This is a genomic window from Xaviernesmea oryzae, from assembly GCF_900109605.1.
GTDB lineage: Bacteria > Pseudomonadota > Alphaproteobacteria > Rhizobiales > Rhizobiaceae > Xaviernesmea > Xaviernesmea oryzae.
This window is the reverse complement of sequence record NZ_FOAM01000004.1, coordinates 1-227407: the sequence shown is the minus strand read 5'-3', so window position 1 is coordinate 227407 and position 227407 is coordinate 1. Positions and strand designations below refer to the sequence as shown.

The following is a 227407-nucleotide window of genomic DNA, read 5'->3' as shown; positions in this document are numbered from 1 at the left end:
TCGTCGATGTCTTTACCGAAGCCTATGGGGACGGCCCCGATGTCCAGCGGGTGAAGGAGCGGGTCGGCGAGGCGACGGTTCGGCTCGGCCATGTGCCCAGGCTTTTGGTGGCCAAGCTCGGTCAGGATGGCCATGATCGCGGTGCCCGCGTGGTCGCCTCCGCCTTTGGCGATCTCGGCTTTGCGGTCACGGCCGGCCCCCTGTTCCAGACTCCGGACGAGGCGGCTGCCCTTGCCGGCGAGCTGGGAGTGGACGTGGTTGGCGTGTCGTCGCTGGCGGCCGGCCACCTGACGCTGGTGCCGCAGCTCGTGCAGGCGCTGGAAAGGCAAAGTCCGGGCATACCCGTCGTCTGTGGCGGCGTGATCCCGCGCAAGGACTATACGGCCCTGGAGGAGGGAGGTGTCTCCGCGATCTTCGGGCCCGGCACGCCGGTCATCGAAGCAGCACATGCCGTGCTCGACATTTTGGAGGGCCGGCGGCGAAATCGCTGACGCACCGGATCGCAGGCAAACCAGCGTCGATCTGATTCCTTTAGATCGACGAGCGGTGTGAACCCTGCTTCTGTTCAGGCTCAGGCGGAACGGCGGAAGACCACGCGGTTGCGGCCGTCGCGTTTGGCGGCATAGAGGCCGTCATCGGCCCGTTTCAGCGTGGCCTCCGGGCTGTCGCCAGCGATGCACAGGGTCGCGCCGACGCTGCAGGAAAGCCGGACCATGACGCCCCCGGTCTCGAAGTGGACGGCGGCAATGCAGGCGCGCAGGCGCTCGGCAACGCGATCCGCCTCTTCGATCGAGCTGGCGCTGAGGATGACGGCGAATTCCTCGCCACCAACCCGCGCCACGAGATCCTGCTGCGCGCAATCGGCATTGAGTGTCTCGTGCAGCACGCGCGCGGTCTCGATCAGCGCCTTGTCGCCGGCCGCATGACCGAAGCGGTCGTTGATCGATTTGAAATGGTCGAGATCGATGAGCAGCACGCCCACCGGTCTGTCGCTGGTCTCACACTGCGCAATCCGCGCTGCGAGCTCCTGCATGAAATGTCTGCGATTGGCGAGGCCGGTCAGCCCGTCCGTGGTCGCCAATTGTTCGAGATCGGCGTTCATCAGTCTAAGCGTCGACTCGATCCGGCGGATATAGGTGACATCCGCGAGCGAAAGAAGACGCGACGGCACGCCGGCAAAGACGATTCGGCGGCTGACGACCGTCAGATTGTGCAGCTCTCCGGATGGCGTGCGCACGACGATCTCCGCAACCGGGTCATCGCCCTCGGCACCATTCGCCGCCGCGCGATCGGCCGCCTTGCGCAAGGCCTCCAGATAGTCAGGCGCAATGTCGCGCCCGAAATAATCATCCGTGCTGGCGCTGCGATAGCGCAGCTGCCCATCATCGTCGATGACGATCAGCGGTGTCGGCAGGGCATCGAGCAATTCGCGCTGGGCGGTAACCGCTGTGGTGCTGGCGATGATATGTTCGGCTGCCCAGGGATTGCCCCTCAGCGGCTCTTCGCTGCGCCAGACGATGTCGAAGCGCCGGTCCGCGCGGGCGCGCGCGATCGACATGCCCATTTCCACATGATGGTTGATGCCCATGATCACAGGCTCGCCGTCGAGGCCCATCTCGGTCTGGCCGAACATATATTGCCGCACGGTGGCAGCGCGCGTGGTGCCGGCGGCCGTGGCCGCGCGCAGCCACATGCGAAATCCGGTGCGCGCGGCGATCATGGCGTCGCAGACCGGCCGATTGGCGCCGGCCGCCATCTGCCAGCTCCGCAGAAAGGCTTGGTTGCCCTCGGTGTCATGCGACATGAAGTAGTTCCAGCAGGCATAATGGCCTTTGACGGCAGCTGGGTCGAGGGTCGCAAGGTCCAGTTCGTTCAGGGAAAGGCCCAGGATCGGCAGATCCTCCGCCTTGAAGCCGGCCGCATGATAGGCGGCGAGAAAATCCTGGTTGGCATCGCCCACGATGCTGGAAACGATGACGCCGCGTCCACCGGCGCGGAAAGCCGCGATCGCCGCGATCTCCTGATCCCAATTGCGGTGCGAGAACGGCACGTAATGTTCCGGCAGGCCCAGGGTCTTCAGGCCCTTGGCGTCGAGAAAGGCACGCAGTACCCGATTGATCGTGCGGGGATAGTTGAAATCCGTCCCCAGCATGAAGAAACGATCGAAGGCGCCGCCAGGTGCTGACAGGAGATATTCGATCGCCGGAAACAGTTTCTGATTGGGCGTCGCGCCGAGATAGAAGATGTTGGGCGATTGCTCCTCGCCTTCATAGTCCAGCGGGTAGTAAAGCAGGCAGTCCTCTTCCTCGACCACGGGAAGCACGGCCTTGCGCGAGGTGGATGTCCAGCAGCCGAAAAGCGCGGCGACCTGCTGATCACGGATCATCTGCCGCGCATATTGGCCATAGTTCAGCCAGTCCGAGGCTGGATCGAATTCGACCGGCACGATCTTGCAACCGAGAAGGCCGCCTGCCTCGTTCGCCTTGTCGATCTCGAAGCGCAACATGTCGGCCAGAGGCGCTTCGTTGCAGGCCATGGTGCCTGTCGACGAATGCAAAAGGCCGACCTTAACGAAACGCTGGCTATGCATGAATTACTCCCTTACCGAAGGGACAAGGCCGGTGGAAATGTCGTACATTTGTCATAAGGAACAGTGAACGTCCTCCTCGTCGGACCGTTCAAAGGGGCGCGGCGGGAGAGCAGCTGTTTTAAGGAATCGATGGGTTTTGCTACCGTTAATATACAGCCTGATTAGGGGGCCATTTCTTAAAAATCGGTTAAGCTTTATTGCGTCGCAAAAAAACCTGATATCGATCCTCCACATCGCATCCGCCAGCGCGGCCGAGCCGTGCCCAACCTTTCTGATCGCTATGCCCCGCCTCCGCCACGCCCTCGTTTTTCTGCTTTCCCTATCTGTGCCCGTCACCGCTCTTGCCAGCGAGCGCGAGGCGGTGAAGACCTATGCCATTGCCGGGCGAACGGGTGCCGAACTCTACGCCTCTATCGGCGAGCGGGGGCCCATGATCGGCAAGGGGCGCCGCGTGATCGCCCATACCGGCTTTCGCCTGACCTGGAAGCGGGATTACCAGCAGGACGGGAAAGCCTGCCGCCTGGCCTCGGCCGAGCCAACGCTGACCATCACCTACACGCTGCCAAAGCCTGCCGAACGGTTGACTGGCTCCTTGGCCAGGAGCTGGACAAGCTTTATCGATGGCGTACGCCGGCATGAGCTGGAGCATGGACGCTTCATCCGGGAGATGGTGGCCGAGATTTCGCAGGCCAGCATCGGCCTGTCGGCACCGGATGATCCCGGTTGCCGGCTGGTGCGCCAGATGCTCAATACGCGGTTAAAGGAGATTTCCGGCCGCAACGGCCAGCGCCATTCCGCTTATGATCGGGCTGAACTGACCGAAGGCGGAAATGTCCACCAGCTGATCCTGGCGCTCGTCAACGGCCCCTGATCGCGACCGCGGGGTCCGGAGGTCGTTTTGATCATCGCTGCCTTGAAGGCAGATCGCCGGGGCAGGAGCCGCAGCATCGGCTGGCCTCCTGCCTCTCTATCAGGTCTATCGCCCGAGCCGTGTCTTCAGGCTGGTGACGATTTTGTTTGCCAGCGCTTCATAGTCCTCATCGAAATGGTGACCGCCTTCGATAGGGATGGCTTCGACGCCGCTCGCCTTGAGTTTGACGCAGGGGTCGTCGTCCTCTTCCGTGCCATAGATGCACTGAACGCGCTTGGGATCGATCTTGGCGATGTCCTTCAGCGAATCGCCCGAGGAGGTGCTGCTGTCGACGCCGAGCCAGCCTTGAACGGAGATCTCGTAATCGACGTTGCGCGATAGAGCGAGCAGCGTGATCTGCGTCACGCGATCCTTGTTCTGCTGAGACAGGAGATTATAGGCGGCCGGGATCACGTCGGCGCCGAAGGAATAGCCGGCCAGAAGCACATGCTTGACCTTCCACTGGCGCCTGTAGGTATCGATGATGCGGGCGAGATCTTCCGCCGTTTCCTCCGGCGTGCGCTTGGACCAGAAATAGCGCAGCGCATCGACGCCGACCACGGGAATGCCCTGATCCTGAAGCTCGGCGCCGATCTGCTTGTCGATGTCACGCCAGCCGCCGTCGCCGGAATAGAAGATGGCCATCGTGTCGTATTTCGCCGTCGTCGGCAGCAGGGTCAGCGGCAGGCCGAGCGGATCGTCGCTTTCGCTGGCGCTGGCAGCGGCGATCTGATCGGACAGCGCCTGCTCCAGAGCCGCATCCGGGGCGTCGGTCGTGTCGCGCGTGGCGATATCGCTATGATCCTTGACGAGGTCGGCCACATGGTCACGGCCCGCCTTGTTCGCTTGTGGCGTGAAGATCACGGTGACGGGTGCCGGCAGGGGGCCGTCCGTCAGGCCATAGATCATGCGGCCGTCGCGCGTTTCCTTCTCGGCCGGTGTGCAAAGCTGGGTGGTCAGCGGAATACTGTCGAGAGGGTCGACGGCGATCGCGTCGCCGATTGTCGCGTCCGGACTCTGCGCGATCATCGCCAGCGCCATGGCGCCGCCTTCACCGATGCCGGCCAAGATCGGCGGCCGATAGCTGTCCGAATTGGCGGCACGCTGGATCTGATGGGCAAGCGACTCGATGTCGGAGATCGTATAGATGCAGTCGTCGCCTTCCTCCGGCTTCAGTCCCTTCAAATAGGTCGGTAGATCGAGGCCAATGACGGCAATGCCCTCATCGAGAAGAGCCTTGGCGCGCGTCTCCTCCGTCGCGCCCCAGCCCTTCGCATCCGAAATCAGAACGACGTTGCCCTTGAGGTCGCCGTCTGGCACGAGAATATGGTCTGACGGAATGGAGCCCGTGTCGAAGGCCTGCTTGTCCTGCGCGAATGCAGGCGCAACGCTGCAAAGGGCGGCCGCAACAGCGACCATCCTGGAAAAACGCATCATTTACCGACGACTCCTCTCACGCCACCGCTGATCAGCAAGGTCGCATCCAGCAGGGCAAGGGCCGCGCCCGTGCCGTTGGACACGGCAAGGTAGCGCGGTTCCCAACGTGGATGGAATTTGGACTTGAAGGCCCTGAGGCCCTTGAAATTGTAGAAGCGCTCGCCGTGCTCGAAAAGCAGGCTGCCGACCCGGTCCCAGACCGGGGCCGTGTCGCGCCGCGACATGCCGGACATCGGCGCCATGCCGAGATTGAAGGTCTTGTAGCCCTCGGTCTTCATCTTCTCCATGATCGAGACGAAGAGGAAGTCCATGGCGCCACGCGGCGCATCCGGCGAAAAGCGCATGAGGTCGACGGTCGCTTCGTGCTTGGTGTCGGTCACCATGACATTGGCGAAGGCAACGATCTTCTCATCCTTGTAGAGAACGGCCACCGGCTGCGCGCAGATATAGTCGGTATCGAAAGCGCCGAGCGAGAAAGTCTTTTCGCGCGTTTCATGATGGGCGAGCCAGCTATCGGAGACCTGACGAAGGTCCTCCACCACACCAGCTACCTCAGGCGGCTCGATCAGGGCGAAGCTCAAACCGTCGCGCGCACCCTTGCTCAAGGCTTGGCGCAGCCCTGCCAGGCGGCCGCCCTTCAGCTCGAACCGGTCGAGATCGACAATGGCGAGTTCGCCGAGCTTGAAGGCCCGCAGGCCGGCATCGGCGCAGGAGGACAAGAGACCGGGCGATATCTGGTAGAAGGCGGCGCGTCCGCCGGCCGCGCGGGCGGATTCCACGAATTGCCAAACGAGCTCGGGAAAATCCGCCTCGTCGCCGATCGGATCGGTCAGCGCGATCCAGGAGCGACCCTGGATGCCATACATGATGAAGGCCTTGCCGCTTTCGGAAAACATGACGCGCTTGTCGCCCATGCGCACCAGGTTGGCGTCGGCCGAATCCTGGTTTCGAACGATCTCCACCGCCTTGTCGACATCGGCGCGGCTGGCCTCAACCGGACGCAGCGTCGCCGGACGCATCAGGCTGAAGATCGCAACCGTGATCGAGGCGAGCACCAGGCCGAGCAGCGCGCGCAAGCCGCGCGGCGCCTCGCCGGAAAATTCGAACTGCCACCAGAGATCGTGACTGTAGTCCGTATCGCGATAGACGAAGAACAGGATCGTCGCGGCGCTGACCACGATGACGCCCATGGCCGCCAGCCAGCTCGGGCCAAGGCCCTGCTTGAACAGCGAGGCGCGGCGCGTGAAGGCGCGGCGGTTCATGACCATGGCGACGATGAAGACGGCAAGCAGCGTTGCCTCGAAAATCGCGATGGCCTTGATCAGGGACAGGACCAGCGCGCCGGCCGCGGCCGCCAGCCCGATCCACCAGCCGCCATCCAGGCGCTGGTTGATGCCGCGCGAGGCGACGAAGAGAACAAGGCCGAGGATGCTCGTCAGAAAATGCGCCGCTTCGACGATCGGCAGCGGCAGGAAATTCGAGAGCAGGTCGAGATTGCTATCCGGCGTCGGCGTCACGCTCGAAAAGATCAGCATGGCGCCGAGCATCATGGCGAAAGTCGACAGAAGCGACGGCGCGAGCCGCACCGCGATCTGGCCGAGATCGGACGCCACGGGCTTGGACGAGAAGGCGCGCAGTTCCGTGGTGACCACGAGAATGATCGCAATGATCAGCGGCAGCACGTGATAGACGAGGCGGTACAGCACCAGGCCGCCGAGCAGCTGCTCCATACTGATCGCATTGCCGAGCGCTGCGACCATGACCGCTTCGAAGACGCCAAGGCCGGCGGGAACATGGCTGAGCACGCCGAGGCCGACAGCCGTGGCATAGATGGCGAAGAAGGTCGGCCAGCCGACATGCGTCTCCGGCAGCAGCACATAAAGCACGGAAGCCGAGGCTGCGATGTCGAAGGCGGAGACGAGGAACTGGCGCGAGGAGGTGCGGCTGTCGGGCAGGCGCAACGACAGGCCGGCAAAGGAGAGCGTGCGGCCATTGCCGCCGAGCACGACCAGCGCGACCATGACCAGCACGAAGATCAGCGCCACACCCCGCAACCAATCGGCGCTGAGCCCCATGACGGTTTCCATACGCGGTGCGACCGCCAGCGTCGACAAGGCGGCGACGGCCAGCAGGCCCAGACCGAAGGCCAGGGTGACGAAGGCGATGACCCGCGCGATTTCGCTGGGGGTCAGCCCCAGCCGCGAATAGGCGCGAAAACGGATGGCGCCGCCGCTCAAGGGGCCAAAACCGGCGGTGTTGCCGATGGCATAGGCAATGAAGGCCGTGATCGCGACGGAGGGCGTGCGCAGCCGCCGGCCGATAAACTCGATGGCGTTGAGGTCATAGCCGATCAGCGCCGCGAAGCTCAGCGCCGTGAAAAGAATGGCCAGCAGGATCGAGGTCCAGGACGTGTCGGCCAGCGCGTCAAGCACGTCGTCATAGCGTACCTCCGCCGTCAGCCGGGAAATGGCGACGGTGACGAAGGTGAAGATGGCGATGACGGCAATCGCCGTCAGATAGACGCGATATTCGGCAAAGAGCGTCGCCAGGCGCGAGGCGCCCTTTTCGGTGTCAGGCGAGGAAAGATCGGGTTCGGCTGCCATGGTGTCCTGGACGAATTCGGTTCAAACGCGTGATCGGCTGTTTATCATAGAGTTTCTCAGCCGGCATGACGGCATGTAACCCGGCGCTCGGAGCAGACAAGACATAAGCAACCCCTTGAGCGCCAGCTAAGGCATAATTCCTCAAATCGAACGCGACCGAAGGAAAAATCATGCAGCCGCTTTAGAGCATCACCCCACCGGCGCGAAACATGGGATCGACTGGCTTGTGCTCGCGGTGAAAGACGCTGGAGGGCTGTTCTGGTTCATTCAGCTCGATCGATGTTCCACAATTCGACACTACTCCATGCGGTTTAACAGAGGCGGTCACCCATTCTTCGCTCCTCGATTGGTGTGTCCGGTAACCAACGGCTTCCGTCTACGGCCTGCTATTGATGCTTTTCGCTCCCGTGATCAACCGCAGGATGGTCTTGCGCGACACACTCTCGTCATGCCTATGCACCCGTTGACTGAATATTTCGTTTCTGACGCATAAAAGACGATCTTGTTCCAGCAGGCGCGTGAACCCCTGTTCGACCGCTTCCTTGTGGAGCCTCTCCTCGGCAGGATCATGACATGCCGTCATTTTCCGCCATGCGTCCCCTTGCTGGCGCGCGTGGCAAATTTTCATAGCATGCTCTTCCAAGCCTTGTTCATGATCGATCCCGCTTTGCTTCCTACCCAATAGCCTTCTGCCATGGGATAGCGATCAAAGTGCGTATCACACGCCAGACATCACGCGCCTTTTTGGGCGCGCGCCTGTCAAAGACTGCGATTATGTCTTTTCGGGGATTTAGGAAAAGGAGATGTTGCCCTGCGCATGGCGAAGGCGACGCTCGGCCTATTGTCGACGCATACGCGTTCGCCGAGGAAATACGGCTGCCCATGCAAGCCCGATGACGAGGGCTGAAAGTGGCTCCGCAGGCAGCCACGATGAGGGCATCAAAAAATCGGACTGAAGTCGGGAGCTGGCTCTCTCAGAGCTCGGCTCCCTTGATGCATGTCACCCTTGCAAAGCCGCTATCCGGCTTTGCCATCATGCTTTGGCTTGCATGCCAGACGGCAGGGCTTCAATGCGCGCGGATCTTCAGGGCTGCGCTGATGGTATGGGCCGAAAGGCCTTCGATCATGCCGCTGGTCTCCTGCAGCACGGAGCGCAAGGCCATCTCGATGCAGGAGGCGGCCGTCTCCAGATGCAGATCCGCCGCAGATTGCCGCGCATAGGTCAGCATGCGTGCCAGTGCCCGCAGCTCTTCAATGTCAAGATCGCCGCCATCTGCATTGGGGGTGGTGATGGGAGAAGAAAGGAAGGTCATCGGTCTGTCCATTGAACGTGTGACCTTTACCTTACCCTCGACCTGTCAAAGATGCGCGTGACGCAGGCGTGACACAGCCGCCGATAGTTCAGCTGGAATTTTATGCGCGTGCTTTTGGATCAAGGCTTTGGCGCCAAAGCGAGGTCTCCTGGAACTGCCAGTTGCACGGCGGCGCCGTGCGCATGTCCGGCAGCGCCTCGGCCATCGCGAAAAGGTCGAGTGCATCGCGCCGCTTCTGGTCGATGCGATGGTGGAGCAGCAGGGCGAGAAGTCCTGTCGGATCGAGCCCCTCTGGTAGCACGGCGCCCCGGACGATAGCGCGCCAGGTCCGATCCTTGAAGTGCAGCGCCTCGGCGCAGGTCCGCAATGCCCGAAGCGTTTCGCCCGCCTGTTGCGCGGCGAGCGCAGGGTTGTCGAGCGTGGCGCGCACATTCACGAGCGGTTCGGTTATGCCGGTCCAGCCCAGTTCTTCCGGTGCGTGGCTTTGCGCCACATCCGAATCGTCGATCAGCACACCGTCGCGATACAGGCGGAAAATCTCGCCCACGCCGATCATGCCGAAGCCATGGCATTCGGCGGCCCGCAAGGCGCCCATGCTGGCCGCACCGAGCACGGTCACACCCAGCGATAAGGCGTAGAGAATTTCCTTGTGCCAGACCGGCGCCGTATATTCGAAGCCGCCGTCGATCAGCCCGATGATCGACGCGCCCTCATCGACGGCCCGGCGCACATCGCCCTGGAGCACGGGCGCACGCAGGTCGAGGTCCAGGCCAAGCCGGCGTGCGTCAGGCACGGTGGGACCGACGAACATCACCTTCATGTGCGCAGCGCCGCCTGAAGCGCGCGCAGGCCGTGGCGCTGGCGGCGCAAGCCCTCCGGGTTTTCCAGGCCGGGAACGATCATCTTGACCACGGCGAAGGGCAGATGTGGCCCGCTTAAGGTGACGGCAATGATCGGGCCGATGCGGCACGCGGCAAGATGCGCGACAATGGCGGCAAAATCGGCAAAAGGCGTCGTGTCTTCATAGCTGCGCGGCTGCGGTGCGGCGGCCAGGGCCAAGCGTGTGCTCTCAGGCAGCGCCCGCCGATAGGTATCGGGAAAGACATCGTCGCGCGCGCCCGAGATGAAGGTGAGGCGGGACTGGGCCGCCTCGGAAACCGCACGCAAGGCGGCACGGGCAGCCAGCGGATGGGCGCCTGCCCCATGGGTGACGTCGACATAGCGCGCATGCGCCGAAAGGTGGCGCGGCGATGGCCCGAGATAGGCGGCGAAGCAGGGCAGGCCGAGATCGCTGGTCATGTCGAACAGCGTCAGTTGCAGGTCGCAGGCGCTGATCTGTGCGATCATGCCGTCGAGGTCGGCATTGCCGAGGCATTTCGGATCCACACAGCGCGCAAGACGCGCCGGCTGCGGCATGATCTGGAAGAGGGCATAGGCGTCGCGCTCGACCCGCTCCATCAAGGCATGGAACATCGCCTCCTCAGCCGTATTGCCCGAGGCTAGCCCATCGGAGGATTGCCAGTAGCGGCTGTCTTCGATCGTACGATCAAGCAGAACGGCCTCGGCCGGGACATAGGTCTTTCGGCCAGTGACGAGATCGACACCCGCCATCCAGTCACAGGCTTCATCGGCTGGCAGCGGCTCCTTGCCGGCGGCCAGCAGGCCGTTCAGGGCAAGCGCTGCGTCGCCCCGGGCCGAAAGCTCAGCCTGGCTGGCCTGTTCGCGGCTCAGCGTCGGATCGCAGGCCACGGCGCGCTCGATCGCCTCCATCACGGCAGAAATGCGCGCATCCTCGTCGGTCACGCCCTTTCCTTGGGCAACGACGATGGATTTGGCATTGGGTGTATAGGCGCACCAGACGGGAATGCCGATGCGGTCCAGCCCGGTATGGCGCGCCACGCGCGTGATGCCATAGGCCTGGAGATAGGGGGAGACGCGGCCGAAGGTTTCGGCCGCGCTCCGGACACGCATGAACGCCATAGGCGTCATCACATGGATCAGTCGAAATAGCCGGCGAAGACGGCATCGGCGGAGTTGATGGCGACAGCCAGGTTCACGCCCTTGACCACCGCGCCACCAGCGGCACCCTCGTTCATGTCGGACATGCCGCCATTCGCCTCATCGACGGGGATGACGGTCCCTGCCTCGATATCGGCGAGATACAGCTTGCTGTCGCCGGGAAAGCCAATCAGAACAGCCTTGGACATTTCAAGTCTCCTTGTTGAGGTTTCGATTTCAGTAACCCGCCCGCAACAGAGCATCGCGGTACATGGCCTTTTGCCATTGCTCCCTGATGGGAACGACGGTGAGCCATTTCTCCAGATCGAAATAAGGATTCGCCTGACGATCCTTGCGCCGGTAGCGCTTGGCCAAGCCGAGTTCGCCCAGCATGGCGTAGCTCGCCGCTCTCAGGCGATCCGCCGAGGTCTGCTCGACCATCCGCTCGATATAGGCGATGGCCTCCCGATAGTTGCCGACGAAGAAGCTGGCGCCGGCCGCGCTCCAGAAATAGGCGTCGGGACTGATGGGATTGAGCTGGATCGCCTTCTTGATTTTTTCCAGCGCTTCCGCCGGCCGGGAGGCATGGGCAAGCGAATCCGCATAACTGTGCACGGCATCCGCATAATGGGGGCTCAGCTCCTCGGCACGCGCCAAAGCCTCGAGGCTCTCGTCCATCTGGCCGAGATAGAGCTTGGCGACGCCGAGTTCCTTGTGACCAACGGCAAGGTCCGGTCGCTGCTCGATCGCCATCAAGGCATTTTCTTCGGCCTTGGTCAGAAGCGCGCGGTCACCATGCGCGGTCAAGACCCATTCCAGCGCATAGGTTCGCGCCAGGCTGCTATAGGCGTGCGAAAAATCCGGATTGATGTAGATGGCCTGGCGGAAGCCACGCCGCGCCGAGCGCACGGCCGGAAGTGTCAGCCGCGTCGTCTGCTGCACGCCGGTGAGATAGGCGTGATAGGCGTCGGGGTGGCGCTCATAATCGCCGAGCGGCTGCTCGTGCCCGCGCAACTGCTCCGCAATGCAATCAGCGATCACGGTGGCGATCCGCTTGCGATGCGCTGCCCATTGGCCATCGACGGGGAAATGTTGCGCCCAGATGATGCGGTCGAGCGGGACGAAGATGATCTGAACGAATAGGCTCTCGGGCGATAGTGTCGTGTCGACGAGATAAGAGACGCTGTGCTTGGCGAGGATTTCGACCTTGTCGCTGCTCTGCTGGATGCGCTGGGCGGTATACGGCGCGACAACGGCGACGGAGCGCAGCGCGCACAGGCCGATGGTGATGTCCTCGATCAGGGCGCCGATCGTTCCGGCCACGCCTCTTGGCGTTCCGGGCCTCAAGACCGGCGGCAACAGCGCGAGGCGCGGCAGGGCCGCTGTGATCGGCAGTGTGCCGGAAGCAGGGCGTGGTTCTGCAGTGACGATCATGCTCGTCACCGGCGCTAGGCTTTCGGTTGTCTGCTGAGACCCGATATCATCCCCCGCAAGAGACCGGCGAACGGCCTCATCCTGTGGATCGCGCTCCAGAAGGAAGAAAGCGGCCTCGCGCCGGGCCGTCTGCGAGATCGTGCAAACGCTCGCCGGATCGAGAAGCCGGCTGCGCAAAAGCTGGACATGACGACGCTGTTGGGCCAGCACCCAGCGGCTGAAATCGCCGAAGGGAATATCCGCATCCCCGGGAAAGGGCCGGCGCAGAAGCTCGGTCATGCTGTCGAGCGGCGCATCGGCCCGTTCGAGAAGCGCCGCGTCGATCTCCAGGCGCACCTCTGGCGACAGCGTGATCATGTCGTCCGTCAGTGTGAGGATGTCGAGTTCGGCTGAGGCCTGCGCCTCGCGGATGCGGCTGATGGTCTTGCGCAGATTGGTGTGCCGCACGCTCCGGTCGAGATCCGACCAGAGCAGCAGCGATGTCTCATCCCGCCCGATACGATCCTTGCGGCCAAGGGCGAGATAGGCGATCAGCAAGAGGCCCTTCTGCGGAAACTTCAGCGGCTCGCCTTGCGCACTGCGCAGGGCAAGGCTGCCGAAGGTCTGGAGAAAGGCCGCGCGCATCAGCGCAGCGCGGCGCGATCGGCCTGTGCGGCTGCGGCGGGACGGGCTTCGTCCTGCGGGCCTTCGGCTTCGGCGATCGACTTCATCAGGGCGACGAGGCCCTTGCGGACATTGACATCACGGATCGAAGAAAAGGCGCGGTTGAGCGCCAGGCCCTCGCGCGTGGCGAGAAAATCGGTCACGGCAGCCAGTTCCGAATCGGGAACGCCACGGCCGGTCGGCTCGCTTTCCTCGAAGAAATAGCTGACGGGAACGCCGAGGATCTCGGAGGCAGCCTGCAGGCGGCTGGCGCCCATGCGGTTGACGCCCTTTTCATACTTCTGAATCTGCTGGAACGTGATGCCGAGACGTTCGCCCAGAACGGTCTGGCTCATGCCGAGCAGCACCCGCCGAGCTTTCAGTCGGCTGCCGACATAGACATCGATGGCATTGGGTGCGTTCGCGCTCATTTTAACTCCTGCATGTGTTGGTCGCGTTTGACGCTACAATGCCGGTTTTTCGCAAAAGGGCAACTCCAAGTAATCGGGAACGGCGCGCTGATACTCCCTAGAACTGCGGAAAATACAATTGCCAAAAATAACCTCTCCGCAATCTTTGAGGGCATGTAAGACGGCAATCTGCCGCTCTTTCATCAAAATGGGCGGAGTTTCCCGCAAGCGCATGCGGATGGATTGCCAAAGTGACGTCATGCGCCATCTTAAGTATCATTCATATGCGCTCAATCGGCGGCCAGCCGACGAAGCGGACGCCGCGCCTTCTCCCGCGCGCGATGCTGTATGGAGCCTGTTCAGCCCCCGGGCGCGGCCGCTTTCTCAAGCGGATCATGCGGCCAATGACGAAATCTTGGAAGGTGCGGATGCCTGTGCAGCGCGTTGGATTTTACATTCTCCTGACTTTTGTGACGATCGCCTTCATCGCGATTATTCTGCCCTTCTACTCCGCCGTGTTCTGGGCGCTGGTCTTTGCCATCGTCTTCTTCCCGCTGCATGTCTGGGTGGAACAGGGCGTGGGCGGACGGCCCAGCGTGGCGGCGGCGATCTCGGTTCTCATCTGCGTCGTCCTGGTCATCGTGCCCGGCCTGATGATCCTTGGCGCCATCGTCCAGGAGGGCAATCAGCTCTACCAGCGCGTTTCCAGCGGCGAGATCGATCCCCAGGCCCTGTTCGAGCAGGCGCGCAATTCCCTGCCGGAATTTCTGCGCGATCGACTGTCGAGCCTGGACTCGGGCGCGATCGCCGATCTCGGCCGGCGTTTCTCCTCGACCCTCATGCAGGGCGGCGGCTTCTTCGCCGGGCGCGCGCTGGTGCTCGGCCAGAGCACGCTGCAGTTCTTCATCATGTTCGGCGTGATGCTCTACGTGCTGTTCTTCCTGTTTCGCGATGGCCGCAGGCTTGGCCGCACCGTGCGCCAGGCCTTGCCGCTCAGCGACGCGCACACGCGCCGGCTTTCGGCGAAGTTCACCTCCGTGGTGCGCGCCACGGTGCGCGGCAATCTCATCATCGCGCTGGTGCAGGGCGTGATCGGCGGCGTAACCTTCTGGGCGCTCGGCATTCAGCCGGCCTTTCTGCTGGGGGCGCTGATGACCATTCTGTCGCTCTTGCCGGCCGTCGGCGCGGCCATCGTCTGGCTGCCGGTCGCCATTTATTGCCTGCTGGTCGGATCCTATTTGCCAGCTATCGTCCTCGTGCTCGTCGGCGTGCTGGTCATCGGCCTGGTCGACAATCTCCTGCGTCCGCCCCTGGTCGGCAAGGAAACCAAGCTGCCGGATTATGTGGTGCTGATTTCGACGATCGGCGGCATTTCGCTTCTGGGCATGAACGGCTTCGTCATCGGCCCGCTCTTTGCCGCGCTGTTTGTCGCGGCCTGGGGCATCTTCATCGAAGAGCAGCGGCGCGACGAAGCCGACATCGCCTGACGAAGCCGACATCGCCTGAGGAAAAAGCACCGGCGCCAGGAACTACCGGAAATCACGGTTGTTATACCATCGTTCAGGAGGAGACGAACGATGGTGCCTGCCCACTCGTCATGCCATCCGCCACGCGGCATGTGCTGCCGCTTGCGCGGCAAGGCGCCTGCACCCTGAGGGCGGCAGGCTTGCGCAGGTGCAGCCGCCTTGCTGCGCTGGCCCCGAGCTTGGCTTGCGCCGTTCCCCTCACACGATGACCCGTTTTCCGCCAACGCAACAAACCAAAAGCCTGAGGAGACACATGATGAGAAGATTCCGCGCGGCATGTCTGGGTACTGTCCTGGCGCTCAGCCCGGCTCTGGCCTTCGCCCAGGCCCAGACCAGCCCGAGCACCGATGCGCCGGCGCCGATGGCGTCGTCCATGGCCATGGACAAGTCCACCTTCGTCAAGATGGCCGGCAGCTCCAATGAATTCGAGATCGAGTCGAGCAAGCTTGCCGAAAAGCGGGCGAAATCGGCCGATGTAAAGAAGTTTGCCCGCCAGATGGTTGCGGATCACACCAAGGCCGGCAAGGAGATGAAAACGGCTGCGAAGATGCCGAAGAGCGCCAAGCCAGATCTGGCGCCGAAGCATGCGGCGATGATGAAGCAGCTGGAAGCGGCCAAGGGTGCGGAGTTCCAGACGATGTATGTGGATATGCAGGTTCAGGCCCATAACGAAGCCGTCGATCTGTTCTCGGGCTATTCGAAGAGCGGCGACGATCCGGCGCTGAAGCAGTTTGCCACCAAGACCCTGCCGACGCTGGAAATGCATCGCGAACACGTCATGCGTCTCACCAAGACGCAGTAAAAAACCACGCCGTCACGGCAGGACGACCGAAACACTTAACGGCCGGCACGACATGCCGGCCGTTTGCACATGTGCGGCCGTGAAGCGGGTCTTGGGCTCTGCCGATGGCTCGGATCTTAGGCCGTCACGTTTTGCGCATCGGCTTTCGCCAGCACAGCGGAGGCTTCATTAGCGCGCGCATAGCGGCCGGCGATGACGGCGCAGATCATCAGCTGCACCTGGTGGAAGATCATCAGCGGCAGCACGATTGCGCCGATGTTCTGGCCGGCAAAGATGGCGCTGGCCATGGGCACGCCGCTGGCCAGGCTCTTCTTCGAGCCGCAAAAGGTGATGGCAATCTCATCCGCCTTGGAGAAGCCCAGAAGCCGGCTGCCGAACATGGTGATGCAGAGCACAACGGCCAGCAGTGCCAGGTCGATGATCAGCACCATGCCGAGATTGGCAAGCGAATAGGTGTGCCACAGGCCTTCGATCACCGCCTCGCTGAAGGCGGCATAGACCACCATCAGGATCGAGCCGCGATCGACCGGCATCAGGATCTTCTTATGCGTACGTACCCAGGCGCCAATCCAGGGCTCCAGCACCTGGCCGAGCACGAAGGGCAGAAGCAGCTGGAGCGCGATCTTTTCCAGCGCATCGGCCGAAAAGCCGGCTTGCCCTGTCGTCGTCAAAAGCAGGCTGGCGAGCAGCGGCGTCAATAGCATGCCGAACAGGTTCGAGCCCGATGCTGCGCAGATCGCGGCCGGCACATTGCCGCCGGCCATGGAGGTGAAGGCGATCGAGGACTGCACCGTCGATGGCAGGACCGTGAGGAAGAGAATGCCCATATAGAGCTCGGGCGGCAGAATATTGGACGGCACGAAGCCGATCAGCAGGCCGAGCAGGGGGAAAATGGCGAAGGTGGTGAGCACGATCGTCAGATGCAGCCGCCAATGCAAAAGGCCCGCCAGAACCACATCGCGCGACAGCCGCGCGCCGTGCAGGAAAAACAAAAGCGCGATGGCAAGATTGGTGGCAAGGCCGAAATACTCCGCGGCCGCGCCGCTGACCGGCAGCAGCGAGGCGAGTATGACGGTCGCCACCAGCATCAGCGTGAACGTATCGGGCAGGAAGCGCTTCATCGTCAAAACTCCGTCATGACAGGCCTTTGCCTCGGCTTGCTCCCCGCGCGCAGCAGCAAGGCGATGCGGTCTGAAGTCGGTGAACCCTCCAGACAAGAGCCTCTGTCTGGCCTATCATGAAACGGAATGCAAAAACTAACAGCTATCCAGGATCGTGATCACCATGCTGAACCTGCATCACCTTGCCAGTTTCGTGATGCTGGAGGAGACACGCAGCTTCACCGCGGCGGCGGATCGCCTCGGCTTGGGTCAATCGACGGTCAGCCAGCATATCCAGCGGCTGGAGGCGGCACTTGGCCGCCGGCTGATCGCCCGCGACACCCATAGCGTCCGCCTGACGGGCGATGGCGAGGCGCTGCTCGCGCATGCACGCGACATGCTGGCGCTCGATGCCCGCGTCTTCACGCTGTTCGGCGAAAGCCGGCTGCGCGGACGCCTGCGCCTCGGCGTTTCCGAGGATGTGGTGGCCAATCGGCTGACCGAGATTCTCCATGAATTCCTGCGCCAGCATCCGCTTGTCGATCTCGAGCTCAACGTGGCGCTGAGTGCCGATCTCTACCAGATGCTTGAATTGGGTGATCTCGATCTCGTGCTGGCGAAGCGCCGCGTCGGCGAAACGCGCGGCCGGCTGCTCTATCGCGAGCCGCTGGTCTGGCTGGCGCGCGAGCCCGAACGGGTTGCCGCGCGGGCCGGCGCCCTGCCGTTGATCGCCTTTCCACCGCCGAGCATCACCCGGCGGCTGGCCCAGGAAACACTCGATCGCGCCGGCGTCTCCTGGCGGATCGTCTGCACCTGTTCCAGTCTCACGGGGCTCACCGCCGCCGCCCGCGCCGGCATGGGCGTGCTCGTCCAGCCCCGCAGCATGGCACCTGAAGGCCTGAAGGAACTGCCCTCCAACGCGCTGCCGCTGCTCGACGATGTCGAATTCGTCCTCGTTCCCCGCCGCGGCGCCGATGCCGGGCTGGTGGAGGCGCTGTCGCACCAGATCGTTTCGAAGATCATGCCGGGTGGTGGGTGAGGGCGGATTGGATGAGGCCGGATGTCGGCCTCTATCTGAGTCGCATCAGCCCTGCCGCCGTCGGCGCGAAACCACAGCTCCGATAAAAGCGCTCCAGCCGTGGTTCGAAATCGACATGGATCCATTCGGCGCCACGCTCCGCGGAGCCTTGGATCGCTGCCTTCACCATCGCCGTCGCAATCCCCTGCCGCTGCATCGCCGGATGCACGCAGGTATCGAGCAGGAAGGCATGCTTGCCGCCATCAGTCGCGACATTAACGAAGCCGATCAGCCGCTTGTCCGCGTAAGCGCCGACATGAAGCAGGCTTCGCGACAGGATGCGCGCGAAGTCATGCGGCTTATCATCGCCCCAGGCTGCCTGCCAGAGCGCATTCAAGTCGTCCGACGGGGGAAAGGGATCGATCCTGATCTCGGCTTGCTGCACGTTTTCCATTGATCCCATCTCGTTGTCACCGTCGCGATCTCATCACTTCTGACAGTGCAGCCTATGAAAGTAATAAGTTACCGATAAGAATAGGCCTGCCGGCAAGGAGGCTGGCATGCATTATGGCACGCATTCCGATCGACCGACACAAAGCATGCTTTACAGGCCTTGTTTTGATCGTGCTCACTTCAAGTTCGATGGCAAGTCACGCCGCCAACACGCCATGCAGCGGCCGCAAGGGCGGCGTCGAGCGCTGTCAAGGTGAGACCTTCATCTGCCGTGACGGATCGGTCAGCGGCAGTCGCAAGTCCTGCAGTGCGACCATGGGCGGGCTCGGCCTGTTGAAGGCGCCAAAGATGACGCCGACGTCGGGAAACGCATGTCTCTGTCGTTCAGGGAGCTTTTGCACAGGACCGCGCGGAGGCCAGTTCTGCTACTCGGACAGCGGCACAAAAAGCTATCTGCGCAAGTAACAACGCAGATGATAGCGGCTGGTCTTAAGCAGAACGACTGATCGCCATGTCATGAGAGATTTTGGTGGAGCTAAGCGGGATCGAACCGCTGACCTCTTGCATGCCATGCAAGCGCTCTCCCAGCTGAGCTATAGCCCCATAAGGGTTCCGGTAAAAACCGGTCCGGGTCGTGTCCGTTCCGCTTCGTCCCGGCCACGAGCGGCTTATTAGACGGGGCCCTGCCGCATTGCAAGCGGAAAAATTCGATCCGGTCAAAAAACTTCGAGACGCGGTCGGAAGGAAGGCGAAGATAGCCGATTTCCCAGGCTTTTGAAGCACTTCCTTGAATGGCTCTCCCCTTGTCAGCGCACCCGGTTTGTTTTGCCGCCTCAGGGATCTCGCAGCAGGGACCGTTTGCCGCATCGCGGGGTTCTGCGGGAAAAGTCGCTCAAAGAAAAGGCGCCGGAGGGTGTCCTCCGGCGCCTGGCGTCAAATGCGCTTCGTGCTGATCGCGCGATGATGGATCAGACTTCTTCGTCGTCGTCGGACACGCCGATCAGGTCGGACAGGCCGTTGTTGTCGTCGTCCTCATCCTGCTCCAGGAAGGTGTCGTCATCGTCATTGTCGATCTCGACATCGTCATCGCCCAGATCCGGCAGATCGTCGCCGCCGCCATTGTCCTCGGCTTCCTCGAGCGAGACCAATTCGACTTCCGTGTTCTCGGTATCGACTTCCGCCACATCCTCTTCCTCGGCCTTTTCCATGACCTTGGCGACGGATGTCTCCTCGAAATAGGAGAGAGGGTAGGACTTGCCCGTATAGGGCGAAACGATCGGGTCCTTGTTCAAATCGTAGAATTTACGGCCCGTCTCCGGGTCGATGCGCTTGGTTCCAAGTTCCGGTTTTGCCACTGTCGAAGCCTCGCAAAGGGCCGGCACTGGCCGGCCACCAGCCGGTTATCCGGCGGTGAAGGGGATTGAAAATGTGTCGGTCCCCATAAATGTCCAGGCAGGACATGTCAAAGTGAAACTTGTACGGGCGAAAGCTGCGGGTATCCGGATGGCTTGAAGCGCAAGGCATCGCTCATGCTTGGCAGCCGCCCCGGCTTTGCCTAACAGGGATGCGACTGGCCGCATGCCGGGCGAACCATCGCTCGACATGAAACCGGTACGACGCATGCACAGCGCGGTGCCAGGAGAGGCCGAACCGGCAGAAGGAGACAGAATGATCATCGCCATTGACGGGCCGGCGGCTGCCGGAAAGGGCACGTTGTCGCGTCGCATCGCGGCCGAATACGGCTTTCACCATCTCGATACCGGTCTTACCTATCGCGCGGTGGCCAAGGCGCTGATCGATGCGGGCCAGACGCTCGACGACGAGGTCGCGGCCGAAGCCTTTGCCGAAGGGATCGATCTCGCAGGGCTCGATCGCCATGCCCTGTCGGCCCATGCCGTCGGCGAGGCGGCGTCGCGCATCGCCGTCATGCCAGCCGTGCGTCAGGCGCTGGTGCGCGCACAGCGCCGCTTTTCCGAGAAGACGCCGGGCGCCGTCCTCGATGGGCGCGATATCGGCACCGTGGTCTGCCCACAGGCGCCGGTGAAACTCTTCGTCACCGCTTCGCCCGAAGTGCGCGCCCGCCGCCGATTCGACGAGATGGTCGCCACCGGCCAGACTGCCGATTTCCTCTCCGTGCTCGCCGATATCCGCAAGCGCGACGCCCGCGATACCGAGCGCGCCGACAGCCCGATGCGCCCGGCGGAGGATGCGCACTTGATCGATACGTCCGAAATGAGTATAGAGGCCGCATTTCTGGCCGCCAAGACTTTGATCGACGCGGCTTTGAAACCCTAATCCGACCCGCCATCCCCGCGCCGGACATGCTTCCCGATCGATAATCCGGGGAGCGGATGGAGATCGGACATGATCAACACGAACCCACGGCGCAGCGCTGGCGTTCCCTTATTTTGCCCGGTTTGGTGTCGGCCCCTCAGGCGCTGATCGACTGTGCTTTTTCAAGGATGGACGCGCGCATTCAGGAGAATTCATGTCTCAAGCAGCCCCCACCCGCGATGATTTCGCCGCGCTCCTGCAGGAATCCTTCGCGCAGCACGACCTGGCCGAAGGCTATGTGACGAAGGGTATCGTCACGGCCATCGAAAAGGACGTGGCCGTTGTCGACGTCGGCCTCAAGGTCGAAGGCCGCATCGCGCTGAAGGAATTCGGCGCCAAGGCCAAGGACGGCACCCTCAAGGTCGGCGACGAAGTCGAAGTCTATGTCGAGCGCATCGAAAACGCGCTGGGCGAAGCCGTACTGTCGCGCGAAAAGGCCCGCCGCGAAGAAAGCTGGATCAAGCTCGAAGCCAAGTTCGAAGCTGGCGAGCGCGTCGAAGGCGTTATCTTCAACCAGGTCAAGGGTGGTTTCACCGTCGATCTGGATGGCGCCGTCGCCTTCCTGCCGCGTTCGCAGGTCGACATCCGTCCGATCCGCGACGTGACCCCGCTGATGCACAATCCGCAGCCCTTCGAAATCCTCAAGATGGACAAGCGCCGCGGCAACATCGTCGTGTCCCGCCGCACGGTTCTCGAAGAGTCCCGTGCCGAGCAGCGTTCTGAGATCGTTCAGAACCTCGAAGAAGGCCAGGTTGTCGACGGTGTCGTCAAGAACATCACCGATTACGGTGCGTTCGTTGACCTCGGCGGCATCGATGGTCTGCTGCACGTCACCGATATGGCTTGGCGCCGCGTCAACCATCCGTCGGAGATCCTGTCCATTGGCCAGCAGGTCAAGGTTCAGATCATCCGCATCAACCAGGAAACCCACCGCATCTCGCTCGGCATGAAGCAGCTCGAGTCGGATCCGTGGGATGGCATCGGCACGAAGTATCCGACGGGCAAGCGCATTTCGGGCACCGTCACGAACATCACCGACTACGGTGCGTTCGTCGAGCTGGAGCCGGGCATCGAAGGCCTGATCCACATCTCCGAAATGTCCTGGACCAAGAAGAACGTTCACCCCGGCAAGATCCTGTCCACGACGCAGGAAGTCGACGTGGTCGTTCTCGAAGTGGATCCGACCAAGCGCCGCATCTCGCTCGGCCTCAAGCAGACGCTCGAGAACCCGTGGCAGGCCTTCGCGCACAGCCATCCGGCTGGCACGGAAGTTGAAGGCGAAGTCAAGAACAAGACCGAATTCGGTCTGTTCATCGGCCTCGAAGGCGATGTCGACGGCATGGTCCACCTCTCCGACCTCGACTGGAACCGTCCGGGCGAACAGGTCATCGAGGAATACAACAAGGGCGACGTCGTCAAGGCTGTCGTTCTCGATGTGGACGTCGACAAGGAGCGCATCTCGCTCGGCATCAAGCAGCTCGGCCGCGACACGGTTGGCGAAGCTGCCTCGTCCGGCGATCTGCGCAAGAACGCTGTCGTTTCGTGCGAAATCATCGGCGTCAATGACGGCGGTGTCGAAGTGCGTCTCGTCAACCACGAAGACGTCACCTCCTTCATCCGCCGCAACGACCTGGCACGCGATCGCGACGATCAGCGTCCCGAGCGTTTCTCGGTTGGCCAGGTGGTCGATGCCCGCGTCACCAACTTCTCGAAGAAGGATCGCAAGGTCATGCTTTCGATCAAGGCGCTTGAAATCGCCGAAGAGAAGGAAGCCGTCGCACAGTTCGGTTCGTCCGACTCCGGCGCTTCGCTCGGCGACATCCTGGGCGCCGCGCTGAAGAGCCGCAACACCGGCGAATAAGCCTCGGTCGCGCTCCGCGCCTTTGTCGAAAGGGCGCGGAGGCCGCATGCCTGCATACATCAAAAGCCCGCGCTGCCTGGACTGGCGGCGCGGGCTTTTTCATGGGCACATCGGTTGAAAATCCGCGTCGTGGTTCCGCGGCCAGTCCGTCACACAAGCGGCTTCCTGCGTCAGGACAAACTCAAGCCTATGCTATGCATATCTCGATCTACCCAACGGTGTTCTCAATGGCTGAGTGTGGCCGGTAGGGAGCGAGAAGAACAGGCCGATCAGGCGTCCGCCGCCCGCTCTTCCGGATCGAAGCCGGCCATGCGCCAGTACAGCGCATAGGCTTCGCTCAGATCCTGTTCGGCTAGGTCTTCCTCATCCTGCTCCGGTGTCCCCTGGCTGTGCTCGCGCCCGTTTTCGTCGCGCTGGTCACGGCGCTTCTGTCCATCACGGTCGTCCTTGCCCAAGGCCTCCGCCCGCTCTGCCGGAAGCGTGTCGGACCGGCGCGGCTTGACGTCCTTGGGTGGCAGGGCGGCGGCGGCGAAAGCAAGGGCGATCCAGTCCTGCATCACATGCTCGGCCGGGCGCAGGAGGCCGATCTCGGCCAGATCCTGATGGCGGGTCGGCGGCAGAAGCACGTTGCGCTCCGCTGCGGCACTGGCCTGGCGACGGTCTCCAGCCACATCGTCCAGCGGCGCGGCCTGCCCCTGACGACGCCGCGCGGCATCCGCGCGCTCGCCGGCGCCCTTTGCCTCGGCTTCCTCGGCCAGTGCCGTGATCAGCCCATCGACATCGCCGGCATCTGCTGCCGGTACGAGTGGTGGCATGGCCCCGCGCCGGTTGAAGGGCAGGATGACGGCTGTGGTCTCGACAGCCTCGCCGCTCGTCTCAGCGATGGAAAGCGGGGTCTCTGGCGCAGCCGCCGGCTTGGAGGTTGAACGCTCTGCCAGAGTGGCCGCACGCTCGGTCGCCCTCTGGCTTTCCGCCTGTCGCTCGATCCGGCTTTCGGCCGCCTTGGCGGCGGTCGAATGCGCCGATGCCATGGCTTCGCCTTGACCGGCCGCCGGGTGCTCCAGACCGTCTTCGAGAAAGGCCAGACCATCGACGGAGAGGGCCAGCGCATCGGCCAGCAACGCGTCGCGGTCGAGCCCGAACGTCGAGACGCTGTCCATCGACGTTGTATCCTGCGTGCGCAAGGCCGTGACGATGCGCATGAGGGCGGTGACGGTTTCCGGATTGCGGGAGAGGAAATCGATCGCGGTCTTCAACAGCGGCAAGCCGTCTTTCACCGGCGCGCCGCTCCCCTGTCCTGCCTTGCCGGCTTCAGCAGGCCAGGCGGCATCGCTTTGGCCTACGGCGTCATGGGGCTGCGCCGACGCGGATGTCTGGGCCTGCGCCTGGCTGGAGGCGGATCTTGCGGCATCGCGCGCGATGGCATCCGCAAGCGCATCCTGCACCCGCGCGGCGGGCAGCGACGAAGCGGGCGCACCGGGGGAATTGGCCGCCTGCAGGGCGGCCGTGCTGGTGGCGGTTGCCGCCATGCGCGGTGCCGGCGAGGCGGGGGCGGCAGGCTTGGCGCCGCCGCGTGGCCCAGCGCCGGATGACGCGGCAGGTTCTGCAGCCGGGTAGGGCGCGGATTTTTGCCGGTCGAGCACCTCGAAAGCCTTGAGCGGCAGGTTGGCCGGGCGCGGCAATACGGGCGGCGCGTCCGGCCGCAGCGTATCCAGGAGCATGCGCAGCGCCGTCACCAGCGCGCGCTGGCCGAGCTGCTTTTCAAAAACCAGGCGCGCAGCTGCTGGCATGGCCTCGATTGCGGCAATCAGCCGCTTGGCGAAATCGCGCAGGTTTTCCTTGGGAAGGGGAGGGATGTCCAGGATCTTCGACAGGGTCTCGATAAGCCGTGTCAACGCCAGCCGCGTGGCCAGCGGACTGTCGGGCAGATTGCGGACCAGCACCTCGATGATCTTCAAAATCGCATCGGCATGACGCGTCGACGCCGCCTGCGGCGCCGTTCTTTCTCTCTGGGACAACGCGTCGCCATGGTTGGATGGCGCGCGGTACTCGATCGCGCTGGTCATGCTGGTCACTCCATGTCGGCGGTTGCGCGCCTGGCTCCTTGTGTCCGATGGTCGTCTTGTCGGCCGATGAGCGGTGCTCCGTCCTCGCCGTCACATCCTGTCTGCGTGAATGGGCTTTGCTGCGCGTAAGGCACGCGGCACGATGCCGGCCTTGCGGAAATCGATTGCCCAAGCGGACGCCGCCTCATGAAGCGTCCTTCCACGGCCTTGACGCGAGATGGCAAAGGCCGGAATCGACTTTCACCTGAGGTCTCGCTCTAACGGCCTAATCCATATCATGATGTTCGGTTTGAGCCCGAGCAGGCCTCAAATCGTCATGATCCAGCGATCGCACACATCCGTGCGGCGCATGGTTGGTCTTCCTTGAATCTCGATCGGGGCTGGGGCGGTCTCGAAAGATCGTCGCACGTTGAGCCCGGAGCATCCCGTCGGCTTTGGCCGCCTCGCGCAAGCCTTGCCGCGGGCGCATCATGCGCTGGGGCCGGAGATCTGCCATCTCGACGGATGAGTGGCGATTCACAGAATAATCTTCGGCCTTGATGACTGAAACTTAAAGCGAAAGCGTTGATAAAAGGTTAACGCGCAATGGCTGCGTAAGCCCGGAGCAAAGATCATGCGCCAAAACGCGGTCGAGGCCGGCTTTCGCTCGAACAACGGGGCCGGGGCATGTCGCGCGGCAGGGATCGAGCAGATATGCGATACCGGCAGCGTACAATAATAGGGCCCAAGCGCCGGGGCTGATCTCAGGGTCGCGACGCGCTTCGCAGAGCCGACAGGGGAGGATGCCCATGGATTTCGCCAATCCGATTCTCGATACGGACAGCTACAAGTTCAGCCACCATCTGCAATATCCGCCGGGGACATCCGCCGTCAGCCACTATATCGAGGCGCGCGGTGGCAGCGATCTTGTCGATGTTGTGTTTTTCGGCCTGCAGATGTTTCTCAAGGGCCTGCTGGCGCGGCCGGTTACGCGCGATCATGTCGAAGAGGCGGAAGCCTTCGTCACGGCCCATGGGCTGCCCTTCAACCGGGCAGGCTGGATGCATATTGTCGAGCGGCATGGCGGCAGGCTGCCTCTGGAGATCGAGGCCTTGCCGGAGGGCGTCTGCGTGCGGCGAGGCGTGCCGCTGGTGCAGGTGACCAACACGGATCCCGCCTGCTTCTGGCTTTCCGGCCATGTGGAAACCGCGATGTTGCGGGCGGTCTGGTATCCCTCGACCGTCGCCGGCCAATTGCGCAAGATCCGCCGCGAGCTCCGCGGCATGCTGGAGAAAACCTGCGATGCGCCGCAGGACCATCTGTCCCGGATGCTGCTCGATTATGGTGCGCGTGGCACCGGCGCGCATGAGCAGGCCGCGCTGGGCGGTGCCGCGCATCTCATCTATTTCTCTGCCACGGACAATGTGCCCGGCGTTCTGGCGGCGCGCCGCTTCTATAGGGCGCCTATGGCCGGCCGCTCGATGCCGGCCTCCGAACATGCGACCATGACGGCCTGGGGCGGTGAGCACGAGGTGGCGGCCTATGGCAATATGATCGACCGCTTTGCCCGGTATGGCGCCTTTGCCGTGGTCTCCGACAGCTACGACATCAACCTCGCCGTCTCGGAAATCTGGGGCAAGGCGCTCAAAGAACGGGTGAAGTCCTGCGGCGCGACGATCTTCATTCGCCCCGATAGCGGCGACCCGATCGAGACGCCCGTTCATGTCGTCAAGCAGCTCGACTATCATTTCGGCTCGACCATGAATGCCAAGGGATATCGCGTCTTGAACCCTTGCGTGCGCGTCATTCAGGGAGATGGGCTCTCGGTGGCCGACATGGGCCAGGTGCTGCGTCGGCTGGAAGCCTTCGGTTTCTCGGCTGAAAACATCGTCTTCGCCATGGGCGGCGGCATTCTACAGAAGGTCAATCGGGATCTCTATGCCTTTGCGATGAAGGCCAATGGCCGCAGGGATGACGAGGGCCGCTGGCACGATGTCTGGAAACGACCGGCGACGATGAACGTCAAGGCGTCCAAGGCCGGGCGCCAGGCCGTTGTCGAGGGCATGATGGGTCTCGAAGCTGTGCGCGCCGATCAGCTACGCGGTCGCGAAAATTACATGCGCCCTGTCTGGCGCGATGGGGAGCTGCTGGTGGATTGGACGCTGGACGAGATCAGGGCCCGCGCGGCGCTGTCTGCCTAAGGGGTTTGGCCTTGGACCCAGCTTGGCATCCAGGCGTTATCCTGCCGGATCGCTGGTCGTCCGCAGGCACGACATCGGTATAAGGGCATGGGTTGCCGCATGCCGATGCGACCATCGCCATCGTGATGCCCAGCTAGCCGGCAAAACCAATGCATGGTTCTGCGTCAACCAAGCTTCAGGAGCATGCCATGGCCGTTCGCCCGCCCCAGAGCCTTGCGCCCCAAGCCAGCCGTAACGCGGCAACGAATATTCTCGACTATGAAATCATGGCGGAGCGCGCCGATGCGCTGGGCCGCTGCGGATTGAAATTGGAGGCCGCGCTGGCGGCGCTTGCTGCTTTTGATGGGGCAAATGGACAGCAGGAGGCGCGTCAGGCGCTGATCGACCAGGCGGCCGACTGTGCCTGGTCCTTCTTCATTCAGCGCGAGCTGAGCGGCTTTCGCTCCAACCGGGATGTGATCGAGCGCTACAAGATACCAGGCGAGGTCATCGCCCGAATCGGCGCCGTGCGCAAAGGCTGAAGCTGGCTGCCGGTGCGGTGGCCTGACGAAGTCGGGTCATCTGCCTGCCGGGCAGGCTATCACCGCCTTGCCATGTATGCGAGCGCGGCCTGAATCGCGCTTTGCCGAAGGGGAGCTCCTCTTTCACGGCCTGTATCAAGCCGCTTTGGGCTGTGCCGGTTCGTTTCCGCTGCTCTTGGCCGTCTTGTGCTTCAGAAGATCGTAGATCCCGATTTCGTCTACGGCAACGACGAGAATGTCGTCCTTGCCTTCCGGCGGGGGAGCGACAGCCGGGCCGGTGATGCTCCCCTGATTGCCCGCAAGCGCCACCAGTGTCAGCTGCTCCTCCTCCAGCTCGTCCTGGCTCTTCTGGTCCTCCGGCCCGCTTGTCTCTGCCCGTGTGCTGTCCGTGGCCGTCGTCTTGTCCGCGCTCTTGGCGTTTTCAACACCGGCTGCCAGCGTCAACAGCAGGTCTGCGCCTTCCGCGGCGTCAGCAGGGCCTACCGCCTCATCCGCTGGAGCGTTTTCTCCCTCCTGCCTGTCGGTCTTGGCGGCTTCCTTGTTGATGTCGGCGACAGCATCCTGGACCTTCTGCACGTCCTTGAGCTTTTCCCCGGCCTCACGGGCGCGAATGTCATCCTCGCGCTCGGCACGGGTCTTCTCATCCTCGAGTTTTGTCGGATCCTTTGGCTCGTCGCGCTCCAGCAGAAGCTCCGCCTTGGTTTTGGGGTTGGCGACATCGTCGAGCCGCTGCACGGCACGCTGCATCTCGCGCGTATCCGATTTCTGATCCCGCGTCTGGTCTTCCAGCTTCTTTGCGATCATCTTGGCGGTATCGCCATAAGGCGACTGAATGGCCTCGGCCATTTCGCCAGCCGACACGCCAAGAGCGCGCAGGCCGGAAACCTTTTCGACATCGGCAACCGATTTGCCCAGCGTGGCGCGCGCCTTGCCAAGCTCGTAGCCGACACGTTCCGAAAAGCTCATGTCATCTTCGTCACTGTCCTGTTTAATGTCATTGAGCGTGAGAAAGCGCGTGATCGTGAGGGCGGCTTCGCTCGGCTTCTCACTGGTGCCTTCCTGGACGGCGCGGATATCGGCGGCTTTGACGCCAAAGCGCTTGAGCGTGAGCTCCTGGCTCGGTCCCTGTTTCACAGCTCTTAGAGCTTCATCAAGGCCGATCCGATCCATGAAATAGAGGCCGTCCTTGATACGCTGGCCATAATCCGTATCCAGCTCACCATCCTGACGCTTCATTCCGAGCGCCGATATGAAGCGGCCCGCAAGCTTCTCCAGCGGGCTTTCCTCATGCGCCTGGCTTCCGAAGAAGTGCGCATTGATCTTGTCGTTGAGCGCGGCGTGGCTTTTGCTGGCGGCAATCCTGGCCTTGAGCATCTCGTCCTGGGTCGAGCTGCTTTTGTTCCTGGCCTCTTTCTCCGCCTGGCGCTGTTGGCTGGAGTCGAGGATCGACTGAAGAAGCGTCTTACTGACCGTGGCGGCCGAGCTTTGCAGGGGTGTGATCATCGGATAGTCTCTCCAACATCATGCCCTAATATAAGAAGAATTGAATTAAATCTGCGTTAATATGCGTATCCTTGCGTGTATATAGAAATACGTAAGGTAGAAAGCACGTGTATTTCTGGAACATCGGAGGGAATGCAGAACCGCTTCGTGCTTTTCAGCCCGATGCTTTTGACGTCTTGAGGAGGCAAGTCTCAGGCAGCCTGAGCGTTTGCTCCGGCGGCGGCGCCGACCTTGCGCTTCAGGAGATCATATACGCCGATGTCATCGACGCTGACAGAGAAGATCGCCTTCACGTCGAGCTTCTGCTCGCCGGCCGATGCCGGTCCATCCGGCGTGCCGGCGGTCGCAACCATCTTCAGCTGCTCGGCTTCCCGATCTTCGTCGCTTTTCGGTTCACCCGAAGATGCCACATCCTGGTCCGGCTGCGGCGTGGTCGACGCATCAGGGGCGTCCACGGACTTGGCCGTTTCGACACTGGCCGCCAGTGTCTGGAGCAGATCGGTGGCCAAGGCCGCGACAGGATCGACAGTCGCGGATGGCTGTGTGCCGCTGCCGGTGGCGTTTGGATCCGATGGCTTAGGCGTTGCTCTGGCCTTGAGTGCGGCATCGTTGAGACTGGACACCGCATCCTGCGTTTCCAGGACATGGTCCAGCTTCTCGCCGGCTTCGCGGGCGCGAATATCGGCCTCGCGCTCGGCACGGGTGGAGTCGTCCTCCACCTTGGTCGGATCCTTCGGCCCGTCGCGCTCCAGCAGCAGTTCGGCCTTGGTCTTCGGATGGGCAATGTCCCCCATCCGCTGCAAGGCTTTCTGCACCTGCGGCGTCAGCACCTTGTCGTCGCGCGCCTGCTCGTCCAGCGCCTTGGTGATTTTCTTGGCTTCTTCGCCATGCGGGTTTTTGATGGCCGCGATCAGGTCGTCGAAGGTCACGCCGAGATCATCAAGCCCACTCGTTTTGGCCAGATCGTCCCGATTGCCATCCGCCATTTTGGCGCGAATGCCGCGCAGGTTCTCGCCGATGCGGGCGCTATAGGCCGCGTCGCTTTCTGTCGAATCCTGACTGATGCCCTCATCCGTCACGAGACGGGCCATCCAGGCTTCTTGATCCTTCGGCTTGACGTTCGATCCGTCGAGAACGGATTTCAAGCCATCGACGGTAATGTCGAAGCGCGCCAGCGTGACCGTCGCATCCTTGGCCGTGGCCTCGCTTTTGGTCAGGCTATCGAGAAGCTGCAGCCGATCCTGAAATTTCTGGGCGAACACCGCGTCGGTATCGCCTTCGCCGCGCACCAGGTTCAGCTGGCGGGTCAGGCGGCTGACCAGCTTGGCGAGCGGGTCGCTCTCCACTTTCTGCGCGCCAAAGAAATGCGCGTTGATCTTGTCGTTGAGGACGGCGTGGCTCTGGCTGGCGGCAAGGCGCGCTTCCAGCATGGCCTCGCTCTGTGAGGGGGAGGTGCCCTTGGCCTTCTTCTCCTCTTCCAGCCGCTGCTCATCCTTCCGGTCGAGGATCGACTGCAAAAGCGTGGTTCCGGCCAGGCCGGCAGATTGCTGCAAAGGCGTGATCATGGCTGCTACCCGCGTTTCCTTGGAGGTACTTTAGCGAGAAGCGATCAAAATTTGGTTAACATGCTATTGATGCGTGTGGCTTATCTTCGCCTGGGTTGCATCCGCGTGCGGAATGGCAGTTTTCAGGTCAGCTATGGGCGAAAATGTCGGTCTCGCCCCAGCCCAGCAGATCGAGCTTGGCGCGGGTCGGCAGAAAGGCGAAGCAGGCGCGGGCATAGTCTATCCGCCCGTCGCGCTCCAGGCGAAAGATCAGTTTGTCGCGCAAGGCGTGGAGATAGAGCACGTCGGAGGCCGCATAATCGAGCTGCGCCTGGGACAGCTGGGCGGCGGCCCAATCGGAAGATTGCTGCTGCTTGGAGATGTCCACCTCCAAGAGCTCTTTCAGATTGTCCTTCAGCCCGTGCCGATCCGTATAGGTGCGGGCCAGGCGCGAGGCGATCTTGGTGCAAAAGACCGGCGCCGCCGTGACCCCGAATGTGTGGAACAGAACGGCGATATCGAAGCGGCCGAAGTGGAAGATCTTCTCGCGGTCGGGATCGGCCAGCATGTCCACCAGGCGGGGCGCTTCGCGCTGACCGCTGGCAATCTGGATCACATCCGCCGTGCCGTCGCCCGGCGATAGCTGGACGACACAGAGCCGGTCCCGGCGGGGAACGAGGCCGAGCGTCTCGGTATCGACCGCAATGGCGCCACGATAGAGCGCAGCCGCCTCGGCTGAAATGTCACCCCGGTGAAGGCGGATGGTGCTTGTCATCGAGCGGCCTCTCTTCGTTGCGCTGAACGGACATTTGAACGCCATCCCCGGCGATCTCAAGCATCAAATCACGCGCTTGCCCGCCGTCGTCTCGTCCGCATGCACCAGCCCGATCAGTTAGAATTGCGTCAATGGTGCCATTTCACGGGAGCGGGCTGCGTGGCGCGCGCAAACGGCCCTTGATGGGCTAGGCCCGGAATGCCATCTGAATGGGATGGCCGATCATGCGCCATGCTTGAGCGCGGCAGGACACGAGCGACGATGGTGGCGGTGAGGCAGAAGACGAGCAAGACAGCACGACAGTGGGCTGCCCGTATCAGCGGTGTGCTGCTGCTGGCAGCGTTGCTCGGCGCGCCGGCCCTGGCCGCACCATTGGAAGTGCCGCAGGTCGATCAGCAAGATGAGATCTTCAGGAACTTGCCGGGCGTGAAGCCGCAGGAGCCGCTCAACGGCCCTGCCGACCAGGTGACCTGCACGCAGGTTCTTCAGGCGCGGCGCGACACGGTCTTCAGCTCGTCCAATCCGCGCTATGACACCGTCAATGTCTGCCGCAAAGGGAATGGCCCGGAATTCACCTCGCCACGCCTTCCGCCCTCGATCTATCGCCAGCTGCGCGGCTTCAATTACTGACCGGACGAAAGGCGCGTGACAGCGCCCCACCACCGATCACGCGAAGCCTTGAGATGCCAAGGCTTACGCGATCACGAGAAGATGTCAGGCCGCATCACCCATCAGAAAAAGCGATTTTCACGGCCTGGTTTCGCCGTCAGCGCGATCGCGAGAGGCCGTATCCTGTCAGCGACGCGGGGCTGCCGAAGCTTCGATCAAGGATTCTGCAATGGCCATGACCAGCGACTTGCCGCGCTGGCGCACTCGGCGCGTGTCGAAATCCTGCGCCGAAAGCGCAAGGTCCATTCCCTCGCGCAGAACGATCTGCTGCGCGCGCTGGAGCGCCCAGTCTCGCACATAATCCTGAGATTCCATGGCTTTTCCCCCTTGCCACGGCGTCTTATGGCGCATGGTCGATGCGCCGCCGCCTCATGCCGCTTTCAACCCTCGCAAGACATCATGTCCATGGCCGAAGCCGGAGGGCGCCGAAGGACCCTGCACTGCATCCATCGTGGGGCGGTGCTGGCGCAAGCCGGCGCGAGAAATGCCTGCGGAAAAGCACATGCCTGCTTCACGCCACAGTGTCTCGTGCAATCGCCAATTCGGATGATCGGCCGATCTCTCAGCCCTGCCAGTCCCGTCTCGATCGATTGCAGACCGCCTCGCAACAGTTTCGAATCACAAGGTCTTCAGGAGACTGTGTTCTATTTCGGCGTGTAGGAAAACATCAGTTCTTATCGGTGATTTCTTGTATGAAAGCTTTCTAAATATCCGCCTGTCCGGGGCTGAAGCGCGATTTCCCTGGTTCAAGGTCGGTGCTCGCGCTTCAGCATGGCGTAGTTTCATTGTGCTGCCTGACTACTGCGCTGCCTGGGCGGGCATTGCTTCGCTCGGCAGGCGGCCAGTCAGAACCTCTTCGGCCGTGGCCTGATGGTTATGAACCGAACTCGTCCACTGGCCCCAGACCATCGGATCGATGCCGTCGCCATTGTCGCCGAGCTTTGCAAGCCGGCGCTTGTCGTCCTCGGTCAAAACCTGGCCGGGCAGGGGCTCAAGATGGGCGACATCGGCGGCGGTCAGGCCGATCATCTCGCCCACGCGCCGACCGTAATCATCGTGCACGAGAAGCAGGTGCCAGACCATCCGCTCCTGCACATCGCGCTCGCAATCCCCAAGCAGCGTTCCCAATGTGTGGACGAGGTCGTCGCGCTCCCAGTCCATCATCGTCATATAGCGCGCCCGGGGCTGCACATAGTCGTTGCGCCGTTCGAGGACGCTGCGGGTCAGGCGGCCATGAATTTCCGGCGGATTGTTCGGCTCCGCACGGCCGCTTTCCTTGAGGCCCTGATGGATGGATGGCTCGTAATTCACATGCGGGTTCTGGCCCGGTGCCAGATCGCGCTGGAACGACATCTGGCCGCCATTGAGATTGGTCGCGACTCTGGCGTTCTTGGCCTGATTGACAGGCAGTTGCAGATAATTGGTGCCGACGCGGTGGCGCTGCGTGTCCGAATAGGAGAACGTGCGGCCGACGAGCATCTTGTCGTCGGAAAAGTCGAGACCATCGACCAAGACGCCGGTGCCCATGGCGATCTGTTCGTTCTCGTTGAAGTGATCCTGAACATTGCGGTTCAGCGTCATCACGCCGATATGGCGCAGCGGAAAATCCTTTTCCGGCCAGATCTTGGTATCGTCGAGCGGGTCCCAGTCGAGTTCGGGATGATCATGATCCTCCATGATCTGCACGAACATGTCCCATTGCGGGTGATGCCCGGCTTCGATCGCCTCATAGAGATCCTTCGAGGCCGAGCCGAGATCCTTGCCCTGCACCGCTTCCGCTTCCTTGCCGGTGAGACTGGCGACGCCGCAGCGCGGGTGGAAGTGATATTTGACCAGAACGGTGTCGCCCTGCGCATTGACCATCTTGTAGGTGTTGACGCCGAAACCCTCCATGTGCCGATAGCTCGCGGGGATGCCACGCGGGCTGAAGAGATGCGTCAGCATATGCATGGATTCGGGCGTCTGGCTCATGAAGTCGAAGATGCGGTTCGGCTCCTGCCGGAAAGTGACCGGATCAGGCTTCAGCGCATGAATCACATCGGGGAATTTGATTGCATCGCGGATGAAGAAGATGGCGAGATTGTTGCCGACCAAGTCCCAATTGCCGTCTTCGGTATAAAATTTGACCGCAAAGCCACGCGGATCGCGCGCCACCTCGGAGGAGTCCCGTCCACCGATGACGGTGGAGAATCGAATGGCCAGCGGCGTCTTCTTGCCGGCGGTCTGGAACAGCTTGGCACGGGTATAGGTCGAGGCCGGCTCGTTGCCGATCTTGCCGGTCGCCTCGAAGTCACCGTAACAGACGAAGCCGCGCGCATGCACAACGCGTTCTGGCGTGCGCTCGCGGTCGAAATGGGTGATCTTTTCCAGGAATTGATAGTTTTCCAGCGTCGCCGGCCCACGGCTGCCGACCGTTCTCTGCGACTGGTTGTTGCTGATCGGGTGGCCCTGGCGGTTGGTGAGGGTGCGCTCTGCGCCATTGGTGTCGGGCGGATTGCCGCGCGGGGTCTTCTCGTCCATGTCGTTCCTTCCTTTCGCAGCGGAAGGCGGCCAGGGCGCAAGGCCCAGCAAGCCGCCGGCGGGAAGCCGAACAAGGGAAAGACCGGAAGGTTGCCGACGAGGCCATCAATGGACGGCAGGATCACGGAAGAGGGAGAGGCCCGGAATAAACAGCGTCAGGCCGAAGGTGATCGGATCATGCAAAGGAAATGGTGCCCAGAAGAGGACTCGAACCTCCACGCCTCGCGGCACAGGTACCTGAAACCTGCGCGTCTACCAATTCCGCCATCTGGGCGACGAGCGGGGTGTACGGGGCGCAGGGCCTTCTGTCAACTGCCGCAGGCGGGATTTTCTACGGCTTTGGGACGTCCTTTGGACGGATGAAAAAAGGACGAGGGATCAAGCCGATAAAGCGACTGCTAGCCGCAGAATGCTGGCCAGTAGGCTCGAAAAGGTTGAGGAGAAGAGCCACCGCTCAGCGCTTATACGCTCTGGGAGCAGTAAAACGAAATCATAAGATCTCGAAGGGAAATGGTGCCCAGAAGAGGACTCGAACCTCCACGCCTCGCGGCACAGGTACCTGAAACCTGCGCGTCTACCAATTCCGCCATCTGGGCGACGAGCGGGGATGTACGGGGCGGGCGCCTTCCTGTCAACAGCAAGATGGCGCCTTCATGAAAGTTTTTAGACAGAGGCGGGCCGAGCGGCCATGGACGCGCGGACACACGCGGCATTGCCACCACCGGGCCGCCGCACCTCCCGCTTCACGCTGGCCTGAACAGCATGTCCGACGTCACCCTAGCTCCTCTTGGCTGCGAAATCCCGGATCAGGCCCAGCCCTTCCGAAAGCAGTGCTTCGGCTTGAGACTCCGTGCGCGCCTCGACATAGCAGCGCATTTCCGGGGCATTGCCCGAGGGGCGAAAATGGATGATGCGCCCATCCTTCAGCCGAACACGCAAGCCATCGATATCGCTGACGCGGCCGATCTCGCCGATGGGCGCGAGGAAGCTTGCCAGCCCCTCCTGCGCACCACGCAGATGCGCCATCAGAGCGCTGCTGGTCTCCAGCGGAAAATTCTCCAGCCGGTCGCTCAGCGCCACTGGAAGCGCATAGGAACGCACCACTGCCGAAAGCGGCATGCGCCGCTCTGCCGCCAGCTGTAGGATCGCCAGCACTGGAAGCATGCTGTCGCGCGTTGGAAGCGCCCTCAAGCGCGTGCCGTCGATGATGAAGTCGCTTGCCGTGAGCGTGCCGCCATTGGCCTCGAAACCGATGACGCCGCCCATTCCCTCCGCCACTGCCTGGGCCATGCCCGCGATCACGAAGGGCGATCCAACAGCCGTCCGGCGAATGCGCAGCAGGCCTTGCTCCTCCAGCCCGGAATTGGAGGTCACAGGCGTCACGGCGACCTGCGCATCAAGATGTTCAGCCGCGACAAGGCCGAGAAGGTCGCCGCGAATAGGCTCGCCTGTTTCATCGGCGACCAGCGGCCGGTCGCCATCGCCATCGGCGGAAACGACCGCATGGAGTTCGAATTCCCGCGTCCAGTCGCGCATGAGAGCGACGGTGCCGGGCGAGACGGCCTCGGTATCGACAGGAATGAAGACATCGGACCGCCCAAGCGGCAAGACCTGTGCGCCATAATAGTCGAGCAGATCGACGAACAGATCGCGCGCGACCGTGCTGTGCTGATAGACGCCGATTTTGAGACCCTTCAGCGCCCCGGCTGGAAGCAAGGCCTTGTTGCGGGCGAGGAAGAGTCGGATGGCTTCGGCCTCGGCCTGCTCATCCGCATCTCCCGCCGTGGCATCCACCCCGCCGGCCTCGCGCAGTGCGGCCGCCTGCGCCTGGATGGCCTGTTCGTCCGCCTTATCGATTTCGCCATCGGGGCGGTAGAATTTGATGCCGTTGCGGTCGGCGGGAATATGCGAGCCTGTGATCATCAGTGCCGCACAGCCGCACTCCAAGCCGTAAAGCGCGAGCGCTGGTGTCGGAATCGTGCCGCAATCGACCACGCGCAGACCGGCACGGCTGAGAGCACCAGCGCAGATCGCCGCGATCTTGGGGCTCGAATCGCGGAAGTCCCGGCCAATGAGGATTGCGTCGCCTGCCTTGATCTTGCCGGCGCCCAGAAGCATCCGGGCAAAAGCTGTGGCGTAAAGTGCGGCCGGCTGGCCTTCGAGATCCTCGACAAGGCCGCGAAGGCCGCTGGTTCCGAATTTCAGGCTCACTAAACGTCTCCCTCGGATGAATGGTCCGGGCAGCCCTGCCACTAGGCCGCTCCCTCCGCCCGTAGACCAGAACTGCCCTGACGGGACCGCCTCAGCGCATCTGCGGGCGCAAGTCGCCGACGGGCAAGACGGCTGACCGATCAGCGGACGGCGCCTTTCAAGCATGACATGGCGGCCGACGCAACCGCTGTGCGAGACGTCTCAGCTTGCGAGCCAGAGAAGCGCGCCATAGCGCGCCGCCTTGCCGAGCGTGACATAGACCAGAAAAGGCAGGAGCGGCATGCGCAGCAGGCCTGCCACCAAGGTCAGGGGATCGCCAACGACTGGCAGCCAGGCGAAGAAGAGCACCGGATGGCCGAAGCGGTGAAACAGGCGCTCGGCCCGCGCCCTGGCGGCCGGCGAGACCGGAAACCAGCGCCTGTCTTCATAGCGCAGGAAGAAGCGCCCAAGAACGAGATTGGCGAGGCTGCCGAGCACATTGCCGAGGGTGGCAGCCATAAACAGGCTGGCTGGCGGTGCGGCTTTCTGGGTGACGGCCGCCAGAAATGCCGCCTCGGAGGCGCCGGGCAGCAATGTGGCGGACAGAAAGGCGGCGATGAACACGCCGCCCAGAACCGCCAGGATCATGCCGTGGTCCGGTCGGTATGGCCGAGGCTGCGGTCGGGATCGATGACATCACGCACTCGCTGCTTCAGCTCCTTCGGACCGGGAAAGCCGCCATCCCGCTTGCGCTCCCAGAGAAGCGCGCCGTCTAGCCGGATCTCGAAGACGCCACCAGTGCCGGGAATGAGCGCGACCTCGCCCAGGCTATCTGGAAAGGTCTGCAAGAGCTCCTGCGCCATCCAGCCAGACCGCAGCAGCCAGTTGCACTGGGTGCAATAGAGAATGCTGAGGCGCGGCTTGCTTGCCGGTTCCGGGCTCGTGGTCGGTTCGCTCATGATGACCTCGCTGATGGCGTTCTCGTCCATGCTCTCCTAGCAGACGCGCCGGCGCGGGCGCAAAGAAAGGTGTCCTGCAGAGTGGGAAAAGCCTGCAAAGAAAAACCCGCCCGGCGCAGGACGCCGAGCGGGTCTTGAACATGGCTGAACCCGTGTCCGGGATTACAGCGTACGGGTGATGTGCTCGACGCGGAAGCATTCGATGACATCGCCTGCACGAATGTCTTCGTAGTTTTCGAAGGCCATGCCGCATTCCTGGCCCATCGGCACTTCCGCCACTTCGTCCTTGAAGCGCTTGAGCGTCTTGAGCTTGCCTTCGTGGATGACGACGTTGTCGCGCAGCAGACGCACGCCGGCGCCGCGTTCGACCTTGCCTTCGACCACGCGGCAACCCGCGACCTTGCCGACCTTGGTGATGTTGAACACCTCCAGGATCTCGGCATTGCCGAGGAAGGTTTCGCGCCGCTCGGGCGAGAGCAGGCCGGACATCGCTGCCTTCACGTCATCCACCAGATCGTAGATGATGTTGTAGTAGCGGATCTCGATGCCCGAACGCTCGGCCGCCGTGCGAGCCTGAGCGTTGGCGCGGACGTTGAAGCCGATGATCGCGGCATTGGACGCCTCGGCCAGCGAGATGTCCGATTCGGTGATGGCGCCGGCGCCCGAATGGACGATCCTTGCCCGCACTTCGTCGGTGCCGAGCTTTTCCAGCGCGCCGGCAATAGCTTCGATCGAGCCCTGCACGTCGCCCTTGATGAGGAGCGGAAACTCCTTCAGCCCAGAGGTCTGAAGCTGGCTCATCATCTGTTCGAGCGAGCCGCGCGAACCCGACTGGCGGGCAACCGCCTTGTCGCGGGCCAAACGCTGGCGGTATTCGGAGATCTCGCGCGCGCGGGCCTCGTTTTCCACCACGGCGAAGCGATCGCCTGCCGCCGGCGTGCCGGAGAGGCCGAGAACCTCGACCGGCATGGACGGCGTGGCTTCCTTGACGTGGTCGCCCTTGTCGTTGACCAGCGCACGAACACGGCCCCACTGATCTCCGGCGACGATGATCTGGCCGGGCTTCAGCGTGCCCTTCTGAACGAGAACGGTGGCAACCGCGCCGCGGCCCCGATCGAGCTGGGCTTCGATGACCACACCCTCGGCCGTGCGCTCCGCATTGGCGCGCAAGTCGAGAATTTCCGCCTGAAGTAGAATGGCTTCGAGCAGTTTGTCCAGGTTGGTCTTGTTCTTGGCCGAAACCTCGACGTCGAGCACTTCGCCGCCCATGGTTTCCACGAAGACTTCGTGCTGCAGCAGCTGGTTGCGTACCCGCTGCGGATCGGCGGCAGGCTTGTCGACCTTGTTGATCGCCACGATGATCGGCACGCCGGCTGCCTTGGCGTGGTTGATGGACTCGATCGTCTGCGGCATCACGCTGTCATCGGCGGCCACCACCAGAACGGCGATGTCGGTTGCCTGCGCGCCACGGGCACGCATCGCGGTGAAGGCGGCGTGACCGGGCGTGTCGATGAAGGTGATCTTGTGGCCGTTTTGCTCCACCTGATAGGCACCGATATGCTGGGTGATCCCGCCCGCTTCGCCGGCGACCACATTGGCCTGGCGAATGGCGTCGAGCAGCGACGTCTTACCGTGGTCGACGTGACCCATGATGGTGACGATCGGCGGACGCGGCAGCTGCTCGCCGGAATCCGCCATGTCGAAGATGCCTTCTTCGACGTCGGATTCCGAAACGCGCTTGACCGTGTGGCCGAATTCGGTGGCGATCAGCTCGGCCAGATCGGCGTCGATGACGTCGCCCGGCTTCATCATCTGGCCTTCCTTCATCAGGTACTTGATGACGTCGACGGCGCGTTCGGACATGCGCTGCGACAGTTCCTGAATCGTGATGGTTTCCGGCAGAATGACCTCGCGGGCCACCTTCTCGCGCGTTTCCTGCATCTGGCTGCGGCGGAACTTCTCCTGCCGGCGGCGGATGGAGGCGAGCGAGCGGCTCTTGCCGCCTTCGTCATTGAGAGCTGCCGTCAGAGTGAGCTTACCCTTGCGGCGTTCCTCTTCGGTCTTCGGCCGCGGGGGAACCTTGGCCGGCTCGGGCCGTGTGACCTTGCCGCGGATCGGCGCGCCACCGCGGGGCTTGCTGCCTTCCTCGTCTTCATCCGCCTTGCGGCCACGAAGGCCGGCCGGGGCTGCCGCAGGTGCAGCAGCCGGTGCGGCGGCTGCCGGGCGTCCGGCCTGCGGGCGGGCGGTCCGATCGTCGGTGCGGCGCTGGGCCGGACGGGCTGCCGCTTCGGCAGCCTGCGCAGCGGCGGCAGCCTCAGCCTTGGCGGCTTCCTCTGCGGCCAGGCGCGCGGCTTCGCGTTCTGCCGGCGCACGGGCAGCTTCTTCTGCGGCACGACGGGCAGCCTCTTCGGCCTCGCGCTGCTGACGCTCTGCCTCTTCCACGCGGCGACGCTCTTCATCGATGGCGCGGCGGCGTGCATCCTCGGCGTCGCGTGCCTGGGCTTCGGCCAGAGCACGGCGGCGAGCGTCGATCTCGTCGGGCGAAAGCTGGTTCAGAACGACGCCGGTGCGGCGGTTCGGATCCGGGCGGCCCGAGTCGTGGCGCGGTGAGTCATAGCGGGAGTCGCGGCCACCTTGGCCCTGAGGACGACCGCCCTGGCCCTGCGGGCGCGCCGACTGGCCTTGCGGGCGTGCACCCTGTCCCTGCGGACGAGGGGGCTGGCCCTGCGGGCGCTGCGGCTGTGCCAGCTGGCTCGGCGGTGCGGGGCGCGCGGGCGCCGGTGCAGCACTGGCAACGGGCGCTGCGCTGACCGCAGGTGCTTCCGCGGCAGGCGCTGCCGGAGCCGGTGCGGCAGGGCGAACTTCCGCCTGCGGACGGGGAGGCGAGGCGATCGGGGTGACCGGCTTCTCGTCTTCCGGACGCATAGGCCGGCGCTTACGTGTTTCGACCACGACGGCCTTGGTGCGGCCGCGGCCCATATCCTGGCGCACGGTGCCCTGGCTCACGCCCGAAGGGCGAAGCGTCAGCGTCTTCTTGCCGAGCGTCTTGTCGTCGTTATTATCGGTCATTCCGTTCCGTTTCCCTCAGGGCCGGACCGGTTAGACCTGACCCCGTTTTTCGATTTTCGTCGTGCGTGCGCGAAGCGTTCGTGTGCTGGCCTTGCGCATCATGGTGTCAATTGGCGAGAAGTGCCCATCGCTACAGTGTCCCGGTACATGTCGAGCATTGTTGCGCGCTTCACTACACCCTCACCCGCCTGCCCCGCAAGCGCTGCGGCATGGATAAAAGAATTACTTCCAAACAACGTGTCCCCTTCTTCCGCCGTGAAGAAGCGGAACGCAGGAACCTCGCTGCCATTGTCGGTGACGAAGCTCATAGCCTTGCGGGCCTGGCTGATTTTTCGCACGCCGTCCGCTGCGGCGTCGGTGGCATGGAACACGGCAAGCGCGGCTTGTCCGCGCACGGCCTGCTCCACCTTGGATGCGCCGGTGGTGAATTGCCCGGCCTTGCGCGCCAGGTTGATCATGCCGGCAAGGTCTGCGGCCAAGAGCCGGTCGACCGTTTCGCCGAGATCGGCATCGGCCTTGACCTGCGCCTTCAGACCACGGGCAAACAGCTTGCGCTTGACGGCCTGGTCGATCATCGAGCGGCGTGCGGTAACCCAGCAGCCCCGCCCGGGAAGCCGGCGCTTTATATCCGGCACCACGCTGCCGTCAGGGGCGGCAACGAAGCGGATCAGATCGTCAGCCGGCAGGCTCTGGCGGGTGACGATACACAGCCGTCCATTGCCCTCGGTCTTGCCATCCACCGGATAGTCGGCATCGACGGGATCGAGGAGCGCCGCGCCATGAGGCGTGCCGGCGGCCGGCACGTCGTCTTCAGGCAGGATGGGGTCAGGCATCAGCGGAACCAGCCGATGAGGGATCGGCCTCTCAGGCCTCTTCCTCGTCGCCTTCCGTTATTTGGAGTTCTTCCTGCTCTCGTGCAAGGTCTTCCTCTGAAATCCATCCGGCGGCAAGCCGTGCCTGCAGGATCATGTTCTCGGCCTCGGCGCGCGAGATCTCGAGCTTGGAGAACAGACCGTCGAAGCGCTTGGTCTCGCCATTCTTACGTTCGGACCAGCCGACGAGATCGTCGGCCGCGCAACCGGCGAAGTCTTCAATGGTCTTGATCCCGTCTTCGCCGAGCGCAACGAGCATCTGGCCGGTCATGCCGTCGATCTGGCGCAGCTCGTCGGCAACGCCGAGTTCCTTGCGCTTGGCATCCATTTCGGCTTCCAGGCGCTCCAGGAATTCGCGGGCGCGCGTCTGCAGCTCATTGGCCGTGTCCTCGTCGAAGCCATCGATCGAGGCGATTTCGTCCAGATCGACATAGGCCAGTTCTTCCACCTGGGCGAAGCCCTCGGAAGCAAGCACCTGGCCGACCATTTCGTCGACGTCGAGCGCGTTCATGAACAGCTGCGTGCGCTCGTTGAATTCCTTCTGGCGGCGCTCGGACTCTTCCTGCTCCGTCATGATGTCGATGTCCCAGCCCGTCAGCTGCGAGGCGAGACGCACGTTCTGGCCACGGCGGCCGATGGCGAGCGACAGCTGCTCATCCGGCACGACCACTTCGATACGCTCGGCATCCTCGTCCAGCACCACCTTGGCCACTTCGGCAGGCTGCAGCGCGTTGACGATGAAGGAGGCGGGCTCCGGCGACCAGGGAATGATGTCGATCTTCTCGCCCTGCAGCTCGCCGACGACGGCCTGGACGCGGCTGCCGCGCATACCGACGCAGGCGCCGACCGGATCGATGGAGCTGTCATTGGAGATGACGGCGATCTTGGCGCGCGAACCGGGATCGCGGGCGACCGACTTGATCTGGATGATGCCGTCGTAGATTTCGGGCACTTCCATGGTGAAGAGCTTGACCATGAACTGCGGATGGGTGCGCGACAGGAAGATCTGCGGCCCGCGCTGCTCGCGGCGCACATCATAGACATAGGCGCGCACGCGGTCGCCATAGCGCATGTTCTCGCGCGGGATCATCTCGTCGCGGCGGATGATGCCTTCGCCACGGCCGAGATCGACGATGACATTGCCATATTCGACACGCTTGACCGTGCCGTTGACGATTTCGCCCAAACGGTCCTTGAATTCGTCGAACTGCCGGTCGCGCTCGGCCTCGCGCACCTTCTGGACGATGACCTGCTTGGCCGACTGCGCGGCGATGCGGCCGAAATCCATCGGCGGCAACGGATCGGCGATGAAGTCGCCGAGCGCCGCATCGGGGTTGCGGTCGCGTGCCAGCGCCAGCGGGATCTGGGTCGAATAGTCCTCGGCATGGTCGACGACTTCGAGCAGACGCTGGAGGCGGATTTCGCCGGTCTTGGAGTTGATGTCGGCGCGAATGTTGCTTTCCGAGCCATAGCGCGAGCGCGCGGCTTTCTGGATCGCATCGGCCATGGCCGCAAGCACGATCTCGCGGTCGATCACCTTTTCGCGCGCAACAGCGTCCGCGATCTGCAGAAGCTCAAGCCGGTTAGCACTGACTGCCATTGTCTGGGTCTCCATGCGGCGCTTCCTCAGCGGGAAGCCAGGTCTGTCTTCGAAAGGCGGCGTCGACCTCAGTCGAGCGGGCCGTCCTCATTCTCGTCTTCGAAATTCTCATTGGCGGCCTCGCGGGCGGCCTTGGCCTTCTTGTCGGCGGCGAGCGCATCGCGGATCAGGTCATCCGTCAGGATCAGCTTGCCCTCGGCCAGCGCCGAATAGGGAATGATGATCCGGGCGTCCTCGCCGGGAGCGGGCTGGTCGCGGTCGAGCGTGAAACCATCCTCGTCGGTGGAGACGATGGTGCCGCGAAAGCGCTTGCGACCGCCGACCAGAACCGAGGTCTCGCATTTCAGCACATGACCGGTCCAGCGCACGAAATCGGACTTGCGCACCATCGGCCGGTCCATGCCGGGCGAGGAGACTTCCAGATGATACGCCTTATCGATCGGATCATCCACATCCAGAACGGGCGAAATCGCCATGGAGACGGCTTCGCAGTCCTCGACCGTCATCGAGCCATCCTCGCGCTCGGCCATGATCTGCAGCGTCGTGCCGTTCAGCGCCAGAAGCCGCACGCGCACCAGACGGTAGCCCATGGGCACGAGCACCGGCTCGATGATGTCGGCCACACGGCGCTCGATGCCGGTCTCGGTAATCAGCCGGGGTTCGGATGCGCCAGCGGCCGCTTCGGATGGGGTCATGTCGGACAAAGCTTTCAGCCTCCCGCTTTGCCGGTAATAAAAAAGAGCGGGTCCTCGCGGGCCCACTCTTCATCTACCGATCAAGAATTTGGGGCTCGTATACGCCGCAATTGCCGGAATTGCAAGCCTTGCAGCCGGCTCGGTGCCGGACCCATGGGTTGAAGCCCTGTGCATGGCAGACATTCCGCTCCGCGAAATTTGCGACAGAGGCCAAAAGCCATGGATCGCCTTCTCCGGTCAAACGCTTGCCGCATTTGGCGTGAGGTCTAGTTTCCGACCTTGGTCTGCCACGGCGTGCCGCATTCTTTCCGGGGTGTAGCCACGCTTTACGTTTGGCCTGACGCAGGTCGTCATGGCAAAGCCGCAGCAGGTTTTGCGATGACGACCTGCTGCATCGTGCCGTCGCATCAGAAAGGCGCTCTCTCCGTGCCGAAATCCACGTCTCCCCTCGCGCCGCTCAAGCATGACACCTTCCGGCTGATCTGGTTTGCCAGCATCATCTCGAATTTCGGCGGGTTGGTTCAGTCGGTCGGCGCCGCCTGGATGATGACGTCGATTTCCAACTCCTCCGATATGGTGGCGCTCGTCCAAGCCTCGACGTCAGCACCGATCATGCTGTTTTCGCTGGTCTCAGGCGCGCTTGCCGACAGTTTCGACCGGCGCCGGTTGATGATGGTGGCACAGATCTTCATGCTGATCGTCTCCGTGCTGCTGACGATTTGCACCTATCTCGGCTTCGTGACGCCCTGGCTGCTGCTGACCTTCACCTTCCTGATCGGCTGCGGCACCGCGCTCAACAATCCCGCCTGGCAGGCTTCGGTCGGGGACATGGTACCGCGCGAGCACCTTCCCAGTGCGGTGGCGCTGAACTCCGTGGGCTTCAACATGACCCGCAGCATCGGGCCTGCGATCGGCGGGGCGATCGTCGCCGCCGCCGGTGCCGCCGCTGCCTTCGCGGTCAACAGCCTGTCCTATTTCGCACTGCTGTTTGCGCTTCACCGATGGAAGCGGCCGCCTGTGGACGCCGTCTTGCCGCGCGAATCGCTCGGCCGGGCGATCGGCGCCGGTTTGCGCTATGTCGCCATGTCGCCGAATATCCTGAAGGTGCTGCTGCGCGGCTTCGTCTTCGGCCTGGCGGCGAGCGCGGTGCTGGCGCTTCTGCCGCTGGTGGCGCGCGATCTGGTGGCCGGCGGACCGCTGACCTACGGCCTCTTGCTCGGTGCCTTCGGGCTTGGCGCCATCGGCGGCGCATTGATCAGCGCGCGTCTGCGCGAGCGTCTGACGGGCGAAAATATCGTCCGTCTCGCCTTTCTCGGCTTTGCCGTCAGCTCGGCGCTGACGGGCTGGAGCGGCACGACGCTGATCACCTGTCTGGCGCTGCTGGGCGCCGGCGCCGGCTGGGTGCTGGCGCTCTCGCTGTTTAACACGACGGTGCAGCTATCGACGCCGCGTTGGGTCGTCGCCCGCGCGCTCTCGCTCTATCAGACCACCACCTTTGGCGGGATCGCTGCCGGCAGCTGGTTCTGGGGCGTGGCGGCCGAACAATATGGGGCCGACATGGCGCTTTATGCCTCGGCCGCGCTGATGCTCGTCGGAGCGTTTCTCGGCCTTTTCTTCGCCCTGCCGGAATTCGAGGCGTTGAACCTCGATCCGCTGAACAGTTTCACCGAGCCCATGCTGAAGCTGGATCTCACTCCGCGCTCCGGGCCGATCGTCGTCTTGATCGACTATGAGATCGACGAGGCTGACGTGCCGGCGTTCCTCGCCATCATGGGCGAGCGTCGCCGCGTGCGCATCCGCGATGGCGCGGGCCAATGGGCCCTGATGCGGGATCTGGAAAATCCGCGCGTCTGGACGGAAACCTATCATGTGCCGACCTGGGTGGATTATGTCCGTCACAACCAGCGCCGCACGCAAGACGACAAAAGCATCCACGAGCAGCTCCACGCGCTCCATCGCGGCGAGGGGACGCCGCGCGTCCATCGCATGATCGAGCGTCAGACCATCCTGCCCCATCCTTATGAGCAGTTCAGACGGCAGATGGATATTCCGCATTGAGCGCCCTGCCGGCGCGCCCTGCATGAACAGCCAGGATGAAGGGGCGGATCAAATCCGCCCCTTCATCGCAGGATCGGGAAAGCAGGTAGGCTTCAGACCGGATTTCTGCTGCCATTCGCCAATCGAGCGGCGGGTCTTGTAGCCGGCGAGGCCGTCAGCCTTGCCGATGTCATAACCCTTGGCCTCCAGACGCTTCTGAATGGTCAGCACATCCGAGCGCAGCATGTGCCCGACATCGCCGAAGGGCGCGCGGAAGGCGCTGCCGCCACTGCCGATGCGGTCGGCGAGATTGCCGATGAACAGGGCGTAGAGATCGGAATTGTTGTATTCCTTGAGGACGTAGAAATTGGGCGTCACCAGGAAGGCAGGACCAGAGCGCCCGGCAGGTACCAAGATCATCGCCTCGCGCTTGGCTTCGTTGGCGGCAAAGTCCTTGCCTGAGGCGCGCGCAACACCGTCGCTTATCCACTGAGACGTCGGCCTCGCTCTGTCTGGCCCTTCCAGCGCGCAGGAAACCGTCTGCGGCAGGCGCACTTCCGTGCCCCAGTCGCGTCCGCGCTGCCAGCCTTTCTTGGAAAGATAGTTGGCGATGGAAGCCAGCACATCGGGCACGGAATTCCAGATGTCGCGCCGTCCGTCGCCGTCGAAATCCACCGCATATTGCAGGAAGCTCGTCGGCAGGAATTGCGGCTGCCCCATGGCGCCGGCCCAGGAGCCGCGCATGTCGGCCTCCTTGATATCGCCGCTGTCGAGAATATGCAGCGCAGCCACCAGCTCCTTGCGAAAAAGCTCCGGCCTGCGTGACAGGAAGGCCTTGGTCGCCAGCACCTCGATGATCGGATGCGGGATCTTCGCCCGGCCATAACCGGTCTCGCGGCCCCAGATGGCGAGCACGATCGGGCCGGGAACGCCATAGGTCTTCTCGATCCGGCGGAGCGTCGCGGCATGGACGGAGGCGAGCGTACGGCCGGCAGCGGCCAGATCTGCAAGCCGCTTTTCCGAGAAATAGGCGCCGGGCGACGCGAACTCGGCCTGGTCCTGCTTCTCGTCTTTCGGTGGCTGGCCAGGCAAAACCAAGTCCGGCAGGTCCCAGTTGAGCTTTATTCCGGCAAAGGCGGCATCGAAATGCGCGCGCGAAATCCCGCCTGCCTTGGCTTGCGGCCAGAAATCGCTGACGAGCCATTGGCGAAACTGCGCTTCGGTTTCCGCCTTGGAGGCAGCCAGTGCCGGCAGTGGCAGGAGGGCGAGGAAGAGGACTGCTAGGCGCATCTGGATCCGACAAGAAGCCCGTCCGCGTTTCTCCACCGCCATGCTCGGCCCTGTGCCGAGCATCTGCCGGGGCTGAAAGATGGCGCCTGCCCTTGTCGGATGTACGGCAGCAGATCCTCGCGGCGAGTCCGATGATGACGATGGCTGGACACAGTACTTCAGGATGCGGAACAGGGTCGAGATCAAAATGCCGTCCTTGCCTTGAGCGCCGCCGTCAGCGTGCCCTCATCGAGATAATCGAGTTCGCCGCCGACGGGCACGCCATGGGCAAGGCGGGTGATTTTGACCTCCAGCCCATCGAGCCGGTCGGTGATGTAATGGGCCGTGGTCTGCCCCTCCACCGTTGCGTTGACGGCGATGATCAGTTCGCGCACCGCGCCTTCGGCCACGCGGTCGACCAGCGAGGCGATGTTGAGATCGTCAGGGCCAATGCCATCGAGCGGGGAGAGCACGCCGCCGAGCACATGATAGGCCGTGTTCATGGCCCCCGTGCGCTCCAGTGCCCAGAGATCCGAGACGTCTTCGACCACGATGATGACGGAGCGGTCGCGTTGCACGTCGGTGCACACACTGCAGGGATCGACCGTGTCGATATTGCCGCAGCAGGAGCAGATGCGCACCTTGCGATGTGCCTCGCCCATCGCATCGGCGAGCGGGCCGAGCAACTGGTCTTTCTTCTTGACCAGATGCAGGGCGGCACGCCGCGCCGAGCGGGGGCCAAGCCCCGGCACCTTGGCCAGGAGCTGAATCAGCTTTTCGATTTCGGGTCCGGTGACTCGTTTTGCCATGGCGGGTTTCTATCTCAATCGGACGGCGGAGGTAAGGCCGAAGCATCTCTGCGGAGGCGCACTATTCCGCCTGATGCCTTGTCAGGGAACCTTCCGCAGACTGGAACGTGATCTGTGATCGCAACGATATCAGGCTGTGCGCGTTGGCCATCGGAAAGCAGGACCCTTATGAAGATCGTCGCCGTTTGCATCGGCTCTCCCGAACGCCTTCCGGGCCGCCGCACGAAAACCGGCATCTTCAAGCATGCCACGCGCGCCGGCGTGATGGTGGACGAAAATGGTCTCGTCGGCGATGCCGTCTGCAATGGTGATCATCATGGCGGGCTGGAGCAGGCGGTATACGGCCTCGGCACCGTCGATCTCGACGGCTGGAGTGCCGAGCTCGGGCGCCCGCTGACACCAGGCACGCTGGGGGAAAATCTGGTGATCGATGGCGCGGACAGCCGCACGGTTTCGGTTGGCGACCGCTTCGAGACGGCGGATGTTTTGCTCGAGGTCACATCCACGCGCACGCCCTGCGCGACGCTGTCGATCCGCATGGAGGACCGGCTCTTCGCCAAGCGATTCCTGAAGGTCGCGCGCCCCGGCTTCTATTGCCGGGTGCTGAAGGGCGGCGTGCTGACGGCAGGCGACGCGGTGTCCCACATCCGCTTCGCCGGCGCGGTGATCACCATGCCGGAACTGCTGGTCTTCCAGCCGAAGCGGCTGACGGCCGAGGATCGGACCCGCTATCTCGCAAGCCCGATCCACGCAAAACTACGCGCCAGCCTGGTAGAATGACTTTGATACCCATCTGCAGTGATCTTGAGGATCACATGTCAAAATCAGACCACGCGTGAGCTGAATCCGATCAGAAAGGCAGCTTCATGCCGGGGGGAATCGGCAGACCTGCCGTCAGCTCCCGTGTCTTTTCCGCCGTCACGGCCTCGGCCTTGTCCTTGGCATCCTTATGGGCAGCGACGATCAGATCCTCGAGGATCTCGACATCGTCCTCCTTGAAGAGCGAGGGGTCGATCTTCAACCCCTTGAGATTGCCTTTGCCATCCAGGCGCAGGGAAACGAGACCGCCGCCGGAGGTGCCGTCGACTTCGAGCGCGGCGATCTCCTCCTGCATCTTCTCCATCTTGGCCTGCATTTCCTTGACCTTGCCCATCATGCCCATGATGTCGCGCATATCAGCTCCTCGTTCTCATGATCCTGTTTGTCTTGTCGGCTGTCTTGTGTCACCCCGCCGGCCTTTGCCTATGGAGGGATTTGCTCTCTGCATCCACGCTGTTTTCGATCCTTCGCCGGCTATCTGCAGTGGGGATCAAGCGAAATGTGGACGGGCATCCCCATCCTAAGGAATGTGAGCCATCGTGACGGTCGCGTTCCGCCTAGAACTCATCCTCCGGCAGAACGTCGTCGCCGGGCAGAATGTCGCCTTCCGCCGATTCGGCGGTCGCGGGTGCTGCCGGCATCTCGTCGTTGGCCTCCGGATCGGGCGTGCGGATGCGCACATCGGCAATCCGGGCGCCGGGAAAGCGGGCGAGAATGGCGGCGACATCGGGATCGGCGCGCGCATCGGTCAGCAATTGCTCCTGCGCGTCCGTTTCCTGTTCGACAAGGGTCTTTTCGCCCGGCTCGCGGCTCAAAATGACCATCCAGCGCCGGCCGGTCCATTCCTCCAGCCGCCGCTGGAGATCGGCCACTAAGGTCTTGGGCGCGTCTTCCGGCAGGTTCATTTCGATCCGGCCGGGCTCGATGCGAACTACCCGCACGAACTTGCGCACATTGGTCTTGAGCACGATGTCGCGATGCTTGGCGCACAGCTCGGCTAGATCAGCCGCATTGCGCACGGCCACGCCGTTGCCGGCCTGGTCGTCCCGCGCGGCGGGTCTCGCAGACGGTGCAGGGGCAGGCCGCGTTTCGACCTGGCCAAGGCTGTGCGGTTCCGCCTCCCGCGCGGCGGGAACTGCGCGCAGCAACGGTACTCCTACCCTAAGGGATGCTTGCGGTCCTCCAAGCACGGCCTGCGGCGCGGGGGGGTGGTGCGCTCCTGAGCCGAGATTGCTGCTGACCGCCTGTGTCATCATCCGCTCGCCGCCGGTGCCCGGGCCGCCGCCGTGGGATCCGGCAGGCGCGCCGCCACCAGAGCTGGAAAGGTCCATCAGCCGGCGCGCGGCCTCTTCCGGCGCGGGCAGATGGGCGGCATGGGCAAGCCGGATCAGCACCATCTCGGCGGCCCCTGCAGGGCGGGAGGATGCCTCCGTCTCGGCAATGCCCTTGAGAAGCATCTGCCAGAGTCGCGACAGGGTGGACACGGCAATGGCGCCGGAAAATTCAGCGCCACGCTGGCGCTCGGCCTCGCTCAAGGAGGGGTCTTCAGCCGCCGAAGGCACGAATTTCAGCTTGGTGACGAGATGGGTGAAGTCGGCGAGATCCGTCAGGACCACGGATGGACTGGCGCCGGCCTCATATTGCCGGGCAAATTCGTCCAGCGCGGCGGACACATCGCCTCTGGCAATATGTTCGAACAGATCGACGATGCGGGCGCGGTCGGCCAGGCCAAGCATGGTGCGAACCGCTGCAGTTTCCACCGCGCCGGCGCCATGGGCGATTGCCTGGTCGAGCAGCGACAGGCCGTCGCGCGCCGACCCTTCGGCTGCACGCGCAATCATCGCCAAGGCCTCCGGCTCGGCCGGCACGCCTTCCTTGCCCAGAATGGTGGTGAACAGGCCGACGAGATCGCTGGCAGCGATCCGGCGCAGGTCGAAGCGCTGACAGCGCGACAGGACCGTGATCGGCACCTTGCGGATTTCGGTGGTGGCGAAGATGAACTTTACATGCTCCGGCGGCTCTTCCAGCGTCTTCAACAGGCCGTTGAAGGCCTGGGTGGAGAGCATGTGCACTTCGTCGATGATATAGACCTTGTAGCGCGCCGAGACCGGGCGGTAGCGGACCTGCTCGATGATCTCCCTGATGTCGTCGATGCCGGTATGGGAGGCGGCGTCCATCTCGATCACGTCGACATGGCGGCCTTCCATGATCGCCTGGCAATGTTCGCCGGGAATCGAGAGATCGATGCTCGGCCGGTCATTGGTCTCGGTCTTGTAATTCAGCGCACGCGCCAAGATGCGGGCCGTTGTCGTTTTCCCCACGCCGCGCACGCCGGTCAGCATATAGGCTTGGGCGATGCGGCCGGTGTTGAAAGCATTGGTGAGGGTTCGCACCATGGGCTCCTGGCCGACCATCAGGTCGGAGAAGTCCTTGGGCCGATATTTGCGCGCAAGCACGCGATAGGCGGCGGGCTTGTCGCCTGCGGTCGAAACGTCCGGAATCCGTGTCGTGGTGTCGCTCATCGTCCCTGCCGCGTCGATGCCCCTTCCGCGCACGCTTGGCGCGGGTTGAGGCGGCTTTATCGCCAGTCCGGCCGCCTGATGGCAAGCGGGCGCGGCGGGCGGGGCCGGAAAAGGGTGGGAGGCTGGCACGATGACCCGTGCCGGGGCTCGTTAGGGCTGCTTCCTTCCGGACCTGACCCGGTTGGCGAGTGGCTCGTCCACCACCAACCTCCCGGCTCTGCATATCGTCAATATCGCTAGCAAATGCAAGCCAAGCCTTCAAAAAACTGCTATCGAACGCGAGGAAGGTTCGCCTTCACGAGGCATGCCTTCCGTGAACCGAAGGAGAAGGGCTTGACGCAATTTGAAATCGATGCGCGCCTCGCGCGCGACAGCCGGCATCTGGTCGATCTGGACCTGTGCGAACTGCGCCTGATGGAGGATAGCCGCTGGCCCTGGCTTCTCCTGGTGCCGCGCCGGGACGGTATAGAGGAGGTCTACGAACTTCTGCCCGAGGATCAGGCGCTGCTGTTTGCCGAGACCGTGCGCATTGCCGAAGTGCTGAACGACGTCACCGGTGCCGACAAGATCAATATCGGCGCGCTTGGCAATCACGTCCGCCAGCTGCATGTCCATGTCATCGCCCGGCTGGAAACCGATGCCGCCTGGCCGAACCCGGTCTGGGGCGTCGGCGCGGCCGAGCCTTGGGACGAGGCCGAACGCGACCGTTTCGTCTTCCGCCTGATGGAGCGCCTGTCGTGACCATCCGCTCGCTGTTCGATCTGCACGGGCCGCATCCGGAGCCCAGCTCGCTGACGGCCTTCGCCGAAAATCCGCTCGACCGCGATTCGGAAAACCGGCCGGATGATTGCGTGGCATTGGCCCTGAAGCAGGAAGGCGCGCATCTGCTCGCCTTTTCCGGAGACAGGCTGGTGGTCAAGCATGACGAGCAGGTGGTCGATCCGCTGTTCGCGCCTTACGAGCTGGCTGGTCTCGATCCCGATCTCGACGAGATCGTTCTGCTGGGCACGCTGCCCAACGGCGAACCGCGTCTGGCCGTTCCCGTCAAGGCGCCGGCCGAGGGGCTAGAGGCGACGTTCAAGCTGGTGGAAGGACGCACGCTCTATCGCCAGAGCATGGTTCCCGAACCTGTCCTCGGCCAGTTCGCCCAAGCGGCGAGCCTGATCGTCTGGAATGCCACGCATCGCTTCTGCGGCAAATGCGGCAGCCCGACGGAAAGCCGCTCCGGCGGTTACCGCCGTGCATGCACCGCCTGCGGCCACATGCTGTTTCCGCGCACGGACCCCGTCGTCATCATGCTGACGATCGACCTCGAGCGCGATGTCTGTCTGCTCGGACGCGGCCCGCATTTTCCGCCGGGCATGTATTCCTGCCTCGCCGGCTTTGTCGAGCCGGGGGAAACGATCGAGAATGCGGTGCGGCGCGAGACGCTGGAGGAGTCCGGCATCCAGCTGGGACGGGTGCGCTACCATGCCTCCCAGCCCTGGCCGATGCCGCATAGCCTGATGATCGGTTGCTATGCCGAGGCGAAATCGACCGAGATCCGCTTCGATTCCCATGAGCTGGAAGATTGCCGCTGGTTCACGCGCGACGAAACCGCCGCCCTGCTGGCGCAGGCGACCGGCGTTTCCGCTGAAGACGGGGTGCGCAGCTCGCCACCAAAGGGCGCCATCGCCCACCGGCTGATGCGCGACTGGCTGGACTGGCGCGACTAGAGCATGTCGCTCAGAGCATTCGGATTGGGAAGTGGGAACCGGTTCCCGGGAAAATCCGATGCAAAACACGCAGTCTCGATCATCGGACCGATGAGGATTTCCGGTCTGATGCTTTAAGCGATCTGCCGAACCGACGCCGCTGGCTCTCGCCGCCGGCGCCCGGTCGTCTTGCCCGCTACAGGTGAGCTGCTCCGAGGTTTGATCTATGCTGCCCGCAGCCTGCGGCCGCCGGTGTCAACGCCCCCGTCCCGCAGCTTGAACCGAGCGATCAGCCCCGCAAGATTCGTAGCTTCTTCGGCCAGACGGGCGGTGGCGGCCGTGGATTCCTCGACCATCGCCGCATTCTGCTGGGTCACCTGGTCCATCTCGTTGACGGCCGTGCTGACTTCGGAGAGGCCGACCGATTGTTCCTGGGTGGCCGTGGCGATCGAGTGAACATGGCTGGCGATCTTCTCCACATGCTCATCGATGAGGCTGATGGCGCTGCCCGTCGCCGTCACCAGGGTAACGCCGGACTGCACCTCCTGTGCCGAGCGCGAGATCAGCGTCTTGATGTCCTTGGCCGCTGCGGCCGAGCGCTGCGCCAGTTCGCGAACCTCCTGGGCGACGACGGCAAAACCCTTGCCGCTCTCGCCGGCGCGCGCGGCTTCAACGCCGGCATTGAGCGCAAGCAGGTTGGTCTGAAAGGCGATCTCGTCGATCACGGAAATGATCTGGCCGATTTCCTGGGAGGCCTGCTGAATGCGGGCGATGGCCTCGATCGCGTCTTGCACCACGGTGCCGGATTCCCTCGTGCTGCGGCGCGCTTCACCGGCCATATGGCTGGCTTCGGCTGACCGATCCTTGGAATTGCGCACGGCGACGGTAATTTCTTCCAGCGCGGAAGACGTCTCCTCCAGTGAGGCGGCCTGATGCTCCGTGCGCCTCGACAGGTCGTTCGAGGCCTTGCTGAGCTCGACCGCGCCGCCATTGATCGAGTCGATCGCCTGGCGGACTTCGTCCATGGCGGACTGGAGATTGGACATGGTGGTGTTCACATTGTCCTTCAGTTCGCCGAAATCGCCTTGAAAGTCGCCTTGCATGCTCTCCGTCAAATCGCCGCGCGCCAGGGCTGAAATCACCCGGCGCACTTCGCTGACGCCCTGATCCACGGAGCCGACCAGCCCGTTGACCTGTTGGGCGAAATTATCCAGATCGGGATTGTCATAGCGCTTGGTGATGCGCTGACGGAAATTGCCCGCCGCCGCGGCACTGACCACCACGGCAATGCTCGATTGGAGATCGGCGTTCTTGGCCTGAAGCGCGGCTTCCTGGGCATGCAACTCCCGGATCTGGATGCTGCTCTGCTTGAAGACTTCGACCGCGCCGGCCATGCTGCCGATTTCGTCCTTGCGGGTTCGAAACGGCACGATCTCCGACAGGTTGCCCTGCGCCAACCGCAGCATACTGCCTGTGAGCATGCCGATCGGCCCGGCAATGCCCTTGACCCCGTAATAGGTCGTGGCGATGAGGACCAGCGCCAGAACGAGACCGACACCCAGGCAGGTCACCAGCGCCGTTTGATAGGCAGAGCGCATCGCCACCGCGCCTTTGGCAATCGTGCCCTTGGCGGCGTTGACGTCCTGGTCGACCAGCTTCGCCAGCGAATCGGCGAGCGCCATCATCTGTTGGTGGGCCGCATGCTCCTCCGGCGTGGCTGTTGCCGCATGGTTTTCCAGCCTGTCCAGAACCAGCCTTTCAAGCTCTGTGAGCTTTTGCAGCCAGGCCGTATCGATCGCCTGGATCTGCTTGATCCGCGCGCCATCCTCCTGATCGGACAATTGATCGAGCGCGAGCTGCATGAATTTGTCGAAGGACGCCGTTCGCTGTTTGACGTAGTCCAGAATGGGCGGCGCATCCTTGATATCGGTCAGCAGCAGGAGATCCCGCGCGCCGATCTGCTGCCCGCGCATCGATGCTTTGGCATCGACCAGGGCCAGCACCCGGGCCTGCTCGCGCACCATCTCGCCGGAGGCCTGATTGACCTGGCTGAAGCCGAACCAGATGGCGCCCAGCATCAGGGCCGTCATCACCAGCCCCGTGGCCGACATCAGCCCGAGCTTTGCGCCAATCCGTTGAAGAAAAATCCTGCCGTCCATGCCAATGCCTCTCCCGCCTTCGCCGCCGAAGGGGGCAGCGATCATCCAGATCTCCGCCACGCCTTCACCCTTGTCCCCGGATATGTGCTCATCGCAAAGCCGCCGCAGGGGGCAGCATCTGCCTGGACACATCAGCCCAACCCTGGAGGAGCCGCATTTCCGCAAAAGCTTCTCCGCGGCATATGTGCATTCAGTTTTAAGTAGGAGAGTCTAATCTTTGAAAGATAAAAATCGACTTAAGAGCGATCAATCTCCGACTGCTCCGTGCCGACTTTTCAAACCCTGGGAATAAGATCCGCTGCGCACGGAATGTCATAATAAGCATATGACATGATTGAATTCTCTGATGTCTCTTGCGCTGCTTGAGCATAAAGCCCGTGGTGCAGCCGGCCTCGGTCAGGGATCGTCCTGATCGTTAGCAGACTCTCGAATCTACGCTGGATCGAGGTAGTGTCTGCCATGTCACGCTCCTCGAAACGGATCGATGATCCGCATAAAGGCACCAGGTCAATCCTGAGGGAAAGCGCGCCTCGCTTTTCGGCCGCTGGGCACCTCCGCCAAAGAGAAAGGCCCGCCGGCGCATGGGCGCCGACGGGCCTTCGAGATGCAGGGCGAGCAATGCCGCCTTGGCTCACTGTGACCGACCAGATCCCTGGACCGGTTCTGAAGCCAAGAAACGGCGCAGCGGGACCTCAGAAATCGCGCTGCAGGCGCAGCGTGCCGCCAAAGGCTTCGCCATTGCCGCGCAGGCCGTGGAACTTGGTGTAGTTGAGTTCCGGCAGCAGCAGCAGTTCGTTGGTCAGCTTGTATTCGACGTTCAGAGCCGAGGCGATGGTGCCATCTTCTTCCCAAGCGACCTGACCGTTCAGCGAGGTCTTTTCCGTCAGCGTGGCGGTAAAGCCGCCCCAGGCCGCCCAGTCGCCATTCCACGGACCGTAGTAATTGCGCCGGCGGGTGCCCAGCGGGCCATCGCTGTTGTCCCAGTCCGACTGGTAGCCGGCCATGGCGAAGAGCTTGATCTTGTCTGTGGCAGCCAGTTCGACGCGGATCTTGGCGCCGATTGCTTCAGCGCGCGTGTCATAGCCGATGATGCCGAACAGGCCGCCCCAGCTATCCTCGTACTTCGCGCCGCCGATGAAATAGGGCGTGTCACGTGCGGCCAGCGAAACGACCTGATTGGCGCCGGGGCCATAGGCGTAGCTGCCGGCACCGTCTTCAATGCCGATCATGGCGGAGAAGCCCTTTTCCACATCGCCATAGACATAGCTGAGCTGGTTCGTGCGATCGCCGGTATAGTCGATGACGTCGTCATTGATGACCGCGCCGGCCGAATTCAGCCAGGTGTCGTAGAAGGAGTCGGTATAGCCGGCGCGAAAGCCCGCGATCTCGATATAGGCGCTGTAGAGTTCTTCCGAGCTGCCGTTGCGCGTGGCATCGCCGCGCAGTTCGATATAGGAGCGCAGAAGGCCCAATTCGGTGTCATTGCGCGCATCGAATTCCAGTTCCCCCCGACTGAGGGCCACCCAGCCGTCATTCACGCCGGCATAGGGCTCTTCGCCGAAGGTGGAGTCCATACGCACATAGCCACCGATCTTCAGGCAGGTCTCGGTGCCGGGAATGTAGAAGTAGCCCTTACCATAGGCGTCGCAGACGCGCACATATTCCAGCGGCTCGGGTTCGGCGGCGACGATGGCGTCGGCCGCATGGGCGGCGGGCATCAGCGACAGGGCCGCAGCGCTGGCCAGAAGAAGAGCACGAACAGTCATGGAAAACTCCGTTCCTGAAAATGCCGGCGGCTGGGTAAGAAGCCGTCAGGCCCGGCACCGTCGTCATGGCCGTCTCATACGGACACCGTCTGCGAAGACCGTGTCGCATGGCTCCCACGCCGGCGCCGCAATGACCGCCGGCGGGTTCAGGCCGGCTTGAGTCGTCGGCCATCAAACAATCATGTTTTGGTCACAAGAAAAAGTAAGATCGGCTTACGATTGCCGCATTCCGGACCATTTGGCGCAGGTTGCCGATAGGCGTGACCGGAAGGACACAGCGCCGACAGGCAATGTGAGAAAAATACTCTAAAAAAGCGTCTTACGTAGTTGTCGGCTAACGATAATTAGGCATCGCTTCGATAGTCGCCAAGTCGTGCGACGCTCATATTACAGGTGCAGACGCATGGGATGCGCGGGATAGGTGCCGAGAATGCGGACCTTCTCGGAAAAGAAGCGCAGCTCCTCCAGCGCACGCGCCACGGCAGGATCGGCGGGATGTCCCTCGATATCGGCATAGAACTGGGTTGCGATGAAACGCCCGCCGATCTGGTAGCTTTCCAGCTTCGTCATGTTGATGCCGTTGGTGGCAAAGCCGCCGAGCGCCTTATAGAGCGCGGCCGGAATATTGCGGACATTGAAGACGAAGGTGGTGACGACAGGCTCTTCGCCGCGTGCCAGTTCCTTGGGCTCGCGGGCCAGCACGACGAATCGCGTCACATTGCTTTCGGAATCCTCGACATTTTCGGCGATGATATCGAGGCCATAGAGTTCGGCCGCCAGCCTTGGCGCAAGTGCCGCCATGGATCGATCGCCCTTTTCGGACACCAGCTTGGCCGCGCCGGCCGTATCGCCCGCCACCACGGCCTTCCAGCCATTGGCGCGCACGATGTTGCGGCATTGGCCAAGCGCATGGATATGGCTGTGGACGGTGCGCACTTCCTCGCGCGTCACACCCGGCAGCACCATCAGCTGGAAGCGGATGGGCATGAAATATTCGCCTGTTATATGCAGCCGGGATTGCGGCAGCAGGTGGTGGATGTCGGCCACCCGGCCGGCCAGCGTGTTTTCGATCGGGATCATGGCGAGATCGGCCTCGCCGCTCTCAAGCGCGACGAAGGCGTCCTCGAAGGTCGGGCAGGGCAGAGGCTCCATGCTGGGAAACACATCGCGGCAGGCCATATCGGAATTGGCGCCGAAATCGCCCTGGAAGCTGATGCGGTTGGTCTTGCTCATGGACAGGATGCTCTCTGAAAGGTCAGGCGCCGCGCGCGGCGAGAATGCGGCGGGCATGCTCCAGATCGTTTGGCGTATCCACTCCAAGCGGCACGGAGGTGACGATTTCGGCATCGATGCGCATGCCCGCCTCCAGCGCGCGCAGCTGTTCCAGCTTTTCGCGCTCTTCCAGCGGGGAGGGCGGCAGCGTAACGAATCGTGTCAGCGCCGCACGGCGATAGGCGTAAAGACCGATATGGTGATAAAGCGGCCCAGGCCCATAAGGCGCGGTCGCGCGCGTAAAGTAGAGTGCACGCAGCCGGCTCTCCGAAATCGGCGAACCGATAACCTTGACCACGTTCGGATTGGCCTTCTCCGCTTCGTCGGTGATTTCTACCGCCAGCGTGGCGATGTCGACTGCCGGATCGGCAAGCGGGCGCAGGCTGGCGCGGATGGTTTCGGGCTCGATCGTCGGCAGGTCGCCCTGGACATTGACGATCACGTCCGCTTCGCCGGCTGGGTCGAATCCCTGCAGCGCCTCGAAGATCCGGTCGGAGCCCGAGGGATGCTCTACCCGCGTCATCACCACGTTGAAGCCGGCAGCCTTCACGGCGGCAAAGGTTTCGGGATGGTCGACCGCGACAAGCACAGGGCCGACATCGGCTTCGGCCGCGCGCCGCGCCACCTGGACGATCATCGGCACGCCGCACAGATCCGCCAGCGGCTTGCCGGGAAGGCGCGTGGACGCCATGCGCGCAGGGATGAGCAGGAGGGCCTTGGGGAGCGGAACGAGGGGCGCACTGCCGTCTATCATGCGAAGACCTTCAAAAGGCGCGCAAAAAGTGCCTGTGCAGCTTTGTCGCGCTGGGAGTTCCCGGTTGCTTCGGGCAGGCAAAAGCCATAGGTTTCAGGTGATTTCAAGATGGTCGCCTATACCATCTGTCGACATGAGGGGGAGCATGATCGAATGAATGCCTATGTGAATATGGCGATCGGCGCGTTTTTGGGCGTGGTCTTCATGCTGATGTCGATCTCGATCGCGTCCGAAGGTCTGTTTCATTCGGAAGCGCCGGAAAAGCCCGGCTTTGCGATCGCCGCCGACGAGCCGGCCGCTGCGGGAGAGAGCGCAGGGGCTGAGGAGAAGGAGGTTGATATCAAGCCGTTGCTCGCCAAGGCGGATGCCTCGGCCGGCGAGACGATCTTCAAGAAATGCGCGGCCTGTCATACCGTGGAAAAGGGCGGACCCAACAAGGTCGGCCCGAATCTCTGGGGCGTGGTCGAGCGGCCCATCGCCTCGCATGAGGGCTTCAGCTATTCGGCTGGCATGAAGACCTTCGCCGAGGCCAACAAGACCTGGAGCTTCGATCATCTGAGCTACTTCGTCGAGGCCCCGAAGAAGCATGTGCCGGGAACGGCCATGGGCTTTGCCGGGCTGAAGAAGCCGGAGGAACGCGCGAGCCTGCTCGCCTGGCTGCGCCAGCAGGCCGACCAGCCGGTGCCACTGCCGGGCGCCGACGCGCCAAGCCAGTAACGGACCGCATCTCAGGCCAGGCAGAGGCGCCGGGTTGGGCTGCAGCAGCGATGACGAGCGAAGGCGGCTGGATGCGTCCATGCTGCCTTTTGTTCGTTGCCAAAGGTGACGCGTCCGCGCTTGAACGGGCTGGATGGATACATCTGCTCGGGAGAAGCGTGTCGAAACCGGTTTGCGCTTTTCGGTCGAGCGTTCTGAAAGCTTAGCCGCCTCCACGATTATGTCACGAAGTGTCCCGCTGAACGCGGCTGGGCTGCCGCATCGGCAGGCAGCGGCGCCCCGTCGTCATGGGCGAATCACAGGAGCAGATAGGCCCAGGCGGACACGGTCAAAACCCCGAGCGCCGTCGTCAGCGTGATCGTCGAAGAGGCCAGCGCGTGGCCGACATTGAAGTGATTGGCGATCAGCCAGGCATTGACGCCTGTCGGCACGGCGGCGGTCAGCACCAGCGCTGCCCGCCAATCAGCCGGCAGGCCCAGAAGCGTGGCAAAGGCGAAAACGGCAGCGGGCATCACCACGAGCTTTAACAGGCTGGTAACGGTCGCAAGCCCTAGATTCCCCTTCAAGCCGTAACGGTCGAGCGCCATGCCGATCGAGACCAGGGCCGCCGGCGCCGCCATGGCGATCAACTGGTCGAGTGCGACCTTGACCGGGCCTGAAAGGCCAACGCCGAAAAGGTGAAACAACGCCCCGCATGCGAGGCCGACGACCAGGGGGTTGCGGACCAGGTTGAGGACGATGCCGCGCGCAAGCGTCAGCGGCGATTGCGGCGGGCGCCCGCTCACCTGCCGTTCGGCGCGCTCCATCAGCACCGTGCCGGTGATCATCATGATCGGCAGATGCACGGCCAGAAGGATGGACAGCGCGACCAGCCCATCTGCCCCAACCACGCGGGAGACCAGCGGCAGGCCGATGAACACCGTATTGGCAAAGCCGGAGGACACGCCGCCCAGCACGCCCACGCGCTGATCTCGCCCGAAAAGACGCGTCGCGATCACGTGGCCCAGGCTCCATGCCAGTGCCACACCGCCAAAATAGGCCAACCACAGTGGCCAAGGCGAACCGCCCGCGGCAAAATCGGCTTCGGCAATGGTGCGAAACAGCAGCAGCGGCACGGCGACGCGAAAGACGAAATCGCCCAGCGCTTCTCCGACAGCGGGTTTGAGATAGCGCAACCGGATGAGGGCATAGCCTGCCAGGATCAGCAAAAAGATCGGAACGACGTTGAGGAAGACTTGCGACATGCGGATCTTTCGGCAAGCGCCCTTTTGCGAAAACAGACTGCGGCATGCGGATGAAACATCACAAGCGCTCTAAGCTGGGACGTCTCCGCCCTCTTGAAACGCCGAAACAGGTCGCTGCCAAGCCGGCATAGGGTTTCAGCGGACTGAAATGGACGCTGAAGGAATTGTCATGAGGGTATGCGCTAGGTCGCACATCCAGCGCAAGCCGACACATGATCGCCTGTCTCATCCTTCAAATCGCTTCTAAGGCATGAAGAAAATTAGCATGAGGATCGAAAGCCTTAGGGCCTGGGTGGCTGGATTCGGCGATGGGTTCGATGCTGCAGAGTCCCGTGGTGGCTTGGTAACTGAAAACTCACATTGCGTCAGGCTCACGCAAGCAAGTCAGCCCTATGATCATCATCCGGCTTCTTAAACTAAAACGTGTTATTTGAGAGTTTATCAACTCTTAGCTGCTCCTGCGCAGCCAACAAAAGACAAAAGGAGGAAGCTTGCCATGGCGGAGAAATGCTGGCGAAGACCTGTCATCATCGAGCTGAATGGTGTGGGTGCCTTTGAAGCCGTTTGCGATACACAGGAAGCAACGCGAATCCTTCTCAAACGCTGGCCACAGGAAAACAAGGGCCCGGCCTATGAGACCGCTTTGAAGACGTGCCATTACGTGCTGCTCGGTGAACAGGCGCCCGACTACGCCCGGCACGATTTCATTGCCGCCGCCCATGAAGCGCTGATCTATGTGCGACAGGACCAGGCCTGACATTTGCCTCTCCCAGACCCGTCCTCCCGGCTTTACGCAACGCCTTGGAAGCCCTGACGTCACCTGTCTCGTAGGGCGCCACCTTCTAATACGATCCAGCCTTCGCTTTCCACATGGCAAGCTGCGTCGCTTAATCGCCGGAAGCGATCGTCATCGGCCATATCCGTGCTGTCGAATCTATCGCCACAGGCCTGACTGCACCCTCACGCCTTCGCGGCGCCGCATTTAAGCTGTTCGCCTATTCGAATTGCATCAAAAGCTTTCGGAACAATCAGGAAAACCCGGCGTTGCCCCGCCGATTAGAAAGGGGCCAGATGATGCGTGAGCAACTCTACTGCCGAGCCGACGATGAGGCGCACCTGACCGACGACGACCTGGCCGGCAAGGTCATGCGCTATCTGCGTTACGTCTCGATGATCGATACATCCGATGTGCAGGTGATGGCGCTCGGCCGCACGATCGTGCTGATCGGCGCGGTCGGCTCCGACAATGAGGTCGGCTGTCTGGAAGAGTGCGCTGCCTCCGTCATCGGCGTGCATCTGGTCGACAACCAGCTAAGTGTGCGGCCGCGCCATTAAGAGCGGAAGACATGGAATTCCCATCTCGGCCTTGGGCCGAGGGTGTGGCCCGGTTTCCTTTCGTGCCGCCAATGCCGGCCGGTGTCAGAAGGCACCGGGCAGATGCACCGGCCAGCGCCAGGGCGTGACGGCGACGATGTCGAAACGCACCGAAAGTTTGTGGGCATCCGCCCGGCGCGACAGCCAAAGGCCGGCCGCGCCGCGAATGCGGTGCTGGGAAGAGGGCGTGACCGCAAAGACGGCCATCTCCAACGAGCGCCGAGCTTTCACCTCCACGCAGGCGATCAGATCGCCTTTACGGGCGATGATGTCGATTTCGCCAAGCGGTGTCCGCTCGCGGAAGCCGAGGATCCTGTAGCCCTTAACGATCAAGGCAAGTGCCGCGCGATATTCGGCCAGCGCACCGCGCCGCCGCGCCTTATGGCGCTTCGGGTTCGGCCGGTCGATATGGCGGGCAGCGTTCATGCGCCCTGCCGCAGCTTCAGAAGCCGGTCGTAGAGGTCTCGCCGGTTGAGCCCCAGGCGCTGGGCCGCCTCCGTGGCTGCCTTTCCCGTTGGCAGGGTGGCGGCAAGTTCCAGGAGTAGGCGGTCGACCGTGTCTTCATCCGGCGCGGCCTCCGGCAGCGGCGGGCCGATGACCAGAACGATCTCTCCCTTGACGCTGGCGTCCTCATAGGCGGAGGCAAGCTCGGCGAGCGTGCCGCGCCGGAATTCCTCGAAGGTCTTCGTCAGTTCGCGGCAAACGGCGGCAGGCCGCTCGGCTCCCAGCACCTGCGACGCCGCCATGAGCGTTGCGCCGATGCGGTGCGGCGATTCAAACAGGATCAGCGTGGCGGGCGTCGATTTCAGTTCGGCCAGCCGGTCCCGCCGCGCCTTGTCCTTGGTCGGCAGGAATCCGGCAAAGAGAAAGGCGTCGTTCGGCAAGCCGGAGCCAAGAAGGCCCGCGAGCGGCGCCGAGGCGCCAGGCACGGGAATGACGCGGTGGCCTGCCTCAATGGCCGATTGCGCCAGGCGGTAGCCGGGATCGGAGACCAGCGGCGTGCCTGCGTCCGAAACCAAAGCAACCGAACGGCCGTCGGCAAGCGCCGTCAGCAGCTTTTCGCCGGCCTCGGTCGCATTGTGTTCATGATAGCTGAAGGGCCTGTTGCGTATGCCGTAGCGGTCGAGCAGCACACGGGTGACACGCGTGTCTTCGCAGGCCAGGACGTCCGCCCCGGCAAGGGTTTCGAGCGCGCGCAGGGTGATGTCGCCGAGATTGCCGATCGGCGTGGCGACGAGATAAAGGCCCGCCTCCAGGGGGCGGGCGGGAAGGCTGGCCTGGCCGATGCGGAAGCCGCGCTTTTCGTCCGGCGCGGAGTCCAGCGCCTCGTCGTCCGGGCCGTTCGTCTCGTCATCCATGGTGCCGTCCTGTTCTCATGCTCAAGGCCTGCCCTATCTCTTCAGAACATAGGACGGGAAGCGTCTGCCTGTCCTGTCGAACGGGCCTTGCGTTTGGCTGCGTTCTTCTGCCATTTTGCGCGTCCAGTTCCTACCCCGCTCTCCAATGTGAAGGAGGGCAATAGGGGTCTGTCACGAGTTTTAGAGCCGGATCGCCGGTTCAGTCTGAAAGCGGTTGCCTCCATGCGCATTACTCTCGAGCGGTCCAATCTCCTGAAGTCGCTGAACCATGTTCACCGTGTGGTCGAGCGGCGCAACACGATCCCGATCCTGTCGAATGTACTCCTGCGCGCGGCTGCCGGCGACAGCCTGGAAATGAAGGCCACCGACCTGGATCTGGAGATCACCGAGGGCACGCCCGTCACCGTCGAGCAGCCCGGCGCCACCACCGTTCCGGCCCATCTTCTTTATGATATCGTGCGCAAGCTGCCGGATGGCTCCGAAGTGCGCCTCGCCACCAATGCCGAGGGCACGGCGATGACGGTCGCCTCCGGCCGCTCGAAATTCTCGCTGCAATGCCTGCCGGAGGCCGATTTTCCTGATCTCACCGCCGGTACCTTCACCCACAGCTTCAAGATGAAGGCATCTGACCTGAAGATGCTGATCGACCGCACGCAGTTTGCGATCTCGACCGAGGAAACCCGCTATTACCTCAATGGCATCTACATCCACACGGTCGAAAGCAAGGGCGATCTGAAGATCCGTGCCGTCGCCACGGATGGCCACCGCCTGGCGCGCGCCGACCTGGAAGCGCCGTCTGGCTCGGAGGGAATGCCGGGCATCATCATTCCGCGCAAGACCGTGGGTGAGCTGCAGAAGCTGGTCGACCAGCCGGATGCGACCGTTACCATCGAGGTCTCCGACGCCAAGATCCGCTTCACCATCGGCTCGATCGTCATGACCTCGAAGCTGATCGACGGCACCTTTCCCGATTATCAGCGCGTCATCCCCGCCAATAACGACAAGGAACTGCGCGTCGATTGCCAGACCTTCGCCCAGGCCGTGGACCGCGTCTCGACCATTTCCTCCGAACGGGGCCGCGCGGTGAAGCTCGCCCTGAACGATGGAAGCCTGACGCTGACCGTCAACAATCCGGATTCGGGCAGCGCCACGGAAGAGCTGCCGGTCGGCTATGAGAGCGATCCGCTCGAAATCGGCTTTAATGCCAAGTATCTTCTTGACATCACCTCGCAGCTTTCTGGCGGCGAGGCCGTGTTCATGCTGGCAGATCCCGGTTCGCCGACGCTGGTGCGCGATCTGGCGGGCGAGGAAGCGCTGTATGTGCTGATGCCGATGCGGGTCTAAGACCCGACCGGTCCGAGCCTGACTGCTTGGCTTTTGGCCAGCGAGCGGGAACCGTGCCTACCCTCATCCTGTTCTTCCTCCGCGGCGCGTCCTCATCCGGCGCGCCGTTGTCGTTTTCCGGAAGGCTGGACGAATTGAACCGAAGCCCCTTGGGTGGGCAGGGAGAGGGCTGTGGGCAAAAGCCGCATTCGCATCGGTCTGTCGGGCTGGACCTATCCGCCCTGGCGCGGCGGCTTCTATCCGAAAGGGCTGCGCCAGGCCGATGAACTGGCCTATGCCGCCAGCCGCTTCGATGCGCTGGAGATCAACAGCACCTTTTACGGCCTCAAGCGGCCGGACACGTTCAAGCGCTGGCGCGACAGCGTGCCGGAGGGCTTCCCTCTGGCGGTCAAGGCGCCGAAATACATCACCCACGACCTGCGGCTCGCCCATGCGGCCACGCCGCTTGCCAATTTCCTCGCATCCGGGCTCCTGGCGCTTGGCTCCAGTCTTGGTCCCATCCTCTGGCAATTGCCGCCGAGCCTTGCCTTCGACGAAGGCCGAATGGAAGCCTTTCTCGCGCTTCTGCCCCAGACAGACGAGGAGGCGCTGGCGCTGGCCAAGGCGCATGACGATCATGTCGCCGGCCATGTCTTTCTCGATCCTGTCGGTCTCGGCCCGATCCGCCATGCGATCGAGGTTCGCCATGAAAGCTTTCGCGTGCCGGCCTTCATTCGGCTGCTGCGTCGGTTCAATGTCGCGCTCGTGATTGCCGATGCCCCGACCTTTCCGCTGATCGTCGATCGTACCGCCGATTTCATCTATGTTCGCCTGCATGGCGACAAGGAACTCTATGTCAGCGGTTATGACGAGACGGCGCTCGATTGCTGGAGCGCGCGGCTCGACGCATGGGCCGAAAGCGAGGAGCACGATCCGCAGCGGCTGATCAGCGCGCCCACAAGCCGGCAGCGCCTGCCGCCCACCGATATCTTCGTCTTCTTCGACAACACGCTGCGCGAACACCGCGCGCCTGTTGATGCCCTGATGCTCAAGGGGAAAATGATGAAGGATTTGTGAATTGTGTTTGCGCCTCGACCGACTTTCCCACATAAGACAATGGTTTGCTGATATGCGGCAAACCACGTCGCGCGCTGAACAGAGCGGCCAGACGATCACCGGGCGCGGCTGGGCCAAAAGGCAGGCCGCCGCCGGTGCGCTAGGTGCAGCAACCGCCTGGATTTTAAAAGGCGGGCTGCCGAACGTTCTTGTGTGCAGGAGATGAATTCCATGGCATTGCGTTTGAAGGATAAGCTGGGCCGCAAGTTCGATGAGGAGATTCGTTTCTTCAAGGGCTGGATCAGCAACACCAAGGCAGTCGGCGCGATCCTGCCGACCTCCGGCATCACCGCGCGGCGTATGGCAAGCGTGATCGATCCCCAGTCGGGCCTGCCCGTGCTCGAACTCGGCCCTGGAACCGGCGTCATCACCAAGGCCATCCTCGATCGCGGCATTCGGCCGGAACAGCTCTATTCCGTGGAATATTCCACCGATTTCTTTCTGCATCTGACGCGTACTTTCGCCGGGGTGAACTTCATCAATGGCGATGCCTTCGATCTCGACACCACCCTGGGCACGGCGAGCGACGCCATGTTCGACTGTGTGATCTCGGCCGTGCCGCTCCTGAATTTCCCGATGTCGCGCCGCGTTGCCCTGGTCGAGGATCTGTTGAAGCGCGTGCCGCCCGGCCGTCCGGTGGTGCAGATTTCCTATGGGCCCATGTCACCTGTCGTCGCCATGCCGGGTCGCTACACCATCCAGCATCTGGATTTCGTGGTGCGCAACATTCCTCCGGCGCAGCTCTGGATCTATCGCCGTACGCATTGAGGCGGCGCGCGATGTCATGAAACGGTGCGGCGGATGACGGTAAGGCTCCAGGCTTCACCTGCTTGCGCCCTTTGGCGCGGCTCGAAGCATTCGGGACGAAAGGCATTCGCCATGCTGGCCATCTATCTTACCCATCCGCAGGTCGAAATCGATCCGGCCATCCCCGTGCCGCTATGGGGTCTGTCTCAAGCTGGGCGGGCCCGCTGCCTGGCGGCTGCAGAGCGGGCGCCCTGGGTGCGCCAGCTCAAGCGCATCGTCTCCAGCGCGGAGACCAAGGCGATTGAGACCGCCGCGATGCTGGCCGAGGCGGCCGGCATCAAGCCCGAGACGGTCGAGGCCATGGGCGAAAACGACCGCTCGGCCACCGGGTTTCTCACCCCTGATCTGTTCGAGGTGGCGGCAGACCAGTTCTTTGCCGCGCCGCAGGAAAGCTATCGCGGGTGGGAACGGGCCGTGGATGCGCAGGCGCGCATCGTCCGCGCCGTGGAGGCGGCGCTTGCCGATCACGATGTCGACCGACCCCTCTTGTTCGTCGGCCACGGCGCCGTTGGCACCTTGCTCAAGTGCCACCTCCTCAACGTCCCCATCACCCGCAGCCAGGATCAGCCCTGTGGCGGTGGGAACCTGTTTGCCTTCCGCCTTGCGGACCGCAAAGTGCTGTGCGATTGGACGCCCATCGAAGCCTGGCAGGAGAAGAGCCTATGATGGATGGCACGCGCGAACGCTTGATCGTCAGTCTCGATGCGCCCGATATTGCAGAGGCGCGCGCCGTGGTCGAACGGATCGGCGATGCCGTCACCTTCTACAAGATCGGCTATCAGCTGGCCTTTTGCGGTGGGCTGGATCTGGTGCGCCAGCTGATGGATGGCGGCAAGCGTGTCTTCCTCGACATGAAGCTGCTCGACATCGATAACACGGTTGCCAAGGGCGTGGAGCGCATTGCCGAACTCGGCGTATCCATGCTGACGCTGCATGCCTATCCCAAGGCCATGCGCGCGGCGGTCGCGGCGGCACAGGGCTCGCCGCTCTGCCTGCTCGGGGTCACCGTTCTCACCTCCATGGACGAGGCTGACCTGACCGAAGCGGGCTATGCCGGCACGCCGCGTGAGTTGGTCTTGACGCGCGCCGCGCAGGCGCGCGATGCCGGCATGGGCGGTATCGTCTGCTCGCCGGAAGAGGCCGAGGCCGTGCGGGCGGTGATCGGCGCCGATATGGCGCTCGTGACCCCCGGCATCCGCCCCGTCGGCGCCGAGCTTGGCGACCAGAAACGGGTGATGACCCCGTATGACGCGATCCGCGCCGGCGCCAGCCATCTCGTCGTCGGCCGGCCGATCATGAATGCCGCCGATCCTGCCGCCGCCGCGCAGGCCATTCTCGACGACATGCTGCTCGCCAACTGGCCGGCCAATCGGTAAGCCGCATCGGAAGCGGGATGGCGAAAAATAGACGCGGCCTCGTCTGAAATTCCGCTCTTATGATGGGGATCCGGCGTGCAGAGCCTGGCCAGATTGCAGGCTTTGTCGCGAACGGGCGCTGGCCTATATCAGCATCGAACAGGCAATGCCTGCATTATATTGGGAGGATCACATGGCCAAGGGATACTGGATCGCGCGCGTGGATGCCCGTGACGCCGAGCGCTACAAGGATTATATCGCGGCAGCCAAGCCGGCCTTCGAGCGCTTCGGGGCGGTCTTTCTCGCCCGGGGCGGGCGGCATGAGGCCATGGAAGGGCCGGGCCGGGCGCGCAACGTCATCATCGAGTTCCCCTCTTTCGAGGCCGCCGTCGATTGCTACAGGTCGCCTGAATATAGCCGCGCCGCCGCGATCCGGCAGGAGGTTGCGGACGGGGAGATCATGGTGGTCGAGGGCGTCTGACGCTGCTGCGGACAGCGTGTTTCAAGGGCGGTGGTTGCGGCATTCGATGAAGAAATGCGGTGCGAGCCGCCGCGCTTCACCTGCCGTCAATCTTGCGTTATGTACCGTGCAACAACCTCTTTTTTTCCAAGGACCGGAGCTCGTCCATGACCATTGGCAATCATCCCCCGCTCGTCACGGTGTTCGGCGGATCCGGCTTCGTCGGCCGGCATGTGGTGCGCGCGCTGGCCAAGCGCGGCTTTCGCGTGCGCGTTGCCGTTCGCCGTCCCGATCTCGCCGGCTTTCTGCAGCCGCTCGGCAATGTCAGCCAGATCGGCTTCGTACAGGCAAACCTGCGCAATCGCGCATCGATCGATGCAGCCGTGCGGGGCGCCGATCATGTCGTCAACTGTGTCGGCATCCTGTTCGAGCGCGGCGCCAACAGCTTTGACGCCATTCAGGAATTCGGTGCCCGTGCCGTGGCCGAGGCCTGCAGGGCCGAAGGTGCGACGCTGACGCATATTTCCGCGATCGGTGCTGATCCGAATGCGCAATCCGCCTATGCCCGCACCAAGGGCCGCGCCGAAAAGGCGATCTTCGATATCCTGCCGCAGGCAATCGTCCTGCGTCCGTCCATCGTCTTCGGGCCGGAGGATGGCTTCTTCAACAAGTTCGCCGACATGACCCGTTTTGCCCCGGCTCTGCCGCTGATCGGCGGTGGCCGCACGCTCTTGCAGCCGGTCTATGTCACAGACGTGGCGGAAGCCGTCGCGACGGCCGTCGAAGGCAAGGTGCCCGCCGGCAAGGTCTATGAACTCGGAGGTCCGGAGGTTCTCACCTTCCGCCAGTGTCTCGAGATCATGCTGAAGGTGATCAACCGGACGAAGTCCTTCGTCTCGATTCCTTTCGGCCTCGCGTCCACGCTCGGCAGCATCGCATCGCTGATGCCCTTCGGCGCGCCGGCCTTGACGCCGGATCAGGTGACGCTCCTGAAGTCGGACAATATCGTTTCGGACGCTGCCAAGGCCGAAGGTCGCACGCTAGGTGCCTTCGGCATCGAGCCGCGCCTGGTCGAGGCTGTCCTGCCGTCCTATCTCGTGCGCTATCGTCCCCAAGGCCAGTTCACCGGCTCCGGCAGGGCGGCCTGACGCTCAATTCCGTGCGGGACCGCTTCGCGGTCCTGCCGTCCCGCTCTTCGCGATCTGAGTAAGGGATTCGGGTCTAATCTGGCTCCCAGGGATCGCATCGCGCACGTTGGCTTCACACCGCGCCTGCATCTATTCGCGACAGCAGCGACGGGCGCTGATCATTGCGTAAGTTATTGTTAACTATGATTGCTTCGGCAGGCGTTGCAGTTCTGCCGCAGCTGCGAAAAGCCGGTGATCTTTACCGCTCTTTCAGGATGCCGCGTTATTGATTGTTGACCATGTCGGGCATAGACCGGTGGCGCAACGCGGAGGACGGCTTCCGCGTGACAATCACGACATCCTCGAAAGGCTTCAGGGAAAATGGGCAAGTCCATCGCGCTCTTCTTTGCGTGTGCGGCACTGGTTGTGGTCGCGGGGTCCTTCGTGGCACCGAAGACAGTCGCGGGCCATCATGACAATTGTGCCCCCGCTTATGGCGTCGATCCCTGCACAACGGCCTCGATCAAGCCCGTTTTGAACTGAGACGATCCGGCATCGGCATGACGGCTGGCTTGCCAGCCTCTGGCTGCCGATCTCCACATTCTGTTTGACGGCCTGTCGTACCCTGGTGCGACAGGCCGTTTGTCGTTGCGCGGTTCAGCATCGCCAAGCCGCGAAAACATCGAGCCAATACGAAAAGAGCGGCGGATGAAGGCCATCCGCCGCTCTTCAATAAGACAGCATTCGAGGCTTGGATCAGGCGATCATGCCTGCATAGGCCATCGACAGCAGGATCGCGCCGAGGATGATGCGGTAGATCGCGAAGACGGTGAAGCGGTTGCTCTGGATATAGGAGAGCAGCCACTTGACTGCGATGAAGGCTACGATCGTCGAGACGACGAAGGCGATGGCGAGCAGCGTCCAGTCTTCGCCGGCCGTGCCCTGATCTTTCAGCGTTTTCATCAGCGAATAGGCGCTGGCGGCATACATGGTGGGAATGCCGACCAGGAAGGTGAATTCGGCGGCGGCCGCGCGGCTGACGGAGCCCGCCAGCATGGCCACGAAGATGGTGGCGCCGGAGCGGGATGTGCCGGGGAAGACGCCGGCCACGACCTGGGCGATGCCCACGAGAATGGCAACGGTCCAGCTGATCTGGGTGGTCGGCGGATTGCGCCCCGCCAGCGCTTCGGCTGCAATCATCCAGAAGCCGCCGATGATCAGTGCCCAGGCGATCGGCGTCGCATTTTCGGGAAGCTGGAAGCCGAGCTTCTTGACGATCAGGCCCAGCACGGCGGTGATGCCGAAGGCGACGATCAGCTTCAGCGCGTAGTCGCGGTTTTCCGGCTTATGAAAATTGAGCGCGAGTTCCATTAGCCGGCGCCAATAGATGATGGTAACGGCGAGAATCGCGCCTGCCTGAATGACGATGTTGAACGTATCCGACCGCTCACCCAGCCATTGCTCGGCGATGATCAGGTGGCCGGTACTGGAGATCGGCAGGAATTCAGTGATCCCTTCGATGATGCCCAGAAGAATGACATTGATATATTCCATATGCGTCTCCGGTTGGAACGGGTCGGATCCCGGATGGGATGCCGCGAATGTCGCGCCGCGTCAATTGCTGCATTGCACATCGTTTGTCGCCGATCCTGCGACGAAACGCTGCCAAAGCGAAAGGGCGGCCATGAAAATTCCATGATTGACGGACGTTTGACAGGGACGTCAGGCCCTTGATTCCAGGTTAACGGCGGGGAAACCCTATATCTTTGTTAAGGTCTGATTGTTAGACGTTTCATTAAATGCCTCATTTCGCCCAGGCGCTCCCGGCGGACGAACAGCAAGAATGCCCACGCTCTATCATCACCCCATGTCGACCGCTTCGCGGTTCATCCGTCTTGTTCTGTCCGAATACGGCTATCAGCCCGATCTCGCGGAGGAGCAGCCCTGGGAAAAGCGCCGGGATTTTCTGGCGCTCAATCCGGCTGCGACGCTGCCGGTCTTCGTCGACGACAATATGCGCGCGCTCTGCGGCCCCATGGTGATCGCCGAATTCGTGGACGAGACCAATGGTGTCCTGAAGCGGGATCGCCGCCTCCTGGCCGAGGATCCGTTTCAGCGCGCCGAAATCCGCCGCCTGACGGAATGGTTTCTGCAGAAGATGGAAGGCGACGTGACGCGGCCGCTGGTGCGCGAGCGGATCTTCAAGCTGCAGATGACGGCGAGCCAGGGCGGCGGCGCGCCTGACAGCAAGATGCTGCGCACCTCGCGCGCCAATATTCGCCAGCATATGAAGTATCTTTCCTGGCTTGCCGGCTCGCGCACCTATCTGGCGGGCGACCGCCTGTCTTATGCCGACCTCGCGGGGGCTGCCGCGATCTCCGTCCTGGACTATATGGGGGAGATCGATTGGAACGAATCGCCCACCGCCAAGGAGTGGTATCAGCGCATCAAGTCGCGCCCCTCCTTCCGTCCGCTGCTTGCCGAGCGGGTGCGGGGGCTGACCCCGGTGTCGCATTATGCGGATCTCGACTTCTGACAATCCTGAAGGCTCGGCCGAAAGGCAAAGAGCAAAGCTGACCGCTTTCCTGAAGGACGAGGCGCGTGACAAGGGCTTCGACCTCTGTCGTATCACCCTGCCAAGCGCGATCCCGCAGGCGCCGGCACGGCTCAAGGACTTTCTCGACAACAATTACCACGGCACGATGGACTGGATGGCGGAAACGGCCGAGCGCCGCGCCGATCCGCGCGCGCTTTGGGACGAGGTGCGCTCCGTCGTCGTGTTCGGCATGAATTATGGGCCGGAACACGATCCACGCGCAGTGCTCGCCATGCCGGATCGCGGCGCCATCTCCGTCTATGCGCAGAACCGCGATTATCACGATGTCATCAAGGGCAAGCTCAAGGAGGTGGCGACGCGTTTTGCCGCGCGCGCCGGTGCCGACGTCAAGGTTTTCGTCGATACGGCGCCGGTGATGGAAAAGCCGCTGGCCGAGCAGGCGGGGCTTGGCTGGCAGGGCAAGCATACCAATCTCGTCAGTCGTGAACTCGGCTCCTGGCTGTTTCTCGGCAGCCTCTTCACCACCGCGGATCTTATGATCGATGCGCCCGAGCAAGACCATTGCGGTTCCTGCCGCGCCTGTCTCGATGCCTGCCCGACCGATGCCTTTCCCGCCCCTTATCGCATCGATGCGCGGCGCTGTATTTCCTATCTGACCATCGAGCATAAAGGCGAGATCGAGCCCGAGATGCGCCCGCTCTTCGGCAACCGCATCTATGGCTGCGACGACTGCCTGGCGGCCTGTCCCTGGAACAAGTTTGCCCGCCAGGCGGCGGAAATGAAGCTGAGAGCACGCGAGGACCTGAAGGCGCCGCCGCTCCGCGACCTTCTGGCGCTGGACGATGCAGCCTTCCGCAGCCTGTTTTCCGGCTCGCCGGTCAAGCGCATCGGCCGCGACCGCTTCCTGCGCAACTGTCTGATCGCCGCCGGCAATTCCGGCGATCCGGCCCTTGCCGAACCGGTCAGGACGTTGCTCGACGATGGCGCGCCGGTCGTGCGGGCTATGGCGGTCTGGGCGCTGGCGCGGCTCCTGGGGATGCCTGCCATGCACGCCCTTGCCCATCGCGCCGCAGCGGAAGAAGATGCGGCCGTGTTGCGCGAGTGGAAACGCCTGGAGGACCCTGCATGCATCTCCTGATCCTTGGCGCCGGCTTTTCCGGCCGTGCGATTGCCGAAGCCTTCAAGGCCGAGGGGTTCAAGGTCACGGGGACCACACGCTCGCCGGAGAAGGCGCGCCAGATGGCGAGCCTTGGGATCGAGGCGCTTGTCTATGATGGCGAGAACATCGACGAGGATCTGCGTGCGGCGATGCGCAGCGCCACCCATCTGGTCCAATCCATTGCGCCAGGGCCGGCGGGCGATCCTTTGATGCGCCCCGGCATGCCCGCCTTGGCCACGATGATGCGGCAGCTTGATTGGGTTGGCTACCTCTCGACAGTTGGCGTCTACGGCGATCATGGCGGAGCCTGGGTGAATGAGGAGACGGCCTGCCGTCCTGTCTCGCAGCGCTCACGCGAGCGCGTGGCGGCCGAAGAGGCCTGGATGGCGACCGGGAACGCCCTCGACCGTCCGGTGGCGATCCTGCGGCTGGCGGGCATCTATGGGCCTGGCCGCAACAGCTTCATGAATTTCCAGGCCGGCACAGCGCGGCGATTGGTGAAGCCAGGGCAGGTGTTCAACCGCATCCGGGTCGAGGACATCGCCGATTCCACGCTGTTCCTAGCGGTGCGTCGGCTCGGCGGAATCTACAATGTCACGGATGACGAGCCGGCACCGCCTCAGGATGTGGTGGAGGAGGCCGCCCGTCTGATGGGGATTGCTCCTCCGCCGGAGATCGCCTTCGAAACGGCAGAGCTCTCCCCCATGGCGCGCTCCTTCTATGGAGAGAACAAACGCGTCTCCAATCAGCGCCTGAAACAAGCCGGCTACAGGTTTCGCTTCCCCACTTATCGCCAGTCGCTGGCTGATCTCTGGGAGAGCGGGCGCTGGCGTGGGTGAGCTGCGGCAGAAGAGAACATGTGTTGGTGATGGCAGCATAGGGTCTTGTGCCGGCGCAAAGCCATTTCAGCATGAAGGTTGCGCGAAAAAACTCATTCCTAAACGGCGCCCAATTGAGGCAAAAACCCGTACAAGGCTTGCAAAATATGCAACCTGAAAACGAATTTAGAAAAAATTAACTCTAAAATCGTGCGTTTTCCACAGCCTCTTAAAAAATCGAACGGAAACCTCCGAGGGCCAGACAAGCCGGCTCACACTCGGATCGAGCGATTTTGATTCGCACCATAAAATCAAGACTCTGTTAGCTTATAAAATTGCTTTTAAAAAACTGTCACATTTTAATTTCTTTGAAGTATTGGCGGCTGTGTAAAGCAACATAGACGGTTGAGGCACCGTTTCGCCACTTTTGAACAAGACAAACCCCTCGCTCGCTAGTCGGGCGCTCAACGACAGAAGGGGTAGCTTGTTGAAGCCAAAGAAAATCTTCGCCGTGCTTGCGGCGGTACTGATCACGTCCGGCGCTCATTTCGGATCTGTAACGTCCAGCTATGCAGCGTCCACCGGATGTGGTGGGGCATCCTGGTATGCATTGGGGTCGCGTACAGCCTCTGGCGAACGAATGAACGCCGCCACACTAACCGCAGCACATCGCAATCTCGCCTTTGGCACCAAGATTCACGTCATCAACAAGCGCAACGGAAAGTCCGTCGTCGTCCGCGTCAATGACCGCGGTCCCTTTATTCGCGGCCGGGTTCTCGATCTCTCGAAGGCCGCAGCCCGGGAAATCGGCATGGTCAGCTCCGGCACGGCCAACGTCTGCTACAACGTCATCGGCTGATCGGCTGCACAATGCGCCGCCGGCCTAGAAGGTTCCGACGGCATTCAGACATTTTTTACCTTTCGGGCCCAAGGCCGCTGCGTCTTGCTCTTCCGGAACTTGGCCGTTACACGGCAGGAAAACGGAGTGGATCATGCGGCTGGGCGGAAGGCTCGCCGGCGCCATCGAGGTGCTGGCCGATATCGAAGCGCGGCGTCGGCCAGTGGCGGACGCGCTGAAGGACTGGGGACTGTCCCATCGCTTCGCGGGATCGGGTGATCGCTCCGCCATCGGCAATGTTGTCTACGATGCCTTGCGCATGAAATTGTCTCATGCCTGGCTGATGGATGATGACCGCCCCGAGGCGCTCGCCTTCGCCGTCCTCCTTCGTCAATGGGGTATGACGCCCGAAGCCCTGGCCACCGAGCTGGAGGGCGATCGTTTTGCTCCCGCTTTGCCTGATGCGGCACTGGCCGCTTTGGCCAGCCGCAGCCTCGACACGGCACCGGCGCATGTCCAGGGCGATATTCCGGCCTGGATCCAACCGGCTTTCGAAGCCGCCTTTGGCGAGGATTGGGTGCGCGAGGCACAGGCTTTGGCCGGCCGGACGGCGCTCGATCTCAGGGCGAACCGGCTGAAGGCACCGCGTGAAAAAGTGATCGCAGCCCTTGAAGAGACAGGCGCCAGGCCGGCGGCCATCGCTCATGACGGCATCCGCATCGCGCCGGGAGAGGGCGCCTCCCGCCTTCCCAACGTCATGGCCGAGCTGACCTTCGCCAAGGGCTGGTTCGAGGTGCAGGACGAAGGGTCACAGATCGTCTCGGAGCTGATCGACCCCCAGGACGGTCATCAAATCCTTGACTATTGCGCCGGTGGCGGTGGCAAGACGCTGGCGTTGTCGGCGATCATGCGAAACAAGGGGCAGATCCACGCCTTCGACGCCGACCGCAAGCGCCTTGCGCCGATCATCGAGCGGCTGAAGCGCGCCGGCACCCGCAATGTCCAGGTCCATGATCGCGCCCAGCAGCTCAAAAGCCTGGAAGGGGCCTGCGACATCGTGCTGGTGGATGCGCCGTGCACCGGCACCGGCACATGGCGCCGCCGGCCTGATACCAAGTGGCGGCTGACCGAGCGCAGCCTGGACGAGCGCCTGGCCCAGCAGCGGGATGCGCTGACGAATGCAGCGCGCCATGTCCGCCCCGGCGGCACCTTAGTCTATATCACCTGTTCCATCCTGCCGGCCGAGAACGCGGACCAGACCCGCGCTTTTGTGGAGGCAAATCCCGATTTTACGCTGCAGCCGGCCCTGCCGGTCTATCAACGCCTCTTTGCCGGTGCACCGGAGCCGTGGTCCGGCGAGAGCGGCGGGCTGACGCTGACCCCGGCGACGACGGGCACCGATGGCTTCTTCTTCAGCCTTATGACCCGCAAACCGGCTTGAGCGCTTGTGGCGTATGTTGGAATGTCTGTGTTAAAACTTTCATCTTTGACACCAGTTTAATTTTGGGCCAAGAGAGCGGAGGAAGCGGGTAGCCGGGGGGCCGGTGCCCGCCCTTCAGGAAAGGGTCAGCCCATGTCGTTCCTCCGCGGTGCCGTTCTGGCGCTCAGCACTGCCACCTCGCTTCTTGCTGCCTTGCCGGCCACGGCCGCCACCAATGCAGCCGCCGTCGTCAAGCATTACGCCGAAATCGGCCATGCTAAATATGCCGATGCGCTGAAGGGCGCCGAAGCGCTGCAGAAGGCCGTCGATGCCTTCATCGCCGCACCCAGCGAAAAGACGCTGGCCGCTGCGCGTCAGGCCTGGCTTGCAGCCCGCAATCCCTATCTGGAAACCGAGGTCTACCGCTTCGGCAACAAGATCGTCGATGATTGGGAAGGCAAAGTGAATTCCTGGCCGCTCGACGAAGGTCTGATCGACTATGTCGATCCGAGCTATGGCACGGAGAGCGACGAGAACCCGCTGTTTACCGCCAATGTCATCGCCAACAAGTCGATCACCATTGCCGGCAAGACGGTCGATACCTCCAAGATCACGCCAGAGCTTCTCTCCGGCTCGCTGCAGGAGGCCGGCGGCATCGAAGCCAATGTGGCGACCGGCTATCACGCCATCGAATTCCTGCTCTGGGGTCAGGACCTGAACGGCACCGGCCCCGGTGCCGGCAACCGCCCTTACACGGATTATGACCTGAATGCCTGCACGCATGACAATTGCGATCGCCGCGCCGCCTATCTCAAGGCCGCGACCGATCTGCTCGTCACCGATCTCAAGGAGATGACGGAGGCCTGGGCGCCGAAGGGCGAGGCGGCCAAGACCGTCAACGCCGACGCCAAGGAAGGGCTCACCGCCATCCTCACCGGCATGGGCTCCCTCTCCTATGGCGAGCTGGCCGGCGAACGCATGAAGCTCGGCCTGCTGCTGCACGATCCGGAAGAAGAGCAGGATTGCTTCTCCGACAACACCCATAATTCGCATCTGCACGACGCGATCGGCATCCGCTCCGCCTATACCGGCGTCTACAAGACGCTGTCCGGCAAGACGCTGAAGGGCCCCTCGCTGCATGAGCTGGTGGCAGCCAAAGACAAGGCGCTGGACAAGGAAATGAGCGAAAAGCTCGACGCCAGCGTCAAGGCCATGGAAGCGATTGCCGAACGGGCAAAGACCGAGCACTACGACCAGATGATCGCCGAGGGCAACAAGGAAGGCAATGCGCTGGTCCAGGCCGGCGTCGATGCGCTGGTGTCCCAGGCCAAGACGGTCGAGCGCGTCATCGCTGCCCTGGATCTCGGCACGGTCAAGCTTGAGGGCTCTAAGAGCCTCGACGATCCGAACGCGGTCTTCAAATAAGGCCAAACCCTTCGGCCGATTTCATCTCAACCGGTGAGAGCGGCCGTTCCTTCTTGCCAAGGGCGGAATGGCGGAACCCATCAGCGTTCGCGCCATTCCCTTGTGGCGGTTGGATGTCGGTCATGCGCCTGACATCATCATGATCGAGGGCAGGTGGTCCGTCGTCTTCTTATCGGGTGGTAGATGATCGGCGCCCGCCTCTCCTTCAAACATCTTTCCATCAAGCGGCTGTTTTCGGCGCGCCTGCCGAGGCAGGCTGCGTTGGCGGGGCTCGGCGCGATGCTGCCGGTGCTGCTGGCGGGGGCAATCCTGCCTGCGGCCTCCGGCCCGCAGGCGCTGGCGCACGAGCCTGCGATATCCTTTGCCTTGCCGCGCTCAGGCCGGCCGGATCTGAGCGCCGACGATCGCGCCAGGATCAAGGCCGTTTTGGAGATCTCAAGCGCCGATCGAGGTGCTGGAGCGCAGGCTTTCGAGGCGATGCCGGGTGGTGCGGCGACTGTGCCACGTCCTGCCGGCCTCAAGCATGGGATGGCGGCCAATCTCGGCGTCGAGGATGGTCAGCGCTTTCACCTCGGGGAGGCTTTGTTTGCCAAGCTCTGGGTGTCCGCCCCGTCTTCCACTCAAGCTTCAGATGGTCTGGGGCCATTCTACAATGCCCGCTCCTGCGCCACCTGTCATGTCGGTGGGGGCGGGGGTGTCGCGGTGGAGGCTGGCGAAGCGCCGCCGTCGCTGATCCTGCGTCTTGGCCGCGCGGCGCAAACGCCTGACGAAACTGCAGCGCTCGCCAGCGGCAAGGCGCTGACCTTTGACGATCCGACCTATGGCCATCAGCTGCAGACCGCTGCCGTGCCGGGCTTGAAGCGGGAGGGCGGGCTCCAGCTGCGGTTCGAGACACGAAGCGTCACCCTTTCGGGAGGCCGGGAGGTGGTCTTGCGCAAGCCGAAGGCCGAGATCGTGGATCTTGGCTATGGTCCCCTCGATCCACGTACGCAGCTGTCCCTGCGCATTGCGCAGCCACTCACGGGCCTCTCGCTGATCGAGGCGATTCACCCCGACGATATTCTGGCCCTGGCGGAAGCCGAGCCCCGGCAAGGCGTTTCCGGCCGGCCGGCTCTGTTGCGCGATCCGGCAAACGGAGCCGCCGTACTGGGGCGTTTCGGCTGGAAGGCGCAGGCTCCCAGCCTGAAGGCGCAGGCCGCCGACGCCTTCTCCAACGATATCGGCATTTCCACGCCGCTTCAGCCCGACAGCCATGGCGACTGCACCGAGGCGGAGCAAGCCTGCCGGAAGGCTCCCGATGGCGTTCAGGCGCGGTTCGGCCGTTTCGAGGCGCAAGAGGACGTGCTCGATCTCGTCGCCTTTTATGCGGGGCATCTCGCACCATCGTCCCGGCCCTTGGCGCAAAAGCCGCAGGTGCTGGCCGGCAAGGCCCTGTTTGCGACCATGGGCTGCGCCGCATGCCACCATCCGAATTTCGTCACCCGGCGCGACGCTGCCGATCCGGCCGATGCGTTCCAGCTGATCTGGCCCTATTCCGACTTTCTCCTTCACGACATGGGGGAAGATCTGTTCGGTGGCCATCCGGTCGGTCTGGCCGGGCCGCAGGACTGGCGCACGCCGCCGCTTTGGGGTATCGGCAGACGCATGGCGTACAAGTCCGTCGGCGCCTTCCTGCATGACGGCCGGGCTCGCACGCCTGAAGACGCCGTGCTCTGGCATGGCGGCGAAGGCGAAGGCGCCCGCAAGGCCTATATCGCGGCGACGGACAAGGACCGCGCCGATCTTCTCGCATTTCTGGAGTCGTTGTGATGCGCGCCTTTGCTTTCCTGAAACGCCCGGTCCTGGCCGGTCTCCTCTGCGCTGCGACCTTGGCGAGTGGTCCGGCGCTTGCCACGCAGGACAATCAGGAGCCGGATCCGAATTTCGTGCCCCATCTTCTGCAGGCCGACCATCTTCCTTCGGTGATGGAACGCGCGGTGGATCAGGTGATCCGCCCCGGCTATCGCGAGGTGGCCGCGCGCGGCGGACAGTTGTCCCAGTCGCTGCGGGCCTTGTGCGCGGCGCCATCGCCGGAAGAACTCGAAAAGGCGCGTGCGGCTTTTGCCGATACGGTGAAGGCCTGGGCCGCTATCGAATTCGTTCAGGTCGGGCCCGTGCTGGAGGATGCGCGCATGGAGCGCATCCTGTTCTTCCCCGATCGCAAGGGGCTGGGCCTGAAGCAGGTTCAGCGCATCCTCGCGCAGAAAGACGAAACCGCCTTGAAGCCGGAAACGCTGCGGGTCAAAAGCGTGGCCGTGCAAGGGCTGACGGCGCTCGAATTCGTGCTGTATGGCACGGGAGCCGAGACGGTCGCGACCGGTGAGGGCGCCTTCCGCTGCGGCTATGGGGCGGCCATTGCCACCAATATCGAGCGCACCGCTGCCGAACTGACGGCAGCCTGGGAGGCGCCCGATGGTGTTGCCCATGCCTGGAAGGTGCCGGGCGAGGACAATCCGGTCTATCGCGATGCCAGCGAGGCTGCCACGGGCCTGCTCGGCGTGCTTGTTCACGGCGTTGAAAATGTGCGCGATCAGCGCATTCGCCCGTTTCTCGCCGATGGGCTTCAGGATGGTGCCGGTCGCCCCAAACAGGCGATCTACTGGCGCTCAGGTCTGACCATGGCTGCGGTCTCGGGCAATCTGGCAGGTTTGAAGCGGCTCTTCGATGTATCCGACGCAGGTGCGCTTTTGCCTGAGGACAAACGCGCGGTGGAAACCGACATCGACGCGCTGTTCGTCAAGGTAACCGGGGCTGCCGAAGCGCTGAACCGTCCTGTCGCCGAAGTGCTGTCCGACCGCAATGCCCGCTCCCAGCTCGACGTGCTCTCGGTCAATGTCGAAAGCCTGCTCGACAAGCTGAACAAGGACTTCGGCGGCGCCATCGGTCTGACGGCCGGCTTTTCCTTTGCCGATGGCGATTGAAGGACGGAAGGGGATCGCGCCATGATCCAGCCGCAGGCGTGTCTTGCCCGCACCAGGCTTATCGACCGGCGCGCCTTTCTGCGCATGGCCGGCAGTGCCTGGGCGGCGTCCCTGGCACCGGCACAGGCTTTTGCCCTGCAGCGCGCGGATGCGGTCTATGCTTCCGCCTTCATGGGGCCGGATGGCCGCTTCGGCCTGGCGACGATGACGGAGGATGGCATCATCCTCGACCGGGTGCTTCTGCCGGCGCGGGCCCACGGCCTGGCAGTCAGTCCCACCAGAGGCACGGTGGTGGCCTTTGCCCGCCGGCCGGGCATTTTCGCGTTGGCGGCCGATCCCGACTTTGCGCGCCCTCCGGTTACCATCGCCGCGGTCGAAGGACGGCACTTCTTTGGCCATGGGGCGTTCTCGCGCGACGGACGCCGGCTTTTCGCCACGGAAAACGACTTCGAGGCCAACAGGGGCATGATCGGCGTCTATGATGCGAGCGATGGATTTCGCCGCCTCGGCGAATTTCCCTCCTACGGCATCGGCCCGCACGATATGGCGGCCAGCGAGGACGGCCGTTTCCTGGCAGTCGCCAATGGCGGCATCGAGACCCATCCGGATCACGGCCGCGCCAAGCTCAATCTGGAGCGCATGGCGCCGTCGCTGGCCTTGATCGATACGGAGAGCGGTGCTCTGGTGCAGCGGCACGCGCTGCCTGCCGCGCTCAACCGCCTGTCCACGCGCCATCTCGATCTCGGCGAAAAGGGGCGCATCTGGTTCGCCTGCCAGTATGAAGGCGCGCGCGGCGACCGCCCGCCTCTGGCCGGCTCCTTCGCGCCGGGCGAGCCAATAGCCTTTCTCGATCTGCCGGAGGACACGACGGCCGCGCTCGCCAATTATGTCGGAGCCATCGCGGTCAATCGCGCAGAAGGTCTCATCGGGCTCGCCTCGCCCAAAGGAGGCGTCGAAGTGGTGGTGGAGGCCGCAAGCGGCCGTGTGCTTGAGACCCGCACGCGCGCTGACGCCGCCGGCATCGCTCCCGCCATGCATGGCTTTGCCGTGACCTCCTATGACGGACGATTCACCGAGACCGGCGGCCAGGAGGGCGCGCGCAGCCAGGTGGCCTGGGACCAACATGTGGTCAGGCTCGCCTCGTGACGACCTCTCTCCGCGCTTCCAAGGGGGCGAAGGATGCTTTCAACCATCGCCATGACCCCGGAAGGCCAGCTCAGATCGTCCCGCTTTGTTGACAGCAGATCGCGCTTGAACATCGTCTTGCGCGCTCGACCCGAACAAGGGCGTCTGGACAGGCGACCAGCCCGCGCTAATTGAGGCAAGCATGAACCGCGCTCTCGTCACACTTCTCTTCATTGCCATCATTCTCGGCATCGGCTTCCTGATCGGTATCAGCAACCCGCCGGGCGAATGGTATCAATCCCTGGTCAAGCCGCCCTTCAACCCGCCGAACTGGATCTTCGCGCCCGTATGGTCGGCGCTTTACGTGATGATCGGCTTTGTTGGGGCGCGGCTCTTCTTGGATCATTCGAAATCCTCTGCCATGCGACTGTGGATCGCACAGCTGCTGCTCAATTTTGCCTGGTCGCCGCTGTTTTTCGGCCTGCAGCAGGTGGAACTGGCGCTGGTCGTCATCCTCAGCCTTGGCGTTTGCATCCTGCTGTTCATCGCCATGGCGATGAAGCGAGATCGGCTTTCCGCCATGCTGTTCATTCCCTATGGTCTCTGGGTCGCCTTTGCCACGCTCCTCAACGCCTCGATCATGGTGTTGAACTGACGCGACGATGCAAACGGAGGGTGAGGTCATGCCCCGCTCTCTCGTGCCGCGCGGCATCGGGGCAAGTCTGGCGTCCCATCGTCGCGCACGGCCATGTCAAAACGCTTTGAAGGGCTCTGTGAGCCTCTTGCCGCCTTGCGTGTGCCATGCAACTCTCTTGTCAACGGCACTGCAGCAAAACGAGCACAAGTGCCCACCGGACAGGATGGCCGGGCGGAACGGGTTCGCTCAGGGTGCGAGGCCGGTGCCACTCCCAAGGCAATGAAGCGATCATGACGGACGAGACAGACACGGACTTCCGCACCCGCATCCGCCGGAGCTTTGCCCGGCAAGGCGCCATGCGCACCATCGGCGCCGAACTGATGCGCATCGAGCAGGGCATGGTGGAAATCGAGATGCCCTTTGACGAGACGCTGACGCAGCAGCATGGCCTGCTGCATGCCGGCATCATCTCCACCGCGCTCGATGCCGCCGGTACCTATGCCGCCTATACGCTGATCGACGCCGATGCTTCACTGCTGACGATCGAATTCAAGGTCAATCTGCTCTCGCCCGGACGCGGCGAGCGCTTCCTGTTTCGCGGCGAGGTGACCAAGCCCGGCTCGACCATCATCGTCTTCGACGGGCGGGGCTATGCGATCTCGCAGGAGGCGCCAGCCAAGCTGATCGCCTCGATCACCGGCTCGATGATGGTGGTGCGTGGCCGGCAGGGCATTCAGGACTGATTTTCATTGTCTGGCAAAGGTCGGGCACGTCATGAACAAACGCAAGGAGCATGTCTTGGAGCTGAAACAAGCCGGCCCGGTCTCGATCCTATATGTCATGGCGGCCAAGGCCGAATATGGCGCCGAACTGCAAAGCCGCTTCCGCCCGCTAATGACGGGGGTCGGCCCTGTGGAGGCCACGCTGGTGCTCACACGTGCACTCTGCCGGCTGGAGGCGGAGGGCCGGCTGCCAGATCTGGTAGTGTCGCTTGGCTCGGCGGGCTCCGCCAGCCTCAGCCAGGCCGAGGTCTACCAGGCCTCCTCGGTCGCTTATCGCGACATGGACGCCTCGCCCTTCGGCTTCGAAAAGGGCAGAACGCCGTTTCTCGACCTGCCGGCTAAAGTGCCGCTCGATCTGGTCCTGCCAGGCGTGCCCTCAGCATCGCTTTCCACCGGCGGCAATGTCATCTCAGGCAAGGCCTATGAGACGATCGAGGCCGATATGGTGGAGATGGAAACCTATGCGGTCTATCGCGTCTGCCAGAGCTTCGGCATCCCGCTCTTAGGCCTGCGCGGCATTTCCGATGGTGTCAACGACGTGACGCATATCGACGACTGGACGCAATATCTCGATGTAATCGACGCCAAGCTCGCAGCCATCATCGACCGGATGGAAGCGCTTCTGGCCGAAGGCGGACTTGCAGCCTTGCGCCGCCAAGGTTGAGGCGAGGCCTGCTTGCCTGCAAAGCAGCCGGTTTGGCACAGCGGCGGCGGCGAAACTTGCATCGGCGGTCAAGTGCCTTTAAAGGCTCGCCATGATCCCTCCGAGCCCCGAAAGATCCGGCATGACGACGATCGCCCATCCCGACAGCATTCTGATCATCGACTTCGGCAGCCAGGTGACGCAGCTGATCGCCCGGCGCGTGCGCGAAGCCGGGGTCTATTGCGAGATCCATCCGTTCAACAGCGCGGACGCCGCCTTTGCGGCGATGAAGCCGAAGGGCGTGATCTTCTCGGGTGGCCCGGCCTCAGTGATGGCGGAGGGCAGCCCGCGCGCGCCGCAGGCCGTCTTCGACGCCGGCGTGCCGGTTCTTGGCATCTGCTATGGCCAGCAGACGCTCTGCACCCAGCTGGGCGGCACGGTGGAAGGCGGACATGCCGCCGAATTCGGCCGCGCCGATCTGGAAATCCGCAAGGCCAGCCCGCTCTTCGACGGCTTCTGGGAGGTCGGCGGCCGCTACCCGGTCTGGATGAGCCATGGCGACCGCGTGACCCAGCTGCCGCACGGCTTCGAGGTGGTCGCGATCTCCGAAAACGCGCCCTTCGCCATCGCCGTGGACGAGGCCAGGCGCTATTACACGACCATGTTCCACCCTGAGGTGGTGCACACGCCCGATGGCGCCAAGCTGCTTTCCAATTTCGTCCATAAGATCGTCGGTCTGAAGTCCGACTGGACCATGGCCGCTTATCGCGCCGAGATGATCCGCAAGATCCGCGAGCAGGTGGGAACCGAGCGCGTGATCTGTGGCCTGTCGGGTGGTGTCGATTCCTCCGTGGCTGCCGTGCTGATCCATGAGGCAGTCGGCGATCAGCTGACCTGCATCTATGTTGATCACGGCCTGATGCGGCTTGGCGAGAGCGAGCAGGTGGTCGGCATGTTCCGCGACCATTATAATATCCCGCTCGTCCATGTGGATGCCTCCGACCTGTTCCTGACCGAGCTTGCCGGCGTGAGCGATCCCGAGGTCAAGCGCAAGACCATCGGCCGCCTGTTCATCGAGGTGTTCGAAAGCGAGGCGAAGAAGATCGCCGAGGACGGCAAGGGCGCGCCGAGCTTCCTGGCCCAAGGCACGCTCTATCCCGACGTCATCGAAAGCGTGTCCTTCTCCGGCGGCCCCTCGGTCACCATCAAGAGCCACCACAATGTCGGCGGCCTGCCCGACCGTATGAACATGAAGCTGGTGGAGCCCCTGCGCGAGCTGTTCAAGGACGAGGTGCGCGCGCTGGGTCGCGAACTCGGCCTGCCGGAAAGCTTCATCGGCCGCCATCCCTTCCCAGGCCCCGGTCTGGCCATCCGCTGCCCGGGCGTCGTGACCCGCGAAAAGCTCGACATTCTGCGCAAGGCGGATGCGATCTATCTGGAAGAAATCCGCAAGGCCGGCCTCTACGACACGATCTGGCAGGCCTTCGCCGTGCTCCTGCCGGTGCAGACGGTCGGCGTCATGGGCGATTACCGCACCTATGACTTCGTCTGCGCGCTCCGCGCCGTCACCTCCGTCGACGGCATGACCGCCGACTTCTACCCCTACGACATGAACTTCCTCGGCCGCACCGCGACCCGGATCATCAACGAGGTGCGCGGCATCAACCGTGTGGTCTATGACGTGACGAGCAAGCCGCCGGGGACGATCGAGTGGGAATGATGGATACAATGGCGGCAAGAACGTAGTTTCGGCACTGGTTTTCGCTGCCGTTTGATTGCCGTTCTCGTCTGCCTTTCACTTCTATTGCGCTTAAATCCATCTGTGCCGCAGGACTGATCTGTACAAAATCGCTGGATGATGCAAAGCCGCTTCAGCGGGTGGGGGTGCTTTGACGTAGAATAGCGTGCACAAAGGAGGGCTGCCTTGCGCGCTATTCGGGGCCTCGATCATGCCAGCAACTGCGCCGGCACACCGAGCACCGGTCCGGCCTCGGCGAGCCGCTGGTCAAGTGTGTGCACTGTGGCGCCGTGTTCCAATGCGACAGCAAGATGCAGCGCGTCACCGGCGCGAAGCCCTAAAGTGTGTTGATCGGCAAATCTCGCCGCCGCCCGAAACTGTCCGTTCGTGACAGGCAGCACAGTAAAGCTCTCGGCAACGAGTTTGTTGAACATGGCAAGCGCTGCCGCGCGCTGCTCGAGGGTGATCTGCTTGGTCCGCAGCCTGATCGCCATGGCCGACGATACTTCGGTGACGGTCCAGTCGCTGATCAGGAGCTGCGCCGGATCCTGCTCGGCCAGCCAGGTCTGAACGCGCGACGTCATTGCTTCGTTTGAGAGCGCCGCGACGATCAGCGACGTGTCGAGATACAGCATCAGTAGCGATCGCCATCCCGCATCGACCGCACGAGATCAGCTGCGCTCTGGGTCTGCGGCGTCATCGCTGTCGTCAGCGCTTGGAGCAGCGCGGCATTGATCGCCTTACGTGGTCTTGCCACGGCGCTGAGCCGCGCGACCGGCTTGCCACGGCGGGTAATGTCGATCGAATCGCCAGCCTCAACCCGGTCGACCAGCTCACTCAGATGGGCTTTGGCATCTGCCAGATTAATCGCATTCATGTCACCCTCCTGACTATCTAGATAGTCATATAGCGTGTTTGACTTAAAGATTCCATCAGGAGGTTGGCCAATGTGGCCTGGTCTCACCCGGCAGTAGCTTTGCGACAGGATCTGCGAACGCGCCGTATCCAAGGTGGCGCCCAAACTCGGCATCTCCGACATGGCACTGTGCAAGCAGTGCATAAGACACGTGATCCCGTTGCCGGATGCTACCTATTGGGGACGACGGCATGCCGGGCGCCCGATCAAGCGCGCTGAGGTCGCCGGCGTGGACGCCTTTGCAATGGACGAAGTGAAGTAGCGTGGAAAATGATCTGACCGGTGCGTAGTGTCGGAAACTTGTCTCTATTTCTGACACCGCCATGCAGCGATCAACCGACCCCCACGGCAGCCTGCACCATTTCCCAAAGCGCTTCGCCGGGAAGCTAGCCGTGCGAGCCGTGAAGTTGCTCCTCGGCTTTCATCCGCCAATCCATCAGGATCCGCTTCCTGTCCAAACTGCGCAGTCCCTTCAGAGAGCGCACTCGCTTCAGAGCCACGTTCCGTTCACAGCCATCAGTTTCAAACACAAGGACGGGGCGCGCATCGACGCCGAGGTTGCAAACCTCTCCTTCGATAACCTGGCTTTGATCGATGTGCGCCGGCCGGCCACCGCCCAGATCGGCGGAATACAAGGCGGTGGCGACCATCACGCCACCCTCAGGCGAGGCTTCCCCGCTGATCCAGAAGCCGGCGATCAAAAGTCCGGCAAAGATGCTTAGCGCGGGCTTCATGATATAAGCGGCCAGAAGCATGGCGAGGCCGCCAGTCAATCCGAGCGCGATGATCGTAGGCCAGGTTTTGACCAGAGGCTCCACATATGACGCCAGCAAGATCCAGAGCGAAGAGAACCAGACGAGGGTCAGCAACGACGAAGCCGCGAACGCGAGGCAGGCCACCAGGACGCTGCTGTACGGAGGCTTGTAGCGCGTCATGACGAAGCCGCCAGTGAGACCTCCCAGCGTAGCTGGTCCGATGACTGCCACAGCGGTCGGGACATCTTCCCACCATAGGAACGCCGCCGTCGAAAAGAGTGTCACTGCAGAGGAAGCGCCGCAAGACTGACGAATGGCCCTAGAATCGATCCCCGCCGGAGCATTCCACTGGACCATCGATGTCCATGCTGCTGGCGCCAGCACGAGGCCGGTAAAGATCAGGGACGTTACGACGCCGAATGCCAGGAGAAACAGCCAATCGCCGGCTTGAGTCACCGGGAGCGGCGCTTGGCCAAGCCAGCCGAGATAGCCGCTGAAGATGGTCCACAACCACAGACTGACCGCACCACCGATTGGGAGCAGAAGGACGCCCAGCTTGAGCCCCGTATCGAGTAGCGGAGCGTAACGCTTGTTCTGCTTGATGAGCCAAGCGAGCTTTTTAGGGGAGGATCTGATCATCACTGTTCCTCTGATATGCTGTATAGTGTTGCGAACTTCCGGAACGACCGCGTGTAACGTGATCAGGGTCGGTCGGAGCGCAGGCAATCGGCATTCTGCGATGGGTTTGTCTCTATCCTGAAACGGTGGCCTGCGTGATATCCTCCGAAGATTACCCGCATGATGATGGTCGACAATTGGCCGGCTACCTAAATCCCTTTTCGATCTCCTTTGGCTGCAAAGGCATCGTTCCATGTGCTGTTAAATCCGCTCTCCTGAGAGCCGCGCCGTGAGCAGGTCGACAAAGGCTTTGGTTCTTTGTGGCGTTGGGTGATGTCCAGGCCAGAGCGTATCGACCGGCGCAGCCAGTGCGGCCTTCGGTCTTGCCGCGCTGACCGTGCATCTGACCGATCGGTCGCGCATTCTGGAGCCATCCGGGCGCGCCTGACCCTTCAGGAGAGTGATGTACGAAGAAGAACCCCCAGCCGTCAGAGCGGTGCGATAGGCCGGCTGCTGGAGCGCCGGTGCTCACGGAAAGCCGCCGTGATGGCGCGAAGCGTGTCCTTGGTTTTCTGGTCCGATAGGGACGAGTGCAAAACCAGGGAGAGCGACGGCAGAGGCGGCAGGCCGAATGCTTCGCCGACATCAACGACATCGGCGGGTGCAAGGCGGCGGGGAAAGGCGGATACGGCAAGGCCGGCCGAGAGGGCTGCCGCAATCGCCGATGTGCCACCGATAAAGACCTCTTCCCAGGCGATCGAGGCGCGGTCGAGCAGGCGCGCGGCCACATCGCGCACGGCGCAGCAGGGCGATGTCGCCGCCAGGCGCAAAGGCTCGCCGGCGCGTTGTTCGAAGCCAGGCGCGGCATACCAGCCGAAATGCTCGGGCCCGAGAATCTCGCCATCGCGCCGGTCGTCGTCGCTTCGGATGATGACCGCGTCCAGCCGCCCGCTTTCGAAACTGTCGAGAAGCGCGCGTGCCGTGTCGAGCAGCACTTCGACGGTCAGCGCGGGATCGAGCGATTTCAGCCGGGCCAGGAGCAGAGGGAGTTCCGGACCCATCACATGGCTGGCAATGCCCAGGCGAAAGCGCCGTCGCGGCATGGTCAGGCCGGCTAGCGCCCGCTCATGCGCCGCCAGAAAATCACGCGCGGAGGGCATGAAGATTTCACCCTGTGCCGAGAGGCGGACCTGGCGCGGCGTGCGCTCGATCAGCCTGACGCCCAGGCGATCCTCCAGCCGCTTGAGCTTTACGCTGACGGCGCCCTGCGTCGTGCCCAGCGCATCTGCCGCGCGGGTGAAGCTGAGATGATCGGCGACCATCAGAAAAGCCCTGACGGCATCGACTTCCAGGCTCATCGATGAATTCATCCTGAATTGTTGTCACTGATATAGCCTGCCATCGGATTGATGGATGATCAAGCTCAGGTCACTTTCCGGCCATCGAAAGCAGGCGCGGGTTTGCGGCATGGGAGATCATCTTCCGTGAGCGATCTGCCGCGCCTTTGAACCGGGGAAGGCCCATGATCACCTCCATCTCTCCCAAAAATCTGACGGCCCGAAATATGGCGGCGTTGGCGGCCGTCTGCCTGTCCGCTCTGATGCTCGGGCTCGAAATATCGAGCATCCCCGCCATCCTGCCCACGCTTGAGCAGGTTCTTCCGGCGGATTTCCGCCAGCTGCAATGGATCATGAATGCCTATACGCTCGCGATGACGGCGAGCCTGATGGCAGCCGGCGCGCTGGCCGACCGCTTCGGGCGAAAGCGCGTCTTCCTGATCGGAATCGTTCTCTTCGGCCTTGCCTCGCTCGCCTGCGGGCTGGCCACCACGGCAACGACCCTGATCGTAGCGCGATTTGCGCAAGGCATGAGCGGCGCGACCATGCTGGCTTGCCAGATCGCCGTGCTGTCTCATCAGTTTCAAAACGGGCCGGCGCGAGGGTTGGCTTTCAGCAGCTGGGGCGTGCTCTTCGGCAGCGGTCTCGGCTTCGGCCCTCTGATCGGCGGGCTCGTGGCCGCGCTGATCAGTTGGGAATGGGTGTTCCTCGTCCATGTCCTGTTGGCAGTGCTGACCTTCGTGCTGGCTAAGACGGGTGTGGCCGAATCGCGCGATCCGCAAGCCTTGCGCATCGATCTGCCGGGAATCGTCAGCCTGTCGGTTGCCGTCTTCTGCCTGGTTTATGGCATTACCTCGGGGCAGGGGCTGGGAGACCGTGAAGGGCTTGCGACGTTCGGCCTGGGCCTTGCCAGTTTTCTGACATTCCTCGTGGTGGAAAGGCGCACACGGCGGCCGATGTTCGATTTTGCCGTCTTTCGCAACCGTCGCTTCTCCGGCGCGCTTCTCGGAGCCTCCGGCATGAATTTCAGCTTCTGGCCTTTCGTGATCTATCTGCCGATCTATGTGCAGGCGATCCATCATCTCGACAGCGTCACCGCCGGGCTGATGCTTCTGTCCTACACTTTGCCGACCCTGATCATGCCGCCCTTCGCCGAGCGTCTGCTGGCCCGGCGGGGGCCGGGCTTCGTCATTCCGCTGGGCCTCTTCACCATCGGTCTCGGATTTCTTGTCCTGCGGCTGACCCTTTTCGACGCAACGGCCGGCGCATGGAGCCTGCTGCCAGGCTGCCTGATTGCCGGCGTCGGGCTGGGCCTGACCAATACGCCTGTGACCAACACGGCCACGGCGGCCGTGTCTGCCGAGCGCGCGGGCATGGCTTCGGGCATGGATATGAGCGCCCGCATGATCTCGCTTGCCGTCAACATCGCCTTGATGGGTTTCATCCTGCTGCGCGGCGTTCGCCTCGCTTTGCAGGAGATGGCGCCGACGCTCGACGGCGATCAGCTCGCGCCTCTGTCGGAGATGATCGCCGCCGGCAATCTGGTGCAGGCGCAAGCCGGCGGCCTTGGTCCGGAGATGGCGCGCATGGCGCTGATCAATGGCTTTGGCGGGGTCATGCTCTATGGTGTGTTCTGCGCCTGGAGCGCTGCCGTGCTGAGCTTGGTTCTCTTCGGCCGCTGCGGACGGGAGCGGCCGATGACGGCCTAAGGCGGTGTCGCTGAAGGAGGCATGCGCCCGCCTATAGAGGCGGGCGCATGCATTTCCAAGGCCTCGTTCCGGCTTGGTCTTTTTCGCAGGCCGCCGCTTCAGAAGCCCTCGAGCACGATCTTGCCGCGCGCCTTTCCGCTTTCGATCAGCGCATGAGCACGCTTCAGCGTCTCGGCATCGATGCGGCCGAAATGGGTGCCGAGCGTGGTCTTCAGCCTGCCGGCATCGATCATCGCGGCGATCTCGTTCAGAAGCCGGCCCTGTCCGGCAATATCGGCGGTAGTGAACATCGAGCGGGTGAACATGAACTCCCAGTGGACAGAGACGCTCTTCGTCTTGAAGGGGCTGATGTTGACGATGCCGGGATCGTCGATCAGCACGAAACGTCCTTGGGGTGCGATCAGTTGGGCGATGGCGTCCAGATGTCCGTCTGTTCCGGTCGTCGAGAAGACGAAGGCCGGCGCGCCGAGCCCGAGCGCGGCAATTTCCGCATCGAGCGGCTGGCTATGGTCGATCACGTGATGGGCGCCGAGGTCGCGCACCCATTCCACCGTCTCCGGACGTGACGCGGTGGCGATGACCTGGAGATCGGTGAGCTGGCGTGCAAGCTGGATGGCAATGGAGCCCACGCCGCCGGCCCCACCAACGATCAGCAGGGCAGGGGCCGCACCCGGCACGCGCCGTGACACCACGAGCCTGTCGAACAGCGCTTCCCATGCGGTGATGGCGGTCAGGGGCAGGGCCGCCGCGGCGGCGAAGTCCAGGCTATCCGGCTTGCGGCCGACGATCCGCTCATCCACCAGATGGAATTCGGCATTGGTGCCCGGCCGCTCCAGCGCGCCGGCGTAAAAGACAGCGTCACCGGGCCTGAATCCCTCCACCGCTTCGCCAACCTCGGCCACGATCCCAGCGGCATCCCAGCCGAGCACTTTCCAGCCGCCTGCTTCGGGGCCGGAACGCTGGCGCACCTTCGTATCGACGGGATTGACCGAGACGGCCTTGACCTCGACCAGAAGGTCGCGCCCGGTCGGTTTGGGGCGCGGCAGATCGATGTCGACAAGCGATGCCTGCGCATCGATGGGTCCGGGGTTTTGATAGCCAATGGCACGCATGGGAAATCTCCTTGTAAAAGTCCGGGCGAAGGCGCGCCGGATCTTGGCCAAGCGCTGGCGCACAGAGCGCCCGCAGGCGGCATCGCCCTCGCAGCAGAATTGCTATGTCGGGATGATTGTTGCAAGAATGCACAGAAATTGCACATAGTGTCGAAAAGGATACTGTTGGATGGCGACGAAGCCCCGTCACGCACGCATGGACTGCAGCGCCGGCTGCCCCGTGGAGGCGACCCTGTCGCTGATCGGCGGAAAGTGGAAAGGGCTGGTTCTCTACCATCTGATGGACGGCACCCTGCGCTTCAACGAGTTGCGGCGCCGCCTGCCCGATGTCACCCAGCGCATGCTGACCAATCAACTGCGCGAACTGGAGGCCGACGGTCTCATTGCCCGTACCGTCTATGCCCAAGTGCCTCCACGCGTTGATTATGCGCTGACAGACCGCGGACGCTCGCTCGATCAGGTCATCCTTGCGCTGAAGGCCTGGGGCGAGCGCCATATGGCTGCCTGACACCTTCAGCAAGGCACAATAGGGACTGGCGCGGCCGGTGGCCGCGCCTGGAAGGCTCCGGGACTCGTCCGATCAAAGCACGTTCGGATCGCGCTGGACGTCAGTCCACGTGGACCGTCTGGTCGAGGTCTTCATCCTCGTCGGCCGTCAGAAGCTCCACCAGTTCGGCCACACGGCCGGTCGGCAGAGCGCGGCCTTGATTGACGAGGGCCTCGTCCGCATTCACCCAGGCCCAGGCTTCCGCGAGCTCGGCGCGCGAAGCGCCCGTTGCGGCGATCTCCGCCTGCAGAACCTCATCGACGGGGCCGAGAACGGCCAGGATATCGTCTCTGGTCATCAATGCCTCCTTCCTGTGTGTTGAGGAGGGCGCGATGGCGGCGAGCGACGGGGGTTTCGCTGCTCTGACCCAGCGCGCCCATATCAAAACGCCAAGGTCAGGGCGATGGTTTCAGGCAGGATCCGTCCGCTTTCGGACCAGCGAAACGGCGGATGGATCGTCCCCGGATACGAAGCGTTAACCAAACTTCTCCTAAATCCCATGGACACAACGGAGAATCACGATGATGCAGCAGCTCGGCGAAAACGGTGGACAGATGGCGGGCAGCCCGGTCATGGCTTTTCCGCTGGCAAGCCGTCGGGCTGTGGTGCGCCGCTGCGCGGCCGAGCTTGACGCGGTTCAGGGCGATGAGGCGCTTGCCTATTGGCGCAGCACCTGCCGCAGTCTCGCTGCCGACTTGGCGGCACTTGGCTGCGACGAGAGCGATATCCACATGCAGATCCTGGACTTTCAGACCGAGGTCCAGCTGGAAATGATGCGCCGCTACCGCGAGGATGCCGTGGCTACTCTTCAGGAACGCGCTCCGGACCGCGCCTGAAGCGAAACTCTCCGGCCGGCTCCCAGGGGCCGCCCTGATACCGCCATAGCGCCAGCCCGTCTGCCTGAAAGGCGAAGGGTGCAAAGCCATCGGACAGCATGGCGCAGGTGTGCCGTGCTTCTTCCGGCGTCACCTTGTTCTGCACCGTCACATGCGGGCGAAATCGCTGGCGGTCCTGAGGGCTGAGGACCTCGGCAAACCGTGCCGCAAGATCGGCATGCAAAGCGAGAAGCTCCGCACTGTCGAGATCGAAGGCAACGCCGTAGCCGAGCAGCCTTGGCGGCCGAACCTGCACTGTAAACCCGGTCCATTCGGCGGACTCCCGCGCAAGCATGGCGCGGATCGCCGCTTCGTCTTCGCCCGGCAGCTTGTGAAACAGCGTGACATGCGCGGCGATGACATTGCGGGCAGGCGGAAAATGCCGCCGTCGAAGCGCATCGAAATGCGCCATGGCAGGCTCTTCCATTAGAAGGGTGAGAATGAGCGGCGGCATCGGCTACATCGCGTGACGGATGTGCCAGAAGATAGGCAGGATCAGGTCGTGGCAAGGGCACTGACGCGTTCGCCTCGCCTGCAGGGCTTCGTGATGCCGAGAGTCATCCCTCTACCCGGGCTCAAGCGACGCCGAACATTGTTGACGACACAGAATGCCATGGAGCGAGACGGCGATTCCCGTGAAACAATCTGGGATTAGGCATCGCGCCGATAGCATCGGCGCGCTTTCAGGCGCGCGGCCAGCATCCTTTTGCAGGTGATTGCGGCTTGATCAGGCGGTCTGACCGGCGGCCTGGCGTTCGGCGATATAGGCGCTGGCCTGGCTGGCGGGCATGGCTTTGCCGAAAAGATAGCCCTGGCCGATATCGCAGCCATGGGCGAGCAGATAGGCCAGCTGCTGGTGCTGCTCGATGCCTTCGGCCGTGATCGCCACATTCAAGCTGCGCCCGAGGCTGAGCATGGCGAGAACGATCTTGTCCTGGCGCTCATCGTCATGGGTGGCGATAAAGCTCTTGTCGATCTTGATCTTGTCGAAGCGGTAGCGCGCAAGCTGCGACAGGCTGGAATAGCCAGTGCCGAAATCGTCCAGCGCGATCTGGATGCCTGCCGCATGCAGCTCCTTCAAAAGACCACTTGCCAGCTCTGGATCCTCGATCAGCGCATTTTCGGTGATTTCGACCTCAAGGCGGCTGGCATCCAGCCCGGCATCGTGGATGATCTTCAAGATGCGGCTGGCCAGCAGCGGATCCTTCATCTGCACGGGCGAAATGTTGAAAGACAAGGTCACTTCGGACGGCCAGCTGGCGGCATCGTGGCAGGCGCGCGACAGAAGCGTCTCGAACAATTCGGTGATCAGCCCCGTCTCCTCGGCAATGGCGATGAAGACCGGCGGGGGAACCGAGCGCCCGCTCGTATCCGTCCAACGCGCCAGCGCTTCGAAGCCGCAGATATCGCCGGTCTTCAAATTGATCAGGGGCTGGTAATGCGGCACGATTTCGCCGGCGCGGATCGCCCCGCGCAGCCGTGCCTCATAATGGGCGCGCTCGGCGGCCTTGTCCTGCATCGCGGGGTCGTAGACGGCCGTGCGGTTGCGGCCTAGTGCCTTGGCCTCGTGCATGGCGAGATCGGCGCGGCGGGTGATGTCGGCCAGATCGTCCTTCAGGCTCTGCGCGCGGGCATAGCCGATACTGGCGCCGACTTCGGCCGGGACGCCGTTGATGCGGATCGGCCTGCCGATGGCCTGGATCAGGAGATTGGCCATCAGCTGGTCCTGCGCCTCGTCCTGGCCCTGAAGCACGAGAAAGAAGTCATCGCCGGAAATACGGAAGACGTTGTTGGCCCCGCCCAGCGCCTGCAGCCGCTTGGCCAGAAGCGTCAGGAGTGCATCGCCGCCTTGATGGCCATGCAGGTCGTTGACACGCTTGAAGCCGTTGAGATTGACGGAGTAGACCGTCACGAGCCCCGGCGGCTCGCCATCCTGCGCCTGATCGGCGTCCGAGGCGGTGGGAGATGCGGCGCGCTCGCGGGCCTCGACGCTGGCGGCATGCTGCTGTCGGCGGCGTTCCAGCGCGTAACGATTGGGCAGGCGGGTCAGATTGTCATGCATCGCCATCCAGTCGGCGCTTTCCTGGGCGCGAATGCGAACCTGCATTTCCCGGTTCAGGTCCATGATCCGCAGGGCGGAAAAGGCGAAGCTGCAGAGGCTGGCAATGGCCATGGCCAGCACCATCTGCTTCATGCCGAAATTGTCGTATTCGCTCATCAAGCCATAGAGCAAATTGTGAATTTCCAAGCTTACGCCAAGCGTAAACAGCGAAAGCGATAGGACCGCCAGAACTGCAAACTGCCGTCCCGCTCTGCTTTTCATGAAACCAGTCATGCCTGCGTTCTCCCAATGCGGGTATAATAAGCAGAAGTGTTAAACTTTGCCTTTCTCTTCCTATGAAAAACTTGAGGGTCCAAGCTTAGGCAAATGCTTCCGTAAAACCTATCGGATCATGCCTCTGTGCGGCTTGACCGCACGCCTGGCTTCGCGGATGGTCTCGCACGCAGAGGCGAAGGTTGCTGCGCCGCAAGGCGCGCGGCCGCAGACAGCGAGGCGCGCGAAAGCCGCGATGACGAAGACCGATATTGCACGGCGTGTCTATGACAATGCCTGGAAGCTCGACCCGGTGGTGCGCAGCCTTCTGGACACGGATTTCTACAAGCTCTTGATGCTGCAGATGATCTGGCGCCTCTATCCGGAGGTGGACGCGACCTTTTCCCTGATCAACCGGACCAAGACGGTTCTGCTCACACAGGAGATCGATGAGCAGGAATTGCGCGAACAGCTCGATTATGCGCGCAAGCTTCGCTTCACCAAGAAGGAGATGATCTGGCTGGCCGGCAATACATTCTATGGCCGCAAGCAGATCTTCTCGCCCGACTTCCTGGCCTGGCTCGCTGACTTCCAGCTTCCAGAGTATGAACTGTCCCGCAAGGACGGCCAATACGAACTGACCTTTCCCGGCCGCTGGACACACACGACCATGTGGGAGATTCCGGCGCTCGCCATCATCAACGAATTGCGCTCGCGCAGTGCGATGAAGGGCATGGGGCCCTTCGCGCTCGATGTGCTCTATGCGCGCGCCAAGGCCAAGATGTGGTCCAAGGTCGAGCGGCTGCGCCAGCATTCCGATCTGCGCATTTCCGATTTCGGCACGCGGCGGCGCCACAGCTTTCTCTGGCAGCGCTGGTGTGTCGAAGCGCTGAAGGAAGGCATCGGCCAGTCCTTCTCCGGCACCAGCAATGTTCTGCTTGCCATGGATACGGATCTGGAAGCGCTTGGCACCAATGCGCATGAACTGCCGATGGTGGCGGCCGCGCTGGCGCGCAACGACGAGGAACTGGCGGCAGCGCCCTACAAGGTGCTGCAGGACTGGAACCGGCTCTATGGCGGCAATCTGCTGATCGTTCTTCCCGATGCCTTTGGCACCGCCGCCTTCCTGCGCAATGCACCTGATTGGGTGGCGGAGTGGACCGGCTTTCGCCCTGACAGCGCGCCGCCGATCGAAGGTGGCGAGAAGATCATTGCCTGGTGGGAGAAGATGGGCCGCGACCCCCGCGAGAAGCTCCTGATCTTCTCCGACGGGCTGGATGTCGACACGATCATCGACACTTACAGGCATTTCGAGGGCCGTGTCCGGATGAGCTTCGGCTGGGGCACCAATCTGACCAACGATTTCGTCGGCTGCGCCCCGACCTCGATTACCGGGCTCGATCCCATTTCCATCGTCTGCAAGGTGGTCAGCGCCAATGGCCGTCCCGCGGTCAAGCTGTCCGACAATCCGCGCAAGGCGACGGGCGAGCCGGAGGAGATTGCCCGCTATGTGCGCCTGTTCGGCACGGAGGACTTCGCCGAGCAGAGCCTGAAAGTTTGAGACGACAGCCTGCCTCTTCGAGCGAGGGTTGTCTTTTTCCAGGCGAAATCTTACCGCGTATCGTAATCTGTAAGTCATATTTAACGCATGACGCGCACCTTGATCGCGCGGGGAGCGTCGGTTTCATGGATGCAGACCGGCACCGCACGATCGACGAAGGCTGAGGCGGGGCAGGGTGCGATGTGCGCGCCTGCCGGGAACTCGGCTGCGCCTGCCTTTCGCCCGGCGAGGCCGCAAGATCGATGCGCGCGAGAACGGCGGTAAGATGCCTGACGCTCCCTTTGACGCTTTTGGGGAGCAGCATGGCCTTTTTTCCTGTCAAACCACGCCGGCCGAGCATTCGCACCGCGCTCGTGGCGGTCTTTTCCGTTCTTGCCCTGATCGTCTGCGGCTTTGCCGGCGCGACGCTGGACTCGCTGGTCCGTATCCAGGCCGCCGCTGATGGCCTGAGCCGGGACAGCATGCCCTCGATCGCAGCTGCCCGCGATGTGAAGGAAGAGCTGATGGCCATGCGCACCGGCTATCTTCAGCATATCAGCGCAACATCGCCCGACGAGACCAAGGAAGCCGAAGACGCGATCCGCAGCGCCCAGGTCAATGTGCGCGCCGCCATCGAGCGCTATCAGGCCATCGTCGTCGAACCGAAGGAGAAGCTGCTTCTCAAAACCGTATCCGACCGAGTGGCGGCCTATATCAAGACCGGCGAGGGCATGCTGATCCTGTCGCGGATGGGTCAATATAAGGAAGCGAACCGGGTGGCGGCGGCCATGCGCGGCTATGTTCTTCCGGCCTTGAAGGCGATCGACAATCTGATCGCGCTGAACAATGGCACGGCGGCACAAGCGGTTGCGGCCTCCGAAAAGGCAGGATCGACCGCGGCGACCATCATCTATGCCATTGCCGGTCTCGTCGCCCTGATCCTCATTCTCTCCACGCTCTATGTGCTGCGCGGCGTCGCGCGCCCGATCGGCGCCATCACCCGGACGATGACGCGACTGGCCAGCGGCGATACCGCACAGCCGGTTCCCTATGTCGGCCGTGGCGACGAAATCGGCCTGATGGCCAATGCGCTGGAGATCTTTCGCGCCTCCGCCATCGAGAAAATGCGGCTGGAGAGCGAGGCCGAGGCAGCCCGTGCCAAAGCCGAAACCGACCGGCTGCGCCTGGCGGCAGAAGCAGAGGCCCAGGCTGGCGAAAGGCTGCGCCAGGCAACCAGCGGTCTTGCCGCCGGCCTCAAGCGCCTGGCTGCGGGCGATCTCACCGTCAGCCTGGACCAGGCGATGGCGCCGGAATTCGAAGCGCTGCGCCATGACCTGAATGCCGCCGTCGCCCAACTGCGCGAGACGCTGGCAGCCGTGGCCGAAGTCGCTGACGGGATCGGCATGGGAGCGCAGGAAGTCAGCCAGAGCGCCGACGATCTGTCGCGCCGTACGGAGCATCAGGCCGCGAGCCTGGAGCAGACGGCCGCCGCGCTAGACGAAATCACCGCGAATGTCGCCGCCTCCACCAAGCGCACGGACGAAGCACGGGAGATGGCGCAGAGCGCCAATTCCAGTGCCCATCATTCCGAATCCGTCGTGCGCGATGCCATTGAGGCCATGGGCCGGATCGAGCAGTCTTCCAGCCAAATCTCGTCGATCATCGGCGTGATCGACGAGATCGCCTTCCAAACCAATCTTCTGGCGCTCAATGCGGGCGTCGAGGCCGCGCGTGCAGGCGAAGCGGGGCGCGGCTTTGCCGTCGTGGCGCAGGAGGTGCGCGAGCTCGCACAGCGGTCCGCCAAGGCTGCAAAGGAAATCAAGGACCTCATCCGCCATTCCACGAACGAGGTGGAAAGCGGTGTGCGTCTGGTCAGCGCCACAGGGGAAAGCCTGGGTCTGATCGGCAGTCAGATCGGCGTGATCAACCAGCACGTCGAAGCCATCGCGCTGCCGGCTCGCGAGCAGGCAACGGGCCTCTCCGAGGTCAATTCCGCCGTCAACCAGATGGATCAGGTGACGCAGCAGAACGCCGCCATGGTCGAGGAGGCTAATGCCGCCGGCGCGACGTTGGCCAGCGAAAGCGAGCGTTTGCGTAGCCTCATCAGCCATTTCCGCCTGAGCGGAGCGGTGCAGCCTGCCGAGCGCTTCGCGGCCTGAAACAGCCTCCTCCCGCATGAGGCGCGGCACGACAATGTCGCGTCTTTTCCGGCTTGGTCGCTTGAGGCGAAAAAACATGGCCTTATACATGCCACCTGCGAAACGTCATTCTCGTCGCCTGCACTGAGCGTTGCTCCGCATGGCTTGGCATCGGCGTCGCAATGCCGCAAAAGGATAGGCGACATGGAGATGCGCCTGATGCCGAAGACGATCACCGACCAGACGACCCGTAAGGCCAAGTCTATGCAAGGTCGCGGCCTGCGCCTGGCCGCAGCGGCCCTGGCGGCATGGCTCGGCCTCAGCGCTGCGCCTGCCTTCGCGGACGAGGCGATCAGCGCGGCGCGCTGCGCGCAAAACAAGGCGGCCGGCAAGATCACCTTTCTGACGTCCTTTGCCTATGCCGCTTCGGCGGGCATCCTCGATGTCGTGGCCGCAAACGAGCTCGGCTATTTCAAGGCGCTCTGCCTCGACGTGGCAATGGAGCCGGGCTCGACCAATACCCAGCTCGTCAGCGCCGGCACGGCGCAGCTTGCCGGGCTCGGCGGCGCTTCGGATGTTCTCGTCGCCGTCGACAATGGCGCCGATCTCGTCGGTGTCGCCACTTATGGCAATGTCGGTGCGATCGAACTTTTGACCATGGCCGATAGCGGCATCGAGACGTTGAAGGATTTCGCCGGCAAGACGGTCGGCTACAAGGGTGCGATCCCACCGCAGTTTCTCGCCATGTTCCTCGATGCCGGCCTGGACCAGGACTCGGTGAACTGGGTCTCGGTCGGCTATGACCCGGTGATCCTGCCCAATGGCAGCGTGCAGGGCCTGGCGGCCTACAAGTCCAATGAGCCCAAGGCTCTTGCCGCCAAGGGTTACAAGGTCAAGGAATGGGATCCCGATGCCTTCGGCGTCCATTCGACCTTCAACACGCTGGTGGCCAATGGCAGCTTCGCCAAGGCGCATCCGACAGTGGTGGAGGATTTCCTGCGCGCCACCTTCAAGGCCTTTGCCTGGATCAATGCCTCCGACGACCATCTCGACCAGGCACTGGCCGCCGCCGCCGCGCTGTCCACCTCCGGCTATGACTTGGAGACCAGCAAGGCGCGCTGGAAGGTCGAAATGGATCTGATCGCCAAGAGCCTGCCTAAGGGTGCGGCCGTGGGCCAGCAGAGCCTTGCGCAATGGACACCGGAGGCAGAGACGCTGTCCCGGTTCAAGCTGATCAAGACGGCGGAGATCGCCAAGGCGCAGGACAACCGCTATATCGATGCGGTCGTCAAGGATGGCGCCGTGGTCTGGCCGGCGCCGTGAGCTGTCCCAGCGCATGATCAACCATACGGACACGTCTGCCGCCCCGCCCCATCGGGACAACCCGACCGGGATCGACAGGCCGCAAGGCCTGGTGGGCGATGGCGACAAGGCCGGACAGATCGTCGTCGCGGGCGTGTCCAAGGTCTATGGCCGGGGGCCCGATCGGGTGGAAGCTCTTGGCGGCATCGATCTGACGATCCCGCAGGGCGAATTCGTGACGCTGTTCGGTCCGTCCGGCTGCGGCAAGTCCACGCTTCTGCGCATTCTCGCCGGACTGGAGGAAAAGACGGCCGGCGACGTCACGCTGTTCGGCCAGACGCCGGAGGTCGCCGCGCGCGCCAAGAACATTGCCTGGGTGCCGCAATCCTCCGCGCTTCTGCCTTGGCTCAGCATTCGCGACAATGTGCTGCTGTCGCGCCGGCTCAACCGGCGCGCTGAACGTGACCCCGCTTCGGCCAGCCGACCGGAGGATGTCGATCGGGTGCTGCGCGAACTGGGCCTTGCTGCCTTTGCCGCCCACCGCCCGGCTGCCTTGTCCGGTGGCATGCGCCAGCGCGCGGCGATTGCCCGGGGTTTCGTTCAGGGCGCACCGCTGATGCTGATGGACGAGCCTTTTTCGGCGCTGGATGAGCTGACGCGCGATACGCTGCGTCTGCGTCTTCTCGATGTCTGGCAGCGCTACCGCAAGACAGTGGTCTTCGTCACCCATTCCGCTGCCGAAGCGGTTCTCCTCTCCGATCGCGTTGTGGTGATGACGCCGCGTCCCGGGCGGATCGAGGCCGTCGTGGAGATAGATCTACCACGCCCGCGCGGCCGCGACCTTGCCGATTCGCCGGGCTTCGAGGCCAAGGTCCGCGAAGTCAGAGACAGGCTTCGACGAGGCTGGGAGGGCGAGGAATGAACGGGCGCAGCATGCGCGAGGAAGCGGCACGCCATCGCGCCACCCTGCCACGCATGGCGCGGCTCCTGGCGCCGCTCGTGGTGTTCCTGCTGCTGGGGGCAGGCTGGCAATGGGTCGCCCTGAACCTCAAAAGCATCCTGCCGCCGCTGGGCAGCGTTTTTCTGGAGCTGGCCGCGCGGCCGGGCTTCTATCTTCTGCACCTTTGGACGACCCTGTCGGCGGCCTTGAGCGGCTTTGCCATCGGCGCTGCGATCGGCGTGATCCTGGCGATCCTGATTGTGCATTTTCAGGTCCTGCGTGCCGCCATCCTGCCGGTTGCGCTGATGCTGAACGTCACGCCCGTCGTGGCGATCTCGCCGGCCCTCATCGTCGCCTTCGGCTTCAATGCCGTGCCGCATATCATCGTCGCGGCCATTTCCGCCTTCCTGCCCATGCTGATCAACGCGCTGACGGGCCTGAGGGCGACGGATCGGGATGCGGAGGACGTGTTTCGATCCCTCGCGGCCTCGCGAATCGAAACGCTCTGGCACCTGCGCCTGCCATCCAGCCTGCCGCACCTTTTTGCCGGCGCCCGTCTGGCCATCGCCGCGGCCATGGTCGGCTCGATCGTGTCCGAATTCATGGGGACGAGCAAAGGCATCGGCGCGACCATCATCATGGCCACGACCTATTTGAACCTGCCGCAAATGTGGGTTGCGATCTTCATCTCGGCCCTGACGTCGCTTGGCCTGATCGGGCTGGTCGATCTTGCCGAACGCGCGGTCATACGCTGGGCCTGAACGCGCGCTTTGCACAGAGCATCATCCAAGAGATACGCATGCCGGCCGATCCGCCGCCTGCATCGGGCGAAGCAAGGCGTCTAGCAGGCCCGTCAGCGCGATCCTGTTTCCAGCCCCTCCAAGACATCATGTCCTGGCTGCGGCAAGCCGCGGGGGCCTTTGCGCGTCGAAATCGTCCGACGTCGCTCTGCTAGACGTAATTAAGATAGACGAGATATAGTGTTTGCCAACCGTCAGTGGAGGGGCAGGCCAAGTTTTCCAGCGCGCATTCGCCAAAAAATGGGCGAACTACACGCGGAGGGTGTATGTGATCGATAGTGCACTGTTTTTGCAACGCATTGTTATGCGCCAAGTGCAAAGTGCAAGGCTATGTAGCTGATGATCACCGAATCGCTTCTGGTCTTCCGCGCCTTAGACGCAGACCGTCTGTCGGTTGCAGGTCGGCGGGCCTGCGATGCCCGCTGATCCTGTTCGACCCGCGCCGAGTCGCGCTGAAGGCCCTCGGAGGATCCTCAGCCGCACATCCTCGTTTCGGCTTTCAGCAAGCCATGCACATCTCGCCGCGCATGGCGAGCGGATGCACCATGGCAAGCAGGCGGCGCTTGGGTGCAGTCATCAGCCGATGCGCTGCGGCGCGGGCCCCGCCCTCATGGTTTTCGGCGCCTCGCATCGCGCTGGCCGCGGAATAGAGGAGCGTCTTCATCTCCGAGGTGGTCACACCGTCGGCCCGCATCATCATGCGGATCATCGGATCGGTCAGGACCTCTTCAAGGGTCAGATCGTCATGCGCCTGGTTCATGGCTGTTTCCTCTTCTTGCCCTGTGGCCAAAGCAGTATCGTTCCCGGCCCATGCGGCGCCGGGGGACAGACTGTCAGCCTGTGCTGTCTTCAAAGCCCCGCATGCCCAAAACGCGGCGCGTGGAGCCTCGATCTGAAGCCGGGCCAGGTCTGCGCATCTCATTGGTCATGCGGCAGACCCTAAGGGGCACCCGGCGCCCCCGAACTTGACAAGGCTAAAATACCCTGTTACCGATTGGTAACATCTGCTTGTTACCGACCGGTCACACCCATGTCAAGCATGAATGCGAATAAAGCTCCTGAAGGTGGCGCTATTGTGAAAAAGACAGCCTGCAACGCCGAAGCGAAAACAAGCCCGCGTGATCGGATCGTCTCGAGCGCCTGTGCCCTGTTTCGCACCCATGGCATTCGTGGCATCGGCGTCGATGCCATCGCCCAGGCTGCGGAAACCAACAAGATGACGCTCTACCGTCATTTTGGGTCGAAGGACGATCTGGTCTGCGAGACACTGAAGGTAGCGTCCGCCCAAGCCGCTGCCTTGTGGGACGACCTGGAGAACCGCTTTCCCGACAATCCCCGCGCTCAAATCGATGGATGGGTGGCGGGTCGTGCCGATTGTCTGGCTTCCGAGCCACATGGCTGCGATCTTGCCAATGCGGCGGTGGAGTTGAAGGAGGACGGCCATCCGGCGCATGTCCTGATCGACAGGTTCAAAACCGAGCAGCGTCGTCGTCTCGAAGATCTCTGTCGCGCGGCCGGATTGAGCGATCCGGAGCTTCTGGCAGATACGCTCTCGATGCTTCTGGAAGGTGCGCGCGTGAGCCGCATCGCCACCGGCGATCACGGCCCCGCCGCCCGCTTCGAGCGCGCCTGCCACGCCGCAATTGCCGGCCATGAACGCAGCAAAGCCGGCTGACGTTCTCTCCCTCTGCAAAATGATATGTCCTGCGGCAGCCAGAAAAGCCTTTCTGGCGTTTGCGGTAACATGCAGCCGCTAAGGCTTAAACACACGCATGCGAACAAACCCGCTAGCACGATAGCGAGGCTGTCCGCGTTCAAAAGCCAAGGATACGAAAGACGGCTCGATCAATAGCCGCTGCGCTGGAGGATGGTTCGCACTTCCTCGAAGCGCCGTTTGTTTTCCGGATTGCGTTCGTCAGGCGAATAGCAGGTGCTGGACATGCAAAAGCGCTGAAGGACGAAGGGTGCCTTTGTGTTTTGAAACTGGCATTCGATCGTATCCACCATGTTCTTCGGCTCGACACCGTCGCGGGTGGAATAAGTCATGCGCACGCCTGGCGGCTTGAGCTCGGGGAAGGCCTGGACCACGCCAGTGTGCAGCGAGGCGGCCAGAAGCACATTCTGTGTTACGGCCTTGCAGGCATCCTCAATGGTCGCCTGGGCTGCCGGCACCATACCAGGGGCCTGGGCATAGGCCGTCGGTGCAAATGCGGCAACGCTGCCGGCCATCAGAGCAAAGCCCAGTCTCACGCACGCGATCTTGATCATCAATATCCCCGGAAGAGCGTCTCGGACGAGACTGGCCTTAAACGCATGACATGCTTGTCTTGTTCCATGACTATAACTGCGATGTTGCGGCTTTTGCATTATCGCGCCGCTGTCGATGCAGGCCGGCCCAAGGTGAAGGCCGTCGCACCGCAGCAAAGCCTAGGCTAGGCTTGCCTCAGAAGACGCGAGTGATTCGCCTTGATCAACCGGAACCAAAGGGTCCACGCCACAGTTGGACATCGGCAGCGCGTGGTTTGAAGGGAGCAGCGAAGATGAGCATCGAAGAAGACAAGGTCAGGGCGCGCGCCTATCGGCTCTGGGAAGAGGAAGGGCGCCCCGAAGGACGCCATGATCATCATTGGCAGCAGGCGATAAAGGATGTCGCCGAAGGTGCCAACGGCAAGGAAGCCGAAACGGCCGGGAAGGCTGGAACGGTCCAAGCGGCCGAAGCGCCCGCATCCGCCAGTGCGTCCTCGTCTGCCGCATCTGCGGGCAAAGGCCAGACGCGCAATGCGAGCCAGAAGCCGGCAACGTCCAAAGGAGCCGCCGCTCCGAAATCGGCCGGTTCCAAGGCGCCTGCGTCCGGAAACGGAGCTGCTGCTGCACCTAAGATTGCCGCTGCCGCCGTACCGTCTCAGCCGATCGTCGAGGCTGCGGGCGCTGAGGCACCTCAGCCAAAGCGGCGCGGAAAAGGCTCGTCCTCTCCCAAGCAGTTGGCTTGATCGAGCGAGAAGCGGCAGGTCTCGCGTCACCGTTCGCTGCCGGCAACGCGAGACAGAGCGTTATGGTCGCGCCGATCTATTGGATTCGACTTTGATCTCTGCGCATCACCAGTGCAGCCGAGTCGCATCATCCTGTCGGGTCTGACCGGATCTGCGATTTTTCGCCCTGTAAGAAGGCGGAGGATTTTGCGATGGTCGGACAAGACGAGCGACGTTGGCACCACCTTATCGCCCTCCTGCCATGCAATGGTCGTCTTCGTGCCTCGTGACATCCGTCAAGCGGGACACGTCGATCCTGCCCTATTAATGGTTTCGCAACTATGGCGTGTTTGATGATGGAAGGGGAGATTTGGAGAATTTCGTGCCGGGCTGCTTCTTTTCCAGGTCATCCCGGTTACAGTCGCGTCCGGCGGGAATCGTATGGCGATGACGGGATGTCGATATCGGACCCCGTCTGCCAGAACATTTGAATACGTGCGGCCGCAGCACTTCATCAGGAAGGCTCTGTCGTCTTGAGGGTTGTCGAGACGATGCGGATCTGTAGCACGGCCGGACGATGAGACTGAGCTTGGATGCGGCCGAGAAGGTTGCGACAGGCTCAAGACCCGGGACAGGGTCTTTCGATGGGATGATCGGGCGATAACAGTGCCGACATACCAGCCGGCCAGTTCGACAGAGCGGTCCGGACGACTGTTTGAAACAAAATGGGCGTGCGCCTGAGGTTGCCGAAGAGCGACCGGCCGAAGCCCGGGACGAGGTTTGCGTGAAGATACTTTCGGTGGCGTCGGAGATTTTTCCGTTGATCAAGACGGGCGGCCTGGCCGACGTTACGGGCGCGCTGCCAAAGGTTCTCGAGCATCTGGGTTGCCAGACGCGCACGCTGGTGCCCGGTTATCCCGCTGTTCTCTCGCGCATCGAAGAGCCGCGCCCGGTGCATTTTTTCAGCGATCTCTTCGGAACGCCGGCCACTCTTCTCGAAGCGCGCCATGAGGGGCTCGACCTGCTCATCCTCGATGTGCCGAGCCTCTACGACCGCCAAGGCGGCCCCTATGTCGGGTTGGATGGACAGGATTATCCCGATAATTGGCGCCGTTTCAGCGTGCTTCCCTATGTGGCCTCGGCGGTCGCGGGCGGCCTGTTGCCGGACTGGCGGCCTGACCTGGTGCACACGCATGACTGGCAGACGGCGCTGACCAGCGTCTATATGAAGTTTTCCGACAATGCGGCGGCGATCCCCTCCGTGCTGACCATCCACAATCTCGCTTTTCAAGGCCAGTTTTCGGCCAAGCTGATCCGCGAGATCGGCCTGCCGCCGGAGGCAATGACGGTTGATTGCTTGGAATATTACGGCGATCTCTGCTTCCTCAAAGGCGGGATCCAGACCGCCAGCGCCGTGACGACGGTGAGCCCCACCTATGCCCGGGAAGTTCTGTCAACCGATCTTGGCATGGGTCTGGACGGCGCGCTGCTGTCGCGCCTGCGGGATTTCTCCGGCATCGTCAACGGCATCGACATGGAGATCTGGGACCCAGCAACGGATCCCTATATTCCCGTTAACTACGACTACAAGCAGATCCGTCTGCGCCAGCGCAACCGCGCCAAGCTGATCGACGCCTTTCGCCTGGACAATACGCCGGGGCCGATCTTCGCCGCCGTGACCCGCCTGACCTGGCAGAAGGGCGCGGATATGCTGGCCGAGGTGGCCGACGAGATCTGCAATCTCGGCGGCAAGCTGATCATTCTCGGGCAGGGATCGAAGGATGTCGAGCGCTCGCTGATCCTCGCGGCCGGCTGGCGTCCCGGCCAGATCGGCGTGCGGATCGGCTATGACGAGGCAACCGCCCATCTGATCCATGCCGGCTGCGACGTCATGGTCCAGCCCTCCCGCTTCGAGCCCTGCGGCTTGACCCAGCTTTATGCCCTGCGCTATGGCGCCGTGCCGCTGGTCTCGCGCACCGGCGGGCTTTCGGAAACGATCATAGACGCCAATGACGCGGCCATGTCGGCAAGGGTGGCAACCGGCTTCCAGTTCCATCCCGTCACCGCCGACAATCTGCGGCTCGCGGTCCACCGGGCCTTCCATGCCTATCGCGATCCGAAGAAATGGGCGCGGCTGCAGAATCAGGGTATGAAGGCGAATTTCTCCTGGGAGCGCTCGGCCGAGCAATATGCTTCGCTTTATGCGCGGTTGATCGCAGAGCAGAAGCCGGTTGCCTAAGGGCAATCCCTTAGAGGGGTGACATGGCCCCCTGGGCGATCAGGATCTCCGGATCGGCATGGACAGGGAGCTCGCCGACCGGGCGATGAAACGCATGGCATGGGCCATTTCGTCCAGCTAGCGCCTTTTGCTGATCGTTTTTGGCTGAGATGGTCACGCTCGGGTGCAAGGTGACAGCCATGAACTGGCCGGCCCCGCCAGCCTCTGCCAGCATCACGCTTTCGGCCTGATCGACAGCATTTCAGCACGACCACCCCGACGCCGGCACAGAGCCGAGATACCAGAGCTTGTGGCAGGCCGAAAGCGAGGCGACCAGCAGATCCTCCGGGTTCCAGCGGGTCGGGTCGCCGCGCATGCTCGGGCCGGAAAACGCACCTCCTCTCACGCGAAAACGGCGCGTTGCCAGCAGCAGCGCGCCGTTTCCATCAGCTCAGAGCCGACGCCGATATCAGGCCGGGATGAACAGGCAGAGACTGCGGCCCATCATTTCATAGGCCTCGCCGCCTTCGATCGCCGCATCCGTAACGGTGGGATCGTCCGTGGTGAGAACCAGGCGCCATCCGCCCTCCGGCAGAACGAAGGGCACGGTGCCATTATGCGGGTTGAAGATCACCAGCATCTTCGACCAGATGCCTTCCTGGCCTTCAAGATCGCCGCGCGAGACCAGAGCGCCGATGGTCGTGCCGCCGCCATCGGCCCAGTGCTCCGGCAGCTGGGGTCCGCCGCCGGCATTCAGCCATTCGATCACCATGCCGTCGCGCCAGTTGTCGCGGCGCAAAAGCGGCTGCTCCATGCGCAGTGCAATCAGCCGGCGGGTGAAGTCGCGGAGCTCTTCGGCCGATGGCGGAAGGTCTTCCCAATGCACCCAGCTGATCTCGCTGTCCTGGCAATAGCCATTGTTATTGCCCATCTGGCTGCGGCCGAATTCATCGCCGGCCAGCACCATCGGCGTGCCATGCGACAGGAGCAGCGTGGCAAGGAAATTGCGCTTCTGGCGCTCACGCACGGCGTTGATGGTTTCGTCGTCGGTGGGGCCTTCCGCACCGTAATTGTCGCTACGATTATCGCTATGGCCGTCTTTGTTGTCCTCGCCATTCGCCTCGTTATGCTTTTCATTGTAGGAGACGAGGTCGTTCAGCGTGAAGCCGTCATGGGCGCAGATGAAGTTGACCGAGGCCCAAGGGCGGCGGCCGCGCAGGTCATAGAGATCGCCCGAGCCGAAGAAGCGGGCGGCGAAATCCGGCGCGGTGTTGTCGGTGTCCTTCCAGTAATCGCGCACGGTGTCGCGATATTTGTCGTTCCACTCGGCCCAGCCCGGCGGAAAGCCGCCGACTTGGTAGCCGCCCGGACCGATATCCCAAGGCTCGCCGACGAGCTTGACCTTGGAGAGAACCGGATCCTGCGTCACCGCATCGAAGAAACCGCCGCGCTGGTCGAAACCCTCAGGCTCGCGGCCGAGGATGGTGCCGAGATCGAAGCGGAAGCCATCGACATGCATCTCCTCGACCCAGTAGCGCAGCGAGTCCGTGACCATCTGCAGCACGCGCGGATGCGAGGTGTTGACCGTGTTTCCCGTCCCGGTGTCGTTGATATAGTAGCGGTGATTGTCGGGGATCGTGCGATAGTAGGAGAAATTGTCGATGCCCTTGAAAGAGAGCGTCGGCCCCAGCTCGTTGCCCTCGGCCGTGTGGTTGTAGACCACGTCGAGAATGACCTCGATGCCGCCGTCATGCAGCGCGCGCACCATGTCGCGGAAGCCGTCGCGGCCATTCGGGCCGAAATAGCGATTGGCCGGCGAGAAGAAGCCGAGCGTGTTGTAACCCCAGAAATTGTGCAGGCCCTTGTCGATCAGCATGCTGTCGTCGGGGAAGAAATGGATCGGCAGAAGCTCGACCGAGGTAATCCCGAGGCTCTTGATGTAATCGACGACGGCCTTGTGGCCCATGCCTTCGAAGGTGCCGCGCAGGTTTTCCGGGATCGCCGGATGCAGCTTGGTGAAGCCCTTCACATGGGTTTCGTAGAAGATGGTCTTCGACCAGGGAATGATCGGGCTCTTGTCGCCCTTCCAGTCATAGGCGCCGGTATCGACCACCCGGCACTTCGGCATGACCGCGGCGCTATCGGTCTCGCTGAAGGACAGGTCCTTGTCTTCCGCATCCATGATATAGCCGAAATGGTCGGACGACCAGGCCACATCGCCGACGAGCTCGCGCGCATAGGGATCGACCAGCAGCTTGTTCGGATTGAAGCGGTGGCCCTCCTCAGGGCGGTAGGGGCCGTGGACGCGATAGCCGTAGAGCTGGCCGGGCTTCAGTCCCGGCACAAAGCCGTGCCAGACCTCATTGGTATATTCGGGTAGTGTCAGACGGGCGATCTCAATCCGGCCGCTGTCGTCGAACAGGCAGAGCTCAACGCGCTCCGCATGGGCGGAAAACAGCGCGAAATTCACGCCGTCCTGATCCGGAATGGCGCCAAGTCTATGCCAGCTTCCGGCCTCGATCGAATATGTTTTCACTTGAGCGTCCACGCGCGTTGTCCCTTGCAGTAGGATCGGGGTTCTGGGAGATGCCTTCACAAATTGTGCAGCGCATGCATTTGTTCCCTTGATGGCGCGAAAAAAGACAATTTCCCTTTGAAGGTTCATGCGCAATTTCTAATATGGTCCATGCATTGCGAGCCATAGGACAGCGCCATAAGACGGATCGCATGATCCCCGTCGAAAGCGTTCATATTGCGTTGCAGCATATTGATGTGTGGTGGCGGCAATGCTACCGACGTTCAGTCCCTCAGACTTAGAGCCTGAAGGATAGAAATTGCGTTCTGGAGCCTAGCTTTGATGGGCGACATGCATCGGAGTAATTGATCCAATGGCCGCAGGTAAGCTCACAGCGCTGCAGGTTCTGCGCGCATTTGCGGCACTGTCCGTTGTCTTCCATCATGCACTGCGCGCTGTCTCGGTCCATGCACCAGGAGATCTCGCAGCATCCAGCCCATTGATCATACCGGCAGCGGTTGTGGAACTCGGCGCTTTCGGTGTGGACCTGTTTTTCGTTTTGAGTGGGTTCCTGATGATCTTCATCAGCAGGAAGTATGTCTCTGGCGAAAAGCCGGTCAGCGATTTTCTTATACAGAGAATATTTCGTGTCTGGCCACTCTATGTCATTGCCACAGCGCTTTATCTTGGTCTCGCAATCGTCTCTTCTTTGACCAAGACGGGAGAGCTGCCATACGATACGGCGTGGTGGCGGTTGTTGAGTATTTTCTTTATCCCGTCCTTCGACAGAACGGGCGTGTTGCAGCCAATTGTCGGTGTCGGCTGGACCTTGAACTATGAGGCGTTCTTTTACCTCGTCTTCTCGATCGCACTCTTTTTCCCGGGCCGTTTTATCCTTCCGGCGGTTGGAGGAGTGCTCTTCGCCTTCTTCCTCGCGGGGTGCTATGTCCTTCCGAGCGGCTCTGCAGGACATATTTTTTTATCGAACCCGATTCTCTTCGAATTTCTGTTTGGCGCAGTCATAGCAGCCATGCATCGTGGCGGTTTTCTGCGGCTAAACGCATTATACTACCTGAGTGCAGGCTTTGCGTTGCTCATCGCCTTCGCTTTCGTTCCGAATGAATCAGTCTGGCGGTTCATAGCGCGTGGCGTTCCCGCTGCCTTGATCTTCATCGGCTTTTTGAGGCTCGAAGAGCGGGTGACGTGGTCGCGCCTGTTGGTCCTGCTCGGGGATGCATCCTATTCGATTTATCTCTTCCACGTCGTTATCCTCTACCAAGTGATCGGAAAACTATTTCCGCTTATTGCAAAGGCGCTGCCAGTTCTCTCAGGAGAAGTGTCGGCTCTTATGGCCTCGCTGGTGGCAATTGTTATTGGAACCCTTATCCATCTTTTTGTTGAAAAGCCGATCCTTGGCTTCTTGGGGAAAAGGTAGATGGAAGCCGCTCATTTCTAAAACGACGTAAGTCGTTCCTTACTCTTTATCATTCCTTCCGCCTGGCAAAGAGCGGTCGATTCGGGTGAACAATGCCAATGTCATTGTTCATTCTGCGGAGACAATCCGTCCTGCTCCCTGCTGCTTCACAATGCCCTCCGGTGCCGCCATCTTCAGCCCATCGAAAGGGCGGAAGAACCGCCCTGGCTGACAGGACGCCGGCAGAGGCAGCATCGTCTTTGCGCTTGTCCTGACAGCTGTTCAGCGTCTGAACGGCGCGGAAAGGACATGTCATGATCGACCAGATCAAAGGCCTCCATCACGTCACCTCGATGGCCTCCAATGCGCGGGAAAACAACGCATTCTTCACCGATGCGCTTGGGTTGCGCCGGGTCAAGAAGACGGTCAATTTCGACGCGCCTGATGTCTACCACCTCTATTATGGTGATGAGCTGGGTATGCCGGGCAGCGTGATGACCTATTTTCCCTTCCCCAATATCGCCAAGGGCCGGCCGGGCACGGGCGAGGTCGGCACCACCGTCTTTTCCGTCCCGAAGGGCACGCTGCCGTTCTGGCGCGAGCGGTTGGTGGCCCACAAGGTCGATGGGCTGAAAGAGGATGAAGCCTTCGGTGCCAAGCGTCTGCATTTCGCCGGGCCCGATGGTGACGGCTTCGCGCTGGTGGAAGTCGAGGACGATGCGCGCGCGGTCTGGACGGGCAACGGGGTCGGTGCGGACGAAGCCATTCGCGGCTTCCATTCTGTCTCGCTGCGGCTGCGCGACGAGGGCGCCACGCGCGAGCTGCTCGGCTTCATGGGTTATCAGCCCGTGGATACGCATGACGGCGTCACGCGGCTGGCGGTTCCCGGCGGCAATGAGGCTGGGGTCATCGATCTCGAAACCCTGCCCAATATTGCCCACGGGCGCCAGGGCGCAGGCTCGGTGCATCACGTGGCCTTCGCCGTGGAAAACCGCGAGGCACAGCTCGCCGTGCGCAAGGCCCTGATGGATACGGGCTATCAGGTGACGCCAGTGATCGACCGCGATTATTTCTGGGCGATCTATTTCCGCACACCCGGCGGCGTGCTGTTCGAGATCGCCACCAACGAGCCGGGCTTTGCCCGCGACGAGGATCCTGCTCATCTCGGCGAGGCGCTGAAGCTGCCGCAGCAGCACAAGCATTTGCGGCCGATCCTGGAGCAGCATCTGGAAAAGCTGGAAGGCTAAGCAAATGTCTGACGACAGCTACCACCATCTGGTCAGGCCAGGCGCGCCGGGCGCGCCTGCCTTCTTCGTCTTCCATGGCACGGGCGGCGATGAAAACCAGTTCTTCGCCTTTGCCAGCCGGCTTCTGCCGGATGCGACCATCGTCTCGCCACGGGGCGATATTTCAGAACATGGCGCGGCACGCTTCTTTCGCCGCACGGGTGAGGGCGTCTATGACATGGCCGATCTCGCCCGTGCGACGGCGAAAATGGCGGGCTTCATGCGCCGGATGGCGGACGAGCACGCGACCGGCGAGAGTCTTGGCCTTGGCTTTTCCAATGGCGCCAATATTCTCGCCAATGTGCTGATCGAGCAACCCGGCCTGTTTTCCAAGGCCGCGCTGATGCATCCACTCATTCCCTTCGCTCCCACGGCGCGCGCGCCGTTGACGGGTGCAAAGGTGTTGATCACGGCCGGCCGGAGAGATCCGATCTGCCCGGTGCCGCTGACGGAGGCGCTCGCTGCGCATCTGGAAGGCCGTGGCGCCATGGTGGAAACGGAATGGCATGCGGGTGGACACGACATCCGCCCCAACGAGATCACCGCGCTCGAACGGTTCTTGACCGGGGACGCCAACATCTGATCGCAAGATCGTGTGTGCGTCAAAGCAACGGAGAGCCTTGCGCTATCGCTCTTCTATTTGGCGCATGGTCGTGTCGAGTGGTGGTTCATCTTGCACGACTAAAACCCGAAAACCTGGGGAAGCCGCCGCGTTTGGCGGCTTTTCTGCGTGGTTTTTGTCGCAAGTGTCATCAAACCGTCATCTTGGCAGAGCCTTCCGCTGCATTTTTGCTTGATCTCGATGCATGCTTCGGCGCAAAGCACGCGATCTGATCCCCACCGGTGCGCGCTAATCGTGCAAGCTCCATGGACCGCCGGTGGAAAGACATCATGTTCGTGATCCCTCGTGATTGCGACGCATGGCCGCCCGCTCCCCTTTCGTCCAGGCCTTGAGACGATCCTGGAGGATGCAGGGCTGGGCCAAGGAACGACCCGATATGAAAAACACAGACATCGCCCGGATCGCCGCATGGCTGACCGCGCAGGGACTGAAGGGCAGCGATGAGCTTGCCATCCTCCACGGCTTCTGCATGCAGTGCCGCGCCGCCGGCTTGAAATTGGACCGCAATCTGGCGCTGATCGATACGCTGCATCCGGTCTATGAAGGCCGCGCCTTTCAGTGGGACAGCAGCGAGCCGGTGGTCTCCACCTTCGAATATATGTCGTCGGACGAAGGCGAGGCTTCGGAGAACTGGCGGCGCACGGCGTTTCACCATCTGCGCAAGACGCGCCAGGGGGAGCTGCGCCGGCGCATCGGCTTTGGCGAGCCGGCCGATTTCTATAAGCTCGATACGCTGGTGGCATCAGGGCACAAGGACTATGTCGCTCTGATCCACCGCTTTGCCGAGGCGAGCCATATCGGCGATATGGACTGTTTCTATTCGCATTGGACCACACGCGACGAGGCTGGTTTCAGCGAGGCGGATCTTGCCGCTTTGCGGGAACTGGTGCCTTATCTCGCGCTCGCCATCAAATCCTGCACGCTGGCGCGGATCTCGCGCACCATCGCCGAGGTCTATCTCGGCCGCGATGCCGCGCGCCGTGTGCTCGAAGGGCGCATTTCTCGCGGACGGACAGACCGGATCTCGGCCGTGCTCTGGTTTTCCGATCTGCGCGATTACACACGGATCACGGAGAGCCTGCCGCCGGACGAGATCATTCCCTTCCTCAACGACTATGCGGATGCGGTCATCACCTCCATCCATGAGGCCGAGGGCAACGTGCTGAAGCTGATCGGCGACGGCGTCATGGCGATCTTCAAGGCCGAGGAGAGCGAGGAGGCCTGCCACCGCGCGCTCAAGGCCGAGCATATTCTGCGCGACAAGATCGAAGCCCTGAATGCCCGGCGCGCGGCCGATGGCAAGCCGACGACGGAGGTCTATCTCGGCCTGCATACGGGCGATGTCTTCTACGGCAATATCGGCAGCGCCAACCGGCTTGATTTCACGGTGATTGGTCCCGCGGTCAACGAGGTCGCGCGCATTGCCTCGCTCTGCCGGGTGGTCGACCGATCGGTGGTCATGTCCTCACCCTTCGTCGCCAGCGCGCCGCCACCTGTGGACCGCGAGGTCGTTTCGCTCGGGCGCTATGCCTTGCGCGGGGTCAAGGCCGCGCAGGAACTGTTCACGCTGATGCCGGTGGCGCAGAAGCCGCGCCGGCCGGCGGCCGAAGATGTCGAGGCCGAGAAGATGTCGCCGACGCGGCTGCGGGCGCGGCTCTGATCGATCGCGGCCTACGCGCCTTCGATCTCGCTGAGGAAGGCGTCGAGTTCGGCATTGTCGATGCCCACGAGATGCTCGGCAGCCGGATAGGCTCCGGAACGCACATCGGCGACATATTCGCCGAAAGCGGCAATGCGCTCCTGCTGCAGACGCTCGTAATCGGCAGCAAAGTCGCGGTAGGTCTTCGCATGGCGTGGATAATGGCCGCGATGGCTGCCAAGCACGTCCTCGGCAAAGAGATATTGCGCATCGCAGCCGGCGCCGGCGCCCATGGATAGCATCAAAAGCGAGGTCCGGCGGCTGATTTCGCGCGCGACTTCGCCTGGCACCACCTCGATCTCGGCTGCAAAAGCGCCGGCGTCCTCCAGCGCTTTCGTCTGGCGCCAGACGGTGAGCGCGCTTTGGGCCGTCTTGCCGACGGCGCGAAAGCCGCCGGTCCAGGTTGCCTTGGAGGGGATGAGGCCGACATGGCCGCAGACGGGGATGCCCTCTTCCGCCAAGCGTCGCACGGTCGAAAGACCGGCCGCGCAATAGACCGCATCGCCGCCGGCCATCATCGCCTTGAAAGCGGCCCGCAGATAATCTTCCGTGGTCACGCACTGGCCATATTCCAGGCCGGGAAAGGCAAAGCAGGTCGGCGCGGCCTCGCGAAACGCCGGGCCGAGCAGCGCAGGTGGCACCGAGAGAAGATCGACGCCGGCGCGCTCGGCCGCTTCGGCCTCTTCCAGCGTCACCACCCGCAGCATGCTGAGCTGGCGCTTGCCCTTCATGGCAAGAAGATCGGCGACGGTGGGGCGGCGGGACTTGGTCATGAATGCTTCCTTGCGCCGCTGATCGGCGCTTCGCGAGAGAGGGAAGGTGGCCGGCTACATTGGCAGCCTGCTGGTAGCGCGATCAGGCTGCCAGCAGGCTCTTGAGCTTGGTCGCGGATGAGGCAAGCGCTGTGGGGTCGGGGCGGGCGCCATTGGCGATCATCATCTCGGCCAGTCGGATATCGCGCGCCACGGCATTACCAGGTCCAATGCCCGCCGCCGCCGTCAGGCGTCCCTCTGAATCGAGGTGGAAAAGGATCAGCGCCTCGGCGCCCATGTCACGCCGCACGATGCGATCGCCCTCCTGCGCCAGTCCGGCGACCTGAAGCGTCAGGTCATACTGATCCGACCAGAACCACGGCACGGCGGCATGGACCGCCTGTTCGCCGAGCAGATTGGCAGCAGCCAGCGCCGCCTGTTCCTGCGCATTGCGCCAGGCTTCCAGACGAACGCGTCGGCTCGTGCCGTCCGCGCCGGGAGGAAGGGGAAAAGAGCAGCAGTCGCCAGCAGCGAAGATCAGCGGGTCGCTCGTTGTCAGATGCCGGTCCACCGCAATGCCATTGTCGATCGCAAGACCGGCGGCCGCTGCAAGCTCCACATTCGGCACGGCGCCAATGCCGACCAGCACCAGATCCGCCTCCAGCCGCTCGCCTGAGCCGAGCTTGATTTCGGCGCCGCCCTCATGTTCCGTCAGCGCGGTCATGGTGGCGCCCGTGAGGATGCGCACGCCCTCGGCGCTGTGACGCTTGGCCACGATCTCCGCCATTTCGGCTGGCACACCGCGTGCGAGAATGCGTGGGCCCGCCTCCAGAAGCGTGACGGCCGCGCCGCGCTGACGCGCCGTCGCCGCCAGTTCCAGCCCGATGAAGCCGCCGCCGATCAGCACTACATGCTGTCCCGCCGAAAAAGCCTGGGTCAGTGCAGCTGCATCGTCGGCCGTGCGCAGGGTGCGGATGTATCGGCTTGCATCCGTCATGCCGGGCAGGCGCCGGGGACGTGCGCCCGTGGTCAGGAGCAGCCTGTCATAGGCCAGGGTGGTCTCGCCATCAGCGCCGGCAAGGCGGAGCGCTTTAGCCTGCCGGTCGATGCCGCGTGCCTCGGTGGCGAGCATCAGGGTGATGCCGGCTTCCTGATAGGCGTCGAGGGAAGCGACCAACTTTGGTCCGTCCATGCTAAGTGCCTTGGAGAGCGGCGGGCGCTCATAGGGCAGATGCCGCTCGGCGCCGACAAGCGTCAGCGGTCCCTGATAGCCACGCTCGCGCAGGGCAAAGGCAGCACGTGCGCCGCATTCGCCGGCGCCGACGATGACGATTCCCGCAGCCATGACCCTCTCCTTCAACCGATCGCGATATAGACGGTGTCGCCGTCGAGCTTGACCGGATAGGTCTGCAGATTGACGCAGACGGGCGCACCAAGCGCTTTGCCGGTCTTGTAGTTGAAGCGGCCATTATGCTTGGGACATTCGATCACCTCGTCCATGACCAGCCCATCCGCGAGATGGATCTTTTCATGGGTGCAGAGACCGTCCGTGGCGAAAAAGGCGTCGTCAGGGCTGCGATAGATGGCGAAGGTGCGTCCTTCGTGATCGAAGCGCATCACATCTTCCTCGTCGATCTCGTCGCGGCTGCAAACGGCGATCCAGCTGTCGCTCATGGTGTCCTCCAGAAAAATGGTTGATCTCGATGGGCCGCGTCCCAAGGCCTCCCGCCCCGGGTTGGCCGGCGTCATTCCGCCGCGAGCGCCTGAGGCTCGAAGTCTTCGCGATAGGGCTTGGCGGTCGGCGGCAGGCTGCGCTTGAGGAAGTAATCCTCGTTCTTCAGCTGGCGCAGGAAGGCCGGGATCATCTCGCGATAGCCAGCAAGGATCGATGGGCAGGGAGCCGGCAGATCGTGCTTGATCATCGCGTGTAGCCTGGGCAGCGCGTGGTAGGGCACCATCGGAAACATATGATGTTCGACGTGATAGTTCATGTTCCAGTAGACGAAGCGCGAGAACGGATTCATGTAGACCGTGCGGCTGTTCAGCCGGTGGTCGATGACATTGTCGGCCAGCCCGCCATGCTGCAGAAGCCCGGTCATCACATGGTGCCAAGCGCCGTAAAGACGCGGTAGGCCGATCAGCATCAGCGGTAGGATCGAGCCCATGGCAAAGGCAGCGACGATGGTTGCGGCATAAAGCGCCAGCCAGATGCGGGCGACGCGAATGGCCTTAGGCTGCTCCTCGGCGGGAACGAAGGTCTTCTCCTCCCGGCTGATGATGCCGGCGGCATTGCGCAGCATATCGACCATCGCATAGCCGGCATCGAGAATGCCGAAGACATTGAGGATCAGGCGGAACAGATCCGGCGGGCGCATGACGGCGATTTCCGGATCGCGGCCGACGATGACGGTGTCCGTATGGTGGCGCGTGTGGCTCCAGCGCCAGGTGATCGGATTGCGCATGATCATGAAGCAGGCGATTTGATAGACCACATCGTTCATCCAGCGGGTCTTGAACGCCGTGCCATGGCCGCATTCGTGCCAGCGCGAATCCGAAGCCGAGCCATACAACACGCCGTAGACCAGGAAGAAGGGCACGCACCACCACGAGCCCCACAAGGCCGCGCCGAGGCCGCCCGTGACCACCATGCCGCCGAGCCAGAGCGCGGTGTCGCGGATAGCGGGGCCATCCTCACGCTTCATCAGCTCCTTCATCTCCTTGCGGGGAATGTCGGTGTGATACCATTCGGCCGCTGACAGACCGGTCTCGACGGCGCGCTGGGCATCGCGGCCGATCAGGCTGTAGTCACGCTTCGTTGCTGATGTCGTCATTGGGGATCTCCTCCGCCGCGTCTGGCCTAGCCTTCCGGCTCGTGCTGTGCGGCTGTCTCCTGCGCCTCTGCAAGATCGTCTTGCCCTTGGCGCCGCTCCTCATGACCAAGACTGTAGGTTGACTTCCGTGCAGGCTCAATGCAGCCTTGAGAGATTCTATCATTCTTCATCATCATTGCCGCGTCATGTGTGAGGGGATTTTCTCATGCGCCGCGGCTTCAGTCTGGAGGGGACGAGATGAGCGGCAGGCCGACAATTGCGGATCTGGCCAGGGCTGCGGGGGTGAGCGTCGCGACGGTGGATCGCGTGCTCAACGGCCGCCATCGGGTGCGCGAGGATACGGCGCGGCGCGTCTATGACGCAGCGCGTGCCATTGGCTATCACGCTGTCGGCCTGCTGCGTCAGCGCGTCTTCGAGGATCTGCCGCATGTGCGTCTGGGCTTTCTCCTGCAAAAGCCCGATCAGCCCTTCTATCAGGCCGTCATGCGCGAGATCGAGCAGGCGACGCTGGCCGCGCCGGGCGTGCGCGCCGTGCCGCAGATCGATTTCGTCCCCAATTCGACGCCAAGCGTACTGTCCGAAAAGCTCAAGACGATGGCCGCCCGCAATCAGGCGATCGCCATGGTGGCGCCGGATGTGCCGGCGCTCGCCGCCGTGGTCGAGGAATTGAGCGAGCGTGGCATTCCGGTTTTCACCCTCCTGTCGGATTTCGCGGTCGGTGCGCGACGCGGTTATATAGGGCTCGACAATGTCAAGGTTGGCCGCACGGCGGCGTGGATGATTGCCAAGGCCGTGCGGAAGCCCGGCAAGGTGGCCGCCTTTGTCGGCAGTCACCGGTTTCATGGGCATGAGCTGCGCGAGCTCGGCTTTCGCTCCTATATCCGCGAGCATGCGCCGGAACTGGAGATGCTGGATACGCTGGTCAATCTGGATACGGCCGAGATCACCCATGAGGCGACCCTCAACCTCGCGGCACGCCATCCCGATCTGGTGGGACTCTATGTCTGCGGTGGCGGCATGGAGGGTGCGATTTCAGCCCTGCGGGAAGACAAGCTCGGCGGGCGGATCGCCACTGTCGTCAACGAGTTGACACCGGACTCGCGTGCGGCACTGGCGGAGGAGGTGGTGACCATGGCGATCGCCACGCCGGTCGAGCGTCTGGCGCGCGATCTGGTCGCGCGCATGCTCGGCGCGCTCGACGGCAGCCAGTCGGGCGCAAGCCAGATCTTCCTGCCCTTCGAAATCTATACGCCCGAAAACATCTGACTTGTCGTCCCCTCTTTGCAAGAATTCTTGCATCATGCCGCCTGCATCCTGTCACAGATGAGGGCGAAAGCCCGAGCTTGCGCTTTGACGGCACTGCCGTGCCGCGTCAACATCCGTGCCGGAGGAGGAGGGCAGGCGACATCGACCCACCGGCACGGCACTGCGTCGGGCAGGCTGGACGAGCCGCATCGGCCAAAACGGCGCTGGGCGCGTGACACTGCCAGCGCAAGGCCGCCGGACCTGCGGCATAACCCGGTCGGCTTCCCCGGCCGGGGATCCCGCGCCATCCTCCGATCCTTTTCAGCATCACCAAGGAGATATCATCCATGACCACGTTGCGCTTCGCGCTCAACCATATGGCAGCCCCGGGCCTGCCGCTCGACCGCTTCTTTGCGCTGGCCCGCGATCTCGGCATCGATGCAGTCGAAATCCGCAACGACCTCGCGGGCAATGCGATCCTCGACGGCACGCCGCCTGATGTCGTCAAGGCCGCCGCCCAGGCTGCCGGCCTGACCATCATCTCGATCAACGCACTGCAGCGCTTCAATCAATGGACGCCGGAACGCGAAGCCGAGGCCGAGGCCTTGATCGCTTATGCCCGCGACGCCGGCGCCAAAGCCCTGGTTCTGGTGCCGGTCAATGATGGCTCGGGCCAGGCCGATGGCGAGCGGCAGGCTAATCTTGCGACCGCTTTGGCCGCGCTGAAGCCGCGCCTGGACGCCGCCGGCCTGACGGGCCTTGTGGAGCCGCTCGGCTTCGAGATCTGCTCGCTGCGCTCCAAGAGCGAGGCCGCCGACGGCATCCGCGCCGTACAGGGCGAGGGCACCTTCAAGCTCGTGCATGACACGTTCCATCATCACCTTGCGGGAGAGGATGCGTTCCATCCTGAGCTCACGGGCCTCGTTCATATTTCCGGCGTTGCCGATGCCGGAGTTGCTGTCAGCGACATGCGTGATCCGCATCGGGTTCTGGTGACCGAGGGCGACCGCCTCGATAATCTCGGCCAGATCGCGCGGCTGCGCGCCGGTGGCTATGCCGGTTTCTTTTCGTTCGAACCTTTTTCTCCCGATGTTCACAGCCTTCCGGACGTCCGTTCCGCCCTTGCCGAGAGCATCGCCTTGATCGAAAGTCATATCTAACCAATGCCCTGCGCGTCTTTGTGAACAGGCGCTTTCCATCACATGACAAGCGGCCCGGCGGAGGCTTGACGCCGGGTCAAAAAATAGAATACATATTCCGTATACACAGGATATCGGTCTTTTTGTTCTGTTTTCCTGGAGCGGTTGCCCAGGCCTGAGGAGAGGCGGGGAGCAACCGGAAGATTGCAGGGTTCGCGAAGCGCGGCTCTGTCTGCCGGCGTGAGGAGGGTGGTGCCGGCCACCGTTGGAGGAGGAAATTACATGAAAAAGTTCATTCTCGGCGCTGCCATGGCCGTATTGATGTCCGGCGCCGCTCAGGCCCAGACCATTGGCGTCTCGATGGCGCTGTTCGACGACAACTTCCTGACCGTCCTGCGCAACGGCATGCAGACCTATGCCAAGACGCTGGATGGCGTGACCCTGCAGGTCGAGGACGCGCAGAACGACGTGGCCAAGCAGCAGAGCCAGATCCAGAACTTCATCGCCTCGGGCGTCGATGCGATCATCGTCAACCCCGTCGACACCGACGCGACGGCTGCCATGTCGAAGATCGCTGCCGATGCCAAGATCCCGCTCGTCTACGTCAATCGCGAGCCGGTCAATGTCGACAACCTGCCCGAAAAGCAGGCCTTCGTCGCCTCCAACGAAAAGGAATCCGGCACGCTGGAGACCCAGGAAGTCTGCCGCCTGCTGAAGGGCAAGGGCAAGATCGTCGTGATCATGGGCGAGCTGTCCAACCAGGCCGCGCGCATGCGCACCCAGGACGTCAAGGACGTCATCGCCACCGATGCATGCAAGGGCCTCGAAATCGTCGAGGAGCAGACGGCCAACTGGTCGCGCACCCAGGGCAGCGACCTTGTCACCAACTGGCTCTCCGCCGGGCTGGAATTCGATGCCGTCGTCTCCAACAATGACGAAATGGCGATCGGCGCCATCCAGGCGCTGAAGGCAGCCGGCCGGAAGATGGACACCGTCGTCGTCGCCGGTGTCGACGCCACCCAGGACGCGCTGGCCGCCATGGCCGCCGGCGATCTCGATGTCACCGTGTTCCAGGATGCTGCCGGCCAGGGCCGCGGCGCCGTCGATGCGGCCATGAAGCTCGTCAAGGGCGAGAAGGTCGAGAAGAAGAACTACGTTCCCTTCCAGCTGGTCACGCCGGAAAACCTCAAGACCTTCCAGGCCAAGAACTAACCACATGCCGGGCATCCATCTGGGGCGAACGTTCCCGCTTGGATGCCCGGTTTGCGGCCAGGAAGCGTGCGGCCGGCGACAGGATGCCGGCCGACCATCGGGGCCCTTGAAGGCTCTCGTTCAGGGAGAAACGCGATGATCAGCCCGTCGACCATGGCGGCCGTGCGCGCGAGCGGCGCCGTGCCCAAGTCCGAATATCTGATGACCGTCACCGGCGTGCGCAAGGAATTTCCCGGCGTCGTCGCTCTGGACGATGTGTCCTTTCGCTTGAAGCGCGGCACGGTGCATGCGCTGATGGGCGAAAACGGCGCCGGCAAATCGACGCTGATGAAGATCCTGGCCGGCATCTACCAGCCCGACAAGGGCGAGATCAAATTGCGCGGCGTGGACATCCAGCTGACGTCGCCGCTCGATGCGCTGAAGAACGGCATCGCCATGATCCATCAGGAGCTGAACCTGATGCCCTTCATGACCATTGCCGAGAATATCTGGATCCGGCGCGAGCCGTTGAACCGCTTCGGCTTCGTCGATCACACGGAGATGAACCGCAAGACGGCGGATCTCTTTGCCAGGCTGAATATCAAGCTCGATCCGCAGATGGAGGTGCGCGACCTGTCGATCGCCAATCGACAGATGGTCGAGATCGCCAAGGCCGTCTCCTATGAATCCGACGTCTTGATCATGGACGAGCCGACATCGGCCCTGACGGAGCGCGAGGTCGCACACCTCTTCACTATCATCCGCGATCTCAGGGCCCAGGGCATCGGCATCGTCTACATCACCCACAAGATGAACGAGCTGTTCGAGATCGCCGACGAATTCTCGGTCTTCCGCGACGGCAAATATATCGGCACCCACGCCTCCAGCGATGTCACACGCGATGACATCATCCGCATGATGGTGGGGCGCGAAATCACCCAGATGTTCCCGAAGGAGGAGGTGCCGATCGGCGAGGTCGTGCTCTCCGTGAAGAACCTGACGCTCGACGGCGTCTTCCGCGATGTATCCTTCGATATTCGTGCGGGCGAGATCCTCGGACTTGCCGGCCTCGTCGGCTCCGGCCGGTCCAATGTGGCCGAGACGCTGTTCGGCGTTACGCCGGCTAGCGCAGGCACCATCGCGATCGATGGCAAGCCGGTGACCGTTGACTCGCCCACGGCCGCCATCCGCCACCGCATGGCCTTCCTCACCGAAGACCGCAAGGATACCGGCTGTCTCCTGATCCTGGACATTCAGGAAAACATGCAGATCGCGGTTCTCCAGGACAAATATGTCAAGGGCGGCTTCGTCGACGAGAAGGCCGTGGCGCGTGACTGCGCCGACATGGCCCGCAAGCTGCGCGTGAAGACGCCGAACCTGCAGGAGCGGATCGAGAATCTGTCCGGCGGCAACCAGCAGAAAGCGCTGATCGGCCGCTGGCTGCTCACCCATCCGCGCATCCTCATTCTCGACGAGCCGACACGAGGGATCGATGTCGGCGCCAAGGCCGAGATCCATCGTCTCGTCACCGAACTCGCCCGCACCGGCGTCGCCGTCCTGATGATCTCCTCGGAGATGCCGGAGGTGCTCGGCATGAGCGATCGGGTGATGGTCATGCATGAGGGGCGCGTCACCGGCATTCTCGACCGGGCCGAAGCCACGCAAATCAAGGTCATGGAGCTGGCGGCCCAATAGGCGCCGGCTTCATCCAGGGAGGATATCAATGACCACGAAAGTCGAAGCCCATGCCCCGGCCGCGCCGCCGGCCCCGCGCCGCCGGCTGCCGCCCGAACTCAACATCTTTCTCGTCCTGATCGGGATTGCGCTGGTTTACGAGGCGCTCGGCTGGATTTTCGTCGGCCAGAGCTTCCTGATGAATCCGCAGCGCCTGACCATCATGATCCTGCAGGTCTCGGTGATCGGCATCATCGCGGTCGGTGTCACCCAGGTGATCATCACCGGCGGCATCGATCTGTCCTCCGGCTCCGTCGTCGGCATGACCGCGATGTTTTCAGCCAGCGTTGCCCAGGCATCCACCTGGCCGCGTGCGCTCTATCCCTCGCTCACCGATCTGCCGGCCATCGTGCCGATTGCATTGGGTGTTGCCGTCGGCCTGATCGCCGGCATCATCAACGGCCAGCTGATCGCCCGCACGAAAATCCCGCCCTTCATTGCCACGCTCGGCATGATGGTCTCGGCCCGCGGCATTTCCAAGTGGTACACGAAGGGTCAGCCGGTCTCGGGCCTGACGGACCAATTTAATTTCATCGGAACCGGCATCTGGCCCGTCATCGTCTTCCTCGTGGTTGCCCTGATCTTCCATGTCGCGCTGCGCTATACACGCTATGGCAAGTTCACCTATGCGATCGGCGCCAATCCGCAGGCAGCCCGGGTCTCGGGCATCAACATCGAGTCACATCTGGTCAAGGTCTATGCCATTGCCGGCATGCTGGCCGGCCTCGCCGGCGTCGTCACGGCCGCCCGCGCCCAGACCGCCCAGGCCGGCATGGGCGTGATGTATGAACTCGACGCCATTGCCGCGACCGTCATCGGCGGCACCTCGCTCACCGGCGGCGTCGGCCGTATCACGGGCACGGTCATCGGCACGGTGATCCTCGGTGTCATGACGTCAGGCTTCACCTTTTTGCGGGTCGACGCCTATTACCAGGAGATCGTCAAGGGCTTGATCATCGTCGCCGCCGTGGTCATCGACGTCTACCGCCAGAAAAAGCGCAAGGTCTGATCCTCACAGGCCTTTGACAGCGCGGCCCCGTCTTCGGCAGAAGGCGGGGTTTTTGCCGTTCTGGCCGTTGGACGGAAAGGTCCGAAACCTTTTCCAGCGGCTCGCGATTGGCTAGAAGCGGGCTCGATGAGTTCGATTTTGACGCTTGCCACCGCCTGCGGCCGCTGCCGGGCGCACGTGTCGCAGTCAACCCGCGAGGCGCCGTCTCGGCCGCATGCATATGCATCGCCGTCATGGGCAAGGACAGGAGGCGGCGGATCCGCGCATGTACAGGCTGTTTCTCGACCCGCTGACGATCCGGACGCCGCGCGTCCTCTTCGATATATCTCGGCTCTATCGCAATCGCGGCCGCCGTTTCGGCACCGGGGTCGATCGCATCGATCTGGCGATCGGGCTCGATCTCATGGCCCGCTTCGGTGATGCATGCCATTTCGTCCATGCCGGCATGCATGGCATCGTTCTTCTGCCGCAAGCGCTTGGCCGTCAGATCCTCACCGAGCTCGACCGCGCCTGGCGCGGTGACGAGACGGCGCTGCCGGGACGGGGCGCACGTCTGTCCTCGTCGGCTCTGCCTTTCCTGCGGCGGGCCTTGCCACTCGACCGGCAGATCATCGACGAGCAGACGACCTATGTGGTCGCCTCCCATTCGGGCGTGGCCAAGCTGAAGGGCGGGATGCGCCGCCTCGATCCGCAGGCCCGCATGGCGCGGGCGGTCTATGTTCACGACCTGATCCCGATCGAATATCCCGAATATCAGCGGCCGGAAACGGCGCCGGCCTTTACACGCTATCTCGGTGCGCTTGCCGACGCGCCGCTGGATTTCATCAGCAATTCCAATGACACGGACCGGCGGCTCCAGGCCTTTGCGGCCAAGCGTGGCTGGCCGGTGCGCGCCTTCCACGTCAATATTCCCAGGCTGGAATTCACCAAGGTGGAGCATGTGCGCCCGCGCCCGGCCGTGGCTGCCTTTCTCGAGGATCGCAGGCCCTTCTTCACCATTCTCGGCACCATCGAGCCGCGCAAGAACCATCTGCTTCTGTTGAACATCTGGCGCGAGATGGCCATGCAGGGCGATGCGCCCCGCCTCCTGGTTCTCGGCAAGCGCGGCTGGGAAAATGAGAACATTGTGGACATGCTGGAGCGTTGCGACTATCTCAAGGATCATGTCGTCGAGTTCGACGGGCTGACGGATGGCGAGGTCCAGACGCTGTTGACGGCTTCGGCCGCATTGCTGTTTCCCTCCTTCTGCGAGGGGCTCGGCATTCCGCTTCTGGAAGCCGCGGCGCTGGGCGTGCCGGCCGTGGTCGCCGATCTCGAGGTGTTCCGCGAGATCGCTCCGCCCGGCACCACCTTCCTGAGCCCTCTGGACGGCCTCGGCTGGATGCAGGAAATTCGCGCCCGCATCGCGGATGACCGGCCGGCACCGAAGAGCATGTGACGGCAGGCAGGCGGCGCAGAAGGACGAGCATGTCGATCATTTTTTCTCATGTGCATAAGACGCTGAGGCGCAAGACCGAGCGCACGACGGTGCTTACCGACGCCAGCGCCGAATTCGCAGCCGATCAGCTGACCGGCGTGCTTGCGCCGCCCGGCAGCGGCAAAAGCACGCTCGCCTCCTTGTGCACCGGCAAGCTCAATGCCGATCGCGGCCGCATCAAGCGCACCTCGCTCATCTCTTTTCCGGTGGCCGGCGGGGGCATCTTCAACGGCCTTTTGACCGCGCGCGAGAACCTAGCCTTCCTCTGCCGCGTCTTCGGCTTCGATCCCGTGCCGATCATCCGCTTCATCATCGACTTCGCCGAGGTGGGCAAGGCGATCGACAAGCCGTTCAACATGCTGAACCGCGATGAGCGCACGCGCATCATGTTCACCGCCGTCTATGCGATCCCCTTCGAGATCTACATCGTCGATGGTACGCTGGTCGGCGGGCGTGCCTCCTTCCGGGAGCGTTGCGAGGAGCTGATCGCCGAGCGCATGCGCAATTGCGGTTTCCTGATGATTTCCTCATCGCCCAGCCTTCTCGCCAAATATTGCAACAGCTTTTGGGTGCTCGACAATCAGGCGCTTCACCCGGCGGAAACGATCTGGGCAGCCCAGGACCGGCTCGGACCTGAGCGCCTGCGTGAGGGCGACGGCTATGCCGAGGGCATCGAAGGCGGCGCGGACAATATGGCGCTGAACTGAGATGACGGCGGGGGAGGCCGGTGGCGCGGCGCACGACGCCCATGCCCTGCAGCGCGACGACGTGCCGGGCCGGCGGCTGACGCTGGGTATCCACATCCATGCCTGGAAACAGGCGATCCTGAGGCGCTATTTTCCCGAGCGCGATTTCGTCTTTCTTCCCTTCCATTGTAGCCCGCGGGTCCTGTGCCGGCGATGGCTGACGCCGGACATGGCGGCCCGGCGACCGGATATTCTGGTCTGGAGCCTCAACCTCCCGCCGCACGTGGAGGACTTTGCACAGCGTGCCGGGCTGAACATCCTCGTCATGGAGGACGGGTTCATCCGCTCCGCCCGGCCCAATGCCAGCCGTACGCCGCCGCTCTCGCTGGCGCTCGACAGCCGGACGGCCTATTTCGATGCACGCACGCCGTCCGACCTGGAGCGCCTGCTCGAAACCCATGATTTCGAGGCTGATCCCCTTCTGCTCGAAAGGGCCGTCGTCGGCATGCAGGTGATGCTCGCGCGGGGCTTAAGCAAATATAATGGCGCGGCGCTGACGGCAGCCGGCTCGCTCTATGGCGAGAAGACGCGGCCGCGCATCCTGGTCGTCGGGCAGGTGGACGACGATGCCTCGATCCGCTTCGGCTGCACGAGGATGCGCGCGCAGGACGAACTCGTCAGACTGGCGGTGACGGAGAATCCGGATGCCGAGGTCATCTTCCGGCCGCATCCCGATGTGGTGGCCGGCGTCAGGCCAAGCCGAGTGGATCTCCAAGACTTGGCAAAAATCTGCCGGATCTCGACCGAGCGCGCGCCGATTGCCGAAGCGCTCTCGACCGTGGACCGGGTCTACACGCTGACTTCCCTTGCCGGCTTCGAGGCATTGATGCGGCGCATCCCTGTGACCGTCGCCGGCTATCCCTTCTATGCGGGCTGGGGGCTGACGGATGATCGCTCCGGGATGACGCGCCGCCGCAGGCGCCTGTCGCTGGAGGCGCTGTTCGCCGGGGCCTATCTGCTTTATCCGCGCTATTTCGACCCGCAAATCGGTCTGCCGATCGATTTCGAGCGGGCGCTAGGCCATCTTCAGTCGCCGGATGATCGGGCGGCGATTGAATGGGAAGGCGCGCCGCAAAAGGGGGCGTGGACACGGCTTGCCGCTCAGCTCGTCTCGCCGGTCGTCGCGCGCGTGGCCACGCAGGAAGATGCTGCCTACTGCCGCGCCTTTCCCGCCTCCTTCTTCCGCGAACGGCCGGAAAGGGCATTGCGACTGCTTGGCCGGTTGCTGTTTTCCTGATCGGCGGGATCGCGATGTGTTCGGATGCGACGGCGTGGTTGTATAGGAACAGCACGTAAGACGCGGTTTCGTCTTGCATCCCGGCGCCATTGTCTGTTTTTAAGACCTTGCTCGCGGGTGATGGACGCAGGTGCTATCGCTGCGCCCAACGTCGATGCTGCCGCGGTAGGGTCCTGTCCTTGTGAGAGGGCCGAGAAGACGCAAGGACGGGCGCGGCTCCTGATCGATCAGACGCCGCCGCCGATTGACTGTATCAGTCCCTGGACCTGAGTGGGTTCGCGGAGGAAAGTGCAGCAAAATTAAATTGTTATAGCATTAGACGTTTCGATGAAACGACGATGCTGTAAGGGATCGGAGTGGAATGACCAAACCGCGAATCATGGTGGATGGCTATAATCTGGCGCTGGAGAAGGGCACGGGGATCGCCACCTATGCCCGCAACCTGTCCAGCCAGATCTCCAAGATGGGTCATAAGGTCGATCTGCTCTATGGCTTGCGCCGGGGTGTCGGCAAGGACAAGTTGTTGGCGGAAGTCAACTTCTTCGATCCATCGACCAAACCGCTCAAGGTCGGCGAGGTGGTCAGCGCGCTGTCGACGTCCTGGGCCATGCCGGTGACCGCACGCACGGTTCCCATCACCGGCAAGGTCATTGCCCGCACCGCGCAAGGCAGCCTTCCCAGCCATGACCGGATTTTGAACGCGCGCAATCTCTACCGGTATTCGCAATGGCACTTCCGCGTCTTTGGCCATTTCATGACGACGCAATATGAGCAGCCCGCCGCCATCGCGCATTGGACCTATCCGTTGCCGATCAAGCTGAAGGGGGCTGCCAATATCTATACGATCCACGATCTCGTCCCCCTGCGGCTTCCCTATGCGACGCTCGACGACAAGAAGGAATTCCTGAAGACGGTGCAGACGATCGCCAGCAAGGCGGATCATATCGTCACCGTTTCGGAAGTGTCCAAGCGCGATATCGTCGATCTCCTGGGTGTTGACGAGAGCCGGGTTACCAACACCTACCAGGCTGTCAGCCTGCCGCCGGCGATCCTTCAACGCAGCCATGACGATGTGGCCACCGAGGTGTCCTCGATCTTCGGCCTGGAAAACAAGAAATATTTCCTGTTCTTCGGCGCCATCGAACCTAAGAAAAATGTCGGACGGATCATCGAAGCCTTCCTGGCGAGCCAGGTCCACTATCCCCTTGTCATCGTCGGTCAGCTGGTCTGGAAGGATGCCAAGGAGTTGCGCCTGCTCGGCGTCCCCTCGACGCCAGCGGGCCGCAAGGCCGCCCGCGACGAGCCGCCACCGGATCCGACACTGACCCACATCTCGCGCTCCACCCAGGTCGTGCGACTGGACTATCTTCCCCTGAGCTTGCTCACATCGGTGATCCGTTGCGCGCGCGCGGTGGTGTTTCCGTCGCTTTACGAGGGCTTCGGTCTGCCAATTCTCGAAGCGATGCAGCTCGGCACGGCCGTTATCACGGGGAAGGAAGGCGCCAATCCCGAAGTGGCAGGCGACAGCGCCTATCTTGTCGACCCCTATAATGTCGGCGCCATCGCGCAGAGCCTGCGCGACATGCAGAATGACGATGCCATGGTCGCTCATTACGAGGCGCTGGGCTATCGGCAAGCGGAGCTGTTCTCGCCTGAGCGCTATGAAAAGCGGCTGGAAGAGCTTTATGCCAAACTGGTATAGCATGTCGTTGCGGCCTCAAGCGTCGTGACTGCGTTGGCAGGGTGCCGCCGCAGTCCGGGGCAGGGGCTTGACGCCCGAACTGCGGAATGACGGCTGGCGGTGCCGTCATTCCTCTGACATTTTGTCCGCCCGTTCCTGTAACGAGAGAATCGCGCAGCCATGACAGATCTATCGCCGCCTCATCCAGACGACGTGCTGGCGCGCGCGCGTGAACAGGCGGCCGCGACACCCAGCGAGCCTGCCGCTCAACTTCTCCTGGAACTATCGCAGGTGATCACGGCGCTGCAGGCCCAGCAGGTGGAACTGCGTCGCGAAGGCTTCAAGGAGGGTATTCGGGGCGCAGCCAAGGTGATCCGCAATCGCCAGGCCGCCGAAGGTTCCGCGCTGGCCGGGCTGATGAACCGCAGCCAGGAGGATCTGGACCGCTTTGCGCAGGAGGTCGAGCGGGTGGCCGAGGGCGGGGCGATTACCCTTGCCGATCTTCGCAAGCTGCGCAGCAAGATCAACAGCCTCGGCGAAGGCGATGACGAACTCGATGAGGGCATTCGCCATCTCTATTACGTCATCATCCACAGCCGGGCGCCGACCGCCGCCGATATTCCGCCGCCGGGCTCCCCGTCGCGCTCGCTCGATGTCGCCACCTTCATGGTGGAGCGGATCATGCAGGATGGATGGTGGACGCTCGGCAAAAGCGGCATGCGCGTGGAAGAAAAGCCGGTCTCCAAGGTCGGCATGTATGCCCAGCACAATCCGGGATCTCACTCGGCCGCAGATGGTCCCCTGACGCTGCTGCTTGCCCTGGTGATGACGCTGATCGACAACATCAAGCGCCAGGGGTGATGGACCCGTCAGGCCCTCGTCGGCGAGGTCAAAGCCCTATGGTGCTGTTGAAGCCTGTAGCTTTTCCCGGAAATAGCGATCCTGGTGACTGCCGCAGGCGATGAAGTGCGGATTTGCATAGTCGACGTCGGTGGCCTGCCCGCGCTTGCCATAGGTCAGCAGATGGCCATCCAGCGTATGCACGCATCCCCCGGCCGCGCGCAGCACTGCATCGCCTGCAGCCGTATCCCACTCCATCGTACGGCCGAAGCGGGGATAGACATCGGCCATGCCCTCGGCAAGCAGGCAGAACTTCAGAGATGAGCCAATCGACCGCCGCTCTTGAAAGCCGCAATCGCGGATGAAGTCTTCCGTCTCCGCCGTACAATGCGCGATGCTAGCCAGCACGACAGGACTCTGTGGTGCCGCGCGCACGCCGATCTTGAAGCGCTGCGTGATCGCGCCGTCGTCATCAGTCAGAAACTTCTCCGCCACGCCATCCACGGCGCTGTATCCCGTCTTGAACGCCGGCGCGTAAACCACGCCGGCAATGGGTACGCCCTGGCGGACGAGAGCAATATTGACGGTGTATCCGTCACGATGGCCGAGGAACTCCTTGGTGCCATCAAGCGGATCGACCAGAAAGAACCGATCCGCCGCCTCGACCGTCGCTCCGCTCGATGCGGCCTCCTCCGCAACAACGGGAATATCGGGATAGGCCTCAGCCAGATCGGCGAGAATGAGCTCTTCCGCCCGCTCGTCGGCATCGGTGGACGGGGAGCCATCCGCTTTGATGGTGGTCCGTGGACCATTGCGGGCAATCGCGACGATCTCTTGCCCGGCCCTGATGGCGGAGCCTTCAAGAAATGTCCGCATATTGAGAGTTTCCTTGTCGATCGATGCTGGACATCGTCGCAATGTCTCCTAGGCATATGTCGATGTAGAATTTAATTTTTTAGTTTCACATGCGACAGGATGTCGTGACCTCTTCCTATCAAGCTGGCCCAGCACCTTCTCCCACAGCCTGTCCATGCTGCCTGTCTTTATGGTTAAAATCAATGAAAGCCTTAGAATGCAAGTGGTTGAGCAAGGCTTACTGCATTGTACCGTCTTTGAATCAACGCAAATGAAAAGCTCTTGTTAACGGACCGGGGCCAGGGTGTGGCCGGTGGACGCGCGCCAAGCTGAGGCAAGCGGGTGACACGCTGCCTGCCTTTTGAACGAGATGGTCCCTGCAGGGTTTCCGGCCGTTGAAGATGGTGGGGCTTTGGGCTATGCAAAGTGCGCGCGCGGATAGTTTCAATTGGCGCCATGGGTTCCGGTAAACTGGTAAGTCTATGATAATCACGAAGAAAACGGTCGGTCCCCTGGCAATCTCGCTGTCTCTGGCGCTTTCTTCCTGTACGGGTCTTCCAAGTTCCGGGCCAAGCGCCGATGCGATCAAGAGCGGCAGCACAGAGCGTACGTCGCCTTACGTGCTGATTCCGGTGACGGCGACGACGCTGAGCCTGATGACGCAGATCGATCCCGAGCGGCTTTCCACGACCTTTGGCAGCGGCCAGAAGCAGAGCGTATCCCTGATCGGCGTCGGCGATATCGTCATGGTGTCCATCTGGGAGGCGTCCGACAACGGCCTGTTTTCCGCCGGCACCGGCGCGAAATCCGGCGGTACGCAGATCCCCGAGCAGCCGGTCGGCGAAGACGGGATGATTTCTGTGCCCTATGCCGGCCAAGTGCGTGCCGCAGGGCGTACGCCGCAGCAGGTCAAGACCGACATTGAGAAAGCGTTGACGCGCATGGCGGTCGAGCCGCAGGTTCTCGTCCATGTCGTCAAGAACGTCTCCAATACCGTGACCGTTACGGGCGAGGTGGCGCAGAGCGGTCTTATCTCGCTGTCACCGCGCGCCACGCGCATTCTCGACGTCATTGCGCTGGCGGGCGGGCCACGCTCGGAATCCCAGGCGCTGGCCGTCCAGATCACCCGTGGCACACGCAGCCAGACCGTGCCTCTGGAAAGGCTGATCTCCGACCCGCGCGAAAACATCTATGTCCAGCCGAATGACATCGTCGCCCTGATCCGCCAGCCACGCAGCTTCACCGTGTTCGGCGCGGCTACGGCCAATTCCTCAATCCAGTTCGATGAGCCCGAACTCTATCTGAATCAGGCGCTGGCCAAGGTCGGCGGTCTGTCCGACGAGCGGGCGGATGCCAAGGGTGTGTTCATCTATCGTACCGAGCCTGCCTCGGTCGTCGCGCGCATGGCCCCTGGCCGCACCTATCCGGGTGCAGGCAATCTGGTCAACGTGATCTATCAGATCGACCTGAAGGATCCGAACGGCTTCTTCCTTATGAAGAGCTTCCGTGTGCAAAACCGCGACCTCGTCTATATCGCCAACTCGTCGCTGGCCGAGATCCGCAAGTTCTCGACGCTGGTCAGCATGACTGCGGCCCCAGTCGCCCAGGCGGCCACCATCGGAAACACCGTGACGACGTTCGCTGGAAAGTAGGCAACGGCGGTAGCACGCGGATAAGAAGCGCAACGACCCTCGACAAGGCTGTTGAGCCTGCGGAGCTATGTCTTCTGTCACCGTGTTGGAAGGCTCACCTTGATCGTTTGGGTGCTGGCATCGAGCCATAGCACGAGATCAGCCTGCCGGCGTGATTTCAACATCTCGACTGCGTGCTTGCAGCTCAAAGATGACCCAAGCCTTATGCCAGATGCTAATGCCTAGGATTGGGCGCTCGCGTTAGGATGTAACGCGATCCGCGACGTCTTTTAGTGATGTCGGTGGTTGCGCAATGTGCGCTCAAGCGCCAAGCCGATCACCAAGGCACAGACTGTCCACACAATCATATAGTTCAAAGAGATCAAATGGGTCGGATAGGTCGGATAAAAGGCCGTCCGAAACAGAGATACGAACTGCATGATCGGGTTGAAGGAGACATAATATTTTATCTGTGGCGGCATGTATTCGGGAATATAAAAGACCGCGCTGAAGAAAATCTGGACACGCGAGAACATCCCCCAGATGAACTTCCAAAGCGGAAAGAGAAATGTGATGAAGGAATTGATTAGACCGATGCCGAAGGCGAAAAGCGTGACCAGGAAGATGAACTGGATCAGCGCCTCGTAATTGGTCGGCAGTGAGAAGCGCGATGCGCCAAAGGCGGAAGCCATGGCGAAAAATAGGCTGAATGTCAGCGTGAAAGCCAGAAACTCCACGAAAGAGCGGGCAATAGAATAGTCCAACGCGCCGACCAGCGGAATGGAGGTTACCCCTTTCGAGGCCTCGACCGCCGTTGCCGCGCGAATCGAAATCGTGCGGAAAAACAGCACGGGCATCACACCAGTGGAAATGAAGATCAGCAGGCTGTCGCCGATCATCAGCTGACGGTGCATCACGTTGAAAATGATCCAATGCACCAGGATGAAGACCAAGGCCTCGCCAAGGTCGAAAAGCTGATGAAAGGCATGCTTGCTGTTGCGCAGCCGCACTTCGCGGATCGTCAGCGCGCTGATGATCCGCAATTGGCGTGAGGTGCCAAGCAGCAAGACATTCTGCGTCATGGAGAAACAGCCTTCCTCTTGCCGTCCTGTCAGATCAAGCGTGATCGCGGATACTGTAGAAGATCAGCGTCGAAACGACCCAGATGCCGATGGCCGACAGCAGGACCAGCACCGTGTCGAAGAACACCCGCGGATAGGCGGCGATCTGCGGCATGCCGGGTTGCACATAGGTGGCCAGATAGATCTGCGAATTGCTCGCCTGCATGCGGGCATTTTCGAAGTTGGTCAGCATCGACTGATAGTATTTGGTGGCAATGTCGATATCGGTTTCGATCTCGTCATAGCGCGTCACCAGGGTCGCGCCGCCCAAGGCGCCGCTCGTGTCGTTGGTGTCGGTGATCTGCGACTGCATGAGCGCCAGCTGCTCTTCATTCGCCTTGATCTGGCTGCGCAAAACCGTGAGCTTGGGTGACTTGCTGTCCATATAGCTGGACAGCGAGGAATATTCGGATTTCAATTGCGATTGTTCGGCACGCAGCTTGGTCGATAGCTGCAGCTTGGCATCGGCTTCCTTGCGTGCATCGATCGTGCCTTGGTCGACGCGCAACGCGGTCTGCTCACGACGCAGATCGCGCAGGCGATCCGCAGCACGATCCAGCTCTGCCTTGGAGACAGACATCTGCGTCTGCCGGGCCTTTTCGGAAATTTCGTTGATGAGCTTTTCGCAGAGGACCTTCAGACCCTCGGCGATCCGCTGCGCATCCTCGGGGCGAAAAGCCGAGACTTCAACGATGTTGATGCCTGTGGTCAAATCGTAATTGGTCGAGACACGCTTTTTCCAATAGCTGACCATCTTCTCGATGGATGCATCCGGTGAGAGGCGCGACCAGCTGTCGATGTTCTCGTTCGAATAGATCGTTCGCAGGCCTACCGTCTTGTCCAAGGCCTCCACCGCATCGCGCGAAAGAATATAGTCGGACACGATGTAGCTGTTGGACATGATCACCGCCGCTTCCGCCGCCATGGAGCCGCCGCCTGTCGAAGACGGACGGACGGAGAAGCGGAATTCGGACGCATATTGCGGTGAGGCGACGAACGCGAAATAGAGCGCGCCGAGAATGGTCGGGAGGATGACCATCAGGAAGAAGGACACCGCCGTGCCGGAAATGCCGCCACTGGCCGTCTTGACGAAGCCGGTGATCTTCTCGGTCTTATAGGTGACGACGGTCTTGCGCGGGCGGCCTGTAGGCAGTTGCGGCGCGGCGTCGCGCTTTGCAGGCACACGGTTGGGACGCACATCGTCCAGCCTGAGAACCAGGGAGCCTTCTCCCTGCTTGTTCTTGGCAGTGTCCAGCTTCGCAGACGTGCTCAATCCGATCTCCTTGACAGCCCATGCGGGAAGAGCGGCGAAGCCGCCAGCCAGCTTTCATAGCAGAGGTTTGGGCGAGGCAACAGGGCTAGGGCGACATTCCGGCGAATTGAGGGCAGGATGTTGCTTCGCAGCATCCCTGTTTCAGGCTGACGCAATTCTGCGGTCTCGATAAGCAAAGTCCTCCGCCCGCCCTTCATTTTTGCCCGGAACGGGCCTAGTTGTGTCAGCCCAAACATTGCTCACCCGCTATCGGAGGCTTCTCCTATGAATGCGCTGACCCCCAACGCCGCCATCGATACCGCTAAGCTGGAAAAGCTGGCGGAGGTCGCCGTCAAGGTCGGGCTCAGGCTGGAGCCGGGCCAGGATCTGGTGATCACCGCGCCGCTCAATGCCGTTTCGCTCGTCAGGCTGATCACGCGCAAGGCCTATGAGGCCGGGGCGGGCCTCGTCACCACATTCTATGCCGATGAGGAGACGACACTGGCGCGGTATCGCCACGCGCCCGACGAAAGCTTCGATCGCGCCACCGGCTGGCTTTATGAGGGCATGGCCAAGGCCTATGCCGGCAATGCGGCGCGGCTCGCCATTTCCGGTGACAATCCGCTGCTGCTGGCCAATGAGGACCCGGCCAAGGTCGCCCGGGCCAATCGCGCCACGTCTGTCGCCTACAAGCCTGCGCTGGAGAAGATCTCCAATTTCGACATCAACTGGAACATCATCTCGTTTCCCAATCCGTCCTGGGCGCGACAGGTGTTTCCGAACGATCCCGAGCAGGTCGCCGTGTCCAAGCTTGCCGAGGCGATCTTTGCAGCCTCGCGGGTCGATCAGCCCGACCCGATCGAAGCATGGGCCCGCCACAATGGCGAACTCGCCAAGCGTTCCGCCTGGCTGAATGGCGAGCGGTTTTCCGCACTGCATTTCACCGGGCCAGGCACAGACCTGAGAGTGGGCTTGGCCGACGAGCATGAGTGGCATGGCGGCGCGTCCACCGCCAAGAACGGCATCACCTGCAATCCGAACATCCCGACCGAAGAGGTCTTCACCACGCCGCATGCGCTGAAGGTAGAAGGTCATGTGTCCTCGACCAAGCCGCTCTCGCATCAGGGCACGCTGATCGATGACATTCGCGTGCGTTTCGAAGGGGGACGCATCGTCGAGGCTCATGCGGCAAAGGGCGAGGCGGTCCTGAACAAGGTTCTTGACACCGACGAAGGTGCGCGCCGTCTGGGCGAGGTGGCGCTGGTGCCGCATTCTTCGCCGATTTCGGCAAGCGGCATACTTTTCTACAACACCCTGTTTGACGAAAATGCCTCCTGCCACATCGCTCTCGGCCAGTGCTATTCCAAATGCTTCCTGAATGGCGCGGCGCTCTCGGAAGAGGAGATCAAGGTGCGTGGCGGCAATTCCAGCCTGATCCATATCGATTGGATGATCGGCTCCGACAAGGTCGATGTCGACGGCATCGCTGCAGATGGCAGCAGCAAGCCGGTCATGCGCAAGGGCGAGTGGGTCTGATCCCGCGCAAGCGCTTGGGTTGAAGCGTGCTGTGCAGATCAAGCTCTGCGTGGCCAGCCTCAGGCAAGTCTTCCCCAAGCTGTAGCATTTCTGTCAGAAAACCGGTGTAGCGCAGGCGCTCGTGGCGCCCGCCTGAATGCGTCGTTAAAGGGGCGGTTGCTCGTTTCAAGGAGATGCTCCCATGCCCGCTTCCGATGTCTTTGTGATCGATGGCGCCACTGTCATTCTGGAGGATCGGCTGGATCGGGTGCGCATTCGCGTCGAAGCCGGTCGGATCACGGATCTGGATGGTGCCATCGAAGGGGCCGAGGTCATTGACGCGCGCGGCCTCGTGCTGGCGCCGGCTTTTGTCGACATTCATGGCGATGCCTTTGAGCGTCAGGTCATGCCGCGCCCAGGCGTGATGCTGCCCCTAGCCGCCGCCCTTCTGGAAACCGATCGCCAGCTTGCGGCCAATGGCATCGCCACCGCCTATCACGCACTGACCTTGAGCTGGGAGCCGGGTCTGCGTTCGGTGGAGACCGGCCGGGCGATCCTGAACTGCCTGACAGAGCTTTCGCCGCGCCTTCTCGTGGAAAATCGCCTGCAACTGCGCTGGGAAACCTTCTGCTTCGAAGCGATCGACCTGATCAGGGATGCTCTGAAGAGCGCACTCCTCCCGAGCATCGCTTTTAACGACCATACCTCGATGATCATGCTGGATCCGCGTGTGCCCGTGCAGGAGCGGCCTTTCGACTTCGACCCCGATTTCCCCGTTGCCGATGCCGATCATCCGAGATTTCGCACGCGCCTTGAGGATCGGGCGCGTCGGATGCAGACGACGGTGGCCGAAGCCGAAGAGGGGCTGCGCGCCGTCTGGGCCCGCCGCCCCGAAGTGCCCGCCGCCATCCTCGAGGTGGCCGCAGCCGGCAGGGCAGCCGGCGCGGCGATGCTGTCCCATGACGACAGCCAGTTGAAGACGCGCGATTATTATCGCGGGCTTGGCGCGCGCATCAGCGAATTTCCGATGAGCGAAAAAGTGGCCGAAGCGGCGCGCGCGGCAGGAGATATGCTGGTCTTCGGTGCGCCCAATGCGGCCCGTGGCGGCAGCCATCTCGGAGCGTCCCCCAACGCGGCCGAGATGATCCGCGCGGGCCTCTGCGATATTCTGGCCTCGGATTATTATTATCCGGCATTGCTTCTGGCGCTTGCCAGGCTGCATGCCGAACGGGTGGCCCCCTTGCATGCTCTCTGGCCGCTGGTGTCGCGCAATCCGGCGCAGGCCTGTGGCCTTCATGATCGTGGAACGATTGCCGCCGGCAAGCGCGCCGACCTCATTCTCATCGACTGGCCGGAAGGGCAGGCGCCGCGTGTCCGGCAGACCTTTGTCGCCGGGCGGCGTGCCTATAGCACGATGGCTGCCGGCTAGAGGATTGGACTAAAGGCGAAGCCGATCTTGGACAATGCGATGTAAAATGAGGGCGCTCTGAGACGCCGCTTTCGGGGTGCCGACATCAGCAGGCGAGATCGGCCACCACCGCATCCAGAACCAGCATGCCCTTCGGCGTGCAGCGCAGGCGGGAGTTGCCCAGCCGTTCGATGAAGCCTTGTTCGATCAGGAAATCTTCCCGTGCCGGATCGAGATCGCGGCCGGAGAGTGCCTGCCAGCGGGCAAGATCCACGCCTTCGCGCAGGCGCAGGCCCATCAGCAGCAATTCATCTGCCTGTTCCTCACGCGCAAGCGATTCGCAATCGACGAAGCCGCAGCCCTCCGTCTCCACTTTGGCAAGCCAGGTCTCAGGGTGCCGCTCGGTCGCCGTGGCGAATTTTTCGCCGCCTGAGGTCAGCCGGCCATGGGCGCCGGGGCCTATGCCGGCATAATCGCCGTAGCGCCAATAAGTCAGGTTGTGCCGGCTTTCTGCGCCCGGCGCCGCATGGTTGGAAACTTCATAGGCGGGCATGCCGATCTCGGCGGTGATGGCCTGTGTCGCCTCATAAAGTTCGGCCGACATGTCGTCATCGGGCACGGTGATCTTTCCAGCCTTGTGCAGGCCAAAGAAGGGCGTGCCTTCCTCGATCGTCAGCTGGTAGAGCGAAAGATGATCGACCGCGAGATCGACGGCCTGGCGCAATTCGTCAGCCCAGGCCTCCACCGTCTGGCCGGGCCGGGCATAGATGAGGTCGAAGGACATGCGTGGGAAGATCTCGCGCGCCAGCCGGATCGCCTTCAGCGCATCCTCGACATCGTGCAGGCGGCCAAGCCATTTCAGGTCGCGATTGTTGAGCGCCTGGACCCCGAGCGAGACGCGGTTGACGCCGGCGGCCCGATAGCCGCGAAAACGCGTGGCTTCGACGCTCGACGGATTGGCCTCCATGGTGATCTCGATCCCGTCAGGCATATGCCAGAGCTGACCGATCTGCGAGAGCACGGCATCCACCGTCGCCGGCTCCATCAGCGAGGGCGTGCCGCCGCCGAGGAAGATACTGGTGACGGTGCGCGGGCCGGACAAGGCACGTGCCGCCGCCATTTCCGCTTTGAAGGCCGCGACGAAGCGCGCCTGATCCACTTGTTGGTGGCGGACATGGCTGTTGAAATCGCAATAAGGACATTTGGCCGCGCAGAAGGGCCAGTGGACATAGACGCCGAAGCCGGGCTCGGTCGCCTCCGTCAGCGGTATGATCCGCGCGGTCTTTGGGTCGAGCGTCTCAAGCACTGAGGCAGGTCTCGGCAAAGAGCTTGAAAGCCCTGGCGCGGTGCGACAGCGCGTGGGAGTCGCCATGTGTCCAGCCGTGCTTTTCGTCCGAGGTCATCTCGCCGAAGGTGCGATCATAGCCAAGCGGTTGGAAGATCGGATCATAGCCGAAGCCGGAAAGCCCGCGCGGCGGCCAGACGACATGGCCTTCCACCTCGCCGCGAAACAGCTCGACATGGCCATCCGGCCAAGCCATGCACAGAACGGAGACGAAGCGGGCCGTGCGCGCCTCCGGTGTCGTGGCGCCGGCCTCCTGCAGGGCGTCTTCGACCTTGCGCATGGCCATGGCGAAATCGCGCGTGCCCTCGGGCGTTTCGGCCCAGTTGGCCGTGTAGACGCCGGGATCGCCGCCAAGCGCATCGACCACCAGGCCGGAATCATCCGACAGCGCCGGCAGGCCGGAGGCTTTGGCCGAGGCAAGCGCCTTGATCGTGGCGTTTTCCTCGAAGGTCGTGCCGGTTTCCTCCGGCTCTTCAAAATGCAGATCGGCGGCCGATTTGGCCGAGAAGCCGAGGGGGCCGATCAGGTCGCGGATTTCGGCGATCTTGCCGGCGTTGTGGCTGGCAACGACCAGCACCTTGTCTTCGAGCTTGCGCATGGCGAAAACCTTCCAGAAGCGAGCGGGACCGATGCCGGGCTTTACCCGAGGTCCCAGAGTTTCGGTTCGGCGAGCTCCAGGCTGTTGCCTGCGGGATCGCGGAAATAGACGGAGCGGGCGCCGTTCGGCCAAGTGACCTCGGCCTCGATCGCCACGCCATGCTGCGTAAGCCGCAGGCGCCAAGCCTGCAGCTCCGCGCCTGACACACGAAAACAGACATGACCCTGACCTTTTGCGCCATGCGGCGGCACGGCCAGCGGCGCGTCAGCCGGAGGCGGCGTGATGGTCGCCTCCGGATTGAAGATCAACAGCACGCCTTGGCCGCAGCGAAAGAAGACGTGACGGCGTGGCACGCGCGTCAGTTCCGCAAGGCCGAGCACATCGCCATAAAAGGCTGCGGCGGCGTCGAGATCCTCTGCATAGAGCGCCGTTTCCAAAATGCCTTCCAACGTCGCCATGACGGCTCCCTCGATCTGGCGATCGGCATGGTGGCGGCGGCTCAGCCGGCCAGTGCCGCCTTCTGCAGCGTGACCAGTTCGCCGATCCCCGCCTTGGCCAAGCCCATCAGCGCTGAAAACTGCTCTTCCGTAAAGGGCGCGCCTTCGGCCGTGCCCTGGATCTCGACGATGCCGCCGGTCCCGGTCATGACGAAATTGGCATCGGTTTCAGCCGTGGAATCCTCGAGATAGTCCAGATCGATCACCGTCTGCCCGGCGAAGATGCCGCAGGAAATGGCGGCAACATGATCCTTCAGCACCTTTTCGAGCTTGATCATGTTGCGGCTTTCCATCCACGCGAGGCAATCCCTCAGAGCCAGCCACGCGCCGGTAATGGCGGCCGTGCGGGTGCCGCCATCGGCCTGCAGCACGTCGCAGTCGAGTGAGATCTGCCGTTCACCAAGCGCCTGAAGATCGACCACCGAGCGCAGCGAGCGGCCGATCAACCTCTGGATTTCCTGGGTGCGGCCGCTCTGCTTGCCGGACGCGGCCTCACGCTTCATCCGTTCGCCTGTCGCGCGCGGCAGCATGCCGTATTCGGCCGTCACCCAGCCCTTGCCGCTGTTGCGCAGCCATGGCGGCGTCTTGTCTTCCAGGCTGGCGGTGCACAGAACATGGGTGTCGCCAAATTTGACCAGGCAAGAGCCTTCCGCATGCTTGGAGATGCGGCGCTCGAAGCTCACTTTGCGCATCTGGTCGGTTTTTCTGCCGGAGGGCCGCATCGCATCTCATCCTTCGTCGCGTCATGTGGTGGCGTCTTTTAGTGCGCTCAAGGAGGAAAGGGAAGCGCTGCGCGGATGCAACGACATCAAGCATTGAGGGGCCTGATCGAAACTCTTTCAACTTGTGCGGCGCGCCATTATATTTGGCAGGCTGACGATGCGGCCGCCATGCCGCCGTCAAGGATCTGGAGACGACCGGTTCGACATGATGCGTGACACTGCGACCATGCGGGAACGACTGTCCGCGCTCGACGAACGCTCCGCGGAGATTTTCCGCCGCATCGTCGAAAGCTATCTGGAAAGCGGGGAGCCGGTGGGCTCGCGCAGCCTGTCGCGGCTTTTGCCTATGTCCCTTTCGCCCGCCTCCGTGCGCAACGTCATGAGCGACTTGGAGGATCTGGGCCTCATCTATGCGCCGCATATCAGCGCCGGGCGGCTTCCGACCCAGGGAGGCTTGCGCTTCTTCGTCGACAGTTTCATGCAGGTCAGCGATCTTTCGCCGGAGGATCGGGCCTCGATCGACCGGCAGGTGCGCCGATCCGAGCCCGACCGGCCGGTGGAAACGCTGCTGACGCAGGCAAGCCAGATGCTCTCGGGCATGTCGCGCGGGGCCGGGCTGGTGATTACCGCCAAATCCGACACGATGCTGAAACATGTCGAATTCGTGCGGCTGGCGCCCAACAAAGCCTTGGCCGTCCTCGTCGGCGCACAGGATCAGGTGGAAAACCGCATCATCGAGCTGCCGAGTGGGGTGACCGGCTCACAGCTGACCGAAGCGGCGAATTTCCTGAATGCCCATCTTGCCGGCCAGACGCTCGGCGAATTGCGGCGGCAGATGGAAAAAGTCAAGGAAACCATCCGGCGGGAACTCGACACCCTGTCGCAAGACCTGGTCGAGCGCGGCCTCGCCGTCTGGTCCGGCGGCACCGAGGGCGACAATCCCACCCGTCTCATCGTGCGCGGTCGGGCCAATCTTCTGGAAGGGCTCGATGGCGCGGAGGACTTGGATCGTCTGCGCATGCTGTTCGATGATCTGGAGAAAAAGGACAGCCTGATCGAAATCCTCAACCTGGCCGAAACCGGGCCGGGTGTGCGCATCTTCATCGGCTCGGAAAACAAGCTGTTCTCACTGTCAGGCTCCTCGCTGATCGTGGCGCCTTATCGTGACGAGGAGAACCGCATCATCGGCGCCGTCGGCGTCATTGGCCCGACGCGGCTCAATTACTCGCGCATCGTGCCAATGGTCGACTATACGGCGCAGCTGATGTCGCGTCTGGCGCGGTAGGGCGACCCGTTCCGATCATGCAAAGCTATGCAATTTTTGTGCGGCATCGTTCCTCGGCAATGCCGATCAGCGATGCGCCTTGGCATAGGCTTTCAGAACTGCCTGCATGCGTGAAACATGCCCTTTGCCTTGCTTCTTGAAGAATTCGAACACCTCCGGTTCGAGCTTCAAAAGAACAGGCCGTGTCGCCGAAACTCTTGGTTCTTCAACCTTTGCGTTGTCCCAGAAGTCACGATCGAGATCTTCGCCGTCAGGCGCACCTTCGGCCGCGTCGTTGCTCGAAGACAGCTCACCAGCTGCCTTCATCCTCCTGATCTCGGCCAGCGATGCGCTTTTCATATTCGGATCGCTCATGACGACCTCCTTTCCATGCAGTAATCAGACGCTTCAAGCCATTACGATCCGTATAAACAACAACGAAGCATTGATCATCGAACATTTTTAAAGATATCAGCTGCTGTTCACCATAATCACGACGATTATCGATCTTCGTCAGGACGGGGCCTTCGAATATCAAGGCGGCTTGGAGAATATCAACGCCGCGTTCCTCGATCACCAAATGCCGTTTTCTTTCATCCCATTCGAAGTTCAAAATCTGATCCTCTTAAATTGAGAATTTATCATAATTATAAGATATATCTAAAATTATTGTAGAGGCTACAAGTAATGTATATACGAAAGTATATACCATATCAAGATGCGTCTTGTCCGATGGATGTCGGTTGATGCCGCCCCTGTTATTGGTCGCACCATGCCCGCCGCCCAAGCGACCGTCACTCAGAGCATGCGCTCTTGAAAAGCCCGGGAACCCTTGATTTTTGCACGCCGAAGTTCGATATCGGGGCCGAAATCCAGACAGACGGATAATGCGGAGACGTCCATGACCGACGAAACGAACAAGCGTCCAGCAGACGGAACGGAAGAGCATCTGGCGGAGACAGCCGCTGAGGGTGCAGCCGCGACCGGCGCGCCGGAAGCGGGCGTTCAGGAAGCCCCGGCCGCCGCAGAGGCCGCGCCGGATCCGGCCGAGGCACTGAGGGCTGAAAATGCCGAATTGCGCGACCGCTACCTGCGTCTCGCCGCCGAGATGGACAATTTGCGCCGGCGCACCGAGCGCGATGTGAAGGACGCCAAGACCTATGCGGTCGCCTCCTTCGCGCGCGACATGCTGGCCGTATCGGACAATCTGCGCCGCGCGCTCGAAGCCGTTCCGACCGAGGCGCTGGCATCAGGCGATGCAGGTTTCTCCTCCCTGGTGGAAGGGGTGGACATGACGGAGCGGTCCATGCTCTCGGCCTTGGAGCGCCATGGCGTGAAGAAGCTCGATCCTGTCGGCCAGAAGTTCGACCCGAACTTCCATCAGGCCATGTTCGAAGTGCCCAATGCCGAAGTGCCGCACAATACGGTCGTACAGGTGGTTCAGGCCGGCTTCACCATTGGCGAACGCGTGCTGCGCCCGGCCATGGTCGGCGTTGCCAAGGGCGGGCCGAAGCCATCCGCGGCTGAGGCTGAAGCGCCTGCCGCCAATTGAGCCGCTGAATTGCGATGAGATGAGAAAAGGCCGGCATGTCCGGCCTTTTCGTTGCGTGGATTGCGCGCGGGCGATGCGGCTGTTTCAGCCTGTTTGCATCGCCTTACGCAGAGCGGGGAGGATGCGAGGATCCGCCATCTGCGTGACGTTGAAGCGCATGAAGCATGCAGCCGATTGCGTGGGGCTGAAGACGTTGCCGGGCGCAAGCACGATCCGCTCCTCCATACAGCGCTTGGCGATCACGGCAGAATCCTGTCCCTGCGGCAAGCGGCACCAGAGATAGAAGCCACCGCGCGGAACGATCCAGGGCGAAATACCAATCGAGGCCAGCTGTTCGGCGATATCCTTGCGCGCCCGTATCAACCGAAGGCGCAGCTCATCCATGTGCCGGCGATAGGTGCCGCCTTCAAGGACGGCTGCGATGATCTCGGTCGAAACCGGGCTCGGCCCGCCAAAGCGGGTGGCGATCTGCAAATCGACCAGGCTTTCGATCCATGCCGCGCGGGCGGCAATGTAGCCGCAGCGGATCGAGGCGGAGAGGGTCTTTGAGAAGCTGCCGATGCGGATGACCCGCTCCATCCCGTCCAGCACGGCAAGACGCGGCGATGGCGCGGGCTCGAAATCGGCAAAAATCTCATCCTCGACAATCGTGAGGCCGCTGGCGCCAGCAATGCGCAGAAGGCGATGCGCCGTCTGCGGCGAAATTGTTGCTCCGGTCGGATTGTGAAGCGCGGAATTGGTGATGTAGAGGCGCGGCTGCTCCTGCGCGATCGCGGATTCGAAGGCCGCGACATCGGGGCCCGCCGGCGTAAAGGGAATGCCGCAGATCTTGACCTGATGGGCGCGGAGCAGGGCCTGGAAATTGAAATAGCAGGGATCGTCCACCAGCACCGTGTCGCCCGGCCGCAGCAGCAGGCGGCAAACGAGATCGATCGCTTCCGTGCCGGAGCTGGTCAACATGATCTGTTCCGGCGGTAGCGCCAACCCCTCCTCGGCAAAACGGCCGATCAGCAGGCGGCGCAGGCGGGGGGAGCCATACGCGGTGCTATAATCCGCCAGCACGCCCTCTGCGGCTCGGCTCACACTGCGCAAGCCTTTGCGGATGGCGGTGTTGGGCATCCAGTTTGCCGGCATCCAGCCGCAGCCGGGCTTCAGCACATCGGCCTCGGCATCAAGCGATTGGCGCGACACCCAGAAGGGATCGACCGCGCGTTCACGGGGCGAGCCCATCTCGCCCAGCGCCATCGGCGGCATGTCCGCGCCCGTGACGTAGAAGCCAGAGCCGCGCCGGGCCCGCAACACGCCTGCAGCTTCAAGCCGGCCATAGGCCTCCACAACCGTCGAGGGCGAGACGCCCATGCTCTCGGCAAAGCGGCGGATCGAGGGCAACCGATCGCCAGGACCAAGGGCGCGGCTGGCGATCTTGGTCCTGATCGCCTTCATCAGGCGTTCCGTCTGCGTCGCCACCATCCATGCTCCTTCAAGAGCGCTCAAAGGCGCTGATGACTGTATGGACCGACGAATGCATACAGTTTGTCAGAATTGTATCGAACTGTCTCTGTCTGTGCCAGCCCGCGTCTGCCACTCTTGCGGCTGAAAGTGAGGGCATATGCGGCGATCCATGGTGGGATGGGGCAACGGGCTCCTGGGTGTGTTGATTTTCAGCGGGTCGCTCCCGGCGACACGCATTGCCGTGGCGGATTTCACGCCGATGTTCCTGACATCGGCGCGCGCAGCCATTGCCGCGCTGCTCGCGGGGGTCTTGCTCCTCGTATTCAAGGAGAAACGCCCGGCTCCATCCGATCTCGCCTCGCTCGCCATCATTGCCGCGGGCGTCGTCGTCGGCTTTCCGCTTTTGACTGCCGTGGCGCTGAAGCAGATCACGGCCGCCCATTCGATTGTCTTTATCGGGCTCCTGCCGCTGTCGACGGCAATCTCGGGCGTCTTGCGCGGTGGCGAGCGGCCCAGGCCGGCCTTCTGGCTCTTTTCGCTGATCGGGGCGGCAACGGTGGCGGGCTTTGCGCTAACGCGCGGGCAGGGTGGCACCTTGGCCGGCGATGCCCTGATGATCGCCGCGATCCTGCTCTGCGGCCTCGGCTATGCGGAAGGGGCGGCTCTGTCGCGTCGGCTGGGCGGCTGGCAGGTCATTTCCTGGGCGCTGCTCCTGTCCCTGCCTGTGATGGCCATGGTTGCCTTGGTCACGATCCCCGCACATCTGCCGGCCATCGACGCACCGGCCTGGATCGGGCTGGCCTATGTCTCGATCTTCAGCATGCTGGTCGGTTTCATCTTCTGGTATCGCGGCCTGGCTTTGGGCGGCATTGCTGGGGTCGGGCAATTGCAGCTTCTCCAGCCCTTTTTCGGCCTCGTGCTTGCCGCCCTGTTCCTGAAGGAGCCGATCGCCTGGACGATGGTCGCGTCAGCATTGGTGGTCGTACTCTGCGTCGCCGGTGCCAAGCGCTTCAGCTGACCGATCGCAGGAGCGCAGCACCCGGCTTTCAGCCGGACATGGCCTGTGTTCCCATAGCTGAAAGGCAGAGGTGGGCAAGCGTCGTGCCGCCGCAAAGGCATGCAGCGGCCGTGCAGTGGCCAATGGCCTTTAGAATATCAGGCGGCGTGGGAGGTGTGCGCGTCGTTGAGGAAGGCGTAGATGGCGCTGGCCGAATCCGTGCCGCGCAGCCGAGAGACCATGTCCGGGTCGCGCAGGACGCGGGCAATGCGCGACAGCGCCTTCAAATGGTCGGCACCAGCCCCTTCAGGTGCCAGCAAAAGGAAAACGAGATCGACGGGCTGGTCGTCCAGCGCCTCGAAATCGACAGGGGTCTCCAGCCGGGCGAACAGGCCGGTGATGGTCGTCAGTTGCGGCAGCTTGCCATGGGGAATGGCGATTCCATTACCGACGCCGGTCGAACCCAGCCGCTCGCGCTGCAGGACAACGTCGAAGATCTCGCGCTCGGGCAAGCCGGTGCGTTTGGCCGCCTTGATCGACAGCTCCAGAAGCAATTGCTTCTTCGAGTTGACCTTGAGGGCCGGGATGATTGCATCCTGATCCAGCAATCCTGCTAATGCCATTCGTCGTCCCCGTTGGCTCCCGCGCCACCGGCCCTTCTGCGGGGCACGGACATGGAGCGGGCTGTCGCCTTGATAGAGAGGCATGCCGGCCGAGGCGGCAGGCATGCCTGGATAAATAAGACGACAGCCGCGCATTTCAAAGCCTCGCCTCGGAAAGCGAGGCCTCGATGGGCGAGAAGCGTGCGGGGTGTCGTCAGCTCTTGATCGCGGCTGCGTCGATCCAGCCGATATTGCCGTCCGTGCGTCGATAGACGATGTTGATCTGCTCGTTTCCGGCATTGCGGAACATCAGGAGCGGATCGTCGGTCATGTCCAGTGCCATGACGGCATTGGCGACCGACATGGTTTTCACCTGTTTGGAGCTTTCGGCCACGATGGTGGGCGCGAAATCCTCGGGAACTTCCTCATCCTCATCAGGCACGGAGTCCATGATGCGATAGGCCACCTCCGAGAAGGCTGCGTGCCCATTGCCGTTGTGGTGGTCCTTCAGACGCCGCTTGTAACGGCGCATGCGCTTTGCGATCCGTTCGGCCGCGATGTCGAAAGCGGCCTGCGGATCGTTGGCCTCGCCATTGGCCTGCAGGGTCGCCCCCGTATCGAGATGAACCTTGCAGTCCGCGCTGAACCCTGCACCGGACTTCACAACGGTGACTTGGCTCGAATATCCTCCGTCGAAATATTTGGTGACGGCCTGGGCCATCTGCTCTTCGATCCTGGTCCGGAACGCATCGCCGACGTCCATGTTTTTACCGGATACACGCACACTCATGGAGTTTCCTCTCTTTCGTGATTTGCGTGCCCAGTCTATTCCAACCCCGCTTGCGGGTGAAGCCATTCTGCTAAAGCAAGTCAGAATAACGTCTTAGCCGCCCGCGCCATGGCGTCGGTTACCCGCGAGGTTGCGGCGCGAGTTAACGGATCATTTACGCGAAGTCAACCACAATGGCGCAACCTGAAGACGGTGGCGGCATGGCTTTGCGGCTTTGCCCGGTCGTCAATCCCTGTCTTGCGGGGGTCAGGCGGAGATTTTCGCCAGAGCGCGTTTTTCACGCCGACGCTGGACGGAGGAGGGAATATCCATCGCCTCCCTGTATTTCGCGACGGTACGGCGGGCGATGTCGACTCCGGATTTGCGCAGGATATCGACGATGTCATCGTCCGACAGCACGCTTTCCGCGCGTTCCGTCGTGATCAGCTGGCGAATGCGGTGGCGGATCGACTCGGCCGAATGCGCATCGCCTCCTTCCGCCGAACCGATCGACACGGTGAAGAAATATTTCAGCTCGAAGACGCCGCGCGGCGTCATCATATATTTGTTCGAGGTGACGCGGCTGACGGTCGACTCGTGCATCTTGATGGCGTCGGCGATCGCCTTCAAGTTCAGCGGTTTGAGATGCTCCACGCCATGGGCGAGGAAGGCCGATTGCTGGCGCACGATCTCGCTCGCCACTTTTAGAATGGTCTTGGCTCTCTGGTCGAGGCTGCGGGTCAGCCAGTTGGCGCTTTGGAGGCACTCCGACAGGAAACTCTGATCGCCGCTGTGCTTCGGCGCATGACGGGAAACCTTGGCATAATAGCTGTGATTGACCAGAACGCGCGGCAGCGTTTCCGGGTTGAGCTCCACCGACCAGCCGCCATCCAGTGCCGGGCGCACGACGATATCCGGCACGATAGCCTCGCTGGGGGCGGTCTCGTAGCGCGTGCCCGGTTTGGGGTCGAGCGCGCGGATCTCCGCGAGCATGTCGATCAGATCTTCCTCGTCGACGCCGCAGATCCGCTTGAGACTGGCGAAGTCGCGCCGGGCCAGAAGCTCCAGATGATCGACCAGCGCCTCCATGGCGGGATCCAGGCGGTCCAGCGCCCGCAATTGCAGCTTCAGGCATTCGGACAGCGAGCGGGCGAAGACGCCGGGCGGATCGAGCGTCTGTAAGGTAGACAGCACATCCTCCACCTCCGCGCACCCGCAGCCGAGCCGCTCGGCGAGCTCTGCCGGCGTCGTCTGCAGATAGCCTGCGGCATCGACATGGTCGATCAGATGCAGGCCGATCAGCCGCTGGCGCTCGCCGCGCAGCGCGAGTGCCATCTGCTCGCTCAGGACGTCGCGCAAGGAGCGGCGCTCGGCGACGAAATCTTCGAGATCGTAGCCCTCGGCGCCTTCGCCCGTGCCGGCGCCGGCCATCGAGCGCCATTGCCCGATCATTTCAGGCGCATCGGCGCGCGTCGGCGGGCCGTCGTCCTGAAAGACATTGCCGAAATCGACATCGAGTTCACCGCCCATCTGGGGCCCAAGATCCTTTCGGGTGTTTTCGAAGACGTCGCCGAGCGGATCGAAGGTCGCGGCCTCGAGGCCGAAGTCGTCAGCAGGCTCGCCGGCCGCCACGCCGTCGCCGCGTTCGCTTTCAAAAGCGCCGTCCTGGCCCGCGACTTCCAAAAGCGGATTCTTCTCCACCTCCTGCTCGATGAAATGCGTGAGTTCGAAATGCGTCATCTGCAGCAGCTGAATGGACTGCATCAGCTGGGGGGTCATGGCGAGCGTCTGGCTTTGACGCAGGAAAAGGCTGGCCGAAAGTGCCATGCGGACGCGAAACTCCCCTTCACCGTCCCGACCGGCGCGCCTGGGCGCAAGTTTTCGTGCCGGTCTGTCTAACTGGCCCGAAAATTGCTTATTCAAGGGGTTTGGTCAAGCTCTCCCACACAAGAATGGCGGGATCGCTAAAGAATTTCGCCTGCTTTTCGGGCAGTCGCCCGCAATTCCGCCATGGCATGCGGCCGGCTGAGCAATGAAGCGAGGCGTAAGGAGAGCGGTCGGCGGGGCTGTCGCCCTGAATTCAACCGTCAGGCCAGCCTCGCGCAAGTTTCGCGCCCGGTCAAGATATCCTTCCTGCCGCACCGGCAGTCAGCGCCTCAAAGGCTGAAATTATCGCCCAGATAGAGGCGGCGCACATCCGGATTGGCAACGATGTCGTTCGGCCGCCCATGGGTCAGTACCTCGCCATCATGAATGATATAGGCGCGGTCGATCAGGCCGAGCGTTTCGCGCACATTATGATCGGTGATGAGAACGCCGATCCCGCGCGAGGTCAGGTGCCGGACCAGGGCCTGGATATCGGCCACCGAGATGGGGTCGACGCCAGCGAAGGGCTCGTCGAGCAGCATGAAGGTCGGATCGGTGGCCAGCGCGCGGGCGATTTCCAAGCGACGCCGCTCGCCGCCCGACAGTGAAATCGCTGCCGCCTTGCGCAAATGGGCAATATGAAACTCGGCCAGAAGATCGTTGAGCTTGGCCTCCTGGCGCGTCTTGTCCTTCTCATGGAATTCGAGAACGGCACGGATATTGTCCTCGACGGACAGGCCGCGAAAAATCGAGGCTTCCTGCGGCAGATAGCCGACGCCCAGCCGCGCGCGGCGGTACATCGGCATCGAGGTCACGTCATTGCCGTTGATCTCGATCGAGCCTTCATCCACCGGTACGAGGCCGGTGATCATGTAAAAGCAGGTGGTCTTGCCCGCGCCGTTGGGTCCGAGAAGCCCGACGGCCTCGCCTCGGCGAACCACGAGCGAGACGCCGCGCACGACACGGCGGGCGCGGTAGGACTTGGTGAGATTGCGCGCGATCAGCGTGCCCTCGAAGCGCGTGCGATCGATCTCTTCGCCATCAACCAGGGGCGCGGAAGAGGGGGCCGGCTTCGGCGTGTCTTTCAGGAAGGAGAAAAGCGACAAGGGTTCCGTCTCGAACTGTGGTCATTCGCATGAGCGATTGTTGGCTGGCGCCAGCGCGATCTCCGCCTGCTCGCCGCAAGGTCCCGCCGGTCTGTGTGAAGCGCGACGGCGATCTCGTTCATCAGCCGTTCGCAATGGGCGGCCGCCCGCCGGTCCCTCCTGGAGGTGGAGGCCGCCGCTGTCATCCGCTGCATTATTGTGGCGGATGACGGCAAGGGCGCGCCACCTATCCCTTCGACAGGCAGGCGCGTCTCAGTTGGTCGAGCGCTGCGGCGTTTGCTGCTGCTGCGATTTCGGGTCGAGCTGGATGCGCACCCGGCCGCCGCAGGCCTGCAGCTTGGCTTCGCCGGTGTTCATCGCAACGTCGAGCTGGCAGCCGGTGAAGACATTGGCGCCTTCCGACAGAACCACTTCCTTGCCCTTCAGAACGAGCGTCTGCGCATCCATGTTGAAGACGCCGCTGTCGGCCGTTGCCTGCTGGGTGCCGGAGGAGAGGAAGACCTTCTTTTCGACCTCGATATGGTCGATCTGCGCATTGCCGCCGGTAAGGGAGCCGCCCGGCGCGCTGTTGTTCTTGGCCGCAGGCGTGGCGCCATTGCCGCCGGCCGAGCGCGGCTTGTAATAGACCACCATGGTGCCGGCCTGCAGCGTGGTCGCGCCCTGCACCACCTTCACGTTGCCGGTAAAGATCGCCTTGCTCTCGGCATCCTTCACCTCGAGCTGGTCGCTTTCGATCTGGATCGGCTGATCGTTCGACAGTTTCATGCCGGTCATCCGGCTGGAGCCGGCCGGTGCTTGCGTCTGCGCCTGGGCCGCAGCGGCCAGCATCAGCAACAAGCCTGTTGTAAGAGCCGTGCGTACGGCGGAGGAGGCGGAGCGAGAGATGGCCGACATGGGAAGATTGGGTCCTAGTTGGGCGTTTTCTGAAGAGCGCGCGGATCGACCTGGACCCTCACATCCCCCTCGAAAAGAATGTTATGGCCTTTATCGGTCATCTCGAGCCGTTTCGCAACAATCGAGCCACCATTCAACCTGACGGCAATCGGCTTGTCACTGCGCATTTCTCCGGCATTGACGTCGAGATAGGCCGAATTGAACTCGGCAAGCAGGCCATTGTTCATGGAGATGGTAAATGGCGCGTTCATATCCAGCGTATTCTTGCCGCGATCGTAAAGGCCGCTCTTGGCATTGACCGTGGCAATCGTGGAATCGTTGACCGGCATTTCGGCCTGGATGTTTTCCAGCGTGATCAGATCCGGATTGGCAATATCCTGCAGCGCGCGTTGCGCCTTCATGGAATAGCTGATGTCCTGCTTGTTGCGTCCGGAGATGGCCGGGCTCTGCATGACGATCTTGCCGTTTTCGATCGTCGCGCTTTCGATCTGCAGATGCTCCGGCAGAAAGGCCCGCACCACCGAGACGACGAGGAAAATGGCGCCGATCAAAACGGCCGCCAGCGGCAGGATGATCTTCAGCCGGCGCACGCGCTGGGAGTGGCGCACCGCATTGCGATAGGCGTCAGCCATCGGACCGCCCGGATGGGGCAAGGCGCTGTTGACTTGCACGTCGTTGGCCATAAAAGCGGTTCCGTTTGCTGCCGGCACTGGCCGATTTGTTGAGGGACCATACCATCGGCGTTTGAGAGCCGGAATATGGAGATTTTTCGACCGCTCGACAATGGAAGCCTCGAATTTCTTATGATCGGGTGTAAATGTCGGCTGACAGCGCCGTAACGACCCGCTTTCGGCGCGGGCCGATCCGGCTGGACCTGCTGCCAGCAGGCGCAGGGATGAGAGGGACCATGGACGAATCCACTTTGGCTGAACGGCGCCGGATGCGCCGGAAACTGACTTTCTGGCGCATTGCGTTCATCCTCCTGATCGTTGCAGGCGCCGCCGTCCTCTGGCTGACGGCCCGCTCGGGTGTGAAGGCCGGCCCCGCCGCGCCGCACATCGCGCGCGTCGCGATCACCGGCATCATCCAGGATGATCAGGAATTGCTGGAGCGCCTGGACAGCATCGGCCGCAGCGCCAATGCCAAGGGGCTGATCGTCACCATCAGCTCGCCCGGCGGAACCGCTTTCGGCGGTGAGGCCATCTACAAGGCGATCCGGAAGGTTTCCGACAAGAAGCCCGTGGTCAGCGATATCCGTACCCTGGCCGCTTCGGCCGGCTACATGATTGCGCTTGCGGGCGATCGGATCGTGGCGGGCGACACGTCGATCACCGGGTCCGTCGGCGTCATCTTCCAATATCCGCAAATCAAGCCGCTGCTCGACCGGCTGGGCGTTTCGCTCGAAGAAATCAAGTCGACCCCGCTCAAAGCCGAGCCAACGCCCTTCCACCCGCCGAGCGAGGAAGCGCGCGCGGTGATCCAGGCGATGATCGATGACAGCTATGCCTGGTTCGTCGATCTCGTTGCCGAGCGGCGCAGGATGCCGCGCGAGGAAGCGCTGAAGGTCGGCGATGGCCGGATCATGACAGGCCGTCAGGCCCTTGCCGCCAAGCTGGTCGACGATCTCGGCGGCGAGGAGGCAGTCAAAGCCTATTTCAAGAGCCGCAACATCGACCCCAACCTGCCGATTGTCGATTGGGAGCCACCAGCCAAGACCTTCTTCGGTCTGAATGCCATGGCCAGTGCGAAGGCCGCACTGGAGGCGTTTCTGCCGGGACTTTCGGGTCTCGAAAGCACGCTGCGCGATAAGTTGTTTCTTGACGGTCTGGTTTCCGTTTGGCAGTTTGACCAGCGCTAGCGCAAGGCGTCCGCTGCAATCTCTTTCGCCAATTCGTTGAAAGACTTGGCTGCAGTCAGAAGGCCGGTCGCATGGGTTGCGGCAGGCTGGTCTGGACGGGGCTTGCCTGTGCCGGCGCTGACGGATGAACCGCAAGCCGTTTTTGAGAACAAGGGGCGACCATGATCAAGTCGGAACTGGTGCAGATCGTCGCAGCGCGCAATCCGCATCTGTACCATCGCGACGTCGAAAACATCGTCAACGCCGTTCTCGATGAGATCACCGACGCGTTGGCTTCGGGCAATCGCGTGGAGCTGCGCGGTTTCGGTGCCTTCTCGGTCAAGAACCGGCCGTCCCGCTCAGGCCGCAATCCGCGCACGGGCGATTCCGTCTTCGTCGAGGAAAAATGGGTGCCCTTCTTCAAGACGGGGAAGGAACTGCGCGAACGCCTGAACCCCGGCAATGCCGACGATGTCGAGGATGAGGACGAAGGCTAGCCTCCTCTGCCCTGAACGCAGAAGAGATTCGCCGCTGCCGGTGAAGCCTGCGTGTGACGCGTTCCATCGACGACATCCCGCAGTCATGGTGCCTGAGGCCGTCCATAAAGCTGGCCGGTCCGTAGATGAAATCAGGACGGACCCTTCGGCGCGCTGACGCGCCCCTGCAGTGTCTTCCTCGTGTTTTATCAAACGCAAGGTGCCATAGGACTGGACGCCGCTTGCAAGACGCCTAATTTGAGCTTTGCGGATGCTGGCAGCGGCGACGGTTGTTTCGAGGCGCTGAAGTCTCCTGCAGGCCGGTCCTGCGCCGTCCTGTTCAGCCTGTGCGCCGGAATCTCCGCCGTCGCTTATGCCAACAATGACCATTTGGGAGATCGTACCGTGCTCAGACGCATCGTCAATATCGTGGTGTTCGTGCCGATCGCCATCCTGCTGGTCGTGCTGTCGGTCGCCAACCGGCACGAGGTGCGTCTTGCCCTCAACCCCTTCGACCCGTCCGACGCCACGCTGTCGATCAGCGGACCGCTCTTCGCCTTCCTGTTTCTGGCCGTGATCGTCGGCATCGTCATTGGTGGTGCCGTGACCTGGATGGAGCAGGGCAAGCATCGCCGCCAGGCCCGCGTGGAAGCGCGCGAGGCGATCAAATGGCACGGCATTGCGGAAAAGCGTGCGTCCGTCACCCAGCCGGCCGCCGACATTCCCGCAGGCCGGCCCGTCTCCCCGGCGGCGCAACAGATTTCACCCACGACGCCGCAGCAGGCGCTTCCCGCCTCCTCCGCGCGCTGATTTCAGCGCACCGTCAAGCGGCCTGCGCCTTTTGTCGCGCGGCGGCGGTAAAATCCGCGAAGAAGCGTCTGGCGATCCGGTCGGCGCTGGATTGCGCCAGGGATGCGCCGAGCTCGGCGAGCTTTCCGCCGAGCGCAGCCTGAATGCGATAGGTCAGGCGGGTCTCGGCCTCCGACCCATCGCTCAGTTCTTCGAGATCGACCACGGCGGACCCTTGCGCAAAGCCGGCCAGTCCGCCCTGTCCCTGCGCATCGATCCGGTAGCCCTCTGGTGGCCGCATCTCCGACAGGGTGATGGTGCCGCCGAATGTCATGGGAATGAAGGCCACCTTGACGCGCACCCGGGCATCCAGCGTGTTGTCGGAGGTCCATTCCAGTGTCTGGCAGCCGGGAATGCAGGCTTTCAGCACCTGCGGATCGTTGAGCGCCGCCCACACGGCGTCGCGCGGCAGGGGGATGCGCTGTTCGCCCGTCAGTTCCATGCCCGCTCCTGTCCTCTGTCTCGTGTCACCGGTGAAGATGAACAGAGGATATCGGGCGCGCGCCTGAGAAAGGCAATGCGGACCCCGCGTACTGCCTGCAAAAAGCCTGCCCGCTTTGCCATTTGAGCGTGTCGGTGCTATGTGGCCGACAAACCGAGCAAACCGGCAAATGATAGAGACGGCGTCCGCCGGAAGCCGACGCAAGACAGAGAGACGACGCGAGCGTGAAGGACAGGACAGGGCGCGACGGTCAGAAGCGCGAGGGACCGGGCAGGGACGGAAAGAGGCGTGATGGCAGCGCCGGCAAGGCGCATGGCGCTCCGCCGCGTTCCGGCAAACCCGCCATCGGCAAGCCAGGATCCGGCAAAGCCGTCGCGGGCAAGGGCGCATCCGCCAAGCCGCAAAGCGCGCGGCCGCGTCCCATGACCCGCTCCGCCTCCGGTCAAGGAGACCACGGTGGCGCCCAGCGCGCTCCGGCAGATTTCGCTGGCCCCTCTGCCTCTTCAGCCGAGCCGAAAGAGGCTGCGGGCGTGGCGATCCCCCGCCGGATTTGGACCGGAAACAAGCCGGCCGAGCGCGTGCCGGTGATCCTGGAAACGACGGCCGACGGCAGCAGCGCGCAGGCCGGCTATCATCTGATCGACAGCGGCGATGGGGTGAAGCTCGAACAATATGGCCCCTATCGCATCGTCCGCCCGGAAGCTCAGGCGCTCTGGCCGAAGGCCCTGGATGATGCCATCTGGGAGCGAGCCGACGCGATCTTCACCGGCGATACGGACGAGGACGGCATGGGCCGCTGGCGCTTCCCAGGCGTTCCGCTCGGGGAAACCTGGCCGATGCGGCTGCTCGACACCGAGTTTCTCGGCCGCTTTACCGCTTTTCGCCATGTCGGCGTCTTTCCCGAGCAACTGGCCCACTGGCGCTGGGTGAAGGCGCAGATCGAGGCGGCCAGGGCCAAGGGGCGTGCCCGTCCGGTGCGTGTGCTCAATCTCTTCGGCTATACCGGCGTCGCATCGTTGATCGCGGCCAATGCCGGCGCCGAGGTCACCCATGTCGACGCGTCCAAGAAGGCGATCGGCTGGGCGCGGGAAAACCAGGCGCTCGGCCGCGGCGACGATCTGCCGATCCGCTGGATCTGCGACGATGCGATGAAGTTCATCCAGCGCGAGGAGCGGCGCGGCAGCGCTTACGACATCATCCTGACCGATCCGCCGAAATTCGGCCGGGGGCCGAATGGCGAGGTGTGGCATCTCTTCGATCATCTTCCCGCCATGCTTGATCTCTGCCGGGCCATTCTTTCGCCTGAGGCTATCGGTCTGGTGCTGACGGCCTATTCGATCCGCGCGAGCTTCTATTCGATCCACGAGTTGATGCGCGAGACCATGCGCGGCGCCGGCGGCCGGGTCGAATCGGGCGAACTCATCCTGCGCGAAGCGGGGCTTTCTGGCGATGTGCCGGGCCGCGCGCTGTCCACCTCTCTTTTCAGCCGATGGATTGCCCATGACGAATGAACGCCCCGGGGAGGGGCCGGGCCGGGTCGGCCAGGTGAAGGAAATCACCAGCCTCTCCAATCCGATCATCAAGGACATCAAGGCGCTTTCGCTGAAGAAGGCGCGCGACGAAACCAGGACCTTCATGGCCGAGGGCCTGAAGCTGGTGATCGATGCGCTGGCGCTGGGCTGGACCATCCGCACGCTCGTCTATTCCAAGGAAGCCAAGGGCAAGCCGCAGGTGGATGACATCGCCGCCCGCACCGTTGCAAGAGGCGGCCTGGTGCTGGAAGTCAGCGCCAAGGTGATCGGCGCGATCACCCGGCGCGACAATCCGCAAATGGTCGTCGGCATCTTCGAGCAGCGGCTCACCAAGCTCGACAGCCTGCGCCCGAAGCAAGGCGAGACCCATGTCGCGCTCGACCGGGTGCGCGATCCCGGCAATCTCGGCACGATCATCCGCACCGCCGATGCAGCCGGCGCCTCGGGCGTCATCCTGATCGGCGAGACCACCGATCCCTTCTCGCTCGAAACCGTGCGGGCAACCATGGGCTCGGTCTTCGCCGTGCCGGTGATCCGCGCGAGCCAGGCGGATTTCCTGGCCTGGCGGCGCAAGGCAGATGTGTCTATTGTCGCGACCCATCTCTCTGGCGCGGTCGATTACCGCACGATCGATTACAGCAAAAAGCCAGTCGTGCTCCTGATGGGCAACGAGCAGCAGGGTCTTCCCGACGAGCTCGCCCAGGCGGCCGATGCGCTGGCCCGCATTCCCCAGGCCGGGCGCGCCGACAGCCTCAATCTGGCGATCGCCACCGGCGTCATGCTGTTCGAGGCGCGCCGTCACCTTCTTTCGCTCGAGGCTCGCGGCTGATGGCGGACGGCAAGCCCACGCTGTTCTCACGCCCTGCGCCGATCGCGCTGTTCATCCTTCTGGCGCTGGCGCTGGACCAGGCGGTGAAATGGGCGGTCGATCGCTATCTTCCCTTCGAGGAGGCGGTGCATGTGATTCCCATGCTCGCGCTCTTCCGGACCCATAATTACGGCGTGGCCTTTTCCATGCTGTCGAATATGGAAGGCTGGTTCATCGTCGGCATGCGGCTTTTCGTCGTCGCCTTCGTGCTCTGGCTCTGGCGGCGCACGCCGAAGGACCGCTTCTTCGCCCATCTCGGCTATGCGATGATCATCGCCGGGGCGATCGGCAATCTGATCGACCGATTCCTGCATGGCTATGTGATTGACTATGTGCTCTTCTATACGCAGACATGGTCCTTCGCCGTCTTCAATCTGGCCGACAGCTTCATCACGATCGGCGCCTGCGCCATCGTTCTGGACGAGCTGCTTCATGCCCGTCGCGCCAAGGCGATGAAGGCCGAATGACCCGTCTGCCACGTGCGGGAGGGGCCCGCACAGGGCGAAACCATGCTTTCCGGCCGGTGCAGCGATCTGATGTCTTCGCCTTTCGACGCTCTTGTCAGACGCCTTTTCCGATCCGTGCAAGCTGCGCGGAGCGCGTGGAATGGCGTGAGCGAGACAGCATCGCCCCCGCCTGAAGGTGCAGAGGACGCGCCGATGAGCGCGCGGCTGGTCGCCACCGTCGCGCATGAACTGCGCACGCCGCTTGCCGGCATTCTCGGCATGGGCCATCTGCTGTCTGAAACGCCGCTCAATGCCGAGCAGCGCAATTACCTGACGCAGATGCGCGACAGCGCCGGGGCGCTTGGGCGCCTTGTGGACGATCTGCTCGACATGTCCGCACTGGCCGCCGGACGCTTCGAATTGTCGGAAAGCCCGGTCGAGATCCGGGTGCTGATCGAGCAGGTGGTCGAGATGCTGGCGCACCGCGCCCATGCAAAAGGCATCGAGATCGCCTCAACGGTGGATGCGGCGGTTCCCGATCATCTGCTGCTGGACAGTGCCCGCCTGCGCCAGGTTCTCTTCAATATTGCCGGCAATGCAGTGAAGTTCACCCGCGAGGGCGGCGTGCTCGTGTCGGCTTCCTGGGATGCGGGCACGCTGGTGATTGCGGTGCGCGACAGCGGGCTTGGCATTGACGAGGCGGACAGGGAGCATCTTTTCACGGCTTTCGAGCGCGGTGCTGCGGGCCGCCAGACCAGCGAGAGCACGGGCCTTGGCCTCTCCATCGCCCGGCGCATCGTCGAGGCTTTCGGCGGCACGTTGACCTTCGAGAGCCAGCTTGGCACCGGCAGTACCTTCTTCATCCGACTTCCTGGCCATGCCGACAGTGCGGAATCCAGAACCGGAAGCGGCCCGCTTTCGGCTTCGCATGTTCTGGTGATCGCGCCCGATGGGCCAGCGCGTGAAGGGCTGGCGGCAACGATCGCCACGCTCGGCGGACGCTGCCGGCTTGCCGCCACCGCGCAGGAAGCGCGGGCGGCCCTTGCCTGGTTTGCTGCCGAGGGACCGGCACTGACCGACGTCATCGTCGATCATCGTCTCTCCGGCACCTTCCGCGCGCTGCTTGCCGAAAGCCCGGATCTGGCGCTGGCCGACCTGCGTCGCACCTATCTCGTCAATCCGGAGGAGCGCAGCGTCCGGCCGATCAACCGGCGCGACGGCTATCGCAGCTGGCTCGTGCGCCCCTTGCGCGAGCGGTCGCTGATCGAGGTCATGACCGGCCGGATGCAGGGAATCGAGGTCAGGGACGCGATCAACGACAATCGCGCCGTCTTCCGTGCAGCGCCGTCTCCACCGCTGGCCGCCGCCAATGCCTCTGCCGCTCCGCCCGGCATTCTCGTGGCGGAGGATGATGCGGTCCAGGCCATGCTCCTGTCGACCCTGCTGCGCAAGACCGGACATGCGGTCCATGTCGTTTCCGATGCGCCGGAGCTTCTGGCCGCGCTTGCGCCCGGCGCGGTTCTGCCCATCCGGCCGGTTCTGGTTCTCACCGATCTGCATATGCCGGGTGGCAGCGGCGTCGCGCTGGTGCGCCGCATCCGCGCCGAGATGATGGCCGCGCGAAGATCCCCTCTTCCGCTGGTGGTGCAGACCGCCGATGACAGCGCCAAGCTTCGTGCCGCCTTGGGCGGAGAGGGCGTTGCAGCCGTGCTTATCAAGCCGGCCGATGGCGAGCAACTGGCCGCACTCGTCCAGCATCTTCTCGACGCCGAGGCGCGATGAGAGCGGTTGCCCCAGTGCGCCGGCCGAAAAATGCTGTTCCGGCTCAAGGTTCGCCTTCTCTCGAACATTGGGCAAAAGTGTTTGTCTGCGAAGAACATAAGAGGCGATCGGCAGGTTGAATGGAGGCCCGGCGGCATGGCCGCTTGACCGGCGCGGGCGCGCCTCGTCATGCATTTGTCGCTAAATCGTGATTTAAGCCGGCAAACACAGCGGGGGCTGTTTGCGTCGCGATGGGGGCCGGCGGAGCGATCTTTCCGACGGGAACCGGCATTGGATTGGCAGGATTAGGGGATAAAAGCATGACCGAAGCACTGATGCTGGCAAGACCCGGGACGGCTGAGGCTCTGGCGCCTGCCGAGGTGATCGCGGCGCTCGCGCCGAACCCGGATTTCTCGAGCGCCGGCCTGTTCGGCCGCATCGGAACGCTGGAAACGCGCCTTGCCCGCAGCACCGCCGAAATCGACGCGGCGCAGGCCGTGCGCTATCGGGTCTTCGTCGAGGAAATGCATGCCGGCGTGGCGAGCGACCATGCCGCTCGCGGGCGTGACGTGGATGCCTGGGACGAAGTCTGCGACCATCTCCTGGTGCTCGACCGGGCGATCAAGGGTGACACGACCGACCAGATCGTCGGCACCTATCGCCTGTTGCGCCAGGACGTGGCCGAGCGGGGCGCCGGCTTCTACAGTCAGGGCGAATTCGACGTCAACAGCCTGATTGCCCGCCATCCGAACAAGCGCTTCATGGAGCTTGGCCGCTCTTGCGTCCTGCCGCATTACCGCACCAAGCGCACGCTGGAGCTGCTCTGGCAAGGCAATTGGGCCTATGCCGTCAAGCACCGGATCGACGTCATGTTCGGTTGCGCATCGTTCCACGGCACCGATCCCCGGGAGCACGCCCTGGCGCTTTCCTTCCTGCATCATCACCTGACTGCGCAGGGTGAATGGGAAGCCCATGCCCTGCCGGATCAGGCCGTTTCGATGGATCTCGTCGCGCTTGAGGATATCGACGGTCGCAAGGCGCTCTCGGCCATGCCGCCGCTGATCAAGGGTTATATCCGCCTCGGCGCCAAGGTTGGCCATGAGGCGGTGGTCGATCATGCTTTCGGCACGACCGACGTACTGATCGTCCTGCCGATCGAAAGCATTTCCGGCCGCTACCTTTCCTATTACGGGGGTGATGCAAGCCGGTTCGGTGCGCAGGAGTCTTGAGGCTCCGAGTATGATTGCCGGGTAATCATCCAGGTCTTTTGGTGATGTGACAGGGGCGGATGCTGGGCATCCGCCCCTTTTGCTATCAGCTCGTCGCCTTGTAGGCGGCAAGCGCTGCCATGTTGACGATGTCGGATTCGCGTGCGGCCATGCTGACGATCTGCACCGGCTTGTCGAAGCCGACCAGCAGCGGGCCGATGACCGTCGAGCCGCCGAGCTGTTCGAGCATCTTGGTCGAGATCGAGGCCGAGTGAATGGCCGGCATGACCAGCACATTGGCCGGGCCCGACAGGCGGCAGAAGGGATATTGCGCCATCACATCCGGATTGAGCGCGACATCGGCGCCCATTTCGCCGTCATATTCGAAGTCGATCCGCTTGCCGTCGAGGATCCGCACCGCCTCGCGCACCCGCTGCGACCGCTCGCCCGAGGGATGGCCGAAGGTGGAATAAGCCAGGAACGCCACGCGCGGGACATAGCCGAGCTTGCGGGCAAGGCCGGCCGCCTCGATGGCGATCTCGGAAAGCTCCTCGGCCGATGGCATGTCATGCACGGCGGTATCGGCCACCAATACCGTTCGGCCCCGGCAAAGCGCCAGCGATACGCCGATGACGCGGTGACCCGGCTTCTTGTCGAGACAGCGGCTGACATCGTCGAGCGCGGTCGCGTAGTTGCGGGTGATCCCCGTGACCATGCCATCGGCATCGCCGAGCGCTACCATGCAGGCGGCGAAGTGATTGCGGTCGTGGTTGATCAGCCGCTGGGCATCGCGGAAGAGGAAGCCCTGGCGTTGCAGCCGCGCATAGAGATAGTCGGTATAGGCGGCCGTGCGCGTGGAGATGCGCGCGTTCACCAGCTGGATGTTTGGCCGGTCGAGGTCGATGCCCTCGCGCTCGGCCGTTTCGCGCATGCGATCCTCGCGGCCGAGCAGCAGCGCCGTGCCGAACCCCTGATTGGCATAGGAGATCGCCGCGCGCATGACCTGCGCTTCCTCGCCCTCGGCAAAAACGATGCGCTGCGGGCTGCGGCGCACCCGCTCATGGATGGTGGCGAGCGTGGCGGCGATCGGATCGCGCCGGGCGGAGAGCTGGCGGGCATAGCGGTCGAGATCGGCGATCGGTCTCTGGGCCACGCCGCTGTCCATCGCCGCCTTGGCGACCGCCACGGGAATGGACGAGATCAGCCGGGGATCGAAGGGCACGGGGATGATGTAATTGGCGCCGAAGCGCGGCCGATTGCCTTGATAGGCGGCGGCGACGTCATCGGGCACGTCGGCGCGGGCGAGATCGGCCAGCGCCTGGGCTGCGGCGATCTTCATGGCCTCGTTGATGGTCGTCGCGCGCACATCGAGAGCACCGCGGAACATATAGGGGAAACAGAGGACGTTGTTGACCTGGTTCGGATAGTCGGAGCGCCCGGTTGCCACGATCGCGTCGTCGCGGATGGCGGAGACCTCTTCCGGCGTGATTTCCGGATCGGGATTGGCCATGGCGAAGATGATCGGGCGCGGCGCCATCGAGCGGATCATATCGGTCGAGAAGGCGCCCTTGGCCGAAAGGCCGAGCACCACATCTGCGCCGTCCATCGCTTCGGCCAGCGTGCGCCGGTCGGTCGGCACGGCATGGGCCGATTTCCACTGGTTCATGCCCTCGGTGCGGCCCTGATAGATCACGCCCTTGGTGTCGCAGAGAATGACGTTTTCGGACGCGAAGCCCATGGCCTTGATCAGTTCGATGCAGGCAATCGCCGCAGCGCCCGCGCCATTGCAGACGAGGCGGGTGGTCTTGAGATCCCGTCCCGTCAGCGACAGCGCATTGATCAGGCCGGCGGTGGCGATGATGGCGGTGCCGTGCTGGTCGTCATGGAACACCGGAATGTCCATGATCTCGCGCAGCTTCTGCTCGATGATGAAACAGTCCGGCGCCTTGATGTCTTCCAGGTTGATGCCGCCGAAGGAGGGGCCGAGGAAGCGCACGCAATTGATGAACTCGTCGACATTTTCGGTATCCACTTCGAGATCGATGGAATCGACATCGGCGAAGCGCTTGAACAGCACCGACTTGCCTTCCATCACCGGCTTGGAGGCGAGAGCGCCGAGATTGCCGAGGCCGAGGATCGCCGTGCCGTTGGAGATGACGGCGACCATATTGCCGCGCGCCGTATAGTCATAGGCCGTGGCCGGATCTGCGGCGATCGCCTTGACCGGAACGGCAACGCCGGGCGAATAAGCGAGCGACAGATCGCGCTGGGTCGCCATCGGCTTGGTCGGGGTAATCTCCAGCTTGCCCGGCCGACCGCGCGAATGAAAATCCAGCGCTTCCTGATCCGTCACGCCTGCGGGCTTGCGCCCGGCCTTTTCGTTGTTCTCCATGGGGCTCTCCTTCGGCTTCTTCTGTGGGCGGCTCTCGGCTAGCCGTTCTTTATTGTTGTCTTCTATAAACAGCGGTGGGTAGTGTGGCACCAGTTTTTTGTTTTGGAACAGCTTTTCCTTGAATATGTCGCTCAATCATCAGTCCGACGTCATCTCCGATGCCCGACTTGTCTCACAGGACAGTCGTGCTTCGGCCACGCCGATGATGGAGCAATATATCGAGATCAAGGCCGCCAATCCTGGCTCGCTTCTGTTCTATCGCATGGGCGATTTCTACGAGCTGTTCTTTCAGGATGCGCTGGAAGCCTCGCGAGCGCTCGGCATCACGCTCACGCGCCGGGGCCAGCATTTGGGGCAGGACATCCCCATGTGCGGTGTGCCGATCCATGCCGCCGACGACTATCTGCAGAAGCTGATCGGGCTCGGCTACCGTGTCTCCGTCTGCGAACAGATCGAGGATCCGGCCGAGGCGAAGAAGCGCGGCGCCAAATCGGTCGTCCGGCGCGATGTGGTGCGGCTCGTCACCCCCGGCACCATCACCGAAGATAAGCTGCTTTCGCCGTCGGATGCCAACTATCTGATGGCGCTCGCCCGTATTCGCGCCGGGGACGAGCCATCCCTGGCGCTTGCCTGGATCGATATTTCCACCGGCGTCTTCCGCGTGGCGGAGACGACGGAGACCAGGCTGCTCGCCGATATTCTTCGCATCGACCCCCGGGAGCTCATTCTCGCCGACAGCCTGTTCGAAGACCCGGCCTTGCGTCCATCGATCGATCCCCTCGGTCGGGTGGCTGTGCCACAGCCAGCCGTGCTGTTCGACAGCGCTGCGGCGGCAGACCGGCTGGCGCGCTATTTCGGCGTCGCCACCATGGATGGCTTCGGCACCTATTCGCGCGCAGAGCTGGCGGCAGCCGCCGCCGCTGTTGCCTATGTCGAGAAAACCCAGCTGGCCGAACGTCCAGCGCTCTCCGTGCCGGAACGCGAAGAGGGCGCAGCCACCCTGTTCATCGATCCGGCCACGCGCGCCAATCTCGAAATCGTGCGCACGCTGTCGGGCGAGCGCGCGGGCTCGTTGCTGAAAGCCATCGACAGGACGGTCACCGGCGGCGGCGCGCGGCTTTTGGCCGAGCGGCTGATGTCGCCCTTGACCGATCCGGAGGCGATCCGCGCCCGGTTCGATTCCGTCTCCATTCTTCTCGATGCACCACGCTTGATCACCGACCTGCGCGCCGCCCTGCGCCAGGTGCCGGATATGCCGCGTGCTTTGTCGCGCCTGGCGCTCGGCCGGGGCGGCCCGCGCGATCTCGGCGCCATTCTGGCCGGTATGTCGGCTGCTTATGCCGTCGGCGAGACGCTTGCCGGCGTCGAGCTGCCGCAGGAACTGGACGCCGCGCGCGCGGCGCTGGGCAAGCTGCCGCTCGATCTCGGCCAGCGCCTGTCCGCCATGCTGGCCGACGACCTTCCGCTTTTGAAGCGCGATGGCAACTTCCTGCGCGATGGGGCCGATGCGGAGCTGGACGAGATGCGGGCGCTGCGCGATCAGTCGCGCCGGGTAATCGCCGGGTTACAGCTCGATTATTGCGAGGAAACCGGCGTCAAATCATTGAAGATCAAGCATAACAATATGCTTGGCTATTTCATCGAGGTGGCCGCGCCCCAGGCCGGGCCGCTCACCGAGGGACCCGAGGCCAAGGCGCGCTTCATCCACCGCCAGACCATGGCGAACGCCATGCGCTTCACCACCACGGCGCTGTCGGAGCTCGAAACCAAGATCGCCAATGCCGCCGACCGGGCGCTTTCCATCGAGCTTACCGCCTTCGACGTGCTCTCGTCAGCCGTGATTGCGCAAAGCGAGGCGATCAAGGCCGCTGCCGCCGCGCTTGCCGTGATCGACGTGTCCACGGCGCTTGCCGTTCTGGCCGAAGAGCAGGCCTATTGCCGGCCTGCCGTCGACCGCTCCCTGCAGTTCCGCATCGTCGGCGGCCGCCATCCTGTGGTCGAGCAGGCTTTGAAGAAGAACAGCGGCCCGGCCTTCGTCGCCAATGATTGCGATCTCTCCGGCACGCCGAAGAGCCGCGACGGCGAGAGCCCAGGTGCGATCTGGCTTCTGACCGGCCCGAACATGGGCGGCAAGTCGACTTTCCTGCGCCAGAACGCGCTGATCGCCATTCTCGCACAGATGGGCTCCTTCGTACCGGCGACCGAGGCGCATATCGGCGTGGTCGACCGGCTGTTTTCCCGCGTCGGCGCATCGGACGATCTCGCGCGTGGCCGCTCGACTTTCATGGTAGAGATGGTGGAAACTGCCGCGATCCTCAACCAGGCGACCGAGCGCTCGCTGGTCATCCTCGATGAAATCGGCCGAGGAACGGCGACCTTCGACGGGTTGTCAATCGCCTGGGCGTCGGTCGAGCATCTGCACGAGGTCAATAGATGTCGCGGCCTTTTCGCCACGCATTTCCACGAGCTGACCGTGCTTTCGGAGAAGCTTGGCCGCCTGTCGAATGTCACCATGCGGGTGAAGGAGTGGGATGGCGAGGTCATCTTCCTGCATGAGGTCGGCCCTGGCGCCGCCGATCGCTCCTATGGCATCCAGGTCGCCAAGCTCGCCGGCCTGCCGCCTTCGGTGGTCGCGCGCGCCCGCGACGTTTTGGAAAAGCTGGAGGATGCCGACCGCAAAAATCCGGCAAGCCAGCTGATCGACGACCTGCCGCTCTTTCAGGTGGCTTTGCGTCGCGAGGAGGCGCGCAAGAGCGAGCCCTCCAAGGTCGAAGCTGCGTTGAAGGCGCTAAACCCCGATGACCTGACCCCGCGTGAGGCGCTCGACGCGCTGTATGCGTTGAAGCGTCAGCTGGGCTAAGGCACGGGCGGGCAAGACCCGTGCCTCAGGGCTCGCCTATCGCTCCAGCAAGGTCTTGCGCAGGAAGGCCGTGACCGTGAAGAGGATCTGCCGGTGCAACTCGCTACGCGGGACATCGCCGCCATCGCTGCAGACGGGATCGTCCTCGCCGTAACGCTTCAGCACCTCGGCCCCATCGGGATTGCAGACGCCGAGAAAGGTGAAGTGGATGGCCTTGGGGATGGCGGCAAAGCCGGCGCCCGGTACGTTGCGCGCCAGCGTCTCGGCCCGAACACCGGGCTCCACCGCCTCGCCTGTGCCCAGATTGAGGAAGAAGGTCGGGATGCCGAGCGTCTTCAGGCTCTCCGGCTGGAAGGCCTTGGCGAAGCCGGGATCGACGGCGACCAGAGCATGGATGCGGCCATCGCGATAGCTGCCGTTAAAGGCTGTTTCATCGACCTTGGCAAGATCGACGCCGCCGCGCATGAACCAATTGCAACCGCCGTCCTTGCCTTCGGCGCTCGCGCAATAGGCCGCGAAGTCGGAGAGCGAGGCGCGTGCGCCGGCTGACAGCATGGCGGTCGTGCCACCCAGCGAGAAGCCGATGACGCCGATCCTGTCGGGGTCGATCAGCGTGTTCCAACTCGTGTCCTCTGCCAGCCGATCGATGAGGGCCGAGATGTCCTTTGCGCGCTCCCAGACCTCGATGCTCTCCACCGGGATCGAATCTCCCGAGGTCGAATGCAGATGATTGGGCGCGGCGACGATGAAGCCGTTGCGGGCCAGCGCGGTCGACAGCCAGCCGAGCGAAGCGGCATTGCCCCCCGAGCCATGGGAGAGAATGACGAGCGGAAATTTCTCAGCCACCGGTGTGGCCTCCCGCCGGGCGGGAACGCCGGTCCAGAGTTCGTCGGCACCCAGCGTATAGGCCGTGCCGTCTTTCAAGGCGGGATAGGTGATCAGCACGTTTTCCGGCTGATCGCGATGGGCGGGTACCACCGTGATCCAGCGCGTGCCGGCCTCATAGGCCTGGGCCGGCGAGGCGATCAGCGGTGTAAGCAGGATGGAGAAGACCTGGATCAGGCCGGCGAGAAGACTGGGCATGGCATTTCCTGTCGGGTTCGTTTTGGAATGCCCGATGCTTGGCGCTTGGGCCCCTTCCTTTCGACCGGGATCCTGTTTAAGGCGGTGGCGGAACGTAATCGAGGTCGTCCGCTTGCCTGCCATACCCCTGCCATTCCTTGCCGGGCTGATCATCGCGCTGACGCTGCACGCCAATCTCAAGGGCGTGTCGGCGCCGGGGCCACGTGGCTTCTTCACCGCCTTCCTTCTGTTCTATGCGATGCAGGGTGTGATCATCGGTTTGCGCTTCGGCTATGGGCTGGAGGTGCTGGCGCCGGTCCAGCCGGTGACGGCGGCCGCGATGCCGCCTCTGGCCACGCTTGCCTTTCTGATGCTCGCCGATCGTCCGCCCGCCCGGCTCTGGGTTCACGCGCTGCCACCCCTCCTCGTGGCGCTGGCCGTTCTCCTCTTCCAGCCGGCGGTCGATCTCCTGCTTTTTGTCATCTTTGCCGGCTATGGCGTCGCGCTCTGGCGGATCGCATGTGGTGGGGAGGCGGCGGCGGCCGAGGCGGAAATCTCCCGGATGCGGCCGATTCTGCGTACCGCCAGGCTGACGTCCGTGCTGATGCTCTATTTCGCGGTGACGGACACGGCCCTGTCGATCTGGACGCTTTTTCAAGGGCGGGCGGATGTGCCGGTGGCGGTGGGGCTGATGAATATCGGCGCCATTGTGTTGGCGCTTCTATCCTATCTGGCGCCGGTGCGCGCCGTGCCGCCTGAAGCGGTGGACGATCGTCCTTCCAAGATCGTTCCCGACCAGGTGGCGCATGAGGAGGACCGGGAGCATCTCGCCCGGATCGAGGCGGCGCTGGACCAGATCTTCACCGATGAAAACCTGACGCTCGCCAAGCTCGCGCGCAAGGCCGGCCTGCCGGCCCGCACCGTTTCGGCCGTGATCAACCGGGCAACGGGCTTCAATCTCTCGCAATTCGTCAACAATCGCCGTGTCGCGGAAGTCTGCCGGCTGATTGAGGCCGACGACCGGCCGCTGACGGCCCTGATGCTGGAGGCCGGCTTCTCCACCAAGTCCAATTTCAACCGCGAATTTCGCCGCGTCACCGGGCTGTCGCCGTCTGCTTTTCGCGCCGAGGTGAAGAAGGCGGTTGAGGCGCGCTGAGACGGGCAAGGCCCGCATGGCTCTTCTATCCCGCCAGTCTGTCTCTCCGCCAACCACACCCAAGGCTTGACCTCGCCATTGCGAGACGACATATCGCGGCAGATGAGCGATGGCTCCGCCTTCCGCAGCCGGGCGCGCCGCCGCTGTCATGATTTGGTCACCAGCTTTGCCAATGACGCTTTGTCTCTCGTGCACTGCAATCTGTTGGCAAGGCACGCCGCGGTATAAGGCGCAGAATGAATTGATGCGGGCGTGACCCGGCGGCCGCAGGCGGAAGGCGCCACGGACGGGCGAAAGGTTCAAATCCCATGCCGAAGGCGCGACAGGCCGTAGCGCTCGACCGGATCGAGCAGATGATGACGGACAATCAGCATATCGCGTATCAGGACATTCTCGATCTTGCGGGCCTGAGGGCCAAGGTCGATTTCATCGCCTCGGTCCATGCCGATCAGCCGGACCAGCGCCGCCAAGCGCTTCTGGCTGCATTGAAGGAGGCCAATCTCCAGGGACGTGAGGCAGCGCGGCAGTTGCTGCTCGACGATGGCAGCGGGCTTGCCTGCGCCGCGCGCATTTCCTGGCTGCAGGATCAGCTGATCACCGTCCTGCATGATTTCGCGCTCGCCCATGTCTTCAACGGTCTGAGCACCCCGGCTGCCCAGCGCATCGCGGTGACTGCCGTCGGCGGCTATGGCCGCGGCACGCTGGCGCCGGGATCGGATATCGACCTGCTCTTCGTGCTGCCATCGCCGAAGGCTGCCTGGAGCGAGCCGGCGATCGAATTCATTCTCTATGCGCTCTGGGATCTCGGCTTCAAGGTCGGCCATGCCACGCGAACCGTCGAGCAGTGCATCGCGCTCTCGCGCGAGGACATGACCATCCGCACCGCGATCCTCGAAGCACGCTATATCTGCGGCAACCGGCCGCTCGCCACCGATCTCGAAACACGCTTCGACCGCGATGTCATCCGCAACACCGGCCCGGAATTCATTGCCGCCAAGCTTGCCGAACGCGACCAGCGCCATCAGAAGGCCGGCGATACCCGCTATCTCGTGGAGCCGAACGTCAAGGAAGGCAAGGGCGGCCTGCGCGACCTGCACACGCTGTTCTGGATCGCCAAATATTATTACCGCGTGCGCGATGCCGCCGATCTGATCAAGCTCGGCGTGCTTTCCCGCCAGGAATACAGCCTGTTCGAGAAATCCGACGATTTTCTCTGGGCGGTGCGCTGCCACATGCATTTCCTCACCGGCAAGGCCGAGGAGCGGCTGTCCTTCGACATCCAGCCGCAGATCGCGGAAAGCTTCGGTTACCAGGCCCATCCGGGGCTCACGGCAGTCGAGCGCTTCATGAAGCACTATTTCCACGTCGCCAAGAATGTCGGCGATCTCACCCGTATCTTCTGCGCCGCGCTGGAGGATCAGCAGGCCAAGGAATTGCCGGGCCTGACTGCCACACTCGCCCGCTTTCGCCGCCGCACTCGCAAGATCCCGGGCTCGCTGGAGTTCGTTGATGACGGCGGCCGCATCGCGCTGGCCAGTCCGGACGTCTTCCGCCGCGATCCCGTCAACCTCATCCGCTTCTTTCACATTGCCGATGTCAACGGGCTGGAGTTCCACCCCGCAGCGCTGAAGCAGATCACCCGCTCGCTCGGGTTCATCACCCCATCCTTGCGCGACAATGAGGAGGCCAACCGCCTGTTCATTTCGATGCTGACCTCCAAGCGCGAACCTGGCCTGATCCTCAGGCGCATGAACGAGGCCGGCGTGCTGGGCCGCTTCATCCCGGATTTCGGCCGCATCGTCTCGATGATGCAGTTCAACATGTATCACCACTACACCGTGGACGAGCATCTCCTGCGATCGGTGGATATCCTGTCGCGCATCGACAAGGGATTGGACAAGGACATCCATCCGCTTGCCGTGGAGCTGATGCCGCATGTGGAGGACCGCACCGCGCTCTACGTCGCCGTGCTGATCCACGATATTGCCAAGGGCCGGCCGGAGGATCATTCTTCCGCCGGTGCCCGTGTCGCCCGTCGCCTCTGCCCGCGCTTCGGCCTCAGCCCGAAGCAGACGGAGCTCGTCGCCTGGCTGATCGAAGAGCATTTGACCATGTCGATGGTGGCGCAGACGCGCGACCTCAACGACCGCAAGACCATCGTCGATTTCGCCGAGCGGGTGCAGTCGCTCGAGCGGCTGAAAATGCTCCTGGTTCTGACGATCTGCGATATCAGGGCCGTCGGCCCCGGCGTGTGGAACGGATGGAAGGGCCAGCTGCTGCGCACGCTCTATTACGAGACCGAGCTTCTTCTGTCGGGCGGCTTCTCCGAAAGCCCGCGCAAGGAGCGTGCGGCCCATGCCGCCCGCCGTCTTGAGGATGCCCTGACCGATTGGGCGCCCTCGGAACGGGCCGCCTATGTCGCCATGCATTACCAGCCCTATCTCCTGTCCGTCGCGCTGGAAGATCAGCTGCGCCATGCCCGCTTCATCCGCGAGGCCGATTGCGACGGGCGAGCGCTGGCCACCATGGTGCGCACCCATGAATTCCATGCGATCACCGAGATCACCGTGCTGGCACCGGATCATCCGCGCCTTCTCGCCATCATCGCCGGCGCCTGTGCCGCCGCCGGCGCCAACATCGTCGATGCGCAGATCTTCACCACGGCCGACGGCCGGGCGCTCGATACGATCCTCGTCACCCGCGAATTTCAGGTGGATGCGGACGAGCTGCGCCGGGCGGCCAGCATCGGCAAGCTGATCGAGGAGGTTCTGGCCGGGCGCAAGCGTCTGCCGGAGGTCATCGCCAGCCGCACCAAGGGACGCAGGCGCAACAAGACCTTCACGCTTGCCCCTTCGGTCACCCTGTCCAATACGTTGTCCAACAAATTCACCGTCGTGGAAGTGGAATGCCTCGACCGGACCGGCCTGTTGTCTGAAGTAACGGCCGCGCTGGCCGATCTCTCGCTCGATATCGCTTCGGCCCATATCACCACCTTCGGCGAGAAGGTGATCGATACGTTTTATGTGACCGATCTCGTGGGTCAGAAGGTAACCAACGAAAACCGGCAGGCCCATGTCGCCCAGCATCTGCGCACGATTCTGTCCGGTGAGCCCGACGAGACACGCGGCCGCCTGCCCTCCGGCATCACGCCGCCGCAGCCGGCTACGCGCAGCGTTGCGCGTCAAACCAAGTCGCGTTGATGGGCCGCCATCGGTTTTCCGCTAGCGAGATTTGGCGGAAGGCGAGGGTCGGCGTGGCGGCACTGTCGAGAGGCTGACCGACCCTCGGCTTGACCTATGTCCTTAGGATCGCCGAAATTTAGAATGTATGAATAGGCGACGGTCGATCTGTGATGGCCGCCGCGCCTTTTGATATCGCCGGTTCGAAATCCGGATTCCCCTTTTCGGATCGATGCTCTAAGAGGTTTGCATGGTGCGCGTCCTGCAGCTCGGCCGGGTCGTGGCGCGCTGCCAAGCCTCGCCTTCGTCCTCCCGGGCTGTGCCGCTTGCCGCAGCGGCACGCGTAACAGTGAGCCTGCTTCCCACATGAGCCTTGTGAAGAAATTCGCCACCGTCGGCGGCGCCACGCTGGGCAGCCGCCTCCTGGGCTTTACCCGCGAAACCATGATGGCCGCCGCGCTCGGCACCGGCCCGATGGCGGACGCCTTCTATGCCGCTTTCCGCTTCCCCAATCTCTTCCGCCGGCTGTTTGCCGAGGGCGCCTTCAACGCCGCCTTCGTGCCGCTCTTCGCCAAAGAGATCGAGGCCAATGGCGTTGCGGGCGCCAAGCGCTTTTCCGAGGAGGTCTTCGGCGTCCTCTTCACCGTGCTCCTGTTGATCACCATCGTCATGGAGCTGGCCATGCCGCTGCTCGTGGCTTGGGTGATCGCGCCGGGCTTTGTCGGCGACGGTGAGAAGTTCGACGTCACGGTCAAGCTCGCCGCCGTGATGTTTCCCTATCTCATGTGCATGTCGCTCACCGCCATGCTCTCGGGCATGCTGAACTCGCTGCAGCATTATTTTGCCGCGGCCGTCGCGCCGGTTTTCCTCAATGTCGCGCTGATCGGCGCGCTGGGTTACGGGCTCTGGACCGGCGCCGATCCGCTGATGACGGCCTGGTGTCTGGCTTGGGGCGTGCTGGTGGCGGGGCTTTTGCAGATGGCGGTGCTCTATGCCGGCGTGCGCCATGCCGGTATGCGGCTCTCCTTCAAGCGGCCGCGCATGACGCCTAACGTCAAACGGCTTTTGGTGTTGGCGCTGCCGGCGGCGGTGACCGGCGGCATTACCCAGATCAACCAGATCATCGGCCAGATGATCGCTTCCACCAAGGATGGCGCCATCGCTGTCTTGCAATATTCGGACCGGGTCTATCAGCTGCCGCTCGGCGTCGTCGGCATTGCCGTCGGCGTCGTGCTCCTGCCGGAACTGTCGCGCGCCTTGCGTGGCGGCCATCTCAAGGAAGCCGGCAATCTGCAGAACCGCTCGCTTGAATTCGTGCTCTTCCTCACGCTGCCTGCTGCCGGCGCGCTCTGGGTGATTTCGGATGAGATCGTGCGCGTGCTCTACGAGCGCGGTGCCTTCTCGCCTTCAACGACCGCGATGGTCGCCTCTGTGCTGGCGATCTACGGGCTCGGCCTGCCGGCCTTCGTCATGATCAAGGCGCTCACGCCGGGCTTCTTCGCGCGTGAAGACACGCGCACACCCATGCGCATTACCGGCCTTTCGGTTGTCGTCAATTGCGCTCTCGCCGTCTCGCTCTTCCCGCTTCTCGCTGAGCGCGGCATCGCCACGGCCGAGACCGTTTCCGGCTGGCTGACGACCATCATGCTGTTCATCACGCTGGTACGACGCGGCCATTGGGACTGGGACAAGGCGCTGTTTTCCCGCACCATCCGCCTTTGCATCGCCACCGGCCTGATGTGCCTTGTGCTCGTCTATGCCTCCAGCGCCCTCCAGCCCTGGCTGCAGCCGGGCTCGAAGCTTCTTCACCAACTCGCCGCGCTGGGCGGATTGATCGCTCTGTCGATGCTGGTCTATTTCGCGCTCGCCTTCCTGATCGGCGGCGCCGATCTCGGCATGATCAAGCGGAATGTGAAGCGGAAGGCGTCTGCTGGGCAAGTCTCCTAATCATATTGAGCATATTATGCCGCTCTCACCATGAATGGGACTAGGTCAGATGCTCTTTATGATCCCGTGCGCCATGTAGGATATGAAGGATTTCGATTTTCTCAGCTTGGACGCGATAGAAAATAACGTATCGCCTGAAAATACGTCGGCGAATGCCTTCCTCTGTATAGTCAGGATGTACTGGAAAAGCATAGGGCAAGCTCGCTAGCCCAAGACAGGCCTCGTAGAGTTCATCAATGAAGCTCGATGCACGGCTAGAATTGTGTGCGGCAATATGCTGCCCGATCTCGAGGAGATCTCCCCAAGCCTGCTCGGACAATGCAACTTTCACTGTTGCTTGCTCGACGGCAGCGAAAGATGGGCTTTCAATCGCGCAAAAGCCTCATCGAGAGGAATGAGGCGACCAGCTTCCGCATCGTCAAGCCCTTGACGGATTGCCCGCTTTAGCTCTTTTCGTTCGGTCTCGCCGAGACTCCCAAGATAACGCTCTTGCAGCAGGTCCTGCAGATATTCTGTTCGACTTCTCGAGACCCCACGTCTGACCTCCTCATCAAGGAACATGTCGAGTTCGTCGCTCAGGGTAATCGTAATGGATCTCTGTGGTGACATGGCTGCGTTCTCAATATCCGTCACGGCACTCTATCTGCTTTCATCCCGCAAGGCGAATCGCGCGGCCCAATCTCTGCTTGATCCACCCCACGGCCCTGTTGCATAAGCGCCAGCGAGTAGGCGCTTGTCACAAGCCGCGCTGGAGCCGGCGTCGCTGCCGCATGCCGAGATCGCTACGCCGCAAGGCCTTGCGGCTGGAAGCAAGGGCGACAAGGGCACAACAACAAGAATGCGAGGAAGCGTCTGGCGCCATGGAGCCTGGCCAGCCTCAACAGCCGATCGAGGTCTTCATCATGTCCCAGTTCCAGCCGCGCGTCTTTTCCGGCGTCCAGCCGACCGGCAATCTGCATCTCGGCAATTATCTCGGCGCGATCCGCAAGTTCGTGGCGCTGCAGGACAACAATGACTGCATGTATTGCGTGGTCGATATGCATGCGATCACGGCGCAACTCGTTCATGACGACCTGATCGGCCAGACACGCTCGATCGCCGCGGCCTTCATCGCCGCCGGGATCGATGCAAAGAAGCATATCGTCTTCAATCAATCGACCGTGCCGGAGCATGCTGAGCTTGCCTGGATTTTCAATTGCGTGGCGCGCATCGGCTGGATGAACCGCATGACGCAGTTCAAGGACAAGGCCGGCAAGGATCGCGAGCAGGCCTCCCTCGGGCTCTATGCCTATCCCAGCCTGATGGCCGCCGATATCCTCGTTTATCGCGGCACCCATGTCCCCGTCGGCGATGACCAGAAGCAGCATCTGGAGCTTGCCCGCGATATCGCGATGAAGTTCAATCTGGACTTCGCCGATAAGATCCGCGCCTCCGGCCACGGCGTCGATATTACCGTTGGCGATGAGCCCGTCCACGCGCTTTTCCCCATGGTCGAGCCGTTGATTGATGGGCCTGCGCCGCGCGTCATGTCGCTGCGGGACGGCACCAAGAAAATGTCGAAGTCCGATCCGTCGGACCTCTCCCGCGTCAATCTGCTTGACGATGCCGAAACCATCTCGAAGAAGATCCGCAAGGCCAAGACCGATCCGGATGGCTTGCCGAGCGAACTGGCAGGCCTTGCCGGCCGGCCGGAAGCCGACAATCTCGTCGGCATCTTCGCGGCGCTGGCTGACAGGACCAAGGCCGATGTCCTTGCCGAATTTGGCGGGCAGCAGTTCTCGGTGTTCAAGCCGGCTTTGGTCGATCTCGCCGTCTCCGTGCTTTCGCCCGTAACCGAGGAGATGCGCCGGCTGATGCAGGACACCAGCCATATCGACGCCATTCTCAAGGATGGTGGCGAGCGGGCGCGCGCGCGCGCCGCGCAGACCATGGCGATGGTGCGCGAGGTCGTCGGCTTCCTGCGTTGATGGGTTCCTGCGGCCGGCCGTTGCCGGCTCCAGGCCTCCGAGCGGCGCTGCAGAATCGGTGAACCGGCGGAAATCAGCCCTTGCGGGCTGCCGCCGGCTTTGCCACAGTCCAGCCATGGTTTCGACACGACTCTCCAGCACCGAAGGCCACCGCCGGAAATTCCTGGCGGTCATCGACGAGACGCCCGAATGCAGCCGGGCGGTTCATTATGCCGGACGGCGCGCCAAGCATTCCGGCGGCGCACTGGTGCTGCTTTACGTCATCCCAGATGGCGATTTCCAGCAATGGCTTGGGGTGGAAGGCATCATGCGGGCCGAAGCCCGCGCCGAGGCCGAGGCAACGCTTGCCAAGATCGCCCAGAGCGTGCGCGAGACCATCGGCATCGAGCCGGAAATGGTGATCCGCGAGGGCCTTGCCACCGAGCAGATCAACAAGCTCATCGACGAGGACCGCGATATCGCCATTCTCGTGCTGGCCGCCGGCTCGGCCAAGGACGGCCCGGGCCCGCTGGTCGCCTCCATCGCCGGCAAAGCCGCCGCTTTCCCGATCCCGGTCACCGTCATTCCCGATGCGCTGACCGATGCCGAGATCGACGCGCTGACGTGACGTCAGAGAAGGGGCGCTGATCTGTTAGCGCGCCCTTGTGCGGCTTTGTGCAGGCTCGTTAGTGTTTGGTTCAGTCTTGTTTCGCTGCTGCATGAAAGCGCGCGAGCCGAAGATCCCATTCATCAGCCCCTCGATGCTGTAATCTACATCGAGGCTTTCCCAATGCAGGCCCGTTTCACCGAGCAATTCAACCTCGGCCAGTTGCTCTGGCGTGGCATCCTGCAAAAACTCCACGGCGCGCGCCGGAAACAGGAACGCCGCGCCATTGGAGAAATCCACGAGGATGCGTTCAGAGATCGGATCGAAACGAACCGACACGGGAATAGGGCGTTCTGCCCGCTCGCGGAGCCAGCGGGACTTGGCCGCATCGAGCTCTATGTCGCTGACATTAGCCATGATAGTGTCTCCAGACAGAGAGAAACAGGTCCCTATTGTCTTCGATGATGTCAACCGCCCGGCGCACATCGCGATCCGACAGCGCACCCTGCGTCATAACGGTCAGCTTCACGAGATCGATCCGCGCTTCGCCCTGCCCAAAGACATGAACGTGCGGTGGTTCGTGATCTGCCGTATAGATGACGAACCGCATGCCATGCGCGCGCAAAACGGTGACCATGCCGCCATGCTAATCTCATCGGCGAAGACCTTCAACAGGCTTGACGCCGCCCTGCCGCATAAGAGAAAACTTGACTGCAAAAGCCATCTTGAAGCCATGGGCCGAGAGGCGTATATCCAGTTTAGAAATTTTCTAAACCCGCGGCGGGGCCTTGGAGCCTCTTCTCACGTCCGCGACCGGAGCACGATCCAGCGATGTTCATCCAGACCGAATCCACCCCCAATCCCGCGACGCTGAAGTTTTTGCCTGGCCGGGTCGTCATGGAAACCGGCACGGCCGAGTTTCGCGACGAGGACGAGGCCAATGCCGGTTCGCCGCTGGCTGCCCGTCTCTTCCGTGTGCCGGGCATTACCGGCGTCTATTTCGGCTATGACTTCATCACCGTGACCAAGGATGGCCAGGATTGGCAGCATCTGAAGCCGGCGATTCTCGGTTCGATCATGGAGCATTTCATGTCCGGCCAGCCGGTTATGGCCGGCCCGCGCGCCGAGGCGACGGATGCGGAAGGCGAGTTCTTCGATAGCGGCGACGAGACCATCGTCGCCACGATCAAGGAGCTTCTGGAAACCCGGGTGCGTCCGGCTGTTGCGCAGGATGGTGGCGACATCACCTTCAAGGGCTTCCGGGATGGCACGGTGTTCCTCAATATGAAGGGTGCCTGCTCCGGTTGCCCCTCCTCGACCGCGACTTTGAAGCATGGCGTGCAGAATCTGCTGCATCATTTCATTCCCGAAGTGCAGGCCGTCGAGGCCGTCTGATCGCGCACAGGCTTTCCCTCCGTCCGCGGCGGGTCATGCGCAAGGAAGAGCGAAAACAGCCATTGCCAAAACCGGCTTCGGCGGGGCAATAGACTCCCATGATCGTTCTTGCTTTGGATACGGCGGGCGCGGCGTGCCGCGCCGCGCTTTTTGACGCCACGGCCGGCCGCTTGCTTGCGGTTGCAGGCGAAGAGATCGGCAAGGGCCATGCCGAGCATCTCCTCGGCTTCATCGACATGGCGCTGGACAGTGCCGGACGTGAGCTCGATGCGGTCGATCGCATCGCCGTCGCCGTCGGACCCGGTTCCTTCACCGGCATTCGCGTCGGCGTGGCCGCCGCGCGCGGCTTTGGCCTGGCGCTCGACCGGCCGGTGGTCGGCATTTCCACCCTGTCAACGCTCGCTTTTTCCGCTCGGGCCAACTCCGGTTCGCAGGAGGTGCTGGCTGTGATAGACGGCCGGCGCGAGGACCTGTTCTGCCAGAGCTTTGCTGCCGACGGCACGCCATCAAGCCGGCCGGAGCTATGGCCGCTGCCGAAGGCGCGTGAACATTTTGCCGGCTACCGAGGTGCAATTATTGGGTCCGGCGCCGCGCTTCTGGCCGGCCTGCCCGATGCCGTCAGCGGCAGGATAACGCCCGATCCGGTGGATATCGCCGCACTCGTCCAGCTTGGCGCGCTTGCCGATCCCCAGGAGGCACCCGCCCGTCCGCTCTATCTGCGGGGCCCCGATGCCAAGCCGCAGGAAGGCTTTGCCGTTGCCCGAGCCCAGGACAGCCGGGCACAGGGCGGCGAGACGGGAGATGGCGAGGGGCAGACGCCATGACCCTGATCGATCAGTGGCTGCGCCGGCCTGACTTCGACATTCTGCGCCTGACGGCTTCGGAGCTTGCCGATGTGGCCTCGTGCCATCAAGGGCGCTTTGCACATCCCTGGAGCGAGGACGAGATCCACGCGCTGATGCGGCAGGACACGGTTTTCGGCTTCATCGCCCGCCAGACCAATCCATTGCTCGGGCGTGCCGCGCTGGGCGGTTTCGTCCTGGCGCGGGTGGCTGGTGGGGAAGGCGAGATCCTGACCATTGCCGTCGATTCCCGCTTCGCGCGGCTCGGGCTTGGCTGGCGGCTGATGCTGGCAGCCTTGAGCGAAGCCAAGCGTCGTGGGGCGGAAAGCATGTTTCTGGAGGTCGACGAGACCAATCATCCCGCCGTCGGGCTCTATCGCCGGCTCAATTTCCAGACGGTTGCGACCCGCAAGGCCTATTACAAGGGCGCCGATGGCACGCGGACGGGCGCTCTGGTCATGCGGCTGGATTTCTAGAACATGACAGCGGAAGCGGGATCAGGTGACGTGCTCGTCGTGCTGTCGCGAAACCTTCGGTCGCAGGCCTCTTTTTACCTGGACTGGGCGGGCTCTGAGGCGAGGCGATAGCGTGATCAATCGGCTGCGTATCGCAATCGTCGTCCTTTTGCTCGTCTTGGTCACGGCGCTGCTCCTGCCGGCGCAGCTGGTCTTTCTCTGGCGGGATTGGCCGGCGCGCCGCCGCCTGCCGCGGCTTTGGCATCGGCTGGCCTGCCGGCTTCTCGGCCTGCGCGTTCATGCCCATGGCATGATCGAGGCCCGCCGCCCGCTGCTTCTCGTTTCCAATCATGTCAGCTGGAAGGACATCCTTGTTCTCGGTAGTCTGGCCGATGTGGTCTTTGTCGCCAAGGCGGAGGTGCGGGATTGGCCGGTATTCGGCCTGCTTGCACGGTTGCAAAGCTCGATTTTCGTTGCCCGCGAGGAAAAGCGGCGCGCCGGCGACCAGGCAAGCGAGATCGGCCAGCGCATGGCGGCGGGCGAGATCGTCGTACTCTTTCCCGAAGGCACGACCTCGGATGGCAACCGGCTGCTGGAGGTCAAGAGCGCACTCTTCGGTGCTGCGACCGCCGCGCTTCCGCAATCGCCCACTGGCGTGGTGCATATCCAGCCGGTCTCCATCGCCTATACCCGGCTGCATGGCATGCCCATGGGCCGCTATCACCGGCCGGTCGCTGCTTGGCCCGGAGACGTCGCGCTTCTGCCGCATCTGCTCGGCGTGCTGAAGGAAGGGGCGATCGATGTCGAGGTCGATATCGCGCCGGCCATCGCCTATGACGCCACGAGCAACCGCAAGACCACGAGCCGCATGGTGGAAGGCGCCATCCGCGCCATGCTGACGGCGCGCCTGCGCGGCAGATAGGGTGGCCGGCGCTGGCCCTGCAAGCAAAGCTCTTGCGTCCCTGCCTTCATTTCCCGGCATTTTTGCGCTATGAGCCCGCTCATGACCGAGACCACCATTTTCCTGGCCGACGAACCGGCCTCCGTTCAGTCTGCGGAGAGCGCCCTGCTTTCGGGGTCCGAGCCGCTCGCATCGTCACGTCTTGACGCGCCGGCGCCGCGCAAGGTCTTTCTCAAGACCTATGGCTGCCAGATGAACGTCTATGACAGCGAGCGCATGCAGGATGCGCTGGCGCGCGATGGCTACGAGCCCGTCGACAGCGAGGCCGAGGCCGATCTCGTCCTGCTTAACACCTGTCATATTCGCGAAAAGGCGGCGGAGAAGGTCTATTCCGCGCTCGGGCGGTTGCGCGACCTGAAGAAGAAGAAGGCAGCCGAGGGCAAGGTGATGACGATCGGCGTGGCTGGCTGCGTCGCCCAGGCCGAGGGTGGCGAGATCCTGCGCCGCGCGCCCGCCGTCGACCTCGTCATCGGCCCGCAGACCTATCATCGCCTGCCCGAGGCTCTCGCCCGCGTGAAGCAGGGCGAAAGGGTGCTGCAGACCGACTATGCGCTTGAGGACAAGTTCGACCATCTGCCGGCGCCGAGGCCGGCGGTCACCCGCGCGCGCGGCGTCACCGCCTTTCTCACGGTGCAGGAAGGCTGCGACAAGTTCTGCACCTTCTGCGTCGTGCCCTATACGCGCGGATCGGAAGTGTCTCGCCCGCTCGCGCGCATCGTCAGTGAGGCTGAGCGGCTGGCGGCGGCCGGGGTGCGCGAGCTGACGCTGCTTGGACAGAACGTCAATGCCTGGCATGGCCTGGACGAATCGGGCGTGGAGCTGGGCCTCGGCGATCTCCTGCGCCGGCTGGCGGAGGTGCCGGGCATCGCCCGTCTTCGCTATACCACCAGCCATCCCCGCGACATGGATGACAGCCTGATCTCGGCCCATCGCGACCTGCCGGCGCTGATGCCCTATCTGCATCTGCCGATCCAGTCCGGCTCCGACCGGATTTTGAAGGCGATGAATCGGCGCCATAAGGCGGCCGATTATGTCGCGCTCGTCGCGCGTATTCGCTCCGTACGGGCCGATCTCGCTCTGTCCGGCGATTTCATCGTCGGCTTTCCTGGCGAAACGGAAGAGGATTTCCAGGCGACGCTCGATCTGGTGACCGCGGTCGGCTACGCCCAGGCCTTCTCCTTCAAATATTCGACCCGCCCCGGCACGCCAGGCGCCGACCTGCCCGACCAGGTGGACGAGGCGGTGAAGGCAGAGCGGCTGGAACGACTGCAGGCGCTGCTTCTCCAGCAGCAGCAGGCCTTCGCGCAGGGCTGCATCGGCCGCACGATCGACCTGCTTCTGGAAAAGCCGGGGCGCATGCCCGGCCAGTTGATCGGCCGTTCGCCCTGGCTTCAATCGGTGAATGTTGATGCAAAGGGCGCGGAAATCGGTGACATTGTCAGGGTACGAATCACCGGCGCCGGCCCTAACAGTCTCTTCGCGGACATGTTAGACTGACGCGGCCGGGCGGATCCTCTCAAGGGAGTCGCGCCCGCCGATCGAATGCCTCGAAGGAGCCTTGCTGCTTGAACGGACACGAATTGGTTTCCTCCTCGCCGCGCCAGTCGAAGACCTCTGCGACCGACGTTAATCACTTCGTGCTCACTTTCGAGAACAACCGCTTTGCCAGCGCGCTGTTCGGTCAGTTCGATGAAAACCTGAAGCTGATCGAGCAGACCCTGCATGTGGAGGCGCGGCCGCGCGGCAATTCCGTGGCCATTTCGGGCGATGTTTTGGCGACCAATCAAGCCCGGCGCGCGCTCGATTACCTCTATGGCCGCGTGCAGACCGGGGCGAGCATCGAGGTTTCGGATGTCGAGGGCGCCATTCGCATGGCGGTCGCCGCCGACGACCAGCTGCAGCTTCCGACCATGGAAAAGAAGGCGAAGCTCAATCTGGCCCAGATTTCCACGCGCAAGAAGACCATTGCCGCGCGCACGCCGACGCAGGATGCTTACATCCGCGCGCTGGAGCGCTCGGAGCTCGTTTTCGGCGTCGGTCCGGCCGGCACCGGCAAGACCTATCTAGCCGTCGCCTATGCCGCCCAGCTTCTGGAGCGCGGTGCGGTGGACAAGATCATTCTCTCGCGCCCGGCTGTAGAAGCCGGCGAGCGCCTGGGCTTCCTGCCTGGCGATATGAAGGAGAAGGTCGATCCCTATCTGCGACCGCTCTATGATGCGCTCTACGACATGATGCCCGGCGACAAGGTCGAGCGGGCGATCACCGCCGGCGTGATCGAGATCGCGCCGCTCGCCTTCATGCGCGGGCGCACGCTGGCCAATGCCGCCGTGATCCTCGACGAGGCACAGAACACCACCTCGATGCAGATGAAGATGTTCCTCACACGTCTCGGCGAAAATGGCCGGATGATCGTGACGGGCGATCCGAGCCAGGTTGACCTGCCGCGTGGCGTCACCTCCGGCCTGGTCGAGGCGCTGCAGATCCTCAAGGAGATCGAGGGCGTCTCCGTCGTGCGCTTCAAGGATGTCGACGTCGTGCGTCATCCGATGGTTGCTCGTATCGTGCGCGCCTATGAAGCGCAAACGGCCGTGCCGGATCAAAGCCTGGCGCCGGCTCCCCGGAACGGCTGATGTCGCGCTTCGACATTCAATTGAGCCGCGAGTCGGAGGCATGGCCCGAGGAAGAAGCTCTGGAGATGCTGGCGGAGCGCGTCATCGATGCCGCCGCGGCCTATCTGGAGGTGGCGGAGGGGCAGCCCTTTCCGCAAAATCCCTCCGAACTCTCGCTCGTCTTCACCGATGACGACAGCGTGCGTGCAATCAATGCGGAATGGCGGGGCCAGGACAAGCCGACCAACGTGCTGTCTTTTCCCGCTTTTCCGGTGGAGCCCGGCGACGAGCCGGGGCCGATGCTGGGCGATATCGTGCTGGCACAGGAAACCATTGCGCGTGAGGCAGCCGATCTCGGCACGCCTTTCGAGGAACATCTGAGCCATCTGCTGGTTCATGGATTCCTGCATCTGCTTGGTTACGACCACATCGATCCGCGGGAAGCGGAGCGGATGGAAGCGCTTGAGAGTAGAATTTTGATCGGACTTGGACTATCTGATCCCTATGGGGACAGTGATCCCATCTGACGAACTGGAACAATGAGCGATTTTCGAACAGAGCCGGCCGCGGCTGTGACGGACGAGGCGGACCCCGCCAGTCAGGACGAAACGGGCAGTACGGAGACCGGCACCCTTCAAGACGGTGCCAGGCCTGAACCCTATAGGGCAGACCATGCGCGGCATGAGCCGGCGCGCCATGAGGCGCAAAAGCCGGCAGCCTCCTTCTGGAGCAGGGCCGCGCGTATATGGCGCGGCGCGGCTGCGCCCAATCTCCGTGAGGATCTGGCCGATGCCTTGATGGCGGATGCCGGCACGGATACGGACTTTTCGCCGGCTGAACGGGCGATGCTCAACAATATTCTCCGCTTCAAGGAAGTGCGCGTCGAGGATGTGATGATCCCGCGCGCCGAGATCGAAGCGGTCGATGTTTCGATTTCGGTCGGCGATCTTCTGATCCTGTTCGAGGAGTCCGGTCGCTCACGCATGCCGGTCTATCATGAAAGCCTCGACGATCCGCGCGGCATGGTGCATATCCGCGATCTTCTCGGCTACATCACCAAGCAGGCACGCAACCGCCGTCGTGGCTCCACGCGAACGCCGTCTGCCAATGCGGATGGCGTCGAAAAGGCGGAAAAGACGACGCGCCAGCCGCGCCCGAGCTTCGATCTCGGCCGGGTGGATCTGACAAAGACCGTCGAAGAGGCCAGCATCATCCGCCAGGTCCTGTTCGTTCCCCCGTCCATGCATGCCTCCGATCTGATGCAGCGCATGCAGGCGGCGCGCATTCAGATGGCGCTGGTGATCGATGAATATGGCGGCACGGACGGACTGATCGCGCTGGAAGATATTGTCGAACTGGTGGTCGGCGATATCGAGGACGAGCATGACTCCGAAGAGGTGATGTTCGCCCGCACCTCCGACGATATCTTCGTGGCCGATGCCCGCGTCGAACTCGAAGAAATTGCTGCGGCGATCGGCCCGGATTTTGACGTGCGCGAGCAGCTTGAGGATGTGGATACGCTCGGCGGTCTGGTGTTCAACACGCTCGGCCGCATTCCCGCGCGCGGCGAAGTGGTCCAGGCCATCCCAGGCTTCGAGTTCCAGGTGCTCGACGCCGATCCCCGTCGGGTCAAGCGCGTGCGCATCGTGCGCAAGCGTGCACCGGCAGCCCGTCGCCGCCCGGCGCGCGATGGTGCGGGCGAGGGCGCTGATACGGCAGCCCCCGCTGGCGAAACGGGCCAGTAAACAGCCTTGTGCACAGCAGGCGGTGCCGGATGCGGCGCCTGCTGTTGTTGCGTGCCGGTCCGCAAACGGCCGTGCGCGCCCGTGTGCCGTACCCCTGCCTAAGAACGCGCTTCCACGCGGCCCCGTCCCCCTGACCGTCGGGCGTAAGGCTGGCGCGACCTTGTCGACATATCCCGGTCGCTGCCTCGACACCTGTCTTGCACAGGGTGCCGATTATAAAGACAATCGTAAAAGAAAACGGTAAGCGGCAGGCGGAGAGCCATGTCCGGCGGATGGAGGCATCGGCCAGAGGCGTGGAAACTGGTGTTCGGCCGTCCGATACAAAACCAAGAAGCCTTGAGCATCCGGCCGATTTCCATTGTCGCTGCGTGCTCCGGCGCATTTGCGGCAGTATCATGCCGATCGGCTTCGGACGTGTCAGCGTTGGCGGAAAGCCGCAGGGGGAGTGAGGAATGGATTGGATTGCCGGGCGCGTCATGCTGCTCTCGGGCTGGCGCCGCGCAGCGCTCGCCATGGCTGCCGGGCTTCTTGCCGTGCTGGCCCTACCGCCCTTTTCCCTCTTCGCCGCTCCTTTTCTCAGTTTTCCGATTCTGGTCTGGCTGATCGACGGCGTGCCTGCCGATCCTGCGCGCGGCCTGTTGCGCCGGTATCTGCCGGCCATGTGGACCGGATGGTGTTTCGGATTCGGCTATCTTCTTGGAGGGCTTTGGTGGCTCGGCAATGCGCTGCTCGTCGAGGCCGACACCTTTGCCTGGGCTCTTCCCCTCGCAATCTTCGGCCTCCCGGCGGTTCTCGCGTTTTACTATGGTCTGGCGGTCGTTCTGGCCCGGCTCCTGTGGTCGGAAGGCTGGGGGCGGATTGCAGCTCTGGCGGGCGCCTTCGGTGTCGCTGAATGGGCGCGGGCAAGCCTGCTCACCGGCTTTCCCTGGAATGCCATCGGCTACGCCGCTATGCCGCTGCCCATGGCCATGCAGTCTGTCAGTCTCGTCGGATTGATGGGTATGAACGTCGCGGCCGTCTTCGTCTTCTCGGCACCAGCGCTTCTGGGCACCCGACGGGGGGCCCTGCCAGGGCTCTGCGTGGCAATCGCGCTTCTCTGTCTTCATCTCGGCTTTGGCGCCTGGCGCCTGGCGCAACCCGCCGCCGCGCCGCTCGATCCGCCCATGACCCTGCGCGTGGTCCAGCCGGTGATCGACCAGGCGAAGAAGCTCGATGACGCGGCTCGCGCCGAGGTCTTCGAAACCCATCTGGCCCTGACAGCGGCCCTGCCCGCGCCGGGGCAGCGCCGGCCGGATTTGATCGTCTGGCCCGAAACGGCGGTGCCCTTCATCCTTACAGAGAATCCAGACGCGCTGGCTCGCATCGCCGAGGTGCTCCAGGACGGCCAGGTTCTCGTCACCGGCGCGGTACGCGCGGAAGATGCAGGCTCAGGGCTGCCCCCGCGTTACTACAATTCCATGATCATGATCGACCACCAAGGCCAGATCATCGGCGGCGCGGACAAGGTCCATCTCGTGCCCTTCGGCGAATATCTGCCTCTGGAGGGTCTGATTTCGGCGCTTGGCCTTCATGCCATCGCAGCAGAAATGCCGGGCGGCTTTTCGCCCGCTGCCGCGCGGATGACGATGACCCTGCCCGGTGGACGCGTGCTCTACCCGCTGATTTGCTACGAAGCGATTTTCCCGGCCGAAATCGGCGACAGCGCCCTCTCTGCCTCCGCACTTTTAAACCTGACGAATGACGCCTGGTTCGGTGACACGCCCGGCCCCTATCAGCACTTCCTCCAGGCCAGGTTGCGCGCGGTCGAAACCGGCGTGCCCATGCTGCGCGCGGCCAATAGCGGGATCTCGGCGCTGATCGATCCCTTCGGCCGTGTCGAAAAGGGCCTCAATCTCGGCGTTGCCGGCTTTTTCGACGCCGAGCTTCCGCCGCGCGCCGCACCGCTCGTGCCACCTTCGGGCCAGGCGCGGAACGGTCTGATCTTTCTCGTCATTTCGCTCGCGGTTGCGGCTTTTTCGCGCCTGAGTTTTGTTTTTCGGGAGAATTGACCCAAAACCCCTGAGATTGCATAGTGGCCGCCGCCATTGGACCTTACCTCTATGGGAGTGAGCGGCCCGGCACGCCAGTTGCGGACGGCTGGTGTTGCGCCGGATCTCACTCGTTGGCCGGAGGGGAGAGCAGAGCGCATCGGTTGATAGGAACCCACAATGATTGAAAACAAGAAGAAGCCCAATCCGATCGACATTCATGTCGGCAGTCGGATTCGGCTCCGGCGGACCATGCTGGGCATGAGCCAGGAGAAACTGGGCGAAAGCCTGGGGATCACGTTCCAGCAGATCCAGAAATACGAAAAGGGCACCAACCGTGTCGGTGCCAGCCGGCTGCAGAATATCTCGGCCATTTTGAACGTACCGGTCGCCTTCTTTTTCGAGGACGCCCCAGGGGAGAGCGGCGTCGCCGCGGCCACCGGCATGGCCGAAGCCTCGAGCTCCAACTATGTCGTCGACTTCCTGTCCTCGTCCGAAGGGCTGCAGCTCAACCGTGCCTTCGTGAAGATCGCCGACCCGAAGGTCCGCCGCAAACTGGTCGATCTCGTCAAGGCGCTTGCGGCTGAAACCGAGAGCGAATGAACCACTGCGAGCATGTCGCGCGCGACCGACGACCGGTTTTGCGCGGCATGTTTTAACCTCTCCTTCATCACGTCCCCATCTCCTATGGCGCATGCGTCACAGACCCGGAAAAACGTTCTCCGAACAGCATATAAAGATATATATATGTCCTTGTATCGCTCCTTTGGATGGACTAGGAACGGTCAGGCGATTTTTCATTGAGGGGACGTCCCGCATGCGCGCAAATTACCTGTTCACCAGCGAATCCGTGGCTGAAGGCCATCCGGACAAGGTGTGCGATCGAATTTCGGACGAGATTGTCGATCTGGTCTATCGTGAGGCGGCCCGCACGGGCGTCGATCCTTGGACGGTGCGCATCGCCTGCGAGACGCTGGCCACCACCAACCGCGTCGTGATCGCCGGCGAGGTGCGCCTTCCCAAGAGCCTGATGAAGACCGACAAGAACGGCAACGAGGTCATCAACCCGGCCAAGTTCAAGTCCGTCGCGCGCAAGGCCATCCGTGACATCGGCTACGAGCAGGACGGCTTCCATTGGAAGACGGCGAAGATCGACGTGCTGCTGCATTCGCAATCCGCCGATATTGCCCAAGGCGTCGACAATGCGGCCGACCGGCAGGGCGACGAGGGGGCCGGCGACCAGGGCATCATGTTCGGCTATGCCTGCCGCGAAACCGCCGAACTGATGCCGGCGCCGATCTATTATTCCCACCGCATCCTGGCGCTGCTCGCCGAGGCGCGCAAGAAGGGCGAGGGCGATGCCGCGCTTCTCGGTCCCGACGCCAAGAGCCAGGTGACCGTGCGCTACCTCGATGGCAAGCCCTCGGCTGTCGCCTCGATCGTGCTCTCCACCCAGCATCTGGATGAGAGCTGGGACTCCGCCAAGGTGCGCGAGGTTGTCGAGCCCTATATTCGCGAGGCGCTCCACGACATCGACATCGCCGAGGATTGCCAGTGGTACATCAACCCCACGGGCAAGTTCGTCATCGGCGGCCCGGACGGGGATGCGGGCCTGACCGGCCGCAAGATCATCGTCGACACCTATGGCGGCGCAGCGCCCCATGGCGGCGGTGCCTTTTCGGGCAAGGACACGACCAAGGTCGACCGCTCGGCCGCCTATGTGGCCCGCTATCTCGCCAAGAACGTCGTCGCCGCCAATCTGGCTGATCGCTGCACCATCCAGCTGTCCTATGCCATCGGCGTTGCCCAGCCGCTGTCGATTTATGTCGACCTGCATGGCACTGGCCGCGTGACCGAGGACGAGGTCGAGGCCGCGATCCGCAAGACCATCGATCTCTCGCCTTCCGGCATCCGCCGTCATCTGAACCTCAACAAGCCGATCTATGCCAAGACCTCGGCCTATGGTCACTTCGGCCGCAAGGCCGGCCGTGACGGCTCCTTCTCCTGGGAGAAGCTGGATCTGGTGAAGCCGCTGAAGGATGCGCTGAAGGCTGCTTAAGCCTTCACCTGCCGCGATCGGGCCCTTGACGGGCGGGGCGGCATGACCGAAAGGAGGCCGCGCCGCGCCTTGAAAGGCTGCGGCGCGCTTCGAAAGGACAAACCAGATGAGCGAAGAGCCGCGCGGCACCAGGGCGACCGAGGCCTTTTTCGGCCGGCGAAAGGGCAAGGCGCTGCGCCCGCAGCAGGCCGCTCAGCTCGAAGGGCGGCTGCCTGAGCTCAAACTGGATCTCGGCACGGCAGCACCCGACCCTCTCGCCATGCTTTTCCCGGTGCCGGTTTCCCGGCTGAGGCTGGAAATCGGCTTCGGCGGTGGCGAGCACCTGATCCATCGCGCAGTCAGCGAACCGGAGACCGGCTTCATCGGCATCGAGCCCTTCGTCAATTCCATGGCCAAGCTGCTTGGTCACATCGATGAGGCGGGCGCTCGCAATATTCGTCTTTACGATGACGATGCGACACAGGTGCTGGACTGGCTGCCGGCTGCCAGCATCGACCAGATCGACCTGCTCTATCCCGATCCCTGGCCCAAGCGGAAGCATTGGAAGCGCCGCTTCGTCTCCAAGGTCAATCTCGACCGTTTCGCGCGGGTGCTGAAGCCAGGTGGGCTTTTCTGCTTTGCCTCCGACATCGATACCTATGTCAACTGGACGCTTCTCCACTGCCGCGACCATGCCGACTTCGTCTGGACGGCCAAGGCCGCGCCGGACTGGCTGACACCCTTTGAGAACTGGCCGAGCACGCGCTACGAAGCCAAGGCCCGCCGCGAGGGGCGCTCTTCGGCCTATCTGACCTTTCAGCGTCGCTGACAAGCGGGTCGAGACCTGCGAAAGGCTACTTAAGGTGAGCCCGGCATAGGCCGACGTGCGTTTGTTTGGATGGTGTCGTCGCTGATGCCGCAATCGATTTCGGCATCACGCGGTTGGACCGTCATGCCTGGATCAATCGCACGAGGCTGTCAGACTGATCGGCTCGGCCGGCCTGCGGGGGACGCGGAACGGAAACGAGGGACTGGAGCAGGCTCCGAGCAGATCAGGAAGAGGCATTGGCCGGAAGGGTCTGCCTGTTTTGATGGCCAGGCCGCTCAAGGATTCAATGCGGCTGGAAGCAGGCTTGGGCGGCGCGGAGGCGCCACCCGCCGTTGGCGTTCAGTGCAGCGTAACGGTCTTCAGATCGTCTTCGGCCGCCTTGAAGAAGGTCGAGGAGCGGTTGTCGGTCAGGAGAATCGGTGTGCCGTCGGCGCCGAATAGCGCCCAGAGATCAAGGCCGGGTTCCATATTGGGCGCTTCGGGGAAGCAGCGGGAGACTTCGTCAGAACGCATTTTGCGGATGTAGCCGACTTCGCCTGCGCCAAGATGTGCAAGATCCGACTTCGACAGGCGGCTGCTGACGTGTTTCAATCCCATGGGTCCCATGCTCCGTTCTTCGGCAGGCGCGCGGCATGACGCCACGCGGTGCCTCAGTCCTCGTTTCGCTTCGGCAGCACTCGGATCCGTCTTCCGAATCAGCCACCGAAACCTGCGAGGCCCGGCCTCACAGGATTCTTAGTCTGGGACCAAAATATTAATTTTCTTTACCATACGCTGCGGTTCCGGCCGGATGAGATCGATCGAGAGAAGACCGTTCCGCAGCTCGGCCTTGACCACCTGCATCCCGTCGGCCAGCACGAACATTCGCTGGAATTGCCGCGCCGCAATGCCGCGATGAAGATAGTCGCGCTCGATGCCGATCTCGGTTTGCCGCCCGCGGATGACCAGCTGGTTCTCCTCCGTCGAAACCTCCAGATCTTCCTCGGAAAAGCCGGCAACGGCGAGCGTGATGCGCAGGCGATCCGCCTCGCCGCTCGGAGCCTCGCCGCGAATGCGCTCGATATTGTAGGGCGGATAGCCGTCATTGCCTTTGGCGACGCGTTCGATCGTCTGTCCCATCGCATCGAAGCCGACGAGGAAGGGGCTGGTGAAAGGGGGCAGGCGCGTCATGGTCTCACAATGTCCCGGCTGGCTGGCCGGCGCCACCAGAGCACGCCCTGAAGAAGGCTGCGTGCGCTCGTGTCCCCCGGCACTGGAAGCGACTGGCGGCCGGACCTTGTCAAAAGCATCCGACCGAAATGAAATATGGGCATCGCCAGGTTCGGCCGCAAGATTGTCGGGCGACTCGTCCCCAGGCAGCGGCGGTCGCGCCGCCTTTGCCTTTCCCGGCGGCTGCGCTAAGCAGAGGTCTCGATCCGCTGACGAGACGATCAAGAGAAGAAGGAAGAGGCCGTGGCACCGCGCAAGATCATTATCGATACCGATCCGGGGCAGGACGATGCCGCCGCTCTTCTGTTGGCGCTTTCAAGCCCTGCCGATCTCGAGGTGGTGGCCATTACCACCGTCGCCGGCAATGTGCCGCTATCGCTGACGACCCGGAACGCCCGCGTGGTCTGTGAAGTCGCCGGCCGCCGCGAGGTTAAGGTCTATGCAGGCTGCGACCGCCCGTTGAAGCGGCAGCTGGTCACGGCCGAGCATGTGCATGGCAAAACCGGGCTTGATGGCTTCGAGGTCGATGAGCCGACCATGCCGGTCGAGGCCGCTCATGCGGTCGATTTCCTGATCGAGACCCTGCGCGCCGCCGAGCCGGGCGAGATCACGTTGTGCACGCTGGGGGCCCTGACCAACATCGCCACCGCGCTGGAGAAGGCGCCCGACATCGCCCCGCGCATCCGGGAACTGGTGATGATGGGCGGCGGCTTCTTCGAGGGCGGCAACATCACGCCGGCAGCTGAATTCAACATCTATGTCGATCCCGATGCCGCCGAGATCGTCTTCAAGTCCGGCATCCCGATTGTGATGATGCCGCTCGACGTCACCCATCGCGTTCTGACGCTGAAGCGCCGGGTCGATCGTTTCCGCGCGATGGGAACCCGGGTGGGCGATGCGATGGCCGGCTGGCTGGATTTCTTCGAGCGTTTCGACGTGGAGAAATACGGTAGCGACGGCGGCCCGCTGCATGATCCGACGGTGATCGCTTATCTGTTGAGGCCTGAACTCTTTAGCGGCCGCGCCTGCAATGTGGAGATCGAGACGCTCTCGCCGCTGACCGTGGGCATGACGGTGGTGGACTGGTGGCAGGTGACCGGCCGGCCGCACAATGCGCATGTCATGCGCGAGATCGACGCCGAAGGCTTCTTCGAGCTTCTGACCGAGCGGCTGGCGCGGTTCTGACGTGCAAAAGGCCCCTTCGGCGGAAGGGGCCTTGGCTTTATGATTCAGCATTCACACTGCGCTTAACGCCACCACTTGGTGTAGCTCGGCTGCGGCTGGCTGGCGGCGCCGATGACATAGCCGACGAGAACGCCGAGTGCGGCGGTGAGCACCAGCACGCTCCCGGTTGCCGCCGGGTGTTCGCGGGCAACCTCGGCAATTGCCTGGCCCTCGGCCTTGACTTGGCGCACGGCATTGCGGGCGGCGGGCGCTGCAGCGTCGAGCGCTTCCTCGGCTTTGGCGCGGGTGTCGCTATAAGCCTTCGCGCCTTGGGCTGAGACGATCTTCGACAGGCGGGCGACTTCGTCACGCAGGGCGTGGATATCGTTTTCGGTGTTGATGCCGTTCGTGGCCATGGAAAGCTCCCTGGGTTCTGGCAGCGGCCCATCAATGCGGGTGGGGACCGTGCCGGCTGACAGCGCGGTTGGAAAGCATAAACTTCCCTTGATGCGCGGGTTCGGCCAGGAAACGGCGGCCATGCCCGCCTGGTTCCATCACATCGTGCTGATCAAGAAAAACCAGGCAGTCACGGTATTGAGACAACGATCGGAAAGGCCAGAAAGGCGTTGTCAGCTATTTTCGGCTTCCGCCGCATCCACTTCGACAGCAAGGGGAATGGCTGGCTGAGCGCCCGGCGCCAGGCAAGCGAGCGAGCCGGCGATGGCCGCGCGGCGTAGCGCCCGGTCGAAGTCGAGCCCGGCCTCCAGCCCAGCTGCTAGATAGCCGCAGAACGTATCGCCGGCGCCGACGGTGTCGACCGGGGTAATGGTCAGCCCCATGGCCTCATGAAACTGCCCGTCCCGGATGGCGATGACGCCCTCGGCGCCAAGCGTGATCACCAGAGTCTGGCCGGTTTCTGCCGACAGGCGCGCCATGGCGTCGCGCCGCTCGTCCGGCGAAAGCACATCATGGCCGGAAAGCCGCTCAAACTCGTGCTCATTGGCCACGACAATGTCGGCAAGCCTCGAAAGTTCAGCAGCTTCGGGGGTGAGGGGCGCTGTATTGAGAAGCGATATAATGCCAGCGGCGCGGGCGGCGTTCAGCGCAGTCTCCACGGCGCTTGCGGGCACTTCGAGCTGCAGCATCAGGAGGTCGCCACGGTTCATGGCGCCGATGGCGGCGCGCGCCTCTCCATCGCCGATCGCGCCATTGGCGCCGGGTACCACGACGATGACGTTCTCGCCGTCGTCGCCGACGAGGATATGCGCCGTGCCCGTAGGCTCAGATGCGGTGCGCACGAAGCTCAGGTCCGTCCCGGCCTCCGTCATCAACGCCAATGCGTCATCGGCAAAGTTGTCGGCGCCAACCGCGCCGGCCATGCGCACACGGGCGCCGGCGCGAGTCGCCGCCAGCGCCTGGTTTGCGCCCTTGCCGCCAGCCGCTGTGGAGAAACTGCGCCCCGCGACGGTCTCGCCCGGGCGCGGCAGCCTCTCGGTCGTCGCGATCAGATCCATGTTGATGGAGCCGAAAACGGTGATCATGGCCTATCCTCCCGTGCGCCGCTTCGGGCTTTGATCCCCCCGAACGCCGTATGCCCTTTCGCCATATGGCCTTTTGCCAATGGCGCTGTTTTTCTTGGTGAAGGCGGACCGCGCTCATGCGTGGGCTGCCCGCCGATGTGGCGGCACAGTGCCCGCCGCCTTACTCCTCGTCAACCACCCTCAGCTTCAAGCCGCCCTGGCGCGGCCGCGCGGGATCGGCGGCCGGCACGGGCGGCTCGGCTGCGGCGGCCGGTGTGTCGAGCTCCAGCGATTCGATCCGCCCGCCGCGCTTGCGCAGCTTGTCCGAGGAGATCAGGATGTCCTCGACATCGCGCTGGCTGGCCAGAAAATGGCCCTGGAGCTTGCGCACACGCTCGTCGAGCCGACCGAGATCGGCCATCAGATGTACCACCTCGTCGCGAATCAGATGGGCCTGCTCGCGCATGGAGGCGTCGCGCAAAATGGCCTGGATCACCTGGATCGAAAGAAGCAGCAGCGACGGAGATACAATGACGATGCGGGCACGGTGCGCCTTCTGCACGATGGCTTCGAAATGTTCGTGAATGTCGGCGAAGATCGACTCGGAGGGGACGAACAGGAAGGCCGTGTCCTGGGTTTCGCCCGGTAGCAGATATTTGGTCGCGATGTCGCGGATATGCACCTCCATATCCCGCCGAAACTGCTGCGTGGCATAGCGGCGCGCGGTTTCGTCCTCGCTGGCGCGCATGGCATTCCAGCCTTCGAGCGGAAACTTCGCATCGACCACCAGCGCCGGCTGGCCGTTGGGCATGCGAATGGTGCAGTCCGGCCGCGCGCCGTTGGACAGCGTCGGCTGAAAGGCATAGGCCCCTTGCGGCAGGCCATCGGCAACGATGGTCTCCATGCGCTGCTGGCCGAAGGCGCCGCGCGTCTGCTTGTTGGAGAGGATCTGCTGCAGGCCGGCCATGTCGCGCGCGAGCGTCTGGATATTGGCCTGGGCGCTGTCGATGGCGGTCAGCCGCTCCTGCAGCCGGCGAAGATTTTCATGGGTCGCCTGGGTCTGCTGCAGAATGGAGCTGCCGATCCTCTGGCCCATGCCATCCAGCCGCTCGCCGATTGCCCGGTTGAGCTCGGCTTGGCGCGTGCCGAAAACCTCGGTCAGCGTGGCGATGCGGCTCTGCATGTCGGCCTGTGCGGATAGCAGCACGTCGATCCGCGCCTCTGCCGCCTCCTGGACCCGTCCACGCCGCAGCACTGTCGCGAGAAACAGCAGCAACAGCAGCCCGCAGGTGCCTGATAGCAGAAGGCCGAGGGTGATGGGCAGGCCGCCGATGGCGAAGAGAACATGATCGAAGCTGAGGGTATCGCGGGCCATGGCACCAGAACAGTCAGAGGAGGCGAAAACAGCCAGGAGAGGAAGGCACGCCGCTAAGGATGGCGGGAGCGAGCATCCACCTTAATGCCACTGGTCAAATCGCTCCGTCGAGCGGCGAACGGCTTCACGCTCTAGGCCAGCCGCATCAGGGGACCCGGATGCCGCGCCCGCTTTGCCTGTGCGCCAGGAAGACGTGTCCAGTGCCGGTCAAGGTGACGCGAACCTAGCAGAATTTGTGGGAAGCACTAGATCAAAACAAGAACATGATGCATCTTTCCGCCAAAATCACCGGCAGGGACGTGCCGCTACGTGCAAAGCGAATTCCCTCGCCGCAAAGTTTGGGCTAGAGCATCGGCCCGAAAAGTGGGATCCGGTTTTGAAAGAGGCCGATGCCAGAACAAAGATCCATGGCACCGGAGCGACAGGTCTATGCGCTCCGACGCCATAAGGGAGCGCCATGACGATCAAACCGCTCATCATTTTGCCGGACCCGGTGCTGCGCCAGGTTTCCGCATCCGTGGAAAGCGTGAACGACGAGGTTCGCCGGCTGGCCGACGACATGCTCGAGACGATGTATGATGCGCCGGGCATTGGCTTGGCCGCCGTGCAGGTTGGCGTGCCGCGTCGTCTGCTGGTCATCGATGTCGCCAAGGAAGGCGAGGAGAAGGCGCCGCGCGTCTTCATCAATCCTGAAATTCTCAGCGCCTCGGATGCCCGCTCGGTCTATGAGGAAGGCTGCCTGTCGATCCCGGATTACTATGCCGAGGTCGAGCGCCCTGCCGCCATTACCGTGCGCCACCTCGACCGCGAGGGGCAGGAGCATGTGATCGAGGCGGACGGGCTTCTGGCCACCTGTCTGCAACATGAAATCGACCACCTGAACGGCGTGCTGTTCATCGATCACATTTCCAAGCTCAAGCGCGAAATGGTGATCCGCAAGTTCACCAAGGCGTCGAAGCTGCGCGGGACCAAGGCGATCTGAAAACGCTGATCGGATAATGCCGGATCGACTGGTGTCGGCAAGATATGCGCCGGCTGCGGCAATCGTCGCATTTGACATGGCGCGCGGGACTGCCGCTGCCTTCGCCGCAGCCCTGGAGGACTATCGGATGGCGTTACGCATCGTTTTCATGGGCACGCCCGCCTTTTCCGTCGCCACTCTCAAGGCACTTGCGGAGGCCGGACATGAGATTGTGGCGGTCTATACCCAGCCGCCGCGCCCGGCCGGCCGGCGCGGGCTGGACCTGACGCCGTCGCCCGTCCATCATGCCGCCGAGGCGCTGGGGCTCCCCGTGCGCACGCCGTTGAACTTCAAGGCCGATGAGGACCGCGAGGCCTTTCGCGCACTCGACGCCGATGTGGCCGTGGTCGTGGCCTATGGCCTGCTGCTGCCGGAGGCGATTCTCACCGGCACGCGTCTCGGCGCCTATAATGGTCACGCCTCGCTTCTGCCGCGCTGGCGTGGCGCCGCGCCGATCCAGCGGGCCATTATGGCCGGCGATCGGGAAACCGGCATGATGGTGATGAAGATGGAAAAGGGGCTCGATACCGGGCCGGTGGCGCTGACCGAGCGGGTGCCGATCGACGAGGCGACCACGGCGGGCACGCTGCACGACCTGTTGATGGAGGCAGGTGCACGGCTGATGGTGCAGGCCATGGCGCGGCTGGAGACGGGCGACCTGCCGCTGACCCCGCAGAGCGAAGAGGGCGTTCTCTATGCCGCCAAGATCGCCAAGGACGAAACACGGATCTCCTTTGCAAAGCCCGCGCGCGAAGTGCTGCGCCATATTCACGGCCTCTCGCCGGCCCCCGGTGCCTGGTTCGAGGTGGAGGCCGGCGGTAAGCGCGAGCGCGTGAAGGTTCTCGCCTGCGCGCTGGAAACGGCCGGCGGCGAGACGGGCACGGCGCTGTTCGACGATCTGACGATCGCCTGTCTGGAAGGCTCGGTCCGGCTGACGAGGCTACAGCGTGCGGGTGGCAAGGTGCTGGAGGCCGAGGAATTTCGCCGTGGCCTGCCGATTCCCGCCGGGACGCAGGTGGCCTGAATGCCGCGCTATCGCATGACGGTGGAGTATGACGGCCTTCCCTATGTGGGCTGGCAGCGTCAGGAAAACGGTCCGTCGGCCCAGGGCGCGATCGAGGGGGCGATCTTCAGGCTGACCGGTGAGACCGTCTCGATCCGCGGGGCCGGACGTACGGATTCCGGGGTGCATGCGCGCGGACAGGTGATCCATGCCGATCTCTCCCGCGTCTGGGTGCCGGAAAAGCTTTGTACGGCGCTGAATGCCCATCTCGGGCAGGCGGGCGAGCGGGTATCGATCCTTGAGGTCATGGCGGTGGCGGATGATTTCGACGCGCGCTTTTCCGCAACGCGCCGCCATTATCTCTACCGGATCCTCTGCCGCCGCGCGCCGCCTGCGCTCGAGGCCGGACGGGTCTGGTGGGTGCACCGCGCGCTTGATGCCGGCCGCATGCATGACGCGGCGCAGACACTCGTCGGCAAGCACGATTTCACGACCTTTCGCTCGGTTCATTGCCAGGCCAACAGCCCGGTGCGCACGCTCGACCGGCTGGATGTAACGCGCGATGGCGACCTGATCGAAATCCGCGCCAGCGCACAGAGCTTTCTGCACAATCAGATCCGCTCGCTGGCCGGCACGCTGAAGCTTGCAGGCGAAGGCAAATGGAGCGTCGAGGATGTGCGCGCAGCCCTGGATGCGCGCGACCGACGCGCTTGCGGCCCGGTCGCCCCGCCGGATGGGCTCTATTTCATGCAGGTGGATTATTGATCAGCCGGGGATCAGGCCAAGTGTGCGTTGCAGCGTTTCTCCCAGCATCAGCGAGGGCAGGACGAAGAGGGCCGAGAGCGCCCAGGCAAGCAGCACCTGCTCGCCGGTGATCGCGCGCAGAATGCGAAACAGCGCCAGAAGCGCGCAGATGAGCGCGAGGATCGACAAGAGGGCCGTGAAGCCGTCCGCATTCGGCAGGACGAGGCGCAGCGCCGAGGGAACGGCCATGGCGTAATAGGTCGGCACCGAAAGCCAGTTGGTGGTGACGATCAAGGGTGCCAGCAGCATGTCATAGCCGAGCGGACGGGACAGCGCCACGACCAGCAGCAGCGGCAGGATCCAGCTGGCAAGATCGACCAGCAGTAGCTTGGCGATGAAGGCGAGTCCGGTTGGCGTCCCTGCGGGCATGGCCGCAAGATAGGCAAGCCGCCAGGAGGCCCAGGAAACCGTCATGGCCGGCAGGCACCAAGGGATCGCCCCGAAGGAGCGCCAGACGCCGGGAACGCTGATATCCAGCCAGTCGAAGCCTTCCCGCTTGCCGAGGATGAGGAGCCAGAGCCCCTTCAGATAGATCCCCACGTCCTCAAGCTGCGGCATCGGCAAACCAGTCCTCGACAAAACGCTCGTAGATCTGCGTCAGTGTTTCCAGATCGGCAAGGGCCACACGCTCATCGACCATATGCATGGTCTGTCCCACAAGGCCGAATTCGACAACGGGGCAATGGTCCTTGATAAAGCGTGCATCCGAGGTGCCGCCGGTTGTCGAGAGCTGTGGCGTGCGGCCGGTCACCCCTTGCACGGCGGCTGAAAGCGTGGAGATCAGCCGGTCGTTGCGCGTCAAAAATACATGGCTTGGCCGCTCGGCAAAGGTCATGCTGTAGCGGACGGGCGCGCGTCCGGGCCGCAGCGCTTCGTCGCGCGCGGCTTCATCGAGCCGTCGGGTGAGCTCCGCCTTCAGCGTGTCGGCTGTCCAGATATCGTTGAAGCGGACGTTGAAGCGTGCCGTGGCACTGGCCGGAATGACATTGGTGGCAGGATTGCCGACATCGATGGAGGTGACCTCCAGATTGGTCGGCTGGAAATCCTGCGTGCCTGCGTCGAGCGGCGGGTCCATCAGCGCGCGGGCAAGCGCCAGAATGCCGCGCACCGGATTGTCGGCCAGATGCGGATAGGCGGCATGGCCCTGCACGCCTGTCACGGTCACGATGCCGGAGAGCGAGCCGCGCCGGCCGATCTTGATCATATCGCCGAGCACATCCGGATTGGTCGGCTCGCCCACCAGGCAAGCATCCCAGTGCTCGCCGCGCGCCACCGCCCAGTCGAGCAGCTTCGGCGTGCCGTTGATCGCCGGGCCTTCCTCGTCGCCGGTGATCAGAAGCGAGACGGAGCCGGGCAGGCGTACGCCCCGGGCAAAAAGCCGGGCAATGGCGGCGACGAAACAGGCGATGCCGCCCTTCATGTCCACCGCGCCGCGCCCATGCATCATGCCATCCGCGATCTCCGCCGAAAAAGGCGGAAAGCGCCAAAGGTCTGTATCACCCGGCGGCACCACGTCCGTGTGGCCGGCGAACATCAAATGCGGCCCTTGCGTTCCGTGGCGTGCATAGAGATTGTCGATATCGGGCGTGCCCGGCGTCGTCGATCGGATACGATCCAGCTGGAAGCCGAGCGGTCCAAGCAGCGCTTCAAGCGCGGTGAGCGCGCCCCCTTCGGCCGGCGTAACGGACGGGCAACGGATCAAGGCGGCCAGATTGGCGATCGGGTCTGTGGCGGTCATGGAATCATCGGTCCCGGACGGAACGGCAGGAAGGGCACCAAGGGCTCGAAGCGTGCCGCGATCTTTCAGATCCACGCGCACCACTTTATAAGTCCTTGTTTTAACGTCGTACGCTCGTGCAAAGCCGCTGCGCGTCCTTGCGCGACATGCTTTAGCCGATCCTGGCTAGACTGTCACGCCATCCGGAATAAGGCTGGCATCAGCACCCGTCGCCTGCGATCATGGCCCCCACCGATGCCGCTTTCCTTTTGGATCCTTCTGCCTATATGCTGTGAGGGCCCTCCTTAATTAAGAGGACGCCAATGTTTCCCGCACTCAATCCGACACACGCGGCCGTGCTGCCGCCTTCGGCCTCCACGGACGTGACAGTTCCAGCACAAGTCTCCGTCACGTTCAGGCCGTCCGGCTTTGTCGACCGCCCGCGCCGAGGAGCTTGATCCATGCGCTATAACCAACTTGGCCAGACCGGCCTTTTCGTATCCGAACTTTGCCTGGGCACCATGACCTTCGGGGCAGCAGACAAGGGCTCATCCTGGGGCTCGATCGCCGATCTCGACGAGGCGGGCGCCACCCGCATCGTCGAGCGCTCGCTCGAAGCCGGCATCAATTTCATCGACACGGCCGACGTCTACTCCTTCGGCACATCCGAGCGCCTGCTCGGTCAGGCGCTGAAAAACCTGGCTGTGCCGCGCAAGGACGTGGTGATCGCCACCAAGGTCTATGGCCAGATGGGCGACAAGCCAAACGACCGCGGCGCCTCACGCGGCCATATCATGGATTCGGTCGAGGCAAGCCTGGAGCGGCTGCAGACCGACCATATCGACCTCTACCAGATCCACGGCACCGACCCCGTCACGCCCATCGAGGAGACACTGCGCGCCATGGACGATCTCGTCTCGCGCGGGCTGGTGCGTTATGTCGGCGTCTCCAACTGGCAGGCCTGGCGCATCGCCAAGGCTTTGGGAATTTCTGAGCGCAAGGGCTTTGCCCGCTTCGAGACCTTGCAGGCCTATTACACCATCGCCGGCCGCGATCTGGAACGCGAGATCGTTCCGCTCCTGCAGGAAGAGAAGATGGGGCTGATGGTCTGGTCGCCGCTCGCAGGTGGGTTGCTCTCGGGCAAATATGGTCCCGGCGCGCCTGGGAATGGCGAGGGCCGCCGCGCCAACTTCGATTTTCCTCCGGTTGAAAAGGACCGTGCCTGGGCCTGCGTCGCCCTGATGCGGGAGATTGCAGCCGCGCATGGTACGACGGTGGCCGCCGTGGCGCTCGCCTATATCCTCGCCAAGCCCTTCGTCACCACCGTGATCATCGGCGCCAAGCGACAGGAACAGCTGGAGGAAAATCTGAAAGCGGTCGAGTTGAGCCTCTCCGAGGAGGAGATGCGCCGGCTCGACGAGGTCAGCGCGCTTCCGGCCGAATATCCGGGCTGGATGCTGACCCGCCAGGGCGCCCATCGTCGCCCCGCGCCGTTTACGCCCAGCAAAGCCTGAACCTGCAATTCGCGAGGCTGCGGCTTCGGCCGCTGCCTTATCCGCGCATGCATCCGTTTTCGACAAATCCGCTTTCGCCATTGTCGGCAAGCAATGACTGCCCTAGTATAAGCGCATACAATGCGGCGACGAGGCCGCGACTGCGCGCCGGCCTGAAGGCGGCGCGATCGAATGCACCGATGATGGCGCGCTAAACGAGGGAGCCAGCATCGCCGAAGACCAGCGGGATGGTGGCGAGTCTGGCGGTCTGAGACCATCGGTGCTGATATCATTCATATCGAGCAGGACGAGGATGGCGGGTGCGCTTCGCCGGGCGACGTTAAGTGCGCTTGGCGCTGCGACAGACGGGTCGTCTTGGCGCATGGCCGATGCTCGACGACATTGAGCGCAGACAAGGTGAGGCCGGAACATCGAACCGAAATGGGGAGATCGATGTTCGGCATGATGCTCTGTCGCATCGGCAAAGCTGCGCTGTCTTTTGAAACTGGCCTTTTTGAAAGGAAAGCCGAATGGCGAACATAACGTCATCCGTGCTGTTGCCGGAATGGCCAGCAGGCGAGGCGCCGATGCTGCTGCATCCCGAGGGCGCAGACAGGGATGAGGCAACGGTCGAGCTTTTGCGCCGCATCGGGATCGTTCCCCGGCTTCTCGATGTCTGCTGCCGGGTGACCGGCATGGGCTTTGCCGCCGTCGCGCGTGTCACGGAAGAGCGCTGGGTGGCTGCCCATGTGCTAGACCTCTGTGCCTTCGGCCTCGAGGCGGGCGATGAGCTGAAAGTGGAGACGACGATCTGCAACGAGATCCGCGATCATCGCAAGCTCGTTGTCGTCGATGACGCCGCTCAGGATCCTGTTTATGCCGGTCATCCGACCCTGAAGCTTTACGGGCTTCGAAGCTATATCGCCATGCCGATCATCCTGGCGGACGGATCGTTCTTCGGCACCCTCTGCGCCGTGGATGCCCAGCCCCACCGGTTGAACACGCCTGAAGTCACCGGCATGTTCGCGCTTTTCGCCGAACTTCTGGCCCTTCACATCGACGCGCAACGCCGCGCCACCGAGCATGACGAGGCCAGCGAACTGCGCGAGCGATTCATTGCCGTTCTCGGCCATGACCTGCGCAACCCGCTTGCCTCACTGGAGGCGGGAACGCGCATGCTCGCCAAGACGGAACTGCCGCCGCGCTCCAAGGGTGTCATCGAGCTGATGCGTGCCAGTATCGACCGGATGTCGGGCCTGATCGACAATATGCTCGATTTTGCCCGCGGGAGATTCGGCAGCGGGCTGGCCTTGGAGGAGGTCGATGCCGTCTCGCTGGCACCGCTTCTCAGCCATGTCATCGAAGAGCTCCGGCTTGCCCATCCCAGCCAGCAGATCGAGGCGCAACTGACGCATGAGCGTGTGCGCTGCGATGCGGGTCGCATCGGCCAGCTTCTTTCCAATCTGCTCGCCAATGCGATCACCCATGGCGATAAGGACCAGCCGGTTCGTGTCGAGACGCGGATGCAGGAGGGGACGTTCCTGTTGAGCGTTGCCAATGGCGGCCAGCCGATTGCGTCGGAGCTGCAGGCCGATTTGTTCAAACCCTTCGTGCGCATGGGCGGCGGCCAGGGCGGTCTCGGTCTCGGCCTGTTCATCGCAGCCGAAATCGCCAAGGCGCATGGCGGCACGATCACTGTCGCCTCCGATGAGCGCGAGACCCGATTCACCTTCGCCATGCCGCAGCATTGACGAACGAAAAAAGGCGGCCCGATGGACCGCCTTTCATACCTTCGAAAGTCTGGCACCTTGCCCATCGGCCTTGGAGAGGGATGGCGAAGACCGTGTGTAGTTTTCGCCTGCAATCCTATTTTAATTCTTTGATTTAGATCATGATTCAGATTTGAAAACACAAGATACGACGCAAAACTTGGCGGCTTGGCCGCCCCCTCATCCGACCCTTCGGGCCACCTTCTCCCCGGTGGGGAGAAGAGACATACTGCGCCGTCTCATGCTACCTCTTGCGTTGCAAGACCCGATATATCTCTTTTTCTCGACGTCAAATTGAGGCGCTAAGCTCTTGCCTCGGTCTCTTCTCCCCATCGGGGAGAAGGTGCCGACAGGCGGATGAGGGGGCTGCCAAGCCCATGATCATGAGCATCGTGTCCTGTGATTGAAGACCGAATGGGACTTCAATCATCGTCATCTAGTCGCGCAGAAGCTCGTTGATGCCTGTCTTCGAACGGGTCTTCTCATCGACGCGCTTGACGATGACGGCGCAATAGAGGCCGGGGCCCGGCTCGCCATTCGGGAAGGGCTTGCCCGGCAGCGTGCCGGCGACCACGACGGAATAGGCCGGCACTTCGCCATAGCTGATCTCGCCGGTGGCACGGTCGACGATCTTCGTCGACTTACCGATGAAGACGCCCATGCCCAGTACCGCGCCTTCACGTACGATGCAGCCCTCGACCACTTCCGAGCGCGCACCGATAAAGCAATTGTCCTCGATGATGGTCGGGCCGGCCTGCATCGGCTCCAGCACGCCGCCAATGCCGACGCCGCCGGACAGATGCACATGCTTGCCGATCTGCGCGCAGGAGCCGACTGTCGCCCAGGTGTCGACCATCGTGCCTTCGCCGACATAGGCGCCGAGATTGACGAAGGAGGGCATCAGAATGGCGTTGGGCGCGATATAGGCCGAGCGGCGCACCACGGCATTGGGAACGGCGCGGAACCCTGCGGCGCGGAACTGGTTTTCTCCCCAGCCTTCGAATTTCGAAGGCACCTTATCCCACCAGGTCGCGTTGTCGGGACCGCCTTTGACCACCTGCATGTCGTTCAGCCGGAAGGACAAGAGGACGGCCTTTTTCAGCCACTGATGCACGGTCCAGTTTCCATCCTCGCCCCGGGTGGCGACACGGGCCTTGCCGCTGTCGAGCAGGTTCAGCGCCGCGTCCACCGCATCGCGAACTTCGCCCTTGGTGTTGATGGTGATGCCGTCGCGGGCTTCGAAGGCGGATTCGATGACGGCCTCAAGCTGGCCAAGTTCCTCGGTCATCAGGATTCCTTTAATTGATGGGCCTATGCTGCCTCCCGATTAGATCATGATGGTGCAAAGTTGAAGCGTTTTCGCCGACGCGTCCAAGCATTGGTCATGGCGAGAACGACGCCGGAGACTGAAACGATGACACGCATGAAGAAGCCGAAGCTGCGCCGCAAGGATGGCGTCTGGGACCCCTTGGCCGATAGCGCCCAGGCACGCGAGCGCGCCGCCGGTGTGCCGCCGACGCCGCAATCCTTGTCGCCCACCTACCGGCTCGCCTATGCCGATTCCGATTTTCTCTGCCGCGAGGAACTGCGACCGATCCGGCTGCAACTCGAACTGCTGAAGACCGAGATGGCGCTGGCCGAGCGCGGCATCACCTCCACCATCGTGATGTTCGGCGGCGCGCGTATTCCCGCGCCCGGCCAGGATGCCTGGGCCGCCAAGAACGAAACGCAGAAGCGCAATCTCGAAGCGGCGTCAGTTTATTATGATGAGGCACGCAAGTTCGCCCGGCTCTGCTCGCTGCATGCGGCCCGCTTCGACTACAAGGAATTCGTGGTGGTCACCGGCGGCGGCCCCGGCGTGATGGAGGCGGGCAATCGCGGTGCACAGGAAGTCGGTGCGCCCTCGATCGGGCTCAACATCGTCCTGCCGCACGAGCAGGCGCCCAATCGCTATGTGACGCCGGATCTCAGCTTCAACTTCCACTATTTTGCCATCCGCAAGATGCACTTTCTCGTGCGCGCCAAGGCCGTCACCGTCTTCCCTGGCGGCTTCGGCACGCTGGACGAACTCTTCGAGACCATGACGCTGATGCAGACCGGCCGCATGGCGCTGGTGCCGCTGATCCTCTTCGGTGAATCCTTCTGGCGCTCGATCATCGATTTCGATGCGCTGGCCGAATTCGGCACGATCGCGCCAGGGGATGTCGACCTCATCCATTTCGTCGACACAGCGGAAGCGGCCTGGAAGATCATCGCGGATTTCTACGCCAAGGTGGAACCGGCTTCCGCCGATCCCGCTGTGCCGCTGGCCTCCGGCCTGCGCTGAGGCAGACCATTCAGGAAGGAGCCGTGCTCTGAAGCGGCTCGGCTCCGTCCGTCATCCATAGGCCTGGACGATGCGGCCTATCGGTCATGCACAGGCCGCACGTCGGTAGTCCTTACTTCTTTCGGGTAAAATCAGAGGCGTCGAGGACACCGTCGCCATTGCGGTCCCGCCGCTTGAAGTAGGCCATGGACAGGTCCTCGGCTTCCTTCCGGCTCAGTCCGCCGCTCTTATCGGCATCCGCGCGATCGAACATGCGCACCCGCCAGCCGGGGAAGGCATGTAGAGCCTCGAACTTGGCCTTCTTCTCCTCTGCATCGGTCGCGCCGCTCTTGCGCGCCACCACCCACTCCTTGCGAGCGGCCTTCATGGCTTCGGCCCGCTTGGTGAACTCGTCTCGCGTCACCTGGCCGTCGCCATTCGCATCCAGCGCGGCAAAGGCCACGTCCACGCCCTTGGTGAACTCTTCGGGCGAGATCTTGCCGTCGCCATTGGTGTCGAAACGGGCGATCAGCCGTTGCGTGCGGTCGGCCCGCGCCTTTGTCTTGGCCGGCGCGTCCTGCGCCGCGTTCTCGGCCGGAGGCTTGGCGGCGGGCTGGTCTTCGGCAAGGACCGGCAAGGCGAGGCTGGAAAAGGTGATCAGGCCGGCGAGGCCGAAGGAAAGCGCTTTTTTCATGGATCCCGGTGCTCCGTGAATTAGAACATCACGATTGATAGCATAGTCGGGCCAGGATCCTATCCCCAGATGACGATGATTTAAGAGCCGTTCGGTCCTAAATCATGAAACATGATCTTGATCAAAGAATTAGAGGGGAACCCTGGGCGAAACCCGCACACGCTGTTCGCCATCCCGTTCTTGTAAACTTCTGTATCGGCCGCGCCGGTTCAATCGATCAGCGTCTGCAGGAAAGTCGCGAGATCCTCGGTCACATAGTCGATCTGGTCGTCGCTCTCGCCATGGCGCTCCCAGATTTCCGAAAAAGCATATTCGAGATTGCGCGGCACGGTGAGAACCGTGGTCATACCCAGCGCCTTGGGCACAACGAGATTGCGCGGCAGGTCTTCGAACATCGCTGCGTGCGCGGTATCCACGCGGTTCAGCGCCATGAACTTGTCATAGGTGGCGCCGGCCGGCTTTGGCACATATTCGGCGGCGACGATGTCGAAAATCGTCTCGAAATGATCGAGAATCCCCAAGGCGCGCGCCGTCATCTCCGCATGCGCCACGGTGCCATTGGTGAAGATGAACTTGCGGCCGGGCAGCGCCTTGATCGCCTCACCCAGCGCCGGATCGGCGGGGATCACCGTATAGTCGATCGCATGTGCCTTCTGCAGAAAGTCGTTGGGATCGACGCCGTGATTGATCATCAGCCCCTGCAGGGTCGTGCCATGGTCGCGGTAATAGGCCTTCTGCAAGGCCCGCGCCTCCGTCGGCTCCAGCTGGAGCAGGGTCGCGACATAATCCGTCATGTTGCGGTCGATCTGCGCAAAGAGATCGACATGATGCGGATACAGCGTGTTGTCGAGATCGAAGACCCAGTCGCGGACATGGGCGAAATCGGCGGGGCGGGGAGGGGTCGTGAGCGGTGCCATGCCTTTTATATGTCGCGCATCGGACGGAAAGGAAAGCCCGCCAGCCGTTCTCCGGCGATTTCCCGCTGCGGCTGCTTGGCGCAGGACCTGCAAGATGATAACGCGCCTCGCATCATGGACGCCTGGATCCCCATCACCATCGCCGCCGCCTTTCTGCAGAACCTGCGCTCGGCGCTGCAGAAGCATCTGCGCGGCACCCTCGGCACACGTGGCGCCAGCTTCGTGCGCTTCGGCTATGGGTTTCCCATTGCGCTTGTCTATGTCACGGCGCTGCACAGCGGCGCGGGCTACAGCCTGCCGCGCTTAAGCCCCGGCTTTCTTCTTTGGGCCGTCATCGGCGGTCTTGCGCAGATTTATGCCACCATCCTCCTCGTTCATCTCTTCTCTCTGCGCAATTTCGCTGTCGGCACCGCCTATTCGAAGACCGAACCGGTCCAAGCGGCACTGTTCGGCTTTCTGCTGCTGGGCGAGCGGCTGTCGGTGGGAGCGGTGCTGGCCATCGTCGTTGGCGTCATCGGCGTTATGCTGATCTCGATCGCCCGCTCGCCGCTGTCCTGGAAGAGCATTGCCGCCGCGCTCGTCGGCCGTACCGCGCTGATCGGCATCGCCTCCGGCGCGATCTTCGGCCTCTCCGCCGTTGCCTATCGCAGCGCCGCGCTGGCGCTCGGTGGGCCGAATGCCGTGATGCAGGCTGCCGTGACGCTGGCCTGCGTCACCGGCTTCCAGACGATCTACATGCTCGTGTGGATGCTGATCCGCGACCGCGCCGAGATCGGCCGCGTCATCCGCTCCTGGCGGTCTTCATCGCTGGTCGGGCTTGCCGGCGTGCTCGGCTCTACCTGCTGGTTCACCGCCATGGCGCTGCAGCCGGTAGCCTATGTCCGCGCGCTCGGCCAGATCGAACTGGTCTTCACCTTCGCCGCCTCCTTCTTCCTGTTCAAGGAGCGGGTGAACCGGCTGGAAGTGCTCGGCTGCCTGCTGATCGTGTCCGGCATTCTCGGCCTGCTGATGAGCTAAGCGCAAAAGAAAACCCTCCGGCCGGCGGCGGGAGGGTTTTCAAAAGCGGCAGGTGCTGCCTCGATCAGGGAACGATCAGCGTGCCGGCGCCATGCTCGGTGAAGATTTCGAGCAGAACGGCATGGGCGGTCTTGCCGTTCAGGATGACGACACCCTGGACGCCGGCCTTGATCGCGTCGATGCAGGTCTCGACTTTCGGGATCATGCCGCCCGAAATCGTGCCGTCGGCGATCAGCGCCTGAGCCTGCGCGACAGACAGCTCCTTGATCAACTCACCCGACTTGTTGAGCACGCCGGGAACGTCCGTCAGGAACAAAAGCCGTGTGGCATGCAGCGAGCCGGCAATCGCCCCGGCGAAGGTGTCGGCGTTGATGTTATAGGTCGCGCCGTCGCGGCCTGGGGCAACCGGAGCGATGACTGGGATCATCTCGGAACGGGCCAAGAGGTCGAGCAGCGTGCGGTCGACCTCGACCACCTCGCCGACGAAGCCGAGATCGAGCACGCGCTCGATGTTGGAATCGGGATCGATCACGGTCTTCTTGGCCTTTTCGGCAAAGACCATGTTGCCGTCCTTGCCACAGAGGCCGATCGCCCATTCGCCCGTCTGATTGATGAGCGCGACGATCTCCTTGTTGATCGAGCCGGCCAGCACCATTTCGACGATCTCGACCGTCTTGGCATCCGTCACGCGCAGGCCGCCCTCGAATTTCGATTCGATGCCCATCTTGGTCAGCATCGCGCCGATCTGCGGACCGCCGCCATGCACGACGATCGGATTGACGCCCGACTGCTTCAAAAGCGCGATATCGCTGGCAAACGCCTTGCCAAGCTCGGCATTGCCCATGGCATGGCCGCCATATTTCACGACGATCGTCTTGTTCTCATAGCGCTGCATGAAGGGCAGGGCCTGGGCAAGCAGGCTGGCCTGGAGTTCGCTTTCGGATGGGGACATGGCGGAAACCTTAAAGGACTGACGGCAGGACGAAGGGCAAAGGCGAGAGGCGACGCCGCCGCTCCCGCAGGATCCGGCCTCCTGCGCGGCGCGGGCGGCAAGGCGGGCTGGTGTTTAGCGCATGTTGCCCAAGGAGGGAATGATCCGTCACGAATATAAAGGCGTAATGACGGCGGCCCGTGATGATCGGAAGCCGGCGCGGCCTTTTGAGGCTCGCCGCCGGTCCTGATTGACCCTGACGCGGCAGGAGATGAGGATGAACGATGAGGATCTGGCGCTGCTGATCAGCCGCGTTGGCCTGAAGGACCGCGATGCCTTTTCCCGCCTCTACCGCGCCTCCAGCCCGAAACTTTTCGGTGTCTGCCTGCGTATGCTCAAGGACAGGGCGGAGGCCGAGGAGGCCTTGCAGGAAGTCTATGTGAAAATCTGGGCGCGGGCGGATGGCTTCGTTCCGGCTGCAACAAGCGCTGCCGGCTGGTTGCAAGCCATTGCCAGAAACCAGGCCATCGACCGTTTGAGAGCGCGAAAGCCGGTGGCGGATGTGCTCGATGAGGCCTATGATCTGCCTGATTCCACGGCCGATCCCGAAGCATGCGCCGTCGCCGCTGGCGAGAGGCGGCGGATCGATGCTTGCCTTGACGAACTGGCCCCCGATAGGGCTGACGCTGTGCGGCGCGCCTATATCGAGGGCGCGAGTTATCAGGAGCTGGCGGATCATTTCGCCGTGCCGCTGAACACGATGCGGACCTGGCTGAGGCGCAGCCTTTTGACGTTGAGAGAGTGCCTGGAGCGATGACGGACAAGAACTCGGACGAGCCGGGAGCGGAGGGGGCGGAGGGCGGCAATGTCCGCCGGGACGAACTGGTCGCTGGCGAATATGTGCTAGGGATCCTTTCGCTGGACGATCGGCGCAAGGTGGAGGCGCGCATGGCGACCGACCGGCGCTTTGCCGCCACGGTCAGACGCTGGCAGACCAATCTCTCCGGCCTTGACGATGCCTATCAGCCTGTAACGCCACCGCGCCATCTGCGCCGCAAGATCGAGCGGCGGGCTTTCGGTGCGCCGAGGCCGGCCAGCGCGCGGCCATCTCTCTGGAATTCGCTCGTCTTCTGGCGAGGCTTCGCTTTTGCATCTCTGGCAGTGGCTGCCGTGCTGGGCGGCATGGCGGCCCTGTCGGGACAGGCCGCGCGTCCCCTGCTGGCGCCGACGCTTTCTGCCGAAATGACTGTGACGGGCACGGGGGTCGACCTTATAGCCGCCTATCATGCTGCCTCCGGCCGTTTGCTGGTGCGGCCTGTTGCCGCTCGCAACGAAGGAGCCAAGTCGCTCGAACTTTGGCTTGTCGAAGGCGGACATGCCCCACGCTCCCTCGGCGTCCTACCGGAAACGGGCGAAGGCGGCTTGGTCGTGCCGGCCGATCTGCGCCGTTCGCTCAGTGCCGGCGCTATCCTCGCCGTCAGCATCGAGCCGCCGGGCGGCTCTCCCACGGGCAAGGCCACAGGTCCCATCATCGCACAGGGTCCGGTCGCGCGTATGCCATAGCGCGCCGCCCTTACGCGGCGCTTGGAATTTTTCTCAACCGTTTGCCTGTCGGCTGAAACTTATTCTTCGACCCTTCCGTAGTTCGTTCTGTCCCCGTCGACGGGGAGGACAACCAAGCGCCGCCACCGGCATGATCCGGGGCGGACCAAGGAAGGGAAGAGACCCATGTTCACCTCCATCCAGCGCACCACCGTCATGGTCGGCCTGATCGCAGCGCTTGCCGCGCCTGTTGCCGCGCAAGCCAAGAACCCGATGGTCGGCGGCGCACCGATGTATGCCAACAAGAACATCGTCGAAAATGCCGTGCATTCGAAGGACCACACCACGCTGGTAGCCGCCGTCAAGGCAGCCGGCCTGGTGGGAACGCTTGAAGGCAAGGGGCCCTATACCGTCTTCGCACCGACCAACGAGGCTTTCGAAGCCCTGCCCGCCGGCACGGTGGACACGCTGCTGAAGCCGGAAAACAAGGCGAAGCTGACCAAGATCCTGACCTGCCATGTCGTGGCGGCCGATGCCATGTCGAAGACGATCAACAAGATGATCGCCGATGACGGCGGCACGCACGCCATCAAGACGGTCGGCGGCTGTGTGCTTCAGGCCAAGAAGGACGGCAAGTCGATCACGCTGACCGATGAAAATGGCACGGTCGCCCATGTGACGATTGCCGACGTCAAGCAGTCGAACGGGGTGATCCACGTGATCGACAAGGTTCTTCTGCCGAAATCCTGACGGATATGACGCGCCGACGCGCGTGACTGGAGCTGAGAAATGTCGGACGGGCGGAGATTTTCCGCCCGTTTCTGTTTTGCCAGGTATGTGTTCCAAGCCTTGCTCCAGCGGCAAACGCCCTAAATAAGCGGGCAATTGGCAATGCGCAAAAGGGCAAGGAGCCTGATCATGATCGACCGCCGCCATTTCCTGCTCTCGGGTGCCGCCCTTGGCCTTCTCACCGTCACCGGCGTTCAGCGCTTGTGGGCCGAAGACTTCGAGATCACCCGAACCGATGCCGAATGGCGCGCCAAGCTGACGCCGGATCAATATCGCATCCTGCGGAAAGCCGATACGGAACGACCTTTCTCTTCCGCGCTCAACAATGAGAAGCGCGAAGGAATCTTCCATTGCGCCGGCTGCGATCTGCAGCTCTACAGTTCGCAAAACAAGTTCGACAGCGGCACGGGCTGGCCGAGCTTCACCAAGGCGCTGCCGGAGGCCGTGGGGATGCGCAAGGATTCCTCTGAAGGCATGGAGAGGGTGGAGGTTCACTGCAAGCGCTGCGGCGGTCATCTCGGCCATGTCTTCGACGATGGACCGAAGCCCACCGGAAAGCGGCATTGCATCAACGGGCTGGCGCTTGCCTTCGTGCCGGGCGAAATGCCCAACTGAGGCGCGCGAGCGGAAAGCGCGGCGCCGGCTTCGGCCCCGCGCTTTTTCTCGCGAAGGCTTAAAAAGCAGCCGGCGCCGGAATCGGAGACGGCGCGCCGCCTGAGAGGGCCGCCTGCAGCTTTGCCTCCTGATCGGGCGAGAGCGAGGTCTTGAGCACGCGGCCGCGGAAGCCGGTGAGTTCCGCCATCACCTTTTCCGGCTGCACCTTGCGCACCAGGATGAACAATGCGGACGACCCGTTCGGGATGGTCTCGCCCAGCGACTTGATGAAGTCGTCATCGATGCCGTAATCGGCCATCGAGCCGGACAGAGCCCCCGCGCCGGCGCCGATTGCCCCGCCAATGGCAAAGCCCGCCAGCGGGTTGAGGAACAGCAGACCGACCAGGCCGCCCCAGAGCGAACCGGACAGAAGGCCCGACGTGGCGCCGACGGCCGTCAGGTTCATGCTCTGCTTCAAATGCACCTTGCCGCTTTCGTCGCGAACGACGACGACGGCATCCTCGAGATCCACGAGATATTCCTTGCTGAGGCTGTTCAACTTCAGAAGGACGTTGTCGGCTTCTTCCTTGGTATCGAAACCGACGACGATGAGATCGGACATGGGGCTGGCTCCTTCTTGACGAGAATGACGGACTTTCGGGTGAAAGCCATGCCAGTTCGCAATTAGGGCCAAGCGTTCATAAGGCGAGTCTGACGGACGAACCTGTCGCCGAAAGACGCTGCGCCGTATTCTGTCGTCAGGGTTTGATGCTCGCCAGGATCGCGGCGCGCAAGGCATCCAGACCCTCACCCTTTTCCGAGGAGGTCGCGATCACCTCGGGAAACGCAGCCGGGCGCTTGAGGATGCGCTGTGTGGTATCGGCCATCAGATGCGGCACGGCGCCGGCCTTGATCTTGTCGGTCTTGGTCAGAACGATCTGGTAGGAGACGGCAGCCTTGTCGAGGAGTGCCAGCACCTCCTCGTCGTTCTTCTTCAGGCCATGGCGGCTGTCGATCAGCACATAGACGCGCTTCAAGGTGGCACGGCCGCGCAGGTAATCGAAGACGAGCTTGGTCCAGGCGTCTACCTGGGCCTTGGGTGCCTGGGCATAGCCATAGCCGGGCATGTCGACCAGGGCCATGGGCGGCAGGTCGCTGCCTTCGCCGGAATAGCCGTCCGGCACGAAATAGTTGAGTTCCTGCGTTCGTCCGGGCGTGTTGGAGGTGCGCGCCAAGCCCTTATGGCCGGTCAAGGCGTTGATCAGCGAGGATTTGCCGACATTGGAGCGCCCCGCAAAGGCCACTTCCGCAGGCCCCTCCGGCGGCAGAAACTGCATGGAGGGCACGCCGCGAATGAAGATCCAGGGATTGCCAAAGAGCGGCTTGTTTTCGACGGGGCGGTCGGCTTCGGTCATGTCTCGTCTTCCTTGCGGATCTTCATAATGCGGCATCGGGGACCCTTGCGTCCAGTCGCGAAGGCAAGGCCGTCCCCAAACGAAAACCCCGGGCGCGAGGCCCGGGGTCTTGAGGAAGGCGCGGCCTATTCCGCCGGTTTGGGCTTTTTGAACAAGCCTTTGATGTTGTCAAAGAGCTCTACCTTGACCCCGTGCCGGCGCATGATGATCGCCTGCTGGATGACCGAGAGCGTGTTGTTCCACGCCCAGTAAATGACGAGGCCTGACGGGAAGCTCGCCAGCATGAAGGTGAAGACCAGCGGCATCCAGGTGAAGATCATCGCCTGGGTCGGATCCGGCGGAGTCGGGTTCATGCGCATCTGCAGGAACATGGTGATGCCCATGACGATCGGCCAGACGCCGATCATCAGCGCATGCGGCACGGCGAAGGGCAGGAGACCGAACAGGTTGAACAGCGAGGTCGGGTCCGGCGCGGACAGATCCTGGATCCAGCCGAAGAAAGGCGCATGCCGCATCTCGATGGTCACGTAGATGACCTTGTAGAGCGCGAAGAATACCGGGATCTGCAGGACGATCGGCCAGCAGCCGGCGACAGGATTGATCTTTTCGTCCTTGTAGAGCTGCATCATGGCTTGCTGCAGGCCCATGCGGTCCTCGCCATACTGCTTCTTCAGTTCCTCCATCTTCGGCTGAACCTTCTTCATGTTGGCCATGGACGCATATTGCTTGCTGGCCAGCGGGAAGAAGAGCAGCTTGACGACGATGGTGGTCAGCAGGATCGCCACACCGAAATTGCCGAAGAAGCGGAAGAAGAAGTCCATCAGCTTAAACATCGGCTTGGTGATGAAGTAGAACCATCCCCAATCGATCAGAAGGTCGAACTTCGGAATCTCGTAGCGGGCCTCATAGCCATCGACGAGCGGCACCTGCTTGGCGCCGGCGAAGACCAGCGTCTTCAACTCCTGCGTCTGGCCGGGTGCCACGGTCACGGCATCCTGGCGATAATCGGCCTGGTAGCTGGCGCGCCCCTGGGTGAAGTGATTATAGCTTGCCTCATAGGCGATGTTCTGCGGCGGAACGATCGCGGCCGCCCAATATTTGTCCGTAATGCCGGTCCAGCCGCCGGTCGCCTTGCCGGGCTTGACGGCAACGTCGTCCTCGACCTTGGCATATTTGATTTCCTGCAGCCCATGCTCGCCGACATAGCCGATGAAGCCTTCATGCAGGACGTAGACACTGGGTGTCGCCGGCTTGGTATTGCGGGTCACGCGGCCATAGGGCTGCAGTGAGACGGGCGCGCCGGATGCGTTGGTGATCTTGTCGGCGACATTGAACATGAAGTGGTCGTCGACCGAGATCGTGCGGGCAAATGTCAGGCCCTTGTCGTTGGTGAAGGTCAGCGTCACCGGCGTCTGTGTGGTGAGCTTGGCGCCTGCAGGCGCGGTCCAGACGGTCTGCGGGCCGGGAACGGCGCCGGTTTCGCTGGTGCCGACATAGCCGAGCTCTGCAAAATAGCCGTCAGCCGTTTCGCCCGGGCTGAAGAGCGTGATGATCGGACTGCTCTTGTCGACGGTCTCGTGATATTCCTTCAGCTTCAGGTCGTCGAGGCGGGCGCCGGTGAGGTTGATCGAGCCGGCAAGCGCTTCGGTGTCGATCTCCACGCGCTGCGTGCGGGCGAGAACCTGGTCGCGGGAAAGGTCGGTTGCGGCCGGGCTTCCAGCCGGCGCTGCACCATTGGCCGTCTGGCCTGCGACGGGCTGGTTCTGGCCGGTCGCGCCGCTTGCAGCCTGCTGCTCGCTGATCTGCGCCTGACGCGCCTGCTCGATCGCGCGCTCACGCTCCATCTTGGGATTGATGTAGAGGAACTGCCAGGCGATCAGGATCAGGACGGACAGGGCAATCGCCACGAAGTAATTGCGGTTGTTTTCCATTACTCTTTCCTGGAGCCGGCTTTCTCGGGCCGTGTTTGTCGGGTCTTGCTGTCGATACGTTCGATGAGAGCCCGCTTCAGCCTGTCGAAGGGCACGCTCAGCACGTCGCGCCGAGCGACGATCACATAGTCATGTCCGGGTTTCATGGCGGCCTCGGCCGACAGCCGGACGGCCTCGCGAAGGCGCCGCCGCATGCGGTTTCGTTCGACCGCATTGCCGTGCTTCTTCGTCACGGTAAAGCCGACGCGTGGCGAGGTTTCGGGCGCCTTGCGGTCCAGAACCTCCAAGAGGAAGATCGGGCCCTTGCGCTTTTCGCCCTCGCGAACGGCGAGAAACTCCGGCCGGCTCTTGAGCCGCCCGGCAGTCTTCTTGGGAGGGATCGAGGACATAGCCCGATGGCTCCTCATCTGACCCGCCGCATCGCGACCGATCCATGCACGAAAGGGTGAAGGCCGACTGCCGCCCGGACGCCTCTTCGAAATGAAGAGAGACCGAAGCGATGCAGGTTCTTAGGCCGACAGCCGCTTGCGGCCGCGGGCGCGGCGGGCGACGATGACCTTGCGGCCACCCTTTGTAGCGATACGGGCGCGGAAGCCATGCCGGCGCTTGCGGACCAGCTTCGACGGTTGATAGGTACGCTTCGTCATTTATTTTAACACCGCGGTGTGCGGCCCTTCTTGATTTGCCGTTGCCGGCAAGGAGCGTGGTGAAAGGAACCCGCAAAAATCTGCCGACAAGGGCAGGGCGGGTCCGGACGCGCGGCTTATAAGTGCAAAATGCGGCGAAAGTCAATCTTCGCAGGCCTTCCGTGGCGCTAAGCCGGCTCATGGGCCGATTTGATCCTTTGCCTCTGCTCGATGCCCCGGGAGCAAAGGGCCACAGGACATTTTGACTGGCATCGACCGAGGCCCTGTTCACAGGGGAAATTGGCGTTTTACGCCCGGAACGCCTTGATAGCGGCAAGCTGCATGGCCGATTGGACAGCCCTGTCCATGCTTCTTGCACCGCTCTCTTCATCCTTTCTTTGGTAGTTGAAGCGAAAGATGCGGCTGACATACGCCCGTCATGCCTGCCCCCGGCCGGCCGCGGGTCGTTCATGCGCTGCGGCCGTAGGGTCGCGCTGGGGGAGGGCATCGATGCGAATTCGCGGTAAGATCAACGTCATTCTGGCTGTCATGGGGGTCGTCACCGTTCTGGTGGCCGGGACCGCGCTGGAGGTGGTGCGCCGCTATGATGCGCATTTCAACAGCTATGAAAATATTTCAGCGCGCGTCTACAATGGCGAACATCTCAACCGTCTCGTGACGGCCGTGGTCATGGAGTCGCGCGGTATCTACGCCGCGCGCAAGGCCGAGGACGTGCCGAAATTCGCAGATGGCATGGACAAGAACCTGGCTGAGATCGACACGCTGCTGGTCGATTGGGCCAAGCTGGTGCCTGAAGGCGAGCGCGCCGATTTCGAGGCCTTGCGTCAGAAGGCCGGCGAATTCCGGACTATCCGGATGGAGACGTCCCGTCTTGGCCGCGAAGTCTCGATCGAGGCGGCGAATGCGCAGGGCAATACCGATACCAACCGGGCAAACCGCAAGGCCTATCAGGCGGCCATCGATGCCGTTGTCGAAAAGGACCGCAAGGCCTTGGTCGAGGTCGATGCCGCTGCCGATACGCTGCGCACCGTGGCCTGGACGACGATCAGCGTCTGCGCACTTGCCGGCCTCGCGCTCAGCCTTGCTGTCGGCCTCACGCTTGCCCGCCGTCTGAGCCGCCCCATCCTTGATCTTTCGGACACGATGAAGCGTCTTGCCGGCGGCGAACTCGAAGCGCCTGTCGGCTTTACCGACCGCACCGACGAAGTGGGCGAAATGGCCAAGGCCGTGGAGGTCTTCAAGCGCAATGGTTTGAGCATGAGCGCCCATGCCCGCGAGGAGGCGCAGCAGCGCAGCCGCGCACAGACGCTTCAGACCCATGTGGCCGGCCTTGTCTCGGCTGCCGTTGCAGGCGATTTCAGCCGCCGCATTCCCGAGCGATCGGGCGATCCGGCGCTCGACCAGTTCGCGGCCAGTGTCAACGCGCTGGTGGAAAGCGTGGAGGCGGGCATCGGCGAAACCAGGCGCGTGATCGCGCGGCTTGCCGATGGCGACCTGGACCAGGCCATGGAAGGCCAGTTCCGCGGTGCCTTTGCCGAACTCCAGACCAATATGAACGAAACGCTGGCGCAGCTTCGTAGCACCATGCAGGACATGCGCTCGGCCACGGACGGCATTCATGCCGGCACGGCGGGTCTGCGCCAGGCTTCCAGCGATCTGTCGCACAGAACGGAGCAGCAGGCGGCGGCGCTGGAGCAGACCTCTTCGGCCATCGAGGAAATCACCAGCGCGGTCCGCGTGTCCTCCGACCGGGCCCAAGAGGCCTCCACGGTGGTGGCAGAGGCGGCGCGCAGTGCCGAACAGTCCGGCGTCATCGTTCGCGATGCAGTCGATGCCATGCAGCGCATCGAGCAGGCCTCGACCGAAATCGGAAACATCACCAACGTCATCGACGAGATCGCTTTCCAGACCAACCTGCTGGCGCTCAATGCCGGCGTGGAAGCCGCTCGTGCCGGCGAAGCCGGCAAGGGCTTTGCCGTGGTGGCCCAGGAGGTGCGCGAACTCGCCCAGCGCTCGGCCCAAGCGGCCAAGGATATCAAGATCCTGATCGCCCGTTCCGGCAGCGAGGTCGCAAACGGCGTGCGGCTGGTTCAGGAAACGGGTTCCGCGCTGGGGGCGATCGACTCCAGCGTCCAGTCCATCCACGCGCAGATCCGCGAGATCGCCACCGCCGCGCAGGAGCAATCGACGGGGCTCAAGGAGGTTTCGGCGGCCATCAACCAGATGGACCAGGTGACGCAGCGCAACGCCGCGATGGTGGAAGATATCAATTCCTCCATGCATCAGCTCGCCGGCGAGGCCGATCACGTTTCCTCCATGGTCGGCCGCTTTCGCCTGGGCCAGGCCGGTGCAGCCGTGCGCGGCGGCGGGTTCGCGCAGACAGCGTCCGATCACCGCTCCGCGCCGGCGTTTTCGGCAAGCCGGCCTGCGGCCAGCCCGTCGCCAGCTGCTAGTCAGTCGCCTGCCGCGCCTTCGCGAAGCTTCGGCATAAAGCTCGGCACCGCCAAAGCGCCTCGCATCGCCCCGGCCTCGCCCGTCAGCCGCGCCGTGGCCTCTCCGGCCCGGCAGATGATGAAGACCGTAGCCAAGGCCTTCAGCCCGCCTGCCGCCAAGCCCTCCGAGGACAATTGGGAGGAGTTCTGAGCCTCCGTTCCCGCTTCCACGTTTTCCATGAATCAAGGCGCCGTCCACTTGCTGTCGGCGCCTTTTTCACGTGAGAAGCCGGGCCTAACCGGCATTTTAGCCAATTGCCGAGGGAAACTGTTGGCGCAGGCTTTCCTATGCCGTTCATCCGCCATAATTCTTCCGACGGTAGAGCCGATGTGATCCGTATCAAGTTGTGCTTTAGTGCAGGCCAACAGATGGCCGGCACCGGCGCCATGAGGTTGTCGATGCCGGATTTGAAACCGGCGCAGCCTTGCGGCGATGCGGAGTCGAAGGGAGGCTGGTGGGCGATGACGAAGGCCGCAATGCATGCGGAGGATGCGCCGAAGGCGGCGCAGGCTTTCGCGCGGCCGAGCTTCTTTCGCGGCCTCTCGGGCAAGCTGCTGCTGCTCACTGTGATCTTCGTCATGGTCGCGGAAGTGCTGATCTTCGTGCCGTCGATCTCGGCCATGCGGATCCGCTGGCTGGACGACCGCCTGAACACGGCCGCCGCCGCCGCCATCGTCGTGGACGGGCTGCAGAACATCCAGCTCGACGGCAAGGTGCGCGAAGATACGCTGCGCACCACGGGTGCCCTGGCGATCGCCCTGCGCCACAAGGACGAATCGCGTCTGATCGTCGCCGACGAAATGCCGCCGGATGTCGATGCGCAATATGATGTCGATGACGCCAATCCGCTGCTGGCCATTCATGATGCGCTCGATACGCTGATCTTCGGCGGCGACAGGACAATTCGCGTCTACGGCGCGATCGACGACGACAATGCCGATACGATGATCGAGCTGGTCATGCCGGACAAGAAGCTGCGCAAGGCCATGCTGCGCTATGCCCGCAACGTCTTCGTCATCTCGATCATCATCTCGCTGATCACGGGCATCTTCATCTTCGTGGCGATCAACCGCATGTTTCTTCAGCCGATCAAGCGGATGACCGACAACATGCAGGAGTTCGCCGCCGACCCAGCCGATCCTGCCAGGGTCATGGCGGAGACGGAGGGCCGCGACGAGCTGGCCATGGCTGGGCGACACCTGGCCTTCATGCAGCGCGACCTGCAAAAGACTTTGAAGGAGCAGAAGAACCTCGCCGATCTCGGCCTGGCCGTCTCCAAGATCAATCACGACATGCGCAACATGCTGTCTTCCGCGCAGCTGATCTCGGACCGGCTGAGCGATGTCGACGATCCCATGGTCAAGCGCTTCACCCCGACGCTGCTGCGCGCCATCGACCGCGCCGTGTCCTACACCACCCATGTCATGGCCTATGGACGGGCGAAGGAGAACGCGCCGAACCGCCGCTTCCTCAAGCTGAAGCCGTTGATCCAGGATGTCACCGAACTTCTGGCAATCGATCCGCAGTCGGGCATCGAGCTTCGCGTGCAGGTGGATGGCGAGATCGAGGTGGATGCCGATGGCGAGCAGCTTTTCCGCGTCGTGCACAATCTCGCCCGCAACGCCTTGCAGGCGCTGCAGCAGGAGCGTGGCGGGGAGACCGGGATCATCTCCATCTCCGCGACCCGCACCGGCAGCGTCGTGTCGATCTCGGTGGATGATACCGGACCCGGCATGCCGCCGAAGGCGCGCGAGAACCTCTTCTCCGCCTTTCGCGGATCGGCCCGCTCCGGCGGCACCGGCCTCGGCCTTGCCATTGCCCGCGAGCTGGTGCTCGCCCATGGCGGTACCATCGCGCTGGTGGAAAAGCCCACGCGCGGCACCCTGTTTCGCGTCGAGATCCCCGACAGCCCGGTTTCGCTCGACCTGTTCCGCTCGCGCTCCGGCGCTTGAGCGCAAATCCCTGTCTCGCAAGCGAAGCACCGACCGGCCACGGTGTGCATTTCGCCATTTCAAAAAAATCAATAAATTCAAAGAGCTGAGGAAATCGCGGGTGTTTTTTGCGATTTTCGTGACATTTCCGCTTGCAATCGATCAGGCCAGTTTGTAGAGAACCGCCACGCAAGCGGTTCAGCCCGCTGCCACACGCACCCGTAGCTCAGCTGGATAGAGCACCAGACTACGAATCTGGGGGTCAGGAGTTCGAATCTCTTCGGGTGCGCCATTTCTTTTTTCTCTGCCGAGAATGCACCTAACACCTTGAACGGCAATGATAAATCCGTCGTTCTAAACCCCTCGTTCCGCGCATATTCCAGTTGGCCCGCGAAAGCCAGTTTCAGGACCGCGCGACGATCTTCGAGACGGCCGGTATTCCAGAGATTCCAAGGACTTGCGAGAAAGCCGAGGGCCGTTCTAAGTCCGTCGTTGAAGCTCGCCGCCGGGTGGGACTCTCCCGCCATGCGCTCCTCGATCAGGAGCTTCTGTTCCTCCAGTTCCCGAACCTTTGCTTCGTAGGCGCGAATGACCGTGGGCACGCTGGCGTCGAGAATCCGGTCGAGAAGTTGAGCGACCTGCCGCTCGACCTTGACGAGCTGCGCACCGAGCGCCTTTGCCTGCGACTCGCCTTGTTTGAGCCGATGATCCCACAGCTCCTTGAACATCGTGACCGCGACCTTGAAGAGCCGTTCCGATGGCTGGAGCTTTTGCAGCAGAGTTTCGAATTCCCCCTCGATCCTGTCGCGCCGGATCGACTTGCCGTAGGATTCGCATCCGCGCTTCGGGCAGAGATAGTAAGGGTGCTTGCCGTGCGTGCCCTTCGACCAGCAGGCGGTCAACCGTGTGCCGCAATGGGCGCAGCCGACATAACCGCGCAAGGGAAAGTCCTCGTTGATGTTTTTCTGGCGCGGGGCATAGGTCGCGCCGTTGAGACGCTCCTGAATGCGCTTGTAGGTCTGCCAGGAAATCAGCCCCTCATGCTGACCGGCCCGCAGCGACACGCCCCAATCTGGCGCTTCGACATATCCGGCATAGACCGGATTGGTGAGCAGGATGCCGACGCGCTGGTGACGGACGATGCCGGTGGCGTCTTTGGGAAAAAGCGGGTTGGCCTGAAGGAACCGCATGACCTCGGCCTGGTTCTCGAACCGTCCCGAAGCATAGCCCTCCAACGCTTCCTGCACGACCGAGGCGGCGGGTTCGTCGCGAACCAGCATCTTGCCGCGCCCGGAGACGCGGGCATAGCGGTATCCGGCAGGTGCTTGGAAGACGAAATAGCCGTTCTGGATACGCGCCTTCATCCGGTTGCGGGTCTGCTCGCCGTTTTTCTGGCGCTGATGCTGGGAAACAGAGGCGAGCAGGTTCTCGACAAGGATCGAATCCGGGTCCTCGCCGAATTCGATGGAGGGGGATTCGAGAATGCCGCCAGCCTTGGCGATGGCCCCGCGCAGTTCGAGATGGGCCTGAAGGCCGCGCGCGAGCCGCGAGATGTCGTCGATCAAGACCGCCGTGCCGCTCGTCCGGCGTTTGCGGATGAAGGCGAGCATGGCCTTCATGCCCGGCCGCTCGATCAGCTTGCCGGTGATGTCGTCCTTGAAAATCTCGACGACCTCATAGCCCTTCATCCGGGCGAACTCCCGGCAGCGGGTCTCCTGGCTCTTCAGGCCGTCGCCGACCGTGACCTGCTTGAGGCTCGATACGCGGCAGTAGATGACCGCCTGTCTTTGTGCCGTTCCGCTCATTGATATTTAAGCCTCCTCGTCCTGCTGCCGCGCTGGCGTCTCCGTCTCATGAAAATCAGCCGATTCTACCGCATCGCTGGCGTCTTCGGCGGCGATATTGAACGTAGCGAGAATCTGCCCACAATGTTCGGCACTGAACCCGAGTTCGACGAAGCTCTTCATGATCGACCAGAGGGTTTCCAGAAGCTCGCGCTTCTGGTCATCGGTCATGTCGAAATCCTCGACCTGCCCTTTGTAGCGCTCGTAGTCGAAGGCGAGTGCAGGCGGGCGAACCGCCTCGCCCGCATGGCTCTCTTTATTGAATTCGGGCATGAGCCCTGTTTTTTCATTGTCCATTGCGCGCCCTTTCTTCGACGCGAACCAACGGATACCCAATAGTATAGTTGTATTTACATAAGCATACACAACTATCGCTTGAATATCAAAGGCTATGTTCGCGGCTTGTGCTTGGCTTGTTCGATTGTAAAAATAGCCAAAACGGGCGCTTCACGGCAGTGCGAAAAATGCCTCCGGAGGGCGATTTGTAAACGAAACGGAGAAGTCTGTCGAAAAATGCTATATGTTTCAATGGCCTGAATGACACCACGAAAACCCGTTTCCGTGCGGCCCGCAAAAGTGGCGCTTTTGGCCTCGGCGAAAATCGACGAGGAAGCGGTCAAGATCGTTATTCGGGCTTACTGTGAAGGCTCGCCGCCTATCGAGGCGATCAGGCGGTCCGGTCTGAGCCATGTCACCGTCTATCGCATCTATCGCTACGTCCGGGAGCGGCTGGTGGCGGTCGAGATTTATCCGACGCTCAGCGCATTCTACAAGGAAATGGCTCTGCTCTATAGTGAGGGCGGACCGATGTTCGTCGATGGCCCGGCGATGGATGCCATCGACCGGGAGGTCGGCCAACATCGTGGGGTTCGACCAGACAACCGTCCGAACTATGTCTCCGAAAAGCTCTATCGCTCTTATGGTCACGGCTTCACATCTGGACAGCTCTACCGCCTGGTTCTTTTATCGGCAAAGCAGCATGGTCCGCTCAACAGGCCGGTAAAGAAGGGAAGCCACCACGACTTCGATGTCGAGTTCATGCGCATCCTCGCCGATCAGCTTCATCGGTCGTTTCGCCGTCAGAACCGAATCTCGCGGGATGAGGGGGAAGACCCCTCGACGTTCTATCAGGAAGACCTGTTCGACGAGACGATCGAGATCGTGACCAAGGTCAATCGCAAAATCCATCGCAAGATGGCCCGGCGCAAGCGGCGGCGACAAGCGGAAGATAAGAGCTGATGCAGGTCGATGCGTTGCCTATGGAAATTTAAAATTGATAGTAATTATAGTTAAATGCTGTAGAATATACAGTATTTTAGTAGATAATACGGTGTAATCATTATATCATATTTTATAAAATATATAATTGGCATTTCTATACCGGTTTTTGACCAGAAAATACTCCATGGTGAAGTTCGCCCTTCATCAAGAATATCAACAGCTATCGACGACAGCGATGGCCGGTCAGGAAATGTTCTCTTCCTGATGTTGATGGCGGTCGCACTTTTTACGGGACTGTCCTATGTCGTGATAAAAAGTTCGCGCAGTGGCGCTCCCGGTGTACGGGAAAAGGACATGCTGAACGCAGCAAGTCTTCTCGATTTCACCAGCCAGATTCGGGTTGCCGTCTCGCGTTTGAAAGTGCTGAATGGTGTGCGCATCACGGACATCAAATTCAACAATGACGTTTACCAGCAGCACAACGGGACAATGAACTTTAGCCCCATGGGCAATCCCGCCGACCCGAGGCTTTATGTCTTTCATTCCAATGGGGGTGGTGTCCCGCCTCGAACTTTCGAGGATTTGAGCGCTCCGTGCCCAGCCTGCACGGGAGGAGCCTTGACCAAACCAGGACATATCAGATTGCAATGGACCAACATTCCCGACGTTGGAACCGCCATATCTGACCCTGCAATTTTTCTTGTTTCTTTGAAAAAAGACGTTTGTTCCGCTGTGAACAAGCGCCTTGGCGTCTCTGGCATTCCCGTCATCGCGACAATTTTTTACAGTGATTACCCAGGCGCGGCGTTCTTTCCCGTTCTGCAAGCTGTTACCGGCAGCGACGCTGCCAAAATCAGGGGAAGGAGCGAGTTTTGCTTCTCGGATTCGCAGCGAAGCCGTTACATCTTTGTTTCGGTCATTGATCAGTATTAAATCTTGTCGAACATATTAAATGGAAATTTCTGACGGAGAAAATTTCCTGAGTACAGCGTGCTTACGTGACGAGTGCACGCTGACGGTCTTTCTCGCTTCGTCAAAGGTGTTCGGGAGGACGAGCACCACGCCGTTTCACAGGTGGCGCGACTTCTGCCACGCACATTCCTTCCGGGGTCATGTCTGCATTGACGTGCTCATCCCCAGATGATGGGCAAACTGGCCCCGCATGATCGATCTTTCCCTGATCCCGGCTATCAGCGGCTTTTCCTGAAATCTTCGCCGCAATCGGGTCGTGCGGCCTCTGGCTGCTATTCAGGGCATGATGGAGAAAGACATCACGCAGTTCCGCATCGCTATCGACAAGAATCTTCAGTCGATCCAGGAGTAATATAAATTTCTTGTGTCTCAAGTTTTCCTTGGCGTGACAGGCTGCATAAGCAGCATATCTTTTCAATATTACTTTATTTATTATTATAATATAGCATCGTATGCTATGTAAGTATGTGCCGCAGGACCAGAATATTCAAGAAATTTCGTTCAATTGATCTTCTGTTAATTAGGCTGCCGTAGCGACGACGGTCGATTATTCTGGACGTTTTGGCGATTTGGCCCGACAGTCCGCGAGCCGTCTGCCCGCACAGCGACAGGCCGCGAGCTCGGGGCGCTTCGACGAGGATGAGGGGTCCTTCCGACCCGTCGCAGGCCGCCGCCCTAAAAATGCCGGCAAGCGCTTCTCGATTGACTGGCGCAGGGCACGATGCGCTCGGGCGGAACCGGGTCCAACGACATCTTCGTCATTTCCCCTGCACGTCCGGCGTCAGAATCTGTCTCGAACGATACCGTTCTCCATATCGGCCTCACCTGCATGTTCGCTGGTACTACCACGGCGAAACGGCACGACAGTCTTTACTTCCGGCACCCCTGAGAAGGTACTGAATGCACCATCGTACTATCATCTCGCATTCTGTGAGAGCGGGAGCTTGGGCAGATCGCAAGGTGTGCGTGGTAATACCACGCCGACCTTGCCAGGGAGGCCCGCTGCGCGCCTCCCGTGGACCCTCCCGGCCGTGGCGTTCCTTCGGCATTGAGCCTCATCACGCCATCCAACCGTATCGCCGGTTGACCCCTCGCAAGGAGACTTCGCTCTCCTCTGCACTCCATGACCAAAGGGCGCATCGCCGCCCCTTGGAACCCACTCGCCGGGCTTGGAGACATCCCTCTCCACCGGCACCGAACCATGGCCGAACGTCGGGCCGTCCGATCACCCGCCGAGGCGCTTTCAGGCTCCCCGGCACCCCATGACCGAGGGGCTTTCGCACCCCTCTGGACACCGCGACCAACCCTGCGCGGTTTGGATGCCCGCCAACCGTCCGCCGGTTGGATGCCGCCAGGGCTTTCGCGACCTGCACCACGACGAGGGCGTTTTCGGCTCCCTCGACCCCGGCGGCCAACCTCCAGCCGGTTGGAAGGGTGTCCGAACGCGCCATACGATTTGTCATGACAATGTCTGGCGAAATGTGGTAGCCTTGTTGGAGAAGAGGTATCCGCCATGGCTATACGCACCGCCCGCACCGAAAAACTCGATCTCCGCCTGACCCCGGAGGCGAAGCGCACGCTTGCCGCCGCCGCCGAGGCCGAACGGCGCACACTGTCCGACTTCGTTCTCGCCAGCGCGCTCGGCCGCGCCGAGGAGGCTTTAGCCGACCGCCGCGTCTTTCAGCTCGCCCCCGAGCAATGGGACGCTTTCGTCTCCGCGCTGAACGCCCCGCCCCGTGATCTGCCGCGCTTGCGCAAGCTGCTTAACGAGCCGAGCCTCTTCTCCGGCAGCGATCCCGCGTGACGAAATTCCGCATCGAAAAGCTCAACCGCCGCCATGCTGTCGAAGCCTTCGATTGCGGCGAGGAACCGCTGAACCGCTTCCTCGTTCGTCATGCCCTGTCCAACCAGCAGGCCAATGCGTCCCAGACCTATGTCGGCCTGGCGGACGACGTGGTCATCGGTTTCTACACGCTTGTTGTCGGCGAAGTCCGCTACGACGAAGCGCCGGAGCGGCTGACCAAGGGTCTCGCCCGCCATCCCGTGCCGATCATGTTGCTCGCGCGTCTGGGTGTCGGCACAGGCTGGCAGGGCAAGGGGATCGGCGCGGGACTTTTGCGCGATGCCATACTGCGCACGCTCGCCGCCGCCGACATCGCCGGTATCCGGGCACTCACCGTTCATGCCAAGAATGATCGGGCGCGTGCCTTTTACGAGCGGTTCGATTTCGCGCCGTCACCCACCGACCCGCTCCATCTGTTCGCGCTGATCAAAGACCTGAAGAACCTGTAGCGCGCCAGCTTTGTCGCTAGGCAAGTAATGTTTTGTCTTTTAACGGCTTTCGGGTCGCTACCGACGGAACCGCGGTGTCCAGCTTTCAATCAGTTTGTCTTCCTCGCCATCTTCACCGGGCTCGTAATCCTGCCCGACCGTAGGAGATACGAGAACGGTAAGGACCTTTCCATACCCCCCAAGCCCCACCGACTCCTCGGAAACAGCCGCCTTGGTGAAACCGCCAAGCCAATCCCGAATATCTGCCTCGTCGGCGATCCGGTCGCCACTTCTCACGCGCGCAGTGTACGAAGCCAATCGGGCTGTGGCGGTTCCCGCAGGAAGGGGCGTGCCCTTGCGCAAATAGTCTAGGTCCTGTTGACAAAGTATGGCAGCCATATCTTAGCGGCAGCCAGGGCGAGAAATGCTGAGAAGGATTTTCGGGTCTTGTCGTATCGGGTCGCAACGCGACGGAACTGCTTGAGGCGGTTGAACATCCGCTCAATGCGGTTTCGATCCTTGTATGCCCGGAAGTCACAGGCAGGCGGGTTCTTCCGGTTGGCCTTCGGCGGAATGACTGGCCTGATCCCATGGATCAGGAGTTCCTCGCGCAGGAAATCACCGTCATATCCTTTGTCGGCGAGGAACAGTCTCGGCTTGCCGACAGGTATCGCCAGCAGGTCCGGAACGGCGTTGTAGTGCGAAGCCTCTCCGCCC

206 protein-coding genes, 4 tRNA genes, 1 other RNA gene and 2 pseudogenes (1 of these 213 cut by a window edge) are annotated in these 227407 nt (G+C 62.8%); 113 read left to right on the top strand and 100 right to left on the bottom strand.

Going from position 1 to position 227407, the window contains the following annotated elements; translation table 11 throughout:
• Positions 1-491, top strand: the 3' portion of a protein-coding gene (scpA, locus tag BMX61_RS06520; protein ID WP_075628461.1) for a methylmalonyl-CoA mutase. 1645 nt of this gene lie to the left of the window's left edge; only the last 491 of its 2136 coding nucleotides appear in the window; its start codon lies off the left edge, out of view; the stop codon is at positions 489-491.
• Between the two features lie 80 nt (positions 492-571).
• Here the strand turns inward: scpA and BMX61_RS06515 are convergent, their stop codons facing one another.
• A complete protein-coding gene (locus BMX61_RS06515; protein WP_075628462.1) occupies positions 572-2590 on the bottom strand; it encodes a transporter substrate-binding protein in 2019 nt (672 codons plus the stop codon).
• 280 nt (positions 2591-2870) lie between these two features.
• Between BMX61_RS06515 and BMX61_RS06510 the strand changes: the two genes are divergently transcribed.
• Positions 2871-3461, top strand: coding sequence for a DUF922 domain-containing Zn-dependent protease (locus BMX61_RS06510; protein ID WP_083639505.1), 591 nt, complete (start codon positions 2871-2873; stop codon positions 3459-3461).
• A 105-nt stretch (positions 3462-3566) separates the two neighbouring features.
• Here the strand turns inward: BMX61_RS06510 and BMX61_RS06505 are convergent, their stop codons facing one another.
• The 8 genes from BMX61_RS06505 to BMX61_RS06465 all read right to left on the bottom strand — a co-directional run bounded on the left by BMX61_RS06505 (position 3567) and on the right by BMX61_RS06465 (position 13358).
• On the bottom strand, positions 3567-4937 hold the full coding sequence (locus BMX61_RS06505; RefSeq protein WP_075628463.1) for an AcvB/VirJ family lysyl-phosphatidylglycerol hydrolase: 1371 nt from the start codon (positions 4935-4937) through the stop codon (positions 3567-3569).
• Entirely contained in the window at positions 4934-7540 is a 2607-nt protein-coding gene (gene mprF / locus BMX61_RS06500) for a bifunctional lysylphosphatidylglycerol flippase/synthetase MprF (RefSeq protein ID WP_075628464.1), read from the bottom strand. The genes BMX61_RS06505 and mprF overlap by 4 nt, the downstream gene beginning before the upstream one ends.
• Positions 7541-8607: 1067 nt before the next feature.
• Positions 8608-8853: a hypothetical protein gene (locus BMX61_RS06490; RefSeq protein WP_075628466.1), complete on the bottom strand. Its 246-nt coding sequence runs from the start codon at positions 8851-8853 to the stop codon at positions 8608-8610.
• Positions 8854-8953: 100 nt separating this feature from the next.
• Positions 8954-9673, bottom strand: coding sequence for a TfuA-like protein (locus tag BMX61_RS06485; protein WP_075628467.1), 720 nt, complete (start codon positions 9671-9673; stop codon positions 8954-8956).
• Positions 9670-10824, bottom strand: coding sequence for a YcaO-like family protein (locus BMX61_RS06480; protein ID WP_075628645.1), 1155 nt, complete (start codon positions 10822-10824; stop codon positions 9670-9672). The genes BMX61_RS06485 and BMX61_RS06480 overlap by 4 nt, the downstream gene beginning before the upstream one ends.
• Positions 10825-10850: 26 nt before the next feature.
• Entirely contained in the window at positions 10851-11060 is a 210-nt protein-coding gene (locus BMX61_RS06475) for a hypothetical protein (protein ID WP_075628468.1), read from the bottom strand.
• Between the two features lie 28 nt (positions 11061-11088).
• Complete coding sequence (locus BMX61_RS06470) at positions 11089-12909, bottom strand: hypothetical protein (protein WP_075628469.1); 1821 nt, start codon at positions 12907-12909, stop codon at positions 11089-11091.
• Positions 12909-13358, bottom strand: coding sequence for a helix-turn-helix domain-containing protein (locus tag BMX61_RS06465; protein WP_075628470.1), 450 nt, complete (start codon positions 13356-13358; stop codon positions 12909-12911). The genes BMX61_RS06470 and BMX61_RS06465 overlap by 1 nt, the downstream gene beginning before the upstream one ends.
• A 407-nt stretch (positions 13359-13765) precedes the next feature.
• Here BMX61_RS06465 and BMX61_RS06455 point away from each other — a divergent pair, with 407 nt between their 5' ends.
• Complete coding sequence (locus BMX61_RS06455) at positions 13766-14824, top strand: AI-2E family transporter (RefSeq protein WP_075628646.1); 1059 nt, start codon at positions 13766-13768, stop codon at positions 14822-14824.
• A gap of 292 nt (positions 14825-15116) precedes the next feature.
• Positions 15117-15665: a DUF4142 domain-containing protein gene (locus BMX61_RS06450; RefSeq protein ID WP_234794615.1), complete on the top strand. Its 549-nt coding sequence runs from the start codon at positions 15117-15119 to the stop codon at positions 15663-15665.
• Between the two features lie 116 nt (positions 15666-15781).
• On the opposite strand, the gene BMX61_RS06445 is transcribed toward BMX61_RS06450, so the two are convergent.
• Positions 15782-16786: a bile acid:sodium symporter family protein gene (locus BMX61_RS06445; protein WP_075628471.1), complete on the bottom strand. Its 1005-nt coding sequence runs from the start codon at positions 16784-16786 to the stop codon at positions 15782-15784.
• 163 nt (positions 16787-16949) lie between these two features.
• Here BMX61_RS06445 and BMX61_RS06440 point away from each other — a divergent pair, with 163 nt between their 5' ends.
• Positions 16950-17804: a LysR family transcriptional regulator gene (locus BMX61_RS06440; protein WP_075628472.1), complete on the top strand. Its 855-nt coding sequence runs from the start codon at positions 16950-16952 to the stop codon at positions 17802-17804.
• Positions 17805-17835: 31 nt separating this feature from the next.
• On the opposite strand, the gene BMX61_RS06435 is transcribed toward BMX61_RS06440, so the two are convergent.
• From BMX61_RS06435 to BMX61_RS06420, 3 genes are all read right to left on the bottom strand, one after another.
• Entirely contained in the window at positions 17836-18237 is a 402-nt protein-coding gene (locus tag BMX61_RS06435; RefSeq protein ID WP_075628473.1) for a GNAT family N-acetyltransferase, read from the bottom strand.
• Positions 18238-18763: 526 nt separating this feature from the next.
• Positions 18764-18839: transfer RNA gene (locus BMX61_RS06425), tRNA-Ala, on the bottom strand.
• A gap of 365 nt (positions 18840-19204) precedes the next feature.
• Positions 19205-19591: a TIGR02300 family protein gene (locus tag BMX61_RS06420; protein WP_075628475.1), complete on the bottom strand. Its 387-nt coding sequence runs from the start codon at positions 19589-19591 to the stop codon at positions 19205-19207.
• A gap of 313 nt (positions 19592-19904) precedes the next feature.
• Here BMX61_RS06420 and cmk point away from each other — a divergent pair, with 313 nt between their 5' ends.
• Positions 19905-20531 (top strand): (d)CMP kinase, encoded by a 627-nt coding sequence (gene cmk / locus BMX61_RS06415; RefSeq protein WP_075628476.1) that lies wholly within the window; start codon positions 19905-19907, stop codon positions 20529-20531.
• 193 nt (positions 20532-20724) lie between these two features.
• Positions 20725-22431, top strand: a complete 1707-nt coding sequence (rpsA, locus tag BMX61_RS06410; protein ID WP_075628477.1) for a 30S ribosomal protein S1 — start codon at positions 20725-20727, stop codon at positions 22429-22431.
• A gap of 269 nt (positions 22432-22700) precedes the next feature.
• On the opposite strand, the gene BMX61_RS06405 is transcribed toward rpsA, so the two are convergent.
• Positions 22701-24497: a hypothetical protein gene (locus BMX61_RS06405; RefSeq protein ID WP_075628478.1), complete on the bottom strand. Its 1797-nt coding sequence runs from the start codon at positions 24495-24497 to the stop codon at positions 22701-22703.
• 788 nt (positions 24498-25285) lie between these two features.
• On the opposite strand from BMX61_RS06405, the gene BMX61_RS06400 reads away from it, so the two are divergent.
• Positions 25286-26677, top strand: a complete 1392-nt coding sequence (locus BMX61_RS06400) for a nicotinate phosphoribosyltransferase (protein ID WP_083639507.1) — start codon at positions 25286-25288, stop codon at positions 26675-26677.
• Positions 26678-26865: 188 nt separating this feature from the next.
• A complete protein-coding gene (locus BMX61_RS06395) occupies positions 26866-27198 on the top strand; it encodes a DUF6665 family protein (protein ID WP_075628480.1) in 333 nt (110 codons plus the stop codon).
• A 135-nt stretch (positions 27199-27333) separates the two neighbouring features.
• Here the strand turns inward: BMX61_RS06395 and BMX61_RS06390 are convergent, their stop codons facing one another.
• The 3 genes from BMX61_RS06390 to BMX61_RS06380 all read right to left on the bottom strand — a co-directional run bounded on the left by BMX61_RS06390 (position 27334) and on the right by BMX61_RS06380 (position 31020).
• Positions 27334-28701 carry a hypothetical protein gene (locus BMX61_RS06390; RefSeq protein ID WP_075628481.1) on the bottom strand — a complete coding sequence of 456 codons (1368 nt, stop codon included), beginning with the start codon at positions 28699-28701 and terminating at the stop codon, positions 27334-27336.
• A 191-nt stretch (positions 28702-28892) separates the two neighbouring features.
• Positions 28893-30266, bottom strand: a complete 1374-nt coding sequence (locus tag BMX61_RS06385; protein WP_075628482.1) for a prolipoprotein diacylglyceryl transferase — start codon at positions 30264-30266, stop codon at positions 28893-28895.
• Between the two features lie 127 nt (positions 30267-30393).
• Positions 30394-31020, bottom strand: coding sequence for a ribonuclease D (locus BMX61_RS06380; protein ID WP_075628483.1), 627 nt, complete (start codon positions 31018-31020; stop codon positions 30394-30396).
• A gap of 261 nt (positions 31021-31281) precedes the next feature.
• Between BMX61_RS06380 and BMX61_RS06375 the strand changes: the two genes are divergently transcribed.
• Positions 31282-31650 carry a hypothetical protein gene (locus tag BMX61_RS06375; RefSeq protein ID WP_075628484.1) on the top strand — a complete coding sequence of 123 codons (369 nt, stop codon included), beginning with the start codon at positions 31282-31284 and terminating at the stop codon, positions 31648-31650.
• 165 nt (positions 31651-31815) lie between these two features.
• Here BMX61_RS06375 and BMX61_RS06370 read toward each other — a convergent pair whose 3' ends face one another.
• From BMX61_RS06370 to rimP, 11 genes are all read right to left on the bottom strand, one after another.
• Entirely contained in the window at positions 31816-32004 is a 189-nt protein-coding gene (locus BMX61_RS06370) for a hypothetical protein (RefSeq protein ID WP_075628485.1), read from the bottom strand.
• 483 nt (positions 32005-32487) lie between these two features.
• Positions 32488-34209: a catalase gene (locus BMX61_RS06365; protein ID WP_075628486.1), complete on the bottom strand. Its 1722-nt coding sequence runs from the start codon at positions 34207-34209 to the stop codon at positions 32488-32490.
• Between the two features lie 189 nt (positions 34210-34398).
• Positions 34399-34483, bottom strand: a tRNA-Leu gene (locus BMX61_RS06360).
• Between the two features lie 237 nt (positions 34484-34720).
• Positions 34721-34805, bottom strand: a tRNA-Leu gene (locus BMX61_RS06355).
• A gap of 181 nt (positions 34806-34986) precedes the next feature.
• Complete coding sequence (locus tag BMX61_RS06350) at positions 34987-36414, bottom strand: phosphomannomutase (protein WP_075628648.1); 1428 nt, start codon at positions 36412-36414, stop codon at positions 34987-34989.
• Positions 36415-36621: 207 nt separating this feature from the next.
• Positions 36622-37047 (bottom strand): YqaA family protein, encoded by a 426-nt coding sequence (locus tag BMX61_RS06345; protein ID WP_075628487.1) that lies wholly within the window; start codon positions 37045-37047, stop codon positions 36622-36624.
• Positions 37044-37358, bottom strand: coding sequence for an Rdx family protein (locus BMX61_RS06340; RefSeq protein WP_075628649.1), 315 nt, complete (start codon positions 37356-37358; stop codon positions 37044-37046). The genes BMX61_RS06345 and BMX61_RS06340 overlap by 4 nt, the downstream gene beginning before the upstream one ends.
• Positions 37359-37520: 162 nt before the next feature.
• Complete coding sequence (gene infB, locus BMX61_RS06335; RefSeq protein ID WP_075628488.1) at positions 37521-40427, bottom strand: translation initiation factor IF-2; 2907 nt, start codon at positions 40425-40427, stop codon at positions 37521-37523.
• Positions 40428-40525: 98 nt separating this feature from the next.
• On the bottom strand, positions 40526-41260 hold the full coding sequence (locus BMX61_RS06330) for an RNA-binding protein (protein WP_083639509.1): 735 nt from the start codon (positions 41258-41260) through the stop codon (positions 40526-40528).
• Positions 41261-41291: 31 nt separating this feature from the next.
• Positions 41292-42899, bottom strand: a complete 1608-nt coding sequence (nusA, locus tag BMX61_RS06325) for a transcription termination factor NusA (RefSeq protein WP_075628651.1) — start codon at positions 42897-42899, stop codon at positions 41292-41294.
• Between the two features lie 68 nt (positions 42900-42967).
• Positions 42968-43594, bottom strand: a complete 627-nt coding sequence (gene rimP / locus BMX61_RS06320) for a ribosome maturation factor RimP (protein WP_075628489.1) — start codon at positions 43592-43594, stop codon at positions 42968-42970.
• A 426-nt stretch (positions 43595-44020) separates the two neighbouring features.
• Here rimP and BMX61_RS06315 point away from each other — a divergent pair, with 426 nt between their 5' ends.
• Positions 44021-45652, top strand: a complete 1632-nt coding sequence (locus BMX61_RS06315; RefSeq protein ID WP_075628652.1) for an MFS transporter — start codon at positions 44021-44023, stop codon at positions 45650-45652.
• 48 nt (positions 45653-45700) lie between these two features.
• Here BMX61_RS06315 and BMX61_RS06310 read toward each other — a convergent pair whose 3' ends face one another.
• Together BMX61_RS06310 and recR are read right to left on the bottom strand one after the other, a co-directional pair.
• Positions 45701-46921, bottom strand: a complete 1221-nt coding sequence (locus BMX61_RS06310; protein WP_075628490.1) for a lytic murein transglycosylase — start codon at positions 46919-46921, stop codon at positions 45701-45703.
• Between the two features lie 182 nt (positions 46922-47103).
• Positions 47104-47709 (bottom strand): recombination mediator RecR, encoded by a 606-nt coding sequence (recR, locus tag BMX61_RS06305; RefSeq protein WP_075628491.1) that lies wholly within the window; start codon positions 47707-47709, stop codon positions 47104-47106.
• Between the two features lie 168 nt (positions 47710-47877).
• Between recR and BMX61_RS06300 the strand changes: the two genes are divergently transcribed.
• Positions 47878-48489, top strand: coding sequence for an MOSC domain-containing protein (locus BMX61_RS06300; RefSeq protein WP_075628492.1), 612 nt, complete (start codon positions 47878-47880; stop codon positions 48487-48489).
• Positions 48490-48559: 70 nt separating this feature from the next.
• Here the strand turns inward: BMX61_RS06300 and BMX61_RS06295 are convergent, their stop codons facing one another.
• From BMX61_RS06295 to ffs, 3 genes are all read right to left on the bottom strand, one after another.
• Positions 48560-48883 carry a YbaB/EbfC family nucleoid-associated protein gene (locus BMX61_RS06295; RefSeq protein WP_075628493.1) on the bottom strand — a complete coding sequence of 108 codons (324 nt, stop codon included), beginning with the start codon at positions 48881-48883 and terminating at the stop codon, positions 48560-48562.
• 202 nt (positions 48884-49085) lie between these two features.
• A complete protein-coding gene (locus tag BMX61_RS06290) occupies positions 49086-51050 on the bottom strand; it encodes a DNA polymerase III subunit gamma/tau (RefSeq protein WP_075628494.1) in 1965 nt (654 codons plus the stop codon).
• 114 nt (positions 51051-51164) lie between these two features.
• Positions 51165-51262, bottom strand: an RNA gene (ffs, locus tag BMX61_RS06285) — signal recognition particle sRNA small type.
• A gap of 121 nt (positions 51263-51383) precedes the next feature.
• Between ffs and BMX61_RS25005 the strand changes: the two genes are divergently transcribed.
• Positions 51384-51791 carry an HIT domain-containing protein gene (locus BMX61_RS25005; protein WP_075628495.1) on the top strand — a complete coding sequence of 136 codons (408 nt, stop codon included), beginning with the start codon at positions 51384-51386 and terminating at the stop codon, positions 51789-51791.
• A gap of 2 nt (positions 51792-51793) precedes the next feature.
• On the top strand, positions 51794-52765 hold the full coding sequence (nudC, locus tag BMX61_RS06280; RefSeq protein WP_075628653.1) for an NAD(+) diphosphatase: 972 nt from the start codon (positions 51794-51796) through the stop codon (positions 52763-52765).
• A 203-nt stretch (positions 52766-52968) separates the two neighbouring features.
• Here nudC and BMX61_RS06275 read toward each other — a convergent pair whose 3' ends face one another.
• From BMX61_RS06275 to BMX61_RS06260, 4 genes are all read right to left on the bottom strand, one after another.
• A complete protein-coding gene (locus BMX61_RS06275) occupies positions 52969-54948 on the bottom strand; it encodes a methyl-accepting chemotaxis protein (protein WP_234794614.1) in 1980 nt (659 codons plus the stop codon).
• Between the two features lie 647 nt (positions 54949-55595).
• The gene (locus tag BMX61_RS06270) at positions 55596-56669 is read right to left on the bottom strand and encodes a porin (protein ID WP_075628497.1); all 1074 of its coding nucleotides are present in this window, start codon (positions 56667-56669) and stop codon (positions 55596-55598) included.
• A gap of 387 nt (positions 56670-57056) precedes the next feature.
• Positions 57057-57902, bottom strand: a complete 846-nt coding sequence (locus BMX61_RS06265; RefSeq protein ID WP_075628654.1) for a prephenate dehydratase — start codon at positions 57900-57902, stop codon at positions 57057-57059.
• A gap of 22 nt (positions 57903-57924) precedes the next feature.
• The gene (locus BMX61_RS06260) at positions 57925-58695 is read right to left on the bottom strand and encodes a 3-deoxy-manno-octulosonate cytidylyltransferase (protein ID WP_075628498.1); all 771 of its coding nucleotides are present in this window, start codon (positions 58693-58695) and stop codon (positions 57925-57927) included.
• 153 nt (positions 58696-58848) lie between these two features.
• Between BMX61_RS06260 and BMX61_RS06255 the strand changes: the two are divergent.
• A pseudogene (locus tag BMX61_RS06255) lies at positions 58849-59618 on the top strand (c-type cytochrome).
• A 90-nt stretch (positions 59619-59708) separates the two neighbouring features.
• Here BMX61_RS06255 and BMX61_RS06250 read toward each other — a convergent pair.
• Positions 59709-60656: an AEC family transporter gene (locus tag BMX61_RS06250; RefSeq protein ID WP_075628500.1), complete on the bottom strand. Its 948-nt coding sequence runs from the start codon at positions 60654-60656 to the stop codon at positions 59709-59711.
• A 496-nt stretch (positions 60657-61152) separates the two neighbouring features.
• Between BMX61_RS06250 and BMX61_RS06245 the strand changes: the two genes are divergently transcribed.
• Positions 61153-61413, top strand: a complete 261-nt coding sequence (locus BMX61_RS06245; RefSeq protein WP_075628501.1) for a DUF982 domain-containing protein — start codon at positions 61153-61155, stop codon at positions 61411-61413.
• A gap of 314 nt (positions 61414-61727) precedes the next feature.
• Entirely contained in the window at positions 61728-61991 is a 264-nt protein-coding gene (locus BMX61_RS06240; protein ID WP_075628502.1) for a BON domain-containing protein, read from the top strand.
• 84 nt (positions 61992-62075) lie between these two features.
• On the opposite strand, the gene BMX61_RS06235 is transcribed toward BMX61_RS06240, so the two are convergent.
• The gene (locus BMX61_RS06235; RefSeq protein WP_075628503.1) at positions 62076-62456 is read right to left on the bottom strand and encodes a YraN family protein; all 381 of its coding nucleotides are present in this window, start codon (positions 62454-62456) and stop codon (positions 62076-62078) included.
• Positions 62453-63388: a 16S rRNA (cytidine(1402)-2'-O)-methyltransferase gene (gene rsmI / locus BMX61_RS06230; protein ID WP_075628504.1), complete on the bottom strand. Its 936-nt coding sequence runs from the start codon at positions 63386-63388 to the stop codon at positions 62453-62455. Before rsmI ends, BMX61_RS06235 begins: the two co-directional genes overlap by 4 nt.
• Positions 63389-63610: 222 nt before the next feature.
• On the opposite strand from rsmI, the gene dnaN reads away from it, so the two are divergent.
• From dnaN to BMX61_RS06195, 7 genes are all read left to right on the top strand, one after another.
• Positions 63611-64732 (top strand): DNA polymerase III subunit beta, encoded by a 1122-nt coding sequence (dnaN, locus tag BMX61_RS06225; RefSeq protein ID WP_075628505.1) that lies wholly within the window; start codon positions 63611-63613, stop codon positions 64730-64732.
• A gap of 171 nt (positions 64733-64903) precedes the next feature.
• A complete protein-coding gene (locus BMX61_RS06220; protein WP_075628506.1) occupies positions 64904-65788 on the top strand; it encodes a DUF72 domain-containing protein in 885 nt (294 codons plus the stop codon).
• A gap of 210 nt (positions 65789-65998) precedes the next feature.
• Positions 65999-66595 (top strand): phospholipid N-methyltransferase PmtA, encoded by a 597-nt coding sequence (gene pmtA, locus BMX61_RS06215; RefSeq protein ID WP_075628655.1) that lies wholly within the window; start codon positions 65999-66001, stop codon positions 66593-66595.
• 111 nt (positions 66596-66706) lie between these two features.
• Positions 66707-67300 carry a histidine phosphatase family protein gene (locus BMX61_RS06210; protein ID WP_075628507.1) on the top strand — a complete coding sequence of 198 codons (594 nt, stop codon included), beginning with the start codon at positions 66707-66709 and terminating at the stop codon, positions 67298-67300.
• Positions 67300-68010, top strand: a complete 711-nt coding sequence (gene pyrF / locus BMX61_RS06205) for an orotidine-5'-phosphate decarboxylase (protein WP_075628656.1) — start codon at positions 67300-67302, stop codon at positions 68008-68010. The genes BMX61_RS06210 and pyrF overlap by 1 nt, the downstream gene beginning before the upstream one ends.
• Before the next feature lie 172 nt (positions 68011-68182).
• Entirely contained in the window at positions 68183-68470 is a 288-nt protein-coding gene (locus BMX61_RS06200) for a DUF1330 domain-containing protein (protein WP_075628508.1), read from the top strand.
• Between the two features lie 146 nt (positions 68471-68616).
• Positions 68617-69597 (top strand): complex I NDUFA9 subunit family protein, encoded by a 981-nt coding sequence (locus tag BMX61_RS06195; protein ID WP_075628509.1) that lies wholly within the window; start codon positions 68617-68619, stop codon positions 69595-69597.
• Between the two features lie 735 nt (positions 69598-70332).
• On the opposite strand, the gene BMX61_RS06185 is transcribed toward BMX61_RS06195, so the two are convergent.
• Positions 70333-71130 carry an undecaprenyl-diphosphate phosphatase gene (locus tag BMX61_RS06185; RefSeq protein WP_075628510.1) on the bottom strand — a complete coding sequence of 266 codons (798 nt, stop codon included), beginning with the start codon at positions 71128-71130 and terminating at the stop codon, positions 70333-70335.
• A gap of 289 nt (positions 71131-71419) precedes the next feature.
• On the opposite strand from BMX61_RS06185, the gene BMX61_RS06180 reads away from it, so the two are divergent.
• From BMX61_RS06180 to BMX61_RS06155, 6 genes are all read left to right on the top strand, one after another.
• Positions 71420-72112: a glutathione S-transferase family protein gene (locus tag BMX61_RS06180; protein ID WP_075628511.1), complete on the top strand. Its 693-nt coding sequence runs from the start codon at positions 71420-71422 to the stop codon at positions 72110-72112.
• Positions 72093-73271 (top strand): tRNA epoxyqueuosine(34) reductase QueG, encoded by a 1179-nt coding sequence (gene queG, locus BMX61_RS06175; protein ID WP_075628512.1) that lies wholly within the window; start codon positions 72093-72095, stop codon positions 73269-73271. The genes BMX61_RS06180 and queG overlap by 20 nt, the downstream gene beginning before the upstream one ends.
• Positions 73259-74131 (top strand): SDR family NAD(P)-dependent oxidoreductase, encoded by an 873-nt coding sequence (locus BMX61_RS06170; RefSeq protein WP_075628513.1) that lies wholly within the window; start codon positions 73259-73261, stop codon positions 74129-74131. Before queG ends, BMX61_RS06170 begins: the two co-directional genes overlap by 13 nt.
• Positions 74132-74597: 466 nt before the next feature.
• A complete protein-coding gene (locus BMX61_RS06165; RefSeq protein WP_083639511.1) occupies positions 74598-74969 on the top strand; it encodes a septal ring lytic transglycosylase RlpA family protein in 372 nt (123 codons plus the stop codon).
• A gap of 133 nt (positions 74970-75102) precedes the next feature.
• Positions 75103-76389 carry an RsmB/NOP family class I SAM-dependent RNA methyltransferase gene (locus tag BMX61_RS06160; RefSeq protein ID WP_075628514.1) on the top strand — a complete coding sequence of 429 codons (1287 nt, stop codon included), beginning with the start codon at positions 75103-75105 and terminating at the stop codon, positions 76387-76389.
• 132 nt (positions 76390-76521) lie between these two features.
• Complete coding sequence (locus BMX61_RS06155) at positions 76522-77793, top strand: imelysin family protein (RefSeq protein ID WP_075628515.1); 1272 nt, start codon at positions 76522-76524, stop codon at positions 77791-77793.
• Here BMX61_RS06155 and BMX61_RS25305 read toward each other — a convergent pair.
• Entirely contained in the window at positions 77786-77917 is a 132-nt protein-coding gene (locus BMX61_RS25305; protein WP_267890866.1) for a hypothetical protein, read from the bottom strand. The genes BMX61_RS06155 and BMX61_RS25305 overlap by 8 nt on opposite strands.
• Before the next feature lie 155 nt (positions 77918-78072).
• On the opposite strand from BMX61_RS25305, the gene BMX61_RS06150 reads away from it, so the two are divergent.
• The 7 genes from BMX61_RS06150 to guaA all read left to right on the top strand — a co-directional run bounded on the left by BMX61_RS06150 (position 78073) and on the right by guaA (position 85660).
• Positions 78073-79602, top strand: coding sequence for a di-heme oxidoreductase family protein (locus BMX61_RS06150; RefSeq protein WP_139198889.1), 1530 nt, complete (start codon positions 78073-78075; stop codon positions 79600-79602).
• On the top strand, positions 79602-80753 hold the full coding sequence (locus tag BMX61_RS06145) for an imelysin family protein (protein ID WP_075628659.1): 1152 nt from the start codon (positions 79602-79604) through the stop codon (positions 80751-80753). The genes BMX61_RS06150 and BMX61_RS06145 overlap by 1 nt, the downstream gene beginning before the upstream one ends.
• 21 nt (positions 80754-80774) lie before the next feature.
• On the top strand, positions 80775-81899 hold the full coding sequence (locus BMX61_RS06140) for a DUF1513 domain-containing protein (RefSeq protein WP_075628516.1): 1125 nt from the start codon (positions 80775-80777) through the stop codon (positions 81897-81899).
• 181 nt (positions 81900-82080) lie between these two features.
• A complete protein-coding gene (locus BMX61_RS06135) occupies positions 82081-82533 on the top strand; it encodes a TspO/MBR family protein (RefSeq protein ID WP_075628517.1) in 453 nt (150 codons plus the stop codon).
• Between the two features lie 272 nt (positions 82534-82805).
• Complete coding sequence (locus tag BMX61_RS06130) at positions 82806-83258, top strand: PaaI family thioesterase (protein WP_075628518.1); 453 nt, start codon at positions 82806-82808, stop codon at positions 83256-83258.
• Between the two features lie 31 nt (positions 83259-83289).
• On the top strand, positions 83290-83961 hold the full coding sequence (locus BMX61_RS06125) for a 5'-methylthioadenosine/S-adenosylhomocysteine nucleosidase (protein ID WP_075628519.1): 672 nt from the start codon (positions 83290-83292) through the stop codon (positions 83959-83961).
• Between the two features lie 121 nt (positions 83962-84082).
• Entirely contained in the window at positions 84083-85660 is a 1578-nt protein-coding gene (guaA, locus tag BMX61_RS06120; RefSeq protein ID WP_075628520.1) for a glutamine-hydrolyzing GMP synthase, read from the top strand.
• 227 nt (positions 85661-85887) lie between these two features.
• Here the strand turns inward: guaA and BMX61_RS06115 are convergent, their stop codons facing one another.
• The 4 genes from BMX61_RS06115 to BMX61_RS06100 all read right to left on the bottom strand — a co-directional run bounded on the left by BMX61_RS06115 (position 85888) and on the right by BMX61_RS06100 (position 89325).
• A complete protein-coding gene (locus tag BMX61_RS06115; RefSeq protein ID WP_075628521.1) occupies positions 85888-86313 on the bottom strand; it encodes a type II toxin-antitoxin system VapC family toxin in 426 nt (141 codons plus the stop codon).
• Positions 86313-86555 carry a type II toxin-antitoxin system Phd/YefM family antitoxin gene (locus BMX61_RS06110; protein ID WP_075628522.1) on the bottom strand — a complete coding sequence of 81 codons (243 nt, stop codon included), beginning with the start codon at positions 86553-86555 and terminating at the stop codon, positions 86313-86315. The genes BMX61_RS06115 and BMX61_RS06110 overlap by 1 nt, the downstream gene beginning before the upstream one ends.
• A gap of 425 nt (positions 86556-86980) precedes the next feature.
• On the bottom strand, positions 86981-87988 hold the full coding sequence (locus tag BMX61_RS06105; RefSeq protein WP_075628523.1) for a hypothetical protein: 1008 nt from the start codon (positions 87986-87988) through the stop codon (positions 86981-86983).
• A 467-nt stretch (positions 87989-88455) separates the two neighbouring features.
• Entirely contained in the window at positions 88456-89325 is an 870-nt protein-coding gene (locus tag BMX61_RS06100; protein ID WP_234794612.1) for a LysR family transcriptional regulator, read from the bottom strand.
• 164 nt (positions 89326-89489) lie between these two features.
• On the opposite strand from BMX61_RS06100, the gene BMX61_RS06095 reads away from it, so the two are divergent.
• Complete coding sequence (locus BMX61_RS06095) at positions 89490-91013, top strand: MFS transporter (protein ID WP_075628525.1); 1524 nt, start codon at positions 89490-89492, stop codon at positions 91011-91013.
• Positions 91014-91111: 98 nt separating this feature from the next.
• On the opposite strand, the gene BMX61_RS06090 is transcribed toward BMX61_RS06095, so the two are convergent.
• Entirely contained in the window at positions 91112-92125 is a 1014-nt protein-coding gene (locus BMX61_RS06090) for a zinc-binding alcohol dehydrogenase family protein (protein ID WP_075628526.1), read from the bottom strand.
• Between the two features lie 169 nt (positions 92126-92294).
• On the opposite strand from BMX61_RS06090, the gene BMX61_RS06085 reads away from it, so the two are divergent.
• Entirely contained in the window at positions 92295-92633 is a 339-nt protein-coding gene (locus BMX61_RS06085) for a winged helix-turn-helix transcriptional regulator (protein ID WP_075628527.1), read from the top strand.
• 100 nt (positions 92634-92733) lie between these two features.
• On the opposite strand, the gene BMX61_RS06080 is transcribed toward BMX61_RS06085, so the two are convergent.
• Complete coding sequence (locus BMX61_RS06080; protein ID WP_075628528.1) at positions 92734-92970, bottom strand: hypothetical protein; 237 nt, start codon at positions 92968-92970, stop codon at positions 92734-92736.
• A 223-nt stretch (positions 92971-93193) separates the two neighbouring features.
• Between BMX61_RS06080 and BMX61_RS06075 the strand changes: the two genes are divergently transcribed.
• Positions 93194-93508 (top strand): DUF6074 family protein, encoded by a 315-nt coding sequence (locus tag BMX61_RS06075; RefSeq protein ID WP_075628529.1) that lies wholly within the window; start codon positions 93194-93196, stop codon positions 93506-93508.
• On the opposite strand, the gene BMX61_RS06070 is transcribed toward BMX61_RS06075, so the two are convergent.
• Entirely contained in the window at positions 93474-93959 is a 486-nt protein-coding gene (locus tag BMX61_RS06070) for a 2'-5' RNA ligase family protein (protein WP_234794611.1), read from the bottom strand. The genes BMX61_RS06075 and BMX61_RS06070 overlap by 35 nt on opposite strands.
• 315 nt (positions 93960-94274) lie before the next feature.
• Positions 94275-95882 (bottom strand): putative bifunctional diguanylate cyclase/phosphodiesterase, encoded by a 1608-nt coding sequence (locus BMX61_RS06065; protein WP_075628531.1) that lies wholly within the window; start codon positions 95880-95882, stop codon positions 94275-94277.
• Between the two features lie 235 nt (positions 95883-96117).
• Here BMX61_RS06065 and pncB point away from each other — a divergent pair, with 235 nt between their 5' ends.
• The 5 genes from pncB to BMX61_RS06040 all read left to right on the top strand — a co-directional run bounded on the left by pncB (position 96118) and on the right by BMX61_RS06040 (position 102542).
• Positions 96118-97422, top strand: a complete 1305-nt coding sequence (gene pncB, locus BMX61_RS06060; RefSeq protein WP_075628660.1) for a nicotinate phosphoribosyltransferase — start codon at positions 96118-96120, stop codon at positions 97420-97422.
• Positions 97423-97724: 302 nt separating this feature from the next.
• Positions 97725-99560, top strand: coding sequence for a HAMP domain-containing methyl-accepting chemotaxis protein (locus BMX61_RS06055; RefSeq protein WP_075628532.1), 1836 nt, complete (start codon positions 97725-97727; stop codon positions 99558-99560).
• Between the two features lie 183 nt (positions 99561-99743).
• Positions 99744-100862, top strand: coding sequence for an ABC transporter substrate-binding protein (locus BMX61_RS06050; protein ID WP_210186268.1), 1119 nt, complete (start codon positions 99744-99746; stop codon positions 100860-100862).
• Positions 100863-100875: 13 nt separating this feature from the next.
• On the top strand, positions 100876-101763 hold the full coding sequence (locus BMX61_RS06045; RefSeq protein WP_083639533.1) for an ABC transporter ATP-binding protein: 888 nt from the start codon (positions 100876-100878) through the stop codon (positions 101761-101763).
• Positions 101760-102542 (top strand): ABC transporter permease, encoded by a 783-nt coding sequence (locus BMX61_RS06040; protein ID WP_210186267.1) that lies wholly within the window; start codon positions 101760-101762, stop codon positions 102540-102542. Before BMX61_RS06045 ends, BMX61_RS06040 begins: the two co-directional genes overlap by 4 nt.
• Positions 102543-103080: 538 nt before the next feature.
• Here BMX61_RS06040 and BMX61_RS06035 read toward each other — a convergent pair.
• Positions 103081-103341: a hypothetical protein gene (locus BMX61_RS06035; RefSeq protein ID WP_075628533.1), complete on the bottom strand. Its 261-nt coding sequence runs from the start codon at positions 103339-103341 to the stop codon at positions 103081-103083.
• 279 nt (positions 103342-103620) lie between these two features.
• Here BMX61_RS06035 and BMX61_RS06030 point away from each other — a divergent pair, with 279 nt between their 5' ends.
• A complete protein-coding gene (locus tag BMX61_RS06030) occupies positions 103621-104256 on the top strand; it encodes a TetR/AcrR family transcriptional regulator (protein WP_234794610.1) in 636 nt (211 codons plus the stop codon).
• A 170-nt stretch (positions 104257-104426) separates the two neighbouring features.
• Here BMX61_RS06030 and BMX61_RS06025 read toward each other — a convergent pair whose 3' ends face one another.
• Positions 104427-104849 (bottom strand): hypothetical protein, encoded by a 423-nt coding sequence (locus BMX61_RS06025; RefSeq protein WP_083639512.1) that lies wholly within the window; start codon positions 104847-104849, stop codon positions 104427-104429.
• 272 nt (positions 104850-105121) lie between these two features.
• Between BMX61_RS06025 and BMX61_RS06020 the strand changes: the two genes are divergently transcribed.
• Together BMX61_RS06020 and glgA are read left to right on the top strand one after the other, a co-directional pair.
• Positions 105122-105571 carry a DUF2934 domain-containing protein gene (locus BMX61_RS06020; RefSeq protein ID WP_075628535.1) on the top strand — a complete coding sequence of 150 codons (450 nt, stop codon included), beginning with the start codon at positions 105122-105124 and terminating at the stop codon, positions 105569-105571.
• Between the two features lie 763 nt (positions 105572-106334).
• Positions 106335-107789, top strand: a complete 1455-nt coding sequence (glgA, locus tag BMX61_RS06015) for a glycogen synthase GlgA (RefSeq protein WP_075628665.1) — start codon at positions 106335-106337, stop codon at positions 107787-107789.
• Positions 107790-108237: 448 nt separating this feature from the next.
• Here glgA and glgX read toward each other — a convergent pair whose 3' ends face one another.
• Positions 108238-110316 carry a glycogen debranching protein GlgX gene (gene glgX / locus BMX61_RS06005; RefSeq protein WP_407703743.1) on the bottom strand — a complete coding sequence of 693 codons (2079 nt, stop codon included), beginning with the start codon at positions 110314-110316 and terminating at the stop codon, positions 108238-108240.
• A gap of 340 nt (positions 110317-110656) precedes the next feature.
• Between glgX and BMX61_RS06000 the strand changes: the two genes are divergently transcribed.
• From BMX61_RS06000 to BMX61_RS05985, 4 genes are all read left to right on the top strand, one after another.
• Complete coding sequence (locus tag BMX61_RS06000; protein ID WP_075628538.1) at positions 110657-111718, top strand: acyltransferase family protein; 1062 nt, start codon at positions 110657-110659, stop codon at positions 111716-111718.
• Between the two features lie 293 nt (positions 111719-112011).
• Entirely contained in the window at positions 112012-112944 is a 933-nt protein-coding gene (locus BMX61_RS05995; protein WP_075628539.1) for a VOC family protein, read from the top strand.
• A 4-nt stretch (positions 112945-112948) separates the two neighbouring features.
• Positions 112949-113566 (top strand): alpha/beta hydrolase, encoded by a 618-nt coding sequence (locus tag BMX61_RS05990; RefSeq protein ID WP_075628540.1) that lies wholly within the window; start codon positions 112949-112951, stop codon positions 113564-113566.
• Between the two features lie 415 nt (positions 113567-113981).
• Entirely contained in the window at positions 113982-115265 is a 1284-nt protein-coding gene (locus BMX61_RS05985) for an adenylate/guanylate cyclase domain-containing protein (protein WP_083639515.1), read from the top strand.
• Between the two features lie 11 nt (positions 115266-115276).
• Here the strand turns inward: BMX61_RS05985 and BMX61_RS05980 are convergent, their stop codons facing one another.
• The 4 genes from BMX61_RS05980 to BMX61_RS05965 all read right to left on the bottom strand — a co-directional run bounded on the left by BMX61_RS05980 (position 115277) and on the right by BMX61_RS05965 (position 118887).
• A complete protein-coding gene (locus BMX61_RS05980) occupies positions 115277-116077 on the bottom strand; it encodes a 3-methyl-2-oxobutanoate hydroxymethyltransferase (protein ID WP_075628541.1) in 801 nt (266 codons plus the stop codon).
• Between the two features lie 82 nt (positions 116078-116159).
• Positions 116160-117401 (bottom strand): NAD(P)/FAD-dependent oxidoreductase, encoded by a 1242-nt coding sequence (locus tag BMX61_RS05975; protein WP_075628542.1) that lies wholly within the window; start codon positions 117399-117401, stop codon positions 116160-116162.
• A gap of 11 nt (positions 117402-117412) precedes the next feature.
• A complete protein-coding gene (locus BMX61_RS05970) occupies positions 117413-117730 on the bottom strand; it encodes a MocE family 2Fe-2S type ferredoxin (protein ID WP_075628543.1) in 318 nt (105 codons plus the stop codon).
• A gap of 71 nt (positions 117731-117801) precedes the next feature.
• A complete protein-coding gene (locus tag BMX61_RS05965; RefSeq protein ID WP_075628544.1) occupies positions 117802-118887 on the bottom strand; it encodes a fatty acid desaturase family protein in 1086 nt (361 codons plus the stop codon).
• 237 nt (positions 118888-119124) lie between these two features.
• Here BMX61_RS05965 and BMX61_RS05955 point away from each other — a divergent pair, with 237 nt between their 5' ends.
• The 10 genes from BMX61_RS05955 to BMX61_RS05910 all read left to right on the top strand — a co-directional run bounded on the left by BMX61_RS05955 (position 119125) and on the right by BMX61_RS05910 (position 131207).
• On the top strand, positions 119125-120153 hold the full coding sequence (locus tag BMX61_RS05955; protein WP_075628546.1) for a LacI family DNA-binding transcriptional regulator: 1029 nt from the start codon (positions 119125-119127) through the stop codon (positions 120151-120153).
• A 326-nt stretch (positions 120154-120479) separates the two neighbouring features.
• A complete protein-coding gene (locus tag BMX61_RS05950) occupies positions 120480-121292 on the top strand; it encodes a TIM barrel protein (RefSeq protein ID WP_075628547.1) in 813 nt (270 codons plus the stop codon).
• A 261-nt stretch (positions 121293-121553) separates the two neighbouring features.
• The gene (locus tag BMX61_RS05945) at positions 121554-122483 is read left to right on the top strand and encodes a sugar ABC transporter substrate-binding protein (protein WP_075628548.1); all 930 of its coding nucleotides are present in this window, start codon (positions 121554-121556) and stop codon (positions 122481-122483) included.
• Positions 122484-122618: 135 nt separating this feature from the next.
• Positions 122619-124157 (top strand): sugar ABC transporter ATP-binding protein, encoded by a 1539-nt coding sequence (locus tag BMX61_RS05940; RefSeq protein ID WP_075628549.1) that lies wholly within the window; start codon positions 122619-122621, stop codon positions 124155-124157.
• 28 nt (positions 124158-124185) lie between these two features.
• Complete coding sequence (locus tag BMX61_RS05935) at positions 124186-125205, top strand: ABC transporter permease (RefSeq protein WP_075628550.1); 1020 nt, start codon at positions 124186-124188, stop codon at positions 125203-125205.
• Between the two features lie 265 nt (positions 125206-125470).
• Positions 125471-126643 carry a glycosyltransferase family 4 protein gene (locus tag BMX61_RS05930; protein WP_075628551.1) on the top strand — a complete coding sequence of 391 codons (1173 nt, stop codon included), beginning with the start codon at positions 125471-125473 and terminating at the stop codon, positions 126641-126643.
• A 29-nt stretch (positions 126644-126672) separates the two neighbouring features.
• Positions 126673-127389 carry a P-loop NTPase family protein gene (locus tag BMX61_RS05925; RefSeq protein ID WP_075628552.1) on the top strand — a complete coding sequence of 239 codons (717 nt, stop codon included), beginning with the start codon at positions 126673-126675 and terminating at the stop codon, positions 127387-127389.
• A gap of 1 nt (position 127390) precedes the next feature.
• On the top strand, positions 127391-128665 hold the full coding sequence (locus BMX61_RS05920) for a capsular polysaccharide export protein, LipB/KpsS family (RefSeq protein WP_234794609.1): 1275 nt from the start codon (positions 127391-127393) through the stop codon (positions 128663-128665).
• Positions 128666-129026: 361 nt separating this feature from the next.
• Positions 129027-130367 (top strand): glycosyltransferase family 4 protein, encoded by a 1341-nt coding sequence (locus BMX61_RS05915; protein ID WP_234794608.1) that lies wholly within the window; start codon positions 129027-129029, stop codon positions 130365-130367.
• A 159-nt stretch (positions 130368-130526) separates the two neighbouring features.
• Complete coding sequence (locus BMX61_RS05910) at positions 130527-131207, top strand: hypothetical protein (RefSeq protein WP_075628553.1); 681 nt, start codon at positions 130527-130529, stop codon at positions 131205-131207.
• Between the two features lie 36 nt (positions 131208-131243).
• Here BMX61_RS05910 and cysQ read toward each other — a convergent pair whose 3' ends face one another.
• Positions 131244-132062 (bottom strand): 3'(2'),5'-bisphosphate nucleotidase CysQ, encoded by an 819-nt coding sequence (cysQ, locus tag BMX61_RS05905; protein WP_075628554.1) that lies wholly within the window; start codon positions 132060-132062, stop codon positions 131244-131246.
• A 461-nt stretch (positions 132063-132523) separates the two neighbouring features.
• Here cysQ and BMX61_RS05900 point away from each other — a divergent pair, with 461 nt between their 5' ends.
• Positions 132524-133693: a polysaccharide biosynthesis/export family protein gene (locus tag BMX61_RS05900; RefSeq protein ID WP_075628555.1), complete on the top strand. Its 1170-nt coding sequence runs from the start codon at positions 132524-132526 to the stop codon at positions 133691-133693.
• Between the two features lie 269 nt (positions 133694-133962).
• Here BMX61_RS05900 and BMX61_RS05895 read toward each other — a convergent pair whose 3' ends face one another.
• Both BMX61_RS05895 and BMX61_RS05890 read right to left on the bottom strand, forming a co-directional pair.
• Entirely contained in the window at positions 133963-134754 is a 792-nt protein-coding gene (locus tag BMX61_RS05895; protein WP_234794607.1) for an ABC transporter permease, read from the bottom strand.
• Between the two features lie 34 nt (positions 134755-134788).
• A complete protein-coding gene (locus BMX61_RS05890; protein WP_075628556.1) occupies positions 134789-136066 on the bottom strand; it encodes a KpsE/RkpR family capsule polysaccharide export protein in 1278 nt (425 codons plus the stop codon).
• A 264-nt stretch (positions 136067-136330) separates the two neighbouring features.
• Here BMX61_RS05890 and BMX61_RS05885 point away from each other — a divergent pair, with 264 nt between their 5' ends.
• Together BMX61_RS05885 and BMX61_RS05880 are read left to right on the top strand one after the other, a co-directional pair.
• Entirely contained in the window at positions 136331-137581 is a 1251-nt protein-coding gene (locus BMX61_RS05885) for an aminopeptidase (RefSeq protein WP_075628557.1), read from the top strand.
• A gap of 181 nt (positions 137582-137762) precedes the next feature.
• The gene (locus BMX61_RS05880) at positions 137763-138989 is read left to right on the top strand and encodes an alpha-D-ribose 1-methylphosphonate 5-triphosphate diphosphatase (RefSeq protein WP_075628558.1); all 1227 of its coding nucleotides are present in this window, start codon (positions 137763-137765) and stop codon (positions 138987-138989) included.
• 85 nt (positions 138990-139074) lie between these two features.
• On the opposite strand, the gene hemW is transcribed toward BMX61_RS05880, so the two are convergent.
• From hemW to rph, 4 genes are read right to left on the bottom strand one after another with little or no spacing between them, the layout of a single operon-like run.
• Complete coding sequence (hemW, locus tag BMX61_RS05875) at positions 139075-140274, bottom strand: radical SAM family heme chaperone HemW (protein WP_075628559.1); 1200 nt, start codon at positions 140272-140274, stop codon at positions 139075-139077.
• Positions 140267-140911 carry an RdgB/HAM1 family non-canonical purine NTP pyrophosphatase gene (gene rdgB / locus BMX61_RS05870; RefSeq protein ID WP_075628560.1) on the bottom strand — a complete coding sequence of 215 codons (645 nt, stop codon included), beginning with the start codon at positions 140909-140911 and terminating at the stop codon, positions 140267-140269. Before rdgB ends, hemW begins: the two co-directional genes overlap by 8 nt.
• 41 nt (positions 140912-140952) lie before the next feature.
• Positions 140953-141369, bottom strand: coding sequence for a VOC family protein (locus BMX61_RS05865; protein ID WP_075628561.1), 417 nt, complete (start codon positions 141367-141369; stop codon positions 140953-140955).
• 41 nt (positions 141370-141410) lie between these two features.
• Positions 141411-142130, bottom strand: coding sequence for a ribonuclease PH (gene rph, locus BMX61_RS05860; protein WP_075628562.1), 720 nt, complete (start codon positions 142128-142130; stop codon positions 141411-141413).
• Positions 142131-142335: 205 nt separating this feature from the next.
• On the opposite strand from rph, the gene hrcA reads away from it, so the two are divergent.
• On the top strand, positions 142336-143415 hold the full coding sequence (gene hrcA, locus BMX61_RS05855) for a heat-inducible transcriptional repressor HrcA (RefSeq protein WP_075628563.1): 1080 nt from the start codon (positions 142336-142338) through the stop codon (positions 143413-143415).
• A gap of 66 nt (positions 143416-143481) precedes the next feature.
• On the opposite strand, the gene BMX61_RS05850 is transcribed toward hrcA, so the two are convergent.
• Both BMX61_RS05850 and BMX61_RS05845 read right to left on the bottom strand, forming a co-directional pair.
• The gene (locus tag BMX61_RS05850; RefSeq protein ID WP_139198884.1) at positions 143482-143769 is read right to left on the bottom strand and encodes a BrnA antitoxin family protein; all 288 of its coding nucleotides are present in this window, start codon (positions 143767-143769) and stop codon (positions 143482-143484) included.
• A complete protein-coding gene (locus tag BMX61_RS05845; protein WP_075628565.1) occupies positions 143705-144007 on the bottom strand; it encodes a BrnT family toxin in 303 nt (100 codons plus the stop codon). The genes BMX61_RS05850 and BMX61_RS05845 overlap by 65 nt, the downstream gene beginning before the upstream one ends.
• Positions 144008-144295: 288 nt before the next feature.
• Between BMX61_RS05845 and grpE the strand changes: the two genes are divergently transcribed.
• The gene (gene grpE / locus BMX61_RS05840; RefSeq protein WP_075628566.1) at positions 144296-144946 is read left to right on the top strand and encodes a nucleotide exchange factor GrpE; all 651 of its coding nucleotides are present in this window, start codon (positions 144296-144298) and stop codon (positions 144944-144946) included.
• An 84-nt stretch (positions 144947-145030) separates the two neighbouring features.
• On the opposite strand, the gene BMX61_RS05835 is transcribed toward grpE, so the two are convergent.
• Positions 145031-146416, bottom strand: coding sequence for an aminotransferase-like domain-containing protein (locus tag BMX61_RS05835; RefSeq protein ID WP_234794606.1), 1386 nt, complete (start codon positions 146414-146416; stop codon positions 145031-145033).
• A 139-nt stretch (positions 146417-146555) separates the two neighbouring features.
• On the opposite strand from BMX61_RS05835, the gene BMX61_RS05830 reads away from it, so the two are divergent.
• Entirely contained in the window at positions 146556-147416 is an 861-nt protein-coding gene (locus tag BMX61_RS05830) for a DMT family transporter (protein ID WP_075628567.1), read from the top strand.
• A gap of 137 nt (positions 147417-147553) precedes the next feature.
• Here the strand turns inward: BMX61_RS05830 and ptsN are convergent, their stop codons facing one another.
• From ptsN to lptC, 6 genes are all read right to left on the bottom strand, one after another.
• A complete protein-coding gene (gene ptsN, locus BMX61_RS05825; RefSeq protein ID WP_075628568.1) occupies positions 147554-148018 on the bottom strand; it encodes a PTS IIA-like nitrogen regulatory protein PtsN in 465 nt (154 codons plus the stop codon).
• 193 nt (positions 148019-148211) lie between these two features.
• Entirely contained in the window at positions 148212-148787 is a 576-nt protein-coding gene (gene hpf / locus BMX61_RS05820; RefSeq protein ID WP_075628569.1) for a ribosome hibernation-promoting factor, HPF/YfiA family, read from the bottom strand.
• Between the two features lie 246 nt (positions 148788-149033).
• Positions 149034-150545, bottom strand: a complete 1512-nt coding sequence (gene rpoN, locus BMX61_RS05815) for an RNA polymerase factor sigma-54 (RefSeq protein WP_407703747.1) — start codon at positions 150543-150545, stop codon at positions 149034-149036.
• A gap of 377 nt (positions 150546-150922) precedes the next feature.
• A complete protein-coding gene (gene lptB, locus BMX61_RS05810) occupies positions 150923-151681 on the bottom strand; it encodes an LPS export ABC transporter ATP-binding protein (protein WP_083639536.1) in 759 nt (252 codons plus the stop codon).
• Between the two features lie 309 nt (positions 151682-151990).
• Positions 151991-152566: an LptA/OstA family protein gene (locus BMX61_RS05805; RefSeq protein ID WP_234794619.1), complete on the bottom strand. Its 576-nt coding sequence runs from the start codon at positions 152564-152566 to the stop codon at positions 151991-151993.
• A gap of 80 nt (positions 152567-152646) precedes the next feature.
• Positions 152647-153315 (bottom strand): LPS export ABC transporter periplasmic protein LptC, encoded by a 669-nt coding sequence (gene lptC / locus BMX61_RS05800; RefSeq protein WP_075628572.1) that lies wholly within the window; start codon positions 153313-153315, stop codon positions 152647-152649.
• Between the two features lie 224 nt (positions 153316-153539).
• Here lptC and sppA point away from each other — a divergent pair, with 224 nt between their 5' ends.
• The 3 genes from sppA to BMX61_RS05785 all read left to right on the top strand — a co-directional run bounded on the left by sppA (position 153540) and on the right by BMX61_RS05785 (position 155755).
• A complete protein-coding gene (sppA, locus tag BMX61_RS05795) occupies positions 153540-154490 on the top strand; it encodes a signal peptide peptidase SppA (protein WP_075628573.1) in 951 nt (316 codons plus the stop codon).
• 161 nt (positions 154491-154651) lie between these two features.
• A complete protein-coding gene (locus BMX61_RS05790; RefSeq protein WP_075628574.1) occupies positions 154652-154966 on the top strand; it encodes an integration host factor subunit beta in 315 nt (104 codons plus the stop codon).
• A gap of 384 nt (positions 154967-155350) precedes the next feature.
• The gene (locus tag BMX61_RS05785) at positions 155351-155755 is read left to right on the top strand and encodes a DUF1049 domain-containing protein (RefSeq protein ID WP_075628671.1); all 405 of its coding nucleotides are present in this window, start codon (positions 155351-155353) and stop codon (positions 155753-155755) included.
• Between the two features lie 13 nt (positions 155756-155768).
• Here the strand turns inward: BMX61_RS05785 and BMX61_RS05780 are convergent, their stop codons facing one another.
• Positions 155769-156236 carry an SRPBCC family protein gene (locus tag BMX61_RS05780; protein ID WP_075628575.1) on the bottom strand — a complete coding sequence of 156 codons (468 nt, stop codon included), beginning with the start codon at positions 156234-156236 and terminating at the stop codon, positions 155769-155771.
• Between the two features lie 422 nt (positions 156237-156658).
• Here BMX61_RS05780 and BMX61_RS05775 point away from each other — a divergent pair, with 422 nt between their 5' ends.
• From BMX61_RS05775 to BMX61_RS05755, 5 genes are all read left to right on the top strand, one after another.
• On the top strand, positions 156659-157747 hold the full coding sequence (locus BMX61_RS05775) for a class I SAM-dependent methyltransferase (protein ID WP_092742405.1): 1089 nt from the start codon (positions 156659-156661) through the stop codon (positions 157745-157747).
• Positions 157737-158597: a TrmH family RNA methyltransferase gene (locus tag BMX61_RS05770; protein WP_075628576.1), complete on the top strand. Its 861-nt coding sequence runs from the start codon at positions 157737-157739 to the stop codon at positions 158595-158597. Before BMX61_RS05775 ends, BMX61_RS05770 begins: the two co-directional genes overlap by 11 nt.
• Positions 158597-159103 carry a signal peptidase II gene (gene lspA, locus BMX61_RS05765; protein WP_075628577.1) on the top strand — a complete coding sequence of 169 codons (507 nt, stop codon included), beginning with the start codon at positions 158597-158599 and terminating at the stop codon, positions 159101-159103. The genes BMX61_RS05770 and lspA overlap by 1 nt, the downstream gene beginning before the upstream one ends.
• Before the next feature lie 192 nt (positions 159104-159295).
• Positions 159296-160864 carry an ATP-binding protein gene (locus tag BMX61_RS05760; protein ID WP_075628578.1) on the top strand — a complete coding sequence of 523 codons (1569 nt, stop codon included), beginning with the start codon at positions 159296-159298 and terminating at the stop codon, positions 160862-160864.
• A 299-nt stretch (positions 160865-161163) separates the two neighbouring features.
• Complete coding sequence (locus tag BMX61_RS05755) at positions 161164-162072, top strand: l-ornithine N(alpha)-acyltransferase (RefSeq protein WP_083639521.1); 909 nt, start codon at positions 161164-161166, stop codon at positions 162070-162072.
• Positions 162073-162157: 85 nt separating this feature from the next.
• Here the strand turns inward: BMX61_RS05755 and BMX61_RS05750 are convergent, their stop codons facing one another.
• Positions 162158-164443 carry an NADP-dependent malic enzyme gene (locus BMX61_RS05750; protein ID WP_075628579.1) on the bottom strand — a complete coding sequence of 762 codons (2286 nt, stop codon included), beginning with the start codon at positions 164441-164443 and terminating at the stop codon, positions 162158-162160.
• A gap of 124 nt (positions 164444-164567) precedes the next feature.
• Between BMX61_RS05750 and mutS the strand changes: the two genes are divergently transcribed.
• Positions 164568-167303, top strand: coding sequence for a DNA mismatch repair protein MutS (mutS, locus tag BMX61_RS05745; RefSeq protein ID WP_075628580.1), 2736 nt, complete (start codon positions 164568-164570; stop codon positions 167301-167303).
• Positions 167304-167339: 36 nt separating this feature from the next.
• Here the strand turns inward: mutS and BMX61_RS05740 are convergent, their stop codons facing one another.
• Positions 167340-168386, bottom strand: coding sequence for an alpha/beta hydrolase family protein (locus BMX61_RS05740; protein ID WP_083639522.1), 1047 nt, complete (start codon positions 168384-168386; stop codon positions 167340-167342).
• A 112-nt stretch (positions 168387-168498) separates the two neighbouring features.
• On the opposite strand from BMX61_RS05740, the gene BMX61_RS05735 reads away from it, so the two are divergent.
• The 3 genes from BMX61_RS05735 (at position 168499) to murJ (ending at position 174647) form a co-directional block, all read left to right on the top strand.
• A complete protein-coding gene (locus tag BMX61_RS05735) occupies positions 168499-169521 on the top strand; it encodes a helix-turn-helix domain-containing protein (protein ID WP_075628581.1) in 1023 nt (340 codons plus the stop codon).
• Positions 169522-169829: 308 nt separating this feature from the next.
• A complete protein-coding gene (locus BMX61_RS05730; RefSeq protein ID WP_407703742.1) occupies positions 169830-172721 on the top strand; it encodes a [protein-PII] uridylyltransferase in 2892 nt (963 codons plus the stop codon).
• A 345-nt stretch (positions 172722-173066) separates the two neighbouring features.
• The gene (murJ, locus tag BMX61_RS05725; protein WP_075628582.1) at positions 173067-174647 is read left to right on the top strand and encodes a murein biosynthesis integral membrane protein MurJ; all 1581 of its coding nucleotides are present in this window, start codon (positions 173067-173069) and stop codon (positions 174645-174647) included.
• Between the two features lie 40 nt (positions 174648-174687).
• Here murJ and BMX61_RS05720 read toward each other — a convergent pair whose 3' ends face one another.
• Both BMX61_RS05720 and BMX61_RS05715 read right to left on the bottom strand, forming a co-directional pair.
• The gene (locus BMX61_RS05720; RefSeq protein WP_075628583.1) at positions 174688-174978 is read right to left on the bottom strand and encodes a type II toxin-antitoxin system RelE/ParE family toxin; all 291 of its coding nucleotides are present in this window, start codon (positions 174976-174978) and stop codon (positions 174688-174690) included.
• Positions 174975-175280 carry a ribbon-helix-helix domain-containing protein gene (locus tag BMX61_RS05715; RefSeq protein WP_083639524.1) on the bottom strand — a complete coding sequence of 102 codons (306 nt, stop codon included), beginning with the start codon at positions 175278-175280 and terminating at the stop codon, positions 174975-174977. The genes BMX61_RS05720 and BMX61_RS05715 overlap by 4 nt, the downstream gene beginning before the upstream one ends.
• Before the next feature lie 269 nt (positions 175281-175549).
• Between BMX61_RS05715 and trpS the strand changes: the two genes are divergently transcribed.
• Positions 175550-176614 (top strand): tryptophan--tRNA ligase, encoded by a 1065-nt coding sequence (gene trpS, locus BMX61_RS05710; protein ID WP_075628677.1) that lies wholly within the window; start codon positions 175550-175552, stop codon positions 176612-176614.
• A gap of 115 nt (positions 176615-176729) precedes the next feature.
• A complete protein-coding gene (locus BMX61_RS05705; RefSeq protein ID WP_075628584.1) occupies positions 176730-177221 on the top strand; it encodes a universal stress protein in 492 nt (163 codons plus the stop codon).
• A 24-nt stretch (positions 177222-177245) separates the two neighbouring features.
• Here the strand turns inward: BMX61_RS05705 and BMX61_RS05700 are convergent, their stop codons facing one another.
• Positions 177246-177617 carry a DUF2442 domain-containing protein gene (locus tag BMX61_RS05700; RefSeq protein ID WP_075628585.1) on the bottom strand — a complete coding sequence of 124 codons (372 nt, stop codon included), beginning with the start codon at positions 177615-177617 and terminating at the stop codon, positions 177246-177248.
• Positions 177610-177837, bottom strand: a complete 228-nt coding sequence (locus tag BMX61_RS05695; protein WP_075628586.1) for a DUF4160 domain-containing protein — start codon at positions 177835-177837, stop codon at positions 177610-177612. Before BMX61_RS05695 ends, BMX61_RS05700 begins: the two co-directional genes overlap by 8 nt.
• A gap of 194 nt (positions 177838-178031) precedes the next feature.
• On the opposite strand from BMX61_RS05695, the gene BMX61_RS05690 reads away from it, so the two are divergent.
• The 12 genes from BMX61_RS05690 (at position 178032) to trmB (ending at position 190101) form a co-directional block, all read left to right on the top strand.
• Positions 178032-178595 carry a NifU family protein gene (locus BMX61_RS05690; RefSeq protein ID WP_075628587.1) on the top strand — a complete coding sequence of 188 codons (564 nt, stop codon included), beginning with the start codon at positions 178032-178034 and terminating at the stop codon, positions 178593-178595.
• A gap of 98 nt (positions 178596-178693) precedes the next feature.
• On the top strand, positions 178694-179419 hold the full coding sequence (gene tsaB / locus BMX61_RS05685; RefSeq protein WP_075628588.1) for a tRNA (adenosine(37)-N6)-threonylcarbamoyltransferase complex dimerization subunit type 1 TsaB: 726 nt from the start codon (positions 178694-178696) through the stop codon (positions 179417-179419).
• Entirely contained in the window at positions 179416-179913 is a 498-nt protein-coding gene (locus BMX61_RS05680; RefSeq protein ID WP_092742370.1) for a GNAT family N-acetyltransferase, read from the top strand. The genes tsaB and BMX61_RS05680 overlap by 4 nt, the downstream gene beginning before the upstream one ends.
• A gap of 112 nt (positions 179914-180025) precedes the next feature.
• Positions 180026-180814, top strand: coding sequence for a lyso-ornithine lipid O-acyltransferase (locus BMX61_RS05675; RefSeq protein ID WP_075628589.1), 789 nt, complete (start codon positions 180026-180028; stop codon positions 180812-180814).
• A gap of 81 nt (positions 180815-180895) precedes the next feature.
• On the top strand, positions 180896-182350 hold the full coding sequence (gene miaB / locus BMX61_RS05670) for a tRNA (N6-isopentenyl adenosine(37)-C2)-methylthiotransferase MiaB (protein WP_075628679.1): 1455 nt from the start codon (positions 180896-180898) through the stop codon (positions 182348-182350).
• Positions 182351-182418: 68 nt separating this feature from the next.
• Positions 182419-183483 carry a PhoH family protein gene (locus tag BMX61_RS05665; protein WP_075628590.1) on the top strand — a complete coding sequence of 355 codons (1065 nt, stop codon included), beginning with the start codon at positions 182419-182421 and terminating at the stop codon, positions 183481-183483.
• Positions 183483-183989 carry an rRNA maturation RNase YbeY gene (gene ybeY, locus BMX61_RS05660; RefSeq protein WP_075628591.1) on the top strand — a complete coding sequence of 169 codons (507 nt, stop codon included), beginning with the start codon at positions 183483-183485 and terminating at the stop codon, positions 183987-183989. Before BMX61_RS05665 ends, ybeY begins: the two co-directional genes overlap by 1 nt.
• Before the next feature lie 12 nt (positions 183990-184001).
• Entirely contained in the window at positions 184002-185207 is a 1206-nt protein-coding gene (locus tag BMX61_RS05655; protein WP_075628592.1) for a hemolysin family protein, read from the top strand.
• Between the two features lie 452 nt (positions 185208-185659).
• Positions 185660-187255: an apolipoprotein N-acyltransferase gene (gene lnt, locus BMX61_RS05650; protein WP_075628593.1), complete on the top strand. Its 1596-nt coding sequence runs from the start codon at positions 185660-185662 to the stop codon at positions 187253-187255.
• Between the two features lie 159 nt (positions 187256-187414).
• On the top strand, positions 187415-187837 hold the full coding sequence (locus tag BMX61_RS05645; RefSeq protein WP_075628594.1) for a helix-turn-helix domain-containing protein: 423 nt from the start codon (positions 187415-187417) through the stop codon (positions 187835-187837).
• A gap of 214 nt (positions 187838-188051) precedes the next feature.
• Complete coding sequence (gene metK, locus BMX61_RS05640; protein ID WP_075628595.1) at positions 188052-189293, top strand: methionine adenosyltransferase; 1242 nt, start codon at positions 188052-188054, stop codon at positions 189291-189293.
• Positions 189294-189399: 106 nt separating this feature from the next.
• A complete protein-coding gene (gene trmB / locus BMX61_RS05635; protein ID WP_075628596.1) occupies positions 189400-190101 on the top strand; it encodes a tRNA (guanine(46)-N(7))-methyltransferase TrmB in 702 nt (233 codons plus the stop codon).
• A 339-nt stretch (positions 190102-190440) separates the two neighbouring features.
• Here the strand turns inward: trmB and BMX61_RS05630 are convergent, their stop codons facing one another.
• A complete protein-coding gene (locus BMX61_RS05630; protein ID WP_075628597.1) occupies positions 190441-190698 on the bottom strand; it encodes a BQ00720 family protein in 258 nt (85 codons plus the stop codon).
• Positions 190699-190836: 138 nt separating this feature from the next.
• The gene (locus BMX61_RS05625) at positions 190837-191271 is read right to left on the bottom strand and encodes an Hsp20 family protein (protein ID WP_075628598.1); all 435 of its coding nucleotides are present in this window, start codon (positions 191269-191271) and stop codon (positions 190837-190839) included.
• 282 nt (positions 191272-191553) lie between these two features.
• Here BMX61_RS05625 and BMX61_RS05620 point away from each other — a divergent pair, with 282 nt between their 5' ends.
• Entirely contained in the window at positions 191554-192495 is a 942-nt protein-coding gene (locus BMX61_RS05620; protein ID WP_075628599.1) for a nucleoside hydrolase, read from the top strand.
• Between the two features lie 62 nt (positions 192496-192557).
• Here BMX61_RS05620 and BMX61_RS05615 read toward each other — a convergent pair whose 3' ends face one another.
• From BMX61_RS05615 to BMX61_RS05605, 3 genes are all read right to left on the bottom strand, one after another.
• A complete protein-coding gene (locus tag BMX61_RS05615; RefSeq protein WP_075628680.1) occupies positions 192558-192890 on the bottom strand; it encodes a hypothetical protein in 333 nt (110 codons plus the stop codon).
• Between the two features lie 213 nt (positions 192891-193103).
• Positions 193104-194015 (bottom strand): ribokinase, encoded by a 912-nt coding sequence (locus BMX61_RS05610; RefSeq protein ID WP_075628600.1) that lies wholly within the window; start codon positions 194013-194015, stop codon positions 193104-193106.
• Between the two features lie 160 nt (positions 194016-194175).
• On the bottom strand, positions 194176-195369 hold the full coding sequence (locus BMX61_RS05605) for a DNA recombination protein RmuC (protein WP_075628601.1): 1194 nt from the start codon (positions 195367-195369) through the stop codon (positions 194176-194178).
• Between the two features lie 457 nt (positions 195370-195826).
• On the opposite strand from BMX61_RS05605, the gene def reads away from it, so the two are divergent.
• From def to truA, 3 genes are all read left to right on the top strand, one after another.
• Positions 195827-196351 (top strand): peptide deformylase, encoded by a 525-nt coding sequence (gene def, locus BMX61_RS05600; protein WP_075628602.1) that lies wholly within the window; start codon positions 195827-195829, stop codon positions 196349-196351.
• Positions 196352-196478: 127 nt separating this feature from the next.
• Positions 196479-197414, top strand: coding sequence for a methionyl-tRNA formyltransferase (gene fmt, locus BMX61_RS05595; protein ID WP_075628681.1), 936 nt, complete (start codon positions 196479-196481; stop codon positions 197412-197414).
• Positions 197415-198158 carry a tRNA pseudouridine(38-40) synthase TruA gene (truA, locus tag BMX61_RS05590; RefSeq protein WP_075628603.1) on the top strand — a complete coding sequence of 248 codons (744 nt, stop codon included), beginning with the start codon at positions 197415-197417 and terminating at the stop codon, positions 198156-198158.
• On the opposite strand, the gene BMX61_RS05585 is transcribed toward truA, so the two are convergent.
• Both BMX61_RS05585 and dapE read right to left on the bottom strand, forming a co-directional pair.
• Positions 198159-198755, bottom strand: coding sequence for a hypothetical protein (locus BMX61_RS05585; protein WP_075628604.1), 597 nt, complete (start codon positions 198753-198755; stop codon positions 198159-198161).
• Positions 198742-199935 carry a succinyl-diaminopimelate desuccinylase gene (gene dapE / locus BMX61_RS05580; RefSeq protein WP_075628682.1) on the bottom strand — a complete coding sequence of 398 codons (1194 nt, stop codon included), beginning with the start codon at positions 199933-199935 and terminating at the stop codon, positions 198742-198744. The genes BMX61_RS05585 and dapE overlap by 14 nt, the downstream gene beginning before the upstream one ends.
• A 440-nt stretch (positions 199936-200375) precedes the next feature.
• Here dapE and BMX61_RS05575 point away from each other — a divergent pair, with 440 nt between their 5' ends.
• Complete coding sequence (locus BMX61_RS05575; protein WP_075628605.1) at positions 200376-201428, top strand: aldo/keto reductase; 1053 nt, start codon at positions 200376-200378, stop codon at positions 201426-201428.
• Positions 201429-201937: 509 nt separating this feature from the next.
• Positions 201938-203158, top strand: coding sequence for a GAF domain-containing sensor histidine kinase (locus tag BMX61_RS05570; protein WP_234794605.1), 1221 nt, complete (start codon positions 201938-201940; stop codon positions 203156-203158).
• Between the two features lie 454 nt (positions 203159-203612).
• Here the strand turns inward: BMX61_RS05570 and dapD are convergent, their stop codons facing one another.
• Complete coding sequence (gene dapD, locus BMX61_RS05565) at positions 203613-204464, bottom strand: 2,3,4,5-tetrahydropyridine-2,6-dicarboxylate N-succinyltransferase (RefSeq protein WP_075628606.1); 852 nt, start codon at positions 204462-204464, stop codon at positions 203613-203615.
• 126 nt (positions 204465-204590) lie between these two features.
• Between dapD and BMX61_RS05560 the strand changes: the two genes are divergently transcribed.
• A complete protein-coding gene (locus tag BMX61_RS05560) occupies positions 204591-205502 on the top strand; it encodes an LOG family protein (RefSeq protein WP_075628684.1) in 912 nt (303 codons plus the stop codon).
• A gap of 112 nt (positions 205503-205614) precedes the next feature.
• On the opposite strand, the gene BMX61_RS05555 is transcribed toward BMX61_RS05560, so the two are convergent.
• Together BMX61_RS05555 and BMX61_RS05550 are read right to left on the bottom strand one after the other, a co-directional pair.
• Complete coding sequence (locus BMX61_RS05555) at positions 205615-206175, bottom strand: EF-hand domain-containing protein (protein WP_075628607.1); 561 nt, start codon at positions 206173-206175, stop codon at positions 205615-205617.
• A gap of 209 nt (positions 206176-206384) precedes the next feature.
• On the bottom strand, positions 206385-207092 hold the full coding sequence (locus BMX61_RS05550) for a pyrimidine 5'-nucleotidase (protein ID WP_083639525.1): 708 nt from the start codon (positions 207090-207092) through the stop codon (positions 206385-206387).
• A gap of 114 nt (positions 207093-207206) precedes the next feature.
• Here BMX61_RS05550 and BMX61_RS05545 point away from each other — a divergent pair, with 114 nt between their 5' ends.
• Positions 207207-208109 (top strand): DMT family transporter, encoded by a 903-nt coding sequence (locus BMX61_RS05545; protein WP_075628608.1) that lies wholly within the window; start codon positions 207207-207209, stop codon positions 208107-208109.
• Between the two features lie 64 nt (positions 208110-208173).
• On the opposite strand, the gene argB is transcribed toward BMX61_RS05545, so the two are convergent.
• Positions 208174-209061: an acetylglutamate kinase gene (gene argB, locus BMX61_RS05540; protein ID WP_075628609.1), complete on the bottom strand. Its 888-nt coding sequence runs from the start codon at positions 209059-209061 to the stop codon at positions 208174-208176.
• A gap of 256 nt (positions 209062-209317) precedes the next feature.
• On the opposite strand from argB, the gene BMX61_RS05535 reads away from it, so the two are divergent.
• From BMX61_RS05535 to msrB, 4 genes are all read left to right on the top strand, one after another.
• Positions 209318-209857, top strand: a complete 540-nt coding sequence (locus BMX61_RS05535) for a sigma-70 family RNA polymerase sigma factor (RefSeq protein ID WP_075628610.1) — start codon at positions 209318-209320, stop codon at positions 209855-209857.
• The gene (locus BMX61_RS05530; protein ID WP_075628611.1) at positions 209854-210603 is read left to right on the top strand and encodes an anti-sigma factor; all 750 of its coding nucleotides are present in this window, start codon (positions 209854-209856) and stop codon (positions 210601-210603) included. The genes BMX61_RS05535 and BMX61_RS05530 overlap by 4 nt, the downstream gene beginning before the upstream one ends.
• A 165-nt stretch (positions 210604-210768) precedes the next feature.
• Positions 210769-211332 carry a fasciclin domain-containing protein gene (locus tag BMX61_RS05525; RefSeq protein WP_075628612.1) on the top strand — a complete coding sequence of 188 codons (564 nt, stop codon included), beginning with the start codon at positions 210769-210771 and terminating at the stop codon, positions 211330-211332.
• Positions 211333-211500: 168 nt separating this feature from the next.
• Positions 211501-211986, top strand: coding sequence for a peptide-methionine (R)-S-oxide reductase MsrB (msrB, locus tag BMX61_RS05520; protein WP_075628613.1), 486 nt, complete (start codon positions 211501-211503; stop codon positions 211984-211986).
• Between the two features lie 58 nt (positions 211987-212044).
• Here the strand turns inward: msrB and BMX61_RS05515 are convergent, their stop codons facing one another.
• From BMX61_RS05515 to rpmH, 5 genes are all read right to left on the bottom strand, one after another.
• Positions 212045-212587 carry a DUF1269 domain-containing protein gene (locus BMX61_RS05515; RefSeq protein WP_075628614.1) on the bottom strand — a complete coding sequence of 181 codons (543 nt, stop codon included), beginning with the start codon at positions 212585-212587 and terminating at the stop codon, positions 212045-212047.
• A gap of 136 nt (positions 212588-212723) precedes the next feature.
• Positions 212724-213380, bottom strand: coding sequence for a ribosome biogenesis GTP-binding protein YihA/YsxC (gene yihA / locus BMX61_RS05510; protein ID WP_075628615.1), 657 nt, complete (start codon positions 213378-213380; stop codon positions 212724-212726).
• A gap of 125 nt (positions 213381-213505) precedes the next feature.
• Complete coding sequence (gene yidC / locus BMX61_RS05505) at positions 213506-215311, bottom strand: membrane protein insertase YidC (protein WP_075628616.1); 1806 nt, start codon at positions 215309-215311, stop codon at positions 213506-213508.
• Positions 215311-215700: a ribonuclease P protein component gene (gene rnpA, locus BMX61_RS05500; protein WP_075628617.1), complete on the bottom strand. Its 390-nt coding sequence runs from the start codon at positions 215698-215700 to the stop codon at positions 215311-215313. The genes yidC and rnpA overlap by 1 nt, the downstream gene beginning before the upstream one ends.
• A gap of 120 nt (positions 215701-215820) precedes the next feature.
• On the bottom strand, positions 215821-215958 hold the full coding sequence (gene rpmH, locus BMX61_RS05495) for a 50S ribosomal protein L34 (protein ID WP_037104763.1): 138 nt from the start codon (positions 215956-215958) through the stop codon (positions 215821-215823).
• A gap of 489 nt (positions 215959-216447) precedes the next feature.
• Between rpmH and BMX61_RS05490 the strand changes: the two genes are divergently transcribed.
• From BMX61_RS05490 to BMX61_RS05480, 3 genes are all read left to right on the top strand, one after another.
• Positions 216448-218601: a HAMP domain-containing methyl-accepting chemotaxis protein gene (locus tag BMX61_RS05490; RefSeq protein WP_075628618.1), complete on the top strand. Its 2154-nt coding sequence runs from the start codon at positions 216448-216450 to the stop codon at positions 218599-218601.
• A 311-nt stretch (positions 218602-218912) separates the two neighbouring features.
• Entirely contained in the window at positions 218913-220403 is a 1491-nt protein-coding gene (locus BMX61_RS05485; protein ID WP_407703741.1) for a sensor histidine kinase, read from the top strand.
• A 194-nt stretch (positions 220404-220597) separates the two neighbouring features.
• Positions 220598-220674 (top strand) — tRNA-Arg (locus tag BMX61_RS05480).
• Positions 220675-221218: 544 nt separating this feature from the next.
• Here the strand turns inward: BMX61_RS05480 and BMX61_RS25375 are convergent.
• Both BMX61_RS25375 and BMX61_RS05470 read right to left on the bottom strand, forming a co-directional pair.
• Positions 221219-222187 (bottom strand): annotated as a pseudogene (locus tag BMX61_RS25375) (recombinase family protein); the annotation flags it as partial.
• Positions 222188-222193: 6 nt separating this feature from the next.
• Complete coding sequence (locus tag BMX61_RS05470) at positions 222194-222499, bottom strand: hypothetical protein (protein ID WP_139198882.1); 306 nt, start codon at positions 222497-222499, stop codon at positions 222194-222196.
• Between the two features lie 264 nt (positions 222500-222763).
• Here BMX61_RS05470 and BMX61_RS05465 point away from each other — a divergent pair, with 264 nt between their 5' ends.
• Together BMX61_RS05465 and BMX61_RS05460 are read left to right on the top strand one after the other, a co-directional pair.
• Positions 222764-223465: a hypothetical protein gene (locus BMX61_RS05465; protein WP_139198881.1), complete on the top strand. Its 702-nt coding sequence runs from the start codon at positions 222764-222766 to the stop codon at positions 223463-223465.
• A gap of 246 nt (positions 223466-223711) precedes the next feature.
• Positions 223712-224380, top strand: a complete 669-nt coding sequence (locus tag BMX61_RS05460) for a hypothetical protein (RefSeq protein ID WP_075628621.1) — start codon at positions 223712-223714, stop codon at positions 224378-224380.
• Positions 224381-224480: 100 nt separating this feature from the next.
• Here BMX61_RS05460 and BMX61_RS24255 read toward each other — a convergent pair whose 3' ends face one another.
• Positions 224481-224792, bottom strand: coding sequence for a hypothetical protein (locus BMX61_RS24255; RefSeq protein WP_139198880.1), 312 nt, complete (start codon positions 224790-224792; stop codon positions 224481-224483).
• Positions 224793-225932: 1140 nt separating this feature from the next.
• Here BMX61_RS24255 and BMX61_RS05455 point away from each other — a divergent pair.
• Both BMX61_RS05455 and BMX61_RS05450 read left to right on the top strand, forming a co-directional pair.
• Complete coding sequence (locus BMX61_RS05455) at positions 225933-226223, top strand: type II toxin-antitoxin system TacA family antitoxin (RefSeq protein ID WP_075628622.1); 291 nt, start codon at positions 225933-225935, stop codon at positions 226221-226223.
• The gene (locus BMX61_RS05450; RefSeq protein ID WP_075628623.1) at positions 226220-226711 is read left to right on the top strand and encodes a GNAT family N-acetyltransferase; all 492 of its coding nucleotides are present in this window, start codon (positions 226220-226222) and stop codon (positions 226709-226711) included. Before BMX61_RS05455 ends, BMX61_RS05450 begins: the two co-directional genes overlap by 4 nt.
• 347 nt (positions 226712-227058) lie before the next feature.
• Here the strand turns inward: BMX61_RS05450 and BMX61_RS05440 are convergent.
• The coding region (locus tag BMX61_RS05440) for a transposase (protein ID WP_139198879.1) at positions 227059-227407 on the bottom strand (349 nt) is incomplete at its 5' end.

Coding starts and splice junctions, on each gene's coding strand:
- BMX61_RS06515 (WP_075628462.1), bottom strand. CDS start 2,590: ATGCATAGCCAGCGTTTCGTTAAGGTCGGCCTTTTGCATTCGTCGACA.
- BMX61_RS06510 (WP_083639505.1), top strand. CDS start 2,871: ATGCCCCGCCTCCGCCACGCCCTCGTTTTTCTGCTTTCCCTATCTGTG.
- BMX61_RS06505 (WP_075628463.1), bottom strand. CDS start 4,937: ATGATGCGTTTTTCCAGGATGGTCGCTGTTGCGGCCGCCCTTTGCAGC.
- mprF (WP_075628464.1), bottom strand. CDS start 7,540: ATGGCAGCCGAACCCGATCTTTCCTCGCCTGACACCGAAAAGGGCGCC.
- BMX61_RS06490 (WP_075628466.1), bottom strand. CDS start 8,853: ATGACCTTCCTTTCTTCTCCCATCACCACCCCCAATGCAGATGGCGGC.
- BMX61_RS06485 (WP_075628467.1), bottom strand. CDS start 9,673: ATGAAGGTGATGTTCGTCGGTCCCACCGTGCCTGACGCACGCCGGCTT.
- BMX61_RS06480 (WP_075628645.1), bottom strand. CDS start 10,824: ATGCGTGTCCGGAGCGCGGCCGAAACCTTCGGCCGCGTCTCCCCCTAT.
- BMX61_RS06475 (WP_075628468.1), bottom strand. CDS start 11,060: ATGTCCAAGGCTGTTCTGATTGGCTTTCCCGGCGACAGCAAGCTGTAT.
- BMX61_RS06470 (WP_075628469.1), bottom strand. CDS start 12,909: ATGCGCGCGGCCTTTCTCCAGACCTTCGGCAGCCTTGCCCTGCGCAGT.
- BMX61_RS06465 (WP_075628470.1), bottom strand. CDS start 13,358: ATGAGCGCGAACGCACCCAATGCCATCGATGTCTATGTCGGCAGCCGA.
- BMX61_RS06455 (WP_075628646.1), top strand. CDS start 13,766: ATGCCTGTGCAGCGCGTTGGATTTTACATTCTCCTGACTTTTGTGACG.
- BMX61_RS06450 (WP_234794615.1), top strand. CDS start 15,117: ATGATGAGAAGATTCCGCGCGGCATGTCTGGGTACTGTCCTGGCGCTC.
- BMX61_RS06445 (WP_075628471.1), bottom strand. CDS start 16,786: ATGAAGCGCTTCCTGCCCGATACGTTCACGCTGATGCTGGTGGCGACC.
- BMX61_RS06440 (WP_075628472.1), top strand. CDS start 16,950: ATGCTGAACCTGCATCACCTTGCCAGTTTCGTGATGCTGGAGGAGACA.
- BMX61_RS06435 (WP_075628473.1), bottom strand. CDS start 18,237: ATGGAAAACGTGCAGCAAGCCGAGATCAGGATCGATCCCTTTCCCCCG.
- cmk (WP_075628476.1), top strand. CDS start 19,905: ATGATCATCGCCATTGACGGGCCGGCGGCTGCCGGAAAGGGCACGTTG.
- rpsA (WP_075628477.1), top strand. CDS start 20,725: ATGTCTCAAGCAGCCCCCACCCGCGATGATTTCGCCGCGCTCCTGCAG.
- BMX61_RS06405 (WP_075628478.1), bottom strand. CDS start 24,497: ATGACCAGCGCGATCGAGTACCGCGCGCCATCCAACCATGGCGACGCG.
- BMX61_RS06400 (WP_083639507.1), top strand. CDS start 25,286: ATGGATTTCGCCAATCCGATTCTCGATACGGACAGCTACAAGTTCAGC.
- BMX61_RS06395 (WP_075628480.1), top strand. CDS start 26,866: ATGGCCGTTCGCCCGCCCCAGAGCCTTGCGCCCCAAGCCAGCCGTAAC.
- BMX61_RS06390 (WP_075628481.1), bottom strand. CDS start 28,701: ATGATCACACCCCTGCAAAGCTCGGCCGCCACGGTCAGTAAGACGCTT.
- BMX61_RS06385 (WP_075628482.1), bottom strand. CDS start 30,266: ATGATCACGCCTTTGCAGCAATCTGCCGGCCTGGCCGGAACCACGCTT.
- BMX61_RS06380 (WP_075628483.1), bottom strand. CDS start 31,020: ATGACAAGCACCATCCGCCTTCACCGGGGTGACATTTCAGCCGAGGCG.
- BMX61_RS06375 (WP_075628484.1), top strand. CDS start 31,282: ATGGTGGCGGTGAGGCAGAAGACGAGCAAGACAGCACGACAGTGGGCT.
- BMX61_RS06370 (WP_075628485.1), bottom strand. CDS start 32,004: ATGGAATCTCAGGATTATGTGCGAGACTGGGCGCTCCAGCGCGCGCAG.
- BMX61_RS06365 (WP_075628486.1), bottom strand. CDS start 34,209: ATGGACGAGAAGACCCCGCGCGGCAATCCGCCCGACACCAATGGCGCA.
- BMX61_RS06345 (WP_075628487.1), bottom strand. CDS start 37,047: ATGATCCTGGCGGTTCTGGGCGGCGTGTTCATCGCCGCCTTTCTGTCC.
- BMX61_RS06340 (WP_075628649.1), bottom strand. CDS start 37,358: ATGAGCGAACCGACCACGAGCCCGGAACCGGCAAGCAAGCCGCGCCTC.
- infB (WP_075628488.1), bottom strand. CDS start 40,427: ATGACCGATAATAACGACGACAAGACGCTCGGCAAGAAGACGCTGACG.
- BMX61_RS06330 (WP_083639509.1), bottom strand. CDS start 41,260: ATGCCTGACCCCATCCTGCCTGAAGACGACGTGCCGGCCGCCGGCACG.
- nusA (WP_075628651.1), bottom strand. CDS start 42,899: ATGGCAGTCAGTGCTAACCGGCTTGAGCTTCTGCAGATCGCGGACGCT.
- rimP (WP_075628489.1), bottom strand. CDS start 43,594: ATGACCCCATCCGAAGCGGCCGCTGGCGCATCCGAACCCCGGCTGATT.
- BMX61_RS06310 (WP_075628490.1), bottom strand. CDS start 46,921: ATGCGCCTAGCAGTCCTCTTCCTCGCCCTCCTGCCACTGCCGGCACTG.
- recR (WP_075628491.1), bottom strand. CDS start 47,709: ATGGCAAAACGAGTCACCGGACCCGAAATCGAAAAGCTGATTCAGCTC.
- BMX61_RS06300 (WP_075628492.1), top strand. CDS start 47,878: ATGAAGATCGTCGCCGTTTGCATCGGCTCTCCCGAACGCCTTCCGGGC.
- BMX61_RS06295 (WP_075628493.1), bottom strand. CDS start 48,883: ATGCGCGACATCATGGGCATGATGGGCAAGGTCAAGGAAATGCAGGCC.
- BMX61_RS06290 (WP_075628494.1), bottom strand. CDS start 51,050: ATGAGCGACACCACGACACGGATTCCGGACGTTTCGACCGCAGGCGAC.
- BMX61_RS06275 (WP_234794614.1), bottom strand. CDS start 54,948: ATGATCGCTGCCCCCTTCGGCGGCGAAGGCGGGAGAGGCATTGGCATG.
- BMX61_RS06270 (WP_075628497.1), bottom strand. CDS start 56,669: ATGACTGTTCGTGCTCTTCTTCTGGCCAGCGCTGCGGCCCTGTCGCTG.
- BMX61_RS06265 (WP_075628654.1), bottom strand. CDS start 57,902: ATGAGCAAGACCAACCGCATCAGCTTCCAGGGCGATTTCGGCGCCAAT.
- BMX61_RS06260 (WP_075628498.1), bottom strand. CDS start 58,695: ATGATAGACGGCAGTGCGCCCCTCGTTCCGCTCCCCAAGGCCCTCCTG.
- BMX61_RS06250 (WP_075628500.1), bottom strand. CDS start 60,656: ATGTCGCAAGTCTTCCTCAACGTCGTTCCGATCTTTTTGCTGATCCTG.
- BMX61_RS06245 (WP_075628501.1), top strand. CDS start 61,153: ATGGCGGAGAAATGCTGGCGAAGACCTGTCATCATCGAGCTGAATGGT.
- BMX61_RS06240 (WP_075628502.1), top strand. CDS start 61,728: ATGATGCGTGAGCAACTCTACTGCCGAGCCGACGATGAGGCGCACCTG.
- BMX61_RS06235 (WP_075628503.1), bottom strand. CDS start 62,456: ATGAACGCTGCCCGCCATATCGACCGGCCGAACCCGAAGCGCCATAAG.
- rsmI (WP_075628504.1), bottom strand. CDS start 63,388: ATGGATGACGAGACGAACGGCCCGGACGACGAGGCGCTGGACTCCGCG.
- dnaN (WP_075628505.1), top strand. CDS start 63,611: ATGCGCATTACTCTCGAGCGGTCCAATCTCCTGAAGTCGCTGAACCAT.
- pmtA (WP_075628655.1), top strand. CDS start 65,999: ATGGCATTGCGTTTGAAGGATAAGCTGGGCCGCAAGTTCGATGAGGAG.
- BMX61_RS06210 (WP_075628507.1), top strand. CDS start 66,707: ATGCTGGCCATCTATCTTACCCATCCGCAGGTCGAAATCGATCCGGCC.
- pyrF (WP_075628656.1), top strand. CDS start 67,300: ATGGATGGCACGCGCGAACGCTTGATCGTCAGTCTCGATGCGCCCGAT.
- BMX61_RS06200 (WP_075628508.1), top strand. CDS start 68,183: ATGGCCAAGGGATACTGGATCGCGCGCGTGGATGCCCGTGACGCCGAG.
- BMX61_RS06195 (WP_075628509.1), top strand. CDS start 68,617: ATGACCATTGGCAATCATCCCCCGCTCGTCACGGTGTTCGGCGGATCC.
- BMX61_RS06185 (WP_075628510.1), bottom strand. CDS start 71,130: ATGGAATATATCAATGTCATTCTTCTGGGCATCATCGAAGGGATCACT.
- BMX61_RS06180 (WP_075628511.1), top strand. CDS start 71,420: ATGCCCACGCTCTATCATCACCCCATGTCGACCGCTTCGCGGTTCATC.
- queG (WP_075628512.1), top strand. CDS start 72,093: ATGCGGATCTCGACTTCTGACAATCCTGAAGGCTCGGCCGAAAGGCAA.
- BMX61_RS06170 (WP_075628513.1), top strand. CDS start 73,259: ATGCATCTCCTGATCCTTGGCGCCGGCTTTTCCGGCCGTGCGATTGCC.
- BMX61_RS06160 (WP_075628514.1), top strand. CDS start 75,103: ATGCGGCTGGGCGGAAGGCTCGCCGGCGCCATCGAGGTGCTGGCCGAT.
- BMX61_RS06155 (WP_075628515.1), top strand. CDS start 76,522: ATGTCGTTCCTCCGCGGTGCCGTTCTGGCGCTCAGCACTGCCACCTCG.
- BMX61_RS25305 (WP_267890866.1), bottom strand. CDS start 77,917: ATGACCGACATCCAACCGCCACAAGGGAATGGCGCGAACGCTGATGGG.
- BMX61_RS06150 (WP_139198889.1), top strand. CDS start 78,073: ATGCTGCCGGTGCTGCTGGCGGGGGCAATCCTGCCTGCGGCCTCCGGC.
- BMX61_RS06145 (WP_075628659.1), top strand. CDS start 79,602: ATGCGCGCCTTTGCTTTCCTGAAACGCCCGGTCCTGGCCGGTCTCCTC.
- BMX61_RS06140 (WP_075628516.1), top strand. CDS start 80,775: ATGATCCAGCCGCAGGCGTGTCTTGCCCGCACCAGGCTTATCGACCGG.
- BMX61_RS06135 (WP_075628517.1), top strand. CDS start 82,081: ATGAACCGCGCTCTCGTCACACTTCTCTTCATTGCCATCATTCTCGGC.
- BMX61_RS06130 (WP_075628518.1), top strand. CDS start 82,806: ATGACGGACGAGACAGACACGGACTTCCGCACCCGCATCCGCCGGAGC.
- BMX61_RS06125 (WP_075628519.1), top strand. CDS start 83,290: ATGAACAAACGCAAGGAGCATGTCTTGGAGCTGAAACAAGCCGGCCCG.
- guaA (WP_075628520.1), top strand. CDS start 84,083: ATGACGACGATCGCCCATCCCGACAGCATTCTGATCATCGACTTCGGC.
- BMX61_RS06115 (WP_075628521.1), bottom strand. CDS start 86,313: ATGCTGTATCTCGACACGTCGCTGATCGTCGCGGCGCTCTCAAACGAA.
- BMX61_RS06110 (WP_075628522.1), bottom strand. CDS start 86,555: ATGAATGCGATTAATCTGGCAGATGCCAAAGCCCATCTGAGTGAGCTG.
- BMX61_RS06105 (WP_075628523.1), bottom strand. CDS start 87,988: ATGATCAGATCCTCCCCTAAAAAGCTCGCTTGGCTCATCAAGCAGAAC.
- BMX61_RS06100 (WP_234794612.1), bottom strand. CDS start 89,325: ATGAGCCTGGAAGTCGATGCCGTCAGGGCTTTTCTGATGGTCGCCGAT.
- BMX61_RS06095 (WP_075628525.1), top strand. CDS start 89,490: ATGATCACCTCCATCTCTCCCAAAAATCTGACGGCCCGAAATATGGCG.
- BMX61_RS06090 (WP_075628526.1), bottom strand. CDS start 92,125: ATGCGTGCCATTGGCTATCAAAACCCCGGACCCATCGATGCGCAGGCA.
- BMX61_RS06085 (WP_075628527.1), top strand. CDS start 92,295: ATGGCGACGAAGCCCCGTCACGCACGCATGGACTGCAGCGCCGGCTGC.
- BMX61_RS06080 (WP_075628528.1), bottom strand. CDS start 92,970: ATGACCAGAGACGATATCCTGGCCGTTCTCGGCCCCGTCGATGAGGTT.
- BMX61_RS06075 (WP_075628529.1), top strand. CDS start 93,194: ATGATGCAGCAGCTCGGCGAAAACGGTGGACAGATGGCGGGCAGCCCG.
- BMX61_RS06070 (WP_234794611.1), bottom strand. CDS start 93,959: ATGGCGCATTTCGATGCGCTTCGACGGCGGCATTTTCCGCCTGCCCGC.
- BMX61_RS06065 (WP_075628531.1), bottom strand. CDS start 95,882: ATGACTGGTTTCATGAAAAGCAGAGCGGGACGGCAGTTTGCAGTTCTG.
- pncB (WP_075628660.1), top strand. CDS start 96,118: ATGACGAAGACCGATATTGCACGGCGTGTCTATGACAATGCCTGGAAG.
- BMX61_RS06055 (WP_075628532.1), top strand. CDS start 97,725: ATGGCCTTTTTTCCTGTCAAACCACGCCGGCCGAGCATTCGCACCGCG.
- BMX61_RS06050 (WP_210186268.1), top strand. CDS start 99,744: ATGGAGATGCGCCTGATGCCGAAGACGATCACCGACCAGACGACCCGT.
- BMX61_RS06045 (WP_083639533.1), top strand. CDS start 100,876: ATGATCAACCATACGGACACGTCTGCCGCCCCGCCCCATCGGGACAAC.
- BMX61_RS06040 (WP_210186267.1), top strand. CDS start 101,760: ATGAACGGGCGCAGCATGCGCGAGGAAGCGGCACGCCATCGCGCCACC.
- BMX61_RS06035 (WP_075628533.1), bottom strand. CDS start 103,341: ATGAACCAGGCGCATGACGATCTGACCCTTGAAGAGGTCCTGACCGAT.
- BMX61_RS06030 (WP_234794610.1), top strand. CDS start 103,621: ATGAATGCGAATAAAGCTCCTGAAGGTGGCGCTATTGTGAAAAAGACA.
- BMX61_RS06025 (WP_083639512.1), bottom strand. CDS start 104,849: ATGATCAAGATCGCGTGCGTGAGACTGGGCTTTGCTCTGATGGCCGGC.
- BMX61_RS06020 (WP_075628535.1), top strand. CDS start 105,122: ATGAGCATCGAAGAAGACAAGGTCAGGGCGCGCGCCTATCGGCTCTGG.
- BMX61_RS06000 (WP_075628538.1), top strand. CDS start 110,657: ATGGCCGCAGGTAAGCTCACAGCGCTGCAGGTTCTGCGCGCATTTGCG.
- BMX61_RS05995 (WP_075628539.1), top strand. CDS start 112,012: ATGATCGACCAGATCAAAGGCCTCCATCACGTCACCTCGATGGCCTCC.
- BMX61_RS05990 (WP_075628540.1), top strand. CDS start 112,949: ATGTCTGACGACAGCTACCACCATCTGGTCAGGCCAGGCGCGCCGGGC.
- BMX61_RS05985 (WP_083639515.1), top strand. CDS start 113,982: ATGAAAAACACAGACATCGCCCGGATCGCCGCATGGCTGACCGCGCAG.
- BMX61_RS05980 (WP_075628541.1), bottom strand. CDS start 116,077: ATGACCAAGTCCCGCCGCCCCACCGTCGCCGATCTTCTTGCCATGAAG.
- BMX61_RS05975 (WP_075628542.1), bottom strand. CDS start 117,401: ATGGCTGCGGGAATCGTCATCGTCGGCGCCGGCGAATGCGGCGCACGT.
- BMX61_RS05970 (WP_075628543.1), bottom strand. CDS start 117,730: ATGAGCGACAGCTGGATCGCCGTTTGCAGCCGCGACGAGATCGACGAG.
- BMX61_RS05965 (WP_075628544.1), bottom strand. CDS start 118,887: ATGACGACATCAGCAACGAAGCGTGACTACAGCCTGATCGGCCGCGAT.
- BMX61_RS05955 (WP_075628546.1), top strand. CDS start 119,125: ATGAGCGGCAGGCCGACAATTGCGGATCTGGCCAGGGCTGCGGGGGTG.
- BMX61_RS05950 (WP_075628547.1), top strand. CDS start 120,480: ATGACCACGTTGCGCTTCGCGCTCAACCATATGGCAGCCCCGGGCCTG.
- BMX61_RS05945 (WP_075628548.1), top strand. CDS start 121,554: ATGAAAAAGTTCATTCTCGGCGCTGCCATGGCCGTATTGATGTCCGGC.
- BMX61_RS05940 (WP_075628549.1), top strand. CDS start 122,619: ATGATCAGCCCGTCGACCATGGCGGCCGTGCGCGCGAGCGGCGCCGTG.
- BMX61_RS05935 (WP_075628550.1), top strand. CDS start 124,186: ATGACCACGAAAGTCGAAGCCCATGCCCCGGCCGCGCCGCCGGCCCCG.
- BMX61_RS05930 (WP_075628551.1), top strand. CDS start 125,471: ATGTACAGGCTGTTTCTCGACCCGCTGACGATCCGGACGCCGCGCGTC.
- BMX61_RS05925 (WP_075628552.1), top strand. CDS start 126,673: ATGTCGATCATTTTTTCTCATGTGCATAAGACGCTGAGGCGCAAGACC.
- BMX61_RS05920 (WP_234794609.1), top strand. CDS start 127,391: ATGACGGCGGGGGAGGCCGGTGGCGCGGCGCACGACGCCCATGCCCTG.
- BMX61_RS05915 (WP_234794608.1), top strand. CDS start 129,027: ATGACCAAACCGCGAATCATGGTGGATGGCTATAATCTGGCGCTGGAG.
- BMX61_RS05910 (WP_075628553.1), top strand. CDS start 130,527: ATGACAGATCTATCGCCGCCTCATCCAGACGACGTGCTGGCGCGCGCG.
- cysQ (WP_075628554.1), bottom strand. CDS start 132,062: ATGCGGACATTTCTTGAAGGCTCCGCCATCAGGGCCGGGCAAGAGATC.
- BMX61_RS05900 (WP_075628555.1), top strand. CDS start 132,524: ATGATAATCACGAAGAAAACGGTCGGTCCCCTGGCAATCTCGCTGTCT.
- BMX61_RS05895 (WP_234794607.1), bottom strand. CDS start 134,754: ATGACGCAGAATGTCTTGCTGCTTGGCACCTCACGCCAATTGCGGATC.
- BMX61_RS05885 (WP_075628557.1), top strand. CDS start 136,331: ATGAATGCGCTGACCCCCAACGCCGCCATCGATACCGCTAAGCTGGAA.
- BMX61_RS05880 (WP_075628558.1), top strand. CDS start 137,763: ATGCCCGCTTCCGATGTCTTTGTGATCGATGGCGCCACTGTCATTCTG.
- rdgB (WP_075628560.1), bottom strand. CDS start 140,911: ATGCGCAAGCTCGAAGACAAGGTGCTGGTCGTTGCCAGCCACAACGCC.
- BMX61_RS05865 (WP_075628561.1), bottom strand. CDS start 141,369: ATGGCGACGTTGGAAGGCATTTTGGAAACGGCGCTCTATGCAGAGGAT.
- rph (WP_075628562.1), bottom strand. CDS start 142,130: ATGCGGCCCTCCGGCAGAAAAACCGACCAGATGCGCAAAGTGAGCTTC.
- hrcA (WP_075628563.1), top strand. CDS start 142,336: ATGATGCGTGACACTGCGACCATGCGGGAACGACTGTCCGCGCTCGAC.
- BMX61_RS05850 (WP_139198884.1), bottom strand. CDS start 143,769: ATGAGCGATCCGAATATGAAAAGCGCATCGCTGGCCGAGATCAGGAGG.
- grpE (WP_075628566.1), top strand. CDS start 144,296: ATGACCGACGAAACGAACAAGCGTCCAGCAGACGGAACGGAAGAGCAT.
- BMX61_RS05835 (WP_234794606.1), bottom strand. CDS start 146,416: ATGGTGGCGACGCAGACGGAACGCCTGATGAAGGCGATCAGGACCAAG.
- BMX61_RS05830 (WP_075628567.1), top strand. CDS start 146,556: ATGCGGCGATCCATGGTGGGATGGGGCAACGGGCTCCTGGGTGTGTTG.
- ptsN (WP_075628568.1), bottom strand. CDS start 148,018: ATGGCATTAGCAGGATTGCTGGATCAGGATGCAATCATCCCGGCCCTC.
- hpf (WP_075628569.1), bottom strand. CDS start 148,787: ATGAGTGTGCGTGTATCCGGTAAAAACATGGACGTCGGCGATGCGTTC.
- rpoN (WP_407703747.1), bottom strand. CDS start 150,545: ATGACCCCCCAGCTGATGCAGTCCATTCAGCTGCTGCAGATGACGCAT.
- BMX61_RS05805 (WP_234794619.1), bottom strand. CDS start 152,566: ATGCTGGCCGCTGCGGCCCAGGCGCAGACGCAAGCACCGGCCGGCTCC.
- lptC (WP_075628572.1), bottom strand. CDS start 153,315: ATGGCCAACGACGTGCAAGTCAACAGCGCCTTGCCCCATCCGGGCGGT.
- sppA (WP_075628573.1), top strand. CDS start 153,540: ATGGACGAATCCACTTTGGCTGAACGGCGCCGGATGCGCCGGAAACTG.
- BMX61_RS05790 (WP_075628574.1), top strand. CDS start 154,652: ATGATCAAGTCGGAACTGGTGCAGATCGTCGCAGCGCGCAATCCGCAT.
- BMX61_RS05780 (WP_075628575.1), bottom strand. CDS start 156,236: ATGGAACTGACGGGCGAACAGCGCATCCCCCTGCCGCGCGACGCCGTG.
- BMX61_RS05775 (WP_092742405.1), top strand. CDS start 156,659: ATGACCCGCTCCGCCTCCGGTCAAGGAGACCACGGTGGCGCCCAGCGC.
- BMX61_RS05770 (WP_075628576.1), top strand. CDS start 157,737: ATGACGAATGAACGCCCCGGGGAGGGGCCGGGCCGGGTCGGCCAGGTG.
- lspA (WP_075628577.1), top strand. CDS start 158,597: ATGGCGGACGGCAAGCCCACGCTGTTCTCACGCCCTGCGCCGATCGCG.
- BMX61_RS05760 (WP_075628578.1), top strand. CDS start 159,296: ATGAGCGCGCGGCTGGTCGCCACCGTCGCGCATGAACTGCGCACGCCG.
- BMX61_RS05755 (WP_083639521.1), top strand. CDS start 161,164: ATGACCGAAGCACTGATGCTGGCAAGACCCGGGACGGCTGAGGCTCTG.
- BMX61_RS05750 (WP_075628579.1), bottom strand. CDS start 164,443: ATGGAGAACAACGAAAAGGCCGGGCGCAAGCCCGCAGGCGTGACGGAT.
- mutS (WP_075628580.1), top strand. CDS start 164,568: ATGTCGCTCAATCATCAGTCCGACGTCATCTCCGATGCCCGACTTGTC.
- BMX61_RS05740 (WP_083639522.1), bottom strand. CDS start 168,386: ATGCCCAGTCTTCTCGCCGGCCTGATCCAGGTCTTCTCCATCCTGCTT.
- BMX61_RS05730 (WP_407703742.1), top strand. CDS start 169,830: ATGCCGAAGGCGCGACAGGCCGTAGCGCTCGACCGGATCGAGCAGATG.
- murJ (WP_075628582.1), top strand. CDS start 173,067: ATGAGCCTTGTGAAGAAATTCGCCACCGTCGGCGGCGCCACGCTGGGC.
- trpS (WP_075628677.1), top strand. CDS start 175,550: ATGTCCCAGTTCCAGCCGCGCGTCTTTTCCGGCGTCCAGCCGACCGGC.
- BMX61_RS05705 (WP_075628584.1), top strand. CDS start 176,730: ATGGTTTCGACACGACTCTCCAGCACCGAAGGCCACCGCCGGAAATTC.
- BMX61_RS05700 (WP_075628585.1), bottom strand. CDS start 177,617: ATGGCTAATGTCAGCGACATAGAGCTCGATGCGGCCAAGTCCCGCTGG.
- BMX61_RS05695 (WP_075628586.1), bottom strand. CDS start 177,837: ATGGTCACCGTTTTGCGCGCGCATGGCATGCGGTTCGTCATCTATACG.
- BMX61_RS05690 (WP_075628587.1), top strand. CDS start 178,032: ATGTTCATCCAGACCGAATCCACCCCCAATCCCGCGACGCTGAAGTTT.
- tsaB (WP_075628588.1), top strand. CDS start 178,694: ATGATCGTTCTTGCTTTGGATACGGCGGGCGCGGCGTGCCGCGCCGCG.
- BMX61_RS05680 (WP_092742370.1), top strand. CDS start 179,416: ATGACCCTGATCGATCAGTGGCTGCGCCGGCCTGACTTCGACATTCTG.
- miaB (WP_075628679.1), top strand. CDS start 180,896: ATGACCGAGACCACCATTTTCCTGGCCGACGAACCGGCCTCCGTTCAG.
- ybeY (WP_075628591.1), top strand. CDS start 183,483: ATGTCGCGCTTCGACATTCAATTGAGCCGCGAGTCGGAGGCATGGCCC.
- BMX61_RS05655 (WP_075628592.1), top strand. CDS start 184,002: ATGAGCGATTTTCGAACAGAGCCGGCCGCGGCTGTGACGGACGAGGCG.
- lnt (WP_075628593.1), top strand. CDS start 185,660: ATGGATTGGATTGCCGGGCGCGTCATGCTGCTCTCGGGCTGGCGCCGC.
- BMX61_RS05645 (WP_075628594.1), top strand. CDS start 187,415: ATGATTGAAAACAAGAAGAAGCCCAATCCGATCGACATTCATGTCGGC.
- metK (WP_075628595.1), top strand. CDS start 188,052: ATGCGCGCAAATTACCTGTTCACCAGCGAATCCGTGGCTGAAGGCCAT.
- trmB (WP_075628596.1), top strand. CDS start 189,400: ATGAGCGAAGAGCCGCGCGGCACCAGGGCGACCGAGGCCTTTTTCGGC.
- BMX61_RS05630 (WP_075628597.1), bottom strand. CDS start 190,698: ATGGGATTGAAACACGTCAGCAGCCGCCTGTCGAAGTCGGATCTTGCA.
- BMX61_RS05625 (WP_075628598.1), bottom strand. CDS start 191,271: ATGACGCGCCTGCCCCCTTTCACCAGCCCCTTCCTCGTCGGCTTCGAT.
- BMX61_RS05615 (WP_075628680.1), bottom strand. CDS start 192,890: ATGGCCACGAACGGCATCAACACCGAAAACGATATCCACGCCCTGCGT.
- BMX61_RS05610 (WP_075628600.1), bottom strand. CDS start 194,015: ATGATCACCGTTTTCGGCTCCATCAACATGGATCTGATCGCGACGACC.
- BMX61_RS05605 (WP_075628601.1), bottom strand. CDS start 195,369: ATGGCCCGCGATACCCTCAGCTTCGATCATGTTCTCTTCGCCATCGGC.
- def (WP_075628602.1), top strand. CDS start 195,827: ATGACGATCAAACCGCTCATCATTTTGCCGGACCCGGTGCTGCGCCAG.
- fmt (WP_075628681.1), top strand. CDS start 196,479: ATGGCGTTACGCATCGTTTTCATGGGCACGCCCGCCTTTTCCGTCGCC.
- truA (WP_075628603.1), top strand. CDS start 197,415: ATGCCGCGCTATCGCATGACGGTGGAGTATGACGGCCTTCCCTATGTG.
- BMX61_RS05585 (WP_075628604.1), bottom strand. CDS start 198,755: ATGCCGCAGCTTGAGGACGTGGGGATCTATCTGAAGGGGCTCTGGCTC.
- dapE (WP_075628682.1), bottom strand. CDS start 199,935: ATGACCGCCACAGACCCGATCGCCAATCTGGCCGCCTTGATCCGTTGC.
- BMX61_RS05575 (WP_075628605.1), top strand. CDS start 200,376: ATGCGCTATAACCAACTTGGCCAGACCGGCCTTTTCGTATCCGAACTT.
- BMX61_RS05570 (WP_234794605.1), top strand. CDS start 201,938: ATGGCGAACATAACGTCATCCGTGCTGTTGCCGGAATGGCCAGCAGGC.
- dapD (WP_075628606.1), bottom strand. CDS start 204,464: ATGACCGAGGAACTTGGCCAGCTTGAGGCCGTCATCGAATCCGCCTTC.
- BMX61_RS05560 (WP_075628684.1), top strand. CDS start 204,591: ATGACACGCATGAAGAAGCCGAAGCTGCGCCGCAAGGATGGCGTCTGG.
- BMX61_RS05555 (WP_075628607.1), bottom strand. CDS start 206,175: ATGAAAAAAGCGCTTTCCTTCGGCCTCGCCGGCCTGATCACCTTTTCC.
- BMX61_RS05550 (WP_083639525.1), bottom strand. CDS start 207,092: ATGGCACCGCTCACGACCCCTCCCCGCCCCGCCGATTTCGCCCATGTC.
- BMX61_RS05545 (WP_075628608.1), top strand. CDS start 207,207: ATGGACGCCTGGATCCCCATCACCATCGCCGCCGCCTTTCTGCAGAAC.
- argB (WP_075628609.1), bottom strand. CDS start 209,061: ATGTCCCCATCCGAAAGCGAACTCCAGGCCAGCCTGCTTGCCCAGGCC.
- BMX61_RS05535 (WP_075628610.1), top strand. CDS start 209,318: ATGAACGATGAGGATCTGGCGCTGCTGATCAGCCGCGTTGGCCTGAAG.
- BMX61_RS05530 (WP_075628611.1), top strand. CDS start 209,854: ATGACGGACAAGAACTCGGACGAGCCGGGAGCGGAGGGGGCGGAGGGC.
- BMX61_RS05525 (WP_075628612.1), top strand. CDS start 210,769: ATGTTCACCTCCATCCAGCGCACCACCGTCATGGTCGGCCTGATCGCA.
- msrB (WP_075628613.1), top strand. CDS start 211,501: ATGATCGACCGCCGCCATTTCCTGCTCTCGGGTGCCGCCCTTGGCCTT.
- BMX61_RS05515 (WP_075628614.1), bottom strand. CDS start 212,587: ATGTCCGATCTCATCGTCGTCGGTTTCGATACCAAGGAAGAAGCCGAC.
- yihA (WP_075628615.1), bottom strand. CDS start 213,380: ATGACCGAAGCCGACCGCCCCGTCGAAAACAAGCCGCTCTTTGGCAAT.
- yidC (WP_075628616.1), bottom strand. CDS start 215,311: ATGGAAAACAACCGCAATTACTTCGTGGCGATTGCCCTGTCCGTCCTG.
- rnpA (WP_075628617.1), bottom strand. CDS start 215,700: ATGTCCTCGATCCCTCCCAAGAAGACTGCCGGGCGGCTCAAGAGCCGG.
- rpmH (WP_037104763.1), bottom strand. CDS start 215,958: ATGACGAAGCGTACCTATCAACCGTCGAAGCTGGTCCGCAAGCGCCGG.
- BMX61_RS05490 (WP_075628618.1), top strand. CDS start 216,448: ATGCGAATTCGCGGTAAGATCAACGTCATTCTGGCTGTCATGGGGGTC.
- BMX61_RS05485 (WP_407703741.1), top strand. CDS start 218,913: ATGACGAAGGCCGCAATGCATGCGGAGGATGCGCCGAAGGCGGCGCAG.
- BMX61_RS05470 (WP_139198882.1), bottom strand. CDS start 222,499: ATGCCCGAATTCAATAAAGAGAGCCATGCGGGCGAGGCGGTTCGCCCG.
- BMX61_RS05465 (WP_139198881.1), top strand. CDS start 222,764: ATGACACCACGAAAACCCGTTTCCGTGCGGCCCGCAAAAGTGGCGCTT.
- BMX61_RS05460 (WP_075628621.1), top strand. CDS start 223,712: ATGTTGATGGCGGTCGCACTTTTTACGGGACTGTCCTATGTCGTGATA.
- BMX61_RS05455 (WP_075628622.1), top strand. CDS start 225,933: ATGGCTATACGCACCGCCCGCACCGAAAAACTCGATCTCCGCCTGACC.